This window comes from Methylobacillus methanolivorans (assembly GCF_044751345.1).
In the GTDB taxonomy this organism is placed as follows: domain Bacteria; phylum Pseudomonadota; class Gammaproteobacteria; order Burkholderiales; family Methylophilaceae; genus Methylobacillus; species Methylobacillus methanolivorans.
In genome coordinates this window covers 1-230686 of sequence record NZ_JBIWXY010000001.1, presented here as the reverse complement: position 1 = coordinate 230686, position 230686 = coordinate 1, and the positions used below count along the sequence as shown (strand labels likewise).

The following is a 230686-nucleotide window of genomic DNA, read 5'->3' as shown; positions in this document are numbered from 1 at the left end:
AGTGCATGATCGCCTTGCGTGCAGCGAACAAGCCCTTGGAGTCGGTATAGCCAGAGGCAGAATCCATATTGCGGATTACGTCCTGCAGGATTTCCTCTGGTGCAGCAAAACCGAAAGGCGCAGGGTTACCGATATTAAGCTTGATAATGCGGTGACCATCCTCCTCCATTGCACGCGCTCGATCCAGCACCGGGCCACGGATGTCGTAGCACACGTTATTGAGCTTGCTGGACTTGGAGATTTCTTGCATGGTAACCCGTAGATGTCGGTTGGGGAAAATGTGCTATCTTACATTGAGTTGGCATGCAATTGAAGCGCCACTCCTCAAAAGACTCCATTGATTATTCGATATATCCGCTGATGAAATTACACCTGACCCAGGCTGCAGGCAGCCACCTGATTACCGGTTACGGCGATGGCTGGGTGGAAGTCAACCACCACCGCCATGAACATAGCCTGATTGTCTTGCCCGCGCACATCAATCCGGGCTGGGCTGTCGAGAGCTTCGATCATCTGCAAGCTGACCATTTTCAGGAGCTCCTAACGCTAAAGCCGGAGTTAATCCTGCTCGGCACTGGCAACAAGCATCGCTTCCTGCACCCCTCCATCAGCCGCGATTTAATTACAGCGGGCATCAGCGTGGAGTGCATGACTACGGAAGCTGCCTGCCGCACCTACAATATCCTGATGGCAGAAAGTCGCCAGGTGGCAGCCGCCTTGATTGTTTGATAAAACACAGGCACAGCAATACATTTCATCAATCTGATCCTATTAATTAATTAATATCTGAATCTGTTATAGAGCCACCTGCTTCCGCACAATTCTGCATAGCATCATTCAATCAGGAATTGCCATGCAAGCAGAAGCCACCCTCGTCCGCGCCACCCCAGCACGCAAAGTCATTCCTATCGTGCCTTACTCGGTCAAGGGGCGATACCGCAATATCAAGTCCATCATCCTCAATCTCGCTTTTGGCGTGTACTTCCTCCTGCCGTGGTTGCCCTGGCCCAATCAAGTCGGGCAAGCCCTGTTGTTTGATATTGGCAGTGCGCGCTTTTACCTGTTCAACCTAGTGCTTTACCCACAGGATTTGATGGTGCTCGTGGGCATCATGGTTATCGCTGCCAGCTTGCTATTCGTCTCGGCTGCCATGTTCGGGCGGATTTTCTGTGGTTTTTTCTGTTTCCAGACCTTATGGACGGATGCTTTCCGCTTCATCGAAAAATGGATACAAGGAGAAGCACAAGCCAGGAAGCGCCTGCAACAAGCCCCATGGAGCATGAAAAAAATTGCCTTGATCGGCAGCACCCATGCCCTTTGGCTGGGGTTGTCATTTGCCACGGCTATCACCTTCACCCTGTATTTTGCCGAGGCAGGAACGCTTTTCAGGCAGTTATTTGCTGGGGAAGCAGCGATTGCAGCCTATGTCACGATTTCCGTCCTCACTGCCACTACCTATGTCGCGGCCGGTTTTGCGCGTGAAGACATCTGCTTTGTGGCCTGCCCTTATGGCAAATTCCAAGGTGTGATGCAGGATCCTTCCACCATCACGGTCATGTATGACCAGGCACGTGGCGAAGGCCAGCAAGGTCGCCAAGCACCCACCGCAAAACTCAAGACGGTCGAAACGCGTCGTGAGCAAGGCTTTGGCGATTGCATAGACTGCAATTATTGCGTGAACGTCTGCCCGACCGGCGTTGACATCCGCAAAGGCTTCCAGATTGGTTGTATATCCTGCGGCTTATGCGTGGATGCCTGCAACAACATCATGGATAGCCTCAAGCTACCACACGGCTTGATCCGCTTTGACCGCGACGAGCACCTCCAGAAACCAGAGGAGCGCCAGCAACGGTGGTCGCACGCAAAACGCGTGGGCTATGCCTCATTGCTGATCGCCAGCATGGCCTTTACTTGGCATGCAATCAGCACACTCAGCCCTTTCACCGCTATCGTGCAGCAACAAAGGCAACCCTTGGTGACTCAGCTTGCAGATGGCAGCTTGCGCAACCGTTATGAATTACGCATCAGCAACAAATCCGCCAGCGCAGAAACCTATGCCATTCAGGTGCATGGCCTACCCGCAGAAAGCTTCAAGGGCAGCCAGGCAATTACCATTCCGGCAGGCAAGTCTTACGCCAGCAACTTCAGCGTATCACTGCCACCCGCCATGGCTGCCAGCACGCCCAGTTTCATTGTGAGCATCACGCCACAAACACAAGCTGATGCTGCTGAGAACCTCATGGCTAATTTCTTTGCAAAATGAGTTCGGCGATTTTTGCCGAGAATGGGCAAAAAAAAGCCCGGCAGGAAGGTACCGGGCAAAAGGACTCAGACATTACTCAGTGGAGATGAGCCAGAATGAGTCGAGGAGATGATGTGTCAGCACATCAATAAAAACACCTTACAAGCTGAAGACATTCATGGCACCGCCACCAGGTGCGGCATTCCAGTCTTTCAGCTCCTTGTAACCACCAGCAGCACCCAAGCCCGCAGTCTCTTCTTCCAGACCCAGGTTCATGGCAACGCCAGCCCAGCCGCCAATGCCAGATAGCACGCCAACATATTGCTTGCCCTTATGCGTATAAGTGATCGCATTGCCGACCACGCCAGAGCCTACTTGCGCCCTCCATAGCTCCTTGCCGGTCTTGGCATCAAGCGCCTTGAACCAGCGATCCAGCGTGCCGTAGAACACAAGATCAGAACCAGTTGCCAACGCGCCACCCCAGGCAGAGAATTTCTCTTTGTTGTACCAGGCTGCCTTGCCCTTGAGGCCATCCCAGGCCATAAAGCCGCCCATCACGCCATCTGGCCCGGCGAACATGGTCAAGGTCGCCCCTACCCACGGCTGGCCTGCAATGTACTTGGATTCGGTAGGCTCATAGGTCATGCACACGTGGTTGAGCGGCACATAGAACATCTTGGTGCGCGGCGAGAATGCAGCAGGTTGCTCGTCCTTCACACCCAATGCAGATGGGCAAATACCCTTGGCGTTGTAGTCCTGGTGCGTGGAGTACTTGGGGTCTTTCTGCGGAATACCGGTCTTGAGGTCAATGGATTTGGCCCAATTGACGAACGGGTGCATTTTCTCGGCCACCAGCAAAGTGCCGTTGGTGCGGTCAAACGTATAGCCAAAGCCATTGCGGTCAAAATGGGTGGCGAGCTTCTTGCCGTTGGCTTCCCAAAGGATGCTTTCGTTCATGCCGTCGTAATCCCACTCGTCATGTGGCGTCATCTGGTAGCCCCAGCGTGCTTCACCTGTATCCACGTCACGCGCAAAAATAGTCATGGACCACTTATTGTCGCCAGGGCGCACGTCTGGATTCCAGGTACCGGGGTTGCCAGTGCCGTAATACATCAGGTTGAGGGAAGGATCATAGGAGTACCAGCCCCAGGTCGGGCCACCGCCATGCTCCCAGCCGTTCTTGACAGCCTGCGGCTTGAGCCAGGTCTTGATGCCCAGGTCTTTTTCCGGAAACTTGAGCTTTTCCTTGGGCAATGCCTTAAAGGAACCACCCTCCTTGTTACCGCCATTCACATCTTCATATAAAGACAAAGCGCTGTAGTGCGGATTGTCCTTGTTGAAATCCTTGCCAATCAAGGCATCGGCATCAGAGCCAGTGCTGTAGGCACGCCATACTAGGCTGCCATCCTTGATGTTGTAGGCAGAGATGTAGCAACGCACACCATATTCACCGCCAGAACAGCCAGTCACCACTTTATCCTTGATCACATGCGGCGCGTTGGTGGTTGAGGCACCGGACTTGGTATCGACGACGGCCACATCCCAAATCTTCTTGCCGGTCTTGGCGTCCAGTGCAACCAGGACGCCATCATTCTGTTGCAGGAAAATCTTGCCATCGCCAAAGCCCAGGCCACGGTTGACGTTGTCGCAGCACAGCAAAGCTTGTACGGATGGGTCCTGCTTGGGGAAGTAAGACCAGAGAATTTTCTGGTTGTTATTCAGGTCAAGCGCATACACATTGTTAGGGAACGCGGTGTGGATATACATCACCCCGTTGATCACCAACGGCGCGCCTTCATGGCCACGGTTTACACCAGTGGCAAACGTCCAGGCGTACTTCAGGTTCTTCACATTGCTCTTGTTGATCTGCGACAGGCCGCTATAGCCGGTATTTGCATAATCCTTGCGTGGATGCGCCCACTGGCCATCGTCCTTCATCAGGTTTTCCAGATCGGTTGCCATTGCCGGGATTGCTGCAAGACCCAGCAAACCGGCGCCAACTGCCATCGCTATCTTTCTAGCCTTCATGCCATTCTCCATAGTCTATCGTTCATCCATTATTTTGTTATGCCGTATACTGACCCGGGAGTTTTTCCCGGCCATTGACTATGGCAAGGCGTGTGCCAACCAGCTGAAAAAAGCAGGAATACTTGGCAAGAACCAGGCTGGACATGGGCTGGAAGGCATCAAGATTTTTCTGCAATCCATCAAAAAACACAGATACCCACATCAGAGTTGTGTCATGAATGAACAGGTGCTACATTGGCTGACACACTAGTTCATATCCATACAATCAGGTACTTAACCCATGCAAAATCCTGCTCATGATTATTCGCAGCTACTCCATGCAAGGAATGAATTCCTTGCCCGCGGGGTCGTGGAAAATGGTGGCGTTTCCGAGGAGATCGAGCGCTCGTGGCGCAGGTGCGTGGAAAATGGCATGGAGGTTGGTGCCCAGGTACGCACGGAAATACTGACCCGTCAGGAATTACTGGTAAAGCAGGAAGCCAACCAGTTATTGCTCTCGCAGGCCAGGCCAGAAATGGAAAGCCTGAACGAGCAGATCAGCCATACGCGTAGCGTGATCGTGCTGACCGATGCACAAGGTTTTATCCTGCATAGCCAAGGCAATAGTGAGTTTCTTGATGATGCCCAGCGCGTGGCCTTGATTCCCGGCTCATCATGGCAAGAGAGCTTGCGTGGCACCAATGCAATTGGCACGGCATTGATAGAACGCGCCGCCATGATGGTGCAAGGTGCAGAGCACTTCCTTGAGCGTAACCAAGTGCTGGCCTGCTCTGCCGTACCTATTCTCAGTGCACGCAACCAGGTCATGGGGACACTGGATGTCTCCACGGACGCCAGCATGTCACAACAACATACCTTGGCCCTGGTACGCATGTCGGCCCAGATGATTGAGAACCGCCTGTTCACGGCCAGCAACGAAGGTGCTTATTCCTTGCACTTTCACGCACGCCCTGAATTCATCGGTACCTTGTGGGAAGGTATCGCGATTTTCGATGAACACCATCGCCTGGTGGCATTAAACCGCAGCGGCCAATTTCAACTCGGCATGGTGCTGGATGACATCGACAATCTCGCCTTTAGCGACTTATTCGCCGCCAGGCCAGAGACTCTCATGCAAGCGCAACAGGCTGCAAAATCATTGATCACGCCGCTCTATACGGCGCATGAAGCCAGGCTTTATGCCCGTGTCGAGATACGCCAGCCTGTGGCGGCGCAGCCCACCGACGTTAACACTATTAGCATCAGTAAGCGTTGCCCTGCCAGCCTCAACATGCTGAATACTGGCGATCCACGCATTGCCCGGGCAATTAGCCAGGTAGAACTGGTCATCAATCAAGATATCCCCATCCTCATTGAAGGCGAAACTGGTGCAGGCAAGGAGTTGTTCGCACGCGCCATCCACGAAGCCAGTGATTGCAGCCAAGGCCCTTGGATAGCCGTCAATTGTGCAGCGCTACCCGAAGGCTTGATCGAATCTGAGCTGTTCGGCTACGAAGAAGGCGCCTTCACCGGCGCTCGCCGCAAGGGCAGCCCCGGCAAGCTGGAACAAGCCGACGGCGGCACGCTGTTCCTAGATGAAATCGGTGACATGCCACTGGCCTTGCAGGCACGCCTATTAAGGGTGCTGCAGGAACGCAGCGTGACTCCTCTGGGCAGCACAAAATCAAAGCCTGTCAACTTTGCCCTGTTGAGCGCCACCAACCAGAAATTGCGGGAAAAAGTTGAGAGCGGTGAATTTCGCCGTGATCTTTACTACCGTCTCAATGGTCTCACGATTACCCTGCCCGCCCTGCGGCAACGCCAGGACTTGCAAGCCTTGGTAGATACTATCCTGCAAACTGAAAACGCCACTGGCAAGGCGATTGATGCAGACGTCATGGAATTATTCAAAGCGCACCCATGGCCTGGCAATATGCGACAACTACATAATGTATTGCGTACCGCCTTGGCACTCTCAGGTAAAGCGCCTATTTCCATGATGCACCTGACACAGGACTTCTTCGACGATATGGAAAATACTGGCGCAGAGGATAACGACTTATCGCTTAACAGCCTGACTGCAGAAGCGATCAAAGCGGCCATGCAGGCTCATCGTGGCAATATTTCGGCGGTAGCCCGCCAGTTGGGTATCAGCCGCAATACGCTGTACCGGCGCATGCATGCAATGAACATGTTGTAGGCAAGCATCAGATCAGCGTGATGGATGCTCCAGCAAAGCCAACTCCGCTTCGCTAAATCCGGCCGCCCGGCGTGCCGGAAAGTTGAATGGACCTCGCAGCTTAGGAGCTTCGTATTGCGTGGTTAACTTGGTGTAAGTGGATATAGGCTCCAAGCCTCGTTGTTCGCACAGCCAGCCATACCAATGATTGCCAATCGCCACATGGCCGATCTCATCGCGCAGCAAAATATCCAGGATGGCCGCTGCCTTGAGGTCGCCCGCCTGTGCCAACTTGGCACGCAACGGTGGTGAAGCATCCAGTCCGCGCGCTTCCAATGTGCGCGGCACCAGTGCCATGCGCGCCAGCACGTCATCACTGGTTTTTGCCACCATTTCCCATAAGCTGTCATGACCCGTGAAATCGCCATACTGGTAGCCCAGGCTTTGCAGGTGCGCTTGCAACATGCTGAAATGCAGTGCTTCCTCCGCGGCGATCTTTAGCCAATCTGCGTAATACTGCTCCGGCATATCGACAAACCGCCAGATGGCATCCAGCGCCAGGTTGATGGCATTAAACTCGATATGCGCCAGCGCGTGAATCAAGGCAGCCCGGCCCTCGGCAGTGCGCATTGAACGCCGCTCTAGCAATAGAGGGGAAACCAGCTCAGGTTTATCTGGACGTCCTGGTATCGCGTCCTTGACCTCAAGGTTGGGCTGGGGATCAATACGCGTGGCACCTGCCTGCCAGGCTTCATATAAACGCTGAACCGCTTGCGCCTTAGTATTGGGGTCGCGCTGGCACAGCATCTGCAGTGCCGCCTGTCGTAATTCCACCCTGGCTTGCTGGGCGCCGCTTGTCATTGCTTGCAAAGTCATGCGCGCATTTTAACTGCGCCACCTACATTCACCAATCTGCGTAGGCATTTACATTTTTTTACAAAATCCTTAATACCTCGCTCAATTTGCAGTAATATGAATATACTCAAAATAAAATCGGGGAGTAAATCATGGGGAATCAACAATTTCCTGGGGTTTATGTCGAGGAAATACCGCGTATGCCTGTCGTCACGCCTGCGGTGACTTGCCTACCTCTATTCATCGGCTATACCGCAAAAGTGACTGACTTGAGCGGGCGTGGCCTCAGCAGCGGTGAGCGCATGCCGATTGCCTCCCTAGCTGAATTTGAACGCTGCTTTGGCCAGGGGCCACGTGAAACTCTACGCCTAATGCTTGATGTGCACGGCCAGATCGTGACCCGTGAAGGCTATAGTCCCTTCTATCTCCATGCCTGCGTACAGCAATACTTTGCCAATGGTGGCGGTCTGTGCGAAATCCTCTCACTTGGCGCTTTTCCAGACGCGCCAGATGAAGCGGCTTTTTCCAGCGCCATTGGGCAACTACCAGTGTCGCCTTCATTCACCATGGTGGCCATGCCTGATGCAGTATCCTTGCCAGCCTTGCCGCAGTTGCAACAGCAACTACTAGCGTATTGCCAACAACAAACCAATTGCCTGGCAATACTGGATATCCCCTATTGCAACCACACCACGCTAACAACAACCGTCGATGATTTCCGCAAGCAGATTGGCGACCGTTACCTGCGTTATGGCGCAGCTTTCCTGCCTTGGCTAGAGGTGATCAATCCCGGCATGCAGAGTATGGCGCACTTGGAAATCAAGTACACGCCTGGCGTTGCCAATGCGTGGAGCCAATATCACAAGGCGACCAAACTACAATCCTCATTGCTGCGCAAACGCTTGCAAGAGTCACCTGGAAATATCCACCGCATGATCCCCCCCTGTGGCACCATCATGGGCCTGTTCCAGGCCAATGCCAGGAACATAGGTATCTGGAAAACACCCACCTCTGCCGAGATCCAGGGTATACGCTCCTTAAGCGTCAGCATTCATGATCAGCAGCAAGAAACTCTGAATGTAGACCCACAAACCGGCAAATCCATCAATGCCATCCGCCGTTTCAGCGGAAGAGGTATAAGACTCTGGGGTGGCCGCACCTTAGCAGGCAACGATAGCGAGTCACGTTATATTACCGCCACACTCACGACCGGCTTCATCAAAGCATCGCTGGAGCAATATTTATCAGCACACCGTTTTGCACCCAACGACACCAATATGTGGGCTGCAATCAGACAAAGCGTTGAAACCTTCCTGCAAACCTTATGGCGTAACGGTGCATTACAGGGTAATAAACCAGAGCAGGCGTTTTTTGTGCGGCTTGGCCTTGACCAAACCATGACAGCTGCCGATGTCGCTGCTGGCCGTATCCTCATTGACGTTGGGTTTGCATTAGCCAGGCCTGCAGAGTTCACCATCCTGAAACTCCAGCACCAGCTTGCCACTGACCAGCCCCTCCCCGTGCAAAGTGCGGATAATGTCGTGTTTCAGGTACGCAAGAAGAAAGTCCGCGCCCAGACAAGCCCCATCAATGTGGCGATCAACCCCATCCTGCCTACAACAGCTAGCAAGCCACGTTCACTGGAATCATCCTAATGTGCGGTCATCCGCAGTTGCAGCTCTTGATTGCAGGCAAGACGTTAACCAACCTTCATGCCTTGTCAATTGAACAGCGGCTCAACACCGTGCCGTTTGCATCCGTGCAATTAGCTTTTAGCGCGCTAGAACAACTCGATGAAGAAGGTGGCACCTTGCTCCCCGGCCAGCCCATAGAAATCAAGGCCGATGAGCACATTGTATTTTCGGGAACCATCACTACTCACAATATCAATCTTTCACTGATAGGATGTATTGTCACCCTGAATTGCCACTGCCTCGTTGGATTAACAACGCTGCCACGTAGCCGCATCTTCCAGGATATGTCTGATCGTGATATTGCGGCGGAGCTACTGCATGGACATGATGTGCAGATGCATTTCACCGGCCCTACGCTCCATCACAAGTGTGTTATCCAACATCAGCTGACCGACTGGGATTTCTTGTTACAACGCTTGCGTGCAATTGGCTTGGTGGCTCGCTGTAGCGGACAAATGCTCGACATCATGGCACCTGCATTAACACCCGATGCTGGGTTTCTGCTGGCACGCCAAGACCTTATCAGCCTGGATCTCATGGTAGATGGTAGTCAACAGGTTGCAGGCCTCCGCCTTTCTGCATGGGATCCTAATAATCAAGCATTAGAAGTTGCAGAAGCTGAAGCCGTTGATTTCCCTGTTAATGAGCGCTTGGTAGCCTCCCGATTGGCAACTGCTCAACCACCAAGCATCTCCACCACACCCGTCGCAGGAGAATACGACTCCCCAGAACTACAGTATCTTGCCAATGCTGAGCTCATGCGATCACGGCTTGCCATGATACAAGGCAGGATCACGGCACTAGGCCTACATCTCGCACAACCCGGTCAAACACTGCTGCTACAAGAATATGGCGACCATGTCTCGGGGCAGTACTACATTAGCGGGGTTAAATTTGAGTTAACGCCAGGCGCGGCTCCGCAAACGCATTTCGACATAGGCCTGCCTGCAGAAGCCAAGCAGCAAGTACCAGCATCTGCCCCCCTGTCACCCAGCTTGTTCATTGGCAAGGTCCTGGATGTGAATCATGACCCAGATGGAGCCTCTAGAATCAAGGTTCATTGTCCCTTGATTGACCCTGCTGGCCATGGCGTCTGGGCAAGACTGGCTACCTTGCAGGCCGGGAATGGCTCAGGCACTACCTTCCGCCCGGCAGAAGGTAGTGAGGTCATACTGGGATTGACCAGCGCCAACCCTCGCGATGTCGTGATTCTTGGCGCTTGCCATAGTAGTGCCATCACAACACCATGGGATGAGGCAACGCTACACGGCTATCGTAGCCCTAATGGATTGACCATATCACTGGATGATGACAAGCAGGAAATCCGCATCAGTACAAATGACGGCACGCTGCTGCATCTGAGCCAAGATGCCAATGCCACATTACAATTGGCAGACCAGTACCAAAACAAGATACAGCTCTCCAAGCATGGCATGCGCCTCGAAAGCTCCAGCATTCATATCAGTACAAACGACTTCACATTAGAGGCCAGGTCAGACATTAATATCAAGGGAAGCAACGTCCGCATGGAAAGCACTGCACAAGGTGAAATTCGCAGTGCAGGCCACCTGACCTTGCGGGGAGCCATCGTCTCAATCAATTAACACGGCAATCCAATCATTGAGTCGAGAACAGGAGCATCTTCATGAAACCAGCCGCACGCGTAGGTGATCTTTTTTTCCTGCCTCCAGCAATGCGCCAGATCAGCGTGGGCATACCCACAGTGCTCATCAATGGCATGCCAGCCGCAGTTATGGGCCTGAGTGGCATCATGCACGGATCGACAACAGTCTACATAGGTGGCATGCGGGCAGCCCGACTGGGAGACACAATGGTGAGCAGCCATATCATGACAGGCGCATCCAATGTGCTCATCGGCGACTAGCCCACATCCTCCTGCAAGAGAATAGCCAGCCTGGCTTGCAACACTAAATTTTCCAGCACCAGCCGGGTAACCGTGGCAGCCATCACAAGTTGGCTATCTTCCGCAGAGTTGCCCGCCTGTATCTGTTGCATCATCTCTGCCACATCCAGGCATGCCAATTGGCGCAAATCATCTTCGTCAAACGGCAAACCGGAAAAATCAATCGGATCTTCCCGCTCCACCTCCAATAACAATTGCATCAAGGCCTGTGCATTCATGTGGTTCAGTATAGAACCAGCTCGGCTTGGCTACCAGCCCTCCTTCAGGCTTGCAGTGTCAGGCCCGACTGTTATCATGAAGACCCCTCCCAAGGAGAATGTCCATGTCGCAACTCGCCACGAACAATATCCTGAATGAACATGAACTAACACAACTGCACGCCTATTGGCGCGCAGCGAACTACCTCTCGGTAGGCCAGATTTACCTTTACGCGAACCCACTGCTCAAGACGCCTCTGTTGCCAGAACACATCAAGCCACGTCTACTTGGTCATTGGGGCACTACACCTGGCCTCAATTTTGTTTATGTCCATGCCAATCGTGTCATTCGTGCACATGACCTCAACATGATTTACATCACAGGCCCAGGCCATGGTGGCCCGGCAGTCGTTGCCAACACCTACCTGGAAGGCAGCTATACCGAGCTTTACCCGGAAATCACCGAGGATGAAGCCGGCATGCTCAAGCTGTTCAAGCAATTCTCCTTCCCGGGCGGCATTCCCAGCCATGCCTCGGCGCAAACACCCGGGTCGATCAACGAGGGTGGCGAGTTAGGCTATTGCCTGCTGCATGCATTCGGCGCGGTATTCGACAACCCAGACCTGATCGCCTGCTGTGTCGTGGGCGATGGCGAAGCTGAAACAGGCCCGCTTGCCACTTCCTGGCACGGCAATAAATTCCTCAACCCCAAGACTGACGGCGTAGTACTGCCTATCCTGCACCTCAATGGCTATAAGATCGCCAATCCCACCATCCTGTCGCGCATTGGCGATGAGGAACTACAGAAACTATTTGAAGGCTACGGCTACAAGCCCTATTTCGTCGAGGGCAGCGACCCGGACTTCATGCACCAGCGCATGGCAAGCGTCATGGACCAGGCCATCGGGGAAATTCAACAGATCAAGCATGAAGCCAGCCTGAAACGCGAAGTCAACCGCCCGCGCTGGCCCATGATCATCCTGCGCTCACCCAAGGGCTGGACCGGGCCTATGGAAGTGGACGGCAAGCCGAATACCGGCACATTCCATGCGCACCAGGTGCCGTTCGGCGAGTTGGACAAGCCCGAGCATATCAAGCTGTTGCAAGACTGGATGCAATCCTACGCACCGCATGAATTATTTGATGCGCAAGGCAGGCTCAAGGCAGAATTGCGTGCGCTCGCGCCCAAGGGCACAAGGCGCATGGGCGCCAACCCGCACGCCAACGGCGGCCTGCTGCTCAAGCCACTGGAACTACCAGATTTCCGCAAGTTCGCCTATGCCGTGACCCAGCCGGGCGAACGCCAGGCCAGCACCACCGGTGAGCTAGGCAAGTACCTGGCCGAGGTATGGCGGCTCAATCAGCACAACTTCCGCGTATTCAGCCCGGATGAAAACAACTCCAACCGCCTGCAGGCATTGTTTGAGGTTACCAAGCGGCAATGGATGGCGGAGCGTCTAGAAGGCGACGAAAACCTCGCGCCGCATGGCGGCGTGATGGAGATACTCTCCGAACATAGCTGCGAAGGCTGGCTGGAAGGCTACCTGCTCACCGGCCGCCATGGCTTCTTCTCCTGCTACGAGGCATTCATCCACATCATCGACTCGATGTTCAACCAGCATGCCAAGTGGCTCAAGGAATGCGGGCACATCCCCTGGCGTAAGCCGATCGCCTCGCTCAACATCCTGCTGAGCTCGCATGTCTGGCGCCAGGACCACAACGGCTTCTCGCACCAGGATCCGGGCTTTATCGACCTTGTTGCCAACAAAAAACCGGACATTATCCGCATTTACTTACCTGCGGATGCCAACACCCTGATCGCGGTTACCGACCATTGCCTGCAAAGCCGCAACCTCATCAACGTCATCGTCGCGGGCAAGCAGCCGCAAGGCCAATGGCTGGACATGCCTGCCGCGATCGAACATGCGCGCCGCGGCGCCAGCATCTGGGATTGGGCAGGCAACTGCGCCGCTGACGAGGAGCCCGACCTGGTGATCGCCAGCGCAGGCGACGTACCTGTGATGGAATCGCTCGCTGCCGTCATGCTGTTGCGCGAGCATGTGCCCGAACTCAAGATACGCTACGTCAACGTGGTCGACCTCATGGCCCTGGTGCCTCACGAAGTGCATCCGCACGGCCTCACCGATGAAGCCTTCGACGAACTGTTCACGCTGGACAGGCCGGTGATCTTCGCCTTCCACGGCTACCCCGGGCTGATCCACCGCCTAGCCTACAAACGCCACAACCATGTCAATTTCCACGTACATGGCTTCCTGGAAGAAGGTACCACCACCACGCCATTCGACATGACGGTACTCAACCGCCTGGATCGCTACAACCTGGTCAAGAACACTTTGCGCTGGCTGCCACATATCGAGAACGCAGCGGTACTGGATGCGCTCATGGATGAGAAGCTCGCGCAGCACAAGCAATACATCTGGCAACACGGTGAAGACATGCCTGAGATCAGGGAGTGGAAATGGCAGCCTGCAGATGCTTGATCTACAGGGCTAGCCAATGAATGAAAACCGGCTAACTAACATCGCACACACACTAAAAAATAAATAATAACCAATATCATTTACTGATAAAATCCGCTGGCCTGGCATCAGGCCAGCTCATTTTTCAGGGAAATGATTCAATGTTTAAACAAGCACTTTTGGTCGGGAGTTGTGCATGTGCACAGCTCGTTATCGGGGTATCAACAGCCGAAGAGGCAACAGGGCAGGATCAACTCCCTGAAATCAGCGTCAAAACCCAGCGCGACGAACAATCCACCACTACCCCGTTCAAGGGATACAAGGCCAGCACAGCGCAAACTGCCACAAAAACCAATGCCAAGCTGATCGAAACCCCGCAATCGATTACTGTGGTTGGTAGCGAACAAATCCGCGACCAAGGTGCACAATCCGTCACAGAAGCCCTGCGCTCGGTTGCAGGTGTCGACGCCGGACAATACGGCCGTCGTGGGCAGGATGACTTTACTATCCGCGGCTTCACCCAAAGCGAATTCGTGCTGCGCGACGGCATGCGTATGTTTCTGGATCAAGCCTGGGGGCAAACCGAAGTGTTTGGCCTAGAACGTGTTGAGGTTTTAAAAGGCCCGGCCTCCGTACTTTACGGACAATCAGCGCCAGGCGGTCTCGTCAACCTTGTCAGCAAACGCCCCACCGACAAACCGATTGCACAGATTGGTGTCGGTTATGGCAATTACCAGCAAAAACAATTAAGCGCCGATTTTTCTGACTCACTCAACGAATCCGGGAGCCTACGCTATCGACTGGTCGCCATCTCTTCCGCCAGTGATGATCAGGTAGATTATGCCGATCGCCAACGTACCTATGTTGCACCTTCCCTGACCTGGGATATCAGCGACAAAACCAGCCTGACCCTGCTGAGTAGTTACCAAAAGAGTCAATATGTTTCCATACGCGGGTTGCCTGCTGCAGGTACTGTCTTGCCCAATGTAAATGGCCGGATATCCTTCAGCAGATATGTAGGCGTACCTGGAATGGACAAGATCATGACCGAACAAACTCTCTTGGGATATGAGCTTACACATGCCTTCAACAACAATACAAAATTCAAGCAAAGTGTACGCTACAACACTTTTAACCTTGACGGCAGCTGGGCAATGGGCACCGGAAATTTCTCCTCTACGCAAACAAACTGGAACCGCCAGAGAGCAATCAGAGAGATTGATGAGCAATCCTTGGCAACTGATAACCAGATTGCCACAGAGTTCCAGACCGCGGCCCTACATCACCAAGTTCTGCTAGGTTTTGATTCATTGCATATCAACAGCAGCAGAGAAAAATTTGGTACCCGTTCATTGACCGCACTAAACCTCTACAACCCTAACAACAGCAATGTCGCTGTTGGCAACTTCACCCCAACCGCATCAGGACATCAAGGTTCGGACGAGCTTTCACAATATGGTTTCTATCTGCAAGACCAAATTAAATTCGGTGATGGTTGGAATGCTGTCCTTGGCTTAAGACGTGACGAAACCAGCCTGTTACAAAAGCGTCCATTGCAAACTACAGCAGCCACTCGCCGCAGCAAGACAGACCCTGGCGCTACTTCCGGCCGTGCCGGCCTGCTTTATGAGTTTTCCAGCGGATTTGCACCCTACATCAGCTATAGCGAATCCTTCATGCCCGAATTAGGTGTTACCGAGGATGGAGCCCAACTGAAGCCGGTGACAGGCAAGCAAAGAGAGGCCGGGATCAAGTACGAGTCTCCCAACCAGCGCTTTGGCGCTAACTTTGCGCTCTACGAAATCAAGATGGAAAATGCCGGCTACAACGACAACAATGGATTCCGGGTACAGGTCGGCGAACAACGTAACCGAGGCTTTGAATTTGACATCACTGGGAAATTGACAGACAAGTTTAATATCGTCGCAACCTATACCTATATTGACGCGGAAATCACCAAAGCAGGACCTCGTTTGGCAGATCAGGCAACCTTGGGCAAGCGCCCCATTTTGATTCCCAAGAATATCGCCAATATCTGGGCAACTTACGACCTCACATCATGGATTCCAGGACTCACTATAGGCGCAGGTGCTCGATACAACGGCGAAAAAGCTGGGGATGCCAATAACACCTATACTGTGCCTGACTATACTGTTTTCGACGCAGCAATCTATTATCACACTGGCCCATGGCGATTGGCCCTGAATGGTCGCAACTTGTCAGACAAGCGATATATCTCAGGCTGCAACGGGAATGCCTGCTATCCCGGCGACCCACGCATGGTCATGTTCACCGCTAATTACAATTTCAAATAACTCCAAAACCCTCAAGCCACCATGCACGTGGCTTGAGGGACGGAACAACAACAATCAAAGCAAGCGCGGCAAGCTCTTTAGCTATCATGAAGAGGAAGATCGCATCGTGATAGTCTCAAGCAAGTCCCTATCGCTCGACAAAGTATTGATAACGATGTCTTCACAAAATTCCACCAGGTAATTGGCCTCATCAAAGCTTTTATCCATTAGTGCCTTGGTCATTTCCCTGGCTTTGTTCAATAAGCCATCCCATTCGTACTCAACATCTAATCCGGACTGGCGCTCCAGTAACTGCAAATGAGGCTCCAAGCACGGAAAACCTCGCAAAATCATTTGATAATGCAGGCAAAACTCGCAAGAACGCTTTGCCTGTAATAAATGTGGCTGCTGTATCAATTGAATGCATGGAGAAACACGTAGCATCAACTCTGGCTTATTGCGCATCGCCTGACGCTCATCCATGGCCCCTGCGAGAAAAGCCTCTTCGTGAATTTTTCTTAAGGCCTTGCGGCATGCCAGGTCTTTATTAAGCAAGGCTATTTGGTGTTCGTCGCATAAATCTGCCATCTGCACCAAGTGAAGGTTGATCTGGCGCTCGAAATCTTGTCGTTGCCTAAAAATTTCATCCTTTAACGCCTCAATTTGCCTCAAGGTTTTGACATACTTATGCACTAGCATGCATAACCGCCATTCTCACTGCCACGTTGAGCCTTGTGCCAATACATATCCTTCTCCCCTGCCTTGCTCAGCGGTACACCATCTCTTTATTTTTCATTTTTAATCAAGCACATCAAATAAATTTGTCTATTTGCAAACCACTAGAACCAAGCGATATAAACGAGCTAAATATCATTAAATTATTATTTAATATCATCAAGTTAAAATAATCCCTGCATATAAAATAGATATTTAATGTCCATTTGTTAATAGACATATTAGTTCCTTATAAACAACGAGGTCAATAGCGATCCTATATGTCTATTATCAAATAGACATATAGGATCAAGTCCATGAAGGATGCACTACGAAAGAAATTGGGCCTATCCATTGCAGCACGCAGGAAAAACCTAGGCCTGACACAAGAGTTTGTCGCTCAGCGACTAGGTGTGGAAATCGAAACAGTATCGAGAATCGAACGTGGAGTGACAGCACCTTCACTCAAGACGCTCAACAAGATTGCCTATGAGTTATCCAGCCCGATCGAGGCTTTTTTTGGGCCATCCAACCCAACATCGCTTGACCCTGAGATAGAAGGGTTAATTGCGATGTTGCAGAACCTGGAAGAAAAAGACAGGAAGTATGTGATTGAAGCAACCAAATCATTAAGCAAGCACCTGCTGAAAAAATCCAGCTAATACAGTAAATCTGCCGTTTTATCCGCGGCAGATTTACAACTTATCAGTCAGCTTGGCTTAACAGAAAGCTATTCATGCAATTCCAGCCAGGTGACAGTGCCTGCTTTCATGTCCGGGATCAGTAATACCTTGCCATCCGCAGTCACGCCAATATCAGCCGCACTTTGAAAACCCTGCTTTTCAAGCTTGACCTCATCATCAATGCTAAGGCTGAACACTTTGCCATTGATGTAATCGCTGATGTAAAGCTTCTTGTCCGCCCCTAGCGCTAAGCCATCGCCACCGCCGAAGCCTTTGGCTAGCTCGATCAAGTGCCGATTGAGTAGATCAAGTTTGTACAGCACGCCACTGGCAAAATCAACGTAGATCAGCACCTCGCCCGTATCATCCATCCACAAGCCATTAGGCGCCTTGATACGTGCATCCTGTTGATGGTTAATGATGGTTTCCACCTTGACTGTGGATAGGATAACGCGGTATATCGCGCCACTGGTTCCGCCTTGGTTGGCGATGTCGCCACTGTCACTCACATAGAGATATTTTCCATCAAAATCCGGCTCTAGGTCGTTGAGGAAGGCTGGAGGAACGGGAAAAGCAGATTGATCAACCAAGACTGTCCATTGACCATCAACGCCTACCCTGAGAATACGGTTCTTGTCGGTAACATAAAGATCCTGCCCTACAAACGCCAAGCCTTTAGGATCATTCATCCCCTTGGCAAATACGCGACGCTTGCCATCCGGCTCGATCACGGTAATCTGGCCGTCACCATCTTTCTCGAACTCGCCGATCTCGGAAACATAGACCCTACCGGCTTTGTCTGCCACGACCGATTCCGGGTTCTTGAACCCCTGAAGTACTTTCAGTTCATGCCCTGAGGCAACTCCAGATAACATCAAGCTGCCACCAAACAAGGCGGCTATTACCGTTTTCACCATACACTCCTCCACATCCATCACATGATTATCTTGGCATGTGAGAGCACGCCATGTCATGGATTATGCGGTTGAATGCGAGCGAACTCAACCGCATGAACTAGCTACGATTGTGCATGATGCGGCTTTAGCCACGGTGTAATCAACAGCATGATGATCGCCATTACGACCAATAACCAGCTTGCCAGATGAAAATCCTGTGTCAGGTCACGCAGGAAGCCTACCGATAATGGCCCTAGCGCCGCGATCAAGTAACCTATCGTCAGCACAAAAGCATTCCAGGCATTTGCCTCATCCACGCTGTGAGTGTTATCCAGCGGCAAAGTCATGCCCAGGGTAAAGGCTCCGCCCAGGCCAAAAGCACACAGGGCGATACTGATGAAAGGAGACCACGTAGGTACGATCGCCATCAATAACAAGCCGATCACTGCCAGGATTGCACAAGCGGCAAGCAGGCTGCGCCTGTCTGTCGATTTGCTGATAGCGCCGAGAATGGGATTGGACACCATGAAGACCGTCGTAAATGTTGCCAGGATAAAGCCAGCCACAGCAGGCGTAGTGCCATATTCAATGTACATCGGTGCCGTCCATGAAAGTATGGCATAAAACAGGAAATTATCCGCGGCAAAAAATAACGCTACCAGCCAAGCAGTGCGGTTTCCCCAAGGTAAACGGCTTGGCTGCCCCGCGGTCGATACACCGCCTTTCTCCAATCTGGCTATCCACAGCCAGCAAAGCAGGCCAATAACGGCACATATACTCCACATGCCAGCGCCCATGCGCCAGCCAGTGTCAGCATGCATGGCAACAGGACCAGAGATCGCCGCAGACACGGTGCTGCCAAAAGAAAGTGCGGTAGCGTAAATACCCATGACCATGGCCGCCTTGTGCGGGAAGTTCCCCTTGATATAGCCCGCAATCAAGGCGCCTGCTATCGCGATCCCCGCGCCCACTCCAGCAGTGGTTAACAGCAGCATCTCGACGTTGTAGGCAAAAGCACGCGCAGCAATCGCCACACAAAGTAACAGCAATGCCGCAAGCAACACCGGATCGCGGCCATAACGCCTTGCCAGCCATGGCGTAGGCAAGGCCAACAATCCCATTAATACATCAGGAATCGCCGTTAATAACGATGCCACAGTGTGCGATAGCTGAAACTCATCAATGATATCGGGCAGCAGTGGGCCCATGGAGACTATCCCAGGGCGTAAGGCAACCGCCACCAGAATAATGGCCACTATCGCAAAAGTAACGGGAACGCGGGAAGCAACTGGCCTCGTCGAGGCTAGAGATGAAGCAGCAGAGGATATAGCCATAACCAGACGACGCTCATACCAGAAAGGATGAGATCAATATAGTCTGGTAGCGATTCACTCACCATACGTCATCTTGCGTAAAGCAATACAGGCTTCGCGCAAGATGAGGTTAGGAGTTATTGCAAATCAGGGCTTTTTCAGGCCCGGAAGCAAGGCAATCATCGCACAGGGGGTATAAGACTCATTACTGGCAATGCCATCGCTGATGAGTTTCTTGATGACAGGGTCGGCATTGATTTTATCTGCCACCTGCTGGATAGCAAGATCATATGTCGCCTGCACCGCTTTGCCAGGCAGGATATCCAGGTCACCGCTATAGCGCGATTCCCCGGTGTAGCTGGCAATTGCCTTGCCACTGCCAGTGTAGACAGTAGCGTTGATAGTGCCGTAGAAGTTACGCATATGCGGGTTATAGAACATCTTGGGCTTGACCCAGAGCAGCACATTGCCTGTCACGCCAGCATCACACATAACGGTTTCACCAAGCTTGGCGCTGAGTGTTTTTGTCAGCACTGGCTCAATGAGCGGCCCCTGCGCAAACCAATAGTCCTTCATGAAATGCCAGAGCTTGATCTCGTTGGTATATTCATACGGGCTGATGTATACCACGACTTTGCTGCTAGGTTGTGGCGCCTCGGCATGGGCAATCGCAGATGCCAACAAGGTTGCCAGGCCCAGAACACTTTTCTTCATTACATTGCTCCTCACACGTTTATTGCTTGTTATAGCTGATACGATACACCAAACCCGCTCTGTCATCCGAGACATATAGCGCGCCATCCGGCCCCACGATCACATCCACGGGGCGGCCCCAGGCAATGTTCTTTGTTTGCCAACCAGTCACAAAATCTTCCACTGCCACCGGTTTATTCTCCTTGAAGCGGATACGCACCAGTTTGTAGCCATACGGTTCCACCCGGTTCCAAGAGCCATGCAGTGCGACAATCGCATCCTGCTTGTATTCAGTGGGGAATTTGGCCTGATCAAGAAAAGTAATGCCTATCGGCGTGGAGTGCGCGCGCAAGGTGATGGCCGGCGGCTGCATGTTATCGCAGAAACCAGGCTTGCCGGGGAAGTTGGGGTCTGTGAAACGGTTGCCCCAGCAATGCGGCCAGCCATAATGCTTGCCCGGCTCAATCTTGTTGATATGCTCGGGTGGCAGCTCATCGTTCATGGCACCGCCCTTGGTTTCAGAGCGCATATCTGCGCCGTTGTTGGTGGCATAGAAATCACCGGTGCCGGGTTGCCATGCCAAGCCTTGAGAATTACGTAAGCCACTGGCCCAGACAGCACTCCTGGCACCGCTCACGCTACCATCCGGTGCGCCAGCAGGCTTGCCATCCAGCGTATAGCGCAATATGGTGGCCCGCTGTGGATCTTGCTCCACGCAAACATTACAACTGGAACCAACATTCATATAGAGGTGATTGTCCGGCCCCAGCTTGATCGTCTTGAGCGTGTGGCCACCGCTGGGTAGATGGCTAATAAAGGGGATCAGCTTGGCAGCAGCTTGCTTACTATCTTGCGCCCGCTCCACCCGCACCACGCCATCCTGATTCGCCACCAGCATGGTATTGCCAACAAACACCAGGCTATTCGGCGCATTCAAGCCTTCCACTACTGGCACTACATCATCGGCCACACCGTCCCGGTTGCGGTCTGGCAGCATATACACGGTGTTGTCTACACTGCTGGCTAGATAAAGATGGCCATCCGGCCCGAACGCCATAAACCGTGGCCCACGGAAATAATCACCCTTGGCTGGGTTAAGCTTAGCAAAAGTCGTGATCTTGAACCCTGGCGGTAAAGTCAGGCTAGAAGCAATGTCGTCAGGCGTTTTACTCACCGCAGCCACAGTGGTACATGCCATTAAGGCCGCACTGGCCGCGAGCACTGGTAATCCGCTGATGAACGATTTTTTCACTCTATCCCCCATATCTGCACAACTGTGATCAACAAGGATTACGAGCTTGTTACCAAGCTTAGGTTCCCACCGCACCATGAAAAATGCCGGAACATGTCCGGCATTTAATTGATCACTTCCACAACAAGGCCATGCCTGACATGGCTTTGCTATGGTGACATGACGCTATATCAGTGGCACTTCTCTTCCTGGCAGCCATCATTCTTGGCACCAGCAGCCTCAAGAAACTCAACCATATCAGTACGGCCCTCATCCTTCAGGGCGCGGATGATGGAAACATTGCCACGCAACTTGGCGTTGACGTCAGCACCATGGTCGATCAAGTACTTCACCACTTCCTTATTGCCTTGATAAGCCGCCAAGTGCAGGGCTGTCATCTTGGTGATGGGGTGCTTGTAGTTCACATCGGCACCATTCTCGACAAAGAACTTGACCGTTTTTAATTGGCCCTTGTTGGCGGCGATTTCCAGGCCGGTCCAGGCGAAGAATAACTCATTGACCGTGTAGGGATTATTGAAGTATTTCTTCACCACCTTCATGTCACCCTTGCCAATGGCATCGGTATATTCCACCTGTGGATCCTCGGCGTGAGAAACCACTGCCCAACCCAACACCAATGTTGCCAGGATGACTTTCAACATCTTTTTCATGCTACTTCTCCATAGTAATCATCATTAATTTCAAGTGTGCTTATTATTGTTTAAGATCGTCAGGAAGGATGCGCAAGCGCATCCTTCCCTGTTCACCCCAACGCACATCTTGCGTTCGCTGTTGACCGCTTAGCCGATAAACTTCCTAGCATTACGGAACATACGAATCCACGGCCCATCCTCACCCCAGCCATCAGGGTGCCATGAATGCTGCACTGCGCGGAAAACCCGCTCCGGATGAGGCATCATAATACTGAAACGTCCATCAGCGGTAGTCAGGCCGGTAATCCCTTGCGGTGAACCATTCGGGTTGAATGGGTAAATCTCGGTAGGTGCGCCACTATGATCAACATAACGCAAGGTTACCAAGCCTTCGGCTTGAGCACGCTGCTGGGTCGCTACATCGGCAAAATCAGCATAGCCTTCACCATGAGCCACGGCAATCGGCATGCGGCTTCCAGCCATGCCATTGAAGAACAATGAAGGCGACTCCATCACCTCCACCATCGCCACGCGCGCCTCGAACTGCTCGGAGCGATTACGCACGAAATGTGGCCAGTTTTCGGCACCAGGGATAATGCTGTGCAGGTTGCTCATCATCTGGCAACCATTGCAGATGCCCAAAGCAAATGAATCCAGGCGCTGGAAGAATGCAGAGAACTCCTCACGCGCACGCGGGTTGAACAGGATAGACTTGGCCCATCCCTCGCCCGCCCCTAGTACGTCGCCATACGAGAAACCACCACAAGCGACGAAACCAGCAAAATCCTTCAGGCTGATACGACCACTGATGATGTCGCTCATGTGCACGTCGTGCGCCTGGAAACCAGCGCGGTCAAATGCCGCCGCCATTTCCACCTGACCATTGACGCCCTGCTCGCGCAGGATTGCCATCTTGGGCTTGACACCAATGGCAATATAAGGTGCGGCAATGTTGTCAGCCGGGTCAAAACTCAGCTTGGCATGCAGGCCTGCATCCTTTTCATCGAGGATGCGGTCATATTCCTGCTGCGCGCATTGCGGGTTATCACGCAACTTCTGCATCTGGTAAGTGGTTTCAGACCAGGCACGATGCAGGGCAACACGACTTTCGGCAAATACCACGCGGCCATCCTGGTGAATGCGGATATTGCCATGTGTCGCTGGTGTGCCGATCACGTGCACCAGGCCAGACAACTGCGGCTTGAGCTCTGCCACAATCGCATCGGCTTCAGCAGCACGCACTTGCAACACCGCGCCCAGCTCTTCGTTGTAAAGTGCAGCCACGGCATCTTCGCCCAAGCTAGTGATATCAATATCCAGGCCACAACGTCCGGCAAACGCCATTTCTACCACGGTAGAGAACAGGCCACCGTCGGAGCGGTCATGGTAGGCCAGCAGCTTGCCTTCACGATTGAGTTTTTGCACAGCATCAAAGAAAGCCTTGAGGCTAGCAGCATCGTCCACATCCGGTGCAACATTGCCAACCGCGCCATACACCTGCGCCAGCGCGGAACCGCCCATGCGGTTCTTGCCTGCGCCCAGGTCGATCAACAACAACTTGCTGTCACCCAGATCAGTACGCAATTGCGGGGTAAGTGTCTTACGTGCATCTGGCGTCGGCGCAAAAGCAGTCACCACCAGGGAAATGGGTGAGGTCACAGCCTTTTTCTCACCGCCCTCTTCCCACACGGTCTTCATGGACATGGAGTCCTTGCCCACCGGGATGCTGATACCCAGCGCAGGACACAACTCCATCCCTACGGCCTTAACGGTATCAAACAATGCCGCATCCTCGCCTGGATGCCCGGCTGGGGCCATCCAGTTGGCAGAAAGCTTAAGCTCGGCGATGTCATCAATCAGGCTGGCAGCGATATTGGTGATGGATTCACCAATCGCCATGCGGCCCGATGCCGGGCCATCAATCAGTGCCAACGGCGCTTTTTCGCCAATCGCAAACGCTTCGCCACGATAGGTTTCATAGCCAGCCAGTGTCACGGCCACATCGGCCACCGGCACTTGCCATGGGCCTACCATCTGGTCACGGGCGATCAGGCCAGTCACGCTACGGTCACCAATGGTGATGAGGAAAGTCTTATCTGCAACACCAGGCAAGCGCAACACGCGCTGTGCGGCTTGTTGCAAATCAATGGCTGCATGATCAAATGCGGGTAGTTCACGGCTGACATGCTGCACATCACGCGTCATCTTGGGTGGCTTGCCCAACAACACGGAAAGATCCATATCCACCGGCTTGTTATCAAAATGGCTATCAGCGACAGTCAAATGCCTTTCCTCAGTCGCTTCACCCACCACGGCAAACGGGCAACGCTCGCGCTCACATATCTCAGCAAACAAAGGCAAGTCTTCCTTGCGCACTGCCATCACGTAGCGCTCTTGCGCCTCGTTACTCCAGATTTCGCGCGGGGCCATGCCTGGCTCCTCGTTATGCACATCACGCAACTGGAACTTGGCGCCTACGCCGGCATCATTCACCAGCTCAGGGAATGCGTTGGAAATGCCACCAGCACCTACATCATGAATACTCAGGATCGGGTTGTTGTCACCCAATTGCCAGCAACGGTCAATCACCTCTTGCGCACGGCGCTCCAATTCGGGGTTGCCGCGCTGCACAGAATCAAAATCCAGGTTTTCGGTGTTCGCACCTGTATCCATACTGGAAGCTGCACCACCACCAAGGCCAATCAACATGGCAGGGCCACCCAATTGAATCAGCGCCGCACCAGGCGGAATAGGATTCTTCTTGGAATGCTTGGCCGAGATATTGCCCACACCGCCCGCCAGCATGATGGGCTTGTGATAGCCACGGACCTCATCAGCGGCCTCAATTTCCAATGTGCGGAAATACCCCGCAATATTCGGGCGGCCAAATTCATTGTTATAGGCAGCGCCACCCAGCGGGCCATCCACCATGATCTGCAATGGCGAGGCAATGCGCGCAGGCTTGCCATGATCTTGCTCCCAGGGTTGCGTGAACCCTGGAATATTGAGGTTAGAGACAGAAAAACCAGTCAGGCCAGCCTTGGGCTTGGAACCAGAACCTGTCGCGCCTTCATCACGGATTTCACCACCCGCCCCTGTTGCCGCCCCGGCAAAAGGAGAAATCGCCGTGGGGTGGTTATGCGTTTCCACCTTCATGAGGAAGTGCATATCTTCTTCCACAAAACCATATTGGCCATCGGCTTGCGGGTAAAAGCGCTTGGTCTTGCCACCTTCCACGATAGAAGCATTATCGGCATAAGCCACCACCGTCTTGCCGGGGTTGAGCTTGTGCGTATTGCGGATCATGCCAAACAGGGATTGCGCCTGGGCGACGCCATCAATCACCCAATCCGCATTGAAAATCTTGTGTCTACAGTGCTCGGAGTTGGCTTGGGCAAACATCATCAGCTCAACATCGGTCGGATTACGACCCATGCGCTGGAAATTCTCCACCAGGTAATCCACCTCATCTGGCGAGAGCGCCAGGCCCATATCAGCATTGGCCGCATCCAGCGCGGCCTTGCCACCAGCCAGGATACCCACCGAAGAAAGAGGTGCTGGCTCTGCGGTGTGATAAAGCTTTTGCGCATCTTGCAAATCAGCAAACACCGCTTCTGTCATGCGGTCATGAATCAAGGGGCGCAGCGCCAACCGCTCTGCATCCGTCAGTGGGCTGCCATCAGCAGTCGCTGCATAAAACGCAATACCCCGCTCTAGGCGCTGGATAGATCCAATGCCACAGTGCCGCGCAATATCTGTCGCGCGAGAAGACCACGGCGAAATCGTGCCAGGACGCGGCACCACCAAGAACAACTCACCAGATGGAGCCTCCTCGCTCAGGCGCGGCCCATAGGTGAGAATCTGCTTCAACACCCCTTGTTGTTCATCGCTCAATGCCTGATCAGACCAGGCAAAATGCCAGAACTCCGCATACAAATGCGTCACACGCGGCGCTGCACTGTTAAGCGCAGCCAGGATTTTCTCAATACGGAACGGGGATAAAGCGGCACTGCCACGAAGACTGATCATTGGGCTGGACATGAAGAAATTCAAAGTGTTGGCAAAAGCTGAATTTTACCAGATTATGCCCAGCCTTAGCGCTCTGAGGATTAAGGAAAATCCGCCTCCCACCACCATCAGCCACAACATGCTTAACTCCCATAGCAAAAGGAGAAAGAACATGCCTGGCAGAATCAGTAGCCAATGCTCGACTCACATTACTCCAAGCCACCGCTGCCGAAAACCAACTTCACTGGAGTAAAATCCTGCGCACCACCAAACCTCAGACTGCATCCAATCACACGATCATCAAGAACAATATGGACACCCCACAAAAACTCAGTCCCACCACTATTTTCTTGCACTGGATCATTGCGCTGACCATGATCGCATTGACAACCATAGGCTTCTACATGGCACTCGATCACATATATGCACTATATGATTGGCATAAGGCCTTGGGCGTCATCATCTTTGCATTCATCCTGGTGCGCGTGTGGTGGCGCATCAAGAATCGCTGGCCAGTGCCAGTGCGGCAATATCCGCCGCTTGAACATCGATTGGCGCATATCATGCATTGGGTCTTGATCATCAGCACTGTGTTGATGCCCATCTCAGGCATGATGATGTCCGGCATTGGCGGCCATGGCATTCACATCTTCGGCTGGAGCCTGGTGCCTGAAAACCTCGACCCCACCACAGGTGAAGCCATTGCCTTCAACCTCACCTTAAGCCAGCTTGGTGAAGAAACCCACGAAATCCTGGGCTACATCTTCGCCGTTGCTATCGTGCTCCATGCCGTTGGCGCAATCAAACACCACATCATCGACAAAGACCGCACCCTGCGCCGCATGATAGGGCATTAACCGCTTGCCACCACAAGTGACAGACTGGCTCTTAAACCTGTCACAACCAAGCAAACCCGAGCATTAACAACCCTAACTCCACAAGCAACAACAGCACAAACATCGTAGACATCAACAACAGCGCCCACCTCTCTTGCACGAACCAATAGCGCACCCAATGCTTCCACCATCGCATCTTCCAATTCTTGAACATAGTGGCGCTACTTTTGGGGGTCGAATTCGTAACTCAAGCTTATCCAAGCTGCTCGTGGCGCACCTGGCGCAAGGAAATTAGTCATCAACCAATCATTGGAATTGTGGTTGTAACCGCTAGGGCCAATAGCTCCGTTAATGGAAGGGGAGAAGGGGTTTCTTCCCAGGCGGCCAGCAGTAAAGTATTCCCGGTCAAAAATATTGTTTACGCGTAATCCCAGCGTCCATTCTGAATTTAGCCTATAGCTTGTTTGCAGATTGAAGACCACGTATCCAGGTGTGGTTCCTGGGTTGGTTGTGGGGCGTCGTGCTATCTGGGTCAATGCACCATTGGAGCCCCTTACGGTGTCATAGAGCGTGACACCGGTTTCATGCTCGTTATTTTCGTTGCCACGCACATAAGCAAAGGAATGAGCAACGGCAGTCATGCCTATTTGCCATGCGGAGGTGATTTGGTAGCTGACGCTGGCATTCAAGTTATGCAAGGGGACACCTGGCATGCGGTCGCCAGGATTGACACGAATGCGACGGCTGTAGTCTCGGTTCCCAAAAAACTCTTCCACTGAACTACTATTGTCGTTGGCAGGCATCCAGAAACTATTCTGGAAAGTTGCCTCTGTTAGGGCGTAGTTGAGTTTGAATTTCCATTTGTCAAAGGCTGCGGCAATCCCTGCTTCCAGACCCTGGCGTTTTGTGTCGCCAACCGTGTCAAAGAAATTCCTGTTGCCAGGGTAACCAATCATATAGATATCGTCTTTGAGATCTGTGCGATATGCACCCACATTCCATTCAATGTAATCTCCCCATCTGCCTCTCATGCCGATATCCAGTGTTTGCGCCCTGATTTGGGGTAAATAAGGGTCGCCTGACAGGGTAGTCGGCAAGGAGCACGCGCGATTTTGGGCCAGGCTTCTTGGAACAAATATCGGGTTGCCACCTGTATCAGTACCCATCGCAACAGGGGTGCTATCAAACGCGCATCCCAGTTCAACTACAGAGGGAACACGGGTACCTTGGGCCCAATTGCTATAAACATTCAATTTAGGATTGACTTGCCAAGTGCCACCGAGGGATGGATTCAATGAGTGGTAGCTGAATTTCTCTTTTTCTGGGGGATGTAGAAGATTAGATGCATCTGGTAATACGTAACCAGTGGGGCATTCTTCACCAGGACGGCAGGTATCAAAATAATCGGGGAAGGCTTCGAGTTGGGATAGATTGAAAACAAAGGATCCATAAGTTCTTGAAGCAATCTTATTTTTGCCTCGGGTGTTGTTGTAACGCAAAGCGCCAGTGACATGAACCGTATCAACCGGACTCCAAGTTTCACTGGCGTAAATACTCTTGGTAACCTGATGACCTTTGAAATTACTATTGCTCACTTCACCACTAGCAGCGTAGTACTGATCTCTGATTTCATTTGGAGCTAGATAAGCTTCACGATCTTCATCTAGCATTCCAAACATTTGTCCACTCTTGTAGTTTGCGGAAGGCATGTCGATGGACGCGCCCACCATGAATTTATGTTTGTCGTAATTCCAGTTGAACTGGATGGAGCCACCATCTGTAACCTGATTGATGCTGGTATCGGTGATGATGGCGGTTGGGGTGCCTTCGACTACACCAGTGCCGGTGCCATTGTATGCTGCGCCATCAACCGTCTGCACACCGCCTTGAGGGCCGGGAACTTCCAGATTGGTGCCTACATCCCCCTGGCATACATCGCCATTGGTAGGTGGGCGTATCAATAACAAATGTAGGGTTGCATCGGCGGAGTAGTAATAGAAATTAGTCATCGCACCGGTAAAGACACTGGCTGGATCGCTATCCTTAATGGAGCTGAGTGCGCCTTGTGTGGCGTAGACGTAAGACGGATCACCATTTGAATATGGCGTGGCTTCACCATTCGGGAGGGTAGGCAGACCCGATGCACCCGGGGTGAATATCTGCGTCTGTTGGAAATTCTTCTGTCTTAAGAAGTCATTCTGCGCTCTGGCAACAAAGTCTGGGTCTGTCAGTGTCTTGTTCAATGAGCCAGAAGATAGACTAGCGTAGGCATCTTCCAATGTTGGAGCAGTCAGGAAGTTGAACAGGTCTGCATTGAAACCACTTGAAGATGGATCGAACAAATCTGGATTTGAGAGATCCCCATTGGGAATATCGATCACATGGTAATCAGGCAAGTTGTAAGGATTTGTCGTGGTAAACAAGCATGTATATTGCTCGTTAGGATTGAGATTGCGCCTTACGACGGCACCTTCCCATTCAGTGAAAACATCCGCCCCTTTCTGCTGTCGTTTGCTATTGCGTCGATAGGCTTGTGCGGTGATGGTAAAGTTGTCGCTGACAAAATAGCTTCCTGAAAGCTGGAACTGCCACAGCCGGTTGTCAGTGGTATCCGGGGATGTGAATACGCCATCACGATTCTGCTTGTACATCTCGCTAGGTAATAAACCATTCCCTACAAGGTCGTTCCATGCAACCAATGAGCTTAGGTTGAGATCTAGCTTGTCAGCGCGGTAACTTCCCTTGGTAAATACTTGATTGACCTTGCTGGGGGAGTTCTCCCTCCAGCCATCCTCAAGGAAGATATTTGCCGCTGCAAAACCGGCTACAGTTCCATTGTTCCACCCGCCTGTGGCCTGAAGTTGGCGGCGACCAAATGAGCCGGTGAGTATTTCCGCATCTACGCCAGGATTGTTGAAGCCATCCTTGGTTTTCATGGACAATGCGCCCCCCAGAGTACCTAGGCCGAAAACCGGATTGGAACCAGGAAAAACATCGAAACTGGACAAAGCATTCAGTGGTACCAAGTCCCAGTTGACCACATCACCAAACGGTTCATTGACGCGGATGCCGTCAAAGAAAACCGAGAGGCCTTGTGGTGTCCCAATTTGGGGGCCTGCCGTAAAACCACGGTATTGCACATCCATCTGGAAGGGGTTGCCCTGATAGTCATTGACATTCACTGACTGCAGCTTGGAGTTCATGAGGTCGGTAATACTTAATGAGTGGGCTTCCTTGATGTCTTTGGCAGTGAGACTTTGGACGTTGCCGGGAATTTGTTCCTTAGTCAGGCCTAAGCCTGGCAAGGGGCCAATTTCATAAAAGCGCTTAGCACGGACTTCAATCGCATCAACATGCTGAAAATCTATTGAAGCTTTCTCTCCAGGCAGTTTGTCTTCGATTTTTGGTGTTGCCTTTTGCAGTTGATAGCGGCCATCTTTATCTTGCACGGCTTCCAGGCCTGTGCCTTTGAGGATGGTGTCGAAGCCTTCCTTGATGGTGTAAGGGCCGCGGAGTACGGAGCTTCGTTTACCTTGGGTGAGTTTGGGGTCAAAGCCTAGCAATACACCAGATTGGGCGGCGTATCCGGGCAGGGTGTCGCTGAGATCACCAGCGGGGATGTCATAAATTTTCTGGGGAATCTTTTTGTTGAGTTCTGCCGCGAGGCTAGTAACGCTACCCCATAGCATGAGGCTGATGCCCAATGCTATCACCCTTGCTTGCCTGGATTGCCGGTGTGGCTTGTGATCACTTCGATGGTTCATTTTCTCTCCCGTGTATGCAGCAAATCGTGTTGTTTTGCTGCTATGCCGAACGAGAATGAAAATCCGGAAAGCAAAATGAAAAAAATTTCTAGTGATCGAGCATCAAGCTGGTACGAGTGTGACCCAAAATCTGGTGAAGCGCTCTGCCGTCACAGGCAAGGTACGCTCGAGTGTCTGCAAGACAGACTCCATATCCTGGGTAGGAAAAGAGCCTGATATTTGCAGGTTGGCAACGGCGGGATCACAGCGCAAGACGCCTGTCTTGTAGCGTGCGAGTTCTTGAGTAAAGTCATCCAGGCGCATGGCATAGGCAACAACAAGACCATTGATCCAGGCCATATCTGTAGGCCGTGCCGAGAGCTTCTCTGCGAGTGTGTGATCGTTGAATATGATGGATTCGCCCGCATTGAGTCGCATGGGTTCGCCGCGCTGATGATGAGGCTTGATCGCGACGGCACCATCAAATACGGTAACTTTGGTCTGGTGCGATAAATCCCGCACGCTGAAACGTGTGCCCAATGCAGTCGCACTGCCATGGCGAGTCTCTACCCTGAAAGGACGGTAAGTGGTGGCCACCTCCTGCGCGGTTTCAATATAAATCTCACCCTGGATCAGCTCGATTACGCGCTCGGTGGCCGAGTAGCGCACATTGACAGCACTATCGGTATTCAAGTGCAGGCTGGTGCCATCGTCCAGTGCAATCTGGGTATGCTCACCCACCTTGGTACTGGCATCCGCCAGCATGCCGCGCCAGGGTTGCTCGCGATAAGCATATAGCCCGGTAGCGCTAGCCGTCAGGAACAAGGCAAGGTGCTTGATGATACGTCGGCGATCAGCCACTGGCGGCAATTGCAGCGTTGCCATGCCGACCTCGGCAGGCACTTGGCCAAAGTGCTGGGTGACACGCTCCAGCTGTTGCCAGGCGCTTTGGTGTGCTGGATCGGCATCCAGCCAGGTGCGCCAGGCTTGCTGCGTTTCTGTAGAACGCTCGCCTGATGCCAGCCTGGCATACCACTCACTGGCAGCACGCATCGCTGGGGTAGGCTTGATTATGCGATCATCCATGGCAAGTGATCAGGTTCTACTCTTCAAGCAAGACCATGCATTGCAGCATGGCCCTGGCCACATAGTTGCCCACGGTACGTGTGCTTACGCCAAGCTGGTTGGCAATCTCAGCATAGCTGAGACCCTCAAGTTGCAAAAGCAAAAAGGCCGTACGCACTTTGGTTGGCAAGCCATCCAGCATGATGTCGAGCTTGATCAAGATATCCAATACCATGGCACGCGCTTCAGGAGACGCCACCTCTACAGGTGCAAACTGCGCCAGTGCCTCTAGGTAGGCACGCTCAAGATCACGCCGCCGCAATTGATCGACCATGAGACCATGGGCCACGCGACTCAAATAAGCGCGTGGCTCTTGCAAGACTGGCAGATCAGCTTTAAGGAGGAGGCTAAGGAAGGTATCTTGCGTTAAATCGGCAGCACCCTGTCGACAGCCAAGCTTTTTGTTAATCCACGCCCGCAACCAAGCATGATGCTCCTGGTAGAGCAACTGGATCACGCCTTGCTTGAAGAGATGATCTTGGGACATGGGCATGCAGATTCATTCAGGTATATTTTCATTGCAATATCAATGCCAATATTCAACCTATTGATATTAATTGATAAATTTTTCACACGCCAAGCAAATTAGCTATATACAACCACCATGATGGTTGTATATAGCCACCACTTTCTATGCCGATTATGTCACTGTCACGACTCAGTGCAAAACCATGCAAAACGATGCCCACATCGGCCCAATACCAAGATTTTTCAGGGATAAGTCGTTATAATCACTCACTCCAATAGGCCTCCGCCCACAGACATGCTGCAGCTTGATGTCAAAACCATTTACTTCCTCGTTGGCCTATTTGCCACAACGACGGGACTCGTGCTGTTTGCTCTCAGCACCACAGGGCGTTTTGATCGCTGGCTTAAATATTGGGGCATCAGCAATATTGCTACGGGTAGCGGGATTCTCCTGCTGACGTTCCGTGACATCATTCCAGATTTCTACAGCATTGTACTGGCCAATATGCTGGCCATCATTGGCTATTACCTGCTGATGGCGACTACTCAACGCTTGTATCACCGTCGACGCATTGCGGTAAAGCCGCACTTGCTGTTTCTTGGCATACTCACCGTGCTGTTCATCCTGATGCGGGATGCCGATAGTTACTATGCAGAAAGAACCGTACTCACCGCGCTCACCTGTGGTTTCTACGCCTACTGTGTTGCCAAAAGCACCTTGCGTATTGCCAGGAAAGAAGACATCACTTCTGCCTATCTTGTCTCAGGTATTTTCACCGTAGCAACTGTCGTCTTTGCGATGCGTGCTATCGCCGGCCTAACGCATCATTTGGGAGGAGACTCTGTCTTTGCGTCTGGCGGGGTCAATATGTGGACTATCTTGCTCGCTGCGATCATTGGTCCACTGTGGAACATGTCCATGCTGTTAATGATCATGGAACGCATCAACCGTAACTGGATAGGCCGTGCCTTACGTGACCCATTGACCTCGGCTCTTAACCGAGAAGGCCTGAAAGCTGCGATTGAGAACAACTCGATGCGTCGCCAGTCCGACGCGCACCCGGTCACAGCACTACTATTAGTTGATATTGACCACTTCAAGCAAGTCAACGATAAATTAGGACACGCATTTGGCGATCAGTTGCTGTGCACGTTTGCCGATATTGTGCATCACCAATTACGCAGCTCAGACCTCTTTGCGCGCCAAGGTGGTGATGAATTTGTGATCATCCTGCCTGCAAGCGGGGAAAAAGAGGCTCAGGATGTAGCGGAGCGTTTGCAAAACTCTTTTGCCCATGCCACTGAAAAATTAAAACAAGATGGCTTGTCGATTACCCTGAGCATTGGTATTGCAGTAGCGGCTAGCGATCAAATCGCGCACTCATTGAATAGCCTGATGGAGCAAGCCGATTCGGCACTCTATCAATCCAAGCACCATGGGCGTAACCGCATCACATCGGCCCAAGCGGCTTAATGCCTGCTGCAACCTCAAAACCAGCCTGCTCGGCTTTTTCAACGCCCTCCTCTACCTTTTCCTCGGCTTCTTCCTGGTCATCAGGCGATGCTGATTCTGGTGTGTGAACAAACTCCAGGTGACGTTCCAACTGCAGATGAGTAAATACCGGGAAGTGATCCGAGCCAATATGCGGCAAGCGCTGCATTTTTACCAAGCCAAAATCAGTGCTATGGAAGATATGATCCAATGCCCAACGCAGGAAAGGGTAATCCGCGTGATAAGTGTTGATGTGATGACGCCCCTTGCGCGGATCGAGCAAGCCACTTACGCGCTGGAAAAGACGCGTGGTACGCGACCAGGCCACGTCATTCAGATCGCCCATCACGATTACGCTATCCTCCGTATCACCAACCTCACGCCCCACAAGCAATAGCTCAGCATCCCGCAAAGTGGAATCAGGTGCCTCGGTCGGGCTAGGCGGCTCGGGATGCAGGCAGTGCAGCCTGACTGGCGCACCACAAGGCAATATCACCGTCGCATGAATTGAGGGAATTTCCGGGCTCAGCAAAAACTTCACCTCGGAGTTGCGCAAGGGCAAACGGCTATAAAGATGCATACCATAGAGATTATCCAGCGGTACCCGCACCACGTGAGGATATTCACGCTCAATCGCAGTCATGGCCTGCTCCCATATGCGGTCTGACTCCAGCGTCAGCAGTACATCAGGTTTGAGTAGCCTGACTTGCTCAATCAGCTTGAAATGCTGGTTATTCGTCATCAGCACATTGGCGACTATCATGGACAATTGTTTGTCTAGTCGATAATGCCGGGGATCAATCATCTTGACCTCATCAGGCCAAAGATGGGTATAAGGGATCACCATGCGCAACTGGTGCCACAAGGCCAGCAATAACGCTGCCAATACGCCCCAGCGTAATGGCGACCATGGCGCTTCTATCAGCAGCAAGGCCAGCAGCGCAAGCAAGCCAAGGGTAATGATTTGCAAGCGTGGAAAATCAAGGCCGCGAAACCACCACTCATTGCGACGCACCAAAGAGCCGAGCGTCAGCAACACGGTCAATGCCGATAGGCTATAAGCCAATATCATGGGAGCAGTGCCTCAGTGACTACATCTGCGGTGGCAAATGCCAGATCCAGGCCGCCACGGCTAGCAGTGCCACGACTAGCACCATGGTCATTCTGGATAACCGGCCAACACGGCGGCGACTATCTTCTAGGTTGGCAACGAGTTGTTCATGCTGATCAGCCAAGGTTTTCAATAATTTGGAAGACTCCACCATCTGGGTTTGTAGTTTGGCTAGCTGCATTTCCAGCGACTGTATACGGGCCTCCCTGTCATTAACATTATCCAGCTCGCTGTAAGGTACATCATAGGCCTTGGGTTGCTGATATTCCTGCTTGCCAGAGACAGCGTGCCAGAATTTTCTCGCCCCATCTGCAATCTCCGGGGCCTTACGAATCACTTCAATCCAGGGAACCACCTTTAATACCGTCAGCCATGGTGCAGCCACTATTGTTTCCTTTCGTGTTGGAGGGTACATACCCTGAGTACGCAGTCAGATGCTGCGTATTGATTTCAATGACCAGTCGTCCCGGAAAATAATTGCATCACCACAACGCCAGTGATGATCAATGCCATGCCAATAACGGCTGGCAAATCTGGCTTTTGCCCATACAACACCAGTGCGATTAAGGTCACCAATACGATGCCCAACCCCGACCAAATCGCGTAGGCAATGCCAACCGGAATGCTGCGCAAGGTCAGCGCCAAGAAGTAGAATGCCAAGCCATAGCCAACCACGACCACCACACTGGGCAGCCATTGACTAAAGCCATCACTGGCCTTGAGAGCCGAAGTAGCGATCACCTCGGCAACGATGGCGATCGCCAGGTAGATCCAGTGCTGCATATTCATGACTCTGTCACGGTCACAAAATTCAGCCGGTTGCCATCTGGGTCCACCATCAGCATATTGCGCACACTGGGGCCCAGATCATTGCCCGGCGGTTCAGTCACATGCAAGCCCTGTTGCAGAAACTCAAGATGCACTGCATCGACATCATCCACGTAGAAATGTACCAATGCGCCAAAGGCACAATCACCAGTATGCTCAGTGAGGAATACCTGCATGTCATCACGCGCAATCGCGGCAAAAAAGGGTAAGCCTGGCTCGAACTGGTGAGTCCATAACTCATGAAAACCAAGTTTTTCATAAAAGGGTTTGCTCAGTGCATAGGAAGCCACGCGCACTGCAGGCACGACTTGCTGGGTGACTTTCTTCATGTTCCCTCCTCGCTCATGTAGCTTGCTCGCGCATGCGTATCATCACATCATAAAGTGCAGGAAACTCGGTAAAACCATCCTGCGCCATGAAATGCCCACCACGCTCAAACAACTCCCAATCTGCATCCAGTTTCTCGGCCAAGCGTAATGAATAAGGGTAAGGCACGATGTGATCATCCTGAGCCGCCATGACGATGCGCTGTGGCACTAAGCGGATCAGATTTTCTGCATCCAGTGGCGCTGCATTGAATGGATCGAGCGCTGGTAGAAAGCTTAATGGTTCGGCAAAGCCGGATACCAGCGCCATACCAGCTACGGCTTGCTGTTGTTCCTGGAGATAGCGCAACAAAGTAATGCAACCCAGACTGTGACCAATCAAGTAAGTCTGGCTATCCAGCTTGATATTGGCACACAGACAATCAAGCCAGGCACCAATATCAGGGTGGTCCGGTGCTGATAATGCCAACACCTGCACCTCAAAACCCTGCTGCTCTAATGTACGCTTGATCCAGGGAAACCAATGACTTTGCACTGAAGCCTGGTAACCATGGATGATATAGACGCGGTGCGCTTGCATGCTGTTCCCCACATACTGAATATGTGGTTAGAACAATTGACAGGCTTTAGTTCGCAACGATTGCTCAGCGCACAATAAAAAAGCTATTTCACTGCCCCAAACACCTTCTTGAGCAAACTGCTTGCCTGGCCCATTGGGTCCTTGCGAATGGCCTTTTCCTCCTCAGCCATCATCAGGTAAACACCATCCAGTGTTTTTTGTGTCACATATTGCTCAAGGTTAGCCTGATCCTTGCCCACCAAGCCATATTTACTGCCCATCTCAGCAAAGCGGTTATATTGCTTTGCGAGGTCTACATCTTGAGTGGCCTTTTTTACGATAGGCAGAAACTTATCTGCCATAGGGCCAGAGGTAGTCTTGCGAAAATATTGCGTAGCAGAGTCTTGCCCGCCCGTCAGGATATCCTTGGCGTCCTGCACGCTCATCTGCTTGACGGAATTAACCAGCAAGGCCTTGGCCTCAGGTACCGCAGCCTCTGCTGCCTGATTCATTTTAACCACCAACTCATCCGCCTGCTTGCCCATACCAAACATGCGCATGGCTTTTTCCGCTTTTTGCATCGACTCAGGCAAAGGGATCTTCACCTGCGGATTATTGAGAAAGCCGCCCGCCTGACCCAATTGACTGACAGCTCGCTCAGCGCCTTGGGTCAGTGCCTGCTTCAGGCCTTGGCTAGCGTCAGCATTGCTAATATTGCTCAAATCGAGCGCAACGGCATGACAGGAAAACGCAATAAACGATAAAGCAGTGACAAAATGGCGCATAGCCCCTCCGGCAGTATTGAGGTAGAAGCTCATTCTACCTCTATTGGCGGGCAATGCGCACAGGACGACTACCAAGTGCCTTCAAGACTTTACTCTGCGGGTTTGACGTTCCAGATATTTTCCGCATACTCACCAATAGTGCGGTCACTGGAAAACTTGCCAATGCGCGCCACATTAAGGATGGCTTTACGGCTCCATTCCTCCTCATTTTTGTAGAGCTGGCCAACCGCATCCTGGGTTTCGATGTAGCTGGCATAATCTGCCAACAAAAGATATTGGTCACCTTTGCCCAGTAAAGTATCGCCTATTGCTTGATAACGATCCGGCTCATCGACGGAGAAGAAGCCATTGGTGATCATATCCACCGCCTGCTTCAACTCGGCATTGCCATGGTAATAATCCCAAGGGTTGTAATTGTTAGCCTTGACCTCGGCCACCTGCTCCGTCGTCAGGCCAAAAATAAAGATATTCTCTTCGCCCACTTCTTCGCGTATTTCCACATTCGCGCCATCCAGCGTGCCTATGGTCAAGGCACCATTCAGCGCCATCTTCATGTTGCCGGTGCCTGAAGCCTCGGTCCCGGCGGTAGAAATCTGCTCTGACAAATCACTGCCGGGGAACAATAGCTCAGCAGCCGATACTTCGTAATTGGGATAGAACACCACCTTCAGCTTATCGCCTACGGCTGGGTCCTCATTGACGATGGAAGCAACATCGTTAATCAAGCGGATGATCAGCTTGGCAAGCCAGTAGCCAGGCGCTGCCTTGCCGCCAAAAATCACAGCTCGCGGCGTGACATCCTTGGCCTGCCCGCTACGAATGCGGTTATACAAGGTAATAATATGAAGTACATTGAGAAGCTGACGCTTGTATTCATGAATGCGCTTGATTTGTATGTCAAACAAGGCCTTGGGATTAAGCTTTACCCCGGTCACATGCTCAATACGCTTGGCAAGCCGCTGTTTGTTGGCATGCTTGACCGCACGAAACGCCTTGCGAAAATCGGCATCCTCTGCCAATGGCTCCAATGCGCGCAGCTTATCCAGATCATGATGAAAATCCTTGCCAATCACGCTTTCCAGCAAGTGAGTCAGGCCCGGGTTGCACTGATTAAGCCAACGACGCGGGGTAATACCATTGGTGATATTAATGAATCGACCAGGGAAGATGCGGTTGAAATCAGCAAACAGCGTAGATCGCAGCAATTCGCTATGCAATGCTGCCACCCCGTTTACGGTATGACTGCCAACCACGGCGAGATGTGCCATGCGCACCCTGCGACCATGCTCCTCGTCAATAATGGAAACTCGCGTCAGTAAATCTGTCTCGCCCGGGAACTTGTGGTTCACCATCTGCAGGAACTCGTGGTTGATACGATAGATAATGCCGAGGTGGCGCGGCAGCAGCTTGCCAAACATCTCTACCGGCCAGGTTTCCAGCGCCTCTGGCATGAGCGTATGGTTGGTATAGGCAAATACTTTTTCGCTGATTTTCCAGGCCTTTTCCCAACTGAGGTGATGCACGTCTACCAATTGGTACATCAACTCAGCGACAGCAATGGCGGGATGGGTGTCATTGAGCTGGATCGCCACCTTGTCCGGCAAGACACTCCAATCATCATGCTTGGAAAGGAAGCGGCGCAAGATATCCTGCACCGAAGCCGAGACAAAGAAATACTGTTGCTTGAGGCGCAACTCCTTACCCAGCACAGAAGTGTCATTAGGATATAGCACCTTCGAGATATTCTCGTAGGCATTGCGCTCCTCGACAGCCTTCTCGTAATTACCATCATTAAAATGTGCCAGGTCAAACTCACGCGCCGCCTTGGCAGACCACAAGCGCAAGGTATTCACGGTTTCCGTGTCGTAGCCAGGCACCGGCATGTCATAGGCAATCGCCAGCACGCTTTCGGCATCGACCCAATGGTATTCCGTACCCTTGGCAGTCGGGAACTCCACCACCTTGCCGTAGAAACGCACCGGATATTGGCTTTCAGGACGCTGGAACTCCCAGAGATTGCCATATCGCAACCAGTTATCGGGGTTTTCCACCTGCTGCCCCTGGCTGATCGACTGGCGGAACATGCCATATTCATAGCGAATGCCGTAACCTGTCCCGGGAATATCCATGCTCGCCATGGAATCCAAGAAACACGCCGCCAATCGTCCCAGACCACCATTGCCTAGCGCAGCATCATTCTCCAACTCCACAACATCTTCCAGCTTGTGACCCAAGGCCTTCAAGCCTTCCTGCACTTCGCCTTCAATGCCCAGATTCAGTGCAGCGTTTTGCATCATGCGCCCCAGCAAGAACTCCAGCGAAAGGTAATACACCCGTTTCGGATCCTGAGCATTGTATGCCTCGGCAGTTTTCACCCAGCGCTCAACCACGTGGTCGCGCACGGTGTATCCCGTTGCCACATACCAATCGCGTGGCGTGGAGGCTTCACTGGTCTTGAATGCAGAAAAAATCAGGTGATTCTGCAACGCCTGGGCTATGGGGGTTTTCTCGGTGGTAATCACAGGCGAGGAGGCTTTGGGCTTCTTGGATTCTTTTGCAGCAGTCATTGGCGTCTTTCCGTGTGAGTTTACAAAATGCCACCCGTTGGCTTGAGTGCAGCAGCACATAATGAATGGCCAACATGAAATTCATGCGAAGCTTGATGTTACTGTTTAACAGCGAGCAAAAATCAGGCCATTGCGGGAACAATAGGTCGGACAGATTCCAAATCTGCCTCGATCACCACAGGTGAACTCTTTTACAAGACTACATGAGCAACAAAAAGTTGAACAGCGAACGTAAAAACATTGAAGGAAGTAAAAAAACCGATGGGAACAGCAGAAACGCGAAAGGCCGGTTTCCCGGCCTTATGTGTGCTATCAATGCAAGATTGATTATTTTGGTGTGGGGTCGCTGACGAAGCCCAGTTTTTGCACGCCAGCATTTTGGGCGTAGGCCATGACTTCTGCCAGCACCTGGTAACGAGTTTCCTTGTCGGCACGAATATGCAACTCTGGCTGTGGCTCTTTATTCGCTACTTCATGCAGTTTTGCATTCAGCTCTTCCAGCGTGACGGTTTGGTCATTCCAATACATCGTGCCTGCTGGATCAATCGCCACATCAATAATATCCGGCTTTTCCGGCGATGGTTGGCTGGTTGCTTGCGGCAAATCAATCTTGACGGCATGCGTCAACAAAGGCGCAGTAATGATAAAAATCACCAGCAATACCAACATCACGTCTACCAGCGGCGTGGTGTTGATCTCGGACATGGGGCGGCTATTGCCCTCCCCACCACCGATGCCACCACCAGCCATCATGCTGTCACCTCTTTCAGCTTGGCACCTGTGCGCACCGCAGCTGCACCAGCAGTCGTCTTGCTGCTAGGGTTAAGAGGAGCACCAGTGGTCAGCAGGATATGCAAGTCATTGGCAAAGCCTTCTACTTCACCAAGAATCAGGCGGTTACGACGTACCAGCGCGTTATAGGCCAATACCGCAGGGATCGCCACAGCCAAACCCAGCGCTGTCATGATCAGTGCCTCGCCCACCGGGCCGGCCACCTTGTCCAGGGTCGCTTGGCCACTTTGGCTGATGCTGGCCAAAGCGTGGTAAATACCCCACACCGTACCAAACAAACCAACAAATGGTGCCACGCTACCTACCGATGCCAACATGGTCAGGCCATAATCCATGCGTTCGCTTTCGGTGGAAATCTGGCGACGCATGGCACGAGCGATAAACTCATCCTTGTTGCAAGCTTCTTCCACATTGTGTGCTACATGCGACTGGTGGTGCTCTGCCGCATCTATTGCCTGGTTAGCTACGCGAGAGACAATGGTTTCACCGCTGTTGTGGCGCAAGGCAGATTCGATTGAAGGTGCTTGCCAGAAATGGTTGCTGTACTCACGGTTAGCGCTGCGTATAGTCAAGGCCTGGTAAAACTTGGTCACCATGAGATACCAGCTTGCCACCGACATGAACACCAGCACAACTGCAACCAGGATGGAAACTGGCCCACCGTCCAGAATAAAATCCAAGCTGTTAAATTCGTATGCATTTTCCATATTGCATTAATCCTATATGTGTAAAAGTATGACTAACCTGGTTAAATTTGCTAATCCGAGATGGAGAACCTGACCGGAGCAATCACGGACACCTTCATCGGCTTGTTGTTACGCTTATACGGGTTGAACCTGGATTTCTTGGTGGCTTCAAGCGCTGCCTTATCCAGGCGCTCCGAACCACTGCTAGATTCGATCTGTATAGATTCAGGTACACCGGACTCTGAAATCAGGATGCGTAACATCACCACCCCTTGCTCACCAAGCCTTCTGGACATCGCAGGGTATACCGGCATCTCTTGATGCAGATAGGAAACGCCACTGATCGCAATTTCAGGAATCGGCTGATCCTTAGGCTCAGGCGGCTTGACTTGCTCTATCTTCTCAGCCACTACTGGCTTGTCTTGAACAGGAGCTTGCGAAGGCGCTTGTTTCATCTCCTGAGGCTGAGGCTCTGAAACCTCCTGCTTCACTTCCTTCACCTCTTCGACGGGCTTAGGCGCCTCGATCGGTACCGGCTTATCCACTACTTTGGGCTTAGGCTTGGGTTTAGGTTTTGGCTCAGGTGGTTTAGGCTTTGGCTGCGGCTCAGGTTCGGTAATTGCCACCTCAGGCACAGGTTCCGGGCTTTTCACCAAGCTCACCATGATAGGTGGCGCTGCATCTTCCTGATGAGGCTCCCTGGTAGATACAGCAATAAGACCTGCAAATACGGCTGCATGGATCACGACAGTCGCAATCAGCGCCTTGGCAGAAAAATCTTGTTGATCTTGTTCGCGGGAAACCCGTTTTGGAATCAAACTACGAATTAGTTTTTGACTCAATTGCCCCTCAACATATTGCTCTCTTGAAAGGCGTGCTAGTGAAAGCTCAATGGACATTTTTGATGTGGGTAGTAAATTGACTATGGGATTTGTTGGCACTCAATATTGCTAATCGGGTGGCCGCTTCCTGGATCATCTCAGCAAGCGAGTTAAACGCATGATCCTCCAGGCGCAAACTCAAGGCTCCAACTTCAACTTCTGCAACATGACATTCCTCACAGTACACAACCCTGCACCCGTCACTACCAGCAAGCACTACACGCCTACAATTGTTCGCTGTCTTCATTTCTATCCCGCTCTATGTCTGGGTTGCAGTCAATGACGCAAGGCTACCCTTGCAAGAGCGAAAAATGATAACTATTCTCATATGTATAGTCAAGAATAATACGCATTCTAGCAGCTAATTGAGCGCGATTCTTATTATTTCCCGCATCTACATTGCGACCAATTGCCGCAGAAAACAAAAAAGGCCGCTGATTAGCGGCCTTTTCAATTTCGTCAAAAATTACAGACGGTTTGCGTAGTATTCAACAACCTGCTGAACATCAACAGGGAATGGAACATCTTCCGCTGCTGGCAAGTGAGCAACCTTGGCTTGTTGTGCTTGCTCTGCCCAAGTGATCCACTCTGGGCGAATCAATGGTGGGTTAGCCAATGTTTCTACCACGATTGGCAGCTTGGTGCTGCTGGCCTTCAGGGAAATCTCATCACCCACGCGCAGGCGGATAGATGGAATGTTCACTGACTTGCCATTCAGCAATACGTGACGGTGGGAAACCAGTTGGCGTGCAGCGGCGATTGTTGGAGCAAAACCAGCGCGGAACACGACATTGTCCAGACGACGTTCCAGCAATTGCAGCAGTGTTTCGCCAGTAGGGGACTTGCCTTTACGTGCATCAACCACCAGGCGACGCAGTTGCTTTTCGGACAGGCCGTAGTTGAAACGCAGCTTTTGCTTTTCTTGCAGCTTAACACCGAAGTCGGACTTCTTGCGACGGGTGTTCTTGGCACCGTGTTGACCTGGAGGGGTTGGACGTGCCTCGATGGTCTTGCGGGACAAGCCAGGCAGATCAATACCAAGTGCGCGCATTACTTTAAGACGTGGGCCGGTGAATCTAGACATTCTTTAAAACTCCTTAATAATTGGATTGATCAGGCTGACCTGACAAATAGCTTCCTGCATCCTGACTTTATTCAGAATGGATAGCTCGACGCTATCACCACACCAGCATGGGTATGGCATACCTGCACATTACAAACTCCGCGCATAGCAAACGCTTTTTACGCGAAGCCGCGGATTATACAATAAAAAACCGCCACTGACCAAGCATCAATGACGGTTTTCAATCTACTCCGCTTTTTAGCTACAGCTTAGGCCAGCATGGCATTGACCCTGCGTACAAAAGCCGCTGGGTCTTCCAGTTGACCACCCTCGGCGAGCAAGGCCTGATCAAACAGCAGATGGGCCCAATCGGCAAACTTCGCATCATCATTCACAGCCTTCAAGCGCTGCACAATGCTGTGATCAGGATTGATCTCAAGCACAGGCTTATTACCTGGCGTTTTCTGTCCTGCGGCTTTGAGCAGGCGCTCCAAGTTGCCAGAAAGATCATGCTCGCCCGCCACCAAGCAAGCCGGGGAGTCAGTCAGGCGATGCGTCACACGCACTTCTTTCACGCTTTCGCCCAAACTAGCCTGGATACGCTCAACCAAGGACTTATATTCATCCTCAGTCTTCTTTTGCTGTTCTTTCTCGGCTTCGTCTTCCAGCTTGCCTAGATCCAGATCGCCCTTGGCTACAGATTGCAGCTTCTTACCCTCGAACTCGGTCAAGCTACCGAGCAACCATTCATCAACCCGGTCAGACAGCAGCAGCACCTCGATACCCTTCTTGCGGAAAATTTCCAGGTGCGGGCTATGCTGGGCGGCAGCGAATGTGTCGGCAGTAATGTAATAGATAGCCTCCTGGCCTTCCTTCATCCGGCCAATGTAATCCTTGAAAGACACCAGCTGTTCGTCGGTATCAGCGTGTGTGCTGGCAAAGCGCAACAGGCCGGCAATGCGCTCCTTGTTGGCAAAATCTTCACCTGGGCCTTCCTTCAGCACACGGCCAAACTCGTTCCAAAACTTGGCGTATTCTTCGGGCTTGTTTTCTGCAATATCTTCCAGCAGGCCTAATACACGCTTGACGGAACCGGTCTTGATCGCATCAATGTCTTTGGAGTGTTGCAGGATTTCACGCGAGACATTCAATGGCAAGTCAGCGCTATCAATCACGCCACGCACAAAGCGCAGGTATTGCGGCATGAGTTGCTCGGCATCATCCATGATGAAGACACGCTTCACGTACAGCTTGATGCCATGCTGGCGCTCGCGGTCATAGAGGTCAAATGGTGCCTTGGATGGGATATACAGCAGGGAAATATACTCCTGCTTGCCTTCCACGCGGTTGTGCGCCCAAGTCAGTGGATTCTCAAAATCGTGCGAGACATGCTTGTAGAACTCCTGGTATTCCTCCTCAGAAATATCGCTCTTGCTGCGCGCCCACAAAGCAGAGGCCTTGTTCACGGTCTCGTCTTCATCGGTAGGCACCTGCTCGCCATCTTTCCACTCAGACTTCTTCATGATGATGGGCAGGGTGATATGGTCAGAGTACTTGCGGATGATGGACTTGAGTTTCCAGTCATTGAGAAACTCATCTTCCCCTTCGCGTAAATGCAGGACGATATCGGTACCGCGGCTAGCCTTATCCGCAGCTTCCAAGGTGTAATCACCTTCCCCGGCAGATTCCCAACGCACGGCTTCGCTGCTGCCCGCACGGCGCGTCGTCAATGTCACTTTGTTGGCTAGGATGAAGGCAGAATAAAAGCCCACACCAAATTGACCAATCAGATTAGCGTCCTTGGCTTGGTCGCCAGTGAGAGACTGGAAGAATTCCTTGGTGCCAGACTTGGCGATGGTACCGATATTGCGAATGACCTCTTCACGGCTCATGCCGATGCCGTTATCAGAAATAGTGACAGTGCGTGCATCCTTGTCGAAGCTCACCCGAATCTTGAGCTCGCTATCATTCTCATAAAGGCTGTTATTGGCTAATGCCTCGAAGCGCAGCTTATCTGCGGCATCGCTAGCATTGGAGATCAGTTCACGCAGCACAATTTCCTTGTTGCTGTAGAGCGAATGAATCATCAGTTGCAGCAGTTGCTTGACTTCGGCCTGGAAGCCCAGGGTTTCTTTTTGTAGCGTCTCTGTGGACATTGCTTAACTCCCGTGATGCGGTTGAATGACAATGTTGGCTATATAGGGACGGTCGGAGAAATTTCAAGCGCCACAATTCAAGTGTGGTCATTTGGATATAAAATGTTCGATTAATTATAAAAAAATATACAAATCCATACTCAAATCAGTGGTGGCCACACCACACAAGGGGAACACCTGTTTTGAAATATACCCGCCTGGGCAGCAGTATGATTGCCCTGTTCACGACATGCAGTATCAGCCACGCCAATGATCAATTGCCTTCACCTCAGGAAATCGCCAGCGATGCTGCATTAGAAACAACTCACGTCACGGCCAGGCGGCGCCTGGAAAAGGAACAAGACGTTCCTGCTGCAATATCCGTGGTTAGCGGTGAACAACTGGAAGCAAACAGGATCTACCAATTACAAGACCTGCCGCAACTGCTGCCCAACCTCACAGTGCAATTCCAGCATCCGCGCCAATCCAGCATTGCAATCCGTGGCATTGGCAGCAACCCTGCCAATGAAGGGCTGGAAGGCAGCGCTGGGCTTTATATTGATAATGTGTTCCTCGGGCGGCCTGGACTGGCGGTATTTGACTTGCTGGACATAGAGCAAGCCGATCTATTACGTGGCCCGCAAGGTACCTTATTTGGCAAGAACACCACTGCTGGCGTACTCAATATCACCACGCGCAAACCCGTCTTCAAGTCGGAAAATAGCGCTGAGGCAAGCTTGGGTTCGCGTGACTATACGCAATATAAGGCCATGGTGAACCAGGCGATTAACGATGTTGCCGCCTTCCGTATTGCGGCTTACAAAACGCACGATGACGGCTGGGTGAAGAATACCTACGACGGCAAGAACCTGAACGAGATCAACCGCACCGGCGTACGCGGCCAACTGCTGCTCAAGCCCAGTGATGCCTTTAACCTGCGTGTGATTGCCGAGCATCATGAAGAAGACTCCAGCACTGGTAGCCTAGTCCCCTACAGCTATGCGCCATGGACACCCAACCCCACATCGCTCACCGTCATTGGCATTCATCCAGTTACATTACAACCCATTTTTGGCCCAGACTACTCACATAGCACTCCGGCTGGCACCGCCAACTCGAATGCCACCAATGCGCTCACCCAAGCCAATAACCTCGGGGCAAGCAACCGCGATTACAACCCCAAGGATTACAAGGTAACGCTGAATAGTCGTCAACGCGTGCGCACCAAACAGGATGCCTTATCTGCTGAGGCAAATTGGGATATCAATGGCTATACGCTGACGTCAATTACCGCCTGGCGTCGCTGGGGATTCAAGCCCAACAACGACATGGACCGCACAGACTTAGATGCCATCACTGGTGGGGCGAATGTAGAACACAAGCAGTATTCACAGGAGGTCAGACTGGCCTCTCCCTTGAGCGATACTTTCGATTATGTTCTTGGCGGCTTTTACTATTATCAAGATTTGGCTAACCACGAAACCTATACCACCGGGCCAGCGGCACTGGCGTTAAGCACCATTTACCCCAACAACTCGAAGCTCACGGGAACAGGCTACGCCAAGACCAACAGCTATGCGCTATTTGGCCAAGGTACCTGGCACCTCACGGATCGCTTCGATTTAACTGGTGGATTACGTTATACCTTGGAAAATAAAAAGGCCAGGGTGATTCAAGATGGCGTGAGCCCTGCACTACCTCCGCTTCTATCAAACCCTCTGGTTGAGTTCTACGATACCGGCGTACAAAACCAAACTGACGAGAGCATTTCCACCCTCTTAACTGGCAGCTACTGGATCAAGGAGCATATCCTCGGTTACGCCACACTTTCTTCCAGCGAAAAATCCGGCGGCTTCAATATCAATGGTGTCGCCTCCCCTGGCTCTGTGTTAGGTACCCAGGCGTTGAACATTGACCCTGAAAAGGCAAAAAACCTGGAATTTGGCATCAAGTCCAGCTGGCTAGATCAGCGCTTGATTGCCAATACTAGCGTGTTCCTCACCAAGGTCAGGGATTACCAGGCCGCCACCAATACCGCCATCAACAACAGTTATACCGGCCTGCTCACCAATGTCGGCGATATCACCAGCAAAGGCCTTGAACTGGATATGCGCGGGCAAGTCAACTCACACCTGACAGTAAATTTCAACGGTGCTTACACAGATGCACGCTTTGATCGCGGCACCGCGCCTACCCCTGCGGAAGAATTCAACGGCCCAGGAGGCACGGCAGAGAGCGGCTACGGTAAAGGGCTCAGGAGCATCGCTGGCAATCGCGTCAATGGTGCCTCACGCTGGGCTTTCAGCAGCGGAGCGCAATGGCGCTGGAACCCGGCAGACAATGTCGAGCATTACACCTCGGCCCAATATAGCTGGCGCTCTGAAACCTATGCCGACATCAACAACTCCCGTTACTCGAAAATTGCAGGCTATGGCATCCTCAATCTCAGCAGCGGTATCCGCATGCAGCATGGACGCCATCAATGGGATGTATCGATCTGGGCGCGCAATCTTCTGGACAAGCGCTATTTCCTGAGCCTGACCAACACGGGCAGCAATGCTTACATGGGCTCCGCCGGGCAACCTCGCACCCTGGGGGTAACGCTGCGCTACGACTTTTAAACCTGAATAAAGAAATGAATACGCCACCAAGCCTTGATGGCAGGTGGCTGATTTTTTGTGTAAATCGGGATATTTCGGGCTACACTATACCCTACTCGTGCAAAGGGGATAACGATGGCAAAAATCACAGTCAACAAGCTAGAAGAGCATGCTTTTGAAGTGGCGATTGAGGCACAATCCAGCACGACACATCGTGTGACAGTAGCGCCAGACTATGCCAACAAGCTCAGCCTGGGACGCTTTGATCATGAAGAGTTGATCCGGCGCTCTTTCGAGTTCTTGCTAGAGCGTGAATCCAATACCAGCATCTTGCGCAGCTTCGACCTATCCGTCATCTCGCGCTATTTCCCTGAATACGAACACACCATTACACAATAAAACAGCTCACTATCGGGCCAGTAATTTCAGTACCTCTGCAGCCGCAGTCATTCCGCAAGGAGCTGTCACGGCGACAGATGAGCCATAGCCAGCACAATTCAACCCCGTGATACCGCCCGTATCAGCGCTGCAACTCGCGTCTGGCTGTTGAATCGGCTCATCGGAATAGATGCAGGCAATACCAAACTTTTGCAGTTTTCTTTTGCTGCCCGGTTTATTGCCATCCAAACCCTTAGGAAAACCGTGATCACGACGCAACTGATTACGTACCTTGGCCAGCAACCTGTCGCCATGCACTTCTGCCAAATCAGCTACCCGTATGCGTGTCGGATCGACACGTCCTCCAGCTCCACCTGCCATCACTAGTGGGATATTGTGCTGTCGGCACCAGGCTGCCAACGCGACCTTGGCACGCGCATCGTCAATAGCATCGAGCACCGCATCCAATGGTCTATTGAGTAAGGCATCCAAATTATCTGGCGTGATAAAGTCCTCCACCTCGCGTACTTCGGCCAGCGGGTTGATCATACGCACGCGTTGCGCCATAGCTGTTACCTTGGCCAAGCCAAATGTGCCTTCGACAGCATGCAACTGACGATTGACGTTGGATTCGGCAATATTATCAAGGTCAACCAGGGTCAAGCTGCCCACGGCACTACGCGCCAAAGCCTCCACCGCCCACGAACCCACGCCGCCCATACCGATGACAGCAACATGCGCACGCTGAAAATGCTGCAAGGCCACCTCACCATACAAACGACGCACGCCACCAAAGCGGCGCTCCCAATCCATATCCAGACTATTGCTCATTGGGTGATGCCTCACAGCCAGCCGTCCGAATTTCCCGCTGGTATTGATCAAGCCCATGGATAGCACAATGATTCTTGTCGACGTCATCTGCGATGCGGGCAAGCTGATCTAGGTATTGTTGCATGGTGTCGCAATACAAGGCATGGGCATCAATATCACCCTGCACGCGCCGCTCCAGCGCCTGCAAGTCATTGAGCGTACCCTTGCAGGCATCTTCCTGGAATGGATTACGCGCAGGCTTGATAGCCGGGCTGCAAATTGCCTTGGCAAGCTGTTGTGCCGTAGCTGACTTACTCACAGGCGCAACAGGAGGTGGTTTGTCGAACAAGGTCTCAGCGCGGCCATCACGCACTTTCTGCGCTTGCAGTATGCGGAATGTCCCTTCGCCACAATTGAATTGCAGAGTACTCAGGGTTTGCTCATTTTTATTGAAAGGCTTGACGCGAGTATTCACCGTGAAGACCTGGCCAGGCAGGGTCTGCAAAGAAGCCCGATCCAGTGCCACCTCCCCGGTATTGCTGTTGCTCACGACCTCCCATCGTGGCTGGGAAGTAACGGTGGATTGCGAGGCAGGAGCCACACAATAACGCTGCTGCAATTGGTCAGGCAATGACCCAGGACTGATAGGCTCTTCCGCACGGGGGGCATCAAACTTGACCACCGGCTTGCCATCCTTGAGCTGGAATCCTTGCAGGTAACTAAACCGCTTGGCCTTGCAATCAAGCTGCATGGTCGTGACCCAGACACTGCCATCAGCCTGCTCAACCTTGGTTTGCACGATCAATTTATGCTCTGCAGCCTGTCGAACAACACTAGCCTGGTCAACATAATGCTTGCCAACAGCACTTTCACCCGCCAGCTCCCACTGCTCGGCACTCATTGCAAAGCCTGCGACCAGCAGGCAGGTCCACCAAACGCTACGCATCGCTCAAGCTTTTTCCAATACCACGAACGCCGCCGCCAGGGCTTTTTCATCACTAATGGAAAGATGCAGGTGGCCCACGCCCTTTTCCACCAGCCATTGCTGCAATGCTGGCGCAAGCTGGAACTCTGGCTTACCTAGATCATCATGCCCGATACCGATATTCTCAAAGCTGGCAGCCCCTCTGATGCCTGTGCCAAGCGCCTTGGCAAAAGCTTCCTTGGCAGCAAAGCGCTTGGCAAGAAACCTGGCCTTGACGCGGCTGGCTTCATATTCCTGCCATTCGGCATTGTTGAGAATGCGCTGTGCAAATGCGTCGCCAAAGCGGCTAAGTGACTCCTCGATGCGCACCACTTCGACGATGTCGGTGCCTATGCCATAAATCATGCTGAAATCTTGCCCTGCTCAGTTGGCCTTCTGCACGATCAAGGCCTTCATCTCGCGCACGGCATATTCCCACCCCACAAACAAAGCGTGTGCCACGATGGCATGGCCGATATTCAGTTCTTCTATCCCCGGGATACCCACAATTTCATGGACGTTATGGATATTGAGGCCGTGCCCGGCATTAACGGTCAGGCCCAACGCCAGCCCGTGATCCACTGCCATGCGGATGCGCTGCAATTCGGCATGCTTATCGCTATCGGTCTTGGCATCGGCAAATGCGCCGGTATGAATCTCGATCACAGGCGCGCCAGCCGCCTTGGCTGCCTCAACCTGCTCCAGATCCGGCCCGATAAACAAGGAAACGCGAATGCCCGCATCTGCCAGCGTCTTGCATGCCGCCTTAATCGCCCCTAGATTGCCAACCACATCCAGGCCACCTTCAGTCGTACGTTCCTCACGACGCTCCGGCACCAGGCAAACATCCTGTGGCTTAACCTGTAAGGCGATGCCGACCATTTCGTCAGTGACTGCCATTTCCAGGTTCATCTTGGTTTGCAGCAATGGGCGCAAGGCAAACACGTCAGCATCCTGAATATGGCGCCTGTCTTCGCGCAAATGGATGGTAATACTGTCGGCACCTGCCTCTTCAGCACGTAACGCGGCTTGCACCACGCTGGGATATTGAGTGCCACGCGCTTGGCGCAAGGTAGCTACATGATCGATATTGACGCCTAGTTTCATAATGCCTGCAAATCCATGAGTAATTGTCGGGTATGTAAGGGCTTTTCACCCAGGTAATGTGCCAGCAAGGTGCGCATCAACTGCTTGCTCTGCTGCTGGGTCAATACATCGCTATAGTCGTCTTGTGCCATCGCAAGCAATGTCTTACCGGATAATTGTACGCCATTTGCCTGGGCTGCATGCTGGCTGATAGGCAATGCACCATGTTCAGCCCAATAGGCATAAACCTGCTCTGCTTCTATCGCCTCGCCCTCAGCATCTTGTTGCAACGGTACGGCATATCCCATCTCCTGCAACATCTTGAGCTCGAAGCGTCGCAAGGTGGTTGCAGGTGGCACCTGGTCCTGCGCCAGGATACGCAACGTCTGGCTATAGTAATCAAACAGGGCATCGTGCCCATCTTCGCGCGGCAACAAACGTAGCAGTAATTCATTGAGGTAAAAGCCACACATCAAGGCTTCGCCACGCAACAAAAGTAGCCCTGCACCCCACTCCATGCTGTGCAAGTTTTTGAGCTCGGCCTTGCCTGACCAGGTTGCCTGCAAAGGCTGAAAGGCCTGCAACATGCCGCGCATTGCCGAACGCGGACGCCGTGCACCCTTGGCAACCGCAGCCACGCGACCAAACTCACGGCTGAACAACTCGACAACCAGGCTGGTTTCCTTGAAGGGATAGGTATGCAGCACATATACGGGCTGGTTGTCTTGGCGATGGGTGGGGCTGAGTGCCATGCAAGCAAAAAGAAAGAAGAACCAGCGGGCATTCTATCTCAGGCATCCCTATTATTGAGAAACCTTTTATTCGCTGATGCTGTCCTTCTACTATCACGCATCAAACACACTATTCATGAACATCAAGCACAGCACCCTCACATTCGGCACCGCCCTGCTCTTGCCACTGGCTACCTCAGCCGCCTGCGACACGGATTACGCCTGGATAGACAAGTCATGCAACCACGTCAGCGATATCTGGAATAGCGGCAAGCAGGATCTCTATCTTCCGCTATGGACCCACCACCTGCGATTTGCCTATGATCAGGACAAAATCGACTCGTTCCGTGAGTTCACTTGGGGCTTGGGCTATGGTCGCAGCCGCTACAATGCGGCGGGCAACTGGGAAGGCATCTACCTGATGGCGTTCTCTGATTCGCACAGCAATGTGCAGCCCATGCTGGGGTATGGACACCAATGGATGACGGGGCCCACCTCTGGTCTACATGCAGGGATTGGCTATACCGCGTTCCTGACTTCGCGTGCAGACATCTACAAAAACTTCCCCATCCCCGGCATATTGCCAATTGCCTCAGTCAATTATAGGCAATACTCATTGAATACCAGCTATGTGCCGGGTGGCCGGGGAAATGGCAATATCCTGTTTTTCTGGTCTAGGCTGGGTTTCTAATATCCCAACGATTTCAAGGCGCGCTCGTCGTCTGCCCAGCCACCCTTGACCTTTACCCAGGTTTCCAGCCAGACCTTGCCACCGAAAAGCTTTTCCATATCCTGGCGCGCTTCGGTGGAAATGCGCTTGAGCTTCTCGCCTCCCTTGCCAATCAACATCGGCTTCTGGCTTTCCTTATCGACAATGATGGCAGCGTGAATACGGCGCAGATTGCCTTCCTGCTCAAACTTCTCGATTTCCACCGCAACCGAATACGGCACTTCATCGCCTAGTAAACGGAAAATCTTCTCGCGCAGCATTTCAGCAGCCAAGAAACGTTCATTACGATCCGTGAGCTCATCGTCACCATAAATCGCCGGTTGTTCTGGCAAATGCTCGCGCACAGCAGAGAGCAACTCATCGAGATAAAGATTTTTCTTGGCACTTACCGGGATAATGCCGGTGAATGGGAACTCCAGATCAAAATCCTGGATCAAGGGCAACAAGTTGCCCTTATCACCCATCAGGTCGGCCTTATTGACGACCAAGAACACCGGCTGGTTTTTCGGCAGCAATGCCAACACCTTACGATCAGCCTCACCCAGATGCATAGGCTCGATCACGAATAGCACCACATCAACATCACTGAGCACCTGGGTAACAGTGCGGTTCAGGCTACGATTGAGCGCATTGATGTGCTTTTGCTGAAAACCTGGCGTATCGACAAACAGGTATTGCGTATCTTCTGTGGTATGAATGCCAAGCACACGATGGCGCGTGGTTTGTGCCTTACGCGATGTAATGCTCAGCTTGAGGCCAAGGATATGATTGAGCAATGTGGACTTGCCCACATTGGGGCGACCAACGATAGCAACGGTGCCACAACGAAACGTATTGGTTGATGTCATTTCTTTCCTTTGTCGAGCAATTGCTCGTAAACTGCCTGGGCAGCTTGTTGTTCAGCCGCACGGCGACTAGAGCCTTTGCCTTCAGCAGTCATCTGTAACTTGGCAATATGGCAACTCACGCGAAATGTCTGGCAATGCGCCTCGCCTTCAGTTGCCAACACATGATATTCAGGCAGGTCAATTTTGCGCCCTTGCAGGAATTCCTGCAGCAGCGACTTGGCATCCTTGCCGATCGACTTGGGGTCTATATTTTCCAGGCGCGGGAGGAACAGGCGCTGTACCAGTGCCTCGGCAGCAGGATAGCCTCCATCAAGAAACACCGCGCCGATAATAGCCTCCATCGCATCAGCCAGTACCGAGGGACGACGCCAGCCACCACTTTTAAGTTCCCCTTCGCCCAGGCGTAAGCATTCCCCTATATTAAGGCTGATTGCAATCTCACTCAGGGTTTGTTCCTTGACCAATTGCGCACGCAAGCGGCTGAGATCGCCTTCGGGCAATTTGGGGAACCGCTGGAACAGTTGATGTGCCACCAGGAAATTCAGCACGCCGTCCCCGAGAAACTCCAGTCGCTCGTTATTGTTACCTGAATGGCTACGATGCGTCAGCGCCTGCGTCAGCAGGTTTTTATCCTGGAACTCATAGGCAAGCTGGCGTAGCAGGTTATTCAAGCTATACAGACTCAAAACAAGGCCTTACTATGGAGTAGCGTAGAAAATGAACAGGCCATGCTACATGCACGGCCCAGGCGACAATGGCAATCAACGGGCATTGTCGGTAGAAGCTTCGAAATCTAGTAAAACGCTGATATTGGAAAACAAGGGCACGACTACCTGGTAATCAACAGACAGTGCTGTTTTGCCATTCTCATCGCGCAGAAAGCTAAGATCCTTGGCATCCACACTGCGAATATCGTCTATGGTCGCACTCTTTTGGAAAGCGCTGATCATGTCCGCCTTGCTCATGCTGGAAAACGCCGGATCATGCGCAATACGGCTGATTGCCTTCTTGACAGCAAAATACTCGATATAAGAAGGCGTAAGCTTCATCGCCAGCATCGCGAAAAATACGCCGACTGCAATCACAATCACCAGGCTCAAGAAGGTCAGGCCTTGCTGCTTTTTCATGCTGGCTCTCCGTTTATTTGAATTGGATATTTACTTGATCTTGGTGCCAATTCTGCCAAAGTCGTCAAAATTCCACCAGATAAAGAACGCTTTCCCGACCAGGTTATCTTCGGGCACAAAGCCCCAAACGCGGCTATCCTTGCTGTTATCTCGGTTGTCACCCATGGCAAAGTAATGCCCAGCTGGCACCTCAACCTCACCATCGAACGCCATCCCATTTTCCTCAATCAGGATGTCATGCTTAACCTCACCAAGCTGCTCTTGATAACGCTTGGTAACGACCATATTCAGACCGGAACCAACATATTTGTAATCATCCACATAATCCGTCTGCACAGCCTGGCCATTCACATACAAACGCTTATTGCGGTAGGCGATACGGTCACCAGGCACACCAATCACGCGCTTGATGTAATCAATGGATGGGTCAGGCGGGTAATGGAAAACAAACACATCTCCACGCTGCGGGTGGTCAACGGCCAGGAAGGTCTTGTTAAGGATAGGCACCCGCAAGCCATAAGTAAATTTGTTCACCAGGATGAAATCACCTGCCAGCAAGGTTGGCATCATGGAGCCAGAAGGAATTTTGAATGGCTCAACGATGAAAGAACGAATCAGGAACACCGCGAGAATGACGGGAAAGAAGCTCTTGGAATATTCCACGATCACGGGGTCTGCCGCATCTGCCGCGCGCTTCTTGCGCCAGAACAGGCTATCCAACAACCAGATCACACCCGTAATTGCCAGCACCGCCAGCATGAATAATGCAAACATCATTTGTCTTCAACCCTCAAAATAGCCAGGAATGCTTCCTGTGGAATTTCAACATTACCTACCTGCTTCATGCGCTTCTTGCCCTCTTTCTGCTTCTCGAGTAGCTTTTTCTTACGCGTGATGTCTCCACCATAACACTTGGCCAATACGTTCTTGCGCATGGCCTTCACGGTTTCACGCGCAATAATGTTGGCACCGATAGAGGCCTGCACGGCGATATCGAACATCTGGCGCGGAATCAGCTCGCGCATCTTGGAGACCAGCTCACGGCCTCGGTAAATACTGTTGGCGCGATGCACAATCAAGGACAACGCATCGACACGCTCACCGTTGACCATGATGTCGAGCTTGACCAGGTCTGCTGCGCGGAACTCAAGGAATTCATAATCCATAGAAGCATAACCACGGGACACGGATTTCAACTTATCAAAGAAATCCAGCACCACTTCATTGAGCGGCATTTCATAGCTCAACATCACCTGGCGCCCCATGTACTGCATATTGCGCTGCACACCGCGCTTGTTGTTACACAGCGTCATGACTGGGCCGACATACTCTTGTGGCATCAACAGGTTAATCGTAATGATGGGTTCGCGAATTTCGGCAATGCGTGATGGTTCAGGCAAGCGCGATGGATTTTCGATCTGCTCAACCTCACCACTCTTGAGCAACAACTCATACACCACCGTTGGCGCCGTGGTGATGAGATCCATGTCATATTCGCGCTCCAGGCGCTCCTGCACAATCTCCATGTGCAGCAAACCAAGGAAGCCACAACGGAAGCCAAAACCCAAGGCACTGGAATTTTCAGGCTCAAACTGCAATGAAGCATCATTGAGGCGCAATTTTTCCAACGCCTCACGCAAAGCCTCAAATTGATTGGACTCCACGGGATACAAGCCAGCAAACACCTGTGGTTGGACTTCCTTGAAGCCTGGCAAGGCCTCGCTCGCAGGTTTGTCTGCCAAGGTCACGGTGTCGCCCACCTTGGCGCTGGTCAGCTCCTTGATACCAGCAATAATGAAACCTACCTCACCTGCGGAGAGCGAGATACGCTGGCGTGATTTAGGTGTAAATACCCCCACTTGCTCGCAAAGATAAGTGGCCTTGGTGGCCATCATGCGAATTTTATCCTTGGGCTTGAGCACACCATCCACTACGCGCACCAGCATGATCACGCCAACATAGTTATCAAACCAGGAGTCAATGATCAAGGCCTTGAGTGGCTTTGTCGGATCGCCCACGGGCGGCGGAATCTTGGCAATCATGGTTTCCAGCACGTCCTGCACACCCACACCGGTCTTGGCGGAACAACGTACGGCCTCAGAAGCATCAACGCCAATCACATCCTCGATTTCCTGCATCACGCGCTCAGGGTCAGCTGCAGGCAAGTCAATCTTATTGAGGACAGGCACCACTTCAACGCCCTGATCAATAGCGGTGTAGCAGTTCGCCACACTCTGTGCTTCAACGCCCTGGGATGCATCCACCACCAGCAATGCACCTTCACAGGCGGCCAACGAGCGACTCACCTCGTAGGAAAAGTCGACGTGTCCTGGAGTATCAATCAGATTGAGGTTATAGACTTGACCATCCAGCGCCTTGTATTCCAGTGCAGCTGTCTGCGCCTTGATGGTAATGCCACGTTCGCGCTCAATATCCATGGAGTCCAACACTTGGGCTTCCATTTCACGGTCAGAAAGACCGCCACACAGCTGGATAATACGGTCTGCAAGTGTAGACTTGCCGTGGTCGATGTGAGCAATGATAGAAAAATTGCGGATATTTTTCATGTAGTTATTCTAGATTAAGCCAAGTAAAGAAGGGCGCCGGAGCGCCCTTTTACAACACAGTGATTAGCGTCGGATTTTACAGCAAATACCGACTCTTAGCATGCTTTACTTGCCAATCTTGACCGGCACATACAGGGTATTGTTTTCCCGCTGTACCAGCAATGCTACGGTCTTGCCTGCATGTACGGCATTCACCTGCTTGGTGAATTGCTCCAGGCTTTGCACCTCGGTATTATTCAAGGCCAGCACTAAATCACCACGGCGGATGCCCGCTTGCGCTGCCGCGCCTTGCGCATCCACAACAATCAACGCATTACGGCCATTCAGGCTACGGCGCTGTTGCGGTGTCAGTTCGCGCAATGTCAGGCCCAAGCGGTTGGATTCAGGCTTGGCATCTGGCTGTGCATTTGCAGCGACTTCATCCTTGTCTGCTGGCATTTCACCCAATGCAATATTCAAGGTCTTGCTGGCGCCCTTGCGCAACACCTCCACTGGCACCTGCTTACCAGGCTTGGTTGCGCCAACAATCCTTGGCAGGTCAGCCGACGTAGTGACCGCTTTGCCATCAAACTTGACGACCACATCACCAGCTTCCAGGCCACCCTTTTCCGCAGGGCTACCCTTCTCCACACCAGCCACCAAGGCACCGTTGGTATTCTTCATACCGAATGATTCGGCCAGATCCTTGGTGATTTCCTGAATGCCTATCCCCAGCCAGCCGCGTGCTACACGACCTGAGGCCTTGAGCTGATTGGAGACATCAATAGCGACATCAATCGGGATGGAAAACGACAAGCCCATATAACCGCCAGTACGGCTATAAATTTGCGAGTTGACCCCGACGACCTCACCTTTGAGGTTGAACAGCGGCCCACCTGAATTACCAGGATTGATCGCTACATCGGTCTGGATAAATGGAACAAAATTTTCCTGTGGCAAGGCACGCCCCTTGGCACTCACTACACCGGCTGTCAGCGTGCTTTCAAGGCCGAAGGGCGATCCAATCGCTACCACCCACTCGCCAACCTTCAACAGCTCGGGATTGCCTATCGTTACCTTGGGTAGGCCAGTGGCCTCTATCTTGAGCAGAGCGACATCTGTGCGACGATCCGCGCCGACAATCTTGGCCTTGAATTCGCGCTTATCGTTCAATTTAACGATCACTTCATCCGCTTCACGCACCACATGAGCGTTAGTCAGGATGTAACCATCGCTGCTGATAATGAAGCCTGAACCCAGCGACTGGGACTTGTACTCAGGCGACTGCTGACCTCCCTGCCCACGTGGCACGCCAGGGAACCCTGGAATACCAAAACGGCGGAAAAACTCATTCAACGCCTCATCTTCCGGCATCCCTTGAAAAGGAGAACCACCCGCACCACCTTGCATCACCTGGGTGACACTGATATTGACAACGGCAGCACCTTGCTTCTCGGCCAATTCCGTAAAATCAGGTAACTCTTTGGCCAAGACAGGTGTTGCAGCAGTCAGGCCCACAGATAAACAAATTGCGGAAACAGCAATCAGTTTTTTAAACATCGACTCACCTCGTTAACACGTCACACTCATACGCTGCTTAAGCTACTCGCAGCAAGCTCACACACCAATCACCATCACAACAGTGCCAAGCAAGCTCAAGCTGCAAAGCACCCGTGTACAGACTAAAGAAAATCAGCGACCCAGTTTTCGGATGTAATGACTACTTGAAACTGACCGCACTACCGATCTGCGCCACTGTCGCCGCGGGCACTTCACCTACGACCAATATCTGATATCCCTTGCTGACATTGGCATAAAAATGAGTAGCGCCTTTCGACGTCTGACCGATCTTAGGACGAGTACCTTTAGACAAAGGTTCAATGAAGAGAGAAACAGAAGCCAAGCCATCGGTAAAAATCACTTGGGTGACAGGCGCAGTTTTGCCCGGCACGAGCCGGGTCACTTGCTCAACCTTGCGATAGCCCGCAGGCAAAGCTCCCACTGTCCAGCCAGAGGCATCCTGAGCGGGCTGGGCATTGGCCTCTTCAAGAATGTAATGCTTGTTATGATCAACATTGGGGTGGAACCAGTCCATGCCCTGCTCTTCCATCATATTGACCTGGCTGAATGCCATTTGCTCCAACATCTGCTTTTGATCATTCAGCATCAGCGATTTCAGCAGCAAACCATATTCACGATCAGCCCAGAACTTGTAGGCATATCGCAGGCTATCACGAGGATCAAGAAACACTATCCTGCCATCACGACCGGCAATACGCTCGGTACCACCGACTCGCGCTTGGTAGCTTGCCTTTAGGCGCTCAATATCTTCAGGCAATACGGCGGGGAACAAGTTATGTGCCCGGCGCTTTTCCATGATGACTTTTTCATTCTTGGAACTAAAAATGACGACATCGCCACCCTGGCTGAGCATTTCTCTAGGTGTGCCATCCAGCACGACCATACGGGCATATTCACCTTGGCCCGAGTTGGTATGGGTGATCTGGACAGACTTGATATTGTCACCAGACTGATAGATAAAGACCCCTTTGTAGCTCAGATCGTGGGCTGCACTAGCAGCCTTTTGCAGAACGAGCCAGGGGTCTTCAGGTTCGGCATGCACAACGACAAACGGGCTTGCCAGCAGGAAAGCCAGCAGGAAACGCTTCATCTACCGACTACTCCGAATAATTGGCGGGCTGAATATAGTAGGCGGAATTATTGGAAGCCTGTGACTGGTGCGCCAACCAATAATCCGAGGGAAGGCTTTGAGCAATTTCCATGGGGGTTGCATCTTCCTCCAGGCCACTTTGCACCTGCTGCTGCAATACCACCCAGCCAACAAATGCCACAGCCGAAACAGATGCTGCTACAGACCAGAGTTTGCTATTTTTGAGTAAAGCCCGCTTACGCTTGACGGAAGGCACCAGCAGCACAGGCTCATCCTCAAGGCTAGCCAACAGGCGCTCAGTAAAATCAGGCTTAAAAACAGGATTGCCACGCATGGCATCACCGATCAAATGATAATCAGACCAAGCCTGGGTAGATTCACCACCAGACTTCAAAGTCGTATAGAGGTATTCCGCATCCTCAAGCGCAATGTCACCATCCATCAGCGCCGAAATTTGACTTTTCATCACCATCTCCTGTTTTCGGGGGTGTCCAGTAAAGGACGCAACTTCTGGGCGATCGTTTCACGAGCTCGGAAAATGCGTGAACGCACTGTCCCTATCGGGCAATCCATCATCGTGGCAATCTCTTCGTAGCTCAAGCCTTCTATCTCGCGCAATGTAATTGCTGTACGCAACTCTTCTGGCAACGAAGCTACCGTATCGTTCACAGTCTGGGCAATTTCCTTGCCCATCAATTCTGTTTCAGGCGTATCCATGGTGCGCAATTCATCACCATCATCGAAATTTTCAGCATCTTCAATTTCAATATCACCTGTAGCTTGGGGTCTGCGACCCATCGCTACCAAATAATTCTTCGCGGTGTTGATACCAATACGGTACAACCAAGTATAAAAAGCACTGTCACCACGAAAGCTAGGCAAAGCCCGATATGCCTTAATGAAGGATTCTTGCACCACATCCTCCACCTCGGCTGGATCCCTGATCAAGCGAGAGAGCAAGCGCCCCAGCTTACGCTGGTACTTATCCACCAATAAGCCAAACGCACGCTTATCACCACCTTGCGCACGCTCAACTAACTGCTGGTCTAATTCCCGATTACCCGCCGGCGGGGTTACTGCCATCGCGGCCATGCTCCCTGTCTGTATTTTCTTGACAGACGGAGTATACCCGCGCACTCCCGTATCGACGAAGCCCATGCGCGAAAATTCCTCGAAATTATTTGTCTTGATCATGACCTTCCCTTTGTATTTTCATGACTAGCTTAGTGCTACAGACAGCGCTACACTCGCGAAAGTTCATCCATCCTTGGGTTCTTATGCAGCAATATGACGTCCTCATCATCGGCAGTGGTCTTGCCGGCCTCACCCTCGCACTGAAAGTGGCAGCAAACAAAAAAGTCTGCTTGATCAGCAAGCGCGGCATTAACGATGGTTCCAGCAACTGGGCACAAGGTGGCATTGCCGCCGTGCTGGCAGATGATGACTCAACAGAAGCCCATATTCAAGATACCCTGATTGCAGGTGCAGGACTATGCGACGCTGCGGTGACACGCCTGGTTGCAGAACATGGTCGTGAAACCGTGGAATGGCTGATTGCAGAAGGCGTTCCTTTCACTCGCGAAGACGACAATAGCGGCTTCCACCTGACCCGTGAAGGCGGGCACAGCCATAGACGCATCATTCACGCGGCCGATGCCACAGGGCAGGCAGTGCAAAAAACCCTGGCTGAAAAAGTACGCCAGCACCCCAATATTACGATTTTGGAAGAACATATTGCGGTTGACCTCATCACCGCTGGCAAGGTCAACATGGAAGGTAGCGCCTGCCTGGGCGCCTATGTGCTCGACAACATCACCGGCAAGGTGCTGACCATTGCTGCCCAGCACACCGTGCTGGCAACTGGCGGCACCGGCAAGGTCTATCTCTACACAACCAATCCCGATGTCTCGTCAGGTGATGGCGTTGCCATGGCCTGGAGAGCAGGCTGCCGCGTTGCCAACATGGAATTCATCCAATTCCACCCCACCTGCCTTTACCACTCCGAAGCCAAATCCTTCCTAATCACGGAAGCCGTTCGCGGAGAAGGCGGCATACTCAAGCTGCCAGATGGCACACGCTTCATGCCTTGGCATGATGAACGCGCAGAACTGGCCCCTCGCGACATCGTGGCACGCGCCATTGATTTTGAAATGAAGAAACGCGGGTTGGACTGTGTGTATCTAGACATCTCCCACAAACCAGCAGATTTCATCCTGTCACACTTTCCGACCATTTACCGCCGCTGCTTCGAGCTTGGCATCGACATTACGCGTGAACCTATTCCCGTCGTACCAGCAGCCCACTACAGCTGCGGTGGGATCATGACCGATCATATTGGCCGCACTGATATTCCAAGACTGTATGCCATAGGCGAAAACGCCTGTACGGGTCTGCATGGAGCCAACCGCTTGGCCAGCAACTCCCTGCTTGAATGCCTGGTATTTGGCCAGGCAGTGGCAGAAGACATTATCGCGCAACCACAGCAGCCGGAAGTCACCCTGCCATATTGGGATGAAAGTCGCGTCACGGACGCCGATGAAGAGATCATCATCACGCATAACTGGAGCGAGCTGCGCCGCACCATGTGGAATTATGTTGGTATTGTGCGCACCAACAAGCGCCTCACCCGCGCCTTGCATCGCATCCATCTGCTACGTGACGAGGTGCATGAGTTCTACAGCAATTTCCGCATCAGTAATAACCTGATTGAGCTACGCAACCTATTGCAAGTCGCAGAGCTTATCGTCAACAGTGCGATGGAACGTAAGGAAAGCCGCGGCCTGCATTACAGCAAAGATTATCCCTTCCTTGCGGATGAAGCAGTGCCTACCGTGCTGGAACCATCCAACTATTACAGCCTGCTGGATAGCCACCATGGACACGAGCCTCACGAACATCACTAAGCCATGATCGCGTCTGGCATGAATACATAGATAACTCAAGGACCACAATGATCACGGCAAATGAGCTAAACGAATTCCTGGAAAATGCACAACTCAAACAGATGGTCGCCACGGTGTGGGATCTGTTGGGGCAAAATTTTGAGCAGGCACAAACCCTGCTACCACCTGAACAAGCCATGGAACGCAAGGAGATTTCGTTTCATGAGCAGGTAAAACTATTGGCTTATCTATGTGCTTTGACTGCTGATCTGCCTGGCGATATTGTCGAGATCGGGGTTTGGAAAGGTAAATCCCTGTCCCTGATGAACGAAGTATGCTGCCGCCAAAAAAGGCTGATCGGCATTGACCCATTTGCCTTGCCTAACCAGTTTGAGGAATTCAGTCATTACAAGAACCTGATATTCCCCAACGTCATGGTATTACGAGGATTTTCCGAGTTAAGCGCAGAGCGCTTCTATGATCTTTCACCCCAAGTTTCTTTGCTACATATTGATGGTGGGCATGAAGGGCGTAATGTCCTGCTGGATTTTCTGCTGTATGCACCAAGCGTGGTGTCAGAAGGATTTGTCGTGTTTGATGACTATGCAGACTACCAATATAGCCCAGAGGTAGGTCCAGCTGTCGACCTGCTCAGAGCAGGCGGGTATTTCAAAGGCTTTAATGTGCTGGGGCCGGTACGTGGCTTTGAAAATAGCTATTTACTGCAAAAAATTTAACACATCACAGCCTGGCGGCTAATCTCTTGCCTTAGCCTGTATGGAATCAATATATGCTTGTGCATCCAGGCCAGCACCACCGCGTTGCGCCTGCCAGATAGCCTCAGCCAAGCACTCCATGAGTACATGTTGCGCCTCCACTGCATCGCCATGCTGGCGCCACAGGCTGTGATAAGCAGCCTTGATACCAGGTGGTTGATCGATAGACACCTGCTCCAAAACGGAAAGATGCAAGCTCATGTGCAAGAAGGGGTTGGTCTCACCCATCTCTGGGAAATAAGACTGATCACGGTAACGCTCTGGTGCATTCAATACATGGTGATATTCAGGATGAGCCTGCATCACATCGACCGCCATCGCCTCAATCTCGCTCAAGGCTTGTTGTTGCTGGAGCTTGGCCCAGGCATCAAAAAAGAATTGCCGCACCTGATCACGGCTGGGGTTAAACAAGGCCATCAGGCTTCCCACACTTTCATCGCCTGAGGCGCAAAGCCGTGATTCAGCGGGCCAACCCCTTCGCCCATCCTGACGTTAGACCCCGCATACAAGGCAGAGCGCACATAAATGCGTGCCGCCTGTACTGCATCTGGCACATTGAAGCCAAGTGCAAGATAGGCAGCAATGGCAGACGATAAGGTACAGCCAGTACCATGCAAGTTGTGGGTGGAAATACGCAAAGAATGTAGCTTATGTAATTCGGTAATTTGCCCTGCGCTATTTGCCTGCACCAGGATATCCAGCACATCGTGCCCGGGGAGATGACCACCTTTGAGTAGCACAGCACGCGCACCCTGGCCCAGCAGTTCATGAGCCGCCTGCTCCAGTTCATCGGTCGCTGTCAGCGAGCGCTCCAACAGCAATGCTGCTTCATCAAGGTTGGGCGTCACTACCAGCGCTCGCGGAAACAGCTCACGTACCAGTAAGGCAATCGCTTCGTCAGAAATCAACTTGGCACCATTTGCCGCTACCATGACCGGATCCAGCACCACTTGCTTGAGGCCATGTGCATCCAAGGCCTCAGCCACGGTCATCACGACCTCAGGGGAATGCAGCATGCCAATCTTGACCGCATCCACACCGATATCTTCAACCACGGCATCGATCTGGTCGCGCAACATCTCAGCTGGCACGCTATGGATAGCACGCACACCCTGGGTGTTTTGTGCAGTCAGGGCTGTAATCGCCGTCATACCATAGCACCCTAGCGCTGAAAAGGTCTTGAGATCAGCCTGAATGCCAGCACCGCCACTGCTATCAGACCCGGCGATAGACAGCACACGGGGATAGCGGTGACTTGTCGTGGCATTCATTAATGGGGTATTCATCATTCAATTTTCCGCAGTAAAGAGTCCCAGCACCACAGAGTGCTGCCATAACGCATTGCCGCCAGGAGTGGGGGCAATTTCCCCATTGCCATAAAAACCGATCAGCGGCATGCCAGGATAATAACGCTTCAACAATGCAATATCGTCGTCCACGCCATCATAAAAATGTGGCCCACGTGCCAGGCAGGAGAACATCAATCCAAACGCAGGTTTGTCATGCAAGTTACCTCCTACCGAGACAATCGTCTCTGCCAGGCGCTGCTGTGCAGCCTCACGATCCAATATCGCCCAGGCGAACCAACTGCCTGGAGTCACTTCGTGTGCGAGCGTTACCGTCTGGGCATGCGCATCCGCACCGATGATAGCCACCACTTGATATTCATCTCGTGCCAATGCCGTCTCACTTTCTGCCAACATCAACATCACGCGATGAAAAGGGATGCCCGCATCATGCGCAATACCAGCATGATCAAGTGCATTAACCAGGCTAGCCCATGCAGATTGCTGCAAAACAGATAAACCGGATACTACCAGCAAGTCATGTTGATCAACCCGCTCAATACGTTGCGGAGCACCAATAGGTTGCAAGGCATGGGCCACAGCCACAGCACCTGTAACGCCATCCAATCTTAAATCACAATGTGTGGACAAGACACCCTTACCACTCTCCCACACTGAGAATGCTCCCAAGCCAGTAGCATCCCCTGCTACGCCACCAAAACGCTGGCCAGGTGCAGCAAGCCAAGTGGAGTTGAATGCATTGGGAGCTGCCAGCGTTAGTAATTGGCGATGATCCAGCTCTTTCGCCGGCACAATCGCAGCGCCATCGCCCAACACTAGCGCTGCTGCGGCAGACCCATCCAACACCCAATCGTCCTGAGTCAATATTCCTGGTGCCGAACAACCACTCACCTGCGTCGTACTTGCCGCCACAGCAGCAGCACGTAATGCCGACTGCGGGGCCGGGGCAAAATCTTCGCTCAGGAATAGCAGTACGCTATTGGCGATCTCCAGCCCAGCTTGATCCAATGCCTGCTTGACGGCCTGTGTAGCAAGCTCGGCAGTCGGATGTCTGCCTTGCGCCAACCCAGTGCCAACCTTCACATGCCCTCCACCGCTGCAGAAGCAGGGGTAGACTTGGCCTTGAACTCACACAGATCGTAGATCACGCACTCACCACACTTAGGCTTACGGGCGACACAGACATAGCGTCCATGCAAAATCAGCAAATGATGGGCATCTTGCAGATACTCTTTCGGTACCGCTTTCATCAGCTTATTTTCCACCTCTAGCGGCGTTTTCCCAGGTGCCAGGCCAATCCGGTTTCCCAGGCGGAAGATATGCGTATCCACCGCAATGGTAGGTTGACCAAATGCCGTGTTCAGAATGACATTGGCAGTTTTGCGGCCCACCCCCGGTAGGCTTTCCAATGCTGCCCGCGTATCAGGCACCTGCCCATCATGCAGGTCTACCAGCAAACGGCAGGTCGCCATGACATTCTTAGCCTTGCTGCGATACAGGCCGATGGTCTTAATGTAGCCTTCCAACCCTTCAATACCCAGATCAAGAATCGCTTGTGGGGTATTAGCGACAGGGAACAACTTGGCAGTGGCGATATTGACGCCCTTATCCGTCGCCTGAGCAGACAGGATGACCGCAATGAGTAATTCAAAGGTGCTGTGATGAACCAACTCAGTCGTCGGTTCGGGAATGGCAATACTGAGTCGGCGAAACAGTTCCTGGCGTTTTTCTGCGTTCATGTTCTTATGATGTCGTTGTTGCCTGACGTTGCGCACGTGCCCGCGCCATGGCAGCAGCCAGCGCTGCCTTCTTAGCTTCCACAGTGCTAACTGAGGGTTGCTCTGCCTCAATGCGAGTTGCAGCCAGAGGACGTTTTAGCGGCATATTATCCAGGCGCTGCAAACGATGCTGATACCTGGTGCGCGCCTTATCTGCTACCTGGCGCGCAAGGCTGGTCGGCTGTGTGTAATCCCACTCCTGATTTGTGAGTGGCTGCATACTGATGCAATCGACCGGGCACGGTGCTACGCACAACTCGCACCCCGTACATTCAGCCGTAATCACCGTATGCATCTGTTTATGCGCCCCGAGAATGGCATCGACAGGGCAAGCCTTGATACACAAGGTGCAGCCTATACATATCGCTTCGTCAATAAGCGCCAGCATTTTGGGGCGTATCGCCCCATGCGCAGGATTGAGTGGCTGGTAAGGTTGATTGAGCAATGTCGCCAATGCATGAATCCCAGACTCACCACCTGGTGGACACTGATTAATTCCAGCATCCCCGCGCGCTAGTGCCTCAGCATAAGGACGACAACCAGCATAGCCACACTGAGTACATTGTGTCTGTGGCAGGATAGCGTCAATATGGTCGACCAGTGCAATTTCAGTCATGCGGTGGATGAGAGGAATAGATCATGGGATTATACCCGTAAGCTAGGCAGGCTCGCTTAGTCACCAATAACAGCCATGCTTTTCCGCTCTGCCAAACCTGCAGTTCATTGGACTAACCAGCACGCATTGCCACAAAGCAGAGCAGCTTACCTCTGCCAGCAATCCTTAAACAAGATTCTGCCGCCTATCCACCAGACGCTCATACACGTAATGACGCACAACCAGCTGTACATTGGTGGCCACGGCAACAAACTCCATTCCAACCAGGAAGCTTGGTGCCCCCCCCTCCCCCTCATTCGTGATGTTACGAACTTTGGCCAAGAGCGTGATGTTGGATGTGTCGTCTTCAGTTAATTGCGGCAAATTGAAATTCAACGCCAACTGATCGTCAATCTTGCCAACCTCCTGCTCTGTCACAATCTGACATCCCGTTGCACTGATATTAGTCAGCTTCACTGGTATTGTGCTCCTATCAACCAATCCAAGCTTGCCATCAATATCAACCTTGATCCGCATTTCACGGCGGATTTTCTTGACTTGAATGCTATAAGGGAAGGAAAGGCACAAACAGTTGAGAGGATGGTAAATGGTCTGAATGACGCTTGTATCAAAACTACTGATCATGGTGCCGGAGAAAACACGCACCGTGATCTTCTCACCCTCGTAAAAAGTCAGGTAAGTTCCCTGTGACTTGGGCAAGCGTAACAACAAGTAATCATTGCTTTCCACGCCAATAAAAGTGGAAAGGTGCGGAGTAGGCGTATGCCCACGATGGGTCAGCAACTGGAGTCTAGTGCCGGGATGCAGGTTGATTTCCTCAAAACTGATGTTTTCTGACTCCACATTTCCAGCGTCAGGTGCACTCTCAATCATATCCGTCATGATGGCTTTTCTTCTTAAATTATTCTGTCTTATCAAACAAGCCAATAGACTTGCCTGCATCCGCAATTGCCACTTCCTGTTTGATTATTGCTGATGTTTCACGCTCAAATCAAGACACCTTCACAATTCAGAGATACTAACTTTTAACCATTTTCAATAAAAGGTCTTTACTCTTCCCAGCAAAAGCGTACCATTAACCATAAATAAAATATGGTTAATGGTAGTTGCAGTCACGTTTATTAAAGAGGAGATCACCATGTTAAAAGTACTATTTGGCTCATGGGTGGGCATTGCCTCCATTGGCACCATCATCCTGACAATCATCGTCATCAGCTACTGGATAGGCTTCTGTATCCTCAACGCACGCAAGGAGCGGGAAAATTCCACACCTAGTTAATAAGCACATTGAGCTTAACCCTTAGGCCTTGCCTCATCAGCAAGGCTTTTTTATTGATAATACCCCTACCAATACTAGGTGAAATCTTGCAAATTGCGGTATGCTTGCGGGGCTTGTATTTTTAACGCTAGACGAGACTGCCATGAAAGAAACCTCCAGCCTGCCTTGGCTCAATCTACCCAACCTACCCACTTCCATCAAAACACTGTTCATTGGCTACCTATTGGTCATCGGTGTTGGCCTATGCATGGCTGGCCTGCAGATCATGCTCACTCACGGCATGGCTGATGGCAAGCTAGGTTTGTCCAAGGATGATATTGTCTATAGCTATTACGGTGATCGTAGTGGTAGCAAGCTGGAAAGCAAGCTCAATGGCTCCATGAAGCCTCATGCACCAGCCGAAGTACGTCTGGATATCATCAAGTGGGTTCGCAGTGGTGCGCCAGAAGATCAGTGGGAAAACCACTTCAAGGCTGTTTTTGCAGAACGCTGCGTGATGTGCCATAGCGTGATTCCAGGCATTCCTGACTACAGAACCTATGAAGGCGTCAAGCAAGTTTCCGCAGTCAATGAAGGTGCGACGATACAAAGCCTGACCCGGGTATCGCACATTCACTTGTTTGGCATCTGCTTTATCTTTTTTATGATGGCGTTCATTTTCAGCTTTGCTGTTAACGTACCTCGCATATTGAAAATTCTCGCCATTGCCTTCCCGTTTGCGTTCCTGATCCTCGACGTATTGTCATGGTGGCTGACTAAGCTCAACCCAGGCTTTGCCTGGCTCACGATTATTGGCGGCATTGGCTACAGCGTTGCCTCTACCTTCATGTGGTTTACCAGCATGTACCAGATGGTGATCCTGTCGCGCAACGGCAAAGTTTATGGCAACGCCTGGGAAGCCGATCTTAAACGCTAGACAGTCCCTTAAATGATTGCACTTGAACGGAGGCTTAGGCCTCCGTTTGTTTTTGTAATACGGCACAAGCCTTGCTTGATATGACCTAACATCCAAGGAGCTTATCAATATGGACACTTCATCCGTCAATGCCGTCCTCTTCGACCTGGATGGCGTACTGCATACCGGTAACAGCCCCATTCCCGGTGCCATAGAAACAGTAGACTTGCTGAGAGTGCGTGGCATCAGCTGTCGCTTTGTCACCAACACCAGCACGCTGTCTCGCTACTCCCTGCACCAGAAGATTCTGAGCATGGGGTTTTACGTAGCGCAAGAGGAAATCATCAGCGCCCCCGAGGCCGCATTGAAATATCTGGAACAACTTGGCCACCCACTGTGCCGCTTCTTGTTAGCGGATGACGTCAAGAAGGATTTCTCGCACTTTCGTCAATCCAATACGCAAGCTGAATACATTGTCGTCGGGGATATTGGCAACGCCTGGACCTACGAGATCATGAACGAAGTATTCAATTGCCTGAAAAATGGGGCAAAGCTGATCGCCATTCACAAAAATCGCTTTTGGCAAACGGAAACCGGCTTGCAAATGGATATAGGTGGATTCATCAATGGCCTGGAATATGCCTCTGGTGTAGAAGCCATGATCATCGGAAAGCCCGCAAGCGCGTTCTTCCAGATCGCCTTGGCAGACCTCAAGCTCCCAGCCTCCGAGGTGCTGGTCATTGGCGACGATATTGACTCCGATATCGGCGGCGCACAAAAAGCGGGCATACGTGGCGTGCTAGTGCGCACAGGCAAATTCCGCGAGGAATACTTTGCCTCCTCATCAGTACAACCGGATATAGTGCTAGACTCTGTCGCCGATCTGCCCAACTTATTGGGATTGTAGCCGTAACCACGATCACCGGAGCGCACTTGAATATTGTCTATATGCCGGGCTTCAACTCCAGCCCGGCAAGTGAGAAATCATCACTTCTGCGAGAGCATTTCCCTCACATCATCATCCCCGAATACAACACCTGGGATCCAGATATCTCCTACGCGCAACTTGAGAAAATTATCCAGCCACTACTAGGCCAAGGCGTTTTGCTCACAGGATCATCCCTCGGTGGCTTCTGGGCTTACCAGCTCGCCCGCCACTATGGGCAACCTTGCCTGCTGATTAATCCATGCATACATCCTGAAACCAGCCTGCAACGCTATATCGGCAAGGTGGAAAACTTTTATACCAAAGCGCAAGGCTGGCTCACTCAGGAGCACCTAGCCAAGTATGCAGCATACCGATTTGCAGGCAAACCCAGCAGGGTGACTGTGCTGCATGAACAGGGTGATGAACTGATTCCCTTCATGGAAAGTGTGACAAACTTCTCGGGTAAAGCCCGGCTCATTTTGCCTGGTGGCGGCCATCACCGTTTTGCTCGAACCGATCTGATTGTCAGCAGCATCATAGATATGCTCTCCCACATAACAAACGACAGCTAAAGAACTCACGACTACATCACAACCCCTTGGGCATGCTACCTCAATCCTCACAATGATTTACAGCCATGAACAGGCATAAAATCATATTATTATCCGCGTAGTTTCAGTTAAAATGAGCAGGTTTAATCATTATCAGGTCGTATAACCATGCTGCAAGGCAGTCTCGTTGCCATCGTCACCCCTATGCATGACGATGGTAGCCTGGATATCCAGGCGCTACGTTCACTTATCGATTTCCACATCGCACAAAAGTCCGATGGCATTGTAGTCGTGGGCACCACTGGCGAATCCCCCACGGTCGACTTCGATGAACACGCCCTGCTGATCAAAACCACCGTAGAGCACAGTGCAGGCCGGATTCCGGTCATCGCTGGCACAGGAGCCAACTCGACCAGCGAAGCGATTGCCCTCACCCGCAAGGCAAAAGAACTTGGCGCAGATGCTTGCCTGCTTGTTGCCCCTTATTACAACAAGCCTACGCAGGAAGGCCTCTTCCAGCATTTTCGTGCCATCGCCGAAGCCGTCGATATCCCACAAATACTGTACAACGTACCAGGCCGTACCAGTTGCGACTTGCAGAACGACACCGTGCTGCGCCTTGCCGCTATCAAGAACATTGTCGGCATCAAAGATGCCACAGGCAATATTGAGCGTGGTACCGACCTGATCCTGCGTACACCTGCTGACTTCGCCATTTACAGCGGCGACGATGCCAGCAGCTTGGCGCTACTGTTACTGGGTGGACACGGTGTAATCTCCGTCACTGCAAATGCAGCCCCCAAGCTGATGCATGACATGTGTGCTGCAGCACAAACAGGCGACATTAAGGCCGCTCGCGAAGCTAATGCCAAGCTGTTTGCCTTGCATCAAAAGCTGTTTGTCGAAGCCAACCCTATCCCTGTTAAGTGGGTATTGCAACAGATGGGCTTGATTCAAAGTGGCATTCGCTTGCCACTCGTGCCACTATCATCCCAATTCCATGACACATTACGCAGCGCCATGAAGCAAGCTGCAATTTGATGCCTCAGTTATCAGTCAAGAGAAACCATGAATCGATTCACAATCAAACCTGTTTTACTGGCTACATTACTCACCATTAGCGGATGCTCCATTCCGTTTATTGATACCAGCTCAGACTACAAGGCGGCAGGCCGCTCGCGCCCGCTGGAAGTCCCTCCTGACCTGACCAACATCTCGGCTAGTGATGCTTATGCCATTCCTGGTGCCGCGACCAACTATTCTGATTACAGCCAGTCGCTGAATAAAAACGGTCAGCTAGAAAACGAGCAGGACAAGGTGCTGCCAAATGCTGATGGCGTACGCATGGAACGAGCTGGCGCACAACGCTGGCTGGTCGTGAATGCCGCACCAGAAAAAGTATGGCCCGTTATTCGCGAGTTCTGGACTGACCTTGGCTTTGCTGTACAAGTGGAAAACGCGCAAACTGGCGTCATAGAAACAGAATGGGTAGATCCTAGTTCGCTGGATATTGGCGATAAATCCTATCTGGAAAAATTCCAGGGCTGGTTAGACAAGCTGAACAGCCTGCAAAATCGCCAGAAGTTCCGCACCCGTATTGACCGTGGCGTTGAACAAGGTACCACCGAAATCTATATGAGCCATCGTGCTGTCAGCAATGTGCCTGATGATGGCAAGGTCAAGGTGCGTACTATTGCAGGTGAAGTCGAGATGGGCTACGCGCCTACCAAGACCAAACGCACGGGTGCTGATGAATCCCGCGCCATGGCAGAAGACATCGATGCCGAATTGTTACGCAGGCTGATGGTACGCCTGGGCGTTGAGGAAAAGAAATCCCGCACCATCATCGCCAATGCATCTCCTGAGCTACGTGCCACCATAAACAAGGAAAGTGATGGCACCCTCAGCCTGAGCACCAACGACGCGTTTGATCGTGCATGGCGCCGTGTAGGGTTGGCGCTGGACCGTGTTGGCTTCGTTGTCGAAGATCGCGACCGCTCCAACGGCGTGTTCTATGTACGCTATACCGACAATGACATTGATGAAGCACCAAAGGAAAAGAAAGGCCTGCTGGAAAGCCTGAAATTCTGGGGTGATGACAAAACCGACAAGGATGGCAACAAGAAGCGTAAATCTGGTGAAAACCAATACCAAGTCAAGGTAGAAAGTTCCAGTAGCAATAACTCGGTCATCACCATCACCGACAAGGATGGCAATCGCGAGCGCACCTCCACAGCAAACCGCATCATCAACCTGCTGTTCGAGCAACTCAAGTAATATGACCTTTATCTGTTGTCGCATTCTCTATCCATGCGACAACAGATATCTAACCTGCTTTCCCTGATATGCGATTCGCCTCACTTGGTAGCGGCAGTGCAGGCAATGGCCTGATCATAGAGCAATCCTCCACCCGCTTGTTGCTGGATTGTGGCTTTGGGCTCAAAGACACCCTATACCGCCTCGCCAGGCTAGGCCTACAAGCCAACGACATAGCTGGCATTCTCGTCACACATGAGCACGATGACCATACCAATGGCGTATTCAAACTCGCGAACAAATATCGCATCCCGGTTTGGCTCACCTATGGGACTTATGTCATGAGCCAGAAGCTCATCCCCAAGGATCAAGGGTTTGAGCTACATATCATCGACAGTCATCAACCATTCAACATTGGCGACCTGCATATCCAGCCGTACCCGGTGCCACACGATGCGCGCGAACCAGTACAGTACGTTTTTAAAAATGGTCGACACAAGCTCGGCGTACTGACTGACGTTGGCACAACCACGCCCCATATTGAAGCGATATTGAACGCTTGTGACTCCTTAGTACTGGAATGCAACCATGATCTCGACATGCTGCGTAATGGACCTTATATACGCTCTTTGAAACAACGGGTAGGCAGTCGTCTAGGACATTTGGATAATGAGAGTGCAGCGAGTCTATTGGGCAAGCTGGACAATCGCAAACTACAGCACATTGTGGCAGCGCACTTGAGCGAGAAAAACAATCAGCCAGCACTGGTCAATGCCGCATTAAGCCGCACACTCAACTGTGAAGAACACTGGATTGGTATTGCCAGCCAAGCAGAAGGGTTCGACTGGCGGGAAATCAAATAGATTTTAAAAAATGGGCAATACAAAAACAAAAAGCCAGCAATGCTGGCTTTTTGATCTAGATAATTGAAGCTGGCATAGAAGCCAGCCTATCAATTACTTAGCTTCTTCTGCAGGAGCAGCTGGTGCTTCTTCTGCTGGAGCTTCAGCAGGAGCAGCTTCTTCAGCTGCAGGAGCTTCAGCTGGTGCTTCTTCAACAGCAGGAGCAGCTTCTTCAACAGCAGGAGCTTCAGCAGGAGCCTCTTCCTTTTGACCGCAAGCAGTCAAAGCAAGTGCGAGCAGAGCGGCAAGCAGAGCGGAACGTGTCATTTTTTATCCCTTAAGATGTAGTGTAGACAATAAATTTTTTAAAACCAGTACGGTAAGCCTTTAAACCAACCGAGTGCCAAAAATTCTACCATTTTCGATAAAAAATACCACTGTTTTTTGGCTACCAGCCTTATTTAGCACAAACTTTCGCTATTTTTTGAACAAAAAAACAAGCAGTAAATCTTTTTAATCCACCTTGATTTGCAAACGACTGTTCTTTCCTTCGCCATATTGGTTTTGCGAGAGGATTGCACGACTCACTTCATCGCGCGCCTGCATGACACCACCAATATCAAGCCATTGCCCACGTGGCGTACGCACAGTAGTCGATAACTGTTCAAAATCAATCACCCCGGAGGTGTTGAGCCTTGCGATACGGGGGGTAATTTCCACCTCCACGTCATTCCCAATGTATCTCGGCCTAACGGCAAACCCCGTGGTAACTTCATAAAACTCTGTTGTCTGTTGCACATTGGCATATTGTGCCGTCAAGAATATCCATTGCTGAGTAAAAGGCACGACCTGCCCCACTTGGATGAAAGCCCGCTCACCATCCAGCACAGTGAGGAATTGCTCTCCACGGCGCTGACTCAGCGCCAAATTATCGTCCACATCGAAGCGCAAACCCTCGCGTGAACCATGAGCATCATTCACACCAAATTCAGCATTCCCATGACGCACACTACCATCCACACCTATTGAGCGTTCACGCTGCGCCACAGATTCATCATGGCGAACAGTGATCCGCACATTACGCTGGACAGTATCCAACCGCTCCACCAAAGCCTCAACCATCTCCATTTTTTCGCTGCTGGCTCGGACAACCAAGTGATGGTCTATCGCCGTCACTGAACCTTCAGATCCTATGAGTTGTTGCACTGCAGGCAGAATGTCCTGCGGAAAGCGATGCTGCAAGGTAATCATCTTGAAATCCAAGCCCGCGGCCCAAATTGGCTGGCAATACAAGCATATGACAATCAACCAGAATCGCATTCTTTACTTCCTCTCCAATGAGTCTACTCCAGGCTAATCGGAGTTTGGGTACGATGCCCAGGTCCGTCTGGATACAACACTTTCAAGTGTGCTAAATATTGCCCGTCAAATGCACCTAGGGCAAATCAAAAATCATCATCACTATCATGCATCAACTAAAAAGCCGGCATGTGCCGGCTTTTTAGTTGATGCATGTAAAAGACTAGACCCCGAGCGCTTCCACCCACGCCAAGGCAGCAATGTGGGCATCATTGACCTTGTTCGGGTCAAGTTGCAGGCTTTCTGCCAATGCAATAATGCGATTGTTATCCTGGTTTTCACAGGCCTCTGCCAGCTGCAGGAATGGCCCATAAATCCCCTCTCGATGCAACAACGCATCTTGAGTCGCATCTGGCAGATCAATTTTCTCCAGCACACGGTCCATGGGCATTTCCAGCATCAAGTCCAGCATGGAAAATACACCAGTGACGAACAGATTGTCGCGCCCGGTCTTGTCGAAGTAGCCCTCGCCCAGCAACTCTGTCAGACGACCGCGCGTGATAGAGGTTTTCATAAGTGCCGGTGCTGCGGAATTTTCCCCCGCAGTGATCATCAACAAGGTTAACCAGCGATACAGCTGCTTGGTGCCGATAATTGTCAGGGCATGACGAAGGGATTGGATTTCGCAGGACAAGCCAAAACCCACCGAATTGATGTAACGCAATAGCTTGAAAGAAAGTGCTGCATCTCGCTTGAACCCATGTTCCACTTCACGCATATCTGCATCGCGGCTGATCATGTTGAGGAGGTCCAACACAGCTGAAAATGCTGGATTAATGACCTTGGCCGTAAAGGTTTCTGTATGGGCGAAGTAGAAGCCTTGAATCAAGGGAAAGCCAATATTGTGACATGCATCGTATTGATGATGATGCTCAACCCTTTCTGCCACTACAGTAACACCAAGTATCTGGTACTCGAGGAACCTCCTTGCCACTTCATCCATGGTGTAGGCCAGGATATCGATCTTCACGTAATCAGCATAATCAATCAGTGCAGACCCAACTAGGGACTCGCCCTTGTCCTTGAGGGCAATCCGGTAACCACGCTTGCGCAGGAACTCGCAGCGCTCAAGCACTGCTGCGTTTGGCGCAACGAACGCCTCTAACTCAAGTACGGTCTTGGTGGGAGGAAGCAATTCCAGTAGCTCACTATGCAGCATTTCCTCACTAATATTGAGAAAAGCCAGCTTGTCGCCCAGCAGCCACAATGTGCCCATATCGCTGATCGTGTTCACCAACACCCGGTTACAGGCCTGCAAGCTGTTTTCATAGACCGCCGTCGTTGCCTCGGCACTATGGCGGAAGAACAACTCGTAGGCCACGATCTCTTGCTTGGCGTTCATAATGGGCTGGCGGCCGATATATGCCTGGTCTTGTGTCATACCATTCCACTTTCAGATTGCATTTTTCTATTGTGTCTGAGGCCCTGCTGTCATCACAGGATTAGCTATTTCCTGCATGAAGCTCATGCTCTCATGCATCAGTCTCTGTATGGGCTGCATCATGTAAGGCAATGCCAGCATCATCAGCAAGAAACCCAACGCGATGGTGATCGGGAAACCTATCCCGAACAGGTTGAGCTGTGGCGCAGTTCGCGTCAATATCCCAAGCGCCAAGTTGGCCAATAGCAATGCCGTGATGATAGGTAATGAAATCAATAACCCGGCACTGAATATCTTGCCTCCCCATAAAGCGATTTTATAGGGATTCAGCCCAAAATTGGGCTCTGCCGTGATAGGGAAGGTGGAAAAGCTTTCCAACAAAGTGGAAATCACGACTAGATGGCCGTTGATGCTCAAGAAAATCAACATCGACAATACCACCAGGAACTGACCAATGGCAGTGCTCTGCCCTTGTGTCTGCGGATCATAAAACATGGCAAAGCCTAGCCCCATCGTCATCCCGGCAGCATGTCCAGCAAGCTCCACGGCGGAGAAAATGATGCGCAGGCTAAACCCCATCGCCATCCCGATGAGGATCTGTTGCATGAGGATCAGCAAGCCGCTCATGGAAAATACCGAGACAGGCGGAATATCAGGAATGGCAGGGATCACCGCAACGGTCAACACTAGGCCAAAGCCGAGCTTGATATTATTTGGCAGTGCCCGATGATTGAATATGGGAGCGATAGCGATAAAGGCGAGAATGCGCGTCAGCGGCCACATCAGCGTAGCCACCCATACCTGCAGGAATTCGCTTGTGACTGTTACCATGAAGGTTCAATTATCCAGCCAAGGTCGGAATACTGGTGAACACAGCCCTGAGATAATCAGTGAATACCGACAGCATCCATGGCCCGGCGATCAGCAATGTAGCAAATACACCCAATAACTTAGGGATGAAGGTCAACGTGGTTTCATTGATCTGCGTCGCAGCCTGAAAAATGCTCACGAGCAAGCCTATTGCCAACACCACCAGCAATATAGGTCCCGCCATCATCAACAACACCTCTGCTGCCTGGCGACCTATGGTCATCACCTGCTCTGGACTCATGCTCATCTTGTACCCCTAATAAAAGCTTTGGGCCAGCGACCCCAGTAGTAATTGCCAACCATCAACCAGCACAAATAGCATCAGCTTGAACGGCAAAGCCACGATAGCGGGTGATACCATCATCATCCCCATCGACATCAAAATACTGGCAACCACCATATCGATAATCAGGAAGGGAATAAAAATCGCAAAGCCGATCTGGAATGCTGTTTTCAACTCGCTAGTGACGAATGCCGGCACTAGGACACGCAAGGGAACCTCTTCAGGTGTAGCAACCGCATCAGTACGCGACATCTTGAAAAATAAGGCCAAGTCGGACTCGCGTGTTTGCTTGAGCATGAATTCCTTAAGCGGAATAGAGCCACGCACCATGGCTTCCTGCATGGTGATACGTTCTTCGTCAAATGGCTGATAAGCCTCGGTATAAATGCGCTCGAATACCGGCCCCATCACGAAAAAGGTCAGGAATAGCGCCAACCCCACCAGCACTTGGTTAGGTGGCGAGGATTGTGTACCCAATGCTTGGCGTAGCAATGACAGGACAATAATGATCCGGGTAAACCCTGTCATCATGAGCAAGGCCGCTGGCAGGAAAGACAGCGAAGTCAGCAGGATCAGGGTCTGGATGCTGAGGGAATAATTCTGGCCACCACCAGCAGCGGGCTGGCTATTGATCAGGCTTAAGCCGCCAGGCTCTGCCGCGTGACCAAGTAATGGCAGGCCCAAAATCACCGCGCACAGAAGAATCGTGAGATAACGTGCATGCATGGCAATCAAGGCTTTCTGTTCAGGGACTTATTCAGCCAAGCTGAAAACGGCACGCTCGCTTGGTGAGCGACAGGCGCGATGATTGGAATTTCTTCTCCAGGTTCAAGATCAGCCAGGCTAGTGACCTGACCTGGTGCTACACCGAGTACCAGCCAACGCCCGGCGACTTCAACAACAACGACTCGCTCACGGCTGCCCACACTCACGCCACCGACAATGCGCACCACAGACTGCTGCTTAAGCCCAGGCGTCATGCGCTTCATCAACCAGGCAACGGCCACCATAACGCCCAGCACCAATGCTAGGCCCAACACCATGCGCAGCAGGCTGCCGGTCGTGGATACTTCTTCTGCCGCTGCAAAAGCCAGCGCAGGACTCAGCGATATGCTAGACAAGGCAATCCTAGAGGCCATGGTGCTTTTTATCTTATTCATCAAAACCCAGCTCGATTACTTGTTGATTTTACGGATACGTTCCGCGGGCGTGATGATATCCGTCAAGCGGATGCCAAATTTGTCATTCACAACCACCACCTCGCCCTGGGCAATCAGGCAACCGTTCACCAATACATCCATGGGCTCCCCAGCCAAGCCATCCAGCTCAACCACCGAGCCTTGAGCAAGCTGCAACAGGTTCTTAATTGCAATCTTGGTACGACCAAGCTCAACAGTAAGCTGCACAGGGATGTCCAGGATGAAGTCGATATCATTCTGGGTTTCATGCAGCTTGCTCTTGGCAGAAAACTCGGTAAATACAGGCGCCTGTTCGGTCTTTCCACCCAATAATGCCGAGACATCGCTTTCTTCTGCCTGGCTTTGCTCTGCCATGGCAGCACCCCAGTCATCCATCAACTGTTCTTCATTGGGATCAATCGCCATCGGATACCTCTCCTTTTACATATTCGCTGGAATTTGATCGCAGCAATTTCTCTACTCGCAATGCATACTGACCGTTGAACACGCCATATTTACACTGCATTACCGGCACATTATCCACTTTGGCCTCGACCTCCTCGGAAATCGATAGCGGAATGACATCGCCTATCTTCATATTGAGGATATCGCCCAATGTCATGCTCGCCTTCGCCAAATCGGCAATCAACATCACCTCGGCACTTTGTATCTGCTGCGTCATGAGCCGCACCCAACGTTTATCAACCCCCAGCGATTCGCCCTGTAGTGGTGAAGTCAGCACATCGCGGATCGGCTCTATCATCGAGTAAGGGAAACAGAAATGGATTTCTCCATTGGAGGCACCCAACTCGATATTGAAAGTAGTCGATACCACGACTTCATTCGGTGTGGCGATATTGGCAAACTGGGTGTTCATCTCAGAGCGGATATACTCGAAATCCAGCTTGTAGACTGGTTCCCAGGATTTAGCATATGTCTCGAAAACAATCGCCAATACCTTCTGGATGATACGTTGCTCGGTCTGGGTGAAATCACGTCCCTCAACGCGGGTATGAAAACGTCCATCGCCACCAAACAGGTTATCCACGATCAGGAACACCAGCGTAGGATCAAACACCATCAGCGCTGTGCCACGCAATGGCTTCATCTGCACCAGATTAAGATTGGTCGGCACAACCAGGTTACGGATGAATTCGCTATATTTGGATATCTTGACTGGGCCTACCGAGACCTCAGTGGTACGACGAAGGAAATTGAACAGGCCTATACGCAACAGGCGCGCAAACCGCTCATTGATAATTTCCAATGTCGGCATGCGCCCACGGACAATACGCTCCTGGGTAGCCAGGTTGTAGTTACGTACGCCAGCAGGGTCAACGGCAGGCGTGTCATCTTCCTGCTCATTACTTACGCCCCTGAGCAGTGCATCGACTTCTTCCTGAGAGAGAAAATTATCCGCCATGATTGCCTGTACTCATGGATAGTTACTGAATCACAAACGAAGTGAAAAACACATCATTGATCACCAAAGGCTTAGCGCCTTTGGTGAATGGCTGAGAAAGCTGATTGATGATTTCCTTGGTCAGTGCCTGCTTTCCTTCACTGGTCAGCAACTCAGACGGTTTCTTGCCACTCAGCAACATGAGGAGACGGTTACGCACACTGGGCATATGCTTAGTGATACTGTCCGCCTGCGCTTGGTCTTCCACCTGCACGGTTAAATCGACTTGCAGATATTGTGCATCGGGGTCTGGCTGAAGATTGACAGTAAAAGTCTCCAATTTGACGAATACAGGGTCTTTGACCTCAACCTTTTCTTCTTTAGGCTTGGCTTCATGCTCGCCATGGGATTTCTGGCTGAAATACCAATAGGCAGCACCGCCACCCAACGCCAATACCAAGACAGCCCCTACCGCTATGAGGATCAGGCCTTTTTTTGATTTTTGCGGCTGAACTTCTTTTGTGACTTCTTGTGCCATCTGCAATCCTTATCGCCGTTCTACTACTGGTTATGAAATATTATGAAAGATTTGCCAGAATAGCATGCAGGAAATAGAAGGAGGAAATTACGCCAAATCCATGGATAGCCGCGGATAAAGAGGAGCGAGATGGGAAAAACGACCACTGCCAGGATAATGTGCTCCCGGCAACTCACGGCACCAGTCAGATCATGACAAGGCCATGGGCAATACCGCTATCGCAGAAAATGAATGCCTATTAGGCGAAGGTATCTACCAAGCCCATCACCTTGGCAGCCTTGGCTAGCACCGTCTCAGCTTCATTCCCCTGGGCACCTGCATTCGCACGATTCATGCCGGTAGCTTGTTGCTGCGCCTCTTGCTGTCCTGAACGCACATTGGCTTGCCCTAATTGCAGGCCTGATTCGCTCATCATCTGGCGTAAGTTATCCATGCCATCTTCCAGCGCACGACGTACATCAGCCTGGTCAGAAAGGAAAGTGGTATCTGCCTGATTGTTATGCACATGAATCACCACCTGCAAGGGACCGAGATCAGGTGGGTTCAATGTCAGTGAAGCGGTCTGCTCGCCACCAGCGGCCATCCAGACCACCTTCTGGCCAATTGCCTGATTCCACCCTGGCTGCCCAAAAGGTGTAGGCACTAGATTACCGCGCACATCCATAGCAGCTGCAGCCTGCTGGGCTTGCTGCGGCTGTTGCAAAGGAGCTGCCACGGTAACTTGTGCCTGTTGTTGCATTTGCTCCAAGGCATCAGCAAACAGCGTGGATTGTTCATCGTTGGCAGGCGTCTTTGCAATAGAGGCGGCTGTGGACATCGCAGTTTTATCAACGTCCAGCTCAACATCAGCAGCAGGCTTATCCTTGCCCTGCCACTCTAGGGGTGCACGCTGCGCACCCAACTGCTCAAGCTCCTCAGCTACTTCCACGGCGGGCCTGCGCTGCACATCAGGTGTCACCGCTGCGGCTATCGGTTGCGGATCCGTCGCTACGGGCGCTGGCTCCTGCGTAATCAACGCAGCATCCTGCGCTGGGAGAAGCTCTTTATCGGTATCGGCTACAGATAGCACCTCTTCCTGTACCAGCTTTGGATCCACTATCAGCTCAGCCGGTAGCAATTCAGGATCAACCTCTGGCTGCGACTCAGCCCCCAACTTTAGTTGCAATAGCATGCGCTGCTTCTGCATTGCATGCTCGGTGTTGCCTACCTGTTTCACCTCGGCCTGCACCTGCTTCGCAAGCACATCCTTGAAAGCCGGGCCTTCATTGGCAGTGCTGCTAGACTTTGCTGCCTTAGCAGCAGTAGCACTGGCTGCCGTATTATTGAGAATCGCCGCCTGGCTGGGTACTGGAATATTCTGCATGCTGGAAGCTCCTACTTATTGTCTACTCTGGTTACGGCTCACACGCATGGCATGCTCATCCATCATCTTTTGATCGCGCTTGAGTTCAATCGCATTTTCACGCTTATCGGCACGATCAATCAGCACGTCATAAGACATCTTCTTCTTCTGGCATTCTTGCCATTCTTGTTTACGCAGATGGTGTACTTGGCGCAAACGCTCCACATTCTCGGTCTGGCTCACGATCGCTTGTGACAGCTTGCCGAGAAAACTTTGATAGTTCTGGTAAATCTCTGCTGTCATGCCATTGGTCATGGCCTGGTCACGCTGGCTGACATAATCAGCCCGGTATTGCATCAACAGACTCAAGCTTTTTTCTGACTCAGCCAATTGCCGGTTGGCTTCCCCCAGACGATCAGCAGCCACATCAACGTCTTTTTCGGCCAATCCCTGCAAGGTAGTCAACACCACCCGTTTTTGCTTAGACATGCCATCTCCCCTCTGGCTTGCTCATTAACTAACGCCTCCCACTAACATCGCCAGATCATTGACGCTGGCCGTCCAGTGTGCAGATTCCTTGATATCCTGTTGCAAGAAAGCCTCAATCGCCTCATGTCGCATGATGGCTTCATCCAGCACCGGGTCACTCCCGCTTTCGTAGGCACCCACGTTGATCAAATCCTGATTGCGGGTATAGCGGGAATTCAACTGCTTGAGCTTACGTGCGTTTTTCTGGTGCTCAGGCGAAGTAATGTTATGCATGGCCCGACTGATCGATTGCTCTATATCAATCGCTGGATAATGCCCACTCTCGGCCAAGCTGCGGCTCAATACAATGTGCCCATCGAGAATCGCCCGCGCAGAATCAGCAATCGGGTCTTGCTGGTCATCACCTTCGGTTAGCACGGTATAAAACGCGGTTATCGACCCTTCACCCGGCTTACCATTGCCAGCGCGCTCCACCAAGGCGGGAAGCTTAGCAAACACTGAAGGCGGATAGCCCTTGGTAGCGGGTGGCTCGCCGATCGCCAAGGCGATTTCGCGCTGCGCCATGGCATAGCGAGTCAAGGAATCCATGATCAACAACACATCCTTGCCCTCATTGCGGAAATACTCGGCAATTGCCGTTGCATAGCTCGCACCCTGCAACCTCATCAACGCCGGGACATCAGCAGGTGCAGCAACAACAACAGAGCGGGCAAGCCCTTCAGGCCCGAGAATCTGCTCAATAAATTCTTTTACTTCACGGCCACGCTCGCCGATCAAGCCGACAACAATCACATCTGCCGTGGTATAGCGCGCCATCATTCCCAACAGCACGCTCTTACCCACGCCAGAACCAGCAAATAAGCCCATACGTTGACCACGGCCAACAGTCAACATGCTATTGATAGCCCGCACGCCAACATCCAGGACATCCTCGATAGGTGCACGCGACAAGGGGTTGAGCGGGCGTGTATTGAGTGGCACGCTATTTTCACTATTGAGTGGCCCCAGCTCATCCAACGGACGCCCCGCAGCATCAACTACGCGACCCAGCAAAGCTTCACCCACAGGTAAATGCCTTGCACGATCAATGGCGCGACGGCGTGGGTGTTTGGCCTGGTTAGGCTTGGGCAAGGCCTCAGCCACCTCCAGCGCAAACACCTTTGCACCTGGTGTCACACCTTCTACGCCACTTTGTGGCATCAGCAGCATGCGACCGCCATCAAAACCAACCACCTCTGCCTCGACCCGACGCCCTTCTGCCAAGGGAACATAACAAGCACTACCTATCGGCAATTTGATGCCGACGGCCTCCATCACCAACCCTGTCAATTTGGTGATACGCCCAGAAACTTCTAACGACTCGACGATCTCCAGTATCTCGCTGCAATCATTGAGATACTCTTTCCAGCCTTGTTGATGCAGGAGCGCGCTACTCATGGTGCTCTATCCAGTCACTATGCTGGGCCAAGGCATCGCAAATACGCTTCCAACGCGTACCATTGCTGGCATCAATCTGGTTATCCCCAGTCTCCACCATGCAACCACCGCGCTCCAGGCTGACATCTTCCTGAATCTGCCAGTTGCTGTCCGCCATATCCTCTTGCAGGTATTTCTTCACCACGGCCACATCGTCAGGATGCACAATTAAGCGAGCAGGCTTCTGTACTACAGGCAAGTAATGAATAGATTCCTGCACGATAGGCAGAATAACAGCGGGGTCTACCTTTAATCTATCCTTGACCATGGCTTTGGCAATATCTAGTGCCAAGGCGAGCAACTGTTCTGAAATAGCTTCATTGGCAGTCTTGAGTGCATCTTCCATGCTGGACAACACAGCATTGAGCCGCTCCCGGTCTTGCTGCACTTGAGCAGCAGCATCCGCAATGCCAGTGCCAAAGCCCTGCTGCAGCCCAATTTTGTAGCCCTCACGCCTAGCCTGCTCCAGCTCTGCTTCCAAGCGGGCTTGTTTTTTCTCCTCGCTCTCCTGTTCCACTTGTGGCGCAGGGCGCACACTAGCAGATGGCGATTGCCGCGATGACTCTTCAGCAAAAGAAGCCATTTCCCAGCGCTGATACGCGGTTTGCTTCTCTTTAGGAATCATCACATCAGACATAAGCATCCTCACCCTTGCCGCCTAGTACGATCTGGCCTTCGTCGGCCAATCTGCGAACAATTTGTAGTATTTGTTTTTGCTGGGTTTCCACTTCTGACAACCTGACTGGCCCCTTGCTTTCCAGGTCTTCCTTCATCATTTCAGCCGCACGACTGGACATATTGCGGAATATCTTGTCGCGCAATTCGTCTGTGGTTCCCTTGAGGGCCACAATCAATGTTTCAGACTGCACTTCACGCAGCATGATCTGGATACCCTTGTCATCAATTTCCATAATATTATCGAAGACAAACATTTCATCCATGATGCGCTGAGCCATATCACTGTCATAACTCTTGAAGCCATCCATCAGATTAGCCTCATTGTCGCCACTCATGTAATTCATGATTTCAGCGGCCGCTTTTACACCGCCGATCTGTTGTTTCTTGATACTTTCATTGCCGCTGAGCAGCTTGGTCAGCACATCATTCAGCTCACGTAATGCCGTAGGCTTGATACCATCCAAGGTGGCAATCCGCAGCATGGCATCCTGACGCAGACGTTCAGTGAAATAACCCAGGATTTCCGCTGCCTGATCCGGCTCCAAATGCACCAAGATAGTCGCGATAATTTGCGGATGCTCATTCTTGATAAACTCAGCTACTGTCTGCGCATCCATCCACTTCAAGCTCTCAATACCACTGGAATCGCGCGTTTGCAGGATACGGTTCAGCAGGCCTGATGCTTTGTCATCCCCCAACGCCTTGGTCAGTACCGAACGGATATATTCGTCAGAATCAAGGCCTATCGCTGTATTCTTATCAGCCTCCTCCAAGAACGAAACCAAGACCGATTCAACCTGCTCATGCCCGATGGATTTCATCGATGCCATGGCGGTACCGAGTTTTTGCACCTCACGCGGGCCCAGATACTTCATAACCTCGGCAGCCTCGTCCTCGCCCAAGGCAAGCATCAACACTGCACTTTTGACTACGCCGTTATCACTCATTGCCATTCACCCAGTTTGTCACAATGCTGGCCACGACCTTGGGATTTTCCTTTGCAAGCTGGCGTGCAGCTTCTAGATTCTTTTTATAGCTACGCTCTGCGGGGCTTCTAGCCTCGTCCGCCTCAGTGCTAGCCCCAGCGATACCACCCTCGCCAGCAGATAAGCTGACAATGGCATCCTGATCTTCTTCATCCAGTTTGGCAAGTTCGCCCTTCTTTTCATCTTCAGGCGAAAGCTTACGCAATAAAGGACGCAAGAAGCGACGATACAGCATGAATAGCACCAGCAAGACCAAGCCGTTCTTCAACCACTCCTTGGCCATATCAATGTTTTCCGGGTCTTTCCACAATGGCACTTCCGGGAACACCTCAGTCAATTCGGGCATGAAGGAGCTATTCACCACACTCAATGAATCGCCACGCTCCTGGTTAAAGCCCATGGCTTGCTTGGCAAGGTCACTAATCTGGTTTTTCTCGTCATCAGTCAATGGCCGTGTCGTCACCTTACCCTGGGCATCCACTACCTGCTTATGGTTGACCACCACAGCCACCGTCAAGCGCTTGACCCCTCCCATGGGCTGCTGCTGGTAACGCACGGTCTTATCCACCTCATAATTGGTCGTGGTATTCCGCTCCGAATTCATGATGGGCGTGGTGACGGTAGTGCCTGGAGGTGTTGTCGTGGTAGTAGTCACTACATTGGCATTGGTCGTGGTCGTCGGGCCCGCACCTGGTGCAACAATAGGTGCGGTCGCTGGCGCGGGAGGCTGATTAGTCAATGCGCCCGGCACACCACCCACGCCTTGCCCTGGCAGGGTTTGCGATTCGTTGCTCTGACTACTGCGGATGGCAGCACTCTCGGGTGCCGGATTGGGTTTGTAGATTTCAGCCGCTTGCTCCACCACGGAGAAATCCACCTCCGCACTCGCTTCAGCATGCACGTTCTTGGCACCTACCAGTGGTGCAATAATAGATTCAACACGGCGCACGATGTTTTGCTGCAACTCGTCTACATATTTCAGCTGCGTAGGATCAAGCTGATTATTGGCACCGGTATCCCTGCCGTTGCCAGAAAGTAGGTTGCCATTCTGGTCAACCACGGTGACATTCGATGTTGGCAAATCAGGAACACTACTCGCGACCAAGTGTACGATTGCACTCACCTGACGCTGATCAAGCGTGCGACCAGGGTGCAGATTCAGCATCACGGATGCCGTTGGTTTGAGTTGATCACGTGTAAATACAGTTGGCTTAGGCATCGCCAAATGAATACGTGCTGCCTGCACAGTCCCGATAGACTGAATGGTTCGCTCAAGCTCACCTTCCAGGCCGCGCTGGAAATTCACTTGCTCGACAAACTGCGAAACACCAAATTTCTGGTTTTCCAGTAATTCAAAGCCAATATTGCCACCCTTGGGCAAACCTTGTGCAGCAAGTTTGAGTCGGATGTCATGCACATTATTGGCAGGTACCAATATAGCGCTGCCTCCATCAGCAATCTTGTAGGGCACATTCATCTGCTCCAGCGCCGCAACAATTGCACCACCGTCCTTATCGGAATAGCTAGAGAACAATACGCGGTATTCAGGTTTCTGACTCCAAAGCCAGAACACCACCATCAAGGCAATCACGGCAGCCGCACCCAGGGCCAGCAGCAACTTGTTCTCCAAGAGTGACTTGAAGTTGAACGCGCCTCGTGCTGGTGCTTCGGTGGTGGTGTCCGCGGCCAAGGCCGCTTCGTTGGCTGCTGCCATAATACTTCTCCCATGCGATGGCAAAATAACTAGTTGCGCAGCATCCGCGATGCCCAGGTGCCATTCATCCTACGGTCACCGCTTTATCACTGCGATGCCATTATCACGATGCGCTGGCAAATTTAATCAGGAAAATAAGCTGGGTTTTATCGCCTTATTCCCATCAAAGAGGTAGCAAGGCCAATGATAAGCTGCTGCCATGTTGAAATAAGTCCGCAAGGGCATAAGCAATTCAGGAGATTTCCATGAAAACTTCAGCGATAGATTCCGGCAGAATAGAAGCCATGATGGCGCAGCTCAAGGCAGCTGCACAAAAGCCCAATGCCGCAGATGTAGTGCAAGGTGCCACTGGCACCAACATGGCGCAGAAAACACAATCCACCAACCGCGTGGATTTCTCTGAAGTCCTGAAGTCTTCGATTAATCAGGTTAACCAAGCACAGGTAAAAGCAGAAGAGTTGGGAAAAAGCTTTGCCATGGGAGATGACAAGGTGAGCTTATCTGATGTGATGGTTGCGGGGCAAAAAGCCAACATTTCATTACAAGCCACAATACAGGTGCGCAACCGATTGGTATCAGCCTATCAGGACATCATGAATATGCAGGTGTAAACCACACTTTTTGAGACGAATACAACATATCCCAAAACGTTTTACTCCAACCGTTAGACTACCAATAAACGTCAATCAACTTCGGGCCTGAGCAATAGATTGGGAGCGGGAGCATCTTCGCCGTGCTCCAAGCGATAAAGCCAAGCCAATATCTCCGCAATCGCCTGATACAGTGCAGGTGGAATGTGGTCATCCAGATCTACCTGCATCAGTAGCGCAAGCAGCTCCCTGGACTCATGAACGAAGACCTCATGCTCCTTAGCCTTGGCAATGATCTGCTCCGCAATAATGCCCTTACCCTTGGCCACCACGCGCGGAGCAAAGTCACCGGATTCATAGGCGAGCGCCACCGCCTGCTGTTGCAAGACTGGATCATTCATCATGCACCACCGTCAATGCATCCAGCGCCTGTCCATGGCTTGTCAATGCATTAGCCAGGGCCGGCAGCCCAGATTGCAAGCGCTTCATGGAAACCTGATCGGCAGCGGCGATACGAACGCGTAGATGCCCGGCATGCAGGACAATATTCGCACTCACACTGCCCAAGCTAGGTAGCTCCAGCTTCACATTACTGGATATTGGCCTATCGTCAGCGGCATCATCATGCGTGCTATGCTCGTCTGGGTTGACCTCTCCTTCGTGCAACTGTACCTGCCAATCCATCTTCTGCCCGGGCCAGACCTCCCCCTGCCAATGCACACGTTGATTTTCCAGCACAGCAATTTGCTTGTTGATCATGGCCTCAGCCACGGTATTCGGCTGATTCTGTGGCTCCTGCAATAGACTAGCCAAGGACAGTTTGCCCGCCGTAAATTTTTCCAGATGGGATTCATAGAACAAGCCAGAACTGGTGAATGCACGCTGAATGTCCTGTGCAACGATGCGAGGGTTTTGTGGCGCATGCGTCACGACTTGCTGGCTAGTCAAGGTCTTGGAAGTTTCGCCATTGGCGGCCTGCGCCAGTTGTTGGCTCAGGATACGCGCACCGCTACTGAGGGCAGTAGATACGCCATTATCAGCAGTAGGTAAGGGTAAAGGCAGGGCCTGTAATACAGTATTGGCTGGTAGCCTTGAGGGTTCTAACTGCCCGGCTTGCTGACTCAGTAAACGAAACGTGGGAACCGGGCTATCTCCCACAAAACGCAGCAACATTTGCTGGCCTATGGTTGCCTGCTGCCCGAGTTCCATCTTGAAGGTATTGCCCTGCACATTGACCTGAAAGACCCCTGGCTGCAAGCGGCTCATGACCTGGCCAAAATAATTTTGCCCCTTGACCAGTTGGGCAATGCGGAAATTAAGGTCTTGAACGGTATTGGCAATCTCCTCCACCGCCTGCACTGGCGCTACCCGGCTAAGGGGCGCAACAGCATCAGCGGGATCAGGAGATTGCTTGATAATCATCTGCCAGGCCGTATCAACTGCTTATAGGTATCGAACATCTGCCGATTTGCAGTGTTGTTGGTCAGAATATCAGAGAGACGCACCATCCATGGATCAATGATATTGCGAATTTGTCGATCAGCGTCTAGGATGCGTTTGAGATGTGAAAACTTGAGCTTTTGCTCAGGCTCACGTAAGGGTTCAGCACAAGTATCCTCATCCGCTCGCTTGATACGAGCAGCACACTCAGCCTCAAGCGTGGCAAGTTTTTCCCAATCATGTTGCTGGGCAGCTGCCAGCATTTGGTCCGTAATATCGGCTACCGCTGCATATAAAGACAAAGTGTGCTGGGTACTCATGAATATGCCTTTTCCAGACCATGTTGGTTTTGTGGTGAAGTATTTTGAACCGGGTTTGCAGAGGGTGGTTGACTCGCAAGCTCAGACCAAGCCTCATTCAGCTCATTGAGTAATCTTAGCACCTCTTCTACCACGGCAATATCGCTTTGGCTATTGGCAATATACAAACGATTGCCCATATATGCGTACAAGGAATCCAGGCTATTGGCAATCTCCCCACCTGCCTTCTTGTCTAGGCTGGCCCGCAGTCCATTCTCAATAATGGAAATAGCCTTGGTCAAGTCAGCGCTCTTACTTGCATAATCCTGCTCGCGAATATGCTTGATCGCAAGATTGCATGCCGTAATCGCTCCCTCATACAACATCACAACCAATCGGGTAGGACTAGCAGCCACCACCCCAGTTTCGACTCCAACCCTTGCATAGGCATTAACACCTGCATTGAACCCGAACATGAAAAGCTCCTTAATTAACTGTTAGCGCTAATAGCGGCAAGTTGTTGAGTAAGATAAGATTGTGTTGTCTTCATTTGTGTCATCAAGACATCAAGCGCCACAAACTGGGCACGATAACGTGCTTGTACGGCAGTCAGCCGTACCTCCAAAGCATCCTCTTGCTTGGTTACACGCTTGATAGATTCCTGCAAGCCCTCTGTTCGATTTGCCAGCAGGCCAGCATCACTAGTGAACCCTTTGACCAACTCATTCAGTTGTGCAGCATAGCCCACACTTAACCCAATGCTGCCACGGCTACCTGTTGCCGTACCGCGTACAGAAACAACCAGCCCCTCGGCTGGATTACCGACAGCGGTACTGGTCAGCACCTGGCCTTTGCCTGTGGCCTCTGCCCCATTGATTGTACCTGCTACATCAAGCCCCTCAACCGCGACCGGGTCACTGCCAAACAAACCACTTGCTGCTGTTCCCCCAGTGATCTCAAGTGTTGATCCAGTACCATATTCTGGGGAGGTAATTTTCAGCATTCCGCCTTCGACAGAAACCTCAGCAGATGACTTCGCATCCTTCAACTGGGTCTGCAACTGTTGCGCCAACTCCTCTACAGAGGCATAGTTTCCAGCAGCCAGTGTCAGGTTGTAAGAGATACTATTGATTTTGATGGATAACGTATCATTCACCCCTGCCTCAATATTCAAGTCAGGCGATGCGTTACCGGTCAGCGTCCCCTTGGTTGCGGCTTGCGTGATATTGATCGCATAGTTACCAGATTGTGTTTTGCTTCCCTGCGTGACAAAGCGCGTCTCAACATCTGAAGGCACACCGACTGCAGCAAATAGTTTGGCAACATCATCCAGGTTAGTATTAATCGCTTTTTCCAGCTTGCTTGAGTCAAGCGCAAGCGAACCATCTCGTTGTATCCCCACACCAATTTGGCTCAATGTACTAAATGCATCAGTACCACCCACTGATTTTGTGAGCGACATCTTGATTTGCGAAGAAATTGACCTTGCTGTGGCGTCGCCGAGCAATGCGCCATTTTTCCTGTCCGCAGCCGTCGTAGTACTATCATCAAACTTGGTCAGATTACGCAGTGTGGTATTGACGGCATTGAAGGCAGTTACAAAGGCATTGACGGAATCCTTGATGGCCTTTACATCCTTGGTGACATTCAGCGAAACAGCAGTATCCGGGCTAGCTTTGAACAAGCTCAGCGTAATACCGTTCAATACGCCAGTCACGACATTGCTTGCGCTTTCCACGTCAATACCATCAATATTGAGCTTGGCATTACGTGCCTCTTGCAACTCAACCAGGTTCTTTCCGGAACCAGCGCTCGCAGTTGGATCATAAGCAAGGCGGGATAATCCATCAGCATCAGCATTATTACCATCGGCGTCAGCAACAGTGATCTTGATGCTGTTGATCTCTCCAGACTCTTTTGAGGTCAACACTAGGCGTCCACCACTCTGACCATCATTGACAATAGTCGCCGTTACACCTGCATCACCCGCATTGATAGCATCACGGATGCCCGCAAGGCTATTGTTAGTGGCAGAGATTGTCACACTTTTCGCGGTTTTATCAGGGTTGGCAGTGAAGGTATTATTAGCTTCATCATAGGTACCCAGCGTAATCGTCAATGTGCCGGTGCCGACTGTGCTACTGGTACTAGCAAAGCTTGATGTAGCCAGCTTCTGGGATTGTGCGAGTTGACCTACCTTGATGGAATAATTGCTCACCGTCGCAGAACCACTGGAGGTTGCGGTAAAAACCGAGCTATCCCCTGACGTGGCAGACTGCACATTGAACTTACTGCTGGTAGAAAGATTGGCTAACGCTGTCTGAAAACTGGATAGCGAGCTCTGCAAGGTCGCATAGGCCGAGATCTTGGACTGGTAGGACGTTTTCTGCTGACTGAGCAGCGTCAACGGTTTTTGCTCAACCGTCATTAAGCTGCTGACTATCGAATCGATATCGAAATTGGTACTGGCAGAAATCCCGCTAGTGCTTGCCATAACGATGCCTCTCTTCCCTGAAAACCTAAAAAATCAAACTCAGGCTGTCTGCCTGATAATCAACCCCTGCAGCTTGCCCAGGGTTTTTGAAATCGCCAATACCTCCTCGTTAGGAATCTGGCGTAATACTTTCTGTGTTTCAGAATCAACCACTTTCACAACCACTCGACCCGAATCCGCATCTGTGGAAAACTGGATCGACTGCATCATGGGAGCGATAAATTCATTAATTTGCTTTACGGCTGATTGAACCTCATCATTAGTTGCCACAGGTGCAGGTTGCTGCTCACCACCTTTTTCTCCGGCACCAGGCAAAGACACGACTGATGCCGTAGGAGCCAGACTATTCGTCTGACTATATGCCTCTATGTTCGTGATTGCCATGTTGAATTCCTTAAGCAAAACCCGCAGCCTCTTTTTTCAAGAAGACTGCGGGATTTTCATACTAATAACCTGCCACTTGTCCTTAACCTCGGAGCAAGGTCAGCACATTGTTAGGCACGGAGTTGGCTTGTGCCAGCATTGCAGTACCCGCTTGTTGCAGAATCTGCGCCTTGGTCAAGTTCGCTGTTTCAGCGGCAAAGTCAGCATCTAGGATCCGAGACTTAGCTGCAGATTGATTCTCAACCGACACTTGCAAGCTGCTGATCACAGACTCGAAGCGGTTCTGCACTGCACCCAAAGTCGCACGGCTCGTGTTAACTTGATCCAAAGCAGTGTCAATTGCAGTAATCGCTGCCGTGGCACTATCTGCGGATGCACCGCTAATTGCCACTGTACCTGTAACAGCAGCAGCAGCAACACCCGATGCAGCACCTCCAGCAGTCAAGTTCACGGCAGTAACAGTAATCGTATCTTGACCTCCCGTAGTGCCTGCACCAACTTGGAATGTCAAACCATTGCTGCTAGTAAACAATGCCTTACCGTTAAATTTTGTACTATTAGTGATACGAGTGATTTCTTCTTGCAACTGCTTGAATTCAGCATTCAGGTTATCGCGGTCGCCCGTTTCATTGGTGGCATTGGCAGACTGTACTGCCAGTTCACGCATACGTTGCAGTGAATCAGTAATCTTGCCCAGCGCCCCTTCAGCAGTTTGTGCCAGTGAGATAGCATCGTTGGCATTACGGATTGCTACGGTTTGACCACGCACTTGCGCATCCATACGAGTCGCAATGGACAGGCCAGCAGCATCGTCCTTGGCGCTGTTAACACGCAGACCAGAGGATAGACGTTGCAAGGATGTATTCAAGCTGGATTGCGAAGTAGTCAGGTTACGTTGCGCATTCAGCGAAGCCAGGTTGGTGTTAATAACTGCAGCCATGTTGGTTCTCCTTCGATTTAGTTAATTTCCATCAAACACTTTGTTGCGTTTGGTATCGCTTTACAGCCTTGAATCACATCACTGTTAAGACTGTTATCGGTCGCTTCAGGAGAAAATTTAGGAGCTTTACTTCACTTGTTTTTCTCTCGAGCAGCATCTGATTGCAATGCCATGCCCCTGATGTCGGTTTGGTTAAAAAAATCTTTAGAGCCCTCTCCTTCACGCAATTAAAAACGCTATTAAATTAATTAAAATTCAATAAGTTAAAAACAAAAATCATTTTTTTTTATTTTTAACCCTAAAGTTTTTAGTAGCTTATTTTTTAATTTTCAGAATGTAAAAAAATATGCCACCACGCCACAATCAGCATCATAGCGTGAGGTTAAAGCAGGCAATCGGGATAAAAAGAGGGGTAAAAAGCGCCAGATCAGCGCTTGAAATTAATCGATCAGGTTGTTCTTGATCGCGTAGTGAGTTAATTCTGCGTTGTGGCGCAGGTTGAGCTTTTCCAACAATCGAGCACGATACATGCTGACTGTCTTGACCGATAGGGAAAGGTTATCCGCAATCTCGCTGACAGAAAGACCTGAGGCAATCATGGTCAAGGTCTGGAATTCACGATTGGAAAGGCAATCATGCATCGGCTTATCCAAGCCGCCATCGACTTGGTCCGCCAATGCCAGGGCTACTTCCGGGCTGATGTACTTCTTGCCCTTGGCCACTGTGCGGATCGCCGTCACCAGCTGATCAGAAGCTCCTTGCTTGCTTAGATACCCAGAAGCTCCGGCACGCAAGGCACGAATCGCATAGGCATCTTCGCGATGCATGGATAGCATTAACACTGCGACCCGCGGATGTTCTTTCCTGATGATATTGCAAGCGTCTATACCACTACGATCCGGCAGGGAAATATCCAGCACCAAGACATCCAACCCCTTAGTGCCAGCCAACTTGATCGCCTCTGCCGCATTTTTAGCGTCTGCCACCACTTCAATATCTTCAGTTTCGGCAAGTATCTGCTTCAAGCCTTCCCGCAGGATGGCGTGATCATCAGCAATAATCACTTTAATTGTAGAAGTAGAAGTCAATGCCATGGTTATTTATGAGGTATCGTTATTGTTCTTATCGTTTTGTTATTTAAGTGCCGTGGCAATATTCACTGGCTGCACTGGTAGCGTCACCGTGACTATTGTACCTCCTTGTTTACCCGCTTGCACCTTGCATTGCCCAGCAAGCGCTACCGCACGCTCCGCCATGCCGCTAATGCCAAAGGCATTACTCTTTAACCTGTCAACAGGCGCAATGCCGATACCATCATCCACCACTTGCATCACAATCTCATCCGCTGATGCCGCCAAAGTCACTTTCACATCACTAGCCTTGGCATATTTAGCAATATTGGACATCGCCTCCTGGCAAATACGGAATAAGGTAATTGCATGATCAGTCGACACCGTCAGTTCAGGCTGATGACAAACAAACTCGCAAGGAATCCCGATTTTCTCGACAAACTGGGCTGCCTGCCATTCAAGTGCGGCGACTATCCCCAACTCCAGTACGTTGGGGCGTAAATCACTGGCAATCCGGTGAGCGGCTTCAAATGTATCATCAACGATTGCCTCCAATTGCTTAGCTTTACTCAGTAAAGTCTCCTGCTCAGGGCCTAGCCGTTTGATGATGGAAGACAAACCGAGACGAATTGCCGTCAGGTTTCCCCCTAAGTCATCATGCACTTCCTGGGCGATACGCAAACGCTCTTTTTCCTTGATCTGCGCCATTTGCGCTGAAAGCCGGGCAAGCTTTTCATGCGATTGGCGAATCGCTTGCTGCTCCCGTCGACTCTGCGTGATATTGGTCATGATGCCCTCCCACACCACCGTGTTATCGGGCATCTTGCGTGGACTGGCACGCAGGTTAATCCATTTCGTATCTTGCCACGCCTGCATCCAGAAGCGGCCCGTCCAATTCAGCACGCTCAAATTATGCGCAGATTCGCTGACATTCTTTTCATAGGCAGCTTTATCCTCCTCATTGATGAGAGAAAGAAAAATATCAGGATTAGCAACTAATACTTCGGCATCCTCTCCCAGTAAAGGCTTACAAGCATCACTCAAATAAACAAAACCCATGACACCATCGCGGCTCATATGCGCTTGATAAACTACACCCGGCGCATTAGAAATCAACGAACTCAGGTTTGCCCCCTCATTCAGCACATGCAGAAGATGACGGCTAAAGGCATGAGTATCACGCATCACCAGTAACACCTGTCCACTGGAGCGTCCGACCATGAGTAAACGGAATTCCCCCAAGTAGCGGTTGAGTGCATGCAACTCATGGCTGATATCAAGCATCGTCTGCTCTCTAGGCACCGCGTCAAGAAACTCCCTGATCTGCGGCTCTCTCAATGCTTGCAGCAAATTATCCACCGGATACTCAGCCACAGGCGCTTCCGCCCCATCAACCAATACCGTCATCAATGTTAAGGACTGGGGGTCAATTGCATAAATATCATCCAGCGAACTCTGCGCTGCAGATTCAAGATACTTGCGGATTTCGGATAATGGCGACACGGCAACACCTGCTGAAAGTATCGGCAAAGCCTACCAGAACAAGTGATTAATTCAAGCCAACCCGAATAGCTGCCCTAGCCTACTGACATATTTGAATCATCTCATGCAGTGACCCATGCATAACTTACGTTATATATTTACAAATATAATGAATTCATATTTAATCCCGCCTTTGTTTCAATTACTTAGCATCGGGGAGATCAATGTTCACTAACCTTAAGCCGCTGAAAGCGGCTGTCATTCTTGCGCTGTCAGCTAGCAGCCAAGCCACGTTGGCAGAAGTGGCACCTTATACATTAGGGGAAATCAATGTCGTCGCCTTCAAAGAAAATGCAACCAGACTAGCAAACGACACTATAACGCAAGAGGATATGCGGCTTTTTAATCGCGAAACTGTAGATTCCGCTCTAAATTTGTTGCCAGGCGTTAATATCACTGGAGCACAACAAAATGGCGTTGGAGCACAACGCAATGAGCAAATGGCGCAAATCCGTGGCTTCAATTTGCGTCAAGTTCCGCTGTATTTGGATGGAATTCCTATTTATATCAGCTACGATGGATATGTAGACTTAGCTCGCTTCACAACATATGACTTATCCAAAATCCAAGTTTCCAAGGGCTTTAGCTCTGTATTATTTGGTGCAAACACCTTAGGCGGCGCCATTAATCTCGTCAGCCGCAAACCCGAAAAAGAATTCGAAGGAAGTGTCACCGCTGGTATCAAAACAGATCGTGACTTCCAACACAATGGTTATACAACGGATGCTAGCTTTGGCGGCAATCAAGGCACGTGGTACTGGCAAGCTAATGCATCTTTTGTAGACATTAATCGTTACCGCCTATCGGGAGACTTCACGCCAACTCGAGCGGAAGATGGGGGTGTTCGTGAAAACTCTTACAATCGTGATGGCAAGATAAATCTGAAATTTGGCATTACGCCCCGCGAAGGTGATGAATATTCCATTAACTATATTAATCAACAAGGGACTAAAGGTTCGCCACCTTATGCGGGAAAGACCTCTCTAGATCCAAATTATTGGCAATGGCCTAAATGGGACAAAGAAAGCCTATATTTTATTTCTAACACAAAACTAGGGGAAACTAGTTACATTAAAGTACGTGTTTTCTATGATGAGTTTAAAAACTCTCTGGAACAATTTACGAATGCTAACTACAGTACTTTTCTAACTAACCGTCCGCCAAGCTTTTATAACGACCATACCTATGGTAGTAGCATGGAGTTTGGTACAAAACTAAGTGAGGCCAACACGCTAAAAATATCTTGGCATCTAAAGCAAGATATCCATAGAGAAAATGTCATTAATGGTCGCAAGCATCGCTATGAAGATCGCACGACTTCGATTGGTATTGAGGATACCCATGCATTCAGTGACAAACTCTCCCTAGTGACCGGTGTCAGTTACGATAAGCGCAAGAATATTGAAGCCTTGAGAATTGAAAGCAATGGACGGCCAAGTGAGTTTGATCCAGGCCAAGCACAAGCATGGAATCCACAGGCAGGTCTATTCTATCGCCCAACAGAAGATAGTGAAATCCATGCCACCGTTGCACGAAAAAGCCGCTTTGCCACAATAAAAGACCGCTTCTCCACTCGTTTTGGCAGTGCAGTACAGAACCCCAATCTTGGCACGGAATCCTCAACCAACTATGAAATTGGTGCTGCGAGTTACATTACACAAGAGCTACGGTTACAAGGTGCATTGTTCTACTACAACACTAAAGACATGATTCAAGAAGTCACGACTGGAGTCAGTGGCTGTGCAGATGGTACAAACTGTGTGCAATTTCAAAACATCAGCAAAGTCATTACTAATGGTATTGAATTAGGAGCAACCTATAAGCCAAATGAAGAAACAGAACTAGGACTTAACTACACCTATCTGGATCGAGATAACAAGAGCGAACAATATAAATTAATTGGAGTTCCTCATAACAAGCTATTCGCTTATGGCAAATGGACCGTCAATAGCGCACTGACCCTAATCGCCAATATTGATGCAGCTGACGGCAATCGCCTTTCACGAAAAAATGGAAACAATCTAAACGCACCATGGTTCGGCACTAGTGGCTATGCTTTAATTAACTTTAAAGGCATGTATCAATTCAATCAAGATTGGTATGGTGAAGCAGGTGTAAATAACCTACTTGATAAAAACTACGCCTACATGGAAGGGTTTTTCCTCCAAGGCCGCAATATGTTTGTTAACGTCACTCGCAAGTTCTAAACCATTCACAATTTAGATAGGAAACACCATGGCCCGCTCTCTTACTATCAAGGCAGCATTGAGCTGGCCAATCCTTATTCTTATTACCTGGTTGATGGTTGCCAGCCAGGCATCAGGGGCTGACACGACCAAGGTCATCGTCATGACCAGCTATCCGCAAGAAGTGGTCTCGCAATTCGAGGCGGCGTTCGAAAAACAATATCCGCAATACAGGCTGGAAGTGCTTTGGCGTCAATCTCGCGATGCCATGGCGTATTTCAAAGATGCATCGCACCCCGTGGATGTGTACTGGACGCCTGCCCAGCGTAATTTTTCTCAACTGGAGAAGATGCAGGCTTTTCAGCCATTGAAGTTAAACCTCGATGGTTTACCAGCATCTATCAACGGTTTCTCATTACGCGAAGGCAACTATATCGCCACGGAAACAGCAGGCTATGGCATTGTCACCAACCCACAGGGTTTAGCGGCAGCAAGGTTGCCGGTACCGCATGACTGGCACGATCTCGCTCATCCGGCATGGTGTGGCAAGGTTGCCCTGCCTGTGCCATCCAAAGTGGGTTACGCCCCGCCACTCATTGATATTTTGCTGCAAGGCTACGGTTGGCAATCTGGCTGGAATCTGCTGCAGGAGATCGCCGCCAATGCAGAGTTGGTCGGCATGGGGTCTACGTTTATCACCGATGATATTGCCACTGGCCGCCTGCTCGCAGGCTTGACCATCGACTTTTTCACGGCATCGGCCATTGCCAATGGTGCACCTCTGCAATTTATTTACCCTGAAGTCACAGGTTATTCTCCGGCGCACATCGCGGTAATGAAGCAGGCAGCCAATCAGGAAGGTGCACAAGCCTTCACCAGCTTTGTGCTTTCAGAACAAGGCCAACGCCTACTGTTCCACCCGGATATTCGCAAGCTGCCTGTCCGGCCTTCTGTCTATGCAGACAAGCCCGCAGGATACTTCAACCCATTTGCAAACAATCCGGCATTCACCTATGACACCAAGCGCGGCCTGACTCGCCAAGAGATCACCAATGCCTTGTTTGATGCCATCATTACGGAAAACCTGGCTAGCCTGCAGCAGGCCATCGCCGCCATCCAGTCTGCAAGTAACACCTTGGGCGAGAATGCACCACAAGTGCTGCAAGCAAAGAAGCTACTGCAATCGCTACCCATGGATGAGGCTACCGCCGAGTCCAAAGCAACCAAGGCATTGAGCACCACTGAAACAGCACAATGGCAGAAGATCATGCATGATCGCTACCAAGCCGCCGCCCGCATTGCATCAGGCTTGTAAACCGTATGTGGTATCGCTTTCTTGTCGCATCACTGATCGCCAGTGCTTTTATTCCCAGCCTGACCAGCAGTCAAGAAACAGCCAGTGTGGTGACCAACAACACCACTCGTGAGGCCTACTCGCAAGCGATACAACCACTCGCCACAGAAGATATGCAGACATTCCAGCAAGGCCGTGGCCTGGTGCGGCAAAGCTGGATTATCTCTCCCGCGCTTGATCGTGAAATCGCAGGGCTAGGGCCGTTATATAACCGCAACGCCTGCATCGCTTGCCATGCCAAAAATGGCCGTGGCTTTGCACCAGATTCACCAGAAGAATCCATGCGCTCCATGCTGGTTCGCCTGAGCATTCCCGGTAAAACCATCACCGGTGCTCCTTTGCCCCTGCCGTGGTATGGCGATCAATTGCAGGAGTTCGGCGCGCCTGGTGTCAATGCAGAAGGCCGTGCGCATCTGCATTATGCAGAAACCGATGTCCTCCTAAATGGGGGTGAAATCGTCAGCGTACGAACACCACGTATTTCATTCAGCAACCTGGCCTACGGTTCTATGCCGGACAACCTGCAAACCTCAGCCCGTATTGCCCCGGCAATTTATGGCATGGGCTTGCTCGCTGCCATCCCGGATAGCACATTGCTAGCATTGGCGGCCCAGCCCAAGCCGGGCAAGATCAAAGGCAAGGTCAATTGGGTGTGGAGTGCAGAACAGCAAAAAACAGTGATTGGCCGTTTCGGCTGGAAAGCCAATGTCGCCACATTGCGTGAGCAAACCGCCAGCGCCTTGGCTGGCGACATGGGGCTAAGCTCGCATCTGTTCCCCCATGGCAATTGCGCCAAAGAGCAAACTGCATGTCAGCAAGCTCCCGTTTCCGGCATTCCTGAAATATCTGCCGCACAACTGGAGCAAATGGAGTTTTACCAACTCGCCCTTGCCGCCCCTGCGCCCCGCCAGCAACAGCAAGCCTCCATACAGCGCGGGGCCTTGCTGTTCCGCCAAGCCCAATGTGCAGTCTGCCACCAGCCAGAGATCAAGACAGGGGCTTTCCCGCGCCTCACAGCCCTTGGTGAACAAGCGATCGCGCCCTATACCGATTTATTACTACACGACATGGGGCCAGCGCTTGCCGACCAGCGCCCGGATTTTGCTGCCAGCGGCAGCGAATGGCGTACGCCGCCGCTATGGGGCATAGGCCTGGCCAAGCAAGTGGAGCCACATGCCGGGTTCCTGCATGATGGCCGAGCGCGAACTATTCTGGAAGCGATCTTGTGGCATGGCGGCGAAGCAGAAGAGTCGCGCAACATGGTGCAACAGATGTCGCGGCAAGAGCGCCAACACCTGCTCGATTTCATTGAATCTCTATAACTACCGCACATCATCTTGCCGCGCTAGGTAAAGAGGCTATGATATGCCTGTCATTTGCCTAGCGGCCCTTACATCATGATCGCGATTCTCGAAGCCAAGCGTGCTGGCTTGCTCTCCCGCCAATATTGGTCCCGCAACATCATGTCGGGGCTGATCGTCGGGGTGGTGGCCTTGCCACTCGCCATGGCTTTTGCCATTGCCTCCGGGGCCAAGCCGGAACAAGGCCTATATACGGCGATTGTCGCAGGCACACTCGCCTCACTCTTTGGCGGCAGCCGCTTGCAGATCACCGGGCCGACGGGGGCCTTCATCGTCATCCTCTCCGGCATCACTGCAAAATACGGCATTGCAGGCTTACAGATCGCCACCCTGATGGCGGGCGTGATGCTACTCATCATGGGCCTAGCGCGCATGGGCAGTGTGATTCGCTATATTCCAGAGCCAGTCATCATCGGCTTCACCAGCGGGATTGCCGTCATTATTTTTGTTGGGCAATGGCAAGACTTCTTCGGGCTTGCGCCACAAGCGGCACACCATTTCCACGAGAAAGTACTACACCTGATCACGGCACTGCCACACCTGGAACTGCACACTACCTTGATGGGCGTCTTCACACTGGCGGTTTTGCTGCTATCCAATCGCTACCTGAAAAAAATCCCTGGCCCATTGGTAGCCATCGTCGCAGCCACTGTGCTTCAGCCCATATTCAGTTTCAAGGAAGTCGCCACCATAGGTAGCGCATTCGGCGGCATTCCGCAGGCCCTGCCACAGTTTGCCCTGCCAACTGGCATCAACGCTGCCACCATGCTGGAGTTGATCGGACCTGCCTTTACCATTGCTCTGCTGGGTGCGATTGAGTCCCTGCTCTCGGCGGTGGTGGCGGACAATATGGCGGGTACACGCCATCAGTCCAACCAGGAGCTGATTGGGCAAGGCATTGCCAACATCGCCTCGCCATTATTCGGTGGATTTGCCGCTACCGGCGCACTGGCACGCACCGCAACGAATATTCGCAATGGCGGCAACAGCCCGCTTTCTGGCATCGTTCATGCGCTCACATTGGTATTGATCGTGATATTGCTGGCACCATTGGCAGTCAATATACCGCTCGCGGCACTGGCGGCCATTTTGTTCGTCGTGGCCTATAACATGAGTGAAGCACATCGTTTCTTGCATATGGTCAAGACCGCACCCCGCGCCGATGTCGTCGTGCTGCTGATCACCTTCCTGCTCACGGTATTCAGCGATTTGGTGATCGCCGTGAATATCGGCGTCATGCTTGCCACGCTATTGTTCATGAAACGCATGGCGGAAACGGTGAGTGTCACGCCATTAAGCGATGCTGACCTCCAGCAGGAATACGGGCAACGCGCATGGTGCCTGCCACCCAGCACATTGGTATACCGATTGGAGGGCCCGTTGTTCTTTGGCGCGGCAGAGCATTTACAGCACCGGCTGCAAACCCTGCGTGATGACACTGACACCATCGTACTCAGGATGTCGCGCGTACCCATCATGGATGCCACGGGCATGCAAGCTTTGTGGAACCTGCTGGATACCTGCAAACAACACCAGATCCACCTGGTGATCGCCGAGGCCAGGCCTAATATCATGGAAAAATTGCGCCGCGCGGGCTTAGTCAGCCAGATTGGTGAGCAGAATGTACTCTCACATCTGCATTCCTTATGGCCCAGCACTGGCACAACGCAAGCAGATCAAGCGTAGCAAAAACCCGCTCAGTATTTGCGTACATTACACAAAGCTGGCGTTTTCTTGACATTTCTTGGTAGTATACGGCCCACGCTAGGGGTCCTGAAGAGCCAATCTTCGGGTGAGAAAAACCCTTGAACCTGACCTGGATAATGCCAGCGTAGGGAAGCGCAAAGCCACTCAAGGTCCATTCCGGAGCTTCTTTGTTCATTCCTGCGCGTGCCTTTCCGTAACGCGAGTGAACAACAATGCCAGCTTTCCCTTTCCGCCACAAACTCAGCGTGCTAGCAGTCGCCTGCACATTTTCGCCTGCTGCCTTGGCACAATCGACAGATACCGAGGATAGCGCATTGCCGGAGTTGGTCGTTTCCTCTGCATCGGCGGATGCTAAGGCACGCCGCGCCAGCATTGGCAGCTTTTCCGACCAATCCTTGCTGGAAACCCCAGCCTCCATCACGGTAGTAACACAGGAACAGATGCAGGATCGCAGCGTACGCTCCGCCACCGATGCAGTGAAATGGGATGCTAGTGTGCAAAACTCCTACAATGCCGTTGGCCTGGCAGATTGGTTTGCGATTCGCGGATTCGTATTGGATCAGGGTGCCAACTATCGCAAGGACGGATTGGTGATTCTGGCGCAAGCCATGGTGCCGATGGAAAACAAGGAGCGCATCGAAATACTCAAAGGCCTGGCAGGCCTGCAATCAGGCATCGCTGCTGCAGGCGGCATGCTCAACTATGTGACCAAGCGCCCCACCGATACGCCGCTGCACACAGCAACCTTTGAGGTGCGCGAGCGCGGTACGGTATATAGCGCGGTAGATATTGGCGGACGCACTGAAAACGGTATCTTCGGTTATCGCATCAATGCCGCGGCGGAAGACATCAAATCCTATATTGATGGCTCAACAGGCCATCGTAACTTCATTTCAGGTGCGTTTGATTTCCACCTTAGTCCCCGTGCGCTCTTGCAGCTTGATCTGGATTATCAGCACAAATCGCAATTGACCGTGCCAGGCTTCCAGCTGCTTGGGCCGGAGCAGCGCATCCCGACAGGCATTCGTGCCAAGCAGATGCTCAATGATCAATCCTGGAGCAGCCCTGTCGTCGATGACAGCCACAATATCGGCGTGAAGTTCAACTACACGCTGAACGACCACTGGCGTACCACCTTGCAGGCCAACCAATCAGTGCTACATCGCGATGATGCCGTGGCTTTACCTTCGGGTTGCTGGAATTTTAATGATTTAGCCAATGCTCCAGCCTATTGTCCAACCAATGCAACGGTTGGATATGGCAGTAGTGGACAGTATGCCCTCTATGACCTGCGTCGTAAAAATGACAAGCGCTCCATCACCACCACCCAGGCACTGCTACAAGGCGATGCCATCACAGGCACGATAAAGCACGATCTCACCGTTGGCCTTTCCGCGCTGCGTCGTCGCGATCACTTTGCCGACTACGCGTTCCAGTATGTTGGCGATAGCAATATCTACAATCCTGTCTATTACGACAATTACTCAACAGCAGCCGTCAATCCCGTTCACTTGCGCCGTAAAGATGAAGAGCGCGCGATTTTTGTACAAGATGTCATGGCACTGAATGATCAGCTCAAGCTGCACGCGGGTGTACGTTATGTAGCACTCAAGCGCGATCAGTTCAATTCATCAGGGGTCACCACACGCAGTACCGATGACAACTTTATCTTGCCAAATGTTGCGCTGGTCTACAGCCTCCAGCCCACGGTGGCACTCTATGGCTCTTATGCAGAAGGTCTGGAGCCTGGGGGTGAGGCACCTACCGGCACCACGAATGCCGAGATCATCATGGACCCCAGCAAGTCCAGACAAATGGAGCTTGGCGTGAAAGCCGAGCCAACCAAGGATATCAACCTGTCGGCAGCTATCTTCCAGATCAAGCGTAATAATGAATATGTGGACGCTACGCCTACCTATGTGGTTGCAGGCAAGCAAATCAACCGAGGCCTGGAACTGGCCGCGCAAAGCCGCATGACCCGTGACTGGATGCTGGGCGGCAGCTTCACCGCCTTGCAGGCCAAAGCAGAAGGCACAGACGATGCACGCATTGAAGGCAAGCAAGTGGGCAATGTGCCGAGATTCAAATCAGCGGTATATAGTGAATACGCATGGCCTGGCTTGCCTGCGCTCAAGCTGAATGCAACCTGGCTCTACTCCAGCAGCAAAAACTTCGCACCCAGCAACGACATTGCTGCGTTAAACAAAAAGGTCGAAGGCTATCATGTGCTGAACCTTGGGGCTCGCTATACAGCCAAGCTTGGCAATACAGCCACTACCTTTAGGGCGGGGGTGGACAATGTGTTCAACAAGTTCTACTGGGGCGATGCATCCAGTGCTTTCGGCGGCTACATGATTCCAGGCGCACCGCGCGTATTCCGCGTGTCGGCGCAAATTGATTTCTGATTCACAGGGTATAAGGTTAACGCATGGCATCGGTGCATAGGTGCAAGGCCAGATAGTCCACCACTTGCATCACGCGCTGTTGGGTACTGCCATCGACGAGCCGATAGGTCACGCCACTGGCCTCCAGCTTGCGGATCAGCCGAGCATGCACCTGCTGGCGCACCTCGTCGGATTCGCGCTGCATGCCATCAGCTACCCATGGCATGGTCGGCGCAGTGACAATGGTCGCAGCATAGTCATATGCCGCTGCCAGCCTCGCAAGCGCCGTGTCAGCCTGCCCAAAATAATGTTCGCTATACACCATCGTCATCAGCGGCGTAGTGTCACAGAACAGTAGGCGGTTGGAATGTCGCTCAGCCTCTTTCTCGCGCTGGCGTTGTGTCGTGGCAATCATAAACTGCTCGTCGGCACGTGGCGTACGTTGGAAAGTCTCGACGAACTCGCGCAGGTATTCTGGCACCCAGGCCGTACGGTAATGCGCTGCCAGTGCCTCGGCAAGGGTAGATTTCCCAGTGGATTCTGCCCCAAGAATAGCAATGCGCGGCACCATATTTTTCATGGCAGAACGACAGTCGATGACCATGACTTTTTCCAGGCCCGCAAGCCCAATACGGCCAGCACAACGAACAGGCCATAGAGCAAGGCTGTCAAATAGAGCTGCTTGTATGCGTAGAGCGCAATGTACAGGCCATCTATCAATATCCACATATGCCAGTTTTCCAGTATTTTGCGCGTAAGCAGGCATTGCGCTACCAAACTTCCGGCTGTCAGGAAAGCGTCGATATGCACGACATCACTATCCGTGAAGTGATGCAAGAACAATGCAACGCTGGCATAAACAACCACCCAACTACCAGCCACCAGCAGCCAACCGTGACGAGACAAGCGTGTCACAGTCACACCTTGATGATCGCGCCCGCCGAACAGCCATTGGTAAGCGCCCCATAGCGACACGGCAATGAAGACGAACTGCAACAGCATATCGCCATAGATGCGGGCATCGTAGAAAACAACGGCATATAACCCGGCAGAAGCGATTGCAAATAGCCATGCCCATGACGACTGCCGGATATTCAGCAGCACCATGGTGATCGCTAACGCGAAAGACGCTATTTCAAGCAACGATGTTTGCAGGAAACCCCACAGCAGCAGAGGATCATTCATGGCATACGGTAATAAAGATGGGCAGGCATATTAACTGATCTGCCTGTCGATCATCCACAGTTCTCAACAGGCTCCAGATCCTGTAATTCTGCATCCGTGAATAAGCGCGAACGGATAAGGAAATGCCTGCCCGTCGCCTGCTCCAGCGAAAACATGCCGCCGTGTCCAGTGATCGCATCCAGCGTCAGGTGAGTGTGTTGCCAATATTCAAACTGGGTCTTGTTCATGTAAAACGGCACCCCATGCACCATGCCCACCTTGACATCAGAACTGCCCAGCAAGAATTCCCCCTCTTGCAAGCACATGGGAGCACTGCCCTCACAACAGCCACCAGATTGATGAAACATCAGCTTGCCATGCCTGGCCTGTAGCTCATCAATCAATGCCGCCGCCGCAGGCGTTGCCACTATCCGACTTGTCGCCATGCCATCTCCTTCCTACCAACAATTTATCAAGCAAGCAGAAACAACAACGCCCGGATTGATTGCTTCAATCCGGGCGTCGATTCAAGCGCCTACTCTACTAGAAGAAACCCAGCGCATTCGGGCTGTAGCTCACTAGCAGGTTCTTGGTCTGCTGGTAATGATCCAGCATCATGCGATGGTTTTCGCGACCAATACCGGACTGCTTGTAACCACCGAATGCAGCATGCGCAGGATAGAGGTGGTAACAATTGGTCCAGACACGACCAGCCTGAATAGCACGCCCAACACGGAATGCACGGCTACCATCACGTGTCCATAAGCCAGCACCCAGGCCATACATGGTGTCATTGGCAATTTCCAAGGCTTCCTTCTCATCCTTGAATGTAGTGACGGAAAGCACAGGGCCAAAGATTTCTTCCTGGAAGATACGCATCTTGTTGTGGCCCTTGAACACAGTAGGCTCAATGTAATAGCCTTCGCTCAGGTCGCCAGCCAGCTTGGTGGACTTGCCACCAGTCAGCAACTCGGCGCCCTCCTCCAGGCCCAGCTTGATATAAGACATGATGATCTCAACCTGCTCGCTCGAAGCCTGTGCACCAATCATGGTGGACTTATCCAATGGGCTCCCCTGCTTGATTGCCTTCACTCGCTTGAGCGCACGCTCAATGAACTGCTCATAGATAGATTCCTGAATCAGCGCACGGCTTGGGCAAGTACAGATTTCACCCTGATTAAGGGCGAACAACGTGAAGCCTTCAAGCGCCTTGTCGAAATAGGCATCATCCTTGTCCATGACATCTTCAAAGAAGATATTGGGAGACTTGCCACCCAGTTCAAGCGTCACGGGGATCAAGTTCTGGCTGGCATACTGCATGATGAGACGGCCTACAGAAGTCGAGCCAGTAAACGCGATCTTGGCGATACGTGGGCTAGTTGCCAGCGCCTTGCCAGCCTCTACACCATGACCATTGACGATGTTAAGTACACCATCAGGCAACAAATGACCAATCAGTTCCATCACGATTAGGATGGAAACCGGTGTCTGCTCGGCAGGCTTCATGACGATACAATTACCCGCAGCCAGTGCAGGTGCAAGCTTCCAGGCAGCCATCAGGATAGGGAAATTCCAGGGGATGATCTGACCGACCACACCTAGCGGCTCATGGAAATGATAGGCCACTGTCTCGTGATCAATCTCGCTAATACCACCCTCCTGCGTACGGATACAGCTAGCAAAATAGCGGAAATGGTCGATAGCCAGTGGAATATCGGCAGCCATGGTTTCACGCAGGGGTTTGCCGTTATCAATGGTTTCGGCAATCGCAATGGTCTCCAGATTAGCTTCCATCACATCGGCGATCTTCAGCAGAATATTGGCGCGCTCAGTACCCGACTTCTTGCCCCAAGCATCCTTGGCCGCATGCGCGGCATCCAGTGCCAAATTAACGTCCTTTTCGTTAGAACGTGCTACCTGGCAAAATACCTTGCCAGTCACCGGGCTGATATTATCGAAATATTGACCGTCTACAGGCGCAACCCACTTGCCGCCAATGTAGTTGTCATACTTATTTTTGTACGGGACCTTAATACCCAGACCCTTCAAACTATCAAGACTCATTACTACACTCCTCCAAGAGTTATTGACGATTGTGCAGAACTGCCACGATTTGATCTCGGGATATACATCCCGTACCTGCTTTTTCGTTAATATACTACCTAGTCTAATTTTTGTCGCTGCTTCTGCCCATATGATTCACCCTTCCGCCTTAGGATCACCCTTTGCTTCACCGACTATCCATTGATTCTATTGGGAATGTAGCCACACAAAGTCAGGCATCATCCAGCATAGACTTAAGGATTGCATTCCAACTACCTTTTCCACAACGCCAGGAACAACGCCGTCATCAATCACAGCAAGTGCGTCAATTGCTGATCTCGCAGCTAGCAGAGACTCTTGATCAGGATTACACGCTGGAATCTCTACCACTCAGTAAAACATCTCTAGGCAAACCCTATCTTACTTCCCAACCATCTCCGGCAATCAGCCTAGCGCACTCCCATGGTTGGGCGGCCAGTAGCCTGAGTCTAGACACTGAAGGGATCAGCTTACTGGGGGTGGATATTGAAGCCATCAGGCATAGGGATTGGGAGGCTTTTGCAGCGGAAGTGTTTCACCCTAAGGAAACAACATGGTTGATGGCAGCACAAGATACGGAGCGTGATCGGCGTGGCCTCACTATCTGGTGCCGCAAAGAGGCAATAGTGAAGGCAATAGGTGTAGGTATTGCAATTACACTATCCGAGATCGCTGTCTCTCCTGCAGGGCAACTCATCCAGTTGCCAATCTCACTGGGCAGTACAGAAAACTGGAACATCGTGAACGACACCATCCATGACAGGGAACAACAAGCAATTTTTGCCGTTGCCTGGAAGAATGGGTAATCCGATGAAAACGGTATAATCCCGAGGTTTTTCAATGCTCACTATTCAATGCCTGGGACAAACCTGCTGTGACACCCTCTGAGAACAAGACCATCCAGTGGTCAATGCCGCTCGCCTCCTGGGCATACTGGCATGAGGGCATGGATGAGCCACCCGCACTGGAACTGCAATTCATCGAATCAAGCTTACGACGCAAGCTGAGCCCACTGGCAAAACAAGTGTTGTCGATTGCACACCGATGTGCCAGTGCATATCCCGGCTGTCGCATCATTTTTGCCTCACGCAATGGAGACATCAGCCGCACCACGACACAATTGCTTCAAATGCTAGAAGGAGAACCTCCTTCGCCGACCAGTTTCAGCATGTCGGTGCTGAATGCCACAGTAGGCGCCTATTCCATTGCCACCAGCAATCATGCACCGAATACCGCCATTGCAGCCAGTGCATCCAGCCTGGGCTTCGGGCTATTGGAAGCCCACATGCAGATGCTCAACCAGCCCGCGACACCCATCTTGTTTATCTATGCCGATGAACCACCGCCTGCCATCTACCAAACCAGCGATGCAGATATGCCGGCGCATGCAGTAGCCATGCTGTTCAACGTGCTGACGACACACGCACTGGCCTGCCGGATCACGCCCCGCACTGAACCAGAGAGCCAACAGGCACAATCCATGGCGATGATAGATTGCCTACGGCATGGCAGCGCCAGTTGGCAAGGAGAATGCAGACGTTGGGAATGGCAACTCGATGAAAAACAAGCTTAGTTATATTTGGCGCTTGATCGCCACGGGCTTCTGCTTCATGAGCTTCAGCCTAGGGGCGCTGCTACTCAGCCTGCTGGTGTTTCCTTTGCTGTTTTTGCTCCCTGCGAAATCACGTCCCAGAAAAGCACGGCGTATCATCAGCCTAGCCTTTCGCTTATTTCTATGGCTCATGCAAGCTCTGGGGTTGCTGAAAATCGACATGATCAATCAAGAAAAGCTGGCTGCCACCCCTAGTTGCCTGGTGCTCACCAACCATCCGACACTGATTGACGTCGTTGCCTTGATTGCGTTGATGCCCAATGCCAATTGCGTTGTCAAACAAGCCTTGTGGCAGCACTTTTTTATCGGTGGGGTGGTCAAGGCAGCCAACTACATCAGCAACGATGATCCCGAAGCACTGGTAGCACAATGCGCAGATGATATTGCGCAGGGCACACCCTTGATCATCTTTCCCGAGGGCACCCGCAGCGTCCCTGGCAAGCCATTAAAGTTCAAACGTGGTGCAGCCTACATTGCCATGCACGGTAAACTCCCTGTCACGCCTGTGCTGATCAGTTGCAGCCCCCCTACATTAACCAAAGGGGAAAAGTGGTATAAAATTCCGCCCAGGAAGGTTTTTCTACAGATCCGAGTTATTGACCCGATAAGAATAGACCAGTGGGCTAACCCTGGCGATCCTCCCAGCCTGGCGGCACGCCAGGTGACAAACCGATTGGAACAATACTTTACCGAGGCACTCAGCACACATGGAAGCACTACGTCAGGAGATCAAGGCACTCATCATCAAATCGCTTGATCTGGAAGATATCACGGTCAACGATATTGAAGACGATGCCCCATTGTTCGAGGCCAGCGGGCTAGGACTGGATTCGATAGATGCACTGGAACTGGGTGTTGCCTTGCGCAAGCAATATAATCTCTCGATTGAGGCGAACAATGCCAATAACCGCGAGCACTTCCAATCTGTCAGCAGTTTGGCTAAATTTGTCGCGCAGCAAAGTAATTAATTCGCCCCGCAATTGCCTAGGTTAGGGAAATGCAACACCCCAGGCAATATGCACAATAATAAATACGGAACATCAAATGACCGATGCAGAAATTCTTGAACAACTGAAAACCATTTTCAAAGACACGTTTGAAGTCGATACAGACAGTATCACCATGGATACTCACCTATTCCAGGATCTGGACCTGGATAGTATTGATGCGGTTGACCTGGCCATTAAGCTGCAAACCATGACAGGCAAGCGCATCAAGCCCGAGGACTTCAAATCCGTACGTACGGTAGGTGATGTTGTCGCCACGGTGCATACCCTGCTCGCCGCCTGATGAATGGCAAATAGTCCGGTATCCATCAAACCAGGCATCGCCTGGCTCTGGGTTGGCTATCCAGTCCTGATGTTTCTTGGACTGCAATTTATCGAACCACGATACCTCGCCATGATATTAGGCATCGCGCTGCTGCTGAGATGGCGCAACAAGCTACCGAAGTTGTTAAAGCAATGTTCACGACTACAAAAGCTACTCGCATTGGCGCTACTGACCTGGATCATTGCCACCAGCATTAGCAACGACGAAGAACTGCTACGCAGCTATCCTGCCCTGATTAGCATAGGCATGCTGATCCTGTTTGCCGTCACGCTGAAATGCCCGCCTAGCATGATAGAAATGATCGCGCGCGTGCAAGACCCTCAGCTGCCGACGGCTGCCATTGCCTATACGCGCAAGGTTACCTGGCTATGGTGCGGATTCTTTGCTCTGAATGGCAGCATTGCCCTCTATAGTGCGCTATACGGCAGTCGCGCTTTCTGGGTGCTGTACAACGGTGTGATTTCTTACATCTTCATGGGCCTGCTACTAGCTGGGGAATGGTTATGGCGCCACCACATCCTGAACAAGGAGCGCTGATGACCACTCTCCTGCTCAGCCAGATATTCAGCACAACCCACCCATCGCCGCAACGCATTTGCCACGATGGCGAACAATACATTGCATATGACACCTTGCGTGAACATATCGCCGCATTGTCAGTAGCATATCGTGCCCAGCCTGAGAAACGCTGGCTACTTGCGGAGCCCTCTCCACTTCCATTCTTGGTACGTCTATTTGCCTTGTGGCACGCGGGCAAGGAAGTCGTCATCCCGCCCAATTTTCAGGCTGGCACCATCCACTCGATGCAGCGTGCATCCATGAACAATGCCAGCAGCATCTTGCCTGTTAACGACACGCCAACACTCCCACCGCTGGACAGCGAGCAATGCCATCTACACCTGTACACCTCAGGCACTACCGGTAACCCTAAGATCATCAGCAAGACGCTGGCACACTTTGAGCGCGAGATTGCTATTCTGGAGCAATTATGGGGAGCGCAAATAGGCGCTGCCAGCGTGGTGGCCAGTGTGCCTCACCACCATATCTATGGCCTGTTATTTCGCTTGTTGTGGCCTCTGGCCAGAGGTCGTATTTTCGATTGCGCTACCGCCACCCTGCCCGATCACCTCCTGCAACGTAGCATACTACTAGGCGATTGCATCTTGGTCTCCAGCCCGGCCCAACTCTCAAGGCTGCCAGCGCTGCTGCCACTAGCCGCGTTATCGTCGCAGGTGAAGATGATTTTTTCCTCTGGCGGCCCTTTAGGCCATGACATAGCCCAACGCTACACCCAGGAATATGGGCAAGCACCGATGGAAATATTTGGCAGCACGGAAACTGGTGGCATTGCCTGGCGGCAACAGGCTAGAGATGCTGCCTGGACGGCTTTTCCCGGCATGCAGGTATCGCAGGACGATGATAGCGCGCTACTGCTACAATCGCCCATCCTCGCCAACGAAACGCCAATTCGCCTGGAGGATGCCATCACTATCGCCCCAGACCAGCGTTTTACCCTGCAAGGCCGCTTGGATCGCATCGTCAAGCTGGAAGAAAAACGCCTATCGCTAGCTGCAATGGAGCAAACGCTAGATAGCCATCCCTGGGTAAGCCAATCCGTTGCACTCGTCGTGCAACGCCAACGTCAAGCCATCGGTGCTGTCGTGGTGCTCAACCCAAGCAAACAGGATGAATGGCAGGGCGTGAGCAAACCTGAGTGGGTCAGGCAACTACGCCAGTTCCTGGCACAACATTACGATCTGGTGCTATTGCCAAAATATTGGCGCTTTGTGCATACATTGCCTATGAATGAACGCGGCAAGCTGAGTCTGGATACCATTTATCACCTGTTCGAGGAGCAAGCTGCACATGAATCGCTTGCCTGAGATCACGGCTATCCAGCATCAAGGTGCGCATGCAGTGACCTTGTCGCTGTTGGTACAGCCGGAATTACATTATTTTCCCAACCATTTTCCCGATTACCCCCTGCTGCCTGGCGTCGTGCAACTGGATTGGGCCATCCATTTTGGGCGGAAAACCTTACAAGCAAAGGGTGACTTCTGCCGCATGGACAACATCAAGTTCCAGGCAATTGTCCAGCCTGGGCAAAAGCTGGACCTGCACTTGCAATGGCATGCCGAAAATGGTCGCCTTGAGTTTGCCTACAAGCAGGATGAAAAGACCTTTTCCTCTGGCGTCGTGGTCCTGGCAGTCGCGTCATGAACTTCAAGCCCTGCATCCTGATCCCGATCTACAACCACCACGCCACCATAGGCCAGGTGGTCAGCAAGCTCACGGCTTATGGCTTGCCTATCTTCATTGTTGATGATGGCAGCGACACAACTACGCAGCATATCCTCGCCACCCTCGCGGAATCACAGGCATTGGTACAGTTGCACAGGTTACCGGTCAATGGTGGGAAAGGCGCAGCTGTCATGCATGGCATGCAGCAAGCCTATGCCGCTGGTTTCAGCCATGCCTTGCAGATTGACGCAGATGGTCAGCATGACATCGCCGATGTTCCCCGCTTTCTCGCAGCCGGTAGTCAGCAAGCAGACGCAGTCATCTGCGGGCAGCCAATCTATGATGATTCCGTGCCCAAGGGTCGGTTGTATGGCAGGTATATCACCCATTTCTGGGTCTGGGTGGAGACATTATCGTTCTCCATCGCAGATTCGATGTGCGGCTTCCGCCTCTATCCACTTGCTGCGACTTGTGCGCTGATACAGCGGGTCAACATCCCCCGCCGCATGGATTTCGATATTGCCATTGTTGTGCACCTAGCCTGGCAAGGCTTGCCGTTCCACAACATCCGCACCCGGGTCATTTATCCAGAAGATGGTATTTCGCACTTCCGCATGCTGGCAGATAACCTCAACATCAGCAAAACCCACAGCAAGCTGTTCTTTGGCATGCTATGGCGTTTGCCTACACTGCTACGGCGCAAGCTTTTTCCCGCAGCCAGCACCGTACAGCATTGGTCGAAAACGCCAGAGCGCGGCTCCACACTTGGCATGAGCATCATCGCCCGTAGCTATAGCCTGCTAGGTAAACCCGTTGCCACATGGCTGCTTTATCCTGTCGTCGCCTATTTTTTCCTGGTCAATCGCCAGGCACGGCAGGCGTCAACAGATTACCTTGCACGCTGGCAACAATTCCACGGCACACAAGCCCAGGCATCGCTCCCTCGCTGGACCTCCAGCTATCGCCACATGCTGGCGTTTGCCCGTGCCAGCCTTGATAAGCTAGGTGCATGGATGGGAGAAAGCATCAATGCCGAGTTTGCCGCCAAAGATGAAATGGAAGCATTGCTTGCCTCCGGCAAGGGTGCCATGTTGGTCGGAGCGCACCTGGGCAACCTGGAAATGATGCGTGCGTTGGCATCGCTACAACATAAAACCACCATCAACGCCGTGGTTTACACAGATCATGCGGAGAAATTCAATCGACAACTCGCCAGCAGCAATCCGCGCTTCCAGGTCAACCTGTTACAAGTGACTAGCTTTGGCGCAGATACCGCCATCATGCTCAAGAACAAGATAGATCAAGGCGAATTGCTGGTCATTGTCGGCGATAGGACACCTCCTGCAGAAAACGGTCGCATCAGCACAGCGTCCTTTCTCGGTAGCCAGGCCCCATTCGCCCAAGGCCCCTGGCTGCTCGCCAGCTTGCTCGAATGTCCGGTTTACCTGTTTTTCTGCTTAAAGCAAGACAAGCGTTACCATATCCATTTTGAACCATTCGCTGAACGTATCACCTTGCCCAGGCAAGACAGGCAAGGAGCCTTGCGCCAATATATCCAGCGCTACGCGCAACGGCTGGAATATTATTGTGGGCTTGCCCCGCTGGAATGGTTTAATTTCTATGATTTCTGGGCTAGCAATCAGGCACAACACGCTGCCTCACCCAATACCAAGACGACATCCAGCCTATGAATAAGCCAGTAAATTTATCCGCAACATCGGCCAGCGTTACCATTGGCCAGCGCCAATTGACGATACAAGAAGTATTGCAGATAGCCCGTGGCGGCCATGCCGTAACACTATCCACCGAGCCAGCATTCAGGCAGCGCATTGAGCAAGGTGCGAATCTGCTTGCCGGACTGCTTGAGAACAACGGCAGTGTATATGGCGTTAACACTGGCTATGGCGATTCATGCACCGTCAATATACCGCCCGAGTTAGTGGCGGAACTGCCATTGCACCTGACGCGCTACCACGGTTGCGGATTAGGAGCTTATCTTGATGACGAAGCCACGCTTGCCGTGCTGGTTTGCCGCCTCAACTCACTAGCGCGCGGTTACTCTGCGGTGCGCTGGCCTCTGCTGGAACAACTCACGCACCTCATCAATCACCGCATCCTGCCGCAGATTCCCGAAGAAGGCTCCGTCGGCGCCAGTGGCGATCTCACGCCATTATCCTATGTTGCCGCAGCCCTGGTAGGCGAACGTGAAGTGCGCTACCGGGGCCGATTACAGCCAGCGGCTGATGTACTGCAATCATTGCAACTGAGCCCGATCAAGCTCGCGCCCAAGGAAGGGCTGGCGATCATGAACGGCACGGCGGTGATGACTGCTCTGGCCTGCCTTGCTTGGCAACGTGCAGAATATCTCAGCCGCCTATGCTGCCGCCTGACCGCCATGGCCTCCGTGGCGTTACTCGGCAATCGCGGCCATTTCAACCCACGCCTGTTTGCCGCAAAACCACATGCCGGGCAGAACCAAGCAGCCGCCTGGATTTTTGCTGACCTCTCCGATGAAAGCAATGCCGTCATTCGCCTGCAAGACCGCTATTCGATTCGCTGTGCGCCGCATGTGATCGGCATTACGCGTGATGCCCTGGGCTGGATGCAACGCGATATTGAAAACGAGCTCAATAGCGCCAATGACAACCCCTTGATAGACCCAGACACTGGAGAGCTTTTGCATGGCGGCCACTTCTACGGCGGGCATATCGCCTTTGCCATGGATAGCCTCAAAAATGCGGTAGCCAACTTGGCTGACCTGATGGACAGGCAATTGGCACTATTGGTAGACAGCCGCTACAACCACGGCCTGTCGCAAAACCTCTCCGGCAGCCAAGGCGAGAGAGCCGCCATTAATCATGGCTTCAAGGCCGTGCAAATAGGTGCTTCTGCCTGGACGGCCGAGGCACTCAAGCTCACCATGCCAGCCAGCGTATTCTCGCGTTCGACCGAGTGCCATAACCAGGACAAGGTAAGCATGGGAACTATCGCAGCCCGCGATTGCCTACGCGTACTAACCCTGACCGAGCAAGTCGCCTCCGCATTGATCATGGCGACCTGCCAAGGCATTGCCTTGCGCCAGCAGCAACAAGCCACCCCGCTAACAGCAGAGGTCGCTGCATTCATCAAGCAATGCCAGTCGCACAGTGCCTTCCTGGATGAAGACAGGCCGCTGGAAGCCGAACTGCGCCACTTCTGTGAACTCATCCGCAACGAGCACTGGGAGTTGTATTCGCATGAGTGAGATCAGCGCCACCATCACAGTGGAAGTGCCTTTCCACGATGTTGATGCCATGAACGTGGCATGGCACGGGCATTACGTGAAATATTTCGAGGTTGCCCGCTGCGCCTTGTTGCGGCAATTCAATTACGACTATCCGCAAATGCAGGCCTCAGGCTACCTGTGGCCAGTTGTGGAATGCCACCTGAAATATATCAAGCCTGCGATTTACGGCCAGACACTACAGGTGACCGCAACGTTGCTGGAATATGAAAACCGCCTCAAGATCGCATACGCGATTCACGATGCAGCGTCGGGAGAACGCCTGACCAAAGGCTACACCACCCAACTGGCTATTGAAGCCTCTAGCATGGAGCTGCAATTCGTTTCCCCCGCTGTTTTGATCGAGAATATCCAAGCCCTATGTCGATAATGCCCCTGATGCTTTGCCGTTTTATATTGCTTGCTACGCTGTTTAGCCCATTGCATGCCTGGGCAGCTGAGGATGCCCTGCTCACACAGATTGCCTCACAAACCGCGCAGCATGAAGTCGTGCAAGCCAGATTCACCCAGCATAAACAAATGGCGGCCCTGAAACGCCCATTGATCACGGAAGGTCGGCTAGTTTACTCTCGGGCCCATGGCGTACTGTGGCAAATCGAAAAACCCTACCGCATCACTTATCTTCTCGGTGAGCAGCAGATCGTGGAAATTGCCGCCGATGGTAGCCGCAAGCAGCGCGGCATCAAAGACATCCCAGGATTGGCACAGGTCGGGCGTATCTTCCGCGCCATGCTCGGTGCGGATACCGCCACGCTACAAACACAATTTGAGGTGAAGGCCAGTGGCCAACCGACTGCATGGGATATCACCCTGCAACCGAAGCAAGCACAAGTGCGTCAATTCCTCACGGCCTTACAGCTCACCGGTGGGCAATTCGTTCAGACCATTCATATCGACGAAGCCAGTGGTGACCAGACCTTGCTCAAGTTCAGCGATACACAGGCCACCAGCCTCCCGTCAGCCGAAGACCTGCGACTACTGGAAAGCATCAAGACAAAATGATGCTCTTGATGTCATTCGCTAGCGCATTGGTACAGTCAATATCCCATGGCTGATTCAAAGATCATTCCCCGGCTTGATGCCCTGACGCGGCGCGCGATTGTATGGCTGATACTCGCCATTGCCGCCGTATTGGGCTGCGCCTTGCAAATGCAGGGGCGGCTTCCGGTTGAGACCAACCTGCTGGCCCTGCTGCCCACAACGGAACGTAATCCGGTCGCGGAAACAGCAGTCAACAAGTTAGCCGAGGCAGCAGGCAACCGTGCAGTATTCCTCATCGGCCACCCTGACTCCGAACAAGTATTCCCCGCGACCCGTGCATTTGCCGATAGTTTGCGCAATAGCGGGCAATTCCGTCATGTGCTGGCAGATATTCCACCACTAGACCCAGCAGCACTGACCAATACCTTCCTGCCATACCGCTTTCAGTTGCTTAGCCCTGAAGACCGCCAACAGTTGCAACAAGTCGCGGATCACCCTTATCCCCTGCTGGAAGACAAGTTGCAAAATAAGCTGTATGCCCCGTTTCGCTTCGGCATCAGCCTGCCTATCGCGCAAGATCCCATGGGATTCATGGATCGCTGGATCGCCAGCCTGCCGTTGAAAAGCCTGCAGCTAGAACCTGAAAATGGCATGCTCACCCGTGAAATCGATGGCAAAACCTGGGTGTTTGTCAGTGCAGAGTTGACTGGCTCTGCCTACAGTGCTGAATTGCAGCGCAGCGTGATGGCTGCAGTTTCCCAGGCTGAAACGCACTTGCTGGCACAGTCCCCGGATTCCACACTGCTGCGCACAGGCACGATCTTCTACGCTGGTGCAGCCCATGCAAATGCCGAAGCGGAAGTGCACCGCATCAGCATAGTGTCGCTACTTGGCATGCTGGCCCTGATGTTCCTGGTGTTTCGCTCAATCCGCCCGCTACTGCTCGGCCTGCTATCTGTCGGTTTCGGCATCAGCGCCGCTTTGGCCATCACCTTGGCTGTGTATGGCGATATACACCTGATCACACTGGTATTTGGTGCCAGCCTGATTGGAGAAGCCATTGATTATGCCATCCAGTATTTCGCCGCTCACCTCGGTGCGGGGAAAACCTGGGAGCCAATGCAGGGCTTACGCCGTATCCGCGCCGGGCTCATCATCGCCCTGGTCACCAGTCTGATGGGCTATGCTGCGCTAGCACTAGCCCCCTTCCCGGCCTTATCGCAAATTGCGCTGTTCGCGCTGGTCGGCCTCTGCGCAGCCTGCTTGTCGGTGTTCCTGCTGCTACCGGCCTTCCTGCGCCAGCCTAGTCAACGTGACGTCAACCGCGCCATTACCCTGCCACAGCATATCCTGCTGAAGTGGCAACACCAGATACGACCTAGCCATTGCCTGTTTGCCAGCCTGCTGATCCTGTTGCTGGCCATACCGGGATGGATGCAACTGCAGGCCAATGACGATGTGCATATCCTGATTTCCAGGCCAGCTGATCTGGTAGCGCAGGAAAAAGCCATTCGCCACATCATTGGCTTTGACAATAGTAGCCAGTTCTTCCTGGTTGAAGGCCGTGATACAGAGACCTTGCTGCAACATGAGGAATCCTTGGTCGCTCGCTTATCCGTGTTAGTACAGGGCGGAGCACTAGGCCATTTCCAGGCTATCAGTAGCTTTGTGCCCTCTCAGCAGCGCCAGGAGGAAAACCTGGCGCTTTGGCAGCCCATCATGCAGGATGAGCCAAGCTTTGAGGCGCTGTTATCAGAAGCAGGCCTGCGTGATGAAATTGCCCTCGCACAAATCCAAGCCTTTCAAAACGCCAATCATCACTGGCTAACTGTGGAGCACTGGCTAGATCAACCTTTGGCTAAGCCCTATCAATTTCTCTGGCTGGGCAATACCGAACATGGCCTTGCCAGTATCGTGTTGCCTCAAGGCATAGAAGACACCAGCGTATTGGCCCAGGCGGCCCAGGGATTGCCAGGCGTCACTTTTGTCGACAAAGCCGGCAGCGTAAGCGCACTCTTCCATCAGTATCGCCAATGGAGCATTGGCTGGCTAGCCATTGCGATCACCCTGATCTTCGGCGTCTTGGCATTACGTTATCGCTGGCGACCCGCCCTGGTGATCCTGCTGCCGACCTTGCTGGCGATGGTGGTGACGATGAGCCTATTTGGCTACCTGGGCATCCCGCTCACCTTATTCAATATGATGAGCCTGATGCTGATGCTGGGCATCGGCGTGAATTACGCCATTTTCCTGCGTGAAGGCGGTGTTCATCGCGCCGCGACACTGGCAGGCGTACTGCTTTCCGCTGGCACCACCCTGCTTTCCTTCGGTATGCTGGCATTCAGCCAAATGCCAGCATTATCAAGCTTTGGCCTGACATTGCTGCTAGGCATCGCCATATCAGCCCTATTAGCCCCTATGCTCTTGAGCTTTGATCAACAGCTTGAAAAACCGGCCAGCCCATGAATACCAACATGCCTAGCCTATTACTGCTCATATTGATGGCTTGCCTCACCGCATGCGCATCCACCTCGCCCAACTGCACCAGCCTGCCTGGCGGTGGCCGCTATTGCCTGCAAGCCACGACCATGGCGCCAGCGTTTGAAGTGCAGCAACAAGTGGTCGCGAGATTTCGTGATCAGCAAGAGACCATGATTGCATCAATAGAAAACGATGCCCAACAGCTGGATTTTGTCGGCCTTACCCCGTTTGGCCAGAAGCTGATTCACATGCGTTACGACAACCAGACAACGATCGCCCTGCAATCCCCAGACCAGCGCCTCCAACCTGCCATGATGCTGGCATTGCTGCAATTGGCACTCTGGCCTGCCGAGGCCGTGCAACAAGGGCTGGATAACAACTCCCTGGTCAGCACGCAAGACCATGAACGTAGTATTACTCATCGCGGCAAGCTGGTCATGCAAATTCATTATGAACAGCCGGACACACCAGGCGCTGATATGCAGATCAGCCTGCCCGAAGCTTCCCTGCATCTCAATATCAAGCGGCTAGAAAGCGCTAGCGAGGAGGCTACGCGTGAGTAGCGGCTATTACTTGCATGGCTTAGGCATTATCAATGCCCTCGGCAGTGGTGCCGAGGCTGTCGCACAAGGCTTATTCTCGGGGAACACCAGCGGCCTCATGCAGGACACGCAGTGGAGCAATGGCAAACCCGCCATAGTAGGCCGCGCCCGTGGCGAACTGGTGACGATACCTGCTGCACTTTCCCATTTGGCCAGCCATAACAATGCACTGCTACTGACTGCCTATCAGCAAATCGCCACCATCGTAGATGCAGCCATCCATCAATATGGACGGCACCGCATTGGAGTCGTGCTCGGCACAAGCACGTCAGGTATGGCAGAAGGAGAAGCTGCGCTCAGGCAATGGCAACAAAGCGGTACCTTACCCCCAGGTTATCGCTATCTACAACAAGAACTAGGTGCACCTGCGCTATTCCTCAGCCAGTACCTTGAGCTACATGGGCCAGCTTATACCGTTTCCACCGCCTGCACCTCCAGCGCGAAGGCATTCCAATCGGCACGCAATCTGCTCAAACACGACATTTGCGATGCCGTCATCGTCGGTGGTGTAGATAGCATGTGCTCGCTGACCATCCAGGGATTCACCTCGCTGGAATCCACCTCAAGCACCTTATGCCAACCCATGAGCCAACATCGTCAGGGCATCAATATCGGCGAGGGTGCTGCATTGTTCCTACTGAGTCGTGAACCGGGTGATGTTGCCCTGCTTGGTATCGGTGAAACCAGCGATGCCTATCACATGTCAGCCCCATCGCCAGATGGGCAAGGCGCAGAGTCCGCCATGCGTGCCGCCCTGGCAGATGCGCAACTGCAACCTGAAGATATTGATTATCTCAACCTGCATGCCACGGCTACACTCAAAAACGACGAAATGGAAAGTCATGCCGTCTCCCGCGTGTTTAGCCAAGGCGTACCTTGTAGCGGCACCAAGCCGCTCACTGGGCATACGCTGGGAGCAGCAGGTGCCACTGAACTGGCGTTCTGCTGGCTGGCATTACAACATGGCATGCTGCCACCACATTGCTGGGATCACGCTTGGGACGATGCATTACCAAGACTTCAGTTGGTAGACCAATCTACCCGCTTGGCTCCCCGCATCTGCATGAGCAATTCCTTTGCCTTTGGCGGCAGCAATGCCAGCCTGATTATTGGTCTATCCTCATGATGACTCCTACCCCTAAAGCTTTCCCCGCGCCAGAAACATTGCTGATGCATAGCGGCGATATGCTCTTGCTCGATCACATCACGGCATTTGACGCAGAATGCACCATGGCAACATACCGACCACAAGCCCAGGCTTGGTATGCCGACCCAAACGGCAACATGCCAGCCTGGATGGGCATAGAGCTCATGGCGCAAACCATTGCAGCCCATGTCGGCCTGCTCAAGCAACAGCAAGGCTTACCACCGAAACAGGGCGTACTACTAGGCACCAGACGTTATCATGCTCATGTTCCAGCGTTTGCTGCCGATACACTTCTGGAGATCAAGGCCAGTGTTGCTTTTCGCGACGATAGTGGCTTAGGCGCTTATGACTGCGTCATCAGCAACGCGGCAAGCGTTGTTGCTGAAGCGACACTCAAGGTTTATGAGCCTGAAGACTTTCAATCATTTTTACAAGGAAACACGCCATGAACGCCCAAGCCAACAAGAGGCGCGTATTGGTCACCGGCTCTAGTCGCGGTATTGGCAAGGCGATTGCCTTGCGGCTCGCGCAAGCAGGCTTTGCCGTTACCATTCACTGCCGCAGCAGCCGTCGTGAAGCCGAAGAAGTTGTCACGCAGATTACAGCAACAGGCGGCGCTGCCGACATCGTGCAATTTGATGTTGCTGACCGTGCAACCACACGACAAGCGCTAGAGCAAATGGTCGCAGATCATGGGGCCTACTATGGCATCGTCTGCAACGCAGGCATTTCGCGGGATGGCGCATTCCCTGCCTTATCAGAGCAAGATTGGGATGATGTCGTCCATACCAGCCTGGATGGCTTCTTCAATGTTGTACAGCCCTTGACCATGCCCATGGTGCGCATGAAACAGGGTGGCAGAATAGTCACCCTGGCCTCGGTATCCGGTGTCATGGGTAACCGCGGCCAAGTCAACTACAGTGCCGCCAAGGCCGGGCTGATTGGGGCCACCAAGGCTCTTGCCGTTGAGCTGGCCAGCCGTAAAATCACTGTCAACTGCGTTGCTCCTGGCCTGATTGCCACCGACATGACTGAAGAGTTGGAGTCCCTGGAGCACGCCCTCAAGATCATCCCCATGAACCGGGTGGGGGATGCAGCAGAAGTGGCGGCCGCAGTGTCGTTCCTCATGTCTGACGAGGCATCGTACATTACGCGCCAGGTACTCGGCGTCAACGGCGGGATCATCTAATGAAACGCGTTGTCATAACTGGCATGGCAGGTATCACTGCCCTGGGACAAGACTGGCAAGAGATCAAGCAGGTGTTGCGTGCCGGGAAAAATGCAGTGCGCTTGATGCCAGAGTGGGATTACATCGAAGCACTAAACACCAGGATTGCAGCACCTATCGATGGCTTCACCACACCCGCCCACTACTCACGCAAGATGACGCGCTCCATGGGTCGCGTTGCTTTGCTATCGGTGCGTGCCAGTGAAATGGCGCTGGAAGATGCTGGCTTACTTAATGATCCAGTCATCAGCAATGGCAGCATGGGGATTGCCTATGGCTCATCCTCCGGCAGTGTCGACCCAGTCAAGGTATTTGCTCATATGCTGGAAACCGGCTCCATGCAAAACGTCACCTCTACCAGCTATATCGAGATGATGCCGCACACCACCGCAGTCAATATCGGCCTCTATTTTGGCCTCAAAGGACGCGTCATTCCCACCTCCAGCGCTTGCACATCAGGCAGCCAGGCTATCGGCTATGCCTATGAAGCCATCCGCTATGGCAAGCAAACCATGATGCTGGCTGGCGGCGCCGAGGAAATGTCCGCGCCCAGCTCTGCCGTGTTCGACACCTTGTTTGCCACCAGCGGTGCCAACGCCAAGCCACATACTACGCCACGCCCGTTTGACCGTGACCGTGACGGGCTGGTCGTCGGTGAAGGCGCTGCCACCTTGATACTGGAAGAGTACGAACATGCCAAGGCACGCGGAGCACGCATTTATGCGGAAGTTGTGGGCTTTGGCACTAATTCCGATGGCCGTCATATCACCCAGCCAGAAGCAGAAACCATGGCGGTCGCCATGCAGCAAGCACTGGCAGATGCTCAGTTACCCCCGGAGGCGATTGCTTACGTCAGCGCACACGGTACAGCCACTGACCGTGGCGACATGGCCGAAAGCCATGCCACTCACCAGATATTTGGCACCCGAGTGTCCATTAGCTCCATGAAAAGCTATCTGGGCCATACCCTAGGCGCTTGTGGTGCGATTGAGGCCTGGTGGGGAATCGCCATGCAGCAGGATGGCTGGTTTGCGCCTACATTGAACTTGCAACATCCCGATCCACAATGTGCAGAGCTTGACCACATCATGGGCCATGGTCGCGATATGCAAGCGGAATATATCATGAGCAATAATTTTGCCTTTGGTGGCATCAATACTTCGATCATTTTGAAAACTTGTATCGATTAACAAGCCATCATCACAATGACTAAAAGGGGAAACATATAATGAAATCCACGCTCAGCCTGTTATTGTTGCTCGCCAGCATCATCATGAGCACGCCAGCCTTGGCCCGCTCTACTGTTCCAGCCATCAATCTGGACAATATCGCCATTACCTCGGCGAGCGGCGCTTCGCTCAAGGACAGTGATGTCGAGCAAGCCATCATTACCGCTGCTGGGATTAACCAGTGGTCGATTACCAAGAAAGAACCCGGCGAGATCATTGCCAAGCTCGTGGTACGCAATAAGCACATGATTGAGGTAAAGATTCTATATTCCGCAACACAATATTCACTGCTGTATTCCGGCAGTGACAACATGAAATATGAATTAAAAGATAGCACGACCTATATCCACCCGTTTTATAACAAATGGGTTGCCGCACTGCGCGAATCGATTGACCGCGAATTATTGCGCCGCTAAACGATAGGGAGCCTGCTGCAAGCATGCGTAGAGTAGTTGTTAGTGGGATGGGTATTGTCTCCTGCCTGGGAAATGAGATGGATGTCGTTTCACAAGCCCTGCAACAAGGGCATTCTGGCATCCGCTACCAACCGGAATATGCCAGCATGGGCTTGCGCAGCCTGGTGGCTGGCATACCGGATATCCATAGTCTGCCCCCTATCCCGCGCAAACATCGACGCTTCATGGCAGATGCTGCCTTGTATGCTTACCATGCCACGAGCCAGGCGATTGCAGATAGCCAACTAACGCCATCTTTGCTCAGCCAGCCTCGTACCGGCCTAGTGATTGGCTCAGGGGTAGGCTCACCATGGGAACATCTGCAGGCCATGGATGACCTGCGCCAGCACGGCATGCATAAGATACTGCCTTATGCCGTACCGCGCATCATGGGTAGCACCGCCTCAGCATCCCTTGCAACCGCATTCAATATTGAAGGGATAAGTTGCTCAATATCGTCTGCCTGCGCCAGCTCTGGCCATGCCATTGGTTATGGTGCCGAGCTTATCCAGTTTGGCAAACAAGATATTGTCATCGTTGGCGGCACAGAAGAAACCACCTGGGCAACAACCGCCCCTTTTGACGCGATGGGCGCATTGTCCGTGAAATACAACGATGCCAGCGCATCACGCCCCTATGACCTCAACCGCGATGGCTTTGTCATTGCCGGAGGTGCGGGCATATTGGTGCTGGAAGAACTGGAACACGCACGTGCGCGCCATGCTCCAATCTATGCAGAAATCAGTGGCTTTGGCACTTGTTCTGATGGCATGGATATGGTCACGCCATCAGCAGATGGTGCTGCACGTGCCATGCGGCTTGCACTAGCTGGGCACGATACCGCCAATATTGACTATATCAATGCTCACGCGACTTCCACACCGCTTGGCGATATTGCCGAACTCAATGCCATTCGCAGTGTGTTCCTGGACCACCTGCCACTCATATCATCGACCAAGGGCTTGACTGGCCATCCGATTGGCGCGGCAGCGGCGCATGAGGCGATTTACTCAATCCTGATGATGCGCGATAGCTTCGTCGCAGGTTGTAGCAATATAGAGACTCTCGATCCGCTTATCGGCAACATGCCTATCCTGCAAGAAACCCTTCACCAATCCGTACATCGCGTTCTATCCAATAGTTTTGGCTTTGGCGGCACCAATGTCAGCTTACTGTTCCAATCCCTATAATCACCCACTTGCCACAAATACCTCAGGAGGAAACACCATGAATAATATGCTCAAACATACCGTACAGGTCGTCACCCTATTAGCAATGCTGTTGCCGGGCACACATGCTTTTGCCCGCGATGACCAGAAAATGCACCCGATCGAAGAGGCATTGAATAGCGCTGCCGCCAAGGAAAAACTAGATCCTGCAATCAAATTGTATTTTGGCAATCAAGCCACGCCCGCCATAGAAAAGAACTACGGCGAATGGAAAACCAACAAGAAAACCAATGGCTTCAATAAATCTGACCGTGAAGCCTGTGAATGGACACTGCTAAGCGCATTACTTGAATTACAAGATCGCGCCCGCAAGGAAGGGGGCAATGCCGTCATCAAGATCAAGAGCAATTACAAAAACCAGGAAACCTCTAGCGAGACAGAATACATGTGTGGCAGCGGTACATTGATGTCCGGCGTTGCCCTGAAGGGCGAAGTCGCCAAGCTTAAATAGCTTTATTTACCTCTATCAATAGCAGTCACCCTAACTTAGATGCTGCACCACGGCAATGCCTACAGAAAAACAACTCATGACTCAAATGTTAAAACACATTATTCCTGCACTGATGATGATCAACCTGACAGCGTGTGCTATCCATCAGAAGGTCAAGCCCGTAGAGGTGCTTCAGGAAAAAGAAGTTTGTATTATTGAAAACCCGGCAGTACGCGCTGGCTTTCTCGACACATATAAACAAAGCCTGATGAGCAAGGGTTATCATCCTCGGCAATTACCCGCATCATCCTCATTAACTACGTGCCCGATCAGCTCAACTTACACTGCAAATTGGCGCTGGGACCTGGCCCTTTACATGGAATATGCTGAAATCAAGGTATACGAGCAAGCAAAGCCAATTGGGGAAGCCACTTACAACTCACGCAATGGTGGGGCCAGCCTAGGGAAATTTATAGATGCAGAAAAAAAGATTCGGGAATTGGTCGATCAATTATTCCCATGATTTCAACAACTACAATGGCTTTATAGCCACGGCATTTACCAAGGTTTCTTCCCGCTTTTCCGGTACAGGAACTCCAATCCATTCAAAGAAACCGCTATCCGGCCTGCTCCACCATAAGAATGGCAAGGAAATACGCTCTTCAGGGAGCGTAAAGCCGGCCTGACGGATCATGGCAATATATTCTTCCGCTGTTTTTTGCACATGCATGGGATGGCGAAACAGCAGCCGTATCTGCAAGGAATAAATATAACGCTTGGTCGACTCAGCAAACAAAAGCACGCCACCGGGTTTGAGCACACGGAAAAACTCTGCCATCGCCTCCTGCTGGTTCACAATATGGTGAAAAGTCTGGTGGCAAAACACCATATCAAAGCTGTTATCTTCCAGGCCCTGCATCAACGATGCATTACCAGCTACCAATGTAACCGGCACCTCGCAGGCTTGAGCTCGAGACTGTGCACGTGCTGGAAAGTGAGGGTCAGCATCAAATCCGACGATCTCTAGCGGCTGGAATCGTTTTGCCAAGGCAGTAAATGAATGTCCAAATCCACAGCCTACATCCAAGATACGGGCATACTGATGCCCTGTGGGAAGCAAGCGCTGCAAGTCATTCAATGCTCGCTCTAATACTCTGAGACGCCACATATTGGTATTGAGGAACCAATTCCCAAAACGCGTTTCTTCGACAAACGGCAGTTTTAAACTCATGTGACCCAACGACCCTTTCACAGCGTTGCGGCAATAAAAAAAGCCAGAAATTCTGGCTTTTTATCAACTCAAGAAAATCCCGATATCTGAATGATTAAACGGACTTTCTTATAAAACTTTGGTCGGGACGGTGTGATTCGAACACACGACCCCTTGCACCCCATGCAAGTACGCTACCAGGCTGCGCTACGCCCCGAACCCAGGTTTTCGGCAGGGCCAAAAACAAGAAAAAGATTGTATCAAAAATACCGGATTTAGCACAGGTAAAAATAGGGCTTTATTCAGTGTGGACTCAATAAATTCAGCACTTCGCGCAGTTCTGAACGTAGTGCTGCAAAATCAACCGCGGGAGTAGTTGATTGCACAGCGGCAGCGACTTGAATATCGGCAACAGATGGTTCATGAATACTACTTTCATGAGACAAGCCATTGCCATTACTTTCATCCAGGCGATTACGCGCACCACTGATGGTAAAGCCTTGCTCATAGAGCAACTCACGTATGCGCCTGATCAGCAAGACTTCATGATGCTGATAATAACGGCGGTTTCCACGGCGCTTTACGGGCTTGAGCTGGGTGAACTCCTGCTCCCAGTATCGCAACACATGGGGTTTGACCCCGCACAAATCACTGACTTCACCAATGGTGAAATAGCGTTTTGCAGGGATCGGCGGGAGCTGAACCTTAGGCGCTTGCTCCGGCATATGCCTCCTCTACCTTGCTCTTAAGCTTTTGGCTAGCATGGAAAGTCACTACGCGGCGAGCAGTGATAGGAATCTCTTCGCCTGTTTTGGGATTGCGGCCTGGGCGCTCAGACTTCTGGCGTAACTCGAAATTGCCAAAACCCGAGAGTTTGACGCTATCGCCAGCTTCCAGTGCTGTACGGATTTCCTCGAAAAATGCTTCTACCATGTCCTTGGCTTCACGCTTGTTCAAACCTACTTGTTCAAACAGTAAATCAGCCAAATCAGCTTTTGTTAATGTCATGCAAAACCTTTCCCTACTACTTTATTCTAATTTCTTAATGATGCACCATGTTGCTGAGCCAATAAATCCAGCAACTCGGCCATCACTGCATCGGCTTCTGCATCGGTCAAAGTTTTTTGAGTATCTTGCATAAGCACAAGAAATGCAAGGCTTTTTTTCCCTTCAGCAATGCCTTTACCCTGGTAAACATCGAACAATGCAATGTCGCTGATCAAGGTATTTTTGCTAGTCCGCATGGTGTCGATTAATGCCTGGATAGAAGTAGATTCATCCACCACCACAGCCATATCACGACGTACCGGAGGGAACTTCCCTACCTGCACATATGATGCCACCTGAGATTGCAGCAAAGGCTCAATATCCAGCTCAAATAAGATGGCGCTCCGGGGCAATTGATAATGCTGTTGCCACTTGGGGTGTAACTTGCCTATCCAACCGATAGCTTGGCCATTGACCAAGATTTGCGCAGTTTGACCAGGATGCAGGGCTGGGTGTTGTCCAGCGACATATTGAGCGCGGCCATGGGTCAGGAGATCTACTTCCGCCTTCACATCGAAGAAATCGACTTCACGCGCAGCCACAGCCCATTGTTCTGGTTCAGCACTGCCATAAGCCAGGCCAGAAATACGGCCCACCTCTCGATACCCTGCATCTTCGGCAAAATAAGCCGAGCCAATTTCAAACAGGCGCACACGCTCCTGCTTGCGGTTGAGATTATAAATCAAGGTTTCCATCAAGCCAGCCCACAGCCCCGTGCGCATCACACCCAGGTTGCTCGCGATAGGATTTTTCAAGGCAATCGCATTAGCGTTACCAAGGAAGTCACGCTCCCAGCTTTCATCAACAAAGCTGTAGCTCACAATCTCCTGGTAACCACTGGCCGCCAAGCTATCGCGCAAACTGTTTCGGCTCAGCCTGGACTCTGACGATGGCAACATGCGCTGTTCATCCTGTGGTGCCAGTGCCGGAATATTGTCATATCCATGCAGGCGGGCTACCTCTTCGATCAAATCCTCCTCAATCTTGATATCGAAACGATAGCTAGGAGGCGTCACCTCGACACCGTCTGCAACCTGCTTAAACTGGAAATCCAAGCGCTTAAGCAATGCAGCCACCAGCGTTGCATCCAGCGTAATACCCAGTACAGAATTTAGACGACTCAAGCGCAAACGCACGGCCGGACGCTCAGGCAACTGATGCAATACCTCGGTCACTGGCGCTGCCTGACCACCACAGATTTCCAGCACCAATTGGCTGGCGCGCTCCAGAGCCTGTACGGTATTGCCAAAATCAACACCACGCTCGAAACGATAAGAGGAGTCAGTAGAAAAATTTAATCGGCGCGCCTTGCCCACGATCACTGCAGGGTCAAAGAATGCACTTTCCAGAAAAATATTGCGGGTAGTATCACCCACCGCGCTCGCTTCGCCGCCCATGATCCCGGCCAATGCCAAAGGCCCCTGATCATCTGCGATCACTAGAAACTCATCGCTCAAAGTTAGCTGCTGATCATTCAGCAACAACAACTCTTCGCCTTGACGTGCATAACGCACCTGAATGCCGCCTTGGAGCTTGTCTGCATCAAAAGCATGCAAGGGCTGGCCCTGCTCCAGCAAGACGTAATTGGTAATATCGACAATCGCACTGATACTGCGAATCCCACTGCGTTCCAGCCTGCGTACCATCCACTCTGGCGTTGCGGCATTGGCATCCACACCTTGTATCAACCGGCCTGCATAACGCGGACAAGCCGCTGGCTCGTTCACATTGACGGCCAGTTGCTGTGTATGGCTGGCTGGTACTGAGTGAATGATAGGCAGCGCTAATGTTGCGCCAGTCAAGGCACTCACATCGCGCGCAATCCCGGCAATACTGAGACAATCGGTACGATTAGGTGTCAGCTTGAGGGTGAGCAGCTTGTCATTGAGGTCGAATAAGTCGCGAATATCCTGGCCTACTTGTGCATCTGCCGCCAGCTCTAATATGCCCTCACTCTCCTCGGCCATGCCCAGCTCTTTGGCAGAGCACATCATGCCGAAGGATTCAACGCCGCGAACCTTGGCCTGCTTGATCTTGAAGCCAGGTAGCTCTGCACCTACCAGCGCACAAGGCGCTTTGAGCCCAGCGCGCGCATTGGTCGCACCGCATACGATTTGTAGTGGCTCGGCGGCACCGACGTTGACCTTGCAGATTTGCAGGCGATCAGCGTCTGGGTGCTTCTCGGCACTGATGATTTCCGCCACAACAACCTTGGTGAAATCAGGAGCAACCGGCTCCAGCTCTTCCACTTCCAGACCCGCCATCGTGAGAGCGTGGCTCAGACCCTGGCTATCCAGGGTTGGATTTACAAATTGGCGCAGCCAGTGTTCAGAAAATTGCATAGTATTGATCTGTCCAAAAATAGGGGCTAAGCGAATTGCTTCAAGAAGCGCAAATCGTTTTCAAAGAACAGGCGTAGATCGTTCACGCCATACCGCAACATGGTTAGGCGCTCGACCCCTAGGCCGAAGGCAAAACCGCGGTACTTTTCGCTATCAATACCGACATGGCGGAACACTTCTGGGTGCACCATGCCACAGCCGCCAATTTCCAGCCAACCGCCGTTCCAGCTCATATCCATTTCTGCGGAAGGCTCGGTGAATGGAAAGAAGGATGGACGGAAACGCACCTGCAAATCATCGCGCTCAAAGAAGCGTTGCAGAAAATCTTGCACTACACCCTTGAGGTTAGCGAAACTGATGTGCTCATCCACCCACAAGCCCTCCACCTGATGAAACATGGGGGAATGCGTAGCATCGGAATCAACACGGTATACGCGGCCTGGCGCAATGATCTTGAGCGGTGGCGTCTTGTCCTGCATGTAATGCACTTGTACCGGCGAGGTATGAGTACGCAATACATGCTTTTCATCGACATAAAAAGTGTCGTGCATCGCGCGCGCAGGATGGTCTTCAGGGATATTGAGCGCTGTGAAATTGTAGAAATCGGACTCGATTTCCGGGCCTTCTGCCACTTCAAAACCAATCGAACGGAAAAGTTCCTCCACACGCTTCAAGGTCAAAGTGACCGGATGCAAGCCACCAGTGCCTGCATTACGGCCAGGAAGCGTGACGTCTATTGTTTCGCTGGCCAATTGGCGATCCTGCTCCGCCTGCAAAATAGCATCACGGCGTTGCTTGAGTGCAAACTCAACTTGCTGCTTGACAACATTGATGGCAGCGCCTGCGGCAGGACGCTCTTCTGCAGACAACTTGCCCAAGCCTTTCAAGGCCTCGGTCAGGCTGCCGCTTTTACCCAAGTAACGTGCCTTGGCCTGCTCAAGGTCGGCGATACTGGCACAGCTTGCGAAGTCCTGCTGCGCTTCGCTGATAATGTGATCTAGATTTTGCATGTTACGGTTTTGTCCTCACGGATGCTTTCACAAACAACCACTCTTCAAATTGATGCCACATGCCATCAAACATCATGGCCGCTTGTGGAAAAACCCGGAAAAAAAAGGAGGCACAAGGCCTCCTTTTCTTATTGCTGTTGCTTAGGCAGCGGCGAGACCGGATTTAGCGAGTTCGGCAAACTTGGCAAACGCCTGCTTGTCGAACACAGCCAGATCGGCCAGCACCTTGCGGTCAACTTCAACCGCAGACTTCTTCAGACCGTTGATGAAACGGCTGTAGGTCAAGCCATACTCACGAGCACCGGCATTGATACGTGCAATCCACAGTGCGCGGAATTGACGCTTTCTTTGACGGCGGTCACGGTAAGCATATTGACCAGCCTTCATCACCGCCTGTTTGGCGATACGGTAGACGTTCTTACGACGACCACGATAACCCTTGGCAGCGTTCAGAACCTTCTTATGACGCGCACGGGCAATAACACCACGCTTTACTCTAGGCATTTCTTATCTCCTTATTGAGTTGGCATCATGGCGCGTACGCGCTTGACGTCAGTTGAGGAAATAATAGCCGTGCCGCGCAGGTTACGCTTCTGCTTGGTGGTCTTCTTGGTCAGGATATGACGCAGGTGGGAGTGAGTACGCTTCACCTTGCCATTTCCCAAGAACTTGAAGCGCTTTTTGGCGCTACTCTTGGTCTTCATCTTTGGCATTTTGTTCTCCTAAAAGGGATATTGAAAAAAGAGCGATCGGGCATGCCGTTGGCCTCGTCGCCGCTTCCTTTACTGCTTACTACTCACAAACCTTGCTACCAGAAGGTATCAAGGCTTTGCTTTCTTTTGCGGTGATAACACCATCACCATCTGGCGGCCTTCCATCTTGGGGAACTGCTCCACCACTGCGTGCTCTGTCAAATCAGCTTCAACTCGCTTCAGCAACGCCAAACCAATCTCTTGGTGAGTAATTTCACGACCACGGAAGCGCAAGGTAATTTTAGCCTTGTCGCCTTCCTGCAGGAAACGAATCAGGTTACGTAGCTTGACTTGGTAGTCGCCTTCGTCAGTGCCAGGACGGAACTTAACTTCCTTGACCTGCACCTGCTTTTGCTTGAGGCGTGCTTCATGTTGACGCTTGCTTTCGGCATACTTGAATTTGCCGTAATCCATCAACCGACAGACAGGCGGACTAGCCTGTGGCGCGATCTCAACCAAATCGGTATCAACCTCTTCGGCCTTGGCAAATGCTTCATTCAGACTGACGATGCCTAACGGCTCGTTATCCACCCCAACCAAGCGAACCTGTGACGCTGTAATATCGCCATTGATCCGCAATTCCTTTTCCTGAGCTATCGCAAAATCTCCCGTTATTTAATATGTAAGGCCAAAATAATAGACCGCGCTACTTGCGAGGTAATTTAGACCTTATCGGTAATGTCGGCCTTCAAGCGCTCAATAAAAGCACTGACCGGCATGGAACCTAGGTCTTCGCCCTTGCGAGTACGCACGGCCACTTGACCAGTTTGCATTTCGCGCTCACCTGCAACGAGGAGGTAAGGCAGCTTCTGCAAGCTATGCTCGCGGATTTTATAGGTTATTTTCTCATTTCTCAAGTCCGAATCGACACGGAAGCCATTTTTGCGTAGCTCCTCGACCACGGAATTGACATATTCAGCCTGCCCATCACTGATATTGAGCACCATCGCTTGCACCGGTGCCAACCAAGCAGGCATGGCGCCAGCAAAGTTCTCGATCAGAATACCAATAAAGCGCTCCATGGAACCGACAATGGCGCGATGCAACATCACTGGATGCTTACGGGTATTATCCTCATCAACATACTCGGCACCCAAGCGCTCGGGCAAGTTAAAATCAAGCTGGATGGTACCGCACTGCCACAAGCGACCCAAGCTATCCTTTAGCGTGAACTCAATCTTAGGACCGTAAAAAGCACCTTCACCAGGTTGCAATTCAAACTCCAGATTGTTTTGACGCAAGGCAACGGCCAATGCCTCCTCGGCCTTGTCCCACGCCTCGTCAGTACCTACGCGCTTTGCAGGGCGGGTGGAGAGCTTGACCAACACTTCTGTGAAACCAAAGTCCTGGTAGGCCTTGTAGAGCATGACGATGAAATCAGCGACTTCATCCTTCACTTGGTTTTCAGTACAGAAGATGTGGGCATCATCCTGGGTAAAACCACGTACGCGCATCAGGCCATGCAAGGCACCAGAAGGCTCATTGCGATGACAAGAGCCAAACTCAGCCAAGCGCAATGGCAGATCACGATAACTGTGCAAGGAGCTGTTAAATATCTGAACGTGTCCGGGGCAGTTCATCGGCTTCACTGCATAATCCCGGTTTTCCGAGGCTGTGGTGAACATATTGTCATGATAGTTCTGCCAGTGCCCTGACTTTTCCCACATGACCCGATCCATGATGGTGGGTGTACGCACTTCCTGATAGCCATACTCGCGGAACATATTGCGCATATATTGCTCAACTTCCTGCCAGATGCTCCATCCACGCGGATGCCAGAACACCATGCCTGGCGCCTCATCCTGCATATGGAAGAAGTCCAACTGGCGGCCCAACTTGCGATGGTCACGCTTTTCTGCCTCTTCCAGCATGTGCAGATAAGCTTCTAGATCATCCTTCTTGGCCCAGGCGGTGCCATAGATACGCTGCAACATCTCGTTGTTGGAATCACCACGCCAATAGGCACCAGCTACCTTCATGAGCTTAAAGGCCTTGAGCTTGCCTGTCGATGGCACATGGGTGCCACGGCAAAGATCAGTAAAATCATCCTGGGTATACAAGGAGATTTCCTGATCTGCAGGAATAGAGCCGATAATCTCAGCCTTGTAATCCTCGCCAATCGACTTGAAATAAGCGACGGCCTCATCACGCATCATGACAGTACGCACGACAGGAATGTCGCGCTTGACTAGTTCCTGCATACGGGCTTCAATTGCCTGCAAATCCTCAGGCGTAAATGGCCGCTTATAGGAAAAGTCGTAGTAGAAGCCGTTGTCGATCACAGGGCCAATCGTTACCTGTGCTTCTGGGAATAACTGCTTGACTGCCTGCGCCAGCAAATGGGCGGTTGAGTGGCGGATAATCTCCAGCCCGTCAGCATCGCGATCAGTAATAATCGCCAGATCAACATCGTCGGTGATCTGATACGAAGTATCCACGGCCTTGCCATTGACCTTGCCGCCCAAGGCAGCACGTGCCAAACCGGCACCGATATTCATCGCAACTTCTGCGACAGTCACAGGCTCATCAAACTTGCGTTCCGAACCATCTGGCAAACGAATAACTGGCATATATCCTTACCCAATAAACAGCAAAAGCCGTCAAACGGCTTTTGCTTGCGCAATCAATGTAGTTGGTAATTATCGCATAGAGGCCACAAGCACCACAACAAGCGATACCTTATCGTTTGTACGGTGAGGCCAATGGCTCTCCGATAAAGACTCCCTGAACAGGCCAAGCCACGCTCTTCCAATAAGCTTCAATCGCCGAAGCCCCTAAAAGATAATGCTTGAGCAATACTGCGGGATTAGGAAATTTCTGCCAATAATTACATGGCTCCGACACCGTGCCATAGCTAGCCGTCGCACCCGCTTCCAGCCAACGTAAGCTGCTCATCTGCCCATTGCTCAACAAATCACCTCCGGTTGAAGTGAGATGATCTGCCAAGGCACCGGGGAAAAAGTGCAAGGTATCAAGATAAGGCACCTTTACCAGACCTGTCTGGTAAATCATGATGTCCTGCACATCACGAATGCTATCAGTGTTGAGGCTCTTGATTTCAAGATAACGCTGCGCCACCTTGCCTGAGGGTGGGAAAAACATGGCGCGACTGCTGCGATTCTTATCTGAAGTTGTCAGGTAATAAGCCGTGGCAGCAGGCGCACTGTAGTCACTAGCAAAGCCGCGATCTATCAATGCCTTGGCTTCGTCAAATGATTGCACCGGCAACAACATGGACAATCGATAACCCATCTCATCAAAAGGCTTGAGCGAGCGAGAGTTGAAATAGCGGCTAGGGTGTTTGGCTGGCGCACAAGTATTCGCACATTGCTCAGGGTCAAACCCCATCGTCATCGCCGAAGTAATGGAGTTACACTCCACGGCATAAGGCGCGGTCCACATCATCACAATCGCCTGATGCTGGGGCTTGAGCTGAGCATCAATTTCTTGCTTAAGCTGGGCAAAATATTGCGCACTCAATTTCTTGGGGCTACCAGGAATACTCACCTTGATGAGATTTTCTATAGGCACGCGACGCACTTTAAGATAATACTCCCCCGCCTGCACACTTTCCGGCTGGTCTGTATTGACGATGACAGCCACATTCTCCGGCTGCAGATTGTATCCATCCTTGTTAGCCGTTCGCAGAGAAATCGCCTCCCCAGCCCACACACAAAGCGCTTGAAACATACAACAGAGCAGTAAGAGATATCGCACGTTCGCTTTTATCCGTTTTTTAAGTTAAATATCTGATGGGATCATACAAATAAAAATGGGAGCCTAAGCTCCCATGAATCTTACAATGACTGGATGTCAGACGCTATGACAGCTTGCGTCTACGACGTGCGCCCAAAGCCACTAAACCCAAGCCAACCATCAACATCGCAGCCACTTCAGGCTCCGGAACCGCAGTGATGACCAAATTGACAGGCCCGACACTACCCTTTGCAAACAACAAAGCAGTATAGATGCCATCACCAGCCACTGAAAAATTCAGCACTCCCGAATCCACCGGCCCCAGCAAACTCAACGTACCAAGCTGCGTCGCCCCCTGACCGAGTGTCACACCCAACCAGGAAAAGCTGCTACTCACATCGGTCAGGGCCAAGGAATAATCACCAGCCAGCAAGCCAATGTTGTACTTGTACATACCAGGCAACGTGGTTGCTGAATCCACCTCAAACACTGGCGCTGCCTGCGCAGCAACACTGCCAGAGAATGCAGCGATGACCAGCATGCTTCGCACCATATTCAAGAACTTTTTCATGATCTGCATCCCTTTATGCTTTCTCAGAAATAGACGGAGTCCTGCGACGTGATGTATAAGCCACCAACAACCCAAGACCAACGCACAACAATGCCCAAGTATCGGCTTCAGGTACCGGAGACACCGTGAAACCAAAAGACCCAACACCAAAACCATTGTTGGCATCACCAAACACACTGAACAGGTAAGAGCCCGCGGTCAACTCAGGCAAGAGGAAAGTACCAGAACCATAGAACGTGCTGATGAGCGATGCCCCCTTATAAATGCTGATGCCAAAACTACCATCAACAAATGAGACCGGGAAAGCATAATCCAGCAAAGACAACTCATAAACACCTGCATCAAGGCTGTGAGAAAAGACGGCATCACTAGTCAAACCGCTGTCGGCATAAAGATAGCCAACCTCATCAACCTTGGTGGCTGCATTGACCGCTGTCATCATGACCAGCATCAAGACACCCACCACCCACTTCATTACATAGCGTCTCATCACTTATTCTCCCATCAAAGTTAAGACAAGAGGAGATAAGCAATAACCGGGCCAAAGGATTAGCAATATTAAATTATAATGAAATCATACTGTTAAATGATGGCACATAATTTCCCTTACCAAACCTGCACCATAAACAACATGCTGCGCTCAGAAATGCATCGCATCAAGCTAAGCTCCATAAAGCAGCCGAGATAATCCTGAATTTGGTTACATCAAAAAATCACGTTTTTTGGTGAGCCAGATTCTGCTGCCAGCGCCAACTATCCACACACATTTGCTCAATGCCGCGCGTAGCCTTCCAGTTCAGGGATTGTTCAGCATAGGCAGGATCGGTGTAACTAGCCGCAACATCCCCAGGACGACGAGCAACCAATTGATATGGCACTTTCTTGCCACTAGCACTCTCAAATGCCTTAACGATCTGCAGCACGCTATACCCTTGGCCGGTACCAAGATTACAGGTAAAGACACCTGGCTCCTTAGCTAACCTTTCTAGCGCTCGTAAATGACCGATCACCAGATCCACCACGTGGATGTAATCACGCACACCTGTACCATCGACAGTCGGGTAATCACTGCCAAACACGGAAAGAAACTCGCGCTGCCCCTGTGCCACCTGGGTAATATAAGGCATAAGGTTGTTCGGAATGCCATTGGGATTTTCCCCAATCAGCCCACTCTCATGCGCCCCAACCGGGTTGAAATAACGCAAGATAGCAATGCGCCAATCGGGGTCAGAGGCGGCTAAGTCCCGTAAGATATCCTCAACCATAAGTTTGCTCGCACCGTATGGGTTGGTCGCAGACAAAGGGAAGCCTTCGCGAATAGGCACACTGGCAGGGTCGCCATACACCGTTGCAGAAGAGCTGAAGACAAACTGTTTGACGTTGAAATCCTGCATGACGCGCAGCAAGGTGACACTACCTGCCACGTTATTGTCGTAATACCACAAGGGATGTGCAACCGACTCCCCCACCGCCTTCAAGCCGGCAAAGTGCATCACAGCCTCGAATGCATGCTTAGCAAACAGATCTCGCAGCAAAGTCTCGTCCCGCACATCCCCCTCAACCAGCACTGGTGAATTGCCTGTAATCTGCTTGATACGGTCAATAATGTGAGCCTGACTATTGCTGAAATTATCCAACACTAGCACCTCATGCCCTGCATTTATTAACTCCACACACGCGTGGGAGCCTATATAGCCTGTGCCACCTGTTACTAAAATCATTTAACCATTCCACTCCGCGAAGATGTAATAGATACCGAACATAACATAAATATATGCGTATTTATTGGCTAGCATACAGCACCATCCTTTAGAATCATGGATGGTCAAATCGTAGTCAGTTCAATCATCCTCAATTATGCAGATAAAAAATACTATTCTGGTCACGGGCGGCGCGGGCTTCATTGGTAGTAATTTCGTACTGGACTGGATCAATGCAGGGCTTGGTACAGTCATTAACCTCGACAAGCTGACCTATGCTGGCAATCTAGAGAACCTTGAGGATATTAAAGGTAACCCCAACCACATCTTCGTGCATGGCGATATCGGTGATCGTGCACTGCTAGCAAAACTGCTTGCAGAACACAAGCCGCGCGCCATCATCAACTTTGCTGCCGAAAGCCATGTGGACCGTTCTATTCATGGCCCTGAAGACTTCATCCAGACAAATGTGGTCGGCACATTCCATTTACTAGAAGAAGTACGCGCTTACTGGAATGCTCTGGTAGCGGCTAACCCGGCAGAGAAGGAAAACCCGCAATTCCGCTTCCTGCATGTTTCCACTGATGAAGTGTACGGCACTCTAGGCCCAACCGATCCAGCATTTACCGAAACCACGCCTTATGCCCCTAATAGCCCTTATTCGGCTTCCAAGGCAGCATCTGACCATCTGGTCCGCGCTTACCACCATACCTATGGCTTGCCAGTGCTCACCACCAACTGCTCCAACAACTACGGCCCTTACCATTTCCCAGAAAAGCTGATTCCGCTGTGCCTACTTAACGCCTTGGCTGGCAAGCCCTTGCCTATTTACGGTGACGGCCAGCAGATTCGCGACTGGCTATTCGTCAAGGATCACTGCAGTGCGATCCGTCGGGTTCTTGAAGCTGGCAAGCTAGGTGAAACATACAACGTGGGCGGATGGAATGAAAAAGCAAACTTGGATGTCGTACAAACGCTTTGCAGCATCCTTGATGAACTCAAACCGAAAGCGGATGGCAGCAGTTATAAAGAACAACTCACTTTTGTCAAAGATCGACCAGGTCATGACCGTCGTTATGCCATCGATGCTACAAAACTAGAACGCGAACTCGGCTGGAAACCAGCAGAAACTTTCGATACCGGCATCCGCAAAACTGTCGAGTGGTATCTTCAGAATCAAGGTTGGGTCAACAACGTCACCAGCGGCGAATATCGGAACTGGGTCAACAAGCAATACAGCGGGAGCGCAGCATGAGAAAAGGCATTATCTTAGCCGGAGGCTCAGGCACACGGCTTTATCCTGTCACCCAGGCAGTTTCCAAGCAGTTACTGCCTGTCTACGACAAGCCCATGATCTATTATCCCTTGTCCACTCTCTTGTTGGCAGGGATACGAGACATTCTGCTCATTTCCACGCCTCAAGATACACCGCGCTTTGAACAACTTCTCGGTGATGGCAGTCAATGGGGTATTAACATCACCTATGCGGTGCAACCCTCCCCTGATGGCTTAGCGCAAGCCTTTATTATCGGAAAGGATTTCATCGGTAATGATCCAAGTGCACTAGTGCTTGGAGATAATATTTTCTACGGGCACGACTTAGCACATGACTTAGCACACGCCGATCAACGCCAAGAGGGTGCTACCGTCTTTGCCTATCCAGTGCACGATCCCGAGCGCTATGGCGTAGTGGAGTTCAATGATGCTGGCCAGGCCATCAGCCTGGAGGAAAAACCAAAAGAACCCAAGTCACGCTACGCCGTTACCGGCCTATATTTCTACGACAACCAGGTAGCTGACATTGCTTCCGAGCTCAAGCCATCTCCTCGTGGAGAGCTTGAGATCACCGATGTCAACAAAACCTATCTGGCACAAGGCGAGCTGAATGTAGAGTTAATGGGACGCGGGCATGCCTGGCTGGATACTGGCACCCATGAATCTCTACTCGAAGCCTCCCTCTTTATCGAAACCATAGAAAAACGACAAGGCCTCAAGATTGCCTGTCCAGAAGAAATTGCTTATCGCAAAGGGTATATCAGTGCTACAGACGTCGAGAGAATTGCCCAGCCCTACCTGAAAAACGGCTATGGCCAATATCTAATCCGCATGCTAAAAGAAAAAATCTTTTAATGAAAATCATCCCAACCTCTATCCCTGATGTCCTCGTTATTGAACCCAAAGTATTCGGGGATGATCGCGGCTTTTTCTTCGAGAGCTTCAACCGAAAGGTATTTGAGCAAGCAGTAGGTCAGCACTTCGACTTTGTACAAGATAACCACTCAAAATCAATCAAAGGTGTATTGAGAGGCCTGCATTACCAGATCGAGCAAGCACAAGGTAAACTTGTTCGTGTTGTTGCTGGCGAGGTTTTTGATGTTGCAGTCGATATCCGCCACTCATCCCCGACTTTTGGGCAATGGGTTGGAGAATACATCTCCGGTGAGAACAAGAAACAAATGTGGGTGCCCCCAGGCTTTGCCCATGGCTTTTTAGTACTCTCCGAAACCGCTGAATTTCTCTACAAAACCACAGACTTCTATGCGCCTGCGCATGAACGATGCATTAGCTGGAATGATCATGCAATTGGAATTCATTGGCCGGATATCGGCACAACCCCTTTACTATCCATGAAGGACCAACAAGGCCTAAGCATTCACCAAGCAGAGTTGTTTACATAATGGGAAAATTTAATAAAATACTTCTTACCGGTATCAATGGCCAAGTAGGTCGTGCACTCTACCCTAAACTACAAAGCTTAGGGGAAGTCATCGCACCCGATCGCAGCCAACTAGACCTTTCCAAGCCCAAACAAATCCGTGAAGTTGTACAGCATATCAAACCGGATCTCATCATAAATCCAGCAGCCTATACTGCCGTTGATAAAGCTGAAGAAGAAATTGAAATTGCGTATGCCGTGAATGCCTTGGCCCCTGCGACCTTTGCCGAGGAGGCTCACAAACTGGACATATTACTTGTGCACTATTCTACAGACTATGTATTTGATGGCATGGGAACCCGGCCATATCATGAAACAGACACGCCCAATCCATTAAATGTCTATGGCTCCACCAAGCTTGCTGGTGAAAATGCCATTCGAACAGTTGACGGCCATTACCTAATCTTTCGTACCAGTTGGGTTTACAGCACTGGCAGAAAAAATTTCATGCATACGGTTCTTAGGTTAGCATCTGAACAAGAGCAACTACATATTGTCAGCGATCAGCAAGGCAGCCCCACCTCCTGCCTGACTATTGCCGAGGCAACTTTATCAGCCATTCAACAATGGACATCTGATAAATCAGGTATATATAATTTGACCAACGCTGGCAGCACTACATGGCATGGCTTTGCAAAGGCGATTGTACATGAATACAATCAGCTTAGAATTGAAAAAAACTGGCCCCCCCTAAAGGTCCAATCAGAATCAATTCAGGCAATTATGGCCGGTGAATATCCCACATTAGCCCAGCGGCCAAAAAACTCATGTTTGGATAATCAGAAACTACATACAAACTTTGAAATATTCCCGGAAGCATGGCCGCTGGCATTAGCCAAAGTCATCAGTATGTTACCCGATCATCACAAATCACTCTCAGTGAGCTAATCAACGTCTGGCACCTTAAGCTTGGAAGTAAAAGTAAGCGGCTTCGTCCAAGTATCATAGTAAGCAGTGTTTTTACCATAGTTATTATCTATTAATTCAGATGGGGTTTCCACAATACAGGATAGGATATGACCATGTAGTCTTGAGGTAACAACCTTCTTGTAGGATGAGAAGAATTTAGCGAACTTAGAAGCTAGATATGTTGAATTACTACGCCAAATAAACGTTGCAATTTTATCAAATATTTCAATATCAAGTTTAGTAGATAGTGATTTTACTTTTCTCACTACTTTAAGGATAATCTTATCTTTTTTAGTTACTAAGTCTGCCCAATCAACATAGCAACCTTCTGCATTAATTAGTTGATTTTGATCAGAAGCCGCTTCAACATCCTTGCGAATAAATAGCAACACGTCTCTTGTTGTACTTTTTGCCAAAGGAAGATTTCCATAAAGATAGTGCGCCATATCTGGCATCAGATACGCTTTATCAGTTAATTGTTGGAATATTTTCAGCGTGGGCATGTCTCTGGCAAACATCACAATATTGGTGTGTTGCTTGAAAACACTAATAGCATTTACTACATTTTCTTGTTTAGAGAAAAACATAGTTTGTGGTAACTGAATAATTCGATTATTCGGAAAATATTTGATAACAGCCTCTCTCAACATTTGATGTGCTGGATAGATATCACCGAAATTACCACCACCTTGTAAAATAATAGTCGTTTTGTTTGTTATATAAATTGACAATCGCTCAGGATCAAAAAACTCTTTAGGGATGTCTTTTTTTATTGCAACCCCTTTATCCTTGAAATATCTCATAGTACCTTCATAAATAAGGATATCTCCAACATTGTAATAAAGTGGCGTATCTAAAAAAATAACATCATTTTTATCTTCAATGCATTGCGTAATGATATCTAGTTTATTCTTCAAATTTTCAAGATGCATATTCATAATGATCAAATCCAGCTAGAGCTAAATTTTCCTTTTTTAGCTAATATAAAGCACATCAAAAGAAAAACTAGTCCAGCTCCGAAAAGTTGTGTGCTAAGAATCACAATTGAACTATCAGTGTAAATCTCAGTAAGAATTTTTGCAATGAAGCTTACTGTCAAGACAAGCACACTTGTTATGATAGGAAATTTCAATGGTAAAAATTGATGAGTTAAGTCGAATCCTAGAATTTTTTTCATAAGGTACACACCAAGTGGGATAGTAATGAGAATCCTAGGAATAGCAAGAGCAAACAAAGTAATGATAAGAGTTTGATCTATAGTGGCGAAAGAAGCCGCCAGGGTAATCAATGCTGCAATAAATGCCACGATAAGATAGTCCTTGGAACGGCCCACCGCCTTAATAGCAACACCAACAAACATCCGACTATACATAATGCCATACATAACGGCAATAATTTGGATGATAGGCACTACCGGAGACCAATTGTCACCCAGCACAATAGGAACCCATGTAGGACAAGTCATAGCCAACATAAAAAACATAGGCATAGATATTAAATTGAATAAAAAAGTTGCCTTCTGAAAAGCATGAAATAATTTGCTGTGATCGCTTTGTACCAATGAAAAAATAGGCAATGCAGATCGCGTAACTATGGTATTCAAAATATTAAGAATAGCATCGGTAATTTTGGTCGCCATATTATATAATCCAACAGCAGAGGTGCCATGGAATAATGCTATTAATACACCAAATACTCTAGACATGACATTCCATAATAAATTCTCGAACATCACATAAAATCCGAATTTCCCAAGCTCTATAAACTGAGAAAAATCAAAATAAAACCTTCTTGACATTAGAGGCCTTGCGCCCCAAAAAATCAAGAATGTCGCGATCGAAATCTGCACCAAGTTAGCAAAAACTATACTCCACACCCCATATCCTGTATATGCTAGAGGAATAGCCACGACAAAAAAGAATACTCTAGAAATCAATGTTCTCTTAGTGAAAGCTTTCATTTCCATGTTTCGCATTAGTAATGCCGATGGCACTACAGCCGCGAGCATCAAGACAGTTGAAATTGCTTCAAAAAGCATAATGATTGCAATATCAGAGCTCGGATTGTATAAATAAAATCCATAGCTAATTCCGATCGCAATGATCCCACCCACACCAGCAAGAATCAAACTACCAAATAAAGCACTAGCAATGTATTCATTGTTTAAATCTTTTTTTTGTATAACCGCCTCAATGAGGCCAAAAGACAGTACAAGCTGCAACGATCCCGATATAAATTGAGCCGTTGCTACCAATCCATAATCCTCGGGTAATAAAACTCTCGCAAGGAACACGATGGAAATCAGACTTAAACCAATAGAGCTTATCGCCTCTACAACAGACCATGATATAGCAGACTTAATTTTATTATGGCTAACCAATCATTACTCCTAGAAATTTTCGACTCCATCATTAAGATAGCCCGATTAAAACTATTTAAAAGTTCCTCTCAAATCATAACTTAATGATTTTATAATATTTCTCACTTCACAAATCAACAGTATGACATTTACATTTTTAACCATTTCCATTAAAATCCCAGCAGCCAAAATTATTAGAAAATTTAGTAATAAATAGCAATAAATTTACTTAAGGCAGATAACTATCATGATTCCTATTTATATAATTTCATTGGTAAATGATATTGATAAACGCAATATCATTTCCAAGAAATTAAATGACTTAAACCTCGAGTATCAATTTATTGATGCCATCCATGGAAAAAGTTTATCACAAGACTTCATAAATAAACTTTCCTACAAAGGAAAACTACTTACGCGCGGCTACTTAGCCACACCAGGAGAGATAGGGTGCACACTTAGCCATCTAAAAGCATATAAATTAATACTAAAAAATAATAATAAATGGACATGCATATTAGAAGATGATGCTATTTTAGATGAAAATTTTTCCACTTTTATTAAAAACTTTAATAATGAAGTAAAAAATTTAGATAAAGATAATCTTTATATCCTCGGAGGACAAGATGGAATAGAGAAAACAAAATATATTTCTAGAAGCATTTGGTCCAAACAATATATAGGTAAGCAAAAATTCTATAAGACAATTAAAAGTGAAGAATTTATCTTCCGAACATGTTGCTATGTTATCAGTAAAAACACTGCCAACAACTTAGCAACCACTTTAGAATCTAATTTTTATCTCGCGGACGATTGGTTAAATTATAGAAAATTAAAACTATTTACCAATATATATATAGCTGATATTGTTCACCATCCCTTAGACTTGTCAAACAGCGCAATTGAGCATGAAAGATTACACGCCATTTCTAATCGCGCACTAAAATCGAGTAGTAAAATTAAATCCTTACTAAAAAATTTAGATTTTATTAATGTCAGACAGCATATTTTCTCTTACGCCAAATCCACATTATCTCAGCTAAAAAGATTATATTTTTAATTTTATTTTATCCAAAATTTCTGGAAAAACCTTATAACACTTTTTCAATTGCTCATCATTGAGCGATTGGGCAACATTCATTTTATTTAACGCGTTATCTTGCGATCCCCTTAAATGAGGAAAATGCACGTTATAAAACTTGACCTGCACACATTTAGTATCAGTTGCCAAAGAGGATAATTTATACCAAATATCATCGGCAAATGGGGCGTATTCCGTAAATAATTCTTCCCTTGTTGCAAAATCACTGAGTAAACCAGGTGGATAAAGGACGCCACTTACTCCAGTAGGCATCAATGCAAAAGATGGTGTAGATCTTTTTAACTTCATGGGATTTTTCATCAATTGAGCATATGGATAAAACTCTCCAGATTTTTTAAAGGCTAAAAAGTGTCCTCTGTAACAAACTACACACGAAGGATATTTTCTCCATTTTTCATAAAGCCCAGTTAACCAGTTCTTAGGATAAAGAACATCATCATCTGCTGTAACAATAATCTTTTCAGGATAATCTTTTAACGTGTAGTGAAGCTTTTTATACGATCTTAAATCTTCATTTACCACGATTATTTTCAGTCCATATTTCTCTAGCGCCATAATTTCTTTTGGCACGCCCCCTGCAATATCAATATCAGCTTTACTCAAAATCAAATGAACTGAATATGGAGCAGAAAATTTTTGTGTAAGAATTGATCTAATGGTTAAATGTAATTGATCAAATCTTTTATGAAATGAAGTTAACGAGACAATAATATTGGGATCATTAGATAAAACATTGTCACTATAATTTCTGAAATTTAATGCACATAACGCAAATATAGAATGTATATTATGTATACTATTCAATACAGAATTTTTAATCGACTTGATTTTTTTTGATACGCTCATATTTCATTACTACTTTAACAAAGAGCTCAAGCCCATAGAATAACTTAAGATATGAGCCAACTTAATATTTAGGTTAGATTAAACTCGACCATATTGGTCGTTAAATCTAACAATATCATCCTCACCAAGATAAGCTCCAGATTGTACTTCTATCATTTCCAAAGGTAACTTTCCTGGATTAGCTAAGCGATGTGTCACTCCGAGAGGAATGTAAGTAGACTGATTTTCTGATACGAGAAATACCTCCTCCCCACGCGTTACCTCAGCAGTTCCGGTTACTACGATCCAGTGCTCAGCACGATGATGATGCATCTGTAAAGACAATGTTGCACCTGGGTTTACTACAATACGCTTAACTTGAAACCGCTTTCCCATATCAATACTGTCATACGATCCCCATGGTCGGTGTATTTTCCTGTGATTCTTTGCCTCAGGGCGCGCCTGCTGATTTAAACGCTCAACGATCTTTTTTACATCTTGGGTTCTATTTTTATCAACTACCAATACTGCGTCCGGCGTCTCAATCACTGCGATATTCTTAATTCCAACACAGGCTAATAGCCTGCTTGATGAAAGCGCAAGCGTGTTTTCGCACTCATCAAGAAATACGTCGCCACGTAGTGCATTTTTGTCCTCGTCTTGAGGAAGAACCTTCCAAAAAGAATCCCACGCCCCTATATCAGACCAACCGGCTTGGAGTGGAATAACAATACCGGTAGGTAGACCGGAAAGACTATTGGCCACCTGCTCCATTACAGCATAATCGATAGAATCACCAGGACAAGATGCAAACATAGATTTTTCTACACGAATGAAATCTCCATCCACATTCTTTCCTTGCCACGCTTGTTTAGCTGCATCCAAAATATCTGGGCGGCAAATCGCAAGTGCCTCGAGCCAAACTGAAGCACGTAGCATAAATAAGCCGCTATTCCATAGATATCTGCCCGTAGATATATAGGCCTCAGCAGTTGCTAAATCTGGCTTCTCCACGAACTGTGCAATATGAGTAGCTCCAATATCAGATAAAAGTTGCTCGTCCATCTTGATATATCCGTATCCTGTTTCTGGATAATCAGGCACAATTCCGAACGTTACGATATGCCCTTCCTCGGCATATCGCGCGCCTTCTTTCACTATCGCCTGGAAGGAAGCGACTTCAGTAATTACATGATCTGCAGGCATCACTAGCAAGATAGGATCAGCATCACTCTCTTCGGCCTCAAGAGCAGCCAAAGTCAATGCAGGTGCCGTATTTCTTCCCACAGGCTCTAATATAATTTTTCCACGCCTGTCCATTTGTCGAAGCTGCTCAGCTATGACAAAGCGATACTCTTCATTACAAATAACGATTGGCTGAGTTGATATATTTGAATTATGTATGTTGCCATCAGTGCGTTTAAGCGTAGCTTGTAGTAAAGAATCCTTACCAAACAAGGTTAATACTTGTTTAGGATATTTTTCACGTGAAAGCGGCCATAATCTCGTACCCGATCCGCCGCATAATATAACTGGTATGATTGAAGCAGACATTCAAACCTCTTTAATCTAATCAACAAGCCACAACAAACTAATCACTGCCAAACAAGTCGCGCGTAAATACCTTATCCTTTACGTCCTCAAGCTCTTTCGTCAAGCGATTAGAGACAATTACATCCGCAAGACGCTTAAACTCCGCCAAGTCATTCATGACCTTAGAATTGAAAAACTCCGACTCATTTAACACTGGTTCATATACAACGACCTCTATACCCTTGGCTTTGATTCGTTTCATAACGCCTTGAATACTAGAAGCACGGAAATTATCGGAGCCCGCCTTCATAATTAAGCGATAAATTCCAACTACATTAGGTTTTTTACGAATAATGCTTTCAGCGATAAAATCTTTACGGGTACTATTAGATTGTACAATCGCATTAATCAGGTTCTGCGGTACATTATTGTAATTCGCCAGCAATTGCTTAGTATCTTTTGGCAAACAGTATCCGCCATATCCAAAAGAAGGATTGTTATAATGCGACCCAATTCGTGGATCTAATCCAACGCCTTCTATTATCTGCTTCGTGTTTAGACCATGAGTTGCTGCATAAGTATCTAACTCATTAAAATAAGCCACTCGCATAGCAAGATAAGTATTCGCAAATAATTTTATCGCTTCTGCCTCAGAACTATCAGTTAATAGGATAGGAACATTCTCTTTGATAGCGCCTGCTTGCAACAACTTGGCAAAAGTCTCAGCACGTGTCGATCGCTCACCCACTACAATGCGAGATGGATAAAGATTATCATATAGCGCTTTGCCCTCGCGCAAAAACTCAGGAGAAAAAATCAAATTATCACATTGCAATTCACGCCTTATATTTTCGGTATATCCAACAGGAATAGTGGATTTTATGACCATAATAGCAGAGGGAGATATCTGCATAACATCTTTAATAACAGCCTCAACAGATTTAGTATTGAAATAACTAGTCTCTGAATCATAGTCAGTAGGCGTAGCAATCACCACATAATTCGCCCCTTCATAGGCCTCCTTTTTATCAAGTGTAGCTCGAAAATTTAAGGCCTTAGTCTCCAAATATTGCGAAATTTCATCATCAACAATTGGTGATTGTTTCCGATTTAGCATTTCAACCTTTTCAGGTATAATATCAAGTGCAACCACTTCATGCTTCTGGGCTAACAATACTGCAATTGACAAACCAACATAACCAGTCCCTGCTATTGCAATCTTCACAACTTACTCCAATCTTTAAATACCGGCAACAACCCTAGTTAATTCAAATATAAATCTAATATCTCCCTGCTTAACCGCTCAGAAGTAAAAAATTTCAAATATTTTTCCCTGGCATTGCTTCCCATTTCTTTACATAAGTCAGGCGTTAAAGATTTTAAAATATTTACTAGATCATCAACTGAATTAGAGGAAATTAAATAGCCAGTAACACCATGTTCAATTAGCTCGGGCAAACCGCCAACATTACTGGCAATGACAGGTTTAGAGGCTCTCATTGCTTCAAGAGCAGACAAGCCAAAACCTTCCCAACGAGAAGGAATTACAAATACATCACAAGAAACAAAATATTGCTGCAGCTTATCATGCTGTGTCCATCCTAATAAATTAACATTAGATGGAGGCTCTATATACGATTGATCTCCAGAAGATTGGTCTCCTGCCGCATATGCATAAACAATATTTTGTAGTTGGCTCATTGCAGAGAAAAAAATGTCCACGCCCTTTTGCCTATCAAACCTTCCAGCAAAAAGCACCCGTAATTTCCCCTTAGGCCAATCTATATTAGAGATTGGCAATTCTATATTTTTAATGGAGTTTTGAACAATAACAAGTTTACTAGATCCAACATTGTTATTCTTAGCCATTAAAAAATCATGTTTAGATATACAAATTATTGTGTCACAACCGAATGCGAGAATTTTTTCAACATGAACAAGTAGTCTATTTTTCCATTCTGCAACATTTCTATCAAATGCCCATCCATGGGAACAGTAGATTATTTTGATTTTTGATGATCTAAATAAACCATAAAATAAGCGGACAGAAAATCCAGCAAATGTACTATGCAAATGCACTATATTAAACTCAGAACGAAAAAATATTTGTACAAAAGTAAAATATAAGCTTAAAACATTTAACACTCTAAGTCTAAAATCATTAAAATAAAAAATCTTCACATGTGGAAAATTATTAAGATATTCTTTTTGACTTTTTGGAGCCAAAACAGCAAGCTGATGAATCAAATCAGAATTTGATTGAAGCGCAAGAATCTCGTTCAAATAAGTAGCAATACCACCCTTTAGAATCTCTGCGATATGGAGAACATATAATTTCTTTTTTTCAATTGATCTAGCCATATTTATATCTTTTCAATTTATGAAAAATATTAACTTTCTCTTAATACTTTATTACATGAATTGGCAACTTTGATGGCGGTGTTACGCCAAGAAAAAATATGCGCTCGTTCAATCCCTTTAATTTTCAATTCATCGCGAATTTTTTTATTATTAATTACATATTCAATCAAATGAGCCAACTTATCTGAATCTGTTGGAGAGAAATATAAAGCAGCATCACCACAAACTTCTGGAATAGATGCGGCATTAGAAGCTAAAACTGGACATGAACAATTCATTGCCTCTAATGGTGGAATACCAAACCCCTCGTAGAGTGAAGGAAATATAAAACACAAAGCATTAGAATATAATGCCTTAAGCTCATTATCAGATACATATCCTAATAACTTTATTTTTCCAGAATGCATATCAATAGATTCAGAAAAAATTTTAGGATTTGTGCCACCTGCTATCAAAAAACTAACTTCACATTCTTTAGATATATTCTTTAAAGCATCTGCGATTAAAGAAAAGTTTTTATGAGGGGCATGACTACTAACTGCTAATATATAAGTATTAGGTCGAACATTAGTTCTGTTGAAAATATCTAAATCTGAGTTAAATTTTGCAATATGCTCCCCTCCTTCCCCAACAACACTAATTTTTGAATTAGGTATTTTAAAGAAGTCAATAAGATCATGTTTAGAGTATTGGGAGACTGTAATAATTTCTTTTGCAAACTGACCTAGTATAGGCATTAATATTCCATACCATAATCGAAATCGAAACGAGAATGTCTCAGGCACCCGCTTAATGGCAGCGTCATGTATAACAACAATCTGTCTTCTACATATTAAAGGCCCTGTGTTACATAGATTTAACAATATTGCTTTTTTATTAAAGATTAGAAAAGGAAGCGAAAATTGTTCCCACAATTGATTCTTAAAAAATCCAAATCTTATAATTTTTAAATGAGAAAATGTAATATTAATTTCAGCCCCATGTGGAACCACAATAAAATATTCTATCTCCTTAATAGACTGATGATTCTCAGCTATCAGTTCATTTAATTCCTTAATGGTCTCAATAGCAAAACGATCAACTCCTGTTAATCTTCTACATAAAAATCGCCCATTTATATATACTTTCACAAAACAATCCTGTTATATCTAAATAATAGTCGCTTAATAAAAAAACACCAAGATTACTAAAATAATCTTAAACTATTCTATATTTAATGCCCCAATGTCATGTTCAATGATAAGAGGCATAGGTCCAGCCCTCATAACGTCTTTAGTATAGTCAAAAGAATAACTACTATTATCAGCCAAGGGCACAACATCAACGTATGCATTATTATCTACTGCTTTCACATGAAAATCCTTAGGGTCACCATTGTATATGGTCCATAGTGCTGTTATTTGTTTACCATTCGGTAAATTAAATCTAGCCCAGAGCCTATCAGAACTTAAAACTCCCCCATTTACAAATGTAGCGCCTTTTAATTTAGAAACTATATTGTGAAAAGCATTAAAAGCTTGTTTTGCACCAAAAGTATGATTAACCAATCCAAAATTATGTTCTTTTTCTTTTGCATTAAGACCACTATCAACCAGCTCATACCACCACAATCCGCCTATATATTCTCGAGACTTGGCCATGATAAATGATTGGGCAAGATATGCAGCTGCTAAATCTGCTGATATACCATATTTTTCTGTATGGTTAGGCCACCCTAATTCTGTAATGTATATTTTTTTTTCACCTGAAGAATTATATTTGATCATTAGCCTCCAAATATAATCCACCCAAGAAAAAGCATGATAAGGAACAGCATTCTTTCCAATTGAAAAATTATATGGGTGCAAAGAATATCCATCACAATACTTCATGATACCAAGCTTTAATGTTTTCTCTATCCAAGCCGAATCTAAATCAGTAACAGCTCCACATAAAACTTTTGCCGATGGAGCATTTTTTTTAACTACTGTTGAGACTTCTTTTACTAATAAATAATACTGCTCAGGATCTCCATATCTATTTATCTGTCTATCAGCATTTCCAAATCCAATATTCCACTCATTCCATATTTCAAATCCAAAAACCTGAGTACTGTATCGTTTAGAAACATAATCCGCATACCTTACAAAAGCTTGACGTCCTTCATTTGTATAAGGCTGGCGATTGCTATCATAAAATTGATTGCCATAATTAAGAATGATTAGCGGATTAGTTTCTTCCCAATTAATAAGTGCATCTAAACCAGCGAGATCCTTTTTTACTCCTATTTCCCCTTTGATACGCTCAAGACGATGCCAAAAAACCTCATCTCTAAAACTATTAGCTCCAGAAGCGGAAATCAATGCTTTAGCATTAGCAAAAGTAATTTTTTCTTGTCCCGCATGTATACCAACACCATAAATAAAATTATCACTGACAATAACATTTGGGTCCTCTTGATCTTTTTGTATATTTTTTTCAGTGGAGCTAGGGGTCAATGTTTTTTTATTTGCATTAGTTTCTTTTGATTCACTTTTCTGAGTGCGAGATACAGGCCCATTACTAAATGTACTAGTAGCAGCATAAAGTTGATTATGAAAAAAAATAAAAACTATAAAATACAAAATATATTTAACCATACATCCCCCTCATATAAAGTTTATGATGGTTTCATCGATCTAAAAATCCACCCAATTACTGCACCCAATGTAAATGACAATAACGGTTGCTCAATGACTCCAACACTCATACCATAAGCTAAAGCAATAGCAGGAAACGCAAAAATTAAAAAATTTTCTCTACTGGTTTTTGCTTTATATATGAATAATTTCGTAAGAATCACACCACAATATATCCATCCAACAATACCAAAAGTAACAGTTAAATAAACAAAAATATTATCGGCAGCATTTATCCAGCGACCATCTCCATACATTTGAGAAACACCAATACCACCAAGTCCTCTTCCAAGCAGATAGCTTCCATGCTGGTCCAACAATTCAAAAGCCTTGGGCCACATCCATTCCATTCGATCAGCATAAGAGGTAAACCACCACGCCCATTCACTTGATATATCCCTTACACGCACATTAATTAATAACGAAATGATTGGCATCAGCACAACCAGCATTACAAGTCCAACCAATACAAATTGATACAAGGGCTTAGTATTCTCACCTTTATTGAAAATCATCAATAAAAGCAGTATCAGTGCTGCCAGCATTGCACCTTTGCTTGTTGTCAACGCTATCCCTATAAAAGCCAATAGCCAAAATAAAACTCTGGCACAAGTATTTTTATATGCTGCTAATAAGTAAGTAACAAGAATAAGCAGAGCACTGGCTGCGTCAAATGAAGCTCTAGAAAATCCAGATAGCCTACGCACACCACCTGCCGTCCAATCTCTAGCTTGTTCGCCTTGACCAAAAATAGTATCAAATGTAGCGCCTTCCCATGGAAATACATAAAATTTATTAATCAAAATTGCAAGTACGATTATTAAAAAAACATATGCGATATACTGGCGAAATTTTATTAAAGGGAGCTTATACACAGAAAAAATAGCAACCCCTAATATAAGAGGGAGTAAAACTTTGAGTCCAAACAATTGTTGAAATAAAGAATGTATATATATCATCCCAACAAAAAAATGCAACAATAACAAATAGATAATTACTAATAATATTGTTGGGTTATATTTACCACGCATCCAATTAATACATATTAAGCTTATAATAATTACAGGAATACCATCTCGCAAATACAACAAAGAACCGGCACCGGCTAAATTCAGAACATATCTGATAGGTGCCTCAAATATAAATGTACTTAAATATATAGCTACTAATATAAAGATAAATTTGCACGTACCAACAAATTTATCGGTTACATCCGAGACTCTATCTTGTATAACTACAGACATGCTGATGAGCTCTTTAAAACTTTATCAAATACATTCAAATAAGATTCAGCTACAAATTTTCCAGTAAATTGGGCAGCTCGATTGAGGCAAGACTCATGCAATGCTTTTGAATCGACTCTCAGCATTTTCGTCATTTGCAGGAGAGCAGTAGCCATACAATCGACATCTACCCGTTCGCATAATATTCCCTGATCACTGTTAAAAAGCTCTGGAATACCCCCAACAGGCGTAGCAATAACAGGTTTACCATATGCCATAGACTCAATGACTACTCTCCCTAACGGCTCATTCCATATAGAAGGGACCACAGTGGCATCGATTGACGGGAAAAAGCTTTCGGGAGCACATCTCCCTAAAAAATTAACAGGTAATCCCGCTGCAAGATGTTTTAAATGCATAACATAATCCTGGCTACCATTCCCAGCAATCTTCAGAACTACTTTTTGATCTTTTCTAAAAATACTCTTAAACGCATCTATTAATAACTCAACTCCTTTAGACGGAGCTAACCTCCCAATAAAACCCAAAACTAGCGTATCTTCTGGCGAGCGATATTTTACATCAGCAATATCATATGAGTTATGAATAATAGACGATGGAATATTTTTAAAATATTCATAATTTAAATGTTTATCAAGAATAAAATTACTAATCCCAATTACATGTGTTACAGAATTATTTGATAAAATTTTTCTAGGCATAGATAGCATTTTGCAAGAACTACATCTAGCCTCACAAGAAACTCCGTTACTCATCATCGTTGTTTTAGGGCAAAGCAAATAAAAATCTCTTGTAGTATGAATAACAGGAATTTTTTTCTTTTTTGCAACATCCCATATAGAAACTGAGAAACCAGAAATATTATTAGTATGTATAACATCAGGAGCTATTTCATTAATTAGCTTTCCTATATCACTTTTTCCTAAGAAATTATAACTATCATTCAGATGCCAGAAAAATTTAGATGCTCCAGCTTTATTCTCTGTATCAGAGTTTGGCAAATATATATTCTTTATTTTTATACGCCTAATTTTTACGCCATTATATTTTTCATAACTTTCTAAGCCAGTATTTAAACAAATAACAGTAACATCATGTCCCAGCTTAACCAATGTTTCCGCTAAATATCTCACTGACATTTCAGCACCGCCATGTTCATTTGGATAGTAAAATGTATTGATCAGTAAAATACGCATAAGATACATTGGCAATTAAATTATTAACAATAGCTTCTTAATAAAAATAGTTCCACAGTTATAATTCTGAGGTTGGTATAAGAAAATGATGATATTGAGCAGGAGTTGCCTTAAGCATTTCACTTAAGAATTTCTTCTGGATTTCCAATGAGCTGTTAGTGTCCTCTATACGATCGTAGATCTGAGATGTTCTTACAAGAATCCCATCGACAATCTCACCATCCAATCCTTTCTTTAATATATAGAACCTAGTTTTCCAAGCGCTAGTCGATATTAAATTACCAATTCTTATCCAATATAAAACCAATTCTTTTCTATTGTTAGAAATAGTATTTAAATATGTAGCATCGATAGCTTGATCTAAACTTTCTAAATTAACTTTAGTTGATGCCAAATAATTTACAGAAAACCCCTGTGCTACATAACAAAGTTCAGGACGATGAATTTTCACTTCTTGACGTTGAGATTTTCCATATGCAAGGGCAAGCATAATCACATCGCCCTTATCATTCACATAAGTACGCATAACTGTTTGATCGTATGGGCTATCTATGGATGGCTCTCCATCTCTCCTAGCCGCCAAATCAATTTGAGGAACAGCTGTTTCCAGCTCCTTCCATACCCCAAACTCTTTAGGTACGATTGCGTTTAAATTGACATTTTTAGCTTCGACACTTAAATGTGGTTTGAAGTAAATTGCCAACGAGAATGCAATTACCATTAATACAAACGCAATATTATGTTTATTAGCATTCATGGAGAAAATTTTACTTTCTTGGTACTAATTTCAGTCCGTTTAGTATTTTTTGAGAGATATTGCAATAAACTATCGACTGAAATAATTAGTGATAATGCAACAACAAATAATAACAACCCTGCAAATCCATGAACGAAACCTTGTCCAACCTCATCACCTAGGTAGTAAGTTATTAATGTCAAGACGATTACCCGTATAACATTAGCAGTAAAAGATATTGGAATTATTAATGCCGCCAAAACAATATTTCTTAAAAAAGAATCATGCTTTACTATATTCAAATATAGTAAACCCAATGCTTCGAGCGATATCAAAGTATGCATACCCGCACATGCGTCTGCAACAAGTAATTGGTATTGTCCAATTTGGATAATCACACCGGAACGTGCAATCGGATAATTAAAGAAATATAGTACGTGTTCCGCAACGTAAGAAACTGCAATTTTCATAGGTAAAGTGACCGCATCCAGTAAAGATCCTGGAATAGGGAGCATGAAAATTATGAAGAACAAAGGAAACCAAAATTTTTTTAATACGTTCAATCCTTTTACTAAAAGCAACAAACCTATAAGAACAGGTATCTGAGAGCCTAAATCAAGTATAGCTACATCTTGTGATCTACCAATTATATAAGTAAATAAGCCAAGAATAAAAAACAACCATCCTATTAAAGTACCAAATACCCCAGGATAGTTATTAACAAAAAGATACTCTCTATCTTTCCAAAAAAGATAAGCAACTACTAGTAAAATTAATGGACCATGAGCCTGATTTTCATTATGCCAAAGTGTATTTGCCACATGAAAATAACTTGGAAAATAAAGTAAAAAAAAACCAAAAATTAGCAGCCAGGATGTTGCAATTTTTTTACTGCTTAAATAAATTAACCATTTACTTCTGGCTGTATGTTTTAACATATTTAAAACTCCGTCAGTACGGACCCTACTACAGGCGTACCATTATTTCTTAGCTGTTCCGCAATATTTTCCAAGTCATTAATACGACTATGGTTCTTTTTAACAACAATAAAAATCCCCCCCGAATTTGCCGCTATAGTTTGTACATCAGCACCACTAGAGAAAGATGGAGTGTCAATCAATATCACATCGTATTCTGTAGAGTAATGCGAAAGCAACTTATTGAATATTGGTTTACTTATTAACTCTTGAGGATTAGGAGGTATTGTTCCGGCATTTAATAATGACAAATTATCAAAAAATCCTATTTTTTCAACCACATCAAAGCCTACTCTACCTGCCAATATATCAGCAAGACCTCGTTTTTCATTGGAATTAAAAATCTTATGTAATCTAGGCTGACGTAGATTAGCGTCAATCAAAAGAGTCTTCTCACCAAGTTGTGCAAAAACCACACCAAGATTTGCAATGAAATGGCTAACGCCATGATCACTATCGACCGCAGACACGACTAATGATTTTCTTTCCGGTGAAAACCAATGCATCATCAATTGGCTTCTAACACCTCGTAGAATCTCCGCCTTGTGACTAAAAGGCTGATAAGCTGCGATCAATTCTGAATTAATATCCTCTGAAGATAACATATAAGGATAATCAAACTGCCTTGCTAATACTTCCGCAATATCAGTCTCATTAATTAATCCTAAACTAATTGCGGCTTCACCAAATCTTATTTCCCGCTCTTTTTGAAACTGAGCAATACGCTCTACATCTTCAGCAGTAATTTTCCCCATCCTTAATAATAAACTTCCCATACTAAACTCAGAAAAAGCACTTACCTGAGAGGAGTTAGCATTACTTGCTGGGTAATTCTGATTATTTAAAGAAGTCATAATTTATGCCTGAAGTTTCAGAAATGGGCCTTTAGTAATTTTTTTATTAAATAGTTTTTTTATCTTTTGCTGTTGTCCTGGTATAACAGCGAAAACCGGCGATGGGAATAAAACAATTAACTCATCTGAAGAACGAACTCTACGATCAATCATTTCTAGTAAAATCGCCAAACCAACTCCCAATAAGAAGCCAAAAACTACTCCGATAATAATATTCAATAAAAAATTGGGCTGAGATGGTGAAGTTGACGGTATAGCTGGATTCAAAATTGCAACTTCAGATTGGTTTGATTGACCTTCAATATTAGTCGCTGTAAATCGCTGCATTGTTATATCATATGCTCGCTGGGCATTTTCAACATCTTTAGTCAGCACCGACAATTCATCTCGGTCTTTACTCAGCTCTAAAACTTTCTGTTTTTGGGCTGCTAAAGCCGCTTTAATTTCAGCCTCTCTTTGTTGGAAAATATTTGAACTACTTGCTACGTTCGAAGCGACAGACTTGATTTGACTATCTAGCTCTAATTTTAAATTATCAATTTCAGCTTTAGCCCCCTGATAAACAGGATGGTTCCTCTCATATTTTTGAGAAATATCAGCAAACTTTCCCTCAGCTCTCGCAATTTCAGTTTTCAGATTTTGAATAATTGGGTTGGCAGCAACATCTGGAGAATCATATGCTGATCGGCCTGTTGCATTACGCTGTCTTGACTGTGCCTCCACTCTTTGAGCCTGGGCAAGTACTAGCTGTGAGGAAAGCTCATTTAATCGAGCAGCTTCCACATCTAAGCGCTCATCTACACTAACAATACTTTTCTCACGTTGATAAGTAGAGAGCCTTTTTTGTGCTGCCTCTAAGTCTGCCCTTAACTGTCGTGTCTGCTCAGTAAAATATTGTGCAGCTTTTTTAGATGGTTCAACTTTGAGCTCAATCGTAGTATCTATATATAATTGAGCAAAAGCGTTTGCTATTGCAGATGCAAAATTAGGATTTGATCCAGAAAAAGTAATATCGATCAAGCTACTTTCCCTTGACGGTCTTACATCTAAATTTCTCAGTAATAAATTAGCCAGCCAATCATTAATGTCTCCTTGGCCATTAGTAGCATTTTGAAAACTTTCTTGAATTTCTGCATTATCAGAAAGTCCTAAGGTTGCTACAACTTTTTTTGCAACATTTCTACTGGATATAATATCAGTCTGAGTTGCCATATAGCCGGGCATTAACTGCGCTGGCAATGCTATTCCTGTAACAGGATCTGCACCCTTATAATTAACAATCACAGTTGCTGTAGACCTATAAGTAGGTGACATTAAAAAACTAATTATTAAAGACAATACTATTGCAAAAATTAAAGAAAATAATATAGCCTTATATCTTGCTTTTAATATTAAAATCAGCTGAGAAAAATTCATCTTTATACCTTTATTAAATAAAGTAAATTCTACTACTTAAAATAAACTTTCCTCTACATAAATAATATCATTAGGCAAGACAATATCATCATGTTTTACTTTTAACACCTCCATAACATCCCCTACCTTTCTTTTTATTTTTATACCACGCTCTGTGCCGCGTGCAGTTAGCCCCCCACCGACTGATAGAGCTTGCAAAACTGTCATATTATGTTCAAGTCTATATTGACTAGGTCTTTGAACTTCACCATATATATAAAACTTTAAAACTCTATCAACAAAAATTATATCTCCAGCAGACAGTACAATGTTTTCTTGCATATTGCCTGACCGCATCATTTCAGCTAAATCAATATCTTTTTTTGAAACTACTCCATCAGTATTCTGAATAAGAGTAATTACATCCCCTCCTTCGGGCGATATCCCACCTGCCAGAGCTAGGATGTCTGCTAAACTTCGAGCCGTATCCAATGGATAACGTCCTGGGCGATTGACTTGGCCTAAGACAGATATTTGCTTACTTTGCATTTGAGTAACAATGATGCTCACATGTGGATTTTTTAAAAAACCACCCTGCTCTAATTTGGCAGCAATTTTGCGCTCAACATTAGCTGTAGTTTCTCCACCAACCATTATCTCCCCAATTAATGGGTATGTAATAGTCCCAGAATCACTTACTCTAACTTCTAATGATAAATCAGGCTGCTCAAACACTGATATTCTTAATATGTCGCCAGGCCCTAAAGAAATATCTGTTTCAGCAGCATGCACATTTGACATGCTCATTAAAAACAGCACAAGCAATAACCATTTAATAATTTTATTCATAAGTCACCCATTTATATATTTAACTCATTATTTTAGACCAGTTATTCCACTTGTAATATCGTCTTTAGCATTTTTATTTACATCTTTCTTTTCAGCAACCTGGGGCTTTTCAACTGACGAATTCAAATAATCAATTTTTGCTTCTTCCCTTAATCTCTTAATTTCCAATTCACCAATCTCTTTTCTTTTGTTATTTAGCAAAGTTTGCTCTATTTGAGTTGTAGCATCTGCTAGTGATACAGGACTATCTTTAATACTATCCATTAAAACCAACATTGTTCTTGGTCCCATCCCAATAACAAAAAGCTGCCCCTTTCTTGCGTCTTTCAATCGCTCAGATATTTGAGGAGGCAACTCAGCCACACTACGCGCCACCTCCCCACGATCATATTGAATACCTTTGGAGTCTAACCATAAAGCCACCTCTTGCAATGTCTTAAATCCACCTAATACCGACTTAAATTCATCATTAATGTAGCGTGAATCAATCAGCAATTGCTCCATTTCAACCAACTTTCGTTCCGAAAAAAGAGCAGGATTTTTCTTATAGAAAGCTTCTATTTCTGATTTTTCAGGCTTTCCAATATTAGCCACTTTAGATTGCAGGTAAGCTTGAGCAATGATCTGCGATTTGGCCCGTTCAATGGTTTGCATGACGTTGGGATTTCGATCGAGCTTAGCTTTTAAAGCAGCATCTTCAAGTAACTGTCGGTCAATTAGTGAGCTTAAAATCTGTTTAGTTGCTGCTTCTTTCTGTGCGGGTTGTATATTAGCGCGTGCCAACTCATTATTAAGTTGATGTACAGTAATTTCCTTGCCATTTACTCGCACTAATGATTGGCTTACTTTAGCATCGGAGGGCTTCTCTCCACATCCGATAAGTGCAGTCGCTACAATTAGTCCAATCAGCGATTTTGAAGCAATTGCTGACAAATGATTTGCTAGGTTTTCAATTTTGGTATTCAATTGTTCATCTCCTCAGACCTGTACCATATCAAATTAATAAGCATTATCTTTTTTAAAAACAACCAGCACCGTCCTAACAATGATCCAAAAATCAAATGCCAACGACCAATGCCTCAAGTAATCAAGGTCATATTCAATACGCGCTTCCATTTTTTCCAAAGTTTCAGTTTCTCCGCGCAAGCCGTTAACCTGAGCCCAGCCAGTAATACCTGGCTTTACTTTATGTCGCAGCATATAGCCACGAATTAATTTACGGTATTGCTCATTATGAGCAATTGCATGCGGCCTTGGTCCCACGATACTCATATGCCCCTGCAGTACATTAATAAACTGAGGCAACTCATCAAGCGAATTCTTACGCAAAAATCCTCCAATTGATGTTAGGCGCTGATCACGCTTTTGCGCCTGTACAACTTTGTCACCGTCTTCCATCACGGTCATAGAACGGAATTTATAAACCAAAATCTCCTCTCCGTTCAATCCATATCGACGCTGTTTAAAGATAATAGGCCCTTTAGATGTCAGCTTTACAGCTATTGCAATAGCTGCAATAATGGGAGAAAGTAATAATAGGATAAATGAGGCAAGAATAATGTCACTAGTCCGTTTGATTAAACTATTAAAACCCGTAAAAGGCGTTTCACAAATTGCTACTACGGGAACACCAGCAACATCATCAAATCTTGCTTGTACTAAATCAAAAATGTAGATATCTGGGACAAAATAGATAGATGCTGTAGTATCTTGCAGCTCTTCAAATAGCTGTCTGATACGTGGCTGAGCAGACATCGGTAAACTAATAAAAATAATTTGTGTATTATTTGCACGCACATAGGGTGCAATATCCGCCATGGAGCCTAAAAGAGGAATATTACGCATTCCTTTAGGATGGCGTGAAATTTCTCGATCATCAAAAATACCCTTTACTTCCATAAAGAGGTATGGATCTTCATTAATACGATTCACTAGTCGAACACCAATATCATTAGCCCCCACAATAACAACTGAACGTACTTCACCATTTTTATGTAAATCAGATGCTATTTTACGAATAGTAAGATGCGCAATAATGAAAATCACCGGGACACTCAAAAACCAGGTGTACACCATATCATCGAGATATTGACTGGAAAGATCTGCGGCATATCCAATAAACACCAAAACGGCAACTACAATTGCCCAGCCAAACAAAATATCACGAAGATAACTCAAAACCTTACCGCTACGCCATGTACGATAGAGATCTAAGCGCTCATACACATTAGAGGAAACAAAATAAGTCAATAGTGCAAGAATTAGATAATACCCATTAAATGGCTCACCAAATAATAAAGTAAATCCGTAAAGCGTTCCTAAAATAATTAATGGATCTAATAATTGCTTAAAAAAAGCAACCAGAGGAATATCATTAACCGTCACTTAATGCTCCTTAAAATTCATATTTCGCAGTAAATGAGAGGCCATTAGAGTCAAAATCAAAATTTTCATTTGATGACTTTCGACTCGCATGAGTTAGAGAAGTATTCAATTGCAATGACTCTATCGGTCTGTAAATTAATGCTAAAGAATAATTTTTATCTTTATCAGATCTCTGCTGACCAAAAATAACATCACCCTCAAAATCTCTTTTTTCATAGCGTATACTTCCCTGTAATGTAATTTTACCAGTGGCATAATAATTGGCATATACGGCTCCACCTTTATTTGCTGTATAGCTAGTTGTCACAAAAGATTGAGCATTATTCTCACGCCAAATTGAAAAATTAAATGCAGTTTTTCCTGCCGGCATCCAACTAAAGTTTCCACGAGCATTGAACACTCTAAAATCACGACCGGAAAGCTCTTCATGCTGACGATCAACTAAACCACCTAGAAATTGCAACTTGGATTTACCGGTAACAGTCCAATCTACATTTAACTTTAATTCATTTTGGTCATAGTTATTACTGAAAGAAAAGCCTTGAAATACTTGGTCAGGCTTAATTCCCTTTGCATGCCGATACACAACACCAACCATACTTTTACTTGGAGATAAATAATCCAAAGCAATTAACTGTGAATTTTCCTCCAAATTGGCAGCTTGTTGAATTTCAGCACTAAACTTCGTTTCTGAATTTGTTATCCCACCTCGAACTCGCCAACGCGGATGAAAAAGCCATCTAGCCTCAAATGAACGACGATCTTGGGTTCTTGTGTTTAAAGCCATTACACCCTGCTGAAAATCGGAAAATGGGACCATGGCCTCTTTGTGATAGATTTCAACATTTCCATCCCATCGCCGACCAATGCTCCAATCCCATCGACCAGTCAACTCTTTACCATCATTGTCTAGCTCAGAATTCCTATCATAGGTTGATCGATTAAGATTAACATTTGCAAAAATTTTCTGTTGACTGATTTGCTTATCTAATATAATTCCAACACTTTTTACAAATACAGTATCTGAAGTATCAGAATTTCCCGTTAAACTTAATGCACGTTGCTTACTGTTGAACCTTCTTAAATTATCATCATAAGAATAAGTCGCGCTCACGTAGGGACGGATTACATCCCCTTCCAAAGCATATAGCCGTGAACTAAACCCAAAAAATGATAATCCTTCTAATGTAACCAGAATTGCTTTTTTTAGATTAATTGATTGAGATAACCGCAAAGAAGTGTTTCCCCAATTATTACCAGTAATGCCAATTACCGGTGTAAATGACCCAAACTCCCAATATGCCGTTTGTCACCGCATGGGCGATGATCGGCATCCATATTTTTCCGCTACGGATATAAAGCAAGCCGTATGCCAAGCCAGCCAGCAAACCGGCAAGCCACTCGGTGTGCTCTATCGCGAACAATGCGGATGAAACAAGCAAGGCCAAGATACTTGCCTGCCGCGGGTCGACGTTGAGGAAGTGTTGATTATGAATCCAGCGCATCAAGAAGGAACGCCAAAACAATTCTTCCATGAGGGGCACTACTAGTGCGGCCCCTATTAATCTTGTCGCCATTAGCAGACAGACATATTGCCCATTCCCTGGATTAAAGCCTTTAGATTGGTCGCCAAGCAGCATCCATGGCGCATCTAAGCTGATCCAGACGACAAATACTAGCACACCAATCAGGCTTGCGCTCAACCACTCACGCCACCGCAATTTAGCTATGCCAGAGAGCTCAATATAATAGCTACGCAAAGACCAAAGCAATAAAGCAACCAAGCCAACCTTGACACCATAAAGCCAACGTATATCAAGACCAGATGGGAGATATGGCGCAAGAATATCCACTGTCGCCATAAACAGCATATACAGTGCGAATGGAGCAATTCTGCTCCAGATATTGGGGTCAAGCCTTATAGGAAGCATTTGCCAGTAATAGAAGTAAACCCGACCATGATACAAAAATTCAGCCGCAATCGACACAAATTCTCATTTGAGTAGTCTGTTTGGACTAAAAAATAAGTCGGCATAAAGCCGACTTATTCGATACTACTGCTGTACTGAGATAGATTTATGACAAGTCGTTATTTTTACGACGACGTGCAACAAAGCCCATCAGGCCGAGGCCGATCAACATCAGTGCATATTCAGATGGCTCTGGCACTGCGGCAATCGCAGCTACGCGATAGCCACTTAGCCATATCTGCTGCGACACGCGACCACCTTCGCTACTGGAAGCTCCCTGAATAATACCAATGGCATTGCTGCCAAATTCATAGGTGTATTTAGATGCATCGACGCTGAGGAAATAGATGCCGGAGTTGGGATTATCTTCGCCGATGCTGACATCAGTGCGGATAGCTACTTTATCCAAATCCAGATAGGCACCCGCGGCAGCGTTGGCTGCGTTGTAGGGAGTGACATAGCCTGAGCGGGATGGGTCGCGCAGGCGGTAGCCATCTTCAGCACCACTGTAAATACCTTCAGCAAAATACCAGGCTGCAGAAATGGTTTCCACCTCAGCAAAACCGGTCCGCACGATGGAGTTGATTTCGGAAATGCCACCACCACCATGGATATTGCCTGCGGGATAATTAGGCAACAACTGGAAATAGCTGCCGATAATCAATTGATTGCTCGTGGCATCAATCCAGACAGTATCAATGAAGTTGCCCACCTTAATGCTATTGTTGATGGGGGAATACACCGAGGTAGTCATGGTCGCCTGCTGAGTCCAGCTTGATGGAATACCACCTGTGAGGAAGAATGGATCTGTGAGTACGTTATTGACACTACCTGGCGTACGGGCGCCTGTGTTCAGGATATCGACGAAACCACCAGCATAGGCGCTGCTGACACTGATGAGTGCCAGTGTTGCACCGGCAATAGCTTGTTTGAATACTTGTTGCATGTTGTAAATCCCCTCTTAATTTGAGTCATCGCCTGATCAGCAGGCAATGACTCCGTTCTTGATTAAATGCTGTTCTCCATAGTGCTCAGCATCAGTTGACACTAAGCAAACTGGCTTCAAGCCAGGTGCTGCTTTTTACGACGTGTTGCCACAAAACCAACCAAGCCAAGGCCAATCATCATCAAGGCATATTCGGATGGCTCGGGCACCGCCGCTACTGTGGGCACAAAGCCGCCAATAAAGCCACCAACAACAGCTTGGCCTTCTTCACCAGCTTGGTAGTACCCAATGGCCTTATTACCCAGGGTGTATTCCGTGGCATCGGTCTTGACCAAGTAAAGACCGCTGTACGGGTTACCCTCACTGACGCTGATATCCGACTTCTGACGAATCGCATCACCATCGAAAGCCACACTGCTGGCAAACGAATGATCATCCGTACGGCCACTTTCATACATGCGCAAGTCAAAATCCGACAGGAACAACCAGGCGGATGAAGCATCAAAGCCTTCAAAACCGTAGCGATACAAGAAGTTGATTTCCTGCCCATTGTTGACTTGGTTGATATAACGCGTACCGAATACCAAAGAGTTATCACTGCTGTCGCGGAACACGAAATCATAGATGGTTGCCTGAGCAATGCCTGGCAAGAGTTCAACACCACTATTGATACGGTAATCCAGCAGCGTCAGGACGCCTGCACCCGCATTGGCGGTATAGGAAATAGAAGTCGCAATCAGTTGAGCAGGGTTACTACTGTAACCACTCAACCAGCTATAACTGGTTGCATTGAGGTACAACTTATCTCGCAGCGGGTTGTTTGCACCGACCACCAAGCCGCCATTGGCGGCGCTTAATGTCGCCAAATCATCGCGCAGGTTCACAAAGTCACCCGCATATGCCGATGATGCTGAAACCAGCATGGCAGCGATTGCCATCGACTTAAAATTCATCATCAATCTCCTTTTCATTGGTTTACACAATCCCTATTAGCGGGATTGCATCGGAGACAGTCATGAAAAACTAACTGTCACGGATGCATACATTGCAACTTCCAGGCCTGAATCATGTGCACCAGGAACAAGAAAATCCGTAACAGCGTCAGCAAAAATTAACAATAAGATACAAATTACTTACAAATCATTTACATATACAATTGGAAAATCTCAGGAAAACGGACAAAATTTCTCAGGAATTAGTCCTAATGGACTAATGCACTCCATGATTTTTCTTCGCATTTCATTGGCTCTATCCCTTTAATCTTCGGCTGAAAATAACCAAGGCGGTTAACTGCAACCACCAACAACCACCATTACAGCCTGGGGGAAGAACTCGCATTCCCTTTTTTCCAATTCAAGTCGAATGACAAACCAACCCACACTGCACGGGGAGCCCCGGGACCGATGAAGGTAGTGTTCTGCCACTGCGTCGTGTCTGGGTTGAAACCACCATTGGAGCCAAAAGGATTACGTCCCAGATCACCTGCCGTGGAATAGTCCTTGTTGAAAATATTGTCTGCTTTCATGAATAGCGTGATGGCATCATTGAATTTATAGGTAGCTCGCAGGTTAAACACTGCATAACCCGCTATTGTCCCCTTGCCGATGTAGTCGTAAGGGTCGCGGTCATAAGGCTGCGCACCACAAGGGTTACAGGCATGCGAAGCCTCTCTTGGCTGGTGTTCGTTGTTTTCATTGCCACGCACAAATGAATATGAATGCATGATCATGCTCAAGGTGGCATCAAACCTTTCAGAAAACTGATAATTCCAGCTCGCCTGAACAATATGTTTTGGCATACCGGTCAGATAATCACCCGGTTCAATATTGACGTATGCCTGTAATGTGGTTGGCGAGGTATTGCTGCTGTTATTGGGATTAATTGCATTGGCCGCTGATTCAAACGTGGCGAGCAAATAGGTGTAGTTGAGACGTAACTTACTTTTTCCCAGTTCACCACTCATGCCAAGCTCAATCCCCTGGCGCAGGGTTTCACCAAAATTATCGAATACGCCACGATTCTTACGCCCTAAAGGCATAAAGAGAATGTCATCTTTCAGTTCCGTCGTGAACACACCAGCATTCCAGCTAAAGCCGAAGTGATTGCCACGCAGTCCAGCCTCATAAGAGGTAGACCTCACCTGCTTGAGATAGGGATCGGCAGACAAGGAGGTCGGGATTGAACAGCCATATTGGTAATTGGTGCTTGCTGGCTGGCTATCTTTAGTATGATCACGCGCGCAGCCAAGCTCGATAATAGTAGGCACGCGAGCCCCTCGACTGATATTGCCGTAAAGGCTGAAATTCTCGAGCACTTCCCAAGCAATACCGATAGAGGGATTGAAGCTGCGGTATTTGTAGTCTCCATCCGTGCAAACAAACCTAGCGAAAGTCTCAAATGGATCAGTAGGTAAGGCGCAACGCTGCCTGGCAGGATTGAGCAATCCACTGCCACCAGGGTTCAAGGGATTAAATTCAAACTGATACAGTGAGTTACCACGATCCGATATCAGATCGTTCACTACACGTGACCAATTAAAGCGCGCACCGTAAGTTAAATGGACATTATCCTTAGGCGACCAAGTATCACTGAAGAACACCCCCTTGGTTGTACTGTGCCCATTGAGGTTGTTGCGAATCACAGGATATTTAGCGGCATACATGCCCTCTAGATAAAAGGCCTCATCCCTGACCGGCACAACCTCGTGTTTGGCATTAATCTCACCGTACATCTCACGCTGACTGAAGGTGATCTTGTTTTTATCTACACCTGCACCAAAGACTATCTGGTGACGCCCCACATCCCAGGCCGCCTGCACACTAAAACCAAAACTATCTTGCTTCAAGTTGGAAAAGTTGAATGTGCCATTGATGTAATCAATATTGGTCCGGCTGAACAGCTGCTGATATTCATCATAAAAATCACCATTCAGCGCCGCCTGATTCATTTTCCGCTTGTAAGCCAATGCAGAGATCGTAAAGTTGTCAGAGACATCCCATCTGCCATTCAAATTGTAGTGATCCAGTTTGTTGGTGGATTCGTCCGGTGAAGTGAATACCCATTTGCGGTTGGTCTCTGCCATTTCAAACGGCAGCATGCCGTTGCCAGTCAAGGCGGTGTTCACATTCAATGCGCTCAGGTTGATTTCGCCCTTAGGTAATTTGACCGTAGCATTGTTATACAACTGACGCAGGTTACTGGGCGAGTTTCGCCGCCAGCCATCCTCCTCGAAATGGTTATAGGCAGTGAATAAGCCGATGATGCCATTATTGATACCATTGGAAACCTGCACCTGTTGCCTGCCCCATGCACCGCTAAGCAACTCGCCCCTGGCATGGTTGTCACTAAAGCCTGTCTTGGTGCGAATCGCCAAGGCACCGCCCAAGGTATTCAGCCCAAACAAGGGATTGGATCCCGGCAAAAGATCCATGGTGGCAATTGCATTCATAGGCAATAAATCCCAATTCACCACATCGCCAAATGCCTCATTGACCCGTACGCCATCTAGATAAACAGATACGCCTTGGGGAGTCCCAATCATGGGAGAAGCAGTAAAGCCACGAAAATTGAGGTCTTGCTGGAAAGGATTGCCAGCATAATCGTTGATACTCACCGACTGCATGTTGTTATTCATGAACTCGGTGATATTGATGGCGCGTGACTCAGCGATCTCTTTTGCAGTCGCACTCTGGATATTGGTAGCAGCCTGGTCTCTCTCAATACCGACGCCAGGCAATGGACTGACAATTCTTACCCGGGGAGCACGGATAACGATTTCCTCAACCTTGATCACAGGCTCAGGAATACTCTCCTCCGCCTCACCTGCAACATCAGAAGCTTCAGCAGCAGCTCCCGAAGTCGCGCTGGCGAAGATCAACGTGCAAGATAGATGAATCCATCCCCATAGGCACCTTCTGCCCAATCTACTTTTTGCTGCCACAAACACTCTCCTTCTCCATCATCTTGTTTTTTCTAATGAATACCGGCTTTATAGCCAGCTTGGAAAGGTTGCAGCAAAAGTTAAGCCATCCAAAGAAACATGACCTAACTCTATGTTTTAATAATATTTAATTAAACCCGTCATGAATGAATCACTGAAAGATTGGTTGTATACATCCGGGCATGGCTATAGCCACTGGCTGTATGCAACCAACATGATGGCTGGAAAAGCAAAAAGCCACGCAATATGCGTGGCTTTTTGGAATTTGGTAGACCCGAATGGACTCGAACCATCGACCTCTGCCATGTCAAGGCAGCGCTCTAACCAGCTGAGCTACGGGTCTATATGCTCTTGGAGAACAAGAGAGCTGCGCATTTTAGCGCAATGCCCTTGGCTTCGCAATCCTGAGAGCAAAAAATCTGGCCGCCATCTACCAAGGTCACCCCGTTATAATAAGGATACGTTTTCATCAGGTTTTTTCATGCTTCCTTTTGCCAACATCAGCCAGCATATTGAGCACATTACCCACTCCCTTGCCGAGCAAGGCTACGTGATCATCCCCGATTTTCTCCCTGACGACTTCATTAGCGCATTACGTAAAGAGGCCTTAACGCTACAAGCGGCAGGCAAGTTAGCGCGCGCTACTATCGGCAAGGCCGAACATAACACGCTGGATCACAGGATACGTGGCGATTTGATCCACTGGCTGGATCATGTTGATGCAAGCGCCGTGCAACAGGATTTTTCCCGCATCATGGAAGCTTTGCGCGAATCGTTGAACGAGCATCTTTTTTTAGGACTGTTCGAGCTTGAAAACCACTTTGCCATTTATCCACCAGGGGCAATATATAACAAGCACCTGGATCAGTTCCGTGGCAACGAGGAAAGGCAGGTAAGCTGCATTTTGTATCTGAACGAAGCCTGGGAAGAAAAAGATGGCGGTCAACTGCGTCTTTACCTAGATGGAAAAGAACCCACCCCTTATATTGATACCGTGCCGCACGGTGGTACTTTGGTCGTGTTTCTTTCCAGTCAATTCTGGCATGAGGTGCTACCTGCATCCCATCCTCGCATCAGCCTCACAGGATGGTTTAGAAAGCGTAGTTCAACGCTACCATGACCTCCCCAGAACTTAATCGCCTCTTTGATACTGAGCAGTTCAGGGCCAGTGGCCATGCATTGATTGATGCGCTTGCAGAACAACTAGCGCTTGAATTACAAGGCAATGCTAGCTTGATTCAATGGCAATCCCCACTAGATGCTGAGCAGGCATGGGAACAAGAGATGCCAGAGCATCCAGTGCTTGAGCCCCATCAGTTGTCTGCTTGGTTGCAGCAAGAAATTTTACCTCGGCAGCTAGCCATGCATCACCCACATAGCATGGCGCATCAAGCAGCACCGCCACTACCCTTAGCGGCTCTTGCCGACTTGGTCGCATCATTTAGCAACCAGGCGATGGCGGTCTATGAAACCGGCCCGGTTGCCACCTTGATTGAACGCCAGCTTATTCGCTGGCTAAGTAGCATGATAGGCTGGACGCATGGAACGGGCGTGCTCACCTCGGGAGGAAGCCAAGCCAACCTCACTGCTTTGCTTGCAGCACGGCAAACAATAGACCCTCACATTTGGGATAAAGGCATCACGACTGTCAGAGGGCCATTGCGCATCCTCACCTCAGCACTGTCACATTACTCGATCAGCCGTGCAGCAGGGATGATGGGGCTGGGAACGGAGGCAGTCATTGCCGTTGAAGCAGATGCCAAAGGCAGGATGTCGATTGAGGCATTAAGACAAGCTCACCAAGCGTGCATCAAGCGAGATGAACATGTCATGGCTGTGGTCGCAACAGCGGGCTGCACGGCGACAGGTAGCATCGACCCTTTGCAAGCCATAGGCGAATACTGTCGCACACAAGGTTTATGGCTACATATTGATGCTGCACATGGTGCTTCCGCACTACTATCAACACACCATGGCTCCAAACTGGAAGGGATTGCGCTAGCAGACTCTGTCACTTGGGATGCACACAAATTGCTCTACATGCCCGCCACGCTCTCTGCCGTACTTTTCCGTGACAAGGCAAGTAGCTATCGCGCATTTGCTCAGGATGCCTCTTACCTATTTCACCAAGAGGATGATAGAGAAATTCAAGACTTCAATATCAGCGCCAGGACGCTGGAATGCACAAAGCGCATGATGGGCCTGCAATTATTAGTGGCTTTCAAGCTTTATGGCCGACAAGGGTTAGCTAGGCTGATCGAGCATGTCTTTTTGCTGGCCGAGCAGTTTGCTAGCTTAGTCAGCCAGACCGCAGGGTTTGAGCTCCTGATGCCTCCTGAAACCAATATCATCTGCTTCCGTTATCTTGGCAAGCAAGCATTGGCGCAAGGCGCGCTTAATCGACTGCAAGCAAACATTCGCCAATCGCTTTTGCACCAAGGGTTATTTCATTTAAGCCAAGTCAGCATTGATGAAAACACTTGGCTCAGGTGCACCCTCATGAACCCGTATACGCAAGCCGTACATCAGGCAGAGTTATTACAGCATATCCAGCAAATTGGGGATGAACTACTAAGCTCCTGACATAAAGTGTCACCCAATAAAAAGGGCAGGTATGTCACCTGCCCTTTTATCTATCTGATGTCAGATCAATCGTGATTTACTTGCCTGACTCCAAGCCAGCAAGACCAGCCTTGATGAAGCTATCCACTGCGTTTTGTGCAGTTTCGTCGTCCTGACCTTCAGGCGGCTCATTACCAGTATCAAAACGGTAGAATCGTGCCATCCAGCTTACCTTAGCGTTGCTACCGTCTGCTTCAACCTTGATACGGCCTGTCAAGGAACTCACAGGCAAGGCTTCCAGCGCGATTTCACCACCGAGACGGTAGTTCAATGTCTTGTTTGCTACATCTAACTCATCCACCTGCTGCTGAATCTTGCCGCCATTCTTCAGCGTAATGTTGGATGTTTTGTCATCGACAACTTCGCAAGCCTTCACTTCAGGATGCCATTTGGCAATGCCACAAGGCTCGGCAATCTTGGCCCATACGGCATCTGGAGCAGCCTTCACTACAACAGCTTCATCCGTTTTGCGAGGCGTAGGGCCGTGTGCAAACGCAGGTGCCGCAATGGCAAGGCTGAGTACAGCAATAAGTAACTTCATCTCTTTTTAAACCTCAAATGTTGTTGAACGAAATCAAAAAATCTTGGTGGCATGAAGAATGCCAAAATCAGTAACAATGCAGGCAAGGCAAACCAGGGTCTTAAATCAGTTTTACCAGAGCGCCAAGTTGCCATACTGGTCGCTGTCGCATCACTAGCGAATCCATGAGGAGAATCCAGGCGCTTGTATTTCAGACCTGTGGTCTCAGCCAATTGTTTCAACTCTTTTTCATTAAGTCCGGACAAATTCGCTTTGGTATCTTCTGCTGGGTTGCGTCCATGAGAGGCATTACGGCGATTAAGGCCGTCATCATCCTCTTCGACCTCCATGTCTTTTTCCATGTCATGCACAGACTTGGAAGTGAACATGCCAAAGGTAGCAAATCGCATCACCTCTTCTAGTTCCCAGTAGCCAATGATGTTGTCATGCTCATCCAGCTTAGGAATTCTGCTGAGCTCCTCTTTTCCTGTGCCGACAAGAATACCTCCCACCTCTCCAGGTTTACCTTCGAACTTGGGCAGGTAATCAGGGTTGGATGGCGGTGCTTGATGTCCATCGGTGAAAAATGCCAGGTGAACATCCGGCCCCAACTTGGCAGAAAGCTCAATGCCACTTAACACCCCATGCGTGATGAATGAGTCAGCAGCCCAGGCCATGCGCCAATCCATATGATCTATGGTCTGATCCAATGCCGAAAAATGCGCGCAGACCTCCAGTGGGCGCACAATATTTTGCGCACCTCGCTCGGTGAACATACCCAGTGCCACAGTTGAGCCGCAAGGCAGATCACGCAGAGCCTCACGCATGGCCTTTTTGGATAATTCCAGCCGACTGATACTTTTACCATCTAGCGTGTAATCACGCACATTCATACTTTGCGTGATGTCCAGCACAAAAAACCAGTCAAACACCCGGCGCGGCAAGGTCGCATGCGGGCTTAGCATGGTAACGGACAGCAATATCACGCTGGCCAGCATCATGCGGCCTCGCAAATCTAGGCGAGATAATTTCCAGTGCTGCAAAATCAAGGCATCCCTCTAGGAAAACCAGGAATCGAAGGCCAACCATCAGGGCGCTTTTCGTCTTCCTTCACTTCATCATCATCCTCGTTGTAGCGATTGGGCGTCTTGACGCCGGCAAACGTGGGGGAGAGTCTCAATGCAAGCTCCAGATTGTATTTAGCCTCAATCCACTCTGGGTCAATCAACAGAGCCTTGCTGTAGTTTTCCTTACATAGTGACATCAACGGGCCGACCTTATCCCAGGCCACATATCCTTCACTTTCGAGGGTATCAACACTTTGTGCGAGGTACAGGTTGCCAGAGTTGAAATAAGCCGCCTTGCGCAACGCGTCATCCCCCTTGGCTGCTGCCTCAATATATAACTCCAGGGCTTTCTCTGTCTGGCCCTGCTCAGCCAGCAATGCGGCATCGGCAAACAACTCCCTAGCGGACTGGCCTCCCTGCAACTGCCCGGCTTCAAGCTTGTGGTTGTAAACGCTGGCACGATACAAGTTCAGACCACTCCAGACGAGGCCTGCAATAGCCAATACCAGTAAAAGCAACATCCAGGGAAACAACCTTAAACGGCGCGCCATCTCTTAACCTCCGTCAGGTGTAGGGCGAATAAAGCTGCAACACACAACAGCGACAATAAATAAAATATCCAACTCAAATCCTGGCGCGCAGCTGCTTCGTAATATTTCACGGGCTGGTTCTTCAACTCTGCAATATCAGCCAAAGCCTCTTCCACCGCTTTAGGGCTCTCGGCTTCATAAATATGGTAGTTCACACCCAAGGACTTGAAATAATCATGTAGCTGGTGTTCTGGATAAGCATCAAGATCTTCATCTTCAGGAGCGCTTTTGATGCTTACGCCATTCGCTGAGCGCAGATACACCCAGTAAAGAGAGGCTCCTTGGCGGTGAAACATTTCACGCAAGGTATCTTGCGTTTTCACATCCAAGTGCGCGCCACCATCAGACACCAGCAAGATGGCACGAGCACCGGTCACCGGACGCCCCTCAAAATAATCCAGCGCCATGCCAAGACCGCGCGCAACAGCAGTGAAACCCATACCACCTGCTTCAGTGGCACGCAGTGCCGCCAGCACCGCTTCACGATCACCACCCAAAGGAGCAACCAAGATAGGAGAAGTGCTAAAGGTCACCATACCAAGCAAATCTTCCCTGCTCTGGTTCACAAACGATTGAAGTACGCGGCGGGCTGCCGACATTTTTGATTCACTATCATTCTTGGCAGAATCAGCAAAGCTGTCATTCATGCTGGCACTACGATCCAGCACAATCATGACGTGCGCTCCGCGCCCGACTTTTTCCAACTGTTTTTCACCCCAATATGGCCCAGACAATGCAACCGCTATCGCAGCGATTGCCAACGCTCCAGCCCAACGCCAGAAACGTTCGATCCAGAGCGAAAGCTCATCCTCGGGTAGGCGTGAAATGGATGGATAAGGAAAAGCAGCGTGCCCGCGCACAAGCAAGGGCACCAAGGCCAGAAGCAGCAATAGCAGCCAGCCTGGCGCATGCAAGCCAGCACCCGCATTCTGGAGAAACTCGTTCACGGCGTCTCCATCAGGCTCAACTGACGTGCCAATTTCTCTACTTCAGGCTTGCTGATTGTTTCTGACTTACCGGCGAAAAAAAGCTCTTGTGTCGCGAGAAAGAATTTTTCTATTTCCGCCTGTAATGGCTGTGTTTCAGGATGTTGGCTGAAAAAATGCTTGAGGCCTTCTTGGGTAACAGCTGTATTAGCATAGTCATTGAAAGCACGGCTCAAGATACGCATGGATTGCGGCAACGCCTCTTGTTGCTTGCCCAGGCGTCGAATTTCGCGTTGCGCCTTGCGGAAAGGACTCGCATGTTGTGTTTTAAACGGCAAGCAATCAAAACGCCAGGCAAAATATAAAACCGCTACCAGCAATCCCACAATAGACCAACCTAATTGCTGCAGGATGGGCTGCAATGGCTGAATTTGAGGCTCAATGGCTTCGCGCGGCGTTGCCTGCTCCTTGGTCAGCATCGTGGGCAACATTGGTGCCATCAGGATTTCTGCCGGTTGCAAGCGGGCTACCAATATTTCACTGCCCTGGCGGAATTGCAAATCCAGCGCACGTAAGGGGATAGGCCGCACATCGCGCAAGGTGCGGAATACTTGCCAATCAAATAGGAAAGTATGCTTAATACCCTTGCTGACTCGCTCGGTTTGATGTGTGACATCACGCAGCTCAATATGAGCACCAGCTCCCAGACGCTTGGGCAGAGAACTCTCATCAAGCTCAAATCCCGCTGGTACGATGACTTCTACTCGTTGCTCAACCACATCCCCTACGCGATAACCAATATCGCGGATGAAAGACTGGGCATTAATGCTTTTCTCGGCAGCAAAAGCAGGCAAGCTCAGAAATAGCAAAGACAACAATACACGTCTCATTAACTAGCCTCCAAAAGATGACGCGTCAGCAAGCCAGCATCAAATTTATCTTCAATGAAAAATGGTGCGCGGGCACCGTATTGCCGACACAGCCTCTTGAGTTCATCCTTGCGGGCAAGGTAGCGTTGCTCAATTTCACGCTTGAGGCTACGACGCAGGAATATGGACCGATCACCCCCACCCTCCATATCGCGAACACGAGCCCATCCCCAATCGGGAAGGTCACGATATTCACTGCTATCCCAAAGCACCAATGGCACAACATCATGAGTGGAAAAGCTGGACAAGGTATTACTCAGCAACGCTTCATCCAGGTGAAAATCTGAAATCAGAAACACAAGGGAGCGGCTTGGGCGCACCTGCTCAATGGCTTTGGGCAAGCCTTTGGCGCCCGATTGCGGGTGGATGTCGGCGTGTAATATTTTTTGGTGCAACTCGTGCGCCAAGCCACGCCGGGAAGATGGCGGTGTAAATAGATCCTGCCTCACGACATCATCACAGGCCAATAGCGAAAAAGCATCACCATGACGCGTGCTAGACCAGGCAATCGCTGCCGAAATATCCGCCAGCAATCGCTTTTTTTCCGCATTCCCGGCAAAACGCATAGAAGCTGACATATCCAGCAAGGCATACACAACGATTGCGCCACGCTCGAAGAAAGATCGCACCACGTAACGTCGCGGAATCACTCTCAGGCTTGCACGCAGATCCAAACGGCGTGGATCGGGGTTATCCATGAAGGGGACATGCCCGGCAAAGTCTGTGCCGCTACCTGGCGTACGTGTTGCATGCGCACCCGGCTGAGCACCGCGAGCGCGCCAACGCAGGTGATAATAAAATTCCTGGGGTGTGAAACTTGCCACAATAATGCTTGCCTGTCAGGGCCTGTCCAACTTAAGGCGCAGGGATCTTGTTGAGTACGCCGCTCAGCAATGCAGGGGCAATATCTTCACGGCGCAATTCATACGCGGGTGTAAAGAACACACGGTGCCCCACGGTCTCAGGGAAAACAGCGCGAATATCATCGGGAGTAAGATAATCTCGGCCTTCCAGCCACGCACGGGTACGTGCTGCGCGCATCAACATGGCCATACCACGAGGACTAGCGCCACCTGCCACCAAGCGAGTGATATCAACGTCCTCAATCTCGATGCCAAGACGCTCTGGGTGACGCAAGGCCTGCCAGATGTTGACAGCGTAATCCTGCAAGGCCAACTCGGCGCGTACATTTTCTTGGATCGTCGCTGATACTGCATTGAGCTTGTCGTAGGGCACAATGCCTGGTTCTAAGGTCTCAATCAAAGCATCCGCATCGTGGAAACGTGTGCTGAACATCAAGTCGCGTTGCAGTGCTTTGTCTTCAGGCGCAGTCACTGAGATTTCCATAAAGAAACGATCACGTGCAGCAGCAGGCAATTCAAATGTTTCTTCACGCTCAAGGCCGTTACGGTCAGCAAACACAGTGAGATGAGGGAAGAAATAATCACGGTTGAACGCATTGACGCTACGTTCAGCCATCAGCCTTAGCAACAAAGAATGTGCTTGTGGGCGGGCGCGATTGATTTCATTGAAGAAAAATACAGCAAGATTTTCTTCATGCCGCAACAATGGGCCGGGCGCAACAGCTGGTTGACCGTTTTGATCAATATAAGCATGGTAAAGAAAATCACCAGGCATGAGATCAATAGCGCCCTCAATCCGCTGGTAAGCACCACCAAGCAAGCGGGAAGCTGCTTTCAGCAACGTGGTTTTACCTACCCCGACATCACCTTCCAGCAGGACATGACCACGGGAGAAAATGGCGATTGTCAGTGCCCGAACCTGTTTCTCCAGCCCCAGCACTACCTTATTGGCAGATTGCTCAAATGAGAGTGCACGCTCACGCCACTCATTCAGATTTATTTGCTCTTGCATCTTATTGCATCCTGCTGACTGAAGATTTTATTTGAATGACACTTAAGAAAATGTCATTGAAATAAATCACCATATCGCGCTTATGAGTAAAAAGGCTGATGTCCGTATCCGGACATCAGCCTTCGACATATCACAAGCTTACTTCACGTCAAACTTGAAACTGCCAGTTGCCTTTGCATTGGCAATACGCTTTGCATTGCGCTCATCAATTGCCTTGATAGCAGCTTCTTGCTTGCTGAGTTCAGCAGCATCGTGCTTAGGATCGTACTTGGAACCAGCAATCTTTTCAGGATAGCCAGGCTTAGCTTCCCAGCAGTTGCCAGCTTCTTTACAGGTTTGGCCGTCATATGCAAAAGCAAGGCCAGAGGCAACCATCGCACCTACGGTTGCTACTAATGTCAAAACGCGTTTCATTGATATCTCCTTGTGTTATGGTTGCTGGTGGTACTACTTATCTACCGGTGCCACCAGTCAGCATCCCGGTAGAATTCCTAATACACGACTAATTGCAATTACCCGTTGCGATGCTCAAAAGTATCGACCGCTTTCTTTGCCTTTTCTGGCTCAGTTTGCAAAGCACGCACCCAGCTCATTACATGCAGAATTTCATCAGGCTCTAGCAAGCCTTGCTGAGGACCCATTTGACCGGCTGCACCGCCGTAAATAGTCTCAAACAAACCCTTGTCTTCAAGGTTGGTTGGATATGTCCAGTAGTCATCACTCAATGCAGGACCCAACTTGCCTTCAGCCAAGTGACCATGGCAACCAGAACATGCGGTAGCAAAGATCACATAGCCCTTATTCAAAGCTTCCTGGTTACCGTTGTATGGATTAATACCAGTGTTCTTGAACTCCTTGAACTGAGGACTTTCTTCCTCACCGGTAAAATCCAAAGGCTCACCAGAAATGGTGCCGCGAAAATCCAGATCTGCCTGCGCAGGCATCAAGGCAAAACCTGATGCCAAAAACACACTCAAACCACCTGCAACTGCTAATTTTTTAAACATTTACTACCCCGGAGTTACACAAAAAAACTAGATCGGCAAAAGAGGAATGTGCTCTTTTTCAAGAACCGCATTAATCTCTTTCTGACTAGAGGTAATGGCCTTGTCCAATTCAGCTTTTAAAGCCTCATCCCCAAGCCTTACACCCATCACCGTTTCATACTGCATTGGAATCTTGCTGCCATTGGCACGCTGTGCATTGTCTTCAATCAACACCATATTCAATGGCGTTGTAGACTCTGCCACATACTTGGCCACACTAGGCGCCCACAGTGCTGCAGCATGCAAGCGCATGGCAACTACATCATCCACCAACTTGCGCTCATCAATCTTGATGTAGCGATTACGGGTGGATTTGAAATCTGTCAGTTCGGTCAGATAGTCGAACATGTCGTCAAAACGACCAATCTCAAGCATCATGTTCTTAGCTGGACTATCGGGAAGAAAACCGAGTCGGAAGTTACGCTCCTTGAGATATGGATGATCCCAAGAATGAATATCAATCTCTCTGTCCTTACGTGTTACAAACACATAGCCAGATTTGTAGTAGGTCTTGGTAGTCAGCACCCTTGGGTCGCCTTTATCCAATCCCAGTAAAACATCGCACTGCTTCTTGTCTAGAAAATCCCTAACTGCGTAGCGAGCATCAGACCACCAAACGAATGAGACCTTGCGATTCATCGCCTTGCCAATCACCTTGGCAATTTCATTCTCAAAACCTTGTTGTTTGTCATTCGAGTAAGGCAATTCATCCTTACCAGCGCATACTTTCAATTCATCAGCTGCTTGAGCCTGCAAAGCAATCATCCCAGCAAAACCAAGAAGCGCAGCTTGAACAGCATTAATACAGGACTTCTTATTAACAATATGCATGTGTACTCAATTCCAAAACACAATTTCATTTAGATACCGGGGCAGACCTGCTGCCCCGGAATATCACATCAGCTTGCTTTTACTAACTTACAGGCTGAACACCATCAGGCCACCGCCCATTTGTGTGTGGTTCTGCAGTTCCTTGAAGGCACCTACAGCACCCAGACCAGCGCTAGGATCGGTCAGGTCAAATACCAGACCAACACCAGGCCAACCGCCCACACCGTACATGGAACCGATGTATTGCTTACCCTTGAACTGGTAGGTCATAGGAGCACCGATACCACCAGATGGCATCTTGAACTTCCACAATTCCTTACCATTGTCCTTGTCCAGGGCCTTGATATGACCGTCAAGTGTGTTGTAAGCAACGAGACCGCCCTTGGTAGCCAAAGTACCGCCCCAAACTGCAAACTTCTCCCACTTAGTCCACTTGTACTTACCAGTCACGATGTCCATGGCACGTACTTGACCCATTTCCTTCTTGGTTGGGCCGCTAGGTCCAGGGTACATAGCCAGTGTTGCACCTACGAAGAACTGACCAGCACGGTATGGCAGCATGAACGGCTCCCAATCCATACAAATGTGGTTCAGACCTGCGTAAACGATTGGCTCGTCAAGATCCAATGCATCCAGACCTTGGTTGTGGAAGCCCATCGCGGAAGGACATACGTTGGTGCTCTTGTGGTCCATACGTGTACTGAACTCTGGATCACGTACTGGAGTACCTGTCTTGAGGTCAACCTTCTTGAACACGTTCACTGCTGGATCAACCTTAGCAGCTTGTACCAAGTTACCGTTGTCACGGTTCAGTGTGTACATAATGCCGTTACGGTCAATGTGAGTCAGCAGAGGAGTTACCTTGCCGTCAACCTTGTGATCGGAAAGGATCATTTGGTTAACACCAGCAAAGTCCCACTCATCGTGAGGAGTCTTTTGGTAGCCCCACTTGGCTTCGCCTGTATCCAGGTCACGAGCCCAGATAGTCATGGTCCACTTGTTGTCGCCAGGACGCATGGTTTCGTTCCATGGTGCTGGGTTACCAGAACCGTAGTAGAACAGGTTCAGCTTAGGATCGTAAGCGTACCAACCCCAGTTAGTACCGCCACCGATTTTCCATGCATCGCCTTCCCAGGTCTTCAGACCCAGGCCGAATTGACCGTAGTGTGGATTGTCGCTATTGAAGTTCTTAGCCAGCTTCACTTCTTCGTCAGGACCAGTTGCAAAAGCACGCCATTGCAGTTCACCAGTCTTCAGGTTGAAGGAGTTAACTGCACCACGAACACCCAGCTCAGCACCAGAACAGCCAACCAGAACTGTGTTCTTAGCGATGAATGGAGCCTGAGTCAGTGTTGCACCAACCTTAGGATCACATACTTCAATTTCCCATACGATCTTGCCGGACTTAGCATCAAGGGCAACCAACTTGCCATCAAGCTGAGTCTTCACGATCTTGCCGTCACCATAAGCCAAGCCACGGTTAACGATGTCGCAACATGCAACAGCTTTAACAGAAGCAACTTGCTTAGGCTTGTGCTGCCAAGCGATCACGCCTGGATCATTCAGGTTCACAGCAAAAGTGTTGTTTGGGAATGCACTGTGGATGTACATCATGTCGCCAATAACCAGAGGCGCGCCTTCATGACCGTGCAATACGCCGGTGGAGAAAGACCAAGCTGCCTTCAGGTTCTTGACGTTGCCTTTGTTGATTTGGCTCAATGTGCTATTGTGCTGACCAGTAAAGTTACCGGTTTGCAAGGCCCAGTTGTCTGCATTCTTTGTCAGATTTTGCAGATCTTGGTTTGCCTGAGCACCTTGCATCGTCGCAAGTACCAGCAAGCTGCTAACTGCAGCGCTGATACCGACGTGGGTTACTCTGCCTTTCATATACTTCTCCTCATTCTGGTTTGATTACAAACTCCCTGCCGATCGGTTGTTACTCGGCAGAAACAATTTTTAACAATTTGTAACAACTGCGACAGATGAAAGATTCCCGATTAAAAAGGAAAGTGTTCACACTTACGTTGTGACACCGTATCGCCGGAAAGCATGATGCTTGCAAGAAGTCTGACTAAACTGACTTAGCTATTGCGCGTAAATAGTTGTTGAGACATAGCTATATTTGAAATCCAACATCGGGAAAATCACCCAACCCGACTAAGGATTTTGTTGAGACGGCCGTAAAAGCAAAAACGCCACAAGGAAATCCTTGTGGCGTTTTCAGTGGCATGTAGAGCAATACTTAATCCATGGCATCAAGTAATGATTTATACCCGGCAATGTAATCAAGGTAGATAAACTGATATCCGCTTGCGAGCATACGCTGGTTACTCAAGCGCTTGTTACCTTGCACAGGAGGCATCTCCCTACCGGCATAATCAACGCCTTGCTCATCAGCAAGCCATCGCAATAGATTGTGCACGGGCAATGGCTGATGATCAGTCACCACATAAAGGGGATCTAGTTGGAGATTTTGCCGCTGTTGAATCAGGTAGCTTATAAATGCCGCGCCATCATCACGATGAATACGGTTGGTCCAGCCATTTTTTTCCGGCCACTGTTCAGGCGTTTGCGCTAAGGTCAGCATACGTCTGCGTCCTGGGCCATAAATTCCTGAAAACCTCAGGATAGTGGATGGATATCCATCCAGTAAAGCCTCAGCCTCCAGCATGCGCCTACCACTGAAATGCGTAGCAATAGCAGGTGAACCTTCATCCAGCCACTCGTCTGTTTCCTGCCCGTAAACGCCAGTGCTGGAAACAAAAAATACATGCTGCAATGATGCTTCATTCAGCACGGATAAGACATTGCGTAAACCTTCAACATAGCTTAGGCGATAACTTTCATCGCTATGCTCGCTGGCAGCTACGCAATACACCAGGATTTCTGGCTGGATATTGACAATCTCTGTCAGCGTCTGTGGTTGAGTGACATCAGCCAGTAAGGTTTGCACTCCCTCGGGCATGGATTGGGCCGAACGCCGCAAGCCAGTGACAGCATGTCCCTCAGCCACCAAGCGCCTAGCCAACTCCAGGCCCAGATCGCCGCACCCCGCAATCAGCACCCGACTCATCACTATGCTTCCATCGGCCATGCACCGCTCAGGAATTTCTCAGCATGAAACAACGCCACCATAGTCTTGCCATCCGTCAACTCACCACGCCTGATCATCTGCATGCACTCTTCCAAGCTGGCCTCAAACAACTGCAAAGCCTCGTCTATATCCCGATTATGCTGTCCTGCAGATAAGCCACGCGCAAGGTAGATGTAAATCACCTCATTGGAATAACCAATACAAGGATGCTGCAAGCCCAGATAAATCCACTCTGCCGCTGTATATCCCGTTTCCTCAAGCAATTCGCGCTGACCAGTCGCCAGATGAGGCTCTCCCGCATCAATCTTGCCTGCGGGCAACTCGATGAACACGCGCGATAACGGGTAACGGAACTGCCGCTCTAACAACAGGTTGCCATTATCCAGTACAGGAATCACCACCACTGCACCGGGGTGAATGACATACTCGCGCTGACTGGTGGCGCCAGATGGGACACGCACTTGGTCACGCTTGACCAGCAACATGCCACCTTCGGCAATCGTTTCGGAAGACAAGGTGACCTCAGCGAGATCCTGATCGTTATAGGGAGAATGACTCATGGATGAACTTTAGGTGACTGGCGCTATGCCTTGCGCCAGAGATAACGGTAAACAAACCCAGGGAATGCAAACACCACGAACAAGCTGAAGGTAATGGCATAAAACTCCCAGCGCTGTGGCGCAATCTGCCCAACACTACCCTTCTCGACCATCATGGCAATCGCGCCAACAGCAAAATAAAGCACGATCAATTCCAGCAGGCTCCAGCCGATGGCCTTGGGCTGGCTTTTCAATGGGATGATATAAAACAAGCGCTCGGAAAACCAAGGCAGGTTGGCTGCAAGCAATGCCAGCAGCAACAAGATCGTAATAGTCATGAAGTAAGCTACACCTCAGGGCAACACACTGCCCTGACCTGATTATTGAATGCTATGGATAATGGCATACGCGCAAGCATCCATCAGACGCTGCGGCAACATGCCGAGTACAAGTAAAGCAATAGCATTAATACTCAAGACCAGCTTCATGTCAATTGGTGCCGCAATCTCACTGTGATCATCCGGCTCGTCGAAGTACACATATTTCACGACACGCAGGTAATAGAAAGCACCAATCAGCGCCATGATCACGGCAAATACTACCAGAACGGTAAAGCCTGCCTGCAACGCAGCCTGCAGCACAGTGAACTTGGCGTAGAAGCCCAAGGTCGGGGGAATACCCGCCATGGAAAACATCACCAGCAACACCAGGAATGCATACCAAGGGTTACGCTGGTTCAGCCCCTTAAGATCTTCCAACTTATCCGCCTCAAATCCCTGGCGGCTCAGCAACAGGATGATGCCGAAACCTGCCAATGTCATGAGCACATACGACAGGATATAGAAAGTCGCGGAGGCATAGCCATTGAGGCTGGCACTGAGAAAACCAAGCAACAGAAAGCCGATATGAGAAATGGTGGAATAAGCCAGCATGCGCTTGATATTGGTCTGGGCGATCGCAGCAATATTGCCGATCACCATCGACAACACTGCCATGATGATGAGCATGCCCTGCCAATCTGCAGCGAGTACAAACATTGCTTGGATCAGCAAGCGCACGACCATGGCAAAAGCGGCAATCTTGGTAGCCGAGCCGATAAATAGCGTCACTGCAGTGGGCGAACCATGATAGACATCGGGCACCCACATCTGGAACGGCGCTGCCCCCAGCTTGAAAGCAAGCCCAGCGACAATAAATACCAAGCCCAGCACTAGCACGCCATGATCTGGCGCACCATTCATCAAAGATTCTGCGACCTCTGACACATTCAGGCTACCAGTCACGCCATACAGCATGGACATACCGTACAACAACATGCCAGAAGCCAACGCACCCAGCACAAAATACTTCATCGCCGCTTCAGTTGAGCTAGCATTGTCCCTATCCAGAGCGACCAGGGCATAAAGAGATAAGGAAAGTAATTCAAGGCCGATATAGAGCGTAAGGAAGTGCTGCCCCGAGACCATGATCATCATGCCAAGCGTGGAGAAAAGCACCAAGGCATAGAACTCACCGCGGAACATACCACGCAATGTGATATAGCTACGTGTATAGATCAACGTCACCGACGTTGCCAAATAGATACCCAGCTTCAGAATATCCGCCAAGGCATCATCCACAAACATGCCATTGAAGGCATACTCTATGACCGTGGAATGCGTGAGCAGGGTAATGCTGGCGGCAGCCACCAGGGTCAACTGGGACAACACATAGATCAAGAAGCGGCTAGAGGGCTTAAGAAAAAGGTCCAGCAGCAGGATCAGCATCGCCATCGTTAGCACGACGATTTCCGGTAATGCTGTCATCAGGTCAAAAGATATGGCATTCATGTCGGTATATTCTCGTCGCGATTACAGTGGCGGCAGCTTGCTCAGCGCCATATGCTCAAGCAACTGGTTGACGGTTGCGTGGGTCACTTCGGTAATGGGCTGGGGATAAAGACCAAAACCCAAGACTAGGATAGCCAGCAGACCCAGGATAAAAAACTCTCGTCGATTGATGTCTTTCAAGGCTGCCACCTGTGGATTGGCAATCTCGCCGTAATAAACGCGCTTGATCATCCACAAGGTATAAGCCGCGCCAAATATCAGCGTAGTGGCTGCAAGGAAGGCATACCAGAAATTGACTTGCACTGTCCCCAGAATCACCATGAACTCACCGACGAAACCGGATGTACCAGGCAAGCCAGCATTGGCCATGGCAAACAACACCGCAAACGCTGTAAATACCGGCATGGTGTTGACTACACCACCGTAATCTGCGATCTGACGTGAGTGCATGCGGTCATACAAAACGCCCACCGAGAGGAACATGGCGGAAGAAATAAACCCGTGCGAAATCATTTGCACGATCGCTCCTTCCAGGCCCAGCGGGTTGAATAGGAAAAAGCCCAGGGTGACGAAGCCCATATGCGAGATGGACGAATAAGCAATCAGCTTCTTCATATCCTTCTGCACCAGCGCCACTAGCGCGATATACACCACGGCGATCAATGACAGGGTGATCATGAAGCCTGCCAGGTAATGCGAAGCGTCAGGGGCAATCGGCATGGCGAAACGCAGGAAGCTATAACCTCCGAGCTTGAGAGCAATTGCCGCCAGCACAACAGACCCCCCTGTCGGCGCCTCAACGTGTGCATCCGGCAACCAAGTATGTACAGGCCACATCGGAATCTTGACGGCAAAAGCCATGAAAAAGGCGATAAATATCCATATCTGCACGTCCAAGGCCAACGGCATACGGTAATACTCGGCAATATCAAAACTGCCGCTCTGATGATAGAGATAGATAAACGCCACCAGCATCAGCAATGAGCCAAGCAGGGTATAGAGGAAGAACTTAATCGTGGCATAGACCCGGTTAGGCCCACCCCAAATGCCGATCACCAAGAACATGGGGATCAACATGGCCTCCCAGAAAATATAGTAGAGAATGGCATCCAGGGCCGAAAACACGCCTATCATGATGCCAGACATGATGAGGAAAGCTGCCATGTATTGTGCAACGCGCTTCTCAATCACTTCCCAGCCCGCGATGACGACAATAAACGTCGTGAAACTGGTCAGCAGGATCAAAGGCACCGCAATCCCGTCAACACCCAGGTGGTATTGGATATTGAAGGCAGGAATCCACTGCAAGCGCTCGACGAACTGAAAGCCGCCATATTGCGTATCAAATCCCAGATAAAGCGGCACAGTCACTGCAAAGCCGGCAATGCTGCCGACTAGGGCAAGCCAGCGCGCAGCGTTGGCATTCTTATCCCCGCCAGTGAATAGTACGATCACGCCCGCCAGGATAGGCACCCAGATAGACAGGCTTAACAATGGTAAGTCATTCATAGCTTGTTATATTTTCATGAAGACAGTGAGCAGGAGGAAAACGCCGATAATCATGGCAAAGGCGTAGTGGTACACCAAGCCAGTCTGCAAGCGTCTGACCAGGCCTGCAATGCAACCCACCAGGCGAGCAGATCCATTTACCAACAGACCATCGATCAACTTCACATCACCGATCTGCCAGAGCTTGCCTCCCAAGAAGCGTGAGCCAGCAGCAAAGAACTTCTCATTGAAGCTGTCAAAACCATACTTATTGTCCAAAATACGGTAGAGCCACCCGGATCTCGCCTTGATGGCGGCCGGAATATCCGGGCGCTTCATGTAGAAGAACCAGGCCAATGCCACGCCAGATGCCGCAAGGATAAATGGCAACGAAGTCAGGCCATGCAATGCCATCGCCCCTGCACCATGGAAGTGATGGGCTAGCTCGTGCATAGCACCGTGTTGCTGGTGATCGACATGGATAACGTCCTTGAAGTAATCACCAAAGACCATCACATCAATCGCGACATAACCGATCAGCACTGAAGGGATTGCCAACAAGATCAAAGGCAATGTCACGACCCAGGGTGACTCATGTGGCTTGTCGTTCGGCCCCAGTCCATGATGATGTTCATCATGGTCGTCCGCATGCGCATCATCGTGTGTATGCTGATGCTGCTCATGCTCCTGATGATGTGCCTGGTGACCATCATGCTGCATCCACTTTTCCTTGCCATGAAATACAAGGAAATACATACGGAAGGAATAGAAAGCCGTGACAAACACGCCTGCCAGCACAGCAAAATAAGCAAAACCACTCCCGGGGATATGAGAGAAAGCGACTGCCTCGATGATGGAGTCCTTGGAGTAGAAGCCGCTGAACCATGGCGTACCGATCAAGGCTAAAGACCCAATCAGCGAAGTGATCCAGGTGATAGGCATGTATTTGCGCAAGCCACCCATGTTGCGCATGTCCTGGTCATGATGCATGCCCATGATGACAGAGCCGGCACCGAGGAACAGCAGTGCCTTGAAGAAGGCATGCGTCATCAAGTGAAAAATGGCCACCGAATACGCGGAAACACCCAAGGCCACTGTCATGTAACCAAGCTGCGACAAAGTGGAATACGCGACCACGCGTTTGATGTCATGCTGAATGATGCCGAGAAAACCCATAAACAAGGCCGTGATTGCACCAATCACCAGCACAAAAGACAAAGCGGTCGTTGATAGCTCATATAAGGGCGACATACGCGCTACCATGAAGATACCAGCTGTCACCATCGTCGCAGCGTGGATCAATGCAGAGATCGGCGTTGGGCCTTCCATCGAGTCTGGCAGCCATACATGCAAGGGCACTTGAGCTGACTTACCCATTGCCCCGATAAACAGCAAAATGCAAATCACCGTCATCAATGACCACGCATGCCCCGGAATCAGCTCCACCGTGGTATCGGCAAATTGCGGTGCCATCGAAAACACGGCTGCATAATCCAGGCTACCCAGGTAGTACAACACCATGCCGATACCAAGCAGGAAGCCAAAGTCTCCAACCCGGTTGACAAGAAAGGCCTTGAGGTTGGCATAAATAGCGGTTGGCCGTTTGTACCAGAAGCCAATCAACAAATAGGACACCAAGCCCACTGCTTCCCAGCCAAAGAAAAGCTGCATGAAGTTATTGCTCATCACCAGCATCAGCATCGAGAAGGTGAATAAAGAGATATAACTAAAGAAACGGCTGTAGCCGGGGTCTTCCGCCATGTAGCCAATCGTGTAGATATGCACCATCAATGAGACAAACGTCACTACCACCATCATGGTGGCCGTCAGGCGATCAACCAGGAAACCTACTTCAAAAACATGCCCGCCACTGGTGAGCCATGTATATACCGAGCCATTGAACACATTACCGTGCAATGCATCCATAAACACGCAAACAGACAATGCAAATGAAGCAGCGACACCGGCTATCGTGAGCCAATGTGCAGAAGCTCTGGGCAACTGGCGACCAAACAGGCCGACCACGGCAGCCGCAAATAATGGCAGCAGTGGAATCCAGATATAAAGGCTTTGTACCGTCATGCCCATACTCCAGACATCAACAACACAGGCCAACTGAACACTCGCAATTGCATGGTTTATCCTTTCAGGCTGCCAATATCATCGACATTGATGGTGCGCAAATTGCGGAACAGCAAGACGAGAATCGCCAAGCCAATCGCAGATTCGGCCGCAGCCACAGTCAGGATGAAGAAGACGAAAATTTGCCCGGCAATATCATTCAGGTAATGCGAGAAGGCAATGAAGTTCATGTTAACGGCTAGCAACATCAATTCGATTGCCATCAGCAATACAATCACGTTCTTGCGGTTGAGGAAGATGCCAATCACGCTGATCGCAAACAATATCGATCCCAGGATCAGGTAGTGAGAAAGTCCTACACTCATTGATTCATCCCCATCATTTATTTTCAATCACAGGTTCGGAAGCCACGATCACTTCCTTTTCTGCTGGCATGCTGACGATACGCACACGGTCTGCGCGCTTGACCTTGACCTGCTGGGCTGGGTCCATGAATTTTGAATCCTTGCGATCCCGCAATGTCAGTGCAATCGCCGCCACAATCGCGACCAGGAGCACCACCGAGGCCAATTCAAATGGCAACAGGTAATCGGTATATAGCTGCCGCCCTATCTCGGCAGTATTGCTGTAGCCCGCTGGCTTGGGCGCCGGCGCTGTCAACATGTCTGCACTGAAATGCTTGCTACCCAGTATCATCACCATTTCGGCAGCCATCAGCAGACCAACCGGCAAGGCAACGGGTAAGGCATTCCAGAACCCTTCACGCAGTTTGTCGAGATTGATGTCCAGCATCATCACGACAAACAGGAACAGCACCATCACCGCCCCGACATACACCAGCACCAAGGCAATGGCGAGGAACTCGGCTTCCAGCAGCAACCAGATACCTGCCGCAGTAAAAAAAGCCAATACCAGGAACAACGCAGCATGTACCGGGTTGCGTGCCGTGATAACGCGCAGGCCTGCAAACAACAGGATGGCAGCTAGGGCATAAAAAACATAATCCTGGAATATCATGGTGATCTCCTATGTGGATACCAGCGCAGTCGATTACGCTATATCCATCACTCCTCCTCGTAGCTTTTTATAATTGATTCACTTCTAGCGATACCGTGCATCCACCGCACGATCGGCGGCTATCTGCTCTTCGTGCTTATCACCCACCGCGAGCAACATGGGTTTGGTGTACAACAAATCTCCACGCTGCTCGCCGTGATAATCAAAAATCCGCGTCTCAACAATCGAATCAACAGGACAGGATTCTTCGCAAAACCCGCAGAAAATGCACTTGGTCAGATCAATGTCATAACGTGTGGTACGGCGAGTATTATCTTCGCGCTGCTCGGACTCAATCGTGATCGCCATCGCTGGGCATACAGCTTCGCATAATTTGCAGGCAATACAACGCTCTTCGCCATTGGGATAGCGACGTAGCGCATGCAAACCACGGAATCGAGGACTAATCGGCGTGCGCTCTTCGGGAAACTGCACGGTGATTTTGCGGGCAAAGAAATAGCGCCCAGTCAAGGCCATCCCCTTGACCAGCTCAAGCAGCATAAAGCTTGCGAATAACTCTTTTATCTTAGTAATCATCTAATTTCTCAATAAAATCGTTTTTCAAGTCAGCCTATTACTCAATGGAACAAATATGCCCAAGGAGTCTGCATCATCGCGCCAACGAATAATATCCAGACCAGCGTGACAGGAATAAACACCTTCCAGCCCAGGCGCATGATCTGGTCATAACGGTAGCGCGGGAAGGTGGCACGGAACCAGAGAAAGAAGAACAGCAAGGCGGCGACCTTCAACAGCAGCCACAAGATACTGTCTGGCAGGAAAGGCACTGGAGATAGCCAGCCGCCAAGGAACATCAACGCAGCCAGCATCGCCACCAAGATCATATTGGCATATTCCGCGAGGAAGAACACAGCAAAGGCCATGCCGGAATACTCCACATGGAAGCCTGCCACGATTTCTGACTCACCTTCGGCTACGTCAAATGGCGCACGGTTAGTCTCAGCCACCGCGCTGATGAAATACACAATAAACAAGGGAAACAGCGGTAACCAGTACCATTGCCAGAAGCCACCAGACTGAGCAAGCACGATCTTGCCCAAATTGAGGCTGTTGGCAGACATCAATACGCCGACCAAGGCAAAGCCCATGGCGATTTCATAAGAGACAATCTGCGCAGCGGAACGCAACGACCCAAGGAAAGCATATTTGGAGTTGGAAGCCCAACCCGCGATAATCACGCCATACACGGCAACGGAAGTCATCGCCAAGATATAAAGCAGGCCAGCATCAATATCTGCAAGCACCAGCGTCAGGTCAAACGGCACAACTGCCCACGCCGCCAGCGCAGGCGCAATCGCCAGCACCGGGCCTAGCAGGAACAAGGTACGGTTTGCCGCACTGGGGATAATGATTTCCTTCATCAGCAGCTTGAGTCCGTCGGCCAAGGGCTGCAACAGGCCGCGATACCCAACACGGTTAGGCCCCAGGCGCACCTGCATAAAGCCGATTACCTTGCGCTCAGCCAATGTCAGGTAAGCCACCGCGCCCATCAAGGGCAGAACGATCGCGATAATCTTAAGCAGCGTCCAGACTACCGTCCACAGCGGGCCTAACAAGGTTTGCACTTGCTCTATCATGCCACCACCTCATCCATAGGCTGCTCGGCAGGAATACGCTCTACCGTGATCTCGCCCAGCAAATCGCCCAAACCCGCGGTTTGCGGCAAAGCCCCCGGGATGCGTACACAGCCATGTGGCACACGGATATCCGCATGTGCCTCCAGCACAGCACTGCCTTCGCCCTGCTTGACGAGGATACGCTCACCATCCTGGATGCCCAACTTCTGCATCTGTTCAGGATGTAAGGCTGCCAGTACCGCTTTCACAACCTGCCGCGTTTTCTGTAACGGTGTTGATCGACGAACAATCGCATCGGATTGAAACTGGGGAATCTCCCCCACACGCTGTAAATCGCTATCCAGCTTGACCTTGATCTCGACATCGATCAGCTCACGCAGATTATTGTTCAATGTGCGCCAAACCACGGTTGATGGTTTCTCGCCCCCAAAAATTTCATTCTTGACCTGCTCGGTACTGTCATAGTCGAAATGGCTAACACCGGCTAGATTGCCTAGTACGCGCAATACCTTCCAGCCTGGTCGCGCTTCGCCCAATGCCTTGGTCACGGCAGTGAAGCTCTGAACACGCCCTTCCATGCTCATGAAAGTACCCGAAGTCTCGGTGAAAGGTGCGATCGGCAACATGATATCGGCATCGCGTTCCAATGCCTCTGACTTGTATGCCGTCAACGCTACAACGCATTCGGCCTGCTGCATCGCGTTGGTTGCCAGACTTGGATTATGGCAATCCAGCTCAGGCTCCACATTCATCAGCAAATACGCCTTGCGTGGCGACTCCAGCATGGTGCGGGCATTCAAGCCACCCGCCTTGGGCATCGCTCCAACCAGATTCGCACCAACGCTGTTGGCACCAGCACTCAATACGCCGAAAGTCGCGCCACAAAGAGAGGAAATCGCCTCGGCCAGACTGAATATTTCGGTGTAGCGCGGGTGATGCTGGGAAATATTGCCGAGGAATACAGCAGAACGGGGGCTAATCAAGTCCATGGTTTCGCCATGACCCGTCAGGCTAAGGGCAATAGCCTTGCTGTTATCCCACACCTTCACGCCTTCCAGCAACTCACTCAGCGATTTGGGCAGACATAAGGAAAGCCGCTCCATGCCAGACACCGCCTTGAGTATCTGCGATAGCACATTCACCATGTCGTTCGGCGAACAAATAGCCTTGTGCTTGATCGGGATCAACGGGTCGTCATCCAGCGGATTCACCACGGAAAGCTCCGCGCCATTCGCAACCGCACGGCGGATGCGCTGGGCCAGCAAGGGATGTTCATTGCGCAGGTTGCCACCGATCACCAGGATGCGGTCCATTTCCTGCACATCAGGGATATTGCAGCCCATCCAGATCACGCCCAGGCGCTTGCCGTCATGACGGAAGTCGGTATGGCGCAAACGGTAATCGACGTTATCGGAGCCCAGACCATGCGCAAACTTGGTCGCAAGGTAAGCCTCTTCCATAGTGCTATTGGGGGAGACCAGCACGCCAAGCGCGTCGCCACCCTCGCTATTCACGATATCCTTGATCTGGCCTGCGGCTAGCTCCAGTGCAGTTTTCCAGTCAGTCTCGTGCCAGGTGCCATTATGCTTGACCATGGGCACCTTGAGCCGATCCGGACTATTCAAGCCATCATAGGAGAAACGATCCCGGTCAGAAAGCCAGCACTCATTGATGGTTTCCTTTTCGCGCGGCAAGACGCGCAGCACCTTGCCATCCTTGATATGCACCTCGATATGGGCACCAAGTCCATCATGCGGCGCAATAGAGGGGCGGCGGGTCAACTCCCAGCTGCGCGCAGTGTAGCGGAAAGGCTTGCTGGTCAATGCCCCCACTGGGCATAAATCAATGATGTTGCCGGAAAGCTCCGAATCTACACTTTTGTCGACATAAGCCGTAATTTCCGCATGTTCGCCGCGGTTAATCAGCCCCAGCTCCATCATGCCGCCCACTTCCTTGAGGAAACGCACACAACGCGTGCACTGGATGCAACGCGTCATGTCAGTCGATACCAGTGGGCCAATATTCTTATTGATGACAACGCGTTTTTCTTCGCTGTAGCGTGAGGCTGGAGCACCGTAAGCGACAGCAATATCCTGCAAATCACACTCACCACCCTGATCGCAGATCGGGCAATCCAGCGGGTGATTAATCAGCAAAAACTCCATTACGCTCTGCTGCGCCTCAACAGCTGCCTTGGAGCGTGTAAATATCTTCATGCCATCCGCAACTGGCGTCGCACAAGCCGGCAATGGCTTGGCAAACTTTTCCACCTGCACCAGGCACATGCGGCAGTTGGCCGCTACGGAAAGCTTTTTGTGATAGCAAAAACGCGGAATGGCAATACCAAGCTGATCTGCCGCATCAATGATGGTGGAACCGTGTTCAACCTCGACCTGCTTGCCATCAATCTCGATATTAAGCATAGGCCACCTCTTGCTCTGCCTGAAGCTTTCCAGCCAGGCGATCTTCTACCATGCTGCTTCCATGGCGAATGTAGTATTCAAATTCAGGACGGAAATGCTTGATGAAGCTCAGCACCGGTGTTGCCGCCGCATCGCCCAATGCACAAATGGTACGCCCGGAGATATTGCTGCTAACATCCGTGAGCAAATCCAAGTCTTCAAGCTTGCCTTGCCCATCGACAATACGCTTGATCACGCGGTACAACCAGCCAGTGCCTTCACGGCAGGGCGTACATTGACCGCACGATTCCTCGAAGAAGAAATAGGATAAGCGCTTGAGAGTTTTCACCATGCAGGTGGTTTCATCCATGACTATCATGGAGCCGGCGCCCAGGCTAGAGCCTGCCTTGGAAAGACCATCGTAATCCATGGTCGCTCCAATGATGGCTGAAGCTGGTAAAACGGCAGTTGACGGCCCTCCGGGGATGACGGCTTTCAACTGGCGCCCCTTCCATACACCTCCGGCCAGTGCCAGCAACTCAGTAAAAGGGATACCCATGTTCACTTCATAGTTCCCGGGCTTGTCTACATGACCCGAGATCGAGAAGATTTTGGTTCCCCCTGAGTTAGCGACACCAAGCTCTTGAAAAGCCTGGCCACCGTGCTCCATGATCCATGGTATCGACGTGTATGACTCCGTATTGTTCACATTGGTCGGCTTGCCAAACACGCCGTAGCTGGCAGGAAAAGGCGGCTTGAATCTTGGCTGCCCTTTCTTGCCCTCTATCGACTCGATCAATGCAGTTTCCTCGCCACAGATATAAGCGCCGTAGCCATGCACTGCATAAAGATCGAAACTGAAATCGGTGCCAAACAGGTGCTCTCCGAGATAGCCAGCGGCGCGTGCTTCATCAAGCGCCCTCTCGAATATCTCGTAATCCTGCCAGATTTCACCGTGAATATAGTTGTAACCCACCCGTGCACCCAGGGTATAGGCGGCAATCGCCATCCCTTCGATGAGCTGGTGCGGGTTGTAGCGGATGATGTCCCTGTCCTTGAAGGTTCCAGGCTCGCCTTCATCGGTATTGCACACCAGATACTTGGTGCCATCGAAATAGCGTGGCATGAAGCTCCACTTGAGGCCAGTGGGAAAGCCCGCTCCGCCACGTCCACGCAAGCCAGAAAGCTTGACCTGACTGATCACCTCGGTGGCCTTGACCTTCTCCGTCACCAATCGCTTCAGCTGCGCATACCCACCCAGCTTAAGATAGGTATCCAGCGAGGCGGGGTTATCCTGGCCAACAGTACGCAGGCAAACCAGAGTTTGTGTCGCGCTCATTTATCGAGACCCTCCAGTATCTGGTCTACTTTCTCCGGCGTGAGAAACTCATGCATTTCGCTATTGTTGATATGAAATAACGGCGCCCCACCGCAACATCCCATGCACTCGCCCTCCTTCAGGGTAAAGCGCTCATCGGCAGTAGTCTCGTTAAAACCAATACCAAGACGCTTCTGCAAATGCTCAACAATCTCGGAGGAATCGCGCAGCATGCAGGAAATATTGGTGCACACCGTAATCTTATACTTGCCTACAGGCTCCAACTCGTACATGTTGTAGAAAGTCGCCACCTCCAGCGCAGCAATCGCAGGGATGCCCAAGTAATCAGCCACTTCGCTGATAGTTTCCTTGGAGAGCCAACCTTTTTCAGTCTGTGCAATGCGCAGCGCAGACATCACAGCTGCCTGGCGATGCTCAGGTGGATACTTGGTTAATTCGCGATCAATCTTGGCTAAAGCTTCAGCAGACAAACTCATCGGTCAATTTCTCCGAATACAATATCCTGCGTACCGATAATCGCCACCAGGTCGGCAATCATGTGGCCACGCGTCATCTCATCCAGCGCTGCAAGATGTGCAAACCCAGGTGCGCGAATCTTGAGGCGGTATGGCTTGTTTGCACCATCGGAGACCAGGTAAATGCCAAACTCTCCCTTAGGGTGCTCGACCGCAGCATAAGCCTCGCCAGCGGGGATATGGAACCCTTCGGTGAACAACTTGAAATGATGGATCAGCGCTTCCATATCGTGCTTCATTTCCTCACGCTGTGGCGGCGCTACCTTGGTGTTATCGCTAATGACTGGCCCTGGGTTCTTGCGCAGCCAATCTATACATTGCTTGACGATGCGATTGGATTGGCGGAACTCTTCCATACGCACTAGATAGCGGTCGTAGCAATCACCATTCACGCCGACCGGAATGTCAAAATCCAGCCTGTCATATACTTCATAAGGCTGCTTCTTGCGCAAATCCCAGGCAAAGCCGCTGCCACGCAACATAGGGCCAGTCAGGCCCAGTGCCAATGCTCGCTCTGGCGACACCACACCAATGCCAACGGTACGCTGCTTCCAGATACGGTTATCGGTGAGCAGTGTTTCATACTCATCGACATAAGCCGGGAAGCGGTTAGTGAAATCCTCAATAAAATCCAGCACTGAACCCTGACGGTTCTCATTGAGCTGCTTGACGTCCTCCTTGCTGCGCACCGCAGACTCTTCATACTGCGGCATGCGATCCGGCAGGTCGCGATAAACGCCACCAGGACGGTAATAGGCCGCATGCATACGTGCCCCAGATACCGCTTCGTAGCAATCGAACAAATCTTCGCGTTCACGGAACGCATAAAGAAACACCGTCATCGCCCCCACGTCCAGTGCATGCGCGCCCAGCCACAACAAGTGATTGAGGATACGGGTAATCTCGTCAAACATGACGCGGATATATTGCGCACGCAGAGGCACGTCCAAGCCGAGCAGTTTTTCGATAGCCATGACATAGGCATGCTCGTTCGCCATCATGGACACGTAATCCAGGCGATCCATATAGGGTACGGATTGCAGATAAGTACGGTTTTCAGCGAGCTTTTCCGTGCCTCTATGCAGTAGGCCGATATGCGGATCAGCCCGCTGAATCACCTCACCATCCAACTCCAGCACCAGGCGCAACACACCGTGCGCCGCAGGATGCTGAGGACCGAAGTTCATGGTGTAATTACGGATTTCAGCCATGATGAACGCCCTCTTCGCGGATCACCCTGGGCACATTGTTACGCGGATCTATGCTCACAGGCTGATAAACGACGCGCTGCTGCTCAGGGTCATAGCGCATTTCCACATTGCCTATCATTGGGAAATCCTTGCGGAACGGATGGCCAACAAAACCATAGTCGGTCAGCAGGCGACGTAAATCTGGGTGGCCTTCATACATAATGCCGAACAAATCAAATGACTCGCGCTCGAACCAGTTGGCAACCGGCCAGATATCAACCACTGTCGGCAACACCGGGAAATCATCATCAGAGGCAAACACACGCAGACGTAATCGCTGATTCAAGCTCACGGACAGGACATGATAGACGGTGGCATAGCGTAAACCAGACCAACTACCTTCACCATAATCGGCATAATCCACGCCGCACAAGTCGATCAATTGCTCAAACTTTAACAGCTTATGATCACGCAATAAATTGGCAACCTCCAGCAGGCACGGTGCTTTGCACTCGATAGTCAGCTCACCTACATGTTCCTCCAAACGGACCATGCTCTCGCCAAGGACTTCCTGCAAATGTTGTTTTAATTGTTCCAGACGCGTCATGATGTCAGCTCTCAACGTGCAATCGTATTGGTACGCTTGATCTTGTTCTGCAACTGGATAATGCCGTAGAGCAATGCTTCGGCAGTCGGCGGGCAACCTGGCACATAGACATCGACAGGAACAATGCGATCGCAACCACGCACCACGGCATAAGAATAGTGATAATAACCGCCGCCGTTGGCACAAGACCCCATGGAAATTACCCAACGCGGCTCAGCCATCTGGTCGTAGACCTTACGCAAGGCCGGCGCCATCTTGTTGACTAAGGTACCAGCCACGATCATGACATCAGATTGGCGAGGACTAGGACGAAACACAATCCCAAAACGGTCAAGATCATAACGAGCAGCGCCAGCATGCATCATCTCCACGGCGCAACAGGCCAAACCGAACGTCATCGGCCACAAGGAACCGGTACGGGTATAGTTGATGACCGTATCCAGTGTTGTGGTGACAAAACCTTTTTCAAGAACGCCTTCAATACTCATACGACACCACGCATCACTCCCATTCCAGCGCCCCCTTCATCCATTCGTAGACGAAGCCCACAACCAGAATTCCCAGAAAAACTATCATGGCGAGGAAACCGAACAACCCGATTTCTTGCAACACCACAGCCCACGGAAAAAGAAAGGCAATCTCGAGATCAAACAGGATAAACAGGATAGCAACCAGGTAATAGCGCACGTCGAACTTCATGCGCGCATCTTCAAACGCCTCAAAGCCACACTCATAAGGGGAGTTCTTTTCGGCATCAGGCCGATTGGGGGAAACCAGCTTGCCAAGCACAATAGGAGCGACACCGACACCAAGACCCACAATGATGAACAGCAATATCGGGAAGTAGTTCTCCAGCACGTTCTAACCCTATACAAATCAGCCCAAAGAAAATCAGGTTTATTTACCCTGACAGCAGTATTGATAAAGCATCATACCCCGCATTTGTTAATGAATTGTAACATACAAATTACAACCAAACAGTCTGAAATGCCGCATCTGGGGCCGAATTTGCCATTAACACCTGTTTAATATCAACTTTGCTCAAAAATAACCTTGTAAAAACAAGGTTAAAATGAAACAAAATTAACTTTTTGTTACAAAAATAACCTTACGAGATACAGGTTATACCAACAAAAAACACATTAGTTCACGGAAAATTCAGCCAACCTCAAATTGACACCAACCCCAACAACCAAGTCACCGAGCACGATCATGCAACACACCGCCGATAGGTACCCCAACTAAGTTACACATACCAATATTTCAAGAGAGCCATCCCAAGACGCAGAAATAAAAAAACAGGCCCCGAGAGGCCTGTATGAATTTCTGGAAGATTCTGCAAGTCAATGCATTAATGAATACTTTATGGACATAACATGTCAATTAAATGAAACAAGAACTAGTTCCACATACAAACAATTCACATGAGATAAGCAAAAATGAAAAAACCCGCCAAACTCTAGGTTACATGCGGGTTTTTAAGCCGATTTAATACAGCTTGATTTAATTCTTGGTGCGACGGTGAGACTCGAATTAAATTTGTTTATCATTTAAATTCATACATATACATAACAAACACAAATTCAAAATCCAACAAAGTACCCAAACTGGTACCAAAGAATCACCGCTTGGGATTTTCTCATCTGCCCCTGTAAGACCCATTCAAAATTTCTTTTGCCTGCTGGTGGAGCCGGTCATCTATTTCTCTGGCTTTCCTCTCCCGCTCCCGGCGTTCCCAATAATCCCGGTCATCATTGATTTGTTTCTGTCGCGCGTTGAAGTCTTGGCAGTCACTACCGTTGCATGTGTACCTGCCATTGCCTAGATAAATAATCTCTTTCTCTCCGGCGTGTGAGAGTGGTGCTAGAACGCACACAAAAGCGATTAGAGCGGCTTGTATCATATTGGATAGGAAAGGTGTGCATGGAAAAAGAAACGGGTAAATCCAATGTGGAATTACCCGTGTTAGTTCTATGAAAAGGTCTTACGCCAACATAGAACTTTAGTCTATCTAATTATTGTTTCAGCATGATGAATCCCAGAACCAAGCTACTCACAATACTAATTACCCGTCATCGCCACATTCCACGAAACAAGCATTGGGCTTTGATTATTACATAGCCAGCGTTCAACCCCTGCAACAATACCCTCACCATCTCCCTTTAGTACCGCAAATGCTGAAAGTGGCGGCCCCAACCTCTGAATCACTGCCAACAAACTAGCACCGTTGATGCATCGCACTTCATATGTTTGCCCTGATTTCTGGGTGCTCTCGCGCTCAATATGTTTCCAGCACTGGCTATGAAAGAGCTGGTTTGCTGAAAGCCGTTCCATTGTCTCCGCATCATAAGCCGGAGAGGTACGCCAACGATGCTTTAATCCATTTCTGGAGATTCCAACATATCGAATAACTCCGTCACTTCCTGCGACCAAATAAAGGCAAGCGCTCCGTTCTCTCCAGACTGCTTCATTGAGAATTGTATATTCAGCCTGCAACCAAGGGCCAATCCTAGCACCTGATGCAACATTGCGCTTCCATCGCTTGCCACCTATTCCGCGAATATGAACAACAGGCGTTGATGCCTGAAATATAGCTTCTGCGTGCTTAACTACTAATAGATTTACTTCAATATCCATTGCCTAGTCAAAAGCCCGATATTCTTACCTCACCATATAACAACGCCAAGACTAGGGAACTAGCTCTTATAGGTAAGAACAAGGATTTTGGATTTTCAAATTGGAGTTAAATTTTTTTGAGCATGGTCATCCCTATGTCACTCTGTTTCTAAGATATTCACTTTTTGCGGGTCTGGTGTGTTGCATGTAGCACTTACTATTGAAGTGATTACTTATATGTAAAATTAATAATTTATATTTTATTTATTTGTTTTACATATAACAAACCTGTCATATTCTCCCCATAGGATGACTGCTTTCTTCTTCACTACGGAAAGCACAATGCAAGCCGCAACACATACACATAACAATGCCATCCCATGCACCCATCAAGAGCTTGCTAGCTTTATGTGTGATATCACTCAAGTTGACTCTGACGAAAGGTATTTCTTAGAGCGACACTTTCCCCATGCTGATTTTCATTGTCTTTTTAATAGTAACAGTGCAGGAACTGAGGCTGTAGCAATCGCTGTGTATTCAGGCGAGTGCTGCATCATTCAAAGCACACCGGCCCGGAAGTTGTCGCTTGGCTCTGTGGTGTCAGTCCACCACGTTGAGGAATATGCGTCATTAATTGATGAAATGGATGAGGCAGAAGGCTTTGAAGAGTTACCCGGCTTTGCTATCACCTACGGGCGGCACTGGCTCTTGGGTAACATGGTAGGCATATCAACAATCCGGGACTGCTACATCGTGAGAGAGCATCCCTAATCTATTTCAGGGTGACAAAGCCGGGCCAATGCTCTGCCACCCACCAGCGCGTTGGTTCAATCCTCCCCCAGAATCACCCGGCCTGCATCCTCATCTAGCGCCGGGCCTTCTTCACCCAAACCTGAATCTTCAACCGCCCCATCCTTCATCAATGCCTTGGCTTCGTTGTTCGAGATAACCCGTACGCTCAATTCTGGGAGCGTTTCCGGGGCCGCGGTGAGGTTATCTAGGGGGAGGCTATGCCTTACCATGTCAGAGGTATTTTTTAACGCTGCAGAGGCCGCTGCCGCTGCTCTCATTACAACCGCCGCTGACTCTGGGTCTGTAGCTTCCAGGTGCTGGGACGCTTTCAAAATAATGTCCCGGATGTTCTGGCTATGAGCAATGTTGTCAGCGAGCAGGTGTGCGGCTTGGTATCGGACTGTTTCATCATTCAGAATCAGATTCAGCACATCCTGCCGGGCCTGTTCTATCAGTTCCTGTTTGAGCTTGCCTTTCTTCACTCCACCAGCCGCTAAATATCTATGAACTGTTCTGGGTGAGAGGCCGACTTTTTGGGCAATCATTGCGACTGTATAGCCTGATTCTCTGAGTGTTTGAATCTGGGCTATCTGGTCAGGGCTGGCATCCGGGCTTTTCTTGCTGGCTACCGTTGCCGGTGTTGCTGATTTGGTTGTTGCTGCTGTCATGAGCTTTCTTTCTCTGGTTTTTTTTCCCCTAAATTTCCCAAGTTAAAAATATATAAATCAAAATATCCCAAGCATGAGCAACAGACTCCCAAGCCCGGCTATCATAGCAAGGGAGACTATTAGCTTATGCTGGGAAGCATCCCAGTGCACGATTCCAAAGGCAGGCTGCGTTACTAGAAAAATAAGATTCCTTTGGTCAAGCTAACCCTACTTTCCGCACCAGCTCTGCCGCAGCCACCTTGTCAGGTCAGACCTACAGATTGGGCCTTTGCTGGAACCTCCTAGCCCTATACGATTATGCCCGGACGTTCAGTCAACCGATGAGGCATAAAAGTTGTGTTGCTTTCTAGTTGGTTCGCAACGTACCAGTGTCAGTGTTTCAAACTATAAGTTTTTGATCTCTAAACGACCAAAATCATATTTTATTGGCCCTACCGGGCCACCAGCGGATTGTTGCCTGTTATCTGCCCATTGAGGGCAGATAACAGGCCGCGCAAGCGCGGGTGACAACGGTGGGCTAGTGGGTTGCCGCTACTCACAAAGGCTTGCTTCCCATGCAGCAAAGTCTGCGTCTTTCAGCGGGTAAGGCTCAAGCCAGACACAAGGGAAGAGCGAGTCATTGATTGGGGCGATATGGACTTCATACTCCCCATCTTGCATGAATAGGTGTACCTGGCTGAGTGGCTCCGGTGCTAGCAAGCCCTTGGGTAATTTGTTGAGAAGTCCATCATATTCAACAAAAATCGCTTTGAGAGACTCTTCATTCAGAGGGTTATAGTCCCGGTCAGTCCTCGTAAATCTCACTCTTGCCACTTCAAGGCCGTTCTGGTCAAACCCAGCTAGCACAAAGCTATCTGCCCCTACATGGTACCAAGGGTCTTTGCTTTGCAGGATTGCGTCGAGGGGCAGGCTTTTGAGAGAGGTGACTAATGCCATGTCTACCTCCTAGCAATCAAGACTGGTCTGACAATAAGGCGTTCCATCTAGAGGCATGAAGAACGCTACCCTTGCCATACCATCGGGCAACGGTGAACCACCAATATGGAATACCTTTGCTTCTGGGAATGCCTTGAGGAATTCCTCAATCAGCTTGCTAACAAAGCCGGTGCTTGATAATACAGACTCTATTGGGACATTTTCATCCGGCATTTCAGTACGGTTGTCTGCTCGCTCTATTGCCATAGCTTTGAAGTCAATCATTGCGCTGCCCCTTGAGTGATGGCGGCAAGGGCGGCTCGCAGTTCGCCCACATTCCAAACAGTGCATCCCGGCGAGACCTTGATAGGGGCTGGCAGAATTCCGCTCTTGCTCCAACGCCATATCGTTGCAGAGGCAACAGAGAAAAGGTTTTTGACAACAGGAAGCCTTACATTAGCTTCTGGGGGCAGGCTGGAAAAGTGTTGTAATGCGCTGGGGATTCCGGCGTTAGTGGTGTTGTGGGTCTGTGACATTCAATGCTCCATATAGTTAGGATGGACGCACTGTAGGTAAAGATGAGGTTGTTGAACAGGTAGAAGGGTTAGGTAGGTTGTATCTAAAAAGGGGTGGGTAGGTTAGCCCCAGCCCTTGCCGCTACTGCGTTTAAAGGGTGGGTAGGTTTTTTATGGTGTTTTGGGTGCGCCGCCCGTTTTATTCCAATTTATCACTGTAGCAATCCTGCCTCGGGCGGAATCGGACAATGCGGAATGGTGAGATTTCAGCCAATCCTCTATCTGCCCCTTGGATGCCTTTCCCGGTATTTTTACAGGACTTAGCGCCTGCCACGCCTCAATAGCAATGCGTAGCTCTTCTGGGAGCTCGGTTAGGTCAAGCGTTACAGCCCCTGATAATCCGGTATCTGTGGGTAAGACAATAGATAAGCCCCTATGCTCTGCCCACGCTTCAATGACTCCCCTATCTACTTGAATTAGTTGTTTGTCCGGCTCGGGTATCTCTGCTCTTTCCAACAGGCGCGATTCTGGTTCTATATGCAAAGCATATTCTGTATACCAAGTTCCGGGCTTTCGTTGCGACTCTACAGGGTCGCCATCATTAAGAGGTGTTGCCGCATCGGTCAGCATTGCATCTAGCAATGCGGTGTAGCCAGCGGGCGGGCTTTGAGTAAGTTTTTCCGGTGTCCAGTTGCTGGGGTTTTCACCAAGGATAAGAAGTGCGGCTTCCCAAAGCCTAAAGCTGGTGCTGGTTTTGTAGATTTGAGAACTGCTAGTCATGCTTGCCCTTGCATTGCCCAGAAAATGAAAACCGCGCCGGGATGGATGGGCATCCATTTTTCGCTCCGTCGAGCTAGGCGCGGTTGTAAGCTGATATTGTGCGGCTTCAATGTTGCAGGGTGTTTACATCATGCCTGCTTGAGTTGAATCACTTGCGCACCGACCTTGAGTTCATCCAAATAATCAGCCCATGCCTGCATAACCGATTTCCGCTCCTCTGCAAAATCCGTACGGTCATAAGCACTTTGTATCTGGTCTTTCTTGGCGTGCGCAAGCTGGGCTTCCAGTACGTCTAAATCCACCTTAAGCCTTTCTCTTGCCACCGTGCGCAACATTGCCCTGAAACCGTGGGTACTGTGCTTGCCCGCAAAACCCATATCACGAAGCGCTTTAGATAGCGCATCCCGGTGAATGTGAGGATTGTTCCGATTGCCTACACCAGGAAACACAAACGGCCCACCAGCGAATTGCTGCATTTCCTTGAGTGCTTCCAATGCCTGTGTAGGTAGACTCACAATATGGTCATTGCCTGTTTTCATCCGGTTTGAGCCATCCGCTTCCTTTCCGGGGATATGCCACTCGCCCTGCTCTAAATCCATTTCCTCCCATTTGGCACTCGCCACCACTCCGGGGCGCAAGGCTGTGTACGCTGCCAGTAGCAATGCACATCTAACTACGCGACCCGGATATGCATCTATTGCCCGCATCAATGCACCTATCTCTTGATACTTTGTAATTGCTGGCATATGCCCACCCTTGAGCTTTGGGAATACACCTTTCAGGCGCAATACTTGGTCATCCCCTCTCAAGCCACGCAAGATGCAATACTCAATCACGCCATTGATGCATTGCCTGGCCTTGGGCGCAATAGATGGTGTTTGAGCCGCAATCTCACGCAACAAGTCCACCACATCCTTACTGGCCATTGTCCGTACATCAAGGTTGCCAATGCCTGGCTGCAACTTCTTTCTGACAATGAATTGGTTTTTGTCATAGGTTGCCTTTTGCCATCCAGCCCTTCGGTCATCCAGCCACCTATCAGAAATAACCGTGAAGCAATGCTGCAACCTATCTTGCTCTTGCCTTTGGGCCTCAATCTCTGCATCTGTGGTGGATTTTCTTTTTGCCTTGAGGTCATCATATAGGCCGGTCACTTCCAGGCCCATACGCGCGGCTTGGTGCAGGCCATCAGCCAGCACATGAGCCTGCGCTATAGATACATCGGGATAAATCCCAATTATCTTTTTGCTACGCTGCCCTTCTGGTGTTCGGTAACGCACTTGCCATTGCTTCGAGCCAGTGGGTAGAACCAGGAGAAAAAGGCCATTACCAGAAGCCAAGGTGTAAGGCTCCGGCTTGATGATGGCTTTCCGGGCTGCGGGGTCTGTTAGCTGCTTGGCAAGTTTTGGCATGGGACAATCTCAAAGTGGGCATGATTTGGGTACTTGAATATAAAGTACCCAAACAAGTACCCAAAAGCAAGAGATTTCTTGAGACGAGATGAGACAGCCTGAAAAGAAAAAACCCGCCAAACTCTAGGTTACATGCGGGCTTTGAGATGCTGTGATACAACCAGCTTTTATATATTGGTGCCGACGGTGAGACTCGAACTCACACGGCTTTCGCCACTACCCCCTCAAGATAGCGTGTCTACCAATTCCACCACGACGGCATGGGCCAAGACCCTAAAACTATTAATTACTGAGGTACATCCTTTGCCGATGTAGGCTCAGCTGCCTTAGGCACATCAGAAACGGGCGCTGATTTTACCACAGACTTCTGCACCACACTGCCTTGGTCAGAACGATGACTGGTCAAATAGGCAAGACTCATGCTGGTCACGAAAAAGACGGCGACACAGATAGCCGTTGCACGACTCATGAAGTTGGATGAGCCACTAACACCAAACAGACTGCCGGAAGCGCCACTACCAAATGCAGCGCCCATATCAGCACCCTTACCATGCTGCAACAAGACCAGGCCAACTACGCCCAGCGCTGCAATGACATGAATGACGGTTACGATTGTTTCCATTTTTCTCTTAAATCCCCTGCCTAACTGATCAATCAGCAAGCAGCACGACAAATACTTTCAAAATCATCGGCATCCAATGAACACCTGCCGATTAATCCGCCGTCTATATCCGGCATAGACAGCAATTGTGCCGCATTTCTCGGATTTACGCTACCCCCATAGATGATTCTTACCGTTTCAGCGGCTCCGGGATGTTGTGCAGCAATACGCTCACGGATGAAGGAATGTGCCGCACGCGCCTGATCAGGCGTAGCCGTTCTGTTGGTGCCAATCGCCCAGACAGGCTCATAGGCAATGACAGCTTGATCAAGCAATGCCCCACCGGAAACCGAGAGGATCGAATCCAGCTGATTGGCAATGGCATACTCCATGACCCCCGACTCTCTTTCTTGCAAGGTCTCACCAACGCAAAAAATCGGGATGAGGCCGTGATGTTTGGCGATCGCAAATTTGTCGGCGATATTGGCATCGCTCTCACAATAAGCATCACTGCGCTCTGAATGCCCAACGATGACATAGCTGACACCAAACTCCTTGAGCATGGCGGCACTCACCTCACCTGTATAAGCACCATTCTCGTGCTTAGCCACGTTTTGCGCACCCCAGGCAATGTTGGTGTTGGCCAAGATTTGCTGTGCCTGGAATAAATAGGGATAAGGAACGCAAACAGCGATATCGACTTGGCTGACATCCTGCAAGCCATGCGCGAGTTTCTCCAGCAACCTGTTGTTCTGAGCAAGGTTGCCATTCATTTTCCAATTGCCGACAACCAGCTTGCGACGCATATATATATAGAAACCCGAGATTGTATTTGATATCCGTTTTAATCTGGCCGGATATGCTTAGTGAATATTTTTAATTGAATATTATTATAGTGCAGCCATGAGACTGGTCAACGCGAACACCTTACCTAGCCTGGTACCTGCCAATGTTGTAAGCACAATTGCAGTGTCTGCGCCCCACGAAATTCGTTGACTTGCACCTGATAGACCAGCTCCACCTGTTCGGGTAGAAACTCTTCCTGCCTGAAAAAAATCGCATCGAATACCTGCCCTGATTTTTCCAGGCTCAACTTGAGGTGACGCTCCCCGACAATACGCTGATTCACCACGCGGAACTCATCCAGAAAAACAGGAGGGGGGAATCCCTGACCCCAGACTTGGCGCTCCAGAGCATAAGCCATCTCCAGGCTGGCATCGTCCGATGACAATGAACCATCCACCTCGATTACCGCCTCCAACTGCTGAGGGGTCAACAACCCTGCAACCACTTGTTCAAACACTGTACTAAAGCGTGGAAAATCTTGCTCGCGTATGCTCAAGCCCGCAGCCATGGCATGTCCGCCAAACTTCAACAGCAAGCCCGGCTCTCGCTTGGAAACCAAATCAAGGGCATCACGCAAGTGCAACCCGGGAATTGAGCGCCCCGAGCCTTTAACAATGCCATCACCCGCAGAGGCAAAAGCAATCACAGGCCGATGAAAACGCTCCTTGATGCGAGAGGCGAGAATACCGATGACACCCTGATGCCATCCTTCCTGAAACAGGCTAAGACTATAGCGTCCAGTCGCATCGATCTCATCCAGAACGGCCATCGCATCATCCTGCATATCGGCCTCGATATTACGCCGCTCCTGGTTTAGCTCATGCAATTGTTGCGCCATCTGCTTGGCCACTGCCATATCCTGCTCCAGCAGGCAGGCAATACCCAAGGTCATGTCATCCAGGCGGCCAGCAGCGTTGAGGCGCGGGCCAATACTGAATCCCAAATCCTGTGGGTTAGCCTTGGCATATTCACGCCCTGCCACCTCAAACAAGGCCAATATGCCAGGGCTGCACTTGCCAGCACGAATACGGCGCAAGCCCTGCTCGACCAAAATACGGTTGTTATCATCCAACCGTACCAGGTCAGCCACCGTCCCCAATGCCACTAAATCCAGAAGCTCGGTCAAGTTAGGTTCAGAGCCTGCATCAAAAACACCCCTACGGCGCAGCTCAGCGCGTAGTGCGAGCAGCACATAAAACATCACGCCCACACCAGCCAAGTGCTTGCTGGGGAAGTCGCATCCATGCTGGTTTGGGTTAACAATGCAGGCTGCTTGCGGCGTGGTATCCCCGGGCAAATGGTGGTCCGTTACCAGTACCGGTATGCCCAGCCCTCGCGCGGCTTCCACCCCATCGACGCTGGCAATGCCATTATCCACGGTCAAGATCAGATCAGGATGCTGGCTCGCAGCCAGTGCAACAATTTCTGGCGTCAAGCCATAGCCATATTCAAAACGGTTAGGCACGAGGAAATCCACAATCGCACCCATGCTGCGCAATCCCTTTACCGCTACCGCAGTGGCAGTGGCACCGTCAGCGTCGTAATCCCCGACCACCATGATGCGCTTACCTGCCGCAATTGCATCGGCCAACAGCACCGCCATTTCACGGTTACCTGTTAATCGCTCTGGCGGGATCAAACGCGCCAGACTGGCTTCCATCTGGCTGATATCGCGCACACCACGAGCTGCCAGCAACCTCGCCATGGTAGGTCGCACACCTCCATTGACCAAGGTTTCATAGGCATCCTGCTCAATATTTCTTTGTATGATCTGAACCATCAAAATACGCTTCTAATGCTATTGGCTTACGCCAGAATTTATACACATCCATAGGCTTGAGCCGCACATGCAGCATGCGATCAAACCAGGAAAAATAAAGATCAAGCTGCTGTAGACGCCTGGCCCGCAGAGCCTGCCAGCACACACTACTCCAGCCAGCCCCTAAGTTCGTATAGGCAGACTGTACTACGGCGCGCTCTTGAGCATCTTGCAACACTGCGTGCAGATTGGTGTCCGTAGCATGGCGCAGGCCTGCCAATATGGCCAACCCTTTGACGCTGACATCCTCGCTATAGACGGCACAGTTTAGAGACTGGCCCGTGCCTGGCAGGATTCCGCCGCCGTGCAGCCAGACACTATTGGCGGCAAGCTCGCCACGCGCTTCCCGCGCCTGATTGACCTCATGACTGAACAACAACATCTGCATTTCATTGGTCAACTGCCGCCAACGCTGCGCGTCATCACCCTGCGGCATCCAGCTCGTAATATCTCGCCCAGCGACCATCCCGATAGGGGTGGTCGCTAATGCTGGCATGGATTGCAGCCTTAGATGCCAATGACCTTGAGCGCCCGGCATGAACTCCAAGCCTTCGCCTTCAAAATGCCGGTTCAAGCTATTCCGTAAGGCCTCACATTCATCAATACTCAATGCCAAGGGTGCGGGTTGGCTCAAGGCAAAAGAATCACGCTGTAACAGCAAATGCACAGGACTAACTAACATCCAATAAGCATGATCGGCAGGCAAACCAGCCCCCAGGCGCGCCAATGCCGCCATTGGCCAATCCTGCTGCTTTGACACGCCAAATTGCTGGCACAAGTAAACTTCCCTCCCCATATCCAGCCATTGTTTCTCACCTCTTGCCATCATCTGTAGCAAGGCTTGATCAGCCGCCATCGCAGGCAAAGCATCAGCAGGATCAGAAAGTAGGATTTGTAATTTCACACAGATGTCACTTTGTCATGAAGCAGGTTGAGCGCTAAGATAGAAGGACATTTTCAGCTTAGCAACAGGGTTATGGATATTATTTTATGGCGTCACGCTGAAGCCGAAGAAGGCTTTCCCGATCTTGCACGCAAGCTTACTCCCAAGGGTGAACAGCAGGCCGCAAAAATGGCAGCCTGGCTGAAACAACATATGCCGGCCAATATACGCATCCTGGCTAGCCCAGCAACACGCACACAGCAAACCGCCAGTGCTCTTGGCATGGAGTTTACCACTTTGGACGAGCTTGCTCCGGGCTCATCGCCTCAGGTGCTACTCGATGCTGCTGGCTGGCCGCTAGGCCAGGACAACGTACTGATTATCGGCCACCAGCCAACGCTAGGCATGGCAGCGGCCTATGCCATGACACGCCGCATGCAATACTGGAGCGTGAAAAAAGGCGCAATCTGGTGGATTGCCAATCGCAGACGCGGCGAAGAAGAGCAGACCGTGTTACGAGCCATGGTTACCCCCGAATTGATCTAACTTGGATATGAATATCGCATTTCCTATGTACCAATTTCCCCTGCGCCCGTTTCAACAGGAGCCCATGTGAGCACCGTCCTGATTGCCAACCCCAAAGGGGGCAGTGGTAAAACCACCTTGGCCACCAACCTGGCAGGTTATTTTGCCAGCCGTGGCAAACATGTCGTGCTTTCTGACATGGATAGACAGCGCTCTGCACTGCAATGGCTGGAACGCAGGCCCTACAAGCTGCCATTGATTCATGGACAAGACGGTCGTAGCCAATACACCAACAGCCTGAGTGCAGACTGGACCATCGTGGACTCCCCGGCAGGATTACGCGGCGACAGATTAAGCCAAGCTGTCAAGGATGCACACTTCGTTATTGTGCCTATGCAGCCCTCTGCTTTTGACATGGGGGCGACCCGTGATTTCCTCGAAGTGCTACAAGAAGAAAAATCCGTGCGCAAAGGCAAAACCTTTGTCGCCATGATCGGCATGCGTGTAGATAACCGCACCCGCGCTGCGCAAGCACTGCAAGAGTTCCTGGCGAAATCCGGCTTTCCTTCAGTCGGCAATCTGCGTAACGCCCAGGTATACGCCTTAGCTGCAGAGCAAGGTGCCAGCCTATTTGATATTAGGCCATCCCAAGTCAGCCGCGATTTGCAGCAATGGGCTCCGCTCTTGCATTGGCTGGTGAATGCCAGCAAACAAAAATAATCATCAGGAGTACACCATGCCTAACGAGATCGAGCTCAAGCTGCGCATTGCCAAAGAGGATATTCCTCACCTGCGCCGCCATGCCGCCATTCGCAAATACCTGACCGGCAAGGCCATTACGCGTCGATTGGTAAGCACCTACTACGATACGCCCGACTTGCAGCTATTTGACCAACGTGTCAGCTTGCGCGTCAGGCGCATGTCTGGCGGCTGGTTCCAGGCAGTCAAGGCCGCAGGGCACTCGCTGGCGGGGTTGCACCAGCGCTTGGAATGGGAAGACATTATCTCCAAGGGCGAACCCGACTACACCAAGATTACCGACCCCAGCCTCACACCTATTTTTGACGATCCCATGCTGCGCCAAGGCTTACAACCCATTTTTACTACCGATATGCGGCGTACCGAATGGCAGTTGGATTACCAGGGCAGCCATATCGAACTATCGCTGGATGATGGCCTACTCATTGCCGGCAAGCATCAAGAGCCGCTGATTGAAATTGAGTTGGAACTGAAAGATGGCAAGATAGAGCAATTGTTTGCGCTGGCGCTGGAGCTGCAATCCGATATAGCGCTGACGATAGAAAACGTCAGCAAAGCACAACGCGGCTATGCTTATTATCGCCAGTTCCCGCAGCTGCCCTCCAAAGCCAAGCCAGCAGGCCTGACCGCTACCGATCAGCCCAGCGATGCCTTTGCCAAAGCTGGCTGGGAATGCTTGCGACACCTGCAAAGCAATCAAGCGATTGCCATTCAGGGTGACGACCCCGAGGGCGTACACCAGATGCGGGTTGCTTTGAGGCGTCTAAAAGTAACCCTCAAAGCCTTCGGCATCAACAATGATACCATCAATGACGAGATTGACTGGCTTAATTCCTTGCTGGCCAAGGCACGTGACCTGGATGTATTGCTGCATGAGACCCTACCCAGCCTCAAGCTATCCACTGATGTATTGCACAAGGCGCAAGCCCATGTCAGCAGTGCACAAAAGCGCGCATACAGCACCCTGCGTAATGGATTGAGACAATCACGTTATCAGCACTTGCTGCTGACATTGGGCTACTTGTTTGCCTGCGGATTACCCATCGGCCACCCCAAGTTATCACGCACTGCCAGCTCACACCTGCAACGCACCCACAAAAAACTGTTCAAACAAGGCAAGCAACTGGATAAGCTCTCCACCGAGCAACGGCACCAACTACGCATATTGACACGGCGCCTGCGCTACGCCTTGGAGCTTTTCACCCCACTCTATCAAGGGAAGAAGTCAGGAAAACAGGCAGCCAAGCTACTCAGCACGCTCAGTGGCTTGCAAGCTAACCTCGGCACATTGAACGATACTGCCGTTACCAGCCAGACACTGGAACGCATGAGCAAACGCAATCCTGGCCTAGTGCCTGTATTGCCAATCTGGCAACAAGCTGCCCGCAAGCGCGAAAAGCGTCATACGGCTGACTTGCCTAATCTCTGGAAGGCATTAAAAAAAGCGTCGACTCCTTGGTAAAGGTGCCATCTCAGCCAAAATCCACTACACTCGCCACCATTCTCTCAACTCGACATATACAGGGATCACAATGAATCTGGAAAAAGTCATTTTCGGCTTCTTCATCGTCTTGGCGATGACCCTTAATTTTGGTTTTTTCGTCGGCGGTAGCGGCAACCCCATCGAACACCATATCTATGAGCTCTATACCGCTATCGTGGTAAACCTGATTGCCACCGTGCTCAAGTTTGGCGACCGCTCACAAATTGGTGCCATTCACTTGTCCACCAGCTTGGTGGCAGACCTGCAATTGATTGCAGCCGCCATCGTCTGGGTCGTGGCAAGCAGTGAAGAATCCGGCACGGCAGCACGTGTGGTATCGCTGAGTGGTGGCGCCTTGCTGGCCAATATCACTTCTGTCGTCCTGCTACTTGCGGAAACCATTACCCTGCGCCGATAAGTGCTGAGCGGAACGGCTTGTGAATAACATTTTCTTCTTGATCCTGCGGCGCATGCGCGCGCCGCTGATCACCGTCATTGTCAGCTATACGATTGCAATTGTCGGGCTGACATTGATGCCAGGCGCTGATCATCAAGGCAACCCTTGGCATATGAGCTTGTTCGAGGCTTTTTATGTCATTAGCTACACCGCTACCACTATTGGTTTTGGTGAAGTCCCTTTCCCCTATAGCGATGCGCAGCGACTATGGATGACATTCTCGATCTACTTCACCGTCATCCCCTGGTTTTATGCGATAGGTAAGATCATCTCGCTATTCCAGGACCCAGCACTTAAGCAAGCACTTACCACCAATAGCTTCGCTCGCGCGGTGGATCACCTGCACGAACCATTCTTCATTGTTTCTGGTTATGGCGAAACCGGTAGCCTGCTGGTGAAGGCGCTGGATCACAAAGGCATACGCGTTGTGGTCACCGAGATGAACCAGGACCGTGTCAACGACCTGGAGCTGGAAGACTACCAATTTGACATACCCGTCCTCTGTGCAGATGCAAAAATGCCGGATACCCTGCTACGTGCCGGGGTGCGTCACCCCATGTGCAAAGGCATTGCCGCCCTCACAGATAACGACCATGTGAACCTGGCAGTAGCCGTGGCTGCCAAGCTGCTCAACCCTGATCTTATGGTATTGGCACGCGCAGAAGACGATGAGGTTGCCGCCAACATGGCCTCGTTTGGCACCGACCATATCCTCAACCCCTACACGCTATTTGGCGACCAATTAGGCATGGAAGTCCACGCAATTGGCACCTATCTACTGCACAAATGGCTGACTGGTGTACCTGGTGACACCTTGACCCTACCCAAGGTGCCGCCGATCGGCAAATGGATCATCTGCGGCTATGGTCGCTTTGGCAAGGCCGTGGTGGAAAACCTGGAACGCGAGCAGATCACCACCGTGGTCATCGAAGCAGACCCGGAACTGACGCATTGCGAAAACTGCATTGTCGGCAGCGGCACCGAGGCAGCCACCTTGACGGAAGCCGGGATTGAGGATGCAGTAGGCATAATCGCTGGCACCAACAATGACATCAACAACCTGTCCATCGTCATGACCGCGCAAAAGATGAACCCCAACCTGTTCGTCGTTGTGCGCAAAAACCGTCGCTTCAATGAACCCTTGTTCGAGCATTTCAACGCCGATATCTCAATGGACCCCAGCGATATCATTGCTCACGAATGCTTGGCACGCATGATCACGCCCATGATGACGCACTTCCTGAAGCTGGTGCGTACGCAAGACAATAGCTGGGCCAACCAACTGATCAGCCGCCTGGTAGGCGTAGTAGGCGAAAACGTACCAGACGCCTGGGGCGTCACCGTAGATGCAGAACACAGTCCGGCGGTTGCCAACCTGATTGCCTGGGGCCTGCCAGTCACACTCGATGCATTGACACGCGACCCTGGCAACCGCACCCAAAAACTGGATCTGGTTCCGCTCATGCTGGTACGCAGCGGAGAATACACACTGCTACCGGAAGTCACGGAGAAGTTGCATGTTGGTGACCGCTTGCTGTTCTGCGGTAGTGCCATGGCGAAGAGCATCCAGCCAATCACCTTGAGCAATCACAAGACATTGACCTGGATCATCAATGGTCGCGAAATTGCTGATGGCTGGCTATGGCGCTGGATGACGCGCAAGATCACCCGCTTGCGCAAATCGCGCAAACCAGCATCTCAATAGCCACTACTAAATCACCTGTCGGCGCAAGGCCTTGCGCTCGGCGTTGATACGCTTGCCTTCCAGGCGGCGTAATTTGGAACCCTTAGTCGGCCTAGTAGCGATACGCGGCGTAGGTAAGGTAGCTACGCTGTTGACGAGCTCATGCAACCGGGTCAATGCATCTGCCCGGTTCAAGTCCTGGCTGCGATGCAACTGCGCCTTGATGATGATCACCCCATCCTTGGTAATCCTATGATCACGCAAGCGTAACAACCGCGCCTTCACCGTATCAGGCAACGAGGACGCCTTGACGTCATAACGCAGATGAATCGCACTGGATACCTTGTTCACGTTCTGGCCGCCCGCCCCTTGCGCCCGCACGGCAGTCAGCGTGATTTCATCCGGCTCAAGCTGAATATCCGGCATACCCACGCCCTCCTTGATCCACGCCCAAATACAAGCCCTCACTATTTACTCTCGTTGGCAAAGCGCTTGAGCACAACAATTTCGCCAGGTCGGTATATTGGCCGCCAGCCTTGCTCGAACAAGCTTTCACTGCTGGTGCGCAGAACAGCCAAGTGATTACTGCACTCCGTAGAACAAACAGTATATTGGTCGTCATGGCACGCGATTTTATCCCTGCCTGAAGGGTGAGTTGCTGCGGTTGCAGAATCATAAGTTTTCTCTTGTTTTTAGCGGCTTAGGCCCGTACTTTCATGCACTGGAACAAGCGACAAAACTTGACCTAAACAGTCAAAAAAGCCAATATAGCGTCTTCACAACGGCCTCAAGCCATAACCAATATTTTAAGCTTGATGCTGCATCAGGCTGATTATACCCAAGCGTATCTTAAAAGTTTCCCGGAGAACCTTACATGGCATTAACCCCCGATATCGACCCTCAAGAGACCCAGGAATGGCTTGATGCCATCTCATCGGTACTTGAGAACGAGGGAACCGAGCGAGCGCATTTCCTGCTGGAAACGCTGATTGATAAAGCCCGCCGCTCAGGTGCATATTTACCGTACAACGCGACCACTGCATACGTAAACACCATTCCTGCGCACCTTCAGCCCAAGCACCCTGGCGACACTGCCATGGAGCGCAAGATTCGTGCGCTAATCCGCTGGAACGCCATCATGACCGTCCTGCGCGCCAATGAGAAATCCCCTGGCGTGGGCGGCCACATTGCCAGCTTCCAATCTGCTGCGACGCTGTACGACACTGGTTTCAACCACTTCTTCCGCGCAGCCAATGAAAGCTTCGGCGGTGACCTGATTTACTTCCAGGGCCACTCATCCCCTGGTGTGTATGCACGCGCCTTCCTCGAAGGCCGTCTCACAGAAGAGCAAATGTCCAACTTCCGTATTGAAGCGGAAGGCAATGGCCTTTCTTCCTACCCACACCCATGGCTGATGCCAGATTTCTGGCAATTCCCCACCGTATCCATGGGCCTGGGCCCATTACAGGGTATCTACCAGGCACGTTTCCTGAAATACCTGCATGACCGTGGCATTGCCGATACTTCAGACCGCAAGGTATGGGTATTCTGCGGCGATGGCGAAATGGATGAGCCTGAGTCACTGGGTGCCATCTCACTGGCTGCGCGCGAAAAACTCGACAACCTGATTTTCGTCATCAACTGTAACCTGCAACGCCTGGACGGCCCGGTACGTGGCAATGGCAAGGTGATCCAGGAGTTCGAGGCAGCTTTCCGCGGCTCTGGCTGGAATGTGATCAAGGTATTGTGGGGCTCCTATTGGGACCCATTGCTAGCCATGGACAAGGATGGCTTGCTGAAGAAGCGCATGGAAGAATGCGTGGATGGCGAATACCAGAACTTCAAGGCCAAGGGTGGCGCTTACACACGCGAACACTTCTTCGGTAAATATCCTGAACTGAAGGAAATGGTAGCTGCAATGTCCGACGAGGACATCTGGCGCCTCAACCGTGGTGGTCACGACCCACACAAGGTCTACGCTGCTTACCATTCCGCCGTGAACCACAAGGGCCAACCTAGCGTTGTGCTCGCCAAGACCGTGAAGGGTTATGGCATGGGCCAGGAAGGTGAAGGCCAGAACACCACCCACCAGCAGAAGAGCATGAGTATCGAGACACTGAAGAAATTCCGTGATCGTTTCGACCTGCCATTGACCGATGAGCAAGTGGAAAATCTCTCCTTCTATCGTCCTGCTGATGACAGCCCGGAAATGCAATACCTCAAGGCACGTCGCGAAGCCATGGGTGGCTTTGTGCCAGCACGCCGCCGCAAGGGTAATGAGCTGACTGTGCCAGCCCTTTCTGCGTTCGAGAATATGCTCGGTGCCACGGGTGAGCGTGAAATCTCCACCACCATGGCCTTTGTGCGCATTCTCTCTACGCTCTTGCGTGACAAACAGGTCGGCAAGTATGTCGTGCCTATCGTCCCTGACGAAGCGCGCACCTTCGGCATGGAAGGCATGTTCCGCCAACTGGGTATCTACTCCTCTGTTGGCCAGCTTTACGAACCACAAGATGCTGATCAGGTGATGTTCTACAAGGAATCCAAGGACGGCCAGATCCTGGAAGAAGGCATCAACGAAGCAGGTTCGTTCTCCTCATGGATTGCGGCAGCGACGTCTTACAGCGTCAGCGGCGTGCAGATGATCCCGTTCTACATCTTCTACTCCATGTTCGGCTTCCAGCGTATCGGCGATCTGGCATGGGCAGCAGGTGACTCGCGTTCACGCGGCTTCCTGCTTGGCGCTACCGCAGGCCGCACTACGTTGAACGGCGAAGGTTTGCAGCACGAAGACGGCCATAGCCATCTGATGTCTGCCACCATCCCCAACTGCATTTCCTATGACCCGACCTTTGCCTATGAGCTGGCGGTGATTATTCAGGAAGGCTTGCGTCGCATGGTGCAGAACCAGGAAGATGTGTACTACTACATCACCCTGATGAACGAGAATTACACGCATCCTGCACTACCCAAGGACGCTGAAGAAGGCATACTCAAGGGTATCTACTCATTCAGCAAATCCAAGGCCAAGGGCCCCAAGGTGCAATTGCTGGGCAGTGGCGTGATCCTGCGCGAAGTGATTGCTGCTGGTGAGTTACTGGAAAAAGATTGGGGCGTTTCTGCCGACATCTGGAGCGTCACAAGCTTCACCGAACTGCGCCGCGAAGGCCTGGATGTAGAGCGCTGGAACCTGCTCAATCCAGAAAAGACACAGAAGGAAAGCTTTGTCGCCAAGAGCCTGAAAAAGGCCGAAGGCCCAGTGATCGCCTCCACTGACTACATGAAGTCCTATGCTGACCAGATCCGCAACTTCATCCCGCAACGCTATGTTGCACTGGGTACCGATGGCTATGGTCGCTCCGACTCTCGCGAGGCATTGCGTAACTTCTTCGAGGTTGATCGCTACCATGTGGTACTTGCTGCCCTGAAAGCATTGGCAGATGAAGGCAAGCTACCTGCAGCCAAGGCAGCAGAAGCCATCAAGAAATACAACATCAACGTCAACAGGCCCAACCCAACAACGGTTTAAGTCAGCTGACAGAAAGCTGCCAGATACCCATCTGGCAGCCTAGCGCAAGCAATCTACGCCCCGGCTAACCGCATGTGGGCGTTTTGCGTAAATGCATATCTTAAAAAGATACATTTTAAGGAACATCAAGCATGGCAATTAAAGACGTACTCGTTCCCGACATCGGCAACTTTGACAGTGTGGATGTCATCGAAGTCCTGGTGAAAGCCGGTGACAGCATTGCCAAGGACGACTCGCTGATCACCCTGGAATCCGACAAGGCCTCCATGGACATTCCCGCGCCATTTGCCGGGACAGTGAAGGAAGTCAAAATCAAGGTGGGCGACAAGGTCGCTCAAGGCGGGCTCATTCTCACGCTGGAAGCCGCAGAGGAAAGCGCGAGCGCCCCTGCCGCACCGGAAGCAGCCAAGCCTGCTCCTGTCGCCGTAGCTCCAGCCCCCCCTGCGCCAGTGCCCGAGGCAACCCGCCCGGCGCCAGAGCCACCCAAGACCATTCAACCACAGACAACCCCTAACCCGATCGCCGCCAGCGTAGAAACCGCATCTGGCAAGCTGGCTCACGCCAGCCCATCCATCCGCAAATTCGCACGCGAACTGGGCGTTAATCTGGACTTGGTCTCTGCCAGCGGCCCCAAGAACCGCATTACCCAAGCGGACGTTCAAGCCTACGTCAAGGGCGAGTTGAGCAAGCCTCGCGGCGGTGGCGTTGCCACTGGCGCTGGCGGCCTGGCCGTCATCCCTGCTCCGGTCATTGATTTCAGCCAATATGGCGAAACCGAGATCAAGGCGCTGTCGCGGATCAAGAAGCTCTCCGGTGCCAACCTGCACCGTAACTGGGTCACTGCACCACACGTGACACAGTTTGATGAAGCCGACATTACCGACCTTGAAGATTTCCGCAAATCCATGCAGTCCGAAGCCGAAAAACGCGGCGTCAAGCTGACGATGATCGCCTTCCTGATCAAGGCCTCGGTCAATGCATTGCGTGCTTACCCTAACTTCAATGCCTCCTTGTCTGCCGATGGTGAAAGCCTGATTCTCAAGCAGTATTACAACGTCGGCTTTGCCTGCGACACCCCTGACGGCCTGGTTGTCCCGGTAATCCGTGACGTCAATCGCAAGGACGTACTCGAAATCGCCGCTGAACTGGGCGAGCTTTCTGCCAAGGCACGTGAGCGCAAATTGAAGGTCGAGGAAATGCAAGGCGGCTGCTTCACCATTTCCAGCCTAGGTGGTATCGGCGGCACCGCCTTCACCCCTATCATCAATTGCCCTGAAGTGGCGATCCTGGGCGTTTCACGCTCCAGCATCCAGCCGGTCTTCAACAGCAAGACCAAGGAATTCGAGCCACGCCTGGTCTTGCCTTTGTCCCTGTCTTACGACCACCGCGTCATCGATGGTGCCGACGGCGCACGCTTCACTAGCCACCTGCGCATGCTGCTGTCCGACGTACGTCGTTTGTTGCTGTAAGGATTAAGGGATAAACATGAGCAAGATTACTGAAGTATTGGTTCCCGATATCGGTAACTTCGATAGCGTGGACGTGATTGAAGTACTGGTGCAAGTTGGCGACACCATCGCCAAGGAAGACGCGCTGATCACCCTGGAGTCCGACAAGGCCTCCATGGACATTCCCTCTTCCCACGCTGGCGTGGTGAAAGAGATTAAGGTCAAGGTAGGCGACAAAGTCACCAAGGGCTCGCTGATCCTGCTGGTGGAGGAAGCCAGTGCGGAATCTGCAAGCACCACAGCCAGCCCCGCGCCAGCTGCAAAAGAAGCTGCAAAACCCGCCCCTGCGACAACACCTGCCGCAGCGGCACCCGTGCCTACCGTCGCGACTGGCGATTCCGACATTAATACCGAAATCGTGGTGCTTGGCTCCGGCCCCGGCGGCTACACGGCCGCCTTCCGCGCTGCCGACCTCGGCAAGCAAGTGGTATTGATCGAGCGCTACTCCACGCTAGGCGGGGTTTGCCTCAATGTAGGCTGTATTCCATCCAAGGCCTTGTTGCATACCGCCAAGGTGATTACCGAGGCTGAGGAAACCAGCCATCACGGCGTCAGCTTCGGCAAGCCTGATATCAACCTGGAACAACTACGCACATGGAAAGCCAATGATGTTGTAGGCAAGCTCACGGGCGGTCTGGCACAAATGGCCAAGCAACGCGGCGTGACCGTCGTGCAAGGCGTAGGCAAATTCACCAGCCCTCACCAGGTAGCGGTCACTGCAGCCGATGGCAAGGTCACCACAGTTGGCTTCCAGCACGCCATTATTGCGGCAGGCTCACAGGCCACCAAATTCCCCGGCGCACCTGAAGACGAGCGCATCATGGACTCCACCGGTGCGCTCGCGTTGGCCGATGTTCCCAAGCGCTTGCTGGTCATCGGCGGCGGCATTATCGGCCTGGAAATGGGCACGGTTTACGACGCGCTGGGCAGCAAGGTAAGCGTTGTCGAATTCATGGATGGCCTGATCCCGGGTGCTGACCGTGACTTGATCCGCCCGTTGCAAAAGCGCATGGAAAAACGCTTTGAGAGCATTATGCTTTCAACCAAGGTCGCCAAGATCGATGCCAAGAAAGACGGCATTCATGTCAGCTTTGAAGGTGAAAATGCACCAAAAGAAGCCCAGGTCTATGACCGCGTACTGGTATCGATTGGTCGCCGTCCGAATGGCAAGAACATCGGCGCGGAAAACGCTGGTGTCGCAGTCGATGATAGAGGCTTTATTGCCGTCGATAAGCAAATGCGCACCAATGTGCCGCATATCTTCGCCATCGGCGATATCGTCGGCCAACCTATGCTGGCGCACAAGGCAACACATGAAGCCAAGGTCGCAGCAGAAGTCATCGCAGGCCATAAGGTAGAGTTCATCGCTTCCGTGATTCCATCTGTTGCCTATACCGATCCCGAGGTAGCGTGGGTAGGTGTGACAGAAACTGATGCCAAAGCCCAAAGCTTGCAAATCGAGAAGGCTTCCTTCCCATGGGCCGCCAGTGGGCGTGCTTTATCCATTGCCCGTTCAGAAGGTGCCACCAAGCTGATTTTCGACAAGGAAACTCACCGTGTGATTGGCGCAGGCATTGTCGGCGTCAATGCGGGAGAGCTGTTGGCAGAAGCAGTGCTCGCCATCGAAATGGGTGCAGATGCCCATGACCTTGGCCTGACGATTCACGCCCATCCTACGCTGTCGGAAACCATCTGTTTTGCAGCAGAGCTCAAGGAAGGCACCATTACTGATATGTTGCCGCCGAAAAAGCGTTAATACACTGCTTTGGATGAAATAAAAACGGCGCTTATAGCGCCGTTTTTATTTCATCTCTACATCACGTTTGCTTGCTCGTTGAAGTGCTAGCCTCCAGTAGAGTCGTTCGCAGAAGTGGATGAGCCACTCGTCGCAGTCGTTGCACTGCCATCAGCCCCATCTTTTTTGGCTTCTGTCGTTTTTGGCTTGGCTGCCCTAGGTTTGCGCGTACGAGGTTTTGCCGGCTTTTTCGGTGCATCACCTGCCGCTTGGGTTGTGGCTGGCTTGGACTTTGCTGCTGCACTACTAGCAGTCTTAGGCTTAGCAGGTGCTCTGCGTCGCGGACTAGCAGCTTTCGCTTTAACAGGCTGAGCTGCTGCTTCCGGTGCGGTCTTTTTATCACCATCAATCACATCCGTGACTACCTTGCTCAAAATCCGTTTTCCTGCAACAACTGCGGCAGCCAATGCAACTTTCTTGATGATATTCTTGAATATTCCCATACAGACTCCTATTGGCAAATAACCTGTTTAAGTTCGCTACCTGGAAAGTTTGCACCTTGTTTACTCAACTCACCAGCCATCTCGGCCGACATATCGTTAATCAGCAAACTAGCACGTCCTTTTTCTTGATTGCGTACCCCTTTTTGCGCGGATCGCACCCCTTGACGCTGTAACTGTTCGAGTAGTTTATTCGCTAATCGTTCATCCTTGAAGACCCCGAGCGAAATTGCGTTGCGCCAAGGCGCCTCTTGAATAATAAAACTCACCTCCACGCCCAGCGCTTTCAACTCGGCCACCTTGCTCTGTGCAGCCTGCAAAGAGGGTAACGGCGGGATATATACCCAATAGCGCAAAGCCTCTTGCATGGTTTTCTGCTGCACAGTAGCCACCAGTGAGTGCTGTCCCAGAATCGCCTGGGCGCGTTGTAAACCTGCCGCGGAGAAGCTCCCCCATTCATAACAGGCATAGACTTCGTCTACTACGCTATCACCGGAGGCACTCACCTTGGGCATAGCGTCCACCTCATCCTGGCTCAGTAGCTTGATTTTATCGGCAGATAAAGGCTCATGTATTGGTTCATTGGAGGGTGCTGTTGGCTGGTACCAACCGAGGCTAATCAAGGCAATGAGGTTCAGCAATAATAAGCCGCTCAACAACCACTTCATGACAACTCTCTTTCCAAATACCAAAGCCCCTGCAGCACCAAGTGGTCTTCTAGCTGATACTCTCTTGCCAATACATGCTTTTGCAGCAAGGGCAACAAGGTAGCCGCATCCCCTCCACTTAACATACAAGGCACGACATGCCCACAATGCTCACTGAGCAATTGCACCAAATTATCCACTGCACCAGCCAATGCATACAGACTGCCGCTATAGACAGCATCTTGGGTACTCAAGGGAAAGTCCTGAAATACCCCGTGTATCTCACCAATATTTGCCGCAGCATTAACAATGCTGTTCTGTATTAACTTCATCCCTGGCACGATGATGCCACCAATAAAACGCGCCTGACCGGGGCTGGTTTTTTCGATCATATCGACGGTCAGTGCTGTGCCTGCGTTGACCACGACGCAACTGCGCTGATAATGCTGCCAAGCACCGACCATCGCCGCCCAGCGATCTACACCCAATTGCTCCGGAATGGTATAACCATTACTCAAACCACAAGCGTGCGCAGTGCTGGCATGCCAACGCACTGGCAAGCCTAGCGGCTTGAGCAACTCCTTCAACATATCGTGCCGTGCTTGCCCTGCCACATTTGCCACGGCCACAGCATCACAGCCATGCCAGGCCGTAGGCACTTCATGACGATCCATGACACCATGCTGCAATATCGCACCATTTTCATATTGCAGAACCGCCCATTTAGTCCGGGTATTGCCAGCATCAATCACCAACAGGCTGCCCATTTAACGCGCCCCCCGCAAACTGATCTCCCCAGAAGAAAAACGCTGGGTTCCATGCTCATTCTGCACTAGTAACACCCCATCATCCGCAATGCCTTGCACATGACCGAATTGTTCCCGTCCATCAGGAAATAGCAGCTTGACCACCTCACCATGATAAGCATGATGCACTTGCCACTCTTCGCGCAAGGCAGCAAAGCCTTCCCGCTCAAAGGTATCCAATACTTGTGCCAACTCATGCAACAACTGACCTAGAAGAGCATTGGGATCAATATTGATCGGCAGATGGCTCGCCATATCCGTCACAGGCTGATCAATTTGTGCACGCATAGCTGGCGGCAAGTTAAGGTTAAGACCAATACCAATCACCGCTGCACTAGGGCCATCCATATCGCCATTTAACTCAATCAGGATGCCAGCAAGCTTACGACCTTGCACAAGAATATCGTTAGGCCACTTCAATTGCGCACTGCGCAAACCATATTGATGCAAGGCACGGACCAAGGCCAGCCCTACTGCCAGGCTCAACCCAGACAATGCCGAGGCACCCATTTGGAAACGCCACAATAATGAAAAGGTCAGGCTGGCGCCGAATGCGGCTTGCCAGCTACGTCCGCGACGCCCACGGCCCTTGGTCTGTAACAACGCGGCAGCCACCGTTCCATGCGGTGCATGGCTTGCTGCTTGCTGCATCAGATAACTGTTCGTGGAATCAATCGTATCAAACAAGACCAAGTGAAACCGGTGCTGCTGCGCTCCGAGTGCATCCAACACCGCCTGTTTATCGAGTAAATGTAAGGGCTGTGGCAGGCGATAGCCTCGCCCTCTGACAGAGAAAATGTCCACTCCCAAGGCTTCTGCCGCCTGGATCGCATTCCAGACAGAAGCACGCGTTACTGAAAACTGGCGTGCGATGTCCTCACCAGAGTGAAAACGGCCATCTGCCAGCAGCCTTAATATAGGAAATACCAAGTTATTCATTGCTGGGGCAGTATATCGCAAGGCGTCACCATGGAATGAATATTCTGGGCACAGCCAGCATGCATGACAGCCCGCTAGCGCATGACACAGTGTAAAATAGGCACAAATTAATAGCGTACTACCACCATGTCTGACAAAACTCCTGTTGCTCCAGCTTCCAATTTCATTCGCCATATCGTCGAGCGTGACCTTGAACAAGGGACTTACGCCACTCGTCACTGGGCCCGATGCCCTGGGGATGCCCAACATCATGCAGCTGGCGAACCCGACCCAGCGAAAATCCGCACCCGCTTCCCACCCGAGCCGAATGGCTACCTGCATATTGGCCATGCCAAGAGCATCTGCCTCAACTTCGGCCTGGCACGCGACTTTGGCGGTGTGTGTCACATGCGCTTCGATGACACTAACCCCGAGAAAGAAGAACAGGAATACGTCGACAGCATTTCCGATGCCGTCAAGTGGCTAGGCTTCGGTTGGGATGCCTTTGGTGAATCCCACCTGTATTTCGCCAGCAACTACTTCGACTTCATGTATCGCGCTGCGGAATACTTGATCGAGTCAGGCAATGCCTACGTCGACCAACAAACCGCCGAGGAAATGCGCACCAACCGCGGTAGCTTGACCGAGCCAGGCAAGAATTCCCCGTGGCGTGACCGCTCTGTAGCAGAAAACCTCGCGCTGTTCCGTGAAATGCGTGATGGCAAACATGCGGACGGTAGCATGGTGCTGCGTGCCAAAATCGATATGGCTTCGCCCAACATCAACCTGCGCGACCCAGCGATTTACCGCATCAAGCACGCCCATCACCATAATACTGGCGACAAATGGTGCATCTACCCAATGTACACGTTTGCCCATCCGCTGGAGGATGCTTACGAAGGTGTCACTCACTCGATTTGTACACTGGAATTCGAGGATCAGCGTCCATTCTACGACTGGGTGCTGGAAAGACTGGCGGAAGGTGGGCTCCTTGCTCATCCATTGCCAAAGCAGTATGAATTTTCCCGTCTCAATCTCACTTACGTTGTGCTATCAAAGCGCAAGTTGATTGAGTTGGTTGAAAAGCAATTTGTCAGTGGCTGGGATGATCCACGCTTGCCTACCTTGGTTGGCGCGCGCCGTCGAGGCTATGCGCCAGAGGGTTTCCGCCTGTTTGCAGATCGTATTGGCGTTTCCAAGGCAGATTCCTGGATTGAATACACTATCCTTGAAGACTGCATGCGCGAAGTGCTCAATGCCTCAGCGGAGCGTCGTATTGCAGTACTTGACCCTATCAAGCTGGTCATCGACAACTATCCTGTCGACCAATCCGAGGACTGCCATGCTCCCAACCATCCGCAAAAACCCGAGCTAGGCCATCGTGTCGTCCCGCTTTCGCGCGAATTATGGATAGAAAGAGAAGACTTCATGGAAGAGCCGGTCAAAGGCTACTTCCGCCTGTTCCCAGGCAATATGGTACGGTTGCGTTATGGTTATGTCGTCAAATGTACCGGTGTTGAAAAAGATAGTGCTGGCAATGTCACCGTCGTGCATTGCGAATACCTCCCTGATACCAAGTCTGGTACTCCAGGGGCAGACTCTGTCAAGGTCAAGGGCAATATCCACTGGGTATCGGCAGCACATGCCTATGCAGCTGAAGTACGCATGTATGACCGCTTGTTCAAGGAAGCCCACCCAGGTGCTGGCGAGCGTGATTATCTTGATGATATCAACCCTAATTCAGTCAACACCATTACCGCACAATTGGAACCTGCATTGAAGGAAGCCAAGCCAGAAGACCGCTTCCAGTTCGAGCGCCACGGCTACTTCGTCGCTGATAGCAAGGATAGCCAGCCGGGCAAGCCCGTATTCAATCGCACAGTCACATTACGTGATGCCTGGCAGAAATAACTTGGCGCAATGATGTCATTTAACGCCGTAGAAGCCGCCAGCACCGTGCAAGCTGTCGCTTTGGAAAAAGCCTTCCGCTTGCTTAACCACGGCCCTACGGTATTAGTGACATCGGCTCATCATGGGCATAGCAATGTCATGGCAGCAGCATGGAACATGCCCCTGGATTTCAATCCAGCCAGGGTTGCGATTGTGATTGACAAGAAAACCTTCACGCGCGACTTGATTGAGGCCAGCGGCACTTTTGCCATCAATATCCCTTGTCGTGCGCAAGCCGATATGGTCGTCAGAGTAGGCTCAAGCTCAGGCAGGGAGTTATTGGGCAAGTCACCCAGTAACAAGTTTGAAGCGTTCGACCTACGCACATTCCCCACTACACATATTGCAGCACCTTTATTGGCAGGATGTGTAGCGTGGTTGGAGTGCCGTATCATCCCTGAGCCGCATATGCAACAGGCTTATGATCTGTTTATTGCCGAAGTCATCGCAGCCTATGCAGATAACCGCGTATTCAGCGAAGGACGTTGGCATTTTGATGGTCACGATGATTTACGCACACTGCATCATGTTGCAGGCGGCTTCTTCTTCACGCCAGACACCGGTATCAGCACTTAGCTAGTGCTTCATGGTTGCGGGCTAGTACTCGCAATCGTCCAGCCTTGTTTTTCCTTATCGCGCGTCACTGAACACCCCAGCGCAATCGGCTCGTCCCCGGGCTGAATCACATGCTTGGTATGATCAGCTGTTTGCATGCCCATAAACCAGCGGTCTAGCCACACTACCATGGTTTCCGAAGCATCGCTCTTCAGCAAAATCAGCTTGCCATCATTGGCAAGGCACTCAGAACTGTCATCCTCAACCAAGCTTACTTTGATTTCTGTAGTCAACTCGGCTGCCTGTAAATTCAATGTACTGCTTAATAAGGCTGCGAATAAGTAAAATCGCATACTTCCTCCGTTACATCATGGCGACACATCGTTGTATATGCCGCTTTAATTGTATTACCCTACAGAAAGGGCAGCGTAGCTCAACATCAAGTATTAACGAGCAATTCGGCTACTATTCTACCTCGGCACGCGCGTCTTGCCGATGAAGTCTCTTCGTTAAACAGGCCAACCATTGGAGCAGGAATGAAAAAACGGCGTCATTCACATAGCAAGAAAACTGGATTACCCCCAGGCACCCTGGTACATACAGGAGACGTGAAGACGCCGCAGATCACCCTCACCCTGTTTCGCTACAACGCGGAATCTATCGAAGAGCACACCATCAGCTCGCTCAATGAAATACAAGCTGACGACACCCAGAACAGTATTCTTTGGCTTAATGTACATGGACTACATGACCCTAAGCTGATGGCAGAAATCGGGCAACGCTTCAAGCTCCATCCATTGGTACTTGAAGATATCCTCAACACCGACCAGCGTCCCAAGGTCGATGCGTATGATGACTACTTATATCTTGTCACACGCTTCTTTAGCTACGACTCAGAGCAGATGCTGGTGAATTCCGAACAAATCAGCATCATTCTTGGCGACCACTTTGTCCTGTCTTTCCAAGAGCGGCCTACTGGCTCTTTCGATCCTGTACGCGAACGCCTGCGTGCCAACAAAGGATTGTTACGCAAGTCGGGGGCGGATGTGCTGGCTTACGCCTTGCTCGATATGATCGTCGATAAATACTTTGTCATGCTGGAGCAAATTAGCGACGATTGCGAAAAACTCGAAGACCAACTCTTGCACCATCCCAGTGATGCAGTATTGCAAAGCATACATAAACTCAAACGGGAAACCATGGACTTGCGACGCGCAGTCTGGCCATTACGAGAAATCATTAACACCTTAATCCGTAATGAGTTTTCATTCTTTCAGGAAAATACCATTCTCTATTTACGAGATGTCTACGATCACAGCATTCACTTTATTGAGTCTCTGGAGTCATTACGTGACTTATTGGCCGGTATGCTTGATATCTACTTATCCAGCATCAGTAACCAGGTCAATAAAGAAGTTCGCATCCTCACCGTTGTTACCATGCTGTTTATGCCCGCAACCTTGATTTCGGGTATCTTCGGTATGAATTTCGAGAGTATGCCGCTGTTAAAAGATCACTGGGGATTCTGGATCGCCATTGCAATGATGCTATTTGTCGCTGGCGGCATGGGGCTACATTTCTGGCGCCGCCAGTGGCTCAGCAGACATTGATCCTCATTCAGCCTTGATACGCAGAGCGTATTGAGCGCGTATCTTCGCAATCTTGGGCGCAGCTACGGCAAGGCAATAAGGCTGGTTAGCGTGTTGGGCATAATATTGTTGGTGATACTGTTCTGCAGGGTAAAACTCCCCTCCCATATGCGCCTCTGTCACCACAGGCTTACCAAAATTATTTTCCGTCGCAAATGTTTCCAACATCTTGGCAAGCAGCACCTGCTGTACGCTATCTTGGCAAAATACAGCAGAGCGATATTGCGTACCTATATCGTGTCCTTGCCGGTTCAAGGTCGTAGGATCATGCGCTAGAAAAAACACTTCCAGCAATACAGTATAATCAATCACCGTTGGATCAAACACTATCTTGATCGCCTCTGCATGCCCTGTCGTTCCTGTGCACACGTCCTCATAGCTAGGATTTGGAATGTCCCCTCCAATATAGCCAGATATGACCAGCTTCACTCCCTGCAACTGCGAGAAAACCGGCTCCAAACACCAAAAACACCCTCCAGCTACAATCGCCACTGACTCTGCCAAAATCACGCCTCCATCTGTTCAAACGGGAAAAAGTACAAGATTCATGCTTCAAATCCATGGATTAAGCATGCGGCTCATACAGGATAATAAGGGCTAATATCCTGCAAACTATCTTGAGCAGCTAAAACCATTATGGCGCGTATTGCAGTTTTTAACCAGAAAGGTGGTGTCGCAAAAACCACCACAGCCCTTAACCTTGCCGCAGCATTGCAACGCACAGGCAAGGAGGCGCTGCTGATCGATATGGATCCTCAAGCGCATCTGACACAGATTCATGGACAGCTTCCAGAAAGTGCCAAGCAAAGCTTATTTGCTTTCTACCAAGATGACAAACCACTTTATCATCTGGAAATCGAATGGCCTAGCTTAGGTCATCTCATCCCAGCACATAAAGAATTGATTAAAGTCGATTCAGCGTTTGGCAAAGGCTTTGCCGTACTGAATAAGCTACGCGAAGGTTTGGATATTGCTGACAAGCTTTATATCAACCGCCATACATTGATCGACTGCTGCCCTTATCTAGGTACACTCTCACTCAATGCCATGTTTGCTGCAGACCTAGTGATCATTCCCATCTCATCCGACTTTCTTTCTCTCAGAGGAGCAAAAAAAGTAGGTGATACGTTGGCGGCTATCGAACCAGTATTAAAACGTCGGATAGAACGACGCTATCTGCTGACAAGGTTCGACCGCAGACGGAGCATGACATTTGAAGTACAGAAAAAAGCCAAGGAACTCTTTGGCGATCAACTACTAGATACTGTTATTTCAGAAAACGTCGCTGTGGCAGAAAGTCCTGAACATGGAGTTGATATCTTTCGCCACCAACCCAACAGTACCGGCGCACAAAACTACTTGGCGTTATTGATTGAATTAGCCCAGAAATGGCCCAAAGAATAAGAGTGTGATTGTGTAACCGGCAAGATCAGTATCCAGCTAATTACTCACGCGCTTCTCAGAACCTTAGAAAACAATGTGCTGGCGCTGAAAGGCACATATCATTTTCAACGCAACTACTGTAGTTAAGATGTAGTTAAAAACTACATCTTAAATTAAGTGATGGAAAGTTTAAGCGAAGAAAATAAAAATGAAAAAGCCCGCTAGATAACTAGCGGGCTTTTGAATAAAAGCCTGGCGGTGACCTACTTTCGCATACGAGAAGTATACTATCATTGGCGCGGAATCGTTTCACGGCCCTG

226 protein-coding genes, 3 tRNA genes and 1 riboswitch (1 of these 230 cut by a window edge) are annotated in these 230686 nt (G+C 50.0%); of the genes, 71 read left to right on the top strand and 158 right to left on the bottom strand.

The window, feature by feature from the left end; translation table 11 throughout:
• A protein-coding gene (locus ACIKP9_RS01145; protein ID WP_400878178.1) for a pyridoxal phosphate-dependent aminotransferase crosses the window boundary here: on the bottom strand, nucleotides 1-250 show its start. Its footprint begins 1040 nt before the window's first position; only the first 250 of its 1290 coding nucleotides appear in the window; it begins with the start codon at nucleotides 248-250; the stop codon falls past the left edge of the window.
• A gap of 53 nt (nucleotides 251-303) precedes the next feature.
• Here ACIKP9_RS01145 and ACIKP9_RS01140 point away from each other — a divergent pair, with 53 nt between their 5' ends.
• Nucleotides 304-729: an Mth938-like domain-containing protein gene (locus ACIKP9_RS01140; protein WP_400878176.1), complete on the top strand. Its 426-nt coding sequence runs from the start codon at nucleotides 304-306 to the stop codon at nucleotides 727-729.
• 124 nt (nucleotides 730-853) lie between these two features.
• A complete protein-coding gene (gene ccoG / locus ACIKP9_RS01135; RefSeq protein ID WP_400878174.1) occupies nucleotides 854-2263 on the top strand; it encodes a cytochrome c oxidase accessory protein CcoG in 1410 nt (469 codons plus the stop codon).
• Nucleotides 2264-2401: 138 nt separating this feature from the next.
• On the opposite strand, the gene ACIKP9_RS01130 is transcribed toward ccoG, so the two are convergent.
• Entirely contained in the window at nucleotides 2402-4270 is a 1869-nt protein-coding gene (locus tag ACIKP9_RS01130) for a methanol/ethanol family PQQ-dependent dehydrogenase (RefSeq protein ID WP_400878171.1), read from the bottom strand.
• A 280-nt stretch (nucleotides 4271-4550) separates the two neighbouring features.
• Here ACIKP9_RS01130 and ACIKP9_RS01125 point away from each other — a divergent pair, with 280 nt between their 5' ends.
• Nucleotides 4551-6449 (top strand): sigma-54-dependent Fis family transcriptional regulator, encoded by a 1899-nt coding sequence (locus tag ACIKP9_RS01125; RefSeq protein WP_400878169.1) that lies wholly within the window; start codon nucleotides 4551-4553, stop codon nucleotides 6447-6449.
• Between the two features lie 12 nt (nucleotides 6450-6461).
• Here ACIKP9_RS01125 and ACIKP9_RS01120 read toward each other — a convergent pair whose 3' ends face one another.
• Entirely contained in the window at nucleotides 6462-7304 is an 843-nt protein-coding gene (locus ACIKP9_RS01120) for a ferritin-like domain-containing protein (protein ID WP_400878166.1), read from the bottom strand.
• A gap of 131 nt (nucleotides 7305-7435) precedes the next feature.
• Here ACIKP9_RS01120 and ACIKP9_RS01115 point away from each other — a divergent pair, with 131 nt between their 5' ends.
• Genes ACIKP9_RS01115 through ACIKP9_RS01105 form a run of 3 tightly spaced genes read left to right on the top strand, consistent with a single transcriptional unit; the run spans nucleotide 7436 to nucleotide 10862 of the window.
• Nucleotides 7436-8938: a phage tail sheath family protein gene (locus tag ACIKP9_RS01115; RefSeq protein ID WP_400878164.1), complete on the top strand. Its 1503-nt coding sequence runs from the start codon at nucleotides 7436-7438 to the stop codon at nucleotides 8936-8938.
• Entirely contained in the window at nucleotides 8938-10581 is a 1644-nt protein-coding gene (locus tag ACIKP9_RS01110) for a phage baseplate assembly protein V (RefSeq protein WP_400878161.1), read from the top strand. Before ACIKP9_RS01115 ends, ACIKP9_RS01110 begins: the two co-directional genes overlap by 1 nt.
• 35 nt (nucleotides 10582-10616) lie before the next feature.
• A complete protein-coding gene (locus tag ACIKP9_RS01105; RefSeq protein WP_400881822.1) occupies nucleotides 10617-10862 on the top strand; it encodes a PAAR domain-containing protein in 246 nt (81 codons plus the stop codon).
• Here ACIKP9_RS01105 and ACIKP9_RS01100 read toward each other — a convergent pair.
• Nucleotides 10859-11119, bottom strand: a complete 261-nt coding sequence (locus tag ACIKP9_RS01100; RefSeq protein ID WP_400878159.1) for a hypothetical protein — start codon at nucleotides 11117-11119, stop codon at nucleotides 10859-10861. The two genes, ACIKP9_RS01105 and ACIKP9_RS01100, sit on opposite strands and share 4 nt — an antisense overlap.
• Before the next feature lie 104 nt (nucleotides 11120-11223).
• On the opposite strand from ACIKP9_RS01100, the gene ACIKP9_RS01095 reads away from it, so the two are divergent.
• A complete protein-coding gene (locus ACIKP9_RS01095) occupies nucleotides 11224-13599 on the top strand; it encodes a phosphoketolase family protein (protein WP_400878157.1) in 2376 nt (791 codons plus the stop codon).
• A 140-nt stretch (nucleotides 13600-13739) separates the two neighbouring features.
• The gene (locus ACIKP9_RS01090) at nucleotides 13740-15893 is read left to right on the top strand and encodes a TonB-dependent siderophore receptor (RefSeq protein ID WP_400878154.1); all 2154 of its coding nucleotides are present in this window, start codon (nucleotides 13740-13742) and stop codon (nucleotides 15891-15893) included.
• An 84-nt stretch (nucleotides 15894-15977) separates the two neighbouring features.
• Here ACIKP9_RS01090 and ACIKP9_RS01085 read toward each other — a convergent pair whose 3' ends face one another.
• Entirely contained in the window at nucleotides 15978-16571 is a 594-nt protein-coding gene (locus ACIKP9_RS01085) for a hypothetical protein (RefSeq protein WP_400878152.1), read from the bottom strand.
• A 332-nt stretch (nucleotides 16572-16903) separates the two neighbouring features.
• Here ACIKP9_RS01085 and ACIKP9_RS01080 point away from each other — a divergent pair, with 332 nt between their 5' ends.
• Nucleotides 16904-17248 carry a helix-turn-helix domain-containing protein gene (locus ACIKP9_RS01080; protein WP_400878150.1) on the top strand — a complete coding sequence of 115 codons (345 nt, stop codon included), beginning with the start codon at nucleotides 16904-16906 and terminating at the stop codon, nucleotides 17246-17248.
• Nucleotides 17249-17316: 68 nt separating this feature from the next.
• On the opposite strand, the gene ACIKP9_RS01075 is transcribed toward ACIKP9_RS01080, so the two are convergent.
• The 6 genes from ACIKP9_RS01075 to purL all read right to left on the bottom strand — a co-directional run bounded on the left by ACIKP9_RS01075 (nucleotide 17317) and on the right by purL (nucleotide 26096).
• Complete coding sequence (locus ACIKP9_RS01075) at nucleotides 17317-18186, bottom strand: SMP-30/gluconolactonase/LRE family protein (protein ID WP_400878147.1); 870 nt, start codon at nucleotides 18184-18186, stop codon at nucleotides 17317-17319.
• Nucleotides 18187-18287: 101 nt separating this feature from the next.
• Complete coding sequence (locus tag ACIKP9_RS01070; protein WP_400878144.1) at nucleotides 18288-19373, bottom strand: MFS transporter; 1086 nt, start codon at nucleotides 19371-19373, stop codon at nucleotides 18288-18290.
• A gap of 252 nt (nucleotides 19374-19625) precedes the next feature.
• Nucleotides 19626-20192 (bottom strand): hypothetical protein, encoded by a 567-nt coding sequence (locus ACIKP9_RS01065; protein ID WP_400878141.1) that lies wholly within the window; start codon nucleotides 20190-20192, stop codon nucleotides 19626-19628.
• 19 nt (nucleotides 20193-20211) lie between these two features.
• On the bottom strand, nucleotides 20212-21423 hold the full coding sequence (locus ACIKP9_RS01060; RefSeq protein WP_400878138.1) for a PQQ-dependent sugar dehydrogenase: 1212 nt from the start codon (nucleotides 21421-21423) through the stop codon (nucleotides 20212-20214).
• A gap of 170 nt (nucleotides 21424-21593) precedes the next feature.
• Nucleotides 21594-22073 carry an ankyrin repeat domain-containing protein gene (locus tag ACIKP9_RS01055; protein WP_400878135.1) on the bottom strand — a complete coding sequence of 160 codons (480 nt, stop codon included), beginning with the start codon at nucleotides 22071-22073 and terminating at the stop codon, nucleotides 21594-21596.
• A gap of 129 nt (nucleotides 22074-22202) precedes the next feature.
• Complete coding sequence (purL, locus tag ACIKP9_RS01050; RefSeq protein ID WP_400878133.1) at nucleotides 22203-26096, bottom strand: phosphoribosylformylglycinamidine synthase; 3894 nt, start codon at nucleotides 26094-26096, stop codon at nucleotides 22203-22205.
• Nucleotides 26097-26374: 278 nt separating this feature from the next.
• Here purL and ACIKP9_RS01045 point away from each other — a divergent pair, with 278 nt between their 5' ends.
• Nucleotides 26375-26920 (top strand): cytochrome b, encoded by a 546-nt coding sequence (locus ACIKP9_RS01045; protein ID WP_400878130.1) that lies wholly within the window; start codon nucleotides 26375-26377, stop codon nucleotides 26918-26920.
• A gap of 200 nt (nucleotides 26921-27120) precedes the next feature.
• On the opposite strand, the gene ACIKP9_RS01040 is transcribed toward ACIKP9_RS01045, so the two are convergent.
• The 3 genes from ACIKP9_RS01040 to ACIKP9_RS01030 all read right to left on the bottom strand — a co-directional run bounded on the left by ACIKP9_RS01040 (nucleotide 27121) and on the right by ACIKP9_RS01030 (nucleotide 32254).
• On the bottom strand, nucleotides 27121-30663 hold the full coding sequence (locus ACIKP9_RS01040; protein WP_400878128.1) for a TonB-dependent receptor domain-containing protein: 3543 nt from the start codon (nucleotides 30661-30663) through the stop codon (nucleotides 27121-27123).
• Nucleotides 30664-30765: 102 nt separating this feature from the next.
• A complete protein-coding gene (locus ACIKP9_RS01035) occupies nucleotides 30766-31728 on the bottom strand; it encodes a FecR domain-containing protein (RefSeq protein ID WP_400878125.1) in 963 nt (320 codons plus the stop codon).
• A gap of 16 nt (nucleotides 31729-31744) precedes the next feature.
• On the bottom strand, nucleotides 31745-32254 hold the full coding sequence (locus ACIKP9_RS01030) for a sigma-70 family RNA polymerase sigma factor (protein WP_400878122.1): 510 nt from the start codon (nucleotides 32252-32254) through the stop codon (nucleotides 31745-31747).
• A gap of 276 nt (nucleotides 32255-32530) precedes the next feature.
• Here ACIKP9_RS01030 and ACIKP9_RS01025 point away from each other — a divergent pair, with 276 nt between their 5' ends.
• Nucleotides 32531-33709, top strand: coding sequence for a GGDEF domain-containing protein (locus tag ACIKP9_RS01025; RefSeq protein WP_400878119.1), 1179 nt, complete (start codon nucleotides 32531-32533; stop codon nucleotides 33707-33709).
• On the opposite strand, the gene ACIKP9_RS01020 is transcribed toward ACIKP9_RS01025, so the two are convergent.
• From ACIKP9_RS01020 to htpG, 12 genes are all read right to left on the bottom strand, one after another.
• On the bottom strand, nucleotides 33687-34799 hold the full coding sequence (locus ACIKP9_RS01020; RefSeq protein WP_400878117.1) for an endonuclease/exonuclease/phosphatase family protein: 1113 nt from the start codon (nucleotides 34797-34799) through the stop codon (nucleotides 33687-33689). The two genes, ACIKP9_RS01025 and ACIKP9_RS01020, sit on opposite strands and share 23 nt — an antisense overlap.
• Before the next feature lie 19 nt (nucleotides 34800-34818).
• Nucleotides 34819-35223, bottom strand: coding sequence for a hypothetical protein (locus ACIKP9_RS01015; RefSeq protein WP_400878114.1), 405 nt, complete (start codon nucleotides 35221-35223; stop codon nucleotides 34819-34821).
• A 65-nt stretch (nucleotides 35224-35288) separates the two neighbouring features.
• Nucleotides 35289-35621 (bottom strand): DMT family transporter, encoded by a 333-nt coding sequence (locus ACIKP9_RS01010; RefSeq protein ID WP_400878111.1) that lies wholly within the window; start codon nucleotides 35619-35621, stop codon nucleotides 35289-35291.
• A gap of 2 nt (nucleotides 35622-35623) precedes the next feature.
• Nucleotides 35624-35995 (bottom strand): glyoxalase superfamily protein, encoded by a 372-nt coding sequence (locus ACIKP9_RS01005; RefSeq protein ID WP_400878108.1) that lies wholly within the window; start codon nucleotides 35993-35995, stop codon nucleotides 35624-35626.
• A gap of 13 nt (nucleotides 35996-36008) precedes the next feature.
• Nucleotides 36009-36572: an RBBP9/YdeN family alpha/beta hydrolase gene (locus ACIKP9_RS01000; protein ID WP_400878105.1), complete on the bottom strand. Its 564-nt coding sequence runs from the start codon at nucleotides 36570-36572 to the stop codon at nucleotides 36009-36011.
• An 83-nt stretch (nucleotides 36573-36655) separates the two neighbouring features.
• Nucleotides 36656-37336 (bottom strand): DUF4197 domain-containing protein, encoded by a 681-nt coding sequence (locus tag ACIKP9_RS00995; protein ID WP_400881820.1) that lies wholly within the window; start codon nucleotides 37334-37336, stop codon nucleotides 36656-36658.
• Nucleotides 37337-37425: 89 nt separating this feature from the next.
• Nucleotides 37426-39903 carry a glycogen/starch/alpha-glucan phosphorylase gene (locus ACIKP9_RS00990; protein ID WP_400878102.1) on the bottom strand — a complete coding sequence of 826 codons (2478 nt, stop codon included), beginning with the start codon at nucleotides 39901-39903 and terminating at the stop codon, nucleotides 37426-37428.
• A 327-nt stretch (nucleotides 39904-40230) separates the two neighbouring features.
• Nucleotides 40231-40656 (bottom strand): ExbD/TolR family protein, encoded by a 426-nt coding sequence (locus ACIKP9_RS00985; RefSeq protein ID WP_230346789.1) that lies wholly within the window; start codon nucleotides 40654-40656, stop codon nucleotides 40231-40233.
• The gene (locus tag ACIKP9_RS00980) at nucleotides 40653-41402 is read right to left on the bottom strand and encodes a MotA/TolQ/ExbB proton channel family protein (RefSeq protein WP_400878098.1); all 750 of its coding nucleotides are present in this window, start codon (nucleotides 41400-41402) and stop codon (nucleotides 40653-40655) included. Before ACIKP9_RS00980 ends, ACIKP9_RS00985 begins: the two co-directional genes overlap by 4 nt.
• 50 nt (nucleotides 41403-41452) lie before the next feature.
• Nucleotides 41453-42223, bottom strand: coding sequence for an energy transducer TonB (locus ACIKP9_RS00975; protein ID WP_400878095.1), 771 nt, complete (start codon nucleotides 42221-42223; stop codon nucleotides 41453-41455).
• A gap of 505 nt (nucleotides 42224-42728) precedes the next feature.
• On the bottom strand, nucleotides 42729-43346 hold the full coding sequence (rpsD, locus tag ACIKP9_RS00970; RefSeq protein ID WP_309564805.1) for a 30S ribosomal protein S4: 618 nt from the start codon (nucleotides 43344-43346) through the stop codon (nucleotides 42729-42731).
• A gap of 248 nt (nucleotides 43347-43594) precedes the next feature.
• A complete protein-coding gene (gene htpG, locus ACIKP9_RS00965) occupies nucleotides 43595-45481 on the bottom strand; it encodes a molecular chaperone HtpG (protein ID WP_400878090.1) in 1887 nt (628 codons plus the stop codon).
• Nucleotides 45482-45663: 182 nt separating this feature from the next.
• On the opposite strand from htpG, the gene ACIKP9_RS00960 reads away from it, so the two are divergent.
• Nucleotides 45664-48081 (top strand): TonB-dependent receptor, encoded by a 2418-nt coding sequence (locus ACIKP9_RS00960; protein ID WP_400878088.1) that lies wholly within the window; start codon nucleotides 45664-45666, stop codon nucleotides 48079-48081.
• Between the two features lie 114 nt (nucleotides 48082-48195).
• Nucleotides 48196-48459 carry a hypothetical protein gene (locus ACIKP9_RS00955; protein WP_230346783.1) on the top strand — a complete coding sequence of 88 codons (264 nt, stop codon included), beginning with the start codon at nucleotides 48196-48198 and terminating at the stop codon, nucleotides 48457-48459.
• Nucleotides 48460-48468: 9 nt separating this feature from the next.
• On the opposite strand, the gene ACIKP9_RS00950 is transcribed toward ACIKP9_RS00955, so the two are convergent.
• From ACIKP9_RS00950 to recO, 5 genes are read right to left on the bottom strand one after another with little or no spacing between them, the layout of a single operon-like run.
• Nucleotides 48469-49269 (bottom strand): tRNA threonylcarbamoyladenosine dehydratase, encoded by an 801-nt coding sequence (locus ACIKP9_RS00950; RefSeq protein ID WP_400878085.1) that lies wholly within the window; start codon nucleotides 49267-49269, stop codon nucleotides 48469-48471.
• Nucleotides 49259-50194, bottom strand: a complete 936-nt coding sequence (locus tag ACIKP9_RS00945) for a surface-adhesin E family protein (protein ID WP_400878083.1) — start codon at nucleotides 50192-50194, stop codon at nucleotides 49259-49261. The genes ACIKP9_RS00950 and ACIKP9_RS00945 overlap by 11 nt, the downstream gene beginning before the upstream one ends.
• A 3-nt stretch (nucleotides 50195-50197) precedes the next feature.
• Nucleotides 50198-50578 carry a holo-ACP synthase gene (acpS, locus tag ACIKP9_RS00940; RefSeq protein WP_400878080.1) on the bottom strand — a complete coding sequence of 127 codons (381 nt, stop codon included), beginning with the start codon at nucleotides 50576-50578 and terminating at the stop codon, nucleotides 50198-50200.
• 18 nt (nucleotides 50579-50596) lie between these two features.
• Complete coding sequence (locus ACIKP9_RS00935; RefSeq protein ID WP_400881818.1) at nucleotides 50597-51322, bottom strand: pyridoxine 5'-phosphate synthase; 726 nt, start codon at nucleotides 51320-51322, stop codon at nucleotides 50597-50599.
• Entirely contained in the window at nucleotides 51316-52050 is a 735-nt protein-coding gene (gene recO, locus ACIKP9_RS00930; RefSeq protein ID WP_230346779.1) for a DNA repair protein RecO, read from the bottom strand. The genes ACIKP9_RS00935 and recO overlap by 7 nt, the downstream gene beginning before the upstream one ends.
• Before the next feature lie 115 nt (nucleotides 52051-52165).
• Between recO and pagP the strand changes: the two genes are divergently transcribed.
• Nucleotides 52166-52720 carry a lipid IV(A) palmitoyltransferase PagP gene (gene pagP / locus ACIKP9_RS00925; RefSeq protein WP_400878077.1) on the top strand — a complete coding sequence of 185 codons (555 nt, stop codon included), beginning with the start codon at nucleotides 52166-52168 and terminating at the stop codon, nucleotides 52718-52720.
• On the opposite strand, the gene era is transcribed toward pagP, so the two are convergent.
• The 9 genes from era to rpoE all read right to left on the bottom strand — a co-directional run bounded on the left by era (nucleotide 52717) and on the right by rpoE (nucleotide 61034).
• A complete protein-coding gene (era, locus tag ACIKP9_RS00920; RefSeq protein ID WP_400878074.1) occupies nucleotides 52717-53607 on the bottom strand; it encodes a GTPase Era in 891 nt (296 codons plus the stop codon). The two genes, pagP and era, sit on opposite strands and share 4 nt — an antisense overlap.
• Nucleotides 53604-54287, bottom strand: a complete 684-nt coding sequence (gene rnc, locus ACIKP9_RS00915) for a ribonuclease III (protein WP_400881816.1) — start codon at nucleotides 54285-54287, stop codon at nucleotides 53604-53606. Before rnc ends, era begins: the two co-directional genes overlap by 4 nt.
• Nucleotides 54288-54368: 81 nt before the next feature.
• Entirely contained in the window at nucleotides 54369-54734 is a 366-nt protein-coding gene (locus ACIKP9_RS00910) for a DUF4845 domain-containing protein (protein WP_400878071.1), read from the bottom strand.
• Nucleotides 54735-54764: 30 nt separating this feature from the next.
• The gene (lepB, locus tag ACIKP9_RS00905; protein WP_230346774.1) at nucleotides 54765-55511 is read right to left on the bottom strand and encodes a signal peptidase I; all 747 of its coding nucleotides are present in this window, start codon (nucleotides 55509-55511) and stop codon (nucleotides 54765-54767) included.
• Entirely contained in the window at nucleotides 55508-57301 is a 1794-nt protein-coding gene (gene lepA, locus ACIKP9_RS00900; RefSeq protein ID WP_400878067.1) for a translation elongation factor 4, read from the bottom strand. Before lepA ends, lepB begins: the two co-directional genes overlap by 4 nt.
• Before the next feature lie 105 nt (nucleotides 57302-57406).
• Nucleotides 57407-58840 (bottom strand): DegQ family serine endoprotease, encoded by a 1434-nt coding sequence (locus ACIKP9_RS00895; protein ID WP_400878064.1) that lies wholly within the window; start codon nucleotides 58838-58840, stop codon nucleotides 57407-57409.
• Nucleotides 58841-59000: 160 nt separating this feature from the next.
• A complete protein-coding gene (locus ACIKP9_RS00890; protein WP_400878061.1) occupies nucleotides 59001-59951 on the bottom strand; it encodes a MucB/RseB C-terminal domain-containing protein in 951 nt (316 codons plus the stop codon).
• A gap of 7 nt (nucleotides 59952-59958) precedes the next feature.
• The gene (locus tag ACIKP9_RS00885; RefSeq protein WP_400878057.1) at nucleotides 59959-60417 is read right to left on the bottom strand and encodes a sigma-E factor negative regulatory protein; all 459 of its coding nucleotides are present in this window, start codon (nucleotides 60415-60417) and stop codon (nucleotides 59959-59961) included.
• Complete coding sequence (gene rpoE, locus ACIKP9_RS00880) at nucleotides 60417-61034, bottom strand: RNA polymerase sigma factor RpoE (RefSeq protein WP_230348020.1); 618 nt, start codon at nucleotides 61032-61034, stop codon at nucleotides 60417-60419. Before rpoE ends, ACIKP9_RS00885 begins: the two co-directional genes overlap by 1 nt.
• Nucleotides 61035-61228: 194 nt before the next feature.
• Here rpoE and nadB point away from each other — a divergent pair, with 194 nt between their 5' ends.
• Both nadB and ACIKP9_RS00870 read left to right on the top strand, forming a co-directional pair.
• Complete coding sequence (gene nadB / locus ACIKP9_RS00875) at nucleotides 61229-62854, top strand: L-aspartate oxidase (protein WP_400878054.1); 1626 nt, start codon at nucleotides 61229-61231, stop codon at nucleotides 62852-62854.
• Between the two features lie 47 nt (nucleotides 62855-62901).
• Complete coding sequence (locus tag ACIKP9_RS00870) at nucleotides 62902-63570, top strand: class I SAM-dependent methyltransferase (protein WP_400878052.1); 669 nt, start codon at nucleotides 62902-62904, stop codon at nucleotides 63568-63570.
• Nucleotides 63571-63588: 18 nt separating this feature from the next.
• On the opposite strand, the gene ACIKP9_RS00865 is transcribed toward ACIKP9_RS00870, so the two are convergent.
• The 6 genes from ACIKP9_RS00865 to ACIKP9_RS00840 form a co-directional block, all read right to left on the bottom strand.
• Nucleotides 63589-64026 (bottom strand): DUF1841 family protein, encoded by a 438-nt coding sequence (locus ACIKP9_RS00865; RefSeq protein ID WP_400878050.1) that lies wholly within the window; start codon nucleotides 64024-64026, stop codon nucleotides 63589-63591.
• Nucleotides 64026-64898: a bifunctional hydroxymethylpyrimidine kinase/phosphomethylpyrimidine kinase gene (thiD, locus tag ACIKP9_RS00860; RefSeq protein WP_400878047.1), complete on the bottom strand. Its 873-nt coding sequence runs from the start codon at nucleotides 64896-64898 to the stop codon at nucleotides 64026-64028. Before thiD ends, ACIKP9_RS00865 begins: the two co-directional genes overlap by 1 nt.
• Complete coding sequence (locus ACIKP9_RS00855) at nucleotides 64899-65999, bottom strand: FIST C-terminal domain-containing protein (RefSeq protein WP_400878044.1); 1101 nt, start codon at nucleotides 65997-65999, stop codon at nucleotides 64899-64901.
• A complete protein-coding gene (gene nth / locus ACIKP9_RS00850; RefSeq protein WP_400878041.1) occupies nucleotides 65996-66655 on the bottom strand; it encodes an endonuclease III in 660 nt (219 codons plus the stop codon). The genes ACIKP9_RS00855 and nth overlap by 4 nt, the downstream gene beginning before the upstream one ends.
• Before the next feature lie 4 nt (nucleotides 66656-66659).
• Nucleotides 66660-67310 (bottom strand): electron transport complex subunit RsxB, encoded by a 651-nt coding sequence (gene rsxB / locus ACIKP9_RS00845; protein ID WP_400878038.1) that lies wholly within the window; start codon nucleotides 67308-67310, stop codon nucleotides 66660-66662.
• Nucleotides 67311-67475: 165 nt separating this feature from the next.
• Nucleotides 67476-68192: a flagellar brake protein gene (locus ACIKP9_RS00840; protein WP_400878035.1), complete on the bottom strand. Its 717-nt coding sequence runs from the start codon at nucleotides 68190-68192 to the stop codon at nucleotides 67476-67478.
• A 256-nt stretch (nucleotides 68193-68448) separates the two neighbouring features.
• Here ACIKP9_RS00840 and ACIKP9_RS00835 point away from each other — a divergent pair, with 256 nt between their 5' ends.
• The 7 genes from ACIKP9_RS00835 to ACIKP9_RS00805 all read left to right on the top strand — a co-directional run bounded on the left by ACIKP9_RS00835 (nucleotide 68449) and on the right by ACIKP9_RS00805 (nucleotide 74082).
• A complete protein-coding gene (locus ACIKP9_RS00835; RefSeq protein ID WP_400878033.1) occupies nucleotides 68449-68589 on the top strand; it encodes a DUF3149 domain-containing protein in 141 nt (46 codons plus the stop codon).
• 142 nt (nucleotides 68590-68731) lie between these two features.
• Nucleotides 68732-69505: an elongation factor-1 alpha gene (locus tag ACIKP9_RS00830; RefSeq protein ID WP_400878030.1), complete on the top strand. Its 774-nt coding sequence runs from the start codon at nucleotides 68732-68734 to the stop codon at nucleotides 69503-69505.
• 109 nt (nucleotides 69506-69614) lie between these two features.
• Nucleotides 69615-70391, top strand: coding sequence for a TIGR01458 family HAD-type hydrolase (locus tag ACIKP9_RS00825; protein WP_400878027.1), 777 nt, complete (start codon nucleotides 69615-69617; stop codon nucleotides 70389-70391).
• 26 nt (nucleotides 70392-70417) lie between these two features.
• Nucleotides 70418-70984, top strand: coding sequence for a YqiA/YcfP family alpha/beta fold hydrolase (locus tag ACIKP9_RS00820; RefSeq protein WP_400878025.1), 567 nt, complete (start codon nucleotides 70418-70420; stop codon nucleotides 70982-70984).
• Between the two features lie 147 nt (nucleotides 70985-71131).
• Complete coding sequence (gene dapA / locus ACIKP9_RS00815; protein ID WP_400878022.1) at nucleotides 71132-72004, top strand: 4-hydroxy-tetrahydrodipicolinate synthase; 873 nt, start codon at nucleotides 71132-71134, stop codon at nucleotides 72002-72004.
• 27 nt (nucleotides 72005-72031) lie between these two features.
• Nucleotides 72032-73240 carry an outer membrane protein assembly factor BamC gene (gene bamC / locus ACIKP9_RS00810; protein ID WP_400878019.1) on the top strand — a complete coding sequence of 403 codons (1209 nt, stop codon included), beginning with the start codon at nucleotides 72032-72034 and terminating at the stop codon, nucleotides 73238-73240.
• Between the two features lie 68 nt (nucleotides 73241-73308).
• On the top strand, nucleotides 73309-74082 hold the full coding sequence (locus ACIKP9_RS00805) for an MBL fold metallo-hydrolase (protein ID WP_400878016.1): 774 nt from the start codon (nucleotides 73309-73311) through the stop codon (nucleotides 74080-74082).
• Nucleotides 74083-74175: 93 nt separating this feature from the next.
• Here the strand turns inward: ACIKP9_RS00805 and ACIKP9_RS00800 are convergent, their stop codons facing one another.
• The 16 genes from ACIKP9_RS00800 to fliF all read right to left on the bottom strand — a co-directional run bounded on the left by ACIKP9_RS00800 (nucleotide 74176) and on the right by fliF (nucleotide 87757).
• Nucleotides 74176-74388 (bottom strand): hypothetical protein, encoded by a 213-nt coding sequence (locus ACIKP9_RS00800; RefSeq protein WP_400878013.1) that lies wholly within the window; start codon nucleotides 74386-74388, stop codon nucleotides 74176-74178.
• Nucleotides 74389-74574: 186 nt separating this feature from the next.
• Nucleotides 74575-75312, bottom strand: a complete 738-nt coding sequence (locus ACIKP9_RS00795; protein ID WP_400878010.1) for a secretin N-terminal domain-containing protein — start codon at nucleotides 75310-75312, stop codon at nucleotides 74575-74577.
• A 271-nt stretch (nucleotides 75313-75583) separates the two neighbouring features.
• Nucleotides 75584-76801: an EAL and HDOD domain-containing protein gene (locus tag ACIKP9_RS00790; protein ID WP_400878008.1), complete on the bottom strand. Its 1218-nt coding sequence runs from the start codon at nucleotides 76799-76801 to the stop codon at nucleotides 75584-75586.
• A gap of 27 nt (nucleotides 76802-76828) precedes the next feature.
• On the bottom strand, nucleotides 76829-77632 hold the full coding sequence (gene fliR / locus ACIKP9_RS00785) for a flagellar biosynthetic protein FliR (RefSeq protein WP_400878005.1): 804 nt from the start codon (nucleotides 77630-77632) through the stop codon (nucleotides 76829-76831).
• A 10-nt stretch (nucleotides 77633-77642) separates the two neighbouring features.
• Entirely contained in the window at nucleotides 77643-77912 is a 270-nt protein-coding gene (gene fliQ, locus ACIKP9_RS00780; RefSeq protein WP_400881814.1) for a flagellar biosynthesis protein FliQ, read from the bottom strand.
• Nucleotides 77913-77927: 15 nt separating this feature from the next.
• Complete coding sequence (gene fliP / locus ACIKP9_RS00775) at nucleotides 77928-78680, bottom strand: flagellar type III secretion system pore protein FliP (RefSeq protein WP_400878002.1); 753 nt, start codon at nucleotides 78678-78680, stop codon at nucleotides 77928-77930.
• A 5-nt stretch (nucleotides 78681-78685) separates the two neighbouring features.
• Nucleotides 78686-79114 (bottom strand): flagellar biosynthetic protein FliO, encoded by a 429-nt coding sequence (gene fliO / locus ACIKP9_RS00770; RefSeq protein ID WP_400878000.1) that lies wholly within the window; start codon nucleotides 79112-79114, stop codon nucleotides 78686-78688.
• A 15-nt stretch (nucleotides 79115-79129) separates the two neighbouring features.
• Nucleotides 79130-79558, bottom strand: a complete 429-nt coding sequence (fliN, locus tag ACIKP9_RS00765) for a flagellar motor switch protein FliN (RefSeq protein WP_400877997.1) — start codon at nucleotides 79556-79558, stop codon at nucleotides 79130-79132.
• The gene (gene fliM / locus ACIKP9_RS00760) at nucleotides 79548-80555 is read right to left on the bottom strand and encodes a flagellar motor switch protein FliM (protein WP_400877994.1); all 1008 of its coding nucleotides are present in this window, start codon (nucleotides 80553-80555) and stop codon (nucleotides 79548-79550) included. The genes fliN and fliM overlap by 11 nt, the downstream gene beginning before the upstream one ends.
• A gap of 22 nt (nucleotides 80556-80577) precedes the next feature.
• A complete protein-coding gene (gene fliL / locus ACIKP9_RS00755) occupies nucleotides 80578-81072 on the bottom strand; it encodes a flagellar basal body-associated protein FliL (protein ID WP_400877991.1) in 495 nt (164 codons plus the stop codon).
• Between the two features lie 238 nt (nucleotides 81073-81310).
• The gene (locus tag ACIKP9_RS00750; RefSeq protein ID WP_400877988.1) at nucleotides 81311-82435 is read right to left on the bottom strand and encodes a flagellar hook-length control protein FliK; all 1125 of its coding nucleotides are present in this window, start codon (nucleotides 82433-82435) and stop codon (nucleotides 81311-81313) included.
• Nucleotides 82436-82450: 15 nt separating this feature from the next.
• Nucleotides 82451-82903, bottom strand: a complete 453-nt coding sequence (gene fliJ / locus ACIKP9_RS00745) for a flagellar export protein FliJ (RefSeq protein ID WP_400877985.1) — start codon at nucleotides 82901-82903, stop codon at nucleotides 82451-82453.
• Between the two features lie 24 nt (nucleotides 82904-82927).
• Nucleotides 82928-84340, bottom strand: a complete 1413-nt coding sequence (fliI, locus tag ACIKP9_RS00740) for a flagellar protein export ATPase FliI (protein WP_400877982.1) — start codon at nucleotides 84338-84340, stop codon at nucleotides 82928-82930.
• Nucleotides 84333-85016: a flagellar assembly protein FliH gene (locus tag ACIKP9_RS00735; protein WP_400877979.1), complete on the bottom strand. Its 684-nt coding sequence runs from the start codon at nucleotides 85014-85016 to the stop codon at nucleotides 84333-84335. Before ACIKP9_RS00735 ends, fliI begins: the two co-directional genes overlap by 8 nt.
• Entirely contained in the window at nucleotides 85009-86004 is a 996-nt protein-coding gene (fliG, locus tag ACIKP9_RS00730) for a flagellar motor switch protein FliG (protein ID WP_400877976.1), read from the bottom strand. Before fliG ends, ACIKP9_RS00735 begins: the two co-directional genes overlap by 8 nt.
• Nucleotides 85997-87757, bottom strand: a complete 1761-nt coding sequence (fliF, locus tag ACIKP9_RS00725) for a flagellar basal-body MS-ring/collar protein FliF (RefSeq protein WP_400877973.1) — start codon at nucleotides 87755-87757, stop codon at nucleotides 85997-85999. Before fliF ends, fliG begins: the two co-directional genes overlap by 8 nt.
• A 245-nt stretch (nucleotides 87758-88002) precedes the next feature.
• Between fliF and fliE the strand changes: the two genes are divergently transcribed.
• Nucleotides 88003-88368, top strand: coding sequence for a flagellar hook-basal body complex protein FliE (gene fliE / locus ACIKP9_RS00720; protein WP_400877971.1), 366 nt, complete (start codon nucleotides 88003-88005; stop codon nucleotides 88366-88368).
• Nucleotides 88369-88439: 71 nt separating this feature from the next.
• Here fliE and ACIKP9_RS00715 read toward each other — a convergent pair whose 3' ends face one another.
• The 9 genes from ACIKP9_RS00715 to ACIKP9_RS00675 form a co-directional block, all read right to left on the bottom strand.
• Nucleotides 88440-88751 carry an EscU/YscU/HrcU family type III secretion system export apparatus switch protein gene (locus ACIKP9_RS00715; RefSeq protein WP_400877968.1) on the bottom strand — a complete coding sequence of 104 codons (312 nt, stop codon included), beginning with the start codon at nucleotides 88749-88751 and terminating at the stop codon, nucleotides 88440-88442.
• On the bottom strand, nucleotides 88741-89769 hold the full coding sequence (fliK, locus tag ACIKP9_RS00710; RefSeq protein WP_400877965.1) for a flagellar hook-length control protein FliK: 1029 nt from the start codon (nucleotides 89767-89769) through the stop codon (nucleotides 88741-88743). Before fliK ends, ACIKP9_RS00715 begins: the two co-directional genes overlap by 11 nt.
• Complete coding sequence (locus tag ACIKP9_RS00705) at nucleotides 89766-90107, bottom strand: flagellar protein FliT (protein WP_400877962.1); 342 nt, start codon at nucleotides 90105-90107, stop codon at nucleotides 89766-89768. Before ACIKP9_RS00705 ends, fliK begins: the two co-directional genes overlap by 4 nt.
• Complete coding sequence (gene fliS, locus ACIKP9_RS00700; RefSeq protein WP_400877959.1) at nucleotides 90104-90562, bottom strand: flagellar export chaperone FliS; 459 nt, start codon at nucleotides 90560-90562, stop codon at nucleotides 90104-90106. The genes ACIKP9_RS00705 and fliS overlap by 4 nt, the downstream gene beginning before the upstream one ends.
• 14 nt (nucleotides 90563-90576) lie before the next feature.
• Complete coding sequence (gene fliD / locus ACIKP9_RS00695) at nucleotides 90577-92580, bottom strand: flagellar filament capping protein FliD (protein WP_400877956.1); 2004 nt, start codon at nucleotides 92578-92580, stop codon at nucleotides 90577-90579.
• 39 nt (nucleotides 92581-92619) lie between these two features.
• Entirely contained in the window at nucleotides 92620-92964 is a 345-nt protein-coding gene (locus ACIKP9_RS00690; protein ID WP_230346734.1) for a flagellar protein FlaG, read from the bottom strand.
• 82 nt (nucleotides 92965-93046) lie between these two features.
• The gene (locus ACIKP9_RS00685) at nucleotides 93047-93904 is read right to left on the bottom strand and encodes a flagellin domain-containing protein (protein WP_400877951.1); all 858 of its coding nucleotides are present in this window, start codon (nucleotides 93902-93904) and stop codon (nucleotides 93047-93049) included.
• A gap of 440 nt (nucleotides 93905-94344) precedes the next feature.
• Nucleotides 94345-94998, bottom strand: coding sequence for a response regulator (locus tag ACIKP9_RS00680; RefSeq protein ID WP_400877948.1), 654 nt, complete (start codon nucleotides 94996-94998; stop codon nucleotides 94345-94347).
• A 39-nt stretch (nucleotides 94999-95037) separates the two neighbouring features.
• Nucleotides 95038-96477 carry a sensor histidine kinase gene (locus ACIKP9_RS00675; RefSeq protein WP_400877945.1) on the bottom strand — a complete coding sequence of 480 codons (1440 nt, stop codon included), beginning with the start codon at nucleotides 96475-96477 and terminating at the stop codon, nucleotides 95038-95040.
• A 203-nt stretch (nucleotides 96478-96680) separates the two neighbouring features.
• Between ACIKP9_RS00675 and ACIKP9_RS00670 the strand changes: the two genes are divergently transcribed.
• The 5 genes from ACIKP9_RS00670 (at nucleotide 96681) to ACIKP9_RS00650 (ending at nucleotide 105529) form a co-directional block, all read left to right on the top strand.
• Nucleotides 96681-98723, top strand: coding sequence for a TonB-dependent receptor plug domain-containing protein (locus tag ACIKP9_RS00670; RefSeq protein WP_400877942.1), 2043 nt, complete (start codon nucleotides 96681-96683; stop codon nucleotides 98721-98723).
• 28 nt (nucleotides 98724-98751) lie between these two features.
• Nucleotides 98752-100017 carry an ABC transporter substrate-binding protein gene (locus ACIKP9_RS00665; protein WP_400877939.1) on the top strand — a complete coding sequence of 422 codons (1266 nt, stop codon included), beginning with the start codon at nucleotides 98752-98754 and terminating at the stop codon, nucleotides 100015-100017.
• Between the two features lie 5 nt (nucleotides 100018-100022).
• Nucleotides 100023-101378: a di-heme oxidoreductase family protein gene (locus ACIKP9_RS00660; RefSeq protein WP_400877936.1), complete on the top strand. Its 1356-nt coding sequence runs from the start codon at nucleotides 100023-100025 to the stop codon at nucleotides 101376-101378.
• A 75-nt stretch (nucleotides 101379-101453) separates the two neighbouring features.
• Nucleotides 101454-103103, top strand: coding sequence for a sulfate permease (gene sulP / locus ACIKP9_RS00655; protein ID WP_400877933.1), 1650 nt, complete (start codon nucleotides 101454-101456; stop codon nucleotides 103101-103103).
• A 70-nt stretch (nucleotides 103104-103173) separates the two neighbouring features.
• Nucleotides 103174-103272, top strand: a riboswitch (TPP riboswitch).
• Nucleotides 103273-103336: 64 nt separating this feature from the next.
• Entirely contained in the window at nucleotides 103337-105529 is a 2193-nt protein-coding gene (locus tag ACIKP9_RS00650) for a TonB-dependent siderophore receptor (RefSeq protein WP_400877930.1), read from the top strand.
• 16 nt (nucleotides 105530-105545) lie between these two features.
• Here ACIKP9_RS00650 and ACIKP9_RS00645 read toward each other — a convergent pair whose 3' ends face one another.
• The 4 genes from ACIKP9_RS00645 to exaC all read right to left on the bottom strand — a co-directional run bounded on the left by ACIKP9_RS00645 (nucleotide 105546) and on the right by exaC (nucleotide 108736).
• A complete protein-coding gene (locus ACIKP9_RS00645; protein WP_400877927.1) occupies nucleotides 105546-106112 on the bottom strand; it encodes an AAA family ATPase in 567 nt (188 codons plus the stop codon).
• The gene (gene pnuC, locus ACIKP9_RS00640) at nucleotides 106085-106693 is read right to left on the bottom strand and encodes a nicotinamide riboside transporter PnuC (RefSeq protein WP_400877924.1); all 609 of its coding nucleotides are present in this window, start codon (nucleotides 106691-106693) and stop codon (nucleotides 106085-106087) included. Before pnuC ends, ACIKP9_RS00645 begins: the two co-directional genes overlap by 28 nt.
• 50 nt (nucleotides 106694-106743) lie before the next feature.
• Nucleotides 106744-107118 carry a DUF779 domain-containing protein gene (locus ACIKP9_RS00635; RefSeq protein WP_400877921.1) on the bottom strand — a complete coding sequence of 125 codons (375 nt, stop codon included), beginning with the start codon at nucleotides 107116-107118 and terminating at the stop codon, nucleotides 106744-106746.
• 97 nt (nucleotides 107119-107215) lie between these two features.
• Nucleotides 107216-108736, bottom strand: a complete 1521-nt coding sequence (gene exaC, locus ACIKP9_RS00630; RefSeq protein ID WP_230346722.1) for an acetaldehyde dehydrogenase ExaC — start codon at nucleotides 108734-108736, stop codon at nucleotides 107216-107218.
• Between the two features lie 161 nt (nucleotides 108737-108897).
• Between exaC and ACIKP9_RS00625 the strand changes: the two genes are divergently transcribed.
• The 22 genes from ACIKP9_RS00625 (at nucleotide 108898) to ACIKP9_RS00520 (ending at nucleotide 127527) form a co-directional block, all read left to right on the top strand.
• Nucleotides 108898-109560 carry a 4'-phosphopantetheinyl transferase family protein gene (locus ACIKP9_RS00625; protein ID WP_400877917.1) on the top strand — a complete coding sequence of 221 codons (663 nt, stop codon included), beginning with the start codon at nucleotides 108898-108900 and terminating at the stop codon, nucleotides 109558-109560.
• 68 nt (nucleotides 109561-109628) lie between these two features.
• Nucleotides 109629-110327, top strand: a complete 699-nt coding sequence (locus ACIKP9_RS00620) for a beta-ketoacyl synthase chain length factor (protein ID WP_400877915.1) — start codon at nucleotides 109629-109631, stop codon at nucleotides 110325-110327.
• Complete coding sequence (locus ACIKP9_RS00615; RefSeq protein ID WP_400877912.1) at nucleotides 110311-111123, top strand: lysophospholipid acyltransferase family protein; 813 nt, start codon at nucleotides 110311-110313, stop codon at nucleotides 111121-111123. The genes ACIKP9_RS00620 and ACIKP9_RS00615 overlap by 17 nt, the downstream gene beginning before the upstream one ends.
• Nucleotides 111074-111334 (top strand): phosphopantetheine-binding protein, encoded by a 261-nt coding sequence (locus tag ACIKP9_RS00610; protein ID WP_400877910.1) that lies wholly within the window; start codon nucleotides 111074-111076, stop codon nucleotides 111332-111334. The genes ACIKP9_RS00615 and ACIKP9_RS00610 overlap by 50 nt, the downstream gene beginning before the upstream one ends.
• A 76-nt stretch (nucleotides 111335-111410) precedes the next feature.
• Nucleotides 111411-111656, top strand: a complete 246-nt coding sequence (locus ACIKP9_RS00605; protein WP_400877907.1) for an acyl carrier protein — start codon at nucleotides 111411-111413, stop codon at nucleotides 111654-111656.
• A gap of 3 nt (nucleotides 111657-111659) precedes the next feature.
• On the top strand, nucleotides 111660-112235 hold the full coding sequence (locus ACIKP9_RS00600) for a COG4648 family protein (RefSeq protein ID WP_400877904.1): 576 nt from the start codon (nucleotides 111660-111662) through the stop codon (nucleotides 112233-112235).
• Complete coding sequence (locus tag ACIKP9_RS00595; RefSeq protein WP_400877902.1) at nucleotides 112235-113581, top strand: AMP-binding protein; 1347 nt, start codon at nucleotides 112235-112237, stop codon at nucleotides 113579-113581. The genes ACIKP9_RS00600 and ACIKP9_RS00595 overlap by 1 nt, the downstream gene beginning before the upstream one ends.
• The gene (locus ACIKP9_RS00590; protein WP_400877900.1) at nucleotides 113565-113918 is read left to right on the top strand and encodes an ApeI family dehydratase; all 354 of its coding nucleotides are present in this window, start codon (nucleotides 113565-113567) and stop codon (nucleotides 113916-113918) included. Before ACIKP9_RS00595 ends, ACIKP9_RS00590 begins: the two co-directional genes overlap by 17 nt.
• Nucleotides 113915-115630 (top strand): glycosyltransferase family 2 protein, encoded by a 1716-nt coding sequence (locus ACIKP9_RS00585; protein ID WP_400877897.1) that lies wholly within the window; start codon nucleotides 113915-113917, stop codon nucleotides 115628-115630. The genes ACIKP9_RS00590 and ACIKP9_RS00585 overlap by 4 nt, the downstream gene beginning before the upstream one ends.
• Complete coding sequence (locus ACIKP9_RS00580) at nucleotides 115627-117183, top strand: HAL/PAL/TAL family ammonia-lyase (RefSeq protein ID WP_400877894.1); 1557 nt, start codon at nucleotides 115627-115629, stop codon at nucleotides 117181-117183. Before ACIKP9_RS00585 ends, ACIKP9_RS00580 begins: the two co-directional genes overlap by 4 nt.
• Nucleotides 117176-117592 (top strand): acyl-CoA thioesterase, encoded by a 417-nt coding sequence (locus ACIKP9_RS00575; protein ID WP_400877891.1) that lies wholly within the window; start codon nucleotides 117176-117178, stop codon nucleotides 117590-117592. The genes ACIKP9_RS00580 and ACIKP9_RS00575 overlap by 8 nt, the downstream gene beginning before the upstream one ends.
• Nucleotides 117583-118224 (top strand): LolA family protein, encoded by a 642-nt coding sequence (locus tag ACIKP9_RS00570; protein WP_400877888.1) that lies wholly within the window; start codon nucleotides 117583-117585, stop codon nucleotides 118222-118224. Before ACIKP9_RS00575 ends, ACIKP9_RS00570 begins: the two co-directional genes overlap by 10 nt.
• A 45-nt stretch (nucleotides 118225-118269) precedes the next feature.
• Entirely contained in the window at nucleotides 118270-120669 is a 2400-nt protein-coding gene (locus ACIKP9_RS00565; RefSeq protein WP_400877885.1) for an MMPL family transporter, read from the top strand.
• 8 nt (nucleotides 120670-120677) lie between these two features.
• On the top strand, nucleotides 120678-121247 hold the full coding sequence (locus ACIKP9_RS00560) for a DUF3261 domain-containing protein (RefSeq protein ID WP_400877882.1): 570 nt from the start codon (nucleotides 120678-120680) through the stop codon (nucleotides 121245-121247).
• A complete protein-coding gene (locus tag ACIKP9_RS00555; RefSeq protein WP_400877880.1) occupies nucleotides 121240-122412 on the top strand; it encodes a beta-ketoacyl-[acyl-carrier-protein] synthase family protein in 1173 nt (390 codons plus the stop codon). Before ACIKP9_RS00560 ends, ACIKP9_RS00555 begins: the two co-directional genes overlap by 8 nt.
• Entirely contained in the window at nucleotides 122409-122882 is a 474-nt protein-coding gene (locus ACIKP9_RS00550) for an ApeP family dehydratase (protein ID WP_400877877.1), read from the top strand. The genes ACIKP9_RS00555 and ACIKP9_RS00550 overlap by 4 nt, the downstream gene beginning before the upstream one ends.
• Nucleotides 122879-123622, top strand: coding sequence for a 3-ketoacyl-ACP reductase FabG2 (locus ACIKP9_RS00545; protein WP_400877874.1), 744 nt, complete (start codon nucleotides 122879-122881; stop codon nucleotides 123620-123622). Before ACIKP9_RS00550 ends, ACIKP9_RS00545 begins: the two co-directional genes overlap by 4 nt.
• Entirely contained in the window at nucleotides 123622-124851 is a 1230-nt protein-coding gene (locus ACIKP9_RS00540) for a beta-ketoacyl-ACP synthase (RefSeq protein WP_400877871.1), read from the top strand. The genes ACIKP9_RS00545 and ACIKP9_RS00540 overlap by 1 nt, the downstream gene beginning before the upstream one ends.
• A 38-nt stretch (nucleotides 124852-124889) precedes the next feature.
• Nucleotides 124890-125306, top strand: a complete 417-nt coding sequence (locus ACIKP9_RS00535) for a hypothetical protein (protein ID WP_400877868.1) — start codon at nucleotides 124890-124892, stop codon at nucleotides 125304-125306.
• 23 nt (nucleotides 125307-125329) lie between these two features.
• A complete protein-coding gene (locus tag ACIKP9_RS00530) occupies nucleotides 125330-126535 on the top strand; it encodes a beta-ketoacyl synthase N-terminal-like domain-containing protein (protein WP_400877865.1) in 1206 nt (401 codons plus the stop codon).
• 37 nt (nucleotides 126536-126572) lie between these two features.
• A complete protein-coding gene (locus ACIKP9_RS00525) occupies nucleotides 126573-127025 on the top strand; it encodes an excinuclease ABC subunit A (RefSeq protein ID WP_400877862.1) in 453 nt (150 codons plus the stop codon).
• A gap of 55 nt (nucleotides 127026-127080) precedes the next feature.
• Nucleotides 127081-127527 carry an Sbal_3080 family lipoprotein gene (locus ACIKP9_RS00520; protein ID WP_400877859.1) on the top strand — a complete coding sequence of 149 codons (447 nt, stop codon included), beginning with the start codon at nucleotides 127081-127083 and terminating at the stop codon, nucleotides 127525-127527.
• A 9-nt stretch (nucleotides 127528-127536) separates the two neighbouring features.
• Here the strand turns inward: ACIKP9_RS00520 and ACIKP9_RS00515 are convergent, their stop codons facing one another.
• From ACIKP9_RS00515 to galE, 14 genes are all read right to left on the bottom strand, one after another.
• Nucleotides 127537-128235, bottom strand: a complete 699-nt coding sequence (locus ACIKP9_RS00515; RefSeq protein ID WP_400877856.1) for a class I SAM-dependent methyltransferase — start codon at nucleotides 128233-128235, stop codon at nucleotides 127537-127539.
• Between the two features lie 119 nt (nucleotides 128236-128354).
• A tRNA-Pro gene (locus ACIKP9_RS00510) sits at nucleotides 128355-128431 on the bottom strand.
• Between the two features lie 85 nt (nucleotides 128432-128516).
• The gene (locus tag ACIKP9_RS00505) at nucleotides 128517-128939 is read right to left on the bottom strand and encodes a MerR family transcriptional regulator (RefSeq protein WP_400877853.1); all 423 of its coding nucleotides are present in this window, start codon (nucleotides 128937-128939) and stop codon (nucleotides 128517-128519) included.
• Nucleotides 128920-129222, bottom strand: coding sequence for an integration host factor subunit alpha (locus ACIKP9_RS00500; protein ID WP_226757146.1), 303 nt, complete (start codon nucleotides 129220-129222; stop codon nucleotides 128920-128922). Before ACIKP9_RS00500 ends, ACIKP9_RS00505 begins: the two co-directional genes overlap by 20 nt.
• A 26-nt stretch (nucleotides 129223-129248) precedes the next feature.
• On the bottom strand, nucleotides 129249-131603 hold the full coding sequence (gene pheT, locus ACIKP9_RS00495; protein WP_400877849.1) for a phenylalanine--tRNA ligase subunit beta: 2355 nt from the start codon (nucleotides 131601-131603) through the stop codon (nucleotides 129249-129251).
• Nucleotides 131604-131629: 26 nt separating this feature from the next.
• Nucleotides 131630-132613 carry a phenylalanine--tRNA ligase subunit alpha gene (gene pheS / locus ACIKP9_RS00490; protein ID WP_400877846.1) on the bottom strand — a complete coding sequence of 328 codons (984 nt, stop codon included), beginning with the start codon at nucleotides 132611-132613 and terminating at the stop codon, nucleotides 131630-131632.
• 141 nt (nucleotides 132614-132754) lie between these two features.
• Complete coding sequence (gene rplT / locus ACIKP9_RS00485; RefSeq protein ID WP_011480221.1) at nucleotides 132755-133117, bottom strand: 50S ribosomal protein L20; 363 nt, start codon at nucleotides 133115-133117, stop codon at nucleotides 132755-132757.
• An 11-nt stretch (nucleotides 133118-133128) separates the two neighbouring features.
• Nucleotides 133129-133326: a 50S ribosomal protein L35 gene (gene rpmI, locus ACIKP9_RS00480; RefSeq protein ID WP_011480222.1), complete on the bottom strand. Its 198-nt coding sequence runs from the start codon at nucleotides 133324-133326 to the stop codon at nucleotides 133129-133131.
• Nucleotides 133327-133434: 108 nt separating this feature from the next.
• Entirely contained in the window at nucleotides 133435-133944 is a 510-nt protein-coding gene (gene infC, locus ACIKP9_RS00475) for a translation initiation factor IF-3 (protein WP_449815402.1), read from the bottom strand.
• 83 nt (nucleotides 133945-134027) lie between these two features.
• On the bottom strand, nucleotides 134028-135935 hold the full coding sequence (gene thrS, locus ACIKP9_RS00470) for a threonine--tRNA ligase (protein ID WP_400877841.1): 1908 nt from the start codon (nucleotides 135933-135935) through the stop codon (nucleotides 134028-134030).
• A gap of 109 nt (nucleotides 135936-136044) precedes the next feature.
• Nucleotides 136045-137037, bottom strand: coding sequence for a TIGR03790 family protein (locus ACIKP9_RS00465; protein ID WP_400877838.1), 993 nt, complete (start codon nucleotides 137035-137037; stop codon nucleotides 136045-136047).
• Nucleotides 137038-137185: 148 nt separating this feature from the next.
• Nucleotides 137186-137632: a PEP-CTERM sorting domain-containing protein gene (locus ACIKP9_RS00460; protein ID WP_400877835.1), complete on the bottom strand. Its 447-nt coding sequence runs from the start codon at nucleotides 137630-137632 to the stop codon at nucleotides 137186-137188.
• Between the two features lie 13 nt (nucleotides 137633-137645).
• Nucleotides 137646-138122, bottom strand: a complete 477-nt coding sequence (locus ACIKP9_RS00455) for a PEP-CTERM sorting domain-containing protein (protein ID WP_400877833.1) — start codon at nucleotides 138120-138122, stop codon at nucleotides 137646-137648.
• Nucleotides 138123-138345: 223 nt separating this feature from the next.
• Nucleotides 138346-139353 carry a UDP-glucose 4-epimerase GalE gene (gene galE / locus ACIKP9_RS00450; RefSeq protein WP_400877830.1) on the bottom strand — a complete coding sequence of 336 codons (1008 nt, stop codon included), beginning with the start codon at nucleotides 139351-139353 and terminating at the stop codon, nucleotides 138346-138348.
• Between the two features lie 142 nt (nucleotides 139354-139495).
• On the opposite strand from galE, the gene rfbB reads away from it, so the two are divergent.
• Genes rfbB through rfbD form a run of 4 tightly spaced genes read left to right on the top strand, consistent with a single transcriptional unit; the run spans nucleotide 139496 to nucleotide 142936 of the window.
• The gene (rfbB, locus tag ACIKP9_RS00445) at nucleotides 139496-140587 is read left to right on the top strand and encodes a dTDP-glucose 4,6-dehydratase (RefSeq protein ID WP_400881810.1); all 1092 of its coding nucleotides are present in this window, start codon (nucleotides 139496-139498) and stop codon (nucleotides 140585-140587) included.
• Nucleotides 140584-141462 (top strand): glucose-1-phosphate thymidylyltransferase RfbA, encoded by an 879-nt coding sequence (gene rfbA, locus ACIKP9_RS00440; RefSeq protein ID WP_400877827.1) that lies wholly within the window; start codon nucleotides 140584-140586, stop codon nucleotides 141460-141462. The genes rfbB and rfbA overlap by 4 nt, the downstream gene beginning before the upstream one ends.
• The gene (rfbC, locus tag ACIKP9_RS00435; protein WP_400877824.1) at nucleotides 141462-142010 is read left to right on the top strand and encodes a dTDP-4-dehydrorhamnose 3,5-epimerase; all 549 of its coding nucleotides are present in this window, start codon (nucleotides 141462-141464) and stop codon (nucleotides 142008-142010) included. The genes rfbA and rfbC overlap by 1 nt, the downstream gene beginning before the upstream one ends.
• Entirely contained in the window at nucleotides 142010-142936 is a 927-nt protein-coding gene (rfbD, locus tag ACIKP9_RS00430) for a dTDP-4-dehydrorhamnose reductase (protein WP_400877821.1), read from the top strand. Before rfbC ends, rfbD begins: the two co-directional genes overlap by 1 nt.
• On the opposite strand, the gene ACIKP9_RS00425 is transcribed toward rfbD, so the two are convergent.
• Both ACIKP9_RS00425 and ACIKP9_RS00420 read right to left on the bottom strand, forming a co-directional pair.
• Entirely contained in the window at nucleotides 142933-143895 is a 963-nt protein-coding gene (locus ACIKP9_RS00425; RefSeq protein WP_400877818.1) for a polysaccharide pyruvyl transferase family protein, read from the bottom strand. The two genes, rfbD and ACIKP9_RS00425, sit on opposite strands and share 4 nt — an antisense overlap.
• Before the next feature lie 5 nt (nucleotides 143896-143900).
• Nucleotides 143901-145337, bottom strand: a complete 1437-nt coding sequence (locus tag ACIKP9_RS00420; RefSeq protein WP_400877815.1) for an oligosaccharide flippase family protein — start codon at nucleotides 145335-145337, stop codon at nucleotides 143901-143903.
• A 226-nt stretch (nucleotides 145338-145563) separates the two neighbouring features.
• Here ACIKP9_RS00420 and ACIKP9_RS00415 point away from each other — a divergent pair, with 226 nt between their 5' ends.
• A complete protein-coding gene (locus ACIKP9_RS00415; RefSeq protein WP_400877812.1) occupies nucleotides 145564-146376 on the top strand; it encodes a glycosyltransferase family 25 protein in 813 nt (270 codons plus the stop codon).
• Here ACIKP9_RS00415 and ACIKP9_RS00410 read toward each other — a convergent pair.
• From ACIKP9_RS00410 to ACIKP9_RS00310, 21 genes are all read right to left on the bottom strand, one after another.
• Nucleotides 146365-147264, bottom strand: a complete 900-nt coding sequence (locus tag ACIKP9_RS00410; RefSeq protein WP_400877809.1) for a hypothetical protein — start codon at nucleotides 147262-147264, stop codon at nucleotides 146365-146367. The two genes, ACIKP9_RS00415 and ACIKP9_RS00410, sit on opposite strands and share 12 nt — an antisense overlap.
• 78 nt (nucleotides 147265-147342) lie before the next feature.
• The gene (locus tag ACIKP9_RS00405) at nucleotides 147343-148797 is read right to left on the bottom strand and encodes a mannose-1-phosphate guanylyltransferase/mannose-6-phosphate isomerase (protein WP_400877806.1); all 1455 of its coding nucleotides are present in this window, start codon (nucleotides 148795-148797) and stop codon (nucleotides 147343-147345) included.
• Nucleotides 148798-148834: 37 nt separating this feature from the next.
• Entirely contained in the window at nucleotides 148835-150001 is a 1167-nt protein-coding gene (locus ACIKP9_RS00400; RefSeq protein ID WP_400877803.1) for a nucleotide sugar dehydrogenase, read from the bottom strand.
• 38 nt (nucleotides 150002-150039) lie between these two features.
• Complete coding sequence (locus ACIKP9_RS00395; protein WP_400877800.1) at nucleotides 150040-151137, bottom strand: glycosyltransferase; 1098 nt, start codon at nucleotides 151135-151137, stop codon at nucleotides 150040-150042.
• Between the two features lie 29 nt (nucleotides 151138-151166).
• On the bottom strand, nucleotides 151167-152267 hold the full coding sequence (locus tag ACIKP9_RS00390) for a glycosyltransferase family 4 protein (protein ID WP_400877797.1): 1101 nt from the start codon (nucleotides 152265-152267) through the stop codon (nucleotides 151167-151169).
• A 72-nt stretch (nucleotides 152268-152339) separates the two neighbouring features.
• Entirely contained in the window at nucleotides 152340-153755 is a 1416-nt protein-coding gene (locus ACIKP9_RS00385) for a hypothetical protein (RefSeq protein ID WP_400877794.1), read from the bottom strand.
• A gap of 20 nt (nucleotides 153756-153775) precedes the next feature.
• The gene (locus tag ACIKP9_RS00380; RefSeq protein ID WP_400877791.1) at nucleotides 153776-155038 is read right to left on the bottom strand and encodes an O-antigen ligase family protein; all 1263 of its coding nucleotides are present in this window, start codon (nucleotides 155036-155038) and stop codon (nucleotides 153776-153778) included.
• Nucleotides 155029-156234, bottom strand: a complete 1206-nt coding sequence (locus tag ACIKP9_RS00375) for a glycosyltransferase family 4 protein (RefSeq protein ID WP_400877788.1) — start codon at nucleotides 156232-156234, stop codon at nucleotides 155029-155031. The genes ACIKP9_RS00380 and ACIKP9_RS00375 overlap by 10 nt, the downstream gene beginning before the upstream one ends.
• 58 nt (nucleotides 156235-156292) lie before the next feature.
• Nucleotides 156293-156991, bottom strand: a complete 699-nt coding sequence (locus ACIKP9_RS00370) for an exosortase C-terminal domain/associated protein EpsI (RefSeq protein ID WP_400877786.1) — start codon at nucleotides 156989-156991, stop codon at nucleotides 156293-156295.
• Nucleotides 156988-157908, bottom strand: a complete 921-nt coding sequence (gene xrtB / locus ACIKP9_RS00365; RefSeq protein ID WP_400877783.1) for an exosortase B — start codon at nucleotides 157906-157908, stop codon at nucleotides 156988-156990. The genes ACIKP9_RS00370 and xrtB overlap by 4 nt, the downstream gene beginning before the upstream one ends.
• A 2-nt stretch (nucleotides 157909-157910) precedes the next feature.
• Nucleotides 157911-158801 (bottom strand): chain length determinant protein tyrosine kinase EpsG, encoded by an 891-nt coding sequence (gene epsG / locus ACIKP9_RS00360; protein WP_400877780.1) that lies wholly within the window; start codon nucleotides 158799-158801, stop codon nucleotides 157911-157913.
• Nucleotides 158802-158804: 3 nt separating this feature from the next.
• Nucleotides 158805-160217: a chain length determinant protein EpsF gene (gene epsF, locus ACIKP9_RS00355; protein ID WP_400877777.1), complete on the bottom strand. Its 1413-nt coding sequence runs from the start codon at nucleotides 160215-160217 to the stop codon at nucleotides 158805-158807.
• A 36-nt stretch (nucleotides 160218-160253) separates the two neighbouring features.
• Entirely contained in the window at nucleotides 160254-161045 is a 792-nt protein-coding gene (gene epsE / locus ACIKP9_RS00350; protein ID WP_400877774.1) for a polysaccharide export protein EpsE, read from the bottom strand.
• A gap of 27 nt (nucleotides 161046-161072) precedes the next feature.
• Complete coding sequence (locus ACIKP9_RS00345) at nucleotides 161073-162011, bottom strand: EpsD family peptidyl-prolyl cis-trans isomerase (protein WP_400877771.1); 939 nt, start codon at nucleotides 162009-162011, stop codon at nucleotides 161073-161075.
• 33 nt (nucleotides 162012-162044) lie between these two features.
• Nucleotides 162045-163430, bottom strand: coding sequence for an undecaprenyl-phosphate glucose phosphotransferase (locus ACIKP9_RS00340; protein WP_400877770.1), 1386 nt, complete (start codon nucleotides 163428-163430; stop codon nucleotides 162045-162047).
• A 10-nt stretch (nucleotides 163431-163440) separates the two neighbouring features.
• Entirely contained in the window at nucleotides 163441-164664 is a 1224-nt protein-coding gene (gene epsL, locus ACIKP9_RS00335) for an XrtB/PEP-CTERM-associated polysaccharide biosynthesis outer membrane protein EpsL (protein ID WP_400877767.1), read from the bottom strand.
• 19 nt (nucleotides 164665-164683) lie between these two features.
• Entirely contained in the window at nucleotides 164684-165361 is a 678-nt protein-coding gene (locus ACIKP9_RS00330; RefSeq protein WP_400877764.1) for a CAAX prenyl protease-related protein, read from the bottom strand.
• A gap of 145 nt (nucleotides 165362-165506) precedes the next feature.
• Complete coding sequence (locus ACIKP9_RS00325) at nucleotides 165507-166346, bottom strand: PEP-CTERM sorting domain-containing protein (protein ID WP_400877761.1); 840 nt, start codon at nucleotides 166344-166346, stop codon at nucleotides 165507-165509.
• 116 nt (nucleotides 166347-166462) lie between these two features.
• Nucleotides 166463-167302 (bottom strand): PEP-CTERM sorting domain-containing protein, encoded by an 840-nt coding sequence (locus ACIKP9_RS00320; protein ID WP_400877758.1) that lies wholly within the window; start codon nucleotides 167300-167302, stop codon nucleotides 166463-166465.
• A 356-nt stretch (nucleotides 167303-167658) separates the two neighbouring features.
• On the bottom strand, nucleotides 167659-170286 hold the full coding sequence (locus ACIKP9_RS00315; RefSeq protein WP_400877755.1) for a TonB-dependent receptor: 2628 nt from the start codon (nucleotides 170284-170286) through the stop codon (nucleotides 167659-167661).
• Nucleotides 170287-170552: 266 nt separating this feature from the next.
• Nucleotides 170553-170629: transfer RNA gene (locus ACIKP9_RS00310), tRNA-Val, on the bottom strand.
• Nucleotides 170630-170767: 138 nt separating this feature from the next.
• Here ACIKP9_RS00310 and ACIKP9_RS00305 point away from each other — a divergent pair.
• Nucleotides 170768-171406, top strand: a complete 639-nt coding sequence (locus tag ACIKP9_RS00305; RefSeq protein ID WP_400877752.1) for a 2OG-Fe(II) oxygenase — start codon at nucleotides 170768-170770, stop codon at nucleotides 171404-171406.
• A complete protein-coding gene (locus ACIKP9_RS00300) occupies nucleotides 171403-172869 on the top strand; it encodes a pyridoxal phosphate-dependent decarboxylase family protein (RefSeq protein WP_400877749.1) in 1467 nt (488 codons plus the stop codon). The genes ACIKP9_RS00305 and ACIKP9_RS00300 overlap by 4 nt, the downstream gene beginning before the upstream one ends.
• A 76-nt stretch (nucleotides 172870-172945) precedes the next feature.
• Here the strand turns inward: ACIKP9_RS00300 and ACIKP9_RS00295 are convergent, their stop codons facing one another.
• The 29 genes from ACIKP9_RS00295 to ACIKP9_RS00155 form a co-directional block, all read right to left on the bottom strand.
• Nucleotides 172946-173449 carry an SRPBCC family protein gene (locus tag ACIKP9_RS00295; RefSeq protein WP_400877746.1) on the bottom strand — a complete coding sequence of 168 codons (504 nt, stop codon included), beginning with the start codon at nucleotides 173447-173449 and terminating at the stop codon, nucleotides 172946-172948.
• On the bottom strand, nucleotides 173446-174477 hold the full coding sequence (locus ACIKP9_RS00290; RefSeq protein WP_400877744.1) for a vWA domain-containing protein: 1032 nt from the start codon (nucleotides 174475-174477) through the stop codon (nucleotides 173446-173448). The genes ACIKP9_RS00295 and ACIKP9_RS00290 overlap by 4 nt, the downstream gene beginning before the upstream one ends.
• Complete coding sequence (locus ACIKP9_RS00285) at nucleotides 174474-175046, bottom strand: hypothetical protein (RefSeq protein WP_400877742.1); 573 nt, start codon at nucleotides 175044-175046, stop codon at nucleotides 174474-174476. The genes ACIKP9_RS00290 and ACIKP9_RS00285 overlap by 4 nt, the downstream gene beginning before the upstream one ends.
• Nucleotides 175031-176032 (bottom strand): vWA domain-containing protein, encoded by a 1002-nt coding sequence (locus ACIKP9_RS00280; protein ID WP_400877739.1) that lies wholly within the window; start codon nucleotides 176030-176032, stop codon nucleotides 175031-175033. The genes ACIKP9_RS00285 and ACIKP9_RS00280 overlap by 16 nt, the downstream gene beginning before the upstream one ends.
• Nucleotides 176029-176901 carry a hypothetical protein gene (locus ACIKP9_RS00275; RefSeq protein ID WP_400877736.1) on the bottom strand — a complete coding sequence of 291 codons (873 nt, stop codon included), beginning with the start codon at nucleotides 176899-176901 and terminating at the stop codon, nucleotides 176029-176031. The genes ACIKP9_RS00280 and ACIKP9_RS00275 overlap by 4 nt, the downstream gene beginning before the upstream one ends.
• Complete coding sequence (locus tag ACIKP9_RS00270; RefSeq protein WP_400877733.1) at nucleotides 176901-177764, bottom strand: DUF58 domain-containing protein; 864 nt, start codon at nucleotides 177762-177764, stop codon at nucleotides 176901-176903. Before ACIKP9_RS00270 ends, ACIKP9_RS00275 begins: the two co-directional genes overlap by 1 nt.
• A 31-nt stretch (nucleotides 177765-177795) precedes the next feature.
• Complete coding sequence (locus ACIKP9_RS00265; protein WP_400877730.1) at nucleotides 177796-178815, bottom strand: AAA family ATPase; 1020 nt, start codon at nucleotides 178813-178815, stop codon at nucleotides 177796-177798.
• Nucleotides 178816-178953: 138 nt separating this feature from the next.
• Nucleotides 178954-179229 (bottom strand): methanol dehydrogenase [cytochrome c] subunit, encoded by a 276-nt coding sequence (locus tag ACIKP9_RS00260; RefSeq protein ID WP_230346675.1) that lies wholly within the window; start codon nucleotides 179227-179229, stop codon nucleotides 178954-178956.
• A 98-nt stretch (nucleotides 179230-179327) separates the two neighbouring features.
• Nucleotides 179328-179822 carry a cytochrome c(L), periplasmic gene (gene moxG / locus ACIKP9_RS00255; protein WP_400877726.1) on the bottom strand — a complete coding sequence of 165 codons (495 nt, stop codon included), beginning with the start codon at nucleotides 179820-179822 and terminating at the stop codon, nucleotides 179328-179330.
• 27 nt (nucleotides 179823-179849) lie between these two features.
• Nucleotides 179850-180692, bottom strand: coding sequence for a methanol oxidation system protein MoxJ (gene moxJ / locus ACIKP9_RS00250; RefSeq protein ID WP_400877723.1), 843 nt, complete (start codon nucleotides 180690-180692; stop codon nucleotides 179850-179852).
• A gap of 87 nt (nucleotides 180693-180779) precedes the next feature.
• A complete protein-coding gene (locus ACIKP9_RS00245) occupies nucleotides 180780-182579 on the bottom strand; it encodes a methanol/ethanol family PQQ-dependent dehydrogenase (protein ID WP_400877720.1) in 1800 nt (599 codons plus the stop codon).
• Between the two features lie 355 nt (nucleotides 182580-182934).
• On the bottom strand, nucleotides 182935-183765 hold the full coding sequence (locus ACIKP9_RS00240; RefSeq protein WP_400877718.1) for an SDR family oxidoreductase: 831 nt from the start codon (nucleotides 183763-183765) through the stop codon (nucleotides 182935-182937).
• A gap of 2 nt (nucleotides 183766-183767) precedes the next feature.
• Nucleotides 183768-184346 carry an NUDIX domain-containing protein gene (locus tag ACIKP9_RS00235; RefSeq protein WP_400877715.1) on the bottom strand — a complete coding sequence of 193 codons (579 nt, stop codon included), beginning with the start codon at nucleotides 184344-184346 and terminating at the stop codon, nucleotides 183768-183770.
• A 23-nt stretch (nucleotides 184347-184369) separates the two neighbouring features.
• Entirely contained in the window at nucleotides 184370-184663 is a 294-nt protein-coding gene (locus tag ACIKP9_RS00230; RefSeq protein WP_400877713.1) for a DUF2818 family protein, read from the bottom strand.
• A gap of 42 nt (nucleotides 184664-184705) precedes the next feature.
• Complete coding sequence (gene nuoN, locus ACIKP9_RS00225) at nucleotides 184706-186154, bottom strand: NADH-quinone oxidoreductase subunit NuoN (RefSeq protein WP_400877710.1); 1449 nt, start codon at nucleotides 186152-186154, stop codon at nucleotides 184706-184708.
• Nucleotides 186155-186175: 21 nt separating this feature from the next.
• Nucleotides 186176-187663: an NADH-quinone oxidoreductase subunit M gene (locus ACIKP9_RS00220; protein ID WP_400877708.1), complete on the bottom strand. Its 1488-nt coding sequence runs from the start codon at nucleotides 187661-187663 to the stop codon at nucleotides 186176-186178.
• Nucleotides 187664-187669: 6 nt separating this feature from the next.
• Complete coding sequence (nuoL, locus tag ACIKP9_RS00215; protein WP_400877705.1) at nucleotides 187670-189724, bottom strand: NADH-quinone oxidoreductase subunit L; 2055 nt, start codon at nucleotides 189722-189724, stop codon at nucleotides 187670-187672.
• Nucleotides 189725-189780: 56 nt separating this feature from the next.
• A complete protein-coding gene (gene nuoK, locus ACIKP9_RS00210) occupies nucleotides 189781-190089 on the bottom strand; it encodes an NADH-quinone oxidoreductase subunit NuoK (RefSeq protein ID WP_011480272.1) in 309 nt (102 codons plus the stop codon).
• A gap of 13 nt (nucleotides 190090-190102) precedes the next feature.
• Nucleotides 190103-190741, bottom strand: coding sequence for an NADH-quinone oxidoreductase subunit J (locus ACIKP9_RS00205; RefSeq protein WP_400877702.1), 639 nt, complete (start codon nucleotides 190739-190741; stop codon nucleotides 190103-190105).
• 84 nt (nucleotides 190742-190825) lie between these two features.
• Entirely contained in the window at nucleotides 190826-191317 is a 492-nt protein-coding gene (nuoI, locus tag ACIKP9_RS00200) for an NADH-quinone oxidoreductase subunit NuoI (protein ID WP_400877699.1), read from the bottom strand.
• A 41-nt stretch (nucleotides 191318-191358) separates the two neighbouring features.
• Nucleotides 191359-192378 carry an NADH-quinone oxidoreductase subunit NuoH gene (nuoH, locus tag ACIKP9_RS00195; protein WP_230346663.1) on the bottom strand — a complete coding sequence of 340 codons (1020 nt, stop codon included), beginning with the start codon at nucleotides 192376-192378 and terminating at the stop codon, nucleotides 191359-191361.
• Nucleotides 192375-194801 (bottom strand): NADH-quinone oxidoreductase subunit NuoG, encoded by a 2427-nt coding sequence (nuoG, locus tag ACIKP9_RS00190; protein WP_400877695.1) that lies wholly within the window; start codon nucleotides 194799-194801, stop codon nucleotides 192375-192377. Before nuoG ends, nuoH begins: the two co-directional genes overlap by 4 nt.
• The gene (gene nuoF, locus ACIKP9_RS00185; protein WP_400877692.1) at nucleotides 194794-196119 is read right to left on the bottom strand and encodes an NADH-quinone oxidoreductase subunit NuoF; all 1326 of its coding nucleotides are present in this window, start codon (nucleotides 196117-196119) and stop codon (nucleotides 194794-194796) included. Before nuoF ends, nuoG begins: the two co-directional genes overlap by 8 nt.
• Nucleotides 196116-196595: an NADH-quinone oxidoreductase subunit NuoE gene (nuoE, locus tag ACIKP9_RS00180; protein WP_230346660.1), complete on the bottom strand. Its 480-nt coding sequence runs from the start codon at nucleotides 196593-196595 to the stop codon at nucleotides 196116-196118. The genes nuoF and nuoE overlap by 4 nt, the downstream gene beginning before the upstream one ends.
• Nucleotides 196592-197845, bottom strand: coding sequence for an NADH-quinone oxidoreductase subunit D (locus ACIKP9_RS00175; RefSeq protein WP_400877689.1), 1254 nt, complete (start codon nucleotides 197843-197845; stop codon nucleotides 196592-196594). The genes nuoE and ACIKP9_RS00175 overlap by 4 nt, the downstream gene beginning before the upstream one ends.
• A complete protein-coding gene (locus tag ACIKP9_RS00170; protein ID WP_400877686.1) occupies nucleotides 197838-198431 on the bottom strand; it encodes an NADH-quinone oxidoreductase subunit C in 594 nt (197 codons plus the stop codon). Before ACIKP9_RS00170 ends, ACIKP9_RS00175 begins: the two co-directional genes overlap by 8 nt.
• Nucleotides 198432-198442: 11 nt before the next feature.
• The gene (locus tag ACIKP9_RS00165; protein WP_011480281.1) at nucleotides 198443-198919 is read right to left on the bottom strand and encodes a NuoB/complex I 20 kDa subunit family protein; all 477 of its coding nucleotides are present in this window, start codon (nucleotides 198917-198919) and stop codon (nucleotides 198443-198445) included.
• A 13-nt stretch (nucleotides 198920-198932) separates the two neighbouring features.
• Entirely contained in the window at nucleotides 198933-199289 is a 357-nt protein-coding gene (locus tag ACIKP9_RS00160) for an NADH-quinone oxidoreductase subunit A (RefSeq protein WP_400877684.1), read from the bottom strand.
• 1203 nt (nucleotides 199290-200492) lie between these two features.
• The gene (locus ACIKP9_RS00155; protein WP_400877681.1) at nucleotides 200493-201068 is read right to left on the bottom strand and encodes a hypothetical protein; all 576 of its coding nucleotides are present in this window, start codon (nucleotides 201066-201068) and stop codon (nucleotides 200493-200495) included.
• A gap of 321 nt (nucleotides 201069-201389) precedes the next feature.
• Between ACIKP9_RS00155 and ACIKP9_RS00150 the strand changes: the two genes are divergently transcribed.
• On the top strand, nucleotides 201390-201818 hold the full coding sequence (locus ACIKP9_RS00150; RefSeq protein ID WP_400877678.1) for a hypothetical protein: 429 nt from the start codon (nucleotides 201390-201392) through the stop codon (nucleotides 201816-201818).
• Between the two features lie 56 nt (nucleotides 201819-201874).
• Here ACIKP9_RS00150 and ACIKP9_RS00145 read toward each other — a convergent pair whose 3' ends face one another.
• The 10 genes from ACIKP9_RS00145 to ACIKP9_RS00100 all read right to left on the bottom strand — a co-directional run bounded on the left by ACIKP9_RS00145 (nucleotide 201875) and on the right by ACIKP9_RS00100 (nucleotide 210299).
• Nucleotides 201875-202507: a helix-turn-helix domain-containing protein gene (locus ACIKP9_RS00145; protein ID WP_400877676.1), complete on the bottom strand. Its 633-nt coding sequence runs from the start codon at nucleotides 202505-202507 to the stop codon at nucleotides 201875-201877.
• A 531-nt stretch (nucleotides 202508-203038) separates the two neighbouring features.
• A complete protein-coding gene (locus tag ACIKP9_RS00140) occupies nucleotides 203039-203443 on the bottom strand; it encodes a hypothetical protein (protein ID WP_400877673.1) in 405 nt (134 codons plus the stop codon).
• Between the two features lie 9 nt (nucleotides 203444-203452).
• Complete coding sequence (locus ACIKP9_RS00135; RefSeq protein WP_400877670.1) at nucleotides 203453-203707, bottom strand: hypothetical protein; 255 nt, start codon at nucleotides 203705-203707, stop codon at nucleotides 203453-203455.
• Between the two features lie 401 nt (nucleotides 203708-204108).
• Nucleotides 204109-204774, bottom strand: a complete 666-nt coding sequence (locus ACIKP9_RS00130) for a hypothetical protein (RefSeq protein ID WP_400877667.1) — start codon at nucleotides 204772-204774, stop codon at nucleotides 204109-204111.
• A 71-nt stretch (nucleotides 204775-204845) separates the two neighbouring features.
• Entirely contained in the window at nucleotides 204846-206129 is a 1284-nt protein-coding gene (locus ACIKP9_RS00125; RefSeq protein WP_400877664.1) for a tyrosine-type recombinase/integrase, read from the bottom strand.
• Between the two features lie 175 nt (nucleotides 206130-206304).
• Nucleotides 206305-206389 (bottom strand) — tRNA-Leu (locus tag ACIKP9_RS00120).
• Between the two features lie 26 nt (nucleotides 206390-206415).
• A complete protein-coding gene (secG, locus tag ACIKP9_RS00115) occupies nucleotides 206416-206751 on the bottom strand; it encodes a preprotein translocase subunit SecG (protein ID WP_230346656.1) in 336 nt (111 codons plus the stop codon).
• 32 nt (nucleotides 206752-206783) lie between these two features.
• On the bottom strand, nucleotides 206784-207536 hold the full coding sequence (gene tpiA / locus ACIKP9_RS00110; protein WP_400877660.1) for a triose-phosphate isomerase: 753 nt from the start codon (nucleotides 207534-207536) through the stop codon (nucleotides 206784-206786).
• Nucleotides 207537-207661: 125 nt separating this feature from the next.
• Nucleotides 207662-209356 (bottom strand): single-stranded-DNA-specific exonuclease RecJ, encoded by a 1695-nt coding sequence (recJ, locus tag ACIKP9_RS00105; RefSeq protein WP_400877657.1) that lies wholly within the window; start codon nucleotides 209354-209356, stop codon nucleotides 207662-207664.
• A complete protein-coding gene (locus tag ACIKP9_RS00100) occupies nucleotides 209328-210299 on the bottom strand; it encodes a hypothetical protein (protein ID WP_400877654.1) in 972 nt (323 codons plus the stop codon). Before ACIKP9_RS00100 ends, recJ begins: the two co-directional genes overlap by 29 nt.
• Nucleotides 210300-210371: 72 nt before the next feature.
• Here ACIKP9_RS00100 and ACIKP9_RS00095 point away from each other — a divergent pair, with 72 nt between their 5' ends.
• The 5 genes from ACIKP9_RS00095 to ACIKP9_RS00075 all read left to right on the top strand — a co-directional run bounded on the left by ACIKP9_RS00095 (nucleotide 210372) and on the right by ACIKP9_RS00075 (nucleotide 215207).
• The gene (locus tag ACIKP9_RS00095; RefSeq protein WP_400877651.1) at nucleotides 210372-210824 is read left to right on the top strand and encodes a SixA phosphatase family protein; all 453 of its coding nucleotides are present in this window, start codon (nucleotides 210372-210374) and stop codon (nucleotides 210822-210824) included.
• Between the two features lie 66 nt (nucleotides 210825-210890).
• Nucleotides 210891-211523: a nucleotide-binding protein gene (locus ACIKP9_RS00090; protein ID WP_400877649.1), complete on the top strand. Its 633-nt coding sequence runs from the start codon at nucleotides 210891-210893 to the stop codon at nucleotides 211521-211523.
• A 16-nt stretch (nucleotides 211524-211539) separates the two neighbouring features.
• Nucleotides 211540-213024, top strand: a complete 1485-nt coding sequence (locus ACIKP9_RS00085; protein WP_400877646.1) for a CYTH and CHAD domain-containing protein — start codon at nucleotides 211540-211542, stop codon at nucleotides 213022-213024.
• Nucleotides 213025-213094: 70 nt separating this feature from the next.
• Nucleotides 213095-213463, top strand: a complete 369-nt coding sequence (locus ACIKP9_RS00080; protein ID WP_400877644.1) for a DUF6394 family protein — start codon at nucleotides 213095-213097, stop codon at nucleotides 213461-213463.
• 52 nt (nucleotides 213464-213515) lie between these two features.
• Nucleotides 213516-215207, top strand: a complete 1692-nt coding sequence (locus ACIKP9_RS00075) for a potassium channel family protein (RefSeq protein WP_400881808.1) — start codon at nucleotides 213516-213518, stop codon at nucleotides 215205-215207.
• Between the two features lie 6 nt (nucleotides 215208-215213).
• Here ACIKP9_RS00075 and arfB read toward each other — a convergent pair whose 3' ends face one another.
• Complete coding sequence (gene arfB, locus ACIKP9_RS00070; protein WP_400877642.1) at nucleotides 215214-215612, bottom strand: alternative ribosome rescue aminoacyl-tRNA hydrolase ArfB; 399 nt, start codon at nucleotides 215610-215612, stop codon at nucleotides 215214-215216.
• 448 nt (nucleotides 215613-216060) lie between these two features.
• Here arfB and aceE point away from each other — a divergent pair, with 448 nt between their 5' ends.
• The 3 genes from aceE (at nucleotide 216061) to lpdA (ending at nucleotide 221979) form a co-directional block, all read left to right on the top strand.
• Nucleotides 216061-218715 (top strand): pyruvate dehydrogenase (acetyl-transferring), homodimeric type, encoded by a 2655-nt coding sequence (gene aceE / locus ACIKP9_RS00065; RefSeq protein WP_400877640.1) that lies wholly within the window; start codon nucleotides 216061-216063, stop codon nucleotides 218713-218715.
• Nucleotides 218716-218846: 131 nt separating this feature from the next.
• Nucleotides 218847-220184, top strand: a complete 1338-nt coding sequence (aceF, locus tag ACIKP9_RS00060) for a dihydrolipoyllysine-residue acetyltransferase (protein ID WP_400877638.1) — start codon at nucleotides 218847-218849, stop codon at nucleotides 220182-220184.
• 16 nt (nucleotides 220185-220200) lie between these two features.
• Nucleotides 220201-221979 carry a dihydrolipoyl dehydrogenase gene (gene lpdA / locus ACIKP9_RS00055; RefSeq protein ID WP_400877636.1) on the top strand — a complete coding sequence of 593 codons (1779 nt, stop codon included), beginning with the start codon at nucleotides 220201-220203 and terminating at the stop codon, nucleotides 221977-221979.
• Between the two features lie 86 nt (nucleotides 221980-222065).
• Here lpdA and ACIKP9_RS00050 read toward each other — a convergent pair whose 3' ends face one another.
• The 4 genes from ACIKP9_RS00050 to birA are packed head-to-tail and all read right to left on the bottom strand — an operon-like array spanning nucleotide 222066 to nucleotide 224850.
• On the bottom strand, nucleotides 222066-222461 hold the full coding sequence (locus ACIKP9_RS00050; RefSeq protein WP_400877634.1) for a hypothetical protein: 396 nt from the start codon (nucleotides 222459-222461) through the stop codon (nucleotides 222066-222068).
• A gap of 8 nt (nucleotides 222462-222469) precedes the next feature.
• A complete protein-coding gene (locus ACIKP9_RS00045; protein ID WP_400877632.1) occupies nucleotides 222470-223126 on the bottom strand; it encodes an SPOR domain-containing protein in 657 nt (218 codons plus the stop codon).
• Nucleotides 223123-223872 carry a type III pantothenate kinase gene (locus ACIKP9_RS00040; RefSeq protein ID WP_400877631.1) on the bottom strand — a complete coding sequence of 250 codons (750 nt, stop codon included), beginning with the start codon at nucleotides 223870-223872 and terminating at the stop codon, nucleotides 223123-223125. Before ACIKP9_RS00040 ends, ACIKP9_RS00045 begins: the two co-directional genes overlap by 4 nt.
• Nucleotides 223873-224850, bottom strand: coding sequence for a bifunctional biotin--[acetyl-CoA-carboxylase] ligase/biotin operon repressor BirA (gene birA, locus ACIKP9_RS00035; protein WP_400881806.1), 978 nt, complete (start codon nucleotides 224848-224850; stop codon nucleotides 223873-223875).
• Nucleotides 224851-224976: 126 nt separating this feature from the next.
• On the opposite strand from birA, the gene ACIKP9_RS00030 reads away from it, so the two are divergent.
• Both ACIKP9_RS00030 and ACIKP9_RS00025 read left to right on the top strand, forming a co-directional pair.
• A complete protein-coding gene (locus ACIKP9_RS00030; RefSeq protein ID WP_400877628.1) occupies nucleotides 224977-226740 on the top strand; it encodes a glutamine--tRNA ligase/YqeY domain fusion protein in 1764 nt (587 codons plus the stop codon).
• Between the two features lie 9 nt (nucleotides 226741-226749).
• Nucleotides 226750-227355, top strand: a complete 606-nt coding sequence (locus tag ACIKP9_RS00025) for a flavin reductase family protein (RefSeq protein ID WP_400877626.1) — start codon at nucleotides 226750-226752, stop codon at nucleotides 227353-227355.
• A gap of 8 nt (nucleotides 227356-227363) precedes the next feature.
• Here ACIKP9_RS00025 and ACIKP9_RS00020 read toward each other — a convergent pair whose 3' ends face one another.
• Nucleotides 227364-227687 (bottom strand): hypothetical protein, encoded by a 324-nt coding sequence (locus tag ACIKP9_RS00020; RefSeq protein WP_400877623.1) that lies wholly within the window; start codon nucleotides 227685-227687, stop codon nucleotides 227364-227366.
• Nucleotides 227688-227870: 183 nt separating this feature from the next.
• Here ACIKP9_RS00020 and corA point away from each other — a divergent pair, with 183 nt between their 5' ends.
• Complete coding sequence (gene corA / locus ACIKP9_RS00015; protein WP_230346632.1) at nucleotides 227871-228944, top strand: magnesium/cobalt transporter CorA; 1074 nt, start codon at nucleotides 227871-227873, stop codon at nucleotides 228942-228944.
• 3 nt (nucleotides 228945-228947) lie between these two features.
• Here the strand turns inward: corA and msrA are convergent, their stop codons facing one another.
• Nucleotides 228948-229475 carry a peptide-methionine (S)-S-oxide reductase MsrA gene (gene msrA / locus ACIKP9_RS00010; protein WP_400881804.1) on the bottom strand — a complete coding sequence of 176 codons (528 nt, stop codon included), beginning with the start codon at nucleotides 229473-229475 and terminating at the stop codon, nucleotides 228948-228950.
• 144 nt (nucleotides 229476-229619) lie between these two features.
• Here msrA and ACIKP9_RS00005 point away from each other — a divergent pair, with 144 nt between their 5' ends.
• Nucleotides 229620-230387, top strand: a complete 768-nt coding sequence (locus ACIKP9_RS00005) for a ParA family protein (protein ID WP_400877620.1) — start codon at nucleotides 229620-229622, stop codon at nucleotides 230385-230387.
• Nucleotides 230388-230686 lie beyond the last annotated feature (299 nt).

Bases quoted from the DNA above. Each gene is read 5' to 3' on its own strand.
- ACIKP9_RS01070 (WP_400878144.1), bottom strand. From the start codon at position 19,373: ATGGGCCCACTGCTGCCCGATATCATTGATGAGTTTCAGCTATCGCAC.
- epsF (WP_400877777.1), bottom strand. From the start codon at position 160,217: ATGAATTTTTCTCAGCTGATTTTAATATTAAAAGCAAGATATAAGGCT.
- ACIKP9_RS00635 (WP_400877921.1), bottom strand. From the start codon at position 107,118: ATGGCGACAAGTCGGATAGTGGCAACGCCTGCGGCGGCGGCATTGATT.
- rfbD (WP_400877821.1), top strand. From the start codon at position 142,010: ATGGGAAAATTTAATAAAATACTTCTTACCGGTATCAATGGCCAAGTA.
- ACIKP9_RS01095 (WP_400878157.1), top strand. From the start codon at position 11,224: ATGTCGCAACTCGCCACGAACAATATCCTGAATGAACATGAACTAACA.
- ACIKP9_RS00670 (WP_400877942.1), top strand. From the start codon at position 96,681: ATGTTCACTAACCTTAAGCCGCTGAAAGCGGCTGTCATTCTTGCGCTG.
- ACIKP9_RS00405 (WP_400877806.1), bottom strand. From the start codon at position 148,797: ATGTCTGCTTCAATCATACCAGTTATATTATGCGGCGGATCGGGTACG.
- ACIKP9_RS01010 (WP_400878111.1), bottom strand. From the start codon at position 35,621: ATGCAGCACTGGATCTACCTGGCGATCGCCATCGTTGCCGAGGTGATC.
- ACIKP9_RS00865 (WP_400878050.1), bottom strand. From the start codon at position 64,026: ATGGCCTTGTTTAACCCCAGCCGTGATCAGGTGCGGCAATTCTTTTTT.
- rfbC (WP_400877824.1), top strand. From the start codon at position 141,462: ATGAAAATCATCCCAACCTCTATCCCTGATGTCCTCGTTATTGAACCC.
- ACIKP9_RS00610 (WP_400877910.1), top strand. From the start codon at position 111,074: ATGGAAGCACTACGTCAGGAGATCAAGGCACTCATCATCAAATCGCTT.
- ACIKP9_RS01040 (WP_400878128.1), bottom strand. From the start codon at position 30,663: ATGAACCATCGAAGTGATCACAAGCCACACCGGCAATCCAGGCAAGCA.
- ACIKP9_RS00165 (WP_011480281.1), bottom strand. From the start codon at position 198,919: ATGAGTATTGAAGGCGTTCTTGAAAAAGGTTTTGTCACCACAACACTG.
- ACIKP9_RS00415 (WP_400877812.1), top strand. From the start codon at position 145,564: ATGATTCCTATTTATATAATTTCATTGGTAAATGATATTGATAAACGC.
- fliJ (WP_400877985.1), bottom strand. From the start codon at position 82,903: ATGTCTAAGCAAAAACGGGTGGTGTTGACTACCTTGCAGGGATTGGCC.
- thrS (WP_400877841.1), bottom strand. From the start codon at position 135,935: ATGCCAGTTATTCGTTTGCCAGATGGTTCGGAACGCAAGTTTGATGAG.
- ACIKP9_RS01000 (WP_400878105.1), bottom strand. From the start codon at position 36,572: ATGCAAGCGCACCGCGTCTATATCATCCATGGTTACCAGGCTTCAGTG.
- ACIKP9_RS01115 (WP_400878164.1), top strand. From the start codon at position 7,436: ATGGGGAATCAACAATTTCCTGGGGTTTATGTCGAGGAAATACCGCGT.
- fliQ (WP_400881814.1), bottom strand. From the start codon at position 77,912: ATGAGTCCAGAGCAGGTGATGACCATAGGTCGCCAGGCAGCAGAGGTG.
- ACIKP9_RS01100 (WP_400878159.1), bottom strand. From the start codon at position 11,119: ATGAATGCACAGGCCTTGATGCAATTGTTATTGGAGGTGGAGCGGGAA.
- ACIKP9_RS01065 (WP_400878141.1), bottom strand. From the start codon at position 20,192: ATGAAGAAAAGTGTTCTGGGCCTGGCAACCTTGTTGGCATCTGCGATT.
- era (WP_400878074.1), bottom strand. From the start codon at position 53,607: ATGACATCAACCAATACGTTTCGTTGTGGCACCGTTGCTATCGTTGGT.
- rpoE (WP_230348020.1), bottom strand. From the start codon at position 61,034: ATGGCAGTAACCCCGCCGGCGGGTAATCGGGAATTAGACCAGCAGTTA.
- exaC (WP_230346722.1), bottom strand. From the start codon at position 108,736: ATGAGTCTTGATAGTTTGAAGGGTCTGGGTATTAAGGTCCCGTACAAA.
- xrtB (WP_400877783.1), bottom strand. From the start codon at position 157,908: ATGTTAAAACATACAGCCAGAAGTAAATGGTTAATTTATTTAAGCAGT.
- fliI (WP_400877982.1), bottom strand. From the start codon at position 84,340: ATGAGTAGCGCGCTCCTGCATCAACAAGGCTGGAAAGAGTATCTCAAT.
- ACIKP9_RS00305 (WP_400877752.1), top strand. From the start codon at position 170,768: ATGCTTCCTTTTGCCAACATCAGCCAGCATATTGAGCACATTACCCAC.
- ACIKP9_RS00550 (WP_400877877.1), top strand. From the start codon at position 122,409: ATGATGACTCCTACCCCTAAAGCTTTCCCCGCGCCAGAAACATTGCTG.
- ACIKP9_RS01140 (WP_400878176.1), top strand. From the start codon at position 304: ATGCAATTGAAGCGCCACTCCTCAAAAGACTCCATTGATTATTCGATA.
- ACIKP9_RS00025 (WP_400877626.1), top strand. From the start codon at position 226,750: ATGATGTCATTTAACGCCGTAGAAGCCGCCAGCACCGTGCAAGCTGTC.
- ACIKP9_RS00005 (WP_400877620.1), top strand. From the start codon at position 229,620: ATGGCGCGTATTGCAGTTTTTAACCAGAAAGGTGGTGTCGCAAAAACC.
- ACIKP9_RS00370 (WP_400877786.1), bottom strand. From the start codon at position 156,991: ATGAATGCTAATAAACATAATATTGCGTTTGTATTAATGGTAATTGCA.
- fliE (WP_400877971.1), top strand. From the start codon at position 88,003: ATGAAAACTTCAGCGATAGATTCCGGCAGAATAGAAGCCATGATGGCG.
- ACIKP9_RS01125 (WP_400878169.1), top strand. From the start codon at position 4,551: ATGCAAAATCCTGCTCATGATTATTCGCAGCTACTCCATGCAAGGAAT.
- ACIKP9_RS00140 (WP_400877673.1), bottom strand. From the start codon at position 203,443: ATGGCATTAGTCACCTCTCTCAAAAGCCTGCCCCTCGACGCAATCCTG.
- ACIKP9_RS01120 (WP_400878166.1), bottom strand. From the start codon at position 7,304: ATGACTTTGCAAGCAATGACAAGCGGCGCCCAGCAAGCCAGGGTGGAA.
- ACIKP9_RS00560 (WP_400877882.1), top strand. From the start codon at position 120,678: ATGCCTAGCCTATTACTGCTCATATTGATGGCTTGCCTCACCGCATGC.
- ACIKP9_RS00265 (WP_400877730.1), bottom strand. From the start codon at position 178,815: ATGCAAGAGCAAATAAATCTGAATGAGTGGCGTGAGCGTGCACTCTCA.
- ACIKP9_RS01130 (WP_400878171.1), bottom strand. From the start codon at position 4,270: ATGAAGGCTAGAAAGATAGCGATGGCAGTTGGCGCCGGTTTGCTGGGT.
- ACIKP9_RS00950 (WP_400878085.1), bottom strand. From the start codon at position 49,269: ATGAGCAATAGTCTGGATATGGATTGGGAGCGCCGCTTTGGTGGCGTG.
- ACIKP9_RS00795 (WP_400878010.1), bottom strand. From the start codon at position 75,312: ATGATTACCTTGCAGCATCGCTTTCCGCAGGACATTCTGCCTGCAGTG.
- ACIKP9_RS00230 (WP_400877713.1), bottom strand. From the start codon at position 184,663: ATGACTATTACGATCTTGTTGCTGCTGGCATTGCTTGCAGCCAACCTG.
- secG (WP_230346656.1), bottom strand. From the start codon at position 206,751: ATGGAAACAATCGTAACCGTCATTCATGTCATTGCAGCGCTGGGCGTA.
- fliG (WP_400877976.1), bottom strand. From the start codon at position 86,004: ATGAGTGATAACGGCGTAGTCAAAAGTGCAGTGTTGATGCTTGCCTTG.
- ACIKP9_RS00750 (WP_400877988.1), bottom strand. From the start codon at position 82,435: ATGCAGAATATTCCAGTACCCAGCCAGGCGGCGATTCTCAATAATACG.
- ACIKP9_RS00515 (WP_400877856.1), bottom strand. From the start codon at position 128,235: ATGAGTTTAAAACTGCCGTTTGTCGAAGAAACGCGTTTTGGGAATTGG.
- nuoG (WP_400877695.1), bottom strand. From the start codon at position 194,801: ATGCTTAATATCGAGATTGATGGCAAGCAGGTCGAGGTTGAACACGGT.
- ACIKP9_RS00330 (WP_400877764.1), bottom strand. From the start codon at position 165,361: ATGCTTCCTATAAGGCTTGACCCCAATATCTGGAGCAGAATTGCTCCA.
- nuoI (WP_400877699.1), bottom strand. From the start codon at position 191,317: ATGATTACTAAGATAAAAGAGTTATTCGCAAGCTTTATGCTGCTTGAG.
- ACIKP9_RS00665 (WP_400877939.1), top strand. From the start codon at position 98,752: ATGGCCCGCTCTCTTACTATCAAGGCAGCATTGAGCTGGCCAATCCTT.
- moxJ (WP_400877723.1), bottom strand. From the start codon at position 180,692: ATGCATATTGTTAATAAGAAGTCCTGTATTAATGCTGTTCAAGCTGCG.
- ACIKP9_RS00380 (WP_400877791.1), bottom strand. From the start codon at position 155,038: ATGTCTGTAGTTATACAAGATAGAGTCTCGGATGTAACCGATAAATTT.
- pagP (WP_400878077.1), top strand. From the start codon at position 52,166: ATGAACATCAAGCACAGCACCCTCACATTCGGCACCGCCCTGCTCTTG.
- ACIKP9_RS00500 (WP_226757146.1), bottom strand. From the start codon at position 129,222: ATGACATTAACAAAAGCTGATTTGGCTGATTTACTGTTTGAACAAGTA.
- ACIKP9_RS00585 (WP_400877897.1), top strand. From the start codon at position 113,915: ATGAACTTCAAGCCCTGCATCCTGATCCCGATCTACAACCACCACGCC.
- epsG (WP_400877780.1), bottom strand. From the start codon at position 158,801: ATGACTTCTTTAAATAATCAGAATTACCCAGCAAGTAATGCTAACTCC.
- ACIKP9_RS00285 (WP_400877742.1), bottom strand. From the start codon at position 175,046: ATGGCGCGCCGTTTAAGGTTGTTTCCCTGGATGTTGCTTTTACTGGTA.
- ACIKP9_RS00530 (WP_400877865.1), top strand. From the start codon at position 125,330: ATGCGTAGAGTAGTTGTTAGTGGGATGGGTATTGTCTCCTGCCTGGGA.
- fliL (WP_400877991.1), bottom strand. From the start codon at position 81,072: ATGGCACAAGAAGTCACAAAAGAAGTTCAGCCGCAAAAATCAAAAAAA.
- ccoG (WP_400878174.1), top strand. From the start codon at position 854: ATGCAAGCAGAAGCCACCCTCGTCCGCGCCACCCCAGCACGCAAAGTC.
- pnuC (WP_400877924.1), bottom strand. From the start codon at position 106,693: ATGAATGATCCTCTGCTGCTGTGGGGTTTCCTGCAAACATCGTTGCTT.
- ACIKP9_RS00260 (WP_230346675.1), bottom strand. From the start codon at position 179,229: ATGAAACGCGTTTTGACATTAGTAGCAACCGTAGGTGCGATGGTTGCC.
- ACIKP9_RS00835 (WP_400878033.1), top strand. From the start codon at position 68,449: ATGTTAAAAGTACTATTTGGCTCATGGGTGGGCATTGCCTCCATTGGC.
- ACIKP9_RS01080 (WP_400878150.1), top strand. From the start codon at position 16,904: ATGAAGGATGCACTACGAAAGAAATTGGGCCTATCCATTGCAGCACGC.
- ACIKP9_RS00995 (WP_400881820.1), bottom strand. From the start codon at position 37,336: ATGCGCCATTTTGTCACTGCTTTATCGTTTATTGCGTTTTCCTGTCAT.
- ACIKP9_RS00615 (WP_400877912.1), top strand. From the start codon at position 110,311: ATGAAAAACAAGCTTAGTTATATTTGGCGCTTGATCGCCACGGGCTTC.
- fliN (WP_400877997.1), bottom strand. From the start codon at position 79,558: ATGGCGATTGATCCCAATGAAGAACAGTTGATGGATGACTGGGGTGCT.
- ACIKP9_RS00580 (WP_400877894.1), top strand. From the start codon at position 115,627: ATGAATAAGCCAGTAAATTTATCCGCAACATCGGCCAGCGTTACCATT.
- epsE (WP_400877774.1), bottom strand. From the start codon at position 161,045: ATGAATAAAATTATTAAATGGTTATTGCTTGTGCTGTTTTTAATGAGC.
- ACIKP9_RS00135 (WP_400877670.1), bottom strand. From the start codon at position 203,707: ATGATTGACTTCAAAGCTATGGCAATAGAGCGAGCAGACAACCGTACT.
- ACIKP9_RS00985 (WP_230346789.1), bottom strand. From the start codon at position 40,656: ATGATGGCTGGTGGTGGCATCGGTGGTGGGGAGGGCAATAGCCGCCCC.
- fliO (WP_400878000.1), bottom strand. From the start codon at position 79,114: ATGAATAAGATAAAAAGCACCATGGCCTCTAGGATTGCCTTGTCTAGC.
- fliP (WP_400878002.1), bottom strand. From the start codon at position 78,680: ATGCATGCACGTTATCTCACGATTCTTCTGTGCGCGGTGATTTTGGGC.
- ACIKP9_RS00660 (WP_400877936.1), top strand. From the start codon at position 100,023: ATGTGGTATCGCTTTCTTGTCGCATCACTGATCGCCAGTGCTTTTATT.
- fliK (WP_400877965.1), bottom strand. From the start codon at position 89,769: ATGATTATCAAGCAATCTCCTGATCCCGCTGATGCTGTTGCGCCCCTT.
- ACIKP9_RS00175 (WP_400877689.1), bottom strand. From the start codon at position 197,845: ATGGCTGAAATCCGTAATTACACCATGAACTTCGGTCCTCAGCATCCT.
- ACIKP9_RS00605 (WP_400877907.1), top strand. From the start codon at position 111,411: ATGACCGATGCAGAAATTCTTGAACAACTGAAAACCATTTTCAAAGAC.
- lepA (WP_400878067.1), bottom strand. From the start codon at position 57,301: ATGAAAAATATCCGCAATTTTTCTATCATTGCTCACATCGACCACGGC.
- fliS (WP_400877959.1), bottom strand. From the start codon at position 90,562: ATGTTCGGGTTCAATGCAGGTGTTAATGCCTATGCAAGGGTTGGAGTC.
- sulP (WP_400877933.1), top strand. From the start codon at position 101,454: ATGATCGCGATTCTCGAAGCCAAGCGTGCTGGCTTGCTCTCCCGCCAA.
- ACIKP9_RS00235 (WP_400877715.1), bottom strand. From the start codon at position 184,346: ATGAGTCATTCTCCCTATAACGATCAGGATCTCGCTGAGGTCACCTTG.
- ACIKP9_RS01075 (WP_400878147.1), bottom strand. From the start codon at position 18,186: ATGGTGAAAACGGTAATAGCCGCCTTGTTTGGTGGCAGCTTGATGTTA.
- ACIKP9_RS00715 (WP_400877968.1), bottom strand. From the start codon at position 88,751: ATGATGAATGATCCAGTCTTGCAACAGCAGGCGGTGGCGCTCGCCTAT.
- ACIKP9_RS00595 (WP_400877902.1), top strand. From the start codon at position 112,235: ATGACCACTCTCCTGCTCAGCCAGATATTCAGCACAACCCACCCATCG.
- ACIKP9_RS00095 (WP_400877651.1), top strand. From the start codon at position 210,372: ATGGATATTATTTTATGGCGTCACGCTGAAGCCGAAGAAGGCTTTCCC.
- lpdA (WP_400877636.1), top strand. From the start codon at position 220,201: ATGAGCAAGATTACTGAAGTATTGGTTCCCGATATCGGTAACTTCGAT.
- ACIKP9_RS00240 (WP_400877718.1), bottom strand. From the start codon at position 183,765: ATGAGTCGGGTGCTGATTGCGGGGTGCGGCGATCTGGGCCTGGAGTTG.
- ACIKP9_RS00525 (WP_400877862.1), top strand. From the start codon at position 126,573: ATGAATAATATGCTCAAACATACCGTACAGGTCGTCACCCTATTAGCA.
- nuoN (WP_400877710.1), bottom strand. From the start codon at position 186,154: ATGAATGCCATATCTTTTGACCTGATGACAGCATTACCGGAAATCGTC.
- ACIKP9_RS00505 (WP_400877853.1), bottom strand. From the start codon at position 128,939: ATGCCGGAGCAAGCGCCTAAGGTTCAGCTCCCGCCGATCCCTGCAAAA.
- ACIKP9_RS00955 (WP_230346783.1), top strand. From the start codon at position 48,196: ATGGCAAAAATCACAGTCAACAAGCTAGAAGAGCATGCTTTTGAAGTG.
- ACIKP9_RS00800 (WP_400878013.1), bottom strand. From the start codon at position 74,388: ATGACACGTTCCGCTCTGCTTGCCGCTCTGCTCGCACTTGCTTTGACT.
- ACIKP9_RS00690 (WP_230346734.1), bottom strand. From the start codon at position 92,964: ATGGCAATCACGAACATAGAGGCATATAGTCAGACGAATAGTCTGGCT.
- ACIKP9_RS00385 (WP_400877794.1), bottom strand. From the start codon at position 153,755: ATGGTTAAATATATTTTGTATTTTATAGTTTTTATTTTTTTTCATAAT.
- ACIKP9_RS00085 (WP_400877646.1), top strand. From the start codon at position 211,540: ATGCCTAACGAGATCGAGCTCAAGCTGCGCATTGCCAAAGAGGATATT.
- htpG (WP_400878090.1), bottom strand. From the start codon at position 45,481: ATGTCCACAGAGACGCTACAAAAAGAAACCCTGGGCTTCCAGGCCGAA.
- ACIKP9_RS00245 (WP_400877720.1), bottom strand. From the start codon at position 182,579: ATGAAAGGCAGAGTAACCCACGTCGGTATCAGCGCTGCAGTTAGCAGC.
- ACIKP9_RS00145 (WP_400877676.1), bottom strand. From the start codon at position 202,507: ATGACAGCAGCAACAACCAAATCAGCAACACCGGCAACGGTAGCCAGC.
- ACIKP9_RS00805 (WP_400878016.1), top strand. From the start codon at position 73,309: ATGCGATTCGCCTCACTTGGTAGCGGCAGTGCAGGCAATGGCCTGATC.
- ACIKP9_RS01020 (WP_400878117.1), bottom strand. From the start codon at position 34,799: ATGATATTGGCTTATAGCCTATCGGCATTGACCGTGTTGCTGACGCTC.
- arfB (WP_400877642.1), bottom strand. From the start codon at position 215,612: ATGCCGGATATTCAGCTTGAGCCGGATGAAATCACGCTGACTGCCGTG.
- bamC (WP_400878019.1), top strand. From the start codon at position 72,032: ATGAATCGATTCACAATCAAACCTGTTTTACTGGCTACATTACTCACC.
- ACIKP9_RS00410 (WP_400877809.1), bottom strand. From the start codon at position 147,264: ATGAGCGTATCAAAAAAAATCAAGTCGATTAAAAATTCTGTATTGAAT.
- ACIKP9_RS00125 (WP_400877664.1), bottom strand. From the start codon at position 206,129: ATGCCAAAACTTGCCAAGCAGCTAACAGACCCCGCAGCCCGGAAAGCC.
- ACIKP9_RS00300 (WP_400877749.1), top strand. From the start codon at position 171,403: ATGACCTCCCCAGAACTTAATCGCCTCTTTGATACTGAGCAGTTCAGG.
- ACIKP9_RS00895 (WP_400878064.1), bottom strand. From the start codon at position 58,840: ATGTTTAAAAAACTGATTGCTGTTTCCGCAATTTGTTTATCTGTGGGC.
- thiD (WP_400878047.1), bottom strand. From the start codon at position 64,898: ATGATGAATACCCCATTAATGAATGCCACGACAAGTCACCGCTATCCC.
- ACIKP9_RS00565 (WP_400877885.1), top strand. From the start codon at position 118,270: ATGGCTGATTCAAAGATCATTCCCCGGCTTGATGCCCTGACGCGGCGC.
- tpiA (WP_400877660.1), bottom strand. From the start codon at position 207,536: ATGCGTCGCAAGCTGGTTGTCGGCAATTGGAAAATGAATGGCAACCTT.
- rpmI (WP_011480222.1), bottom strand. From the start codon at position 133,326: ATGCCAAAGATGAAGACCAAGAGTAGCGCCAAAAAGCGCTTCAAGTTC.
- rpsD (WP_309564805.1), bottom strand. From the start codon at position 43,346: ATGTCTAGATTCACCGGCCCACGTCTTAAAGTAATGCGCGCACTTGGT.
- ACIKP9_RS00590 (WP_400877900.1), top strand. From the start codon at position 113,565: ATGAATCGCTTGCCTGAGATCACGGCTATCCAGCATCAAGGTGCGCAT.
- purL (WP_400878133.1), bottom strand. From the start codon at position 26,096: ATGTCCAGCCCAATGATCAGTCTTCGTGGCAGTGCCGCTTTATCCCCG.
- pheT (WP_400877849.1), bottom strand. From the start codon at position 131,603: ATGCAATTTTCTGAACACTGGCTGCGCCAATTTGTAAATCCAACCCTG.
- nuoE (WP_230346660.1), bottom strand. From the start codon at position 196,595: ATGAGTTTGTCTGCTGAAGCTTTAGCCAAGATTGATCGCGAATTAACC.
- aceF (WP_400877638.1), top strand. From the start codon at position 218,847: ATGGCAATTAAAGACGTACTCGTTCCCGACATCGGCAACTTTGACAGT.
- nuoL (WP_400877705.1), bottom strand. From the start codon at position 189,724: ATGACGGTACAAAGCCTTTATATCTGGATTCCACTGCTGCCATTATTT.
- ACIKP9_RS01025 (WP_400878119.1), top strand. From the start codon at position 32,531: ATGCTGCAGCTTGATGTCAAAACCATTTACTTCCTCGTTGGCCTATTT.
- fliR (WP_400878005.1), bottom strand. From the start codon at position 77,632: ATGGTAACAGTCACAAGCGAATTCCTGCAGGTATGGGTGGCTACGCTG.
- nuoK (WP_011480272.1), bottom strand. From the start codon at position 190,089: ATGAGTGTAGGACTTTCTCACTACCTGATCCTGGGATCGATATTGTTT.
- ACIKP9_RS00830 (WP_400878030.1), top strand. From the start codon at position 68,732: ATGAAAGAAACCTCCAGCCTGCCTTGGCTCAATCTACCCAACCTACCC.
- rfbA (WP_400877827.1), top strand. From the start codon at position 140,584: ATGAGAAAAGGCATTATCTTAGCCGGAGGCTCAGGCACACGGCTTTAT.
- ACIKP9_RS00890 (WP_400878061.1), bottom strand. From the start codon at position 59,951: ATGAAGCGTTTCCTGCTGGCTTTCCTGCTGGCAAGCCCGTTTGTCGTT.
- galE (WP_400877830.1), bottom strand. From the start codon at position 139,353: ATGATTTTAGTAACAGGTGGCACAGGCTATATAGGCTCCCACGCGTGT.
- acpS (WP_400878080.1), bottom strand. From the start codon at position 50,578: ATGATTTATGGCATAGGCACCGACATCGTCGAAGTGGTGCGCATCGAG.
- moxG (WP_400877726.1), bottom strand. From the start codon at position 179,822: ATGTTTAAAAAATTAGCAGTTGCAGGTGGTTTGAGTGTGTTTTTGGCA.
- ACIKP9_RS01090 (WP_400878154.1), top strand. From the start codon at position 13,740: ATGTTTAAACAAGCACTTTTGGTCGGGAGTTGTGCATGTGCACAGCTC.
- ACIKP9_RS00735 (WP_400877979.1), bottom strand. From the start codon at position 85,016: ATGTCTGATGTGATGATTCCTAAAGAGAAGCAAACCGCGTATCAGCGC.
- ACIKP9_RS00540 (WP_400877871.1), top strand. From the start codon at position 123,622: ATGAAACGCGTTGTCATAACTGGCATGGCAGGTATCACTGCCCTGGGA.
- fliD (WP_400877956.1), bottom strand. From the start codon at position 92,580: ATGGCAAGCACTAGCGGGATTTCTGCCAGTACCAATTTCGATATCGAT.
- ACIKP9_RS00990 (WP_400878102.1), bottom strand. From the start codon at position 39,903: ATGACTGCTGCAAAAGAATCCAAGAAGCCCAAAGCCTCCTCGCCTGTG.
- ACIKP9_RS00825 (WP_400878027.1), top strand. From the start codon at position 69,615: ATGGACACTTCATCCGTCAATGCCGTCCTCTTCGACCTGGATGGCGTA.
- ACIKP9_RS00080 (WP_400877644.1), top strand. From the start codon at position 213,095: ATGAATCTGGAAAAAGTCATTTTCGGCTTCTTCATCGTCTTGGCGATG.
- ACIKP9_RS00460 (WP_400877835.1), bottom strand. From the start codon at position 137,632: ATGAAAAAGTTCTTGAATATGGTGCGAAGCATGCTGGTCATCGCTGCA.
- birA (WP_400881806.1), bottom strand. From the start codon at position 224,850: ATGAATAACTTGGTATTTCCTATATTAAGGCTGCTGGCAGATGGCCGT.
- ACIKP9_RS00650 (WP_400877930.1), top strand. From the start codon at position 103,337: ATGCCAGCTTTCCCTTTCCGCCACAAACTCAGCGTGCTAGCAGTCGCC.
- ACIKP9_RS00840 (WP_400878035.1), bottom strand. From the start codon at position 68,192: ATGACGGATATGATTGAGAGTGCACCTGACGCTGGAAATGTGGAGTCA.
- nth (WP_400878041.1), bottom strand. From the start codon at position 66,655: ATGAACGCAGAAAAACGCCAGGAACTGTTTCGCCGACTCAGTATTGCC.
- rsxB (WP_400878038.1), bottom strand. From the start codon at position 67,310: ATGACTGAAATTGCACTGGTCGACCATATTGACGCTATCCTGCCACAG.
- ACIKP9_RS00275 (WP_400877736.1), bottom strand. From the start codon at position 176,901: ATGAGACGTGTATTGTTGTCTTTGCTATTTCTGAGCTTGCCTGCTTTT.
- ACIKP9_RS00535 (WP_400877868.1), top strand. From the start codon at position 124,890: ATGAAATCCACGCTCAGCCTGTTATTGTTGCTCGCCAGCATCATCATG.
- ACIKP9_RS00170 (WP_400877686.1), bottom strand. From the start codon at position 198,431: ATGACGCGTCTGGAACAATTAAAACAACATTTGCAGGAAGTCCTTGGC.
- ACIKP9_RS01055 (WP_400878135.1), bottom strand. From the start codon at position 22,073: ATGAAAAAGATGTTGAAAGTCATCCTGGCAACATTGGTGTTGGGTTGG.
- ACIKP9_RS01085 (WP_400878152.1), bottom strand. From the start codon at position 16,571: ATGCTAGTGCATAAGTATGTCAAAACCTTGAGGCAAATTGAGGCGTTA.
- ACIKP9_RS00295 (WP_400877746.1), bottom strand. From the start codon at position 173,449: ATGAAGTTACTTATTGCTGTACTCAGCCTTGCCATTGCGGCACCTGCG.
- ACIKP9_RS00680 (WP_400877948.1), bottom strand. From the start codon at position 94,998: ATGGCATTGACTTCTACTTCTACAATTAAAGTGATTATTGCTGATGAT.
- ACIKP9_RS00545 (WP_400877874.1), top strand. From the start codon at position 122,879: ATGAACGCCCAAGCCAACAAGAGGCGCGTATTGGTCACCGGCTCTAGT.
- pheS (WP_400877846.1), bottom strand. From the start codon at position 132,613: ATGCAAAATCTAGATCACATTATCAGCGAAGCGCAGCAGGACTTCGCA.
- ACIKP9_RS00205 (WP_400877702.1), bottom strand. From the start codon at position 190,741: ATGATATTCCAGGATTATGTTTTTTATGCCCTAGCTGCCATCCTGTTG.
- ACIKP9_RS01110 (WP_400878161.1), top strand. From the start codon at position 8,938: ATGTGCGGTCATCCGCAGTTGCAGCTCTTGATTGCAGGCAAGACGTTA.
- ACIKP9_RS00870 (WP_400878052.1), top strand. From the start codon at position 62,902: ATGATCACGGCAAATGAGCTAAACGAATTCCTGGAAAATGCACAACTC.
- corA (WP_230346632.1), top strand. From the start codon at position 227,871: ATGAAAAAACGGCGTCATTCACATAGCAAGAAAACTGGATTACCCCCA.
- nuoF (WP_400877692.1), bottom strand. From the start codon at position 196,119: ATGAGCGCGACACAAACTCTGGTTTGCCTGCGTACTGTTGGCCAGGAT.
- recJ (WP_400877657.1), bottom strand. From the start codon at position 209,356: ATGGTTCAGATCATACAAAGAAATATTGAGCAGGATGCCTATGAAACC.
- ACIKP9_RS00685 (WP_400877951.1), bottom strand. From the start codon at position 93,904: ATGGCTGCAGTTATTAACACCAACCTGGCTTCGCTGAATGCGCAACGT.
- ACIKP9_RS00645 (WP_400877927.1), bottom strand. From the start codon at position 106,112: ATGGTCATCGACTGTCGTTCTGCCATGAAAAATATGGTGCCGCGCATT.
- ACIKP9_RS00155 (WP_400877681.1), bottom strand. From the start codon at position 201,068: ATGGATATTGAAGTAAATCTATTAGTAGTTAAGCACGCAGAAGCTATA.
- ACIKP9_RS00395 (WP_400877800.1), bottom strand. From the start codon at position 151,137: ATGGCTAGATCAATTGAAAAAAAGAAATTATATGTTCTCCATATCGCA.
- ACIKP9_RS00320 (WP_400877758.1), bottom strand. From the start codon at position 167,302: ATGATGAATTTTAAGTCGATGGCAATCGCTGCCATGCTGGTTTCAGCA.
- ACIKP9_RS00980 (WP_400878098.1), bottom strand. From the start codon at position 41,402: ATGGAAAATGCATACGAATTTAACAGCTTGGATTTTATTCTGGACGGT.
- fliF (WP_400877973.1), bottom strand. From the start codon at position 87,757: ATGGCAGCAGCCAACGAAGCGGCCTTGGCCGCGGACACCACCACCGAA.
- ACIKP9_RS00455 (WP_400877833.1), bottom strand. From the start codon at position 138,122: ATGAGACGCTATGTAATGAAGTGGGTGGTGGGTGTCTTGATGCTGGTC.
- ACIKP9_RS00570 (WP_400877888.1), top strand. From the start codon at position 117,583: ATGTCGATAATGCCCCTGATGCTTTGCCGTTTTATATTGCTTGCTACG.
- rplT (WP_011480221.1), bottom strand. From the start codon at position 133,117: ATGCCTAGAGTAAAGCGTGGTGTTATTGCCCGTGCGCGTCATAAGAAG.
- dapA (WP_400878022.1), top strand. From the start codon at position 71,132: ATGCTGCAAGGCAGTCTCGTTGCCATCGTCACCCCTATGCATGACGAT.
- ACIKP9_RS00575 (WP_400877891.1), top strand. From the start codon at position 117,176: ATGAGTGAGATCAGCGCCACCATCACAGTGGAAGTGCCTTTCCACGAT.
- ACIKP9_RS00030 (WP_400877628.1), top strand. From the start codon at position 224,977: ATGTCTGACAAAACTCCTGTTGCTCCAGCTTCCAATTTCATTCGCCAT.
- lepB (WP_230346774.1), bottom strand. From the start codon at position 55,511: ATGATGTTTGCATTATTCATGCTGGCGGTGCTGGCAATTACGGGTGTG.
- ACIKP9_RS00150 (WP_400877678.1), top strand. From the start codon at position 201,390: ATGCAAGCCGCAACACATACACATAACAATGCCATCCCATGCACCCAT.
- ACIKP9_RS00945 (WP_400878083.1), bottom strand. From the start codon at position 50,194: ATGCGTAGCGTTTGGTGGACCTGCCTGCTGGTCGCAGGCTTTGCAATG.
- ACIKP9_RS01035 (WP_400878125.1), bottom strand. From the start codon at position 31,728: ATGGATGATCGCATAATCAAGCCTACCCCAGCGATGCGTGCTGCCAGT.
- ACIKP9_RS00020 (WP_400877623.1), bottom strand. From the start codon at position 227,687: ATGCGATTTTACTTATTCGCAGCCTTATTAAGCAGTACATTGAATTTA.
- ACIKP9_RS00325 (WP_400877761.1), bottom strand. From the start codon at position 166,346: ATGCAACAAGTATTCAAACAAGCTATTGCCGGTGCAACACTGGCACTC.
- ACIKP9_RS00790 (WP_400878008.1), bottom strand. From the start codon at position 76,801: ATGACACAAGACCAGGCATATATCGGCCGCCAGCCCATTATGAACGCC.
- ACIKP9_RS00885 (WP_400878057.1), bottom strand. From the start codon at position 60,417: ATGAAAAGTCAAATTTCGGCGCTGATGGATGGTGACATTGCGCTTGAG.
- ACIKP9_RS00050 (WP_400877634.1), bottom strand. From the start codon at position 222,461: ATGGGAATATTCAAGAATATCATCAAGAAAGTTGCATTGGCTGCCGCA.
- ACIKP9_RS01030 (WP_400878122.1), bottom strand. From the start codon at position 32,254: ATGTCCCAAGATCATCTCTTCAAGCAAGGCGTGATCCAGTTGCTCTAC.
- recO (WP_230346779.1), bottom strand. From the start codon at position 52,050: ATGGCACTCAGCCCCACCCATCGCCAAGACAACCAGCCCGTATATGTG.
- ACIKP9_RS00130 (WP_400877667.1), bottom strand. From the start codon at position 204,774: ATGGATGCCCATCCATCCCGGCGCGGTTTTCATTTTCTGGGCAATGCA.
- ACIKP9_RS00600 (WP_400877904.1), top strand. From the start codon at position 111,660: ATGGCAAATAGTCCGGTATCCATCAAACCAGGCATCGCCTGGCTCTGG.
- ACIKP9_RS00425 (WP_400877818.1), bottom strand. From the start codon at position 143,895: ATGAATATGCATCTTGAAAATTTGAAGAATAAACTAGATATCATTACG.
- ACIKP9_RS00075 (WP_400881808.1), top strand. From the start codon at position 213,516: ATGCGCGCGCCGCTGATCACCGTCATTGTCAGCTATACGATTGCAATT.
- ACIKP9_RS00375 (WP_400877788.1), bottom strand. From the start codon at position 156,234: ATGCGTATTTTACTGATCAATACATTTTACTATCCAAATGAACATGGC.
- ACIKP9_RS01005 (WP_400878108.1), bottom strand. From the start codon at position 35,995: ATGAAGAAAGTCACCCAGCAAGTCGTGCCTGCAGTGCGCGTGGCTTCC.
- ACIKP9_RS01045 (WP_400878130.1), top strand. From the start codon at position 26,375: ATGGACACCCCACAAAAACTCAGTCCCACCACTATTTTCTTGCACTGG.
- aceE (WP_400877640.1), top strand. From the start codon at position 216,061: ATGGCATTAACCCCCGATATCGACCCTCAAGAGACCCAGGAATGGCTT.
- fliM (WP_400877994.1), bottom strand. From the start codon at position 80,555: ATGGCGGATAATTTTCTCTCTCAGGAAGAAGTCGATGCACTGCTCAGG.
- ACIKP9_RS00705 (WP_400877962.1), bottom strand. From the start codon at position 90,107: ATGAGTACCCAGCACACTTTGTCTTTATATGCAGCGGTAGCCGATATT.
- ACIKP9_RS00220 (WP_400877708.1), bottom strand. From the start codon at position 187,663: ATGAATGACTTACCATTGTTAAGCCTGTCTATCTGGGTGCCTATCCTG.
- nuoH (WP_230346663.1), bottom strand. From the start codon at position 192,378: ATGATAGAGCAAGTGCAAACCTTGTTAGGCCCGCTGTGGACGGTAGTC.
- ACIKP9_RS00045 (WP_400877632.1), bottom strand. From the start codon at position 223,126: ATGAAGTGGTTGTTGAGCGGCTTATTATTGCTGAACCTCATTGCCTTG.
- nadB (WP_400878054.1), top strand. From the start codon at position 61,229: ATGCAGCAATATGACGTCCTCATCATCGGCAGTGGTCTTGCCGGCCTC.
- ACIKP9_RS00520 (WP_400877859.1), top strand. From the start codon at position 127,081: ATGCCTACAGAAAAACAACTCATGACTCAAATGTTAAAACACATTATT.
- ACIKP9_RS00040 (WP_400877631.1), bottom strand. From the start codon at position 223,872: ATGGGCAGCCTGTTGGTGATTGATGCTGGCAATACCCGGACTAAATGG.
- ACIKP9_RS00910 (WP_400878071.1), bottom strand. From the start codon at position 54,734: ATGAAAAAGCAGCAAGGCCTGACCTTCTTGAGCCTGGTGATTGTGATT.